Here is a 226883-nt window from a genome sequence, read left to right on the forward strand (position 1 = left end):
ACGCCCCCGCCGCACTGGTGGAGTTCGCGGACCTCGTCACCGACATGTCGAAGGTCAAGCACCCGATGGACGCGGGGCAGAAGGGCCAGCGGGGCATCGAGTGGTGAGTGGTCCCGTCCCCCGGCTGGTCGTGGCCGCGCCCTCCTCGGGCAGCGGCAAGACCACCGTCGCCACCGGTCTGATGGCCGCGTTCGCGGCGCGCGGGCTCGCCGTGTCCCCGCACAAGGTCGGGCCCGACTACATCGACCCCGGCTACCACGCGCTCGCCACCGGGCGGACGGGGCGCAACCTCGACGCGTACCTGTGCGGGCCCGAGCTGCTCGGGCCGCTGTTCGCGCACGGGGCGCGCGGGTGCGACGTCGCCGTCGTCGAGGGCGTGATGGGGCTGTTCGACGGGGCCGCCGGGGAAGGGGAACTGGCGTCCACGGCGCAGGTCGCGAAGGTGCTGCGGGCGCCGGTGGTGCTGGTGGTGGACGCGTCGTCGCAGTCGCGGTCCGTGGCCGCGCTGGTGCACGGGTTCGTCTCGTGGGACCCGGAGGTGCGGATCGCGGGTGTGATCCTCAACAAGGTCGCCTCGGACCGGCACGAGGAGCTGCTGCGGGACGCGCTGGACTCCGTCGGGGTGCCGGTCCTCGGGGTGCTGCGGCGGGCGGCGCCGGTCGAGACGCCGTCGCGGCATCTGGGCCTCGTGCCGGTCGCCGAGCGGCGGCGGGCCGCGCGGGACGCGGTGGCGGCGATGGGCGCGATGGTCGCCGACGGGTGCGACCTGGACGCGCTGCTGGGGCTGGCCCGGGGGGCGGGGCCGGTCGCGGGGACGGCGTGGGACGCGGCCTCGGCGCTCGCCGCGCTCGCCTCGCCCGCCTCGCCCGTCAGGGTCGCCTCGCCCGTCAGGGTCGCCTCGCCCGTCAGGGTCGCCGTCGCGGGTGGCGCCGCCTTCACCTTCTCGTACGCCGAGCACACCGAGTTGCTCGCCGCCGCGGGGGCCGAGGTCGTCGTGGTCGACCCGCTGCGGGACGAGCGGCTGCCCGAGGGGACCCGCGGGCTGGTCCTGGGCGGCGGGTTCCCCGAGGTGTACGGCGCCGAGCTGTCCGCCAACGAGGGGCTGCGCGCGGACGTCGCGGCGCTCGCCCGGCGGGGCGGGCCGATCGCCGCCGAGTGCGCAGGACTGCTGTACCTGTGCCGGGAGTTGGACGGACTGCCGATGTGCGGGGTGCTCGACGCGTCCGCGCGGATGAGCGGACGGCTCACCCTCGGCTACCGGGACGCGGTCGCCGTGAGCGACAGTGTGCTGGCCGGGGCGGGAATGAGGATGCGGGGGCACGAGTTCCACCGCACGGTCGTCGAGCCGGGGGCGGGAACGGCTCCCGCGTGGGGGTCAGGACCCCCGCGCGGCGCGTCGAGGGGTTCGTGCAGGACAGTGTGCACGCGAGTTATCTGCATACCCACTGGGCGTCCGAGCCCGGTGTGGCCCGTCGGTTCGTGGAGAGGTGCCGGACGTCATGAGCAGCAGGCTGGTCGGGGTCGGGGTCGGTCCCGGCGACCCGGAGCTGGTGACCGTGAAGGGCGTGGGCGCGCTGCGCGCCGCCGCCGTCGTCGTCGTTCCGGTGATGGACACCGGGGAGCGCGGGCGCGCGGAGGCGACCGTGCTGCACTACGTACCCGCCGCGAACGTGGTGCGGGTGGTGTTCGCGCTGAACGAGCGCAGCGACCGGGGCCGCCGCGAGGCCGCCTGGGACGCGGCCGGGCAGCGGGTCGCGGAGCTGCTGCGGGAGCACGGCTCCGTCGCCTTCGCGACCATCGGTGACCCGAACGTGTACTCGACGTTCACCTATCTGGCGCAGACCGTCCTGGCGGCGGTGCCCGGGACCGTCGTGGAGACCGTGCCGGGGATCACCGCCATGCAGGACCTCGCCGCCCGGTCGGGCGCCGTGCTGACGGAGGGCACCGAGCCGCTGACGCTGGTGCCGGTGACCGCGGGGTCGGCCGTCCTGAAGGAGGCGCTGGCCGGTCCCGGCACCGTCGTCGCGTACAAGTTCGGGCGGCAGGCCGGTGAGGTCGCCGAGGCGCTGCGCGAGACCGGGCGGCTCGACGACGCGGTGTGGGGCTCGGCGCTCGGGCTGCCCGGGGAGTCGATCAGGCCCGCCGCCGAACTGGACGGCGCTCCGCTGCCGTACCTGTCGACGCTGATCGCGCCCGCGCGGCGCGACGGAGGGCGTGGCGGCAAACTGTGAGCCCGCGCCCGGGGGCGTCAGCCGGCGATGCCCACCACCAGCCAGATGAACCCCACCCCCGCGACCGTGCAGAGCAGGGTGGAGCGGGCGGGGTGCTCGTGGTGGGCCTCGGGGAGGATCTCGGCGGCGGCCAGGTAGAGGAGCACCCCGCCGAAGAGGCCGAGATAGCCGCCGAGCGCCGCGGCCGGGATGGTGAAGAACAGGGTGGTGGCGGCGCCGACGACGGGCGCGACGGCGTCCGCGAAGAGCATGGCCAGCGCCTTGCGGCGGGCGTTGCCGTACAGGCTGGTCAGCGTGTACGTGTTGAAGCCGTCCGCGAAGTCGTGGGCGACGACGGCCAGCGCGACCGCCGCGCCCATGCCGCCGCCGACCTGGAAGGCCGCGCCGATCGCGACGCCGTCCATCGCGCTGTGCCCGACCATCGCGCCGGCCGCCGTCAGTCCCACCTCGGGGGCCCGCCCCCTGGGTTCGTCGGCGCCGTGCGCGGCCTGGCGGGCGGCGAGCAACCGTTCCACCAGATGGGCCAGCAGGAACCCGGTCACGAACAGCAGCAGCGCGGCGGGCACGCCGAAGACCTCGACGCCGGCCGCCTTGAGCGCCTCGGGCAGCAGGTCGAGACCGACCACCCCGAGCATCAGACCGCCGGCCAGCCCCAGGACCAGATGGCGGCGGTCGGTGACCCGCTGTGCCGTCCAGCCGCCGGCCAGCGTCATCAGGAACGCGCCGAGCGCGACGAAGACCGCCATAGGCCCCTTGCTATCCGATCGGACGGCCTTCGCGCACCTTCTCGGGTGGAGCCGGGCCCGCCACGACCGCGCCCCGCACCACCCGCACCATCCGTTCGACCCGCTCAACCCGCTCAACCCGCTCGACCCGCTCGACCCGCTCGACCCGCAGGACCGTGACAGACGTGATGAGAGGAACCCTCCCCATGGCCGACGCCCCCACCGGCAAGGTGACCTTCGTCGGCGCCGGCCCCGGCGCCGCCGACCTGCTGACGTTCCGTGCCGCGCGCGCCATCGCCGACGCCGACGTGGTGATCTGGGCCGCGAGCCTGGTGCAGGCCGAGATCCTCGACCACGCGCGCGCGGACGCGCAGATCCTCGACTCGGCGGCGATGTCGCTGGAGGACGTCGTCGCCGTCTACCGGCGCGCCCACCGGGACGGGCTGCGGGTGGCGCGCGTCCACTCGGGCGACCCCGCGCTGTGGGGCGGCACCCAGGAGCAGCTCGACCGGTGCGACGAGATCGGCATCGCGACCGAGGTGGTGCCCGGGGTCTCCGCGTTCTCGGCGGTCGCCGCGCTGGCCCGGCGCGAGCTGACCATCCCCGAGGTGGCGCAGTCGGTGGTGCTGACCCGGCTGGGCGGCGGCAAGACGCCGATGCCGCCCGGTGAGGAGGTCCGCGAGTTCGCCCGGCACGGCACGACGATGGCGGTCTTCCTGTCGGCGGCCCGCAGCGGCCAGCTGGTGCGGGAGCTGCTGGAGGGCGGCTATCCGACGTCCACGCCGGTCGTCGTCGCCTACCAGGCGACCTGGCCCGAGGAGCTGGTCGTGCGGTGCACGATCGAGACGCTGGAGGAGACGGTCAAGGAGCACAAGCTCTGGAAGCACACCCTCTTCCTGGTCGGACCGGCCCTCGACGCGCACGGCACCCGCTCGCACCTGTACCACCCCGGTCACTTCCACGGGTTCCGCAAGGCCGACCCGCAGGCCCGCCGGGAGCTGCGGGAACGGGGGGCCAGCACATGATCACGGTCGTCGGCACGGGCACCGGCGCGGGCGCGCCGGTCGCGGCGGACGTCCTGGCCGGGGCGGAGCTGGTCGTCGGCGGGCGCAGGCACCTGGACGCGGTGACGCTGCCCGGGACGGCCGAGCGGCTGGTGCTCGGGCCGCTGGCGCCCGCCCTCGACACCGTCGCCCGGTACGTCGCGAAGGAGCGGCCGGTGCTGGTGCTGGCCTCGGGGGACCCCGGGTTCTTCGGGATCGTGCGGGCGCTGGCCGAGCGGTTCGGTCCCGCGCTGCTCGACGTGCGGCCGGGGGTGTCGTCGGTGGCGGCGGCGTTCGCCAGGATCGGGCTGCCCTGGGACGACGCGGCCGTGGTGAGCGCCCACGGGCGGGACCTGCGGACGGCCGTCAACGTGTGCCGGGCGCGGCCCAAGGTGGCGGTGCTGACCGGTCCAGGGGCGGGCCCCGCCGAGCTGGCCGCCGCGCTGCCGGGCGACCGGGTGCTGGTGGTGGCGAGCGCGCTCGGTGATCCGGAGCGGGAGCGGGTGGAGCGGGTGACGGCGGCGGAGGCCGCGGTCCGTGACTGGGGGACGGCGGTGAGTGTCGTCGTCTGCCTGGACGGGTCGAGGGCGCTCGGCCCGGTCAGGACGGCCGCCGGGCCCGGCGCCGGGCCCTCCCGGTGGGCCCTCGAGGAGTCGGCGTTCGCCCACCGCGACTCGATGATCAGCAAGTTCGAGGTGCGGGCGGTGGCGCTGGCCAGGCTCGGACCGCGCCCGGGTGACCTGGTGTGGGACGTCGGCGCCGGCTCGGGCTCGGTGGCCGTGGAGTGCGCGCGGTTCGGGGCGGCCGTCGTCGCCGTCGAGAAGACCGCGGACGGAGTCGGGCGGATCCGCGGCAACGCGGCGGCGCACGGCGTCGAGGTGGCGGTGGTGCACGGCGAGGCGCCGGCGGCGCTGGCCGGGCTCGACGATCCGGACGCCGTGTTCGTCGGCGGCGGGGGCCGTGAGCTGCCCGCCGTGGTCGCCGCGTGCGCGCGCCGGGCCCGCCGGACGGTGGTGGTGGCGCTGGCCGCCCTCGACCGGGTGCCCGCGGCGCGTGCGGCGCTCACCGGCGCCGGTCTCTCCTGCGACGGGGTGCTGTTGCAGTCGTCGCGGCTCGCCCCGCTGCCCGGTGACGTGACCCGGCTCGCGGCGACCAATCCCGTGTTCCTGCTGTGGGGCGAGCGGCCCCGCGCGACTGTCGAAGGAGTTGTCCAGTGATCGGCCTCATTTCCGCCACCGCGGCGGGGGCGGCGGCGCGCGACCGGCTGGCCGCGGCGTGGCCGGAGCGGACGCGCGTGTACGAGGGTCCCGTCAGGGACGCCGTACGGGCCGCGTTCGCGCAGTGCGAGCAGGTGGTGTGCTTCCTCGCGACCGGCGCCGTGGTGCGGCTGCTGGCGCCGCTGCTCGGCGACAAGACCACCGACCCCGGTGTGGTCTGCGTCGACGAGGGCGGCAGGTTCGCCGTGTCGCTGCTGGGCGGCCACGGCGGCGGCGCCAACGAACTCGCCCGCGAGGTCGCCGAGTTGACCGGCGCGCTGCCGGTGGTGACGACGGCCACGGACGCCGTGGACCTGCCGGGGCTCGACACCCTCGGACTGCCGGTCGAGGGCGCCGTCGCGGCCGTCTCCCGGGCCCTGCTCGACGGCGGACCGGTCGCGCTGCGCGCGGAGGTGGCCTGGCCGCTGCCCGCGCTGCCGGTGACCGACGCGGACGCGGAGCCCGGTCAGGGCGGCGAAACCGGCGGGTACACGGTCCTGGTGACCGACCGGGACGTCGAACCCGGGCCGCGGGAGGTGCTGTTGCGGCCGCCGACGCTGGTGGTCGGCGTCGGCGCCTCGAAGGGGGCGCCGGCGGACGAGGTGCTCGCCCTGATCGGCGGCACGCTCGCGGAGGCCGGACTCTCGGTCACGTCGGTCGCCGAACTCGCCACCGTGGACGCCAAGTCGAAGGAGCCGGGGCTGCTGGCCGCCGCCGAACGGCTCGGCGTGCCCCTGGTCACCCACCCGGCCGAGGAGCTGGCGCGGATCGACGTGCCGAACCCGTCCGCCGCGCCGCTCGCCGCCGTCGGCACGCCGTCGGTCGCGGAGGCCGCCGCGCTGGCCGGCGGGGGTGAACTCGTCGTCCCGAAGCGGAAGTCGGCGGCCTCGCCGGCGATGGCGACCTGCGCGGTGGTCAGGCGTCCGGGGCGCGGGCGGCTCGCGGTGGTCGGGCTCGGGCCCGGCGCCCGAGACCTGCTCACCCCGCGCGCCAGGGCCGAACTGCGGCGCGCCGCCGTGCTGGTGGGGCTCGACCAGTACGTGGACCAGATCCGCGACCTGCTGCGGCCCGGCACCCGGGTCCTCGAGTCCGGGCTCGGCGCCGAGGAGGAGCGGGCCCGCACCGCCGTCGCCGAGGCCAGGGCCGGGCGGGCGGTCGCGCTGATCGGCAGCGGTGACGCGGGCGTGTACGCGATGGCGTCGCCCGCGCTCGCGGAGGCGTCGCACGACATCGACGTCGTCGGGGTGCCGGGGGTGACGGCGGCGCTGGCCGCCGGGGCGATCCTGGGCGCGCCGCTGGGCCACGACCATGTGTCGATCAGCCTCTCCGACCTGCACACGCCGTGGGAGGTCATCGAGCGGCGGGTGCGGGCCGCGGCCGAGGCGGATCTCGTGGTGACGTTCTACAACCCGCGCTCCCGCGGCCGGGACTGGCAGTTGCCGAAGGCGCTCGCGGTCCTCGGCGAGCACCGCGACCCCGGCACCCCGGTCGGCGTGGTGCGCAACGCGTCGCGGGCCGACGAGTCGAGCCGGCTGACCACCCTGGGCGCGCTCGACCCGGCGTGGGTCGACATGATGACCGTCGTGACCGTGGGCAACACGGCGACCCGTGAGATCGCGGGCCGCATGGTGACCCCGCGCGGCTACCGCTGGCAGGAGGAGCCCAGGTGAACCGTGTGATCCACCCGATCGAGCAGGAGTCGTTCCGCCGGCTGCGGGCCCGCCTCGACACCTCGGCCCTCGCGCCGCTGAGCCGGGCCGTGGTGGAGCGGGTCATCCACTCCGCCGCCGACCTCGACTACGCGGCCGACCTCGTCCTGGCCGAACCCGACCTGGTGCGGGCGCACGCCGCGCTGCACGCCGGGGCGCCGGTCGTCGTCGACGTCGAGATGGTCGCCGCGGGCATCACCCGCCGTGACACCGTCTGCCGGCTGCGGGACGCCGTGGCGGGCCCCGGTCTGACCCGCTCGGCGCACGCCGTCAGACTCGCCCACGAACAGGTCGGACCCGGCGCCGTGTGGGTGATCGGCTGCGCGCCGACCGCTCTGGAGGAACTGCTCACCCTGGACGCGGACCCCGCGCTCGTGATCGGCCTGCCGGTCGGTTTCGTGGGAGCCGCCGAATCGAAGGCCGCGCTGCGCGCGAGCGGGCTGCCCGCCGTCAGCAACGTGTCCGAGAAGGGCGGTTCCGCGGTCGCCGCGGCCGCGCTCAACGCCCTGCTGTACCACCCGATTTCCACCGAGGAGAAACCGTGACCACCCCGCCGCCCGCCCTGCTCATCGCCGGACACGGCACCCGGGACGAGGCCGGAGCCGAGGCGTTCCGCGACTTCGTACGGGAGTTGGGCCGCCGCCACCCCGAACTGCCCGTCGCGGGCGGCTTCATCGAGCTGTCGCCGCCGCCGCTCGGCGACGCCGTCACCGAGCTGGTGGAGCGGGGCGTGACCCGCTTCGCCGCCGTTCCGCTGATGCTGGTCTCCGCCGGGCACGCCAAGGGCGACATCCCGGCCGCGCTCTCCCGCGAGCGGGACCGCCACCCCGGGATCTCGTACACGTACGGGCGCCCGCTCGGCCCGCACCCGGCGCTGCTGAACGTCCTGGAGCGGCGCCTCGACGAGGTGCTCGGCTCGTCGGGCAGGCGCCCCGCCGACCGCGCCGACGTGACGGTGCTCCTCGTGGGGCGCGGGTCGACCGACCCGGACGCCAACGCCGAGGTGCACAAGGCGGCCAGGCTGCTGTGGGAGGGGCGCGGGTACGCGGGTGTGGAGACCGCGTTCGTGTCGCTGGCCGCGCCTGACGTGCCCGCGGGGCTCGACCGGTGCGTGCGGCTCGGCGCGCGGCGGATCGTCGTCCTGCCCTACTTCCTGTTCACGGGCATCCTGCCGGAGCGGGTGCGCCAGCAGACCGAGGGCTGGGCCGCCGCCCACCCGGAGGCCGACGTGCGGTGCGCGGACGTCATCGGGCCCGAGCCCGAGCTGCTCGACCTGGTGATGGAGCGCTACCAGGAGGCGGTGCGCGGGGATCTGCGGATGAACTGCGACTCGTGCGTGTACCGGATCGCGCTGCCGGGCTTCGAGGACAAGGTGGGGATGCCGCAGCAGCCGCACTTCCACCCGGACGACGACGGCCACGACCACGGGCACCACGGGCCGCACGGGCACCACCACGGCGGTCACGCCCATGCCCATTGACGGCGGCGGCACCGGGCACGACCTGCGCCACCACGGTGACGCCGAGGTCCGTGACGGCGGTGCGGCGCTCGTCGACCTCGCGGTCAACGTCCGTGCCGACACGCCCCCTTCATGGCTGCGGGAGCGGATCGCCGCCTCCCTGACCGGCCTCGCGGCCTACCCGGACGGGCGGGCCGCGCGGGCGGCCGTCGCGGCACGGCACGGCCTCCCGGTGGAGCGGGTGCTGCTGACGGCGGGCGCCGCCGAGGCGTTCGTGCTGCTGGCGCGGGCCCTGAAGGTGCGGCAACCGGTGGTCGTGCACCCGCAGTTCACCGAACCGGAGGCGGCGCTGCGGGACGCCGGGCACAGCGTCGACCGGGTCCTGCTGACCGCGGCCGACGGCTTCCGGCTCGACCCGGGCGCCGTGCCCGAGAGCGCCGATCTGGTGGTCGTGGGCAACCCCACCAACCCGACGTCGGTCCTGCACCCGGCCCAGGCCCTCGCCGAACTGGCCCGTCCCGGGCGGACGTTGGTCGTGGACGAGGCGTTCATGGACGCGGTGCCCGGCGAGCGGGAGGCGCTGGCCGGGCGGACGGACGTGCCCGGCCTGGTGGTGCTGCGCAGCCTGACCAAGACCTGGGGTCTGGCCGGGCTGCGCGTCGGGTACGTCCTCGCCGCCCCGGAGACGGTCGCGGAGCTGGAGCGCGCCCAGCCGCTGTGGCCGGTCTCCACGCCCGCGCTGGCCGCCGCCGAGGCGTGCGTGAGCCCCCGCGCCGTCGCCGAGGCCGCCCACGCGGCCCACCGGATCGCCGCCGACCGCGCCCATCTCCTCGCCGGGCTCGGCGCGTTGGCCGGGCACGGGGTGACGGTGACCGGTCCCGCCGAGGGCCCCTTCGTGCTGGTGCGGCTCCCTGGGGCCGCCTCGGTGCGGCACCGGCTGCGCGCCCTGGGCTTCGCGGTGCGCCGCGGGGACACCTTCCCCGGCCTCGACGGGGAGTGGCTGCGCCTGGCCGTCCGGGACAGGACGACGACGGACGCGTTCCTGCGGGCACTCGAAGAGGCGATGGGGGCGGCGGCGGAGAAGGGCGTGGCGGCGGAGAGGGGGTGAGGCGTCCCCGGCCAGGGGGACCTGGACGGGGAGACCTGGCCGGGGGGACCTGGCCGGGAGATCTGACCGGGGGACCTGGACGGGGGACCTGGCGGGTCTCCCCGGGGCCGGGGCGGGCGCCGTCCGGCTCCTCCCCCGTATCGACCTGACGCCTCCTCACGCCTCCCCCTCCCCTCCGCTCGCCTCCCCTCGCCTCCCCTCCCCCTGGGCCTCCGTACCGCTTCCGTCAGCTCCTGCGGCGGCGGGTCAGCACCAGGGCTCCGCCGCCGGCCACGACCAGGGCGGCGGCACCGGCCGCGATGTACGGCGTCGCCGAGTTGCCGCCGGTCTCCGCGAGGTTCTGCTCCGTCGACCCGCCCTGCGGCTCGACCTCGGACGCCGGTTCGGTGCTCGGCGCGGGGCTCTCCCGCTCCGGTGCGGGCGGCGCCTCGCAGGTGGCCTTGGCAAGGGTGACGGTGCCCTCGACCTCCGCGACGTTGAGCTTCAACGGGTTGACGGAGACCTTCAGTTCGAGGGCGGTCGCGGCGGCCGTGCGCGAGGTGTGCTCGGTCTTCGACAGGTCGAGCCTGACCTCCCCGACGCCGGGCACCCGCACGTCGGTGGTGCCGCCCGCGGTCAGCGTGACCTTCTTGCCGAGGACGGTGACCGTGCCGAGCAGGTCGGAGGTGGCGACCGGCGTCCGGCCCGCCTCGCAGACCGCCTTGGAGGTGACCTGCTCGACCTCGACGAGGGAGAGCAGCGGCAGCCCGGGGACATGCAGACGGGCGTGGGCGAGCCGGGTGTAGCCCTCCGCGCGGGCGGCCGTGACGTCGGCCTTCGCGGTGGCGACGTCGGCGCTCAGGACGTTGAAGGGCTTGCCGCCGTCGACTCCGTCCAGGGTGGCGGAGAGCGCGGTCCTGTCGGCGCTGCGCGGCGCCTCGACCTCGTTGAGCGAGACCGCGAGCGGGACGTTCACGGTCTTGTTGAGCAGCGACACGTCGAGCCCGGTGCGCAGCACGACGGCGCTCGCGCGACCGTGGTCGGTGGTCGCGTGCGCGGAGCCCGCGCCGGCCAGGACCGCGGGACCCGCGGCCAGGGCCGTGGCCGCCGCGACGGTGGCGAGACGGCGTGCGGGCATGCGGAAGTTGTTGCCGTTCAAGGTGGTGGGACCCCCACTAGAAGCTTGCTTGGGACCCGGCAAGAATTACGCACGAAGAGTGAACAGGCGGCGATCCTGCGTGACTTCACTCCTTCGTGGGGTTTCCGCCAACGTATTCGATTCCGGTGGCCCGGCCGTTCAACGGTTTCACCTCAGCCACGCAACCTGTGCGAATACGCCGGTTGACCTCCCGCGCGTGAGACAGGGTGCACAACGCGCCACACCGCCGTCAGGTCACGCACCGTCAACGAACGGACCGCCTGCCGACACCGATGAAAGCGCCGCCGACGACAACGACGACAGCGCCGTCGGCGACGGCGAGAACGGGGGCGACGGCGACAGCAGGGGCAGGGCCGGGGCCGGGGCCGGGGTCACCCCACCACCCGGCCGTTCACCACCACCCGGGTCGGCGCCGCCAGGACGCGGACGTCCGCGCGGGGGTCCGTCGGGTAGACCACCAGGTCCGCCGGGGCGCCCTCCGTCAGCCCCGGGCGGCCCAGCCAGTCGCGGGCCGCCCAGGTCGTCGCGGCGAGGGCCTCGGGCGCCGGGATGCCCGCCGTGACCAGTTCGGCGACCTCCGCCGCGACCAGGCCGTGCGGCAGGGTGCCGCCCGCGTCGGTGCCGACGTAGACCGGGATGCCCGCGTCGTACGCGGAGCGCACGGTGTCGTAGCGGCGCGCGTGCAGCCGTCGCATATGGGCCGACCAGCGCGGGAACTTGGCGTCGCCGCCCGCCGCCAGGTCCGGGAAGGTGGCGATGTTGACGAGGGTCGGGACGATCGCGACGCGCCGTTCGACGAACAGCGGGATCAGGTCGTCGGTGAGCCCTGTGGCGTGCTCGACGCAGTCGATGCCCGCCTCGACCAGGTCGCGCAGCGCGTCCTCGGCGAAGCAGTGCGCGGTGACCCGGGCGCCGAGCCGGTGGGCCTCGGTGATCGCGGCCTCGACGGGCCCGCGCGGCCAGCACGCGGAGAGGTCGCCGAGGTCGCGGTCGATCCAGTCGCCGACCAGCTTGACCCAGCCGTCGCCGCGCGCGGCCTCCTGGGCGACGTAGCCGACCAGGTCGTCCGGCTCGATCTCGTGGGCGTAACCGCGCAGGTAGCGGCGGGTGCGGGCGATGTGCCGGCCGGCCCTGATGATCTTCGGGAGGTCGTCGCGGTCGTCGATCCAGCGGGTGTCGGAGGGCGAGCCCGCGTCCCGGATCAGCAGGGTGCCCGCCTCGCGGTCGGTCAGCGCCTGCCGGTGCGCGGTGTCCCGGTCGACGGGTCCGTGCGGGCCGAGCCCGACATGGCAGTGCGCGTCGACCAGACCGGGCAGCGCCCAGCCGTCGACGGTCCTGATGTCGCGGGCGCCGGCGGGCCGGTCGTAGGTGATCCGGCCGCCGACGACCCACAGTTCGTCGCAGACCTCGTCGCGTCCGACGAGGATCGCGCCCTTCACGTGCAGCACCGGGTGATCGCTCATGCACGGCACCTTAATGAGCTATCCCCCGGCCGCGTCGCCCGCCTCCTCGGGAGTCTCCCCCGGCAGCCCGGCGAGCGCCGGATCGAGCAGCCGTGAGAGGAAGTTGCGGGTGCGTTCGTGGCGAGGCGCGCCGATGACGTCGGCGGGGGCGCCGTCCTCGACGACCACCCCGCCGTCCATGAAGACGACCCGGTCGGCGACCTCGCGGGCGAAGCTCATCTCGTGGGTGACGACGATCATCGTCATGCCGTCGCGCGCCAGCATCCGCATCACCGCGAGGACGTCGCCGACCAGTTCGGGGTCGAGCGCGGAGGTCGGCTCGTCGAAGAGCATCACCTCGGGGCCCATGGCGAGGGCGCGGGCGATGGCAACCCGCTGCTGCTGGCCTCCCGAGAGGGCCGCCGGGTAGGCGTCGGCCTTCTCGGCGAGACCGACCCTGGCGAGGTTGTCGGCGGCCACCTTCGCGGCCTCCGCCCGGCTGCGGCCCAGCACCCGGCGTTGCGGCAGGGTGAGGTTCGCGGTGACGGTGAGGTGCGGGAACAGGTTGAACTGCTGGAAGACCATGCCGATCCGGCGGCGCGCGGCGTCGATGTCGACGTCCGGGTCGGTGAGTTCGGTGGAGCCGACGAAGACCCGTCCCCGGTCCGGCTCCTCCAGCAGGTTGACGCAGCGCAGCAGGGTCGACTTGCCCGAGCCCGAGGGGCCGATGACGCAGACGACCTCGCCGCGCCCGATCTCCAGATCGATGCCGCGCAGCACCTCGTTGGCGCCGAAGGACTTGTGCAGGCCCTCGACCCGGATCTCGGGTGCCGTCCCCGCGGCGGCCCCGGGGGCGGTGTCAGAAGTCTCGGGACGGCTCATTTCACGGCCTCCTGGGCCTTGGCCTCCATGCGGCGCACGACGAAGCCGAGCGGGATGGTGACCAGCAGGTAGCAGAGTCCTGCCACCAGGATCGGGGTGGAGTTGGCAGTCTGGCTGGCCAAGTCCCTTCCGTACTTGGAGAGTTCGCGCTCCTCCAGGGTGACGCCGAGGAACAGCACCAGCGAGGAGTCCTTGAACAGCAGGACGAGTTCGTTGGTGAGCGGCGGCAGGATGATCCGGAAGGCCTGCGGCACGACGATGGAGATCATCGCGCGGGCGGGCGAGAACCCCAGTGAACGGGCCGCCTCCAGTTGCCCCTTGGGCACCGCCTGGATGCCCGCGCGGATCGTCTCGGCCATGTACGCGGCGGCCACGAGACCGAGCGCGAGGGCGACCTTGCCGTAGGTGCCGCCCGGGATCTCGGTGCCGGGGAAGGCGAGCGGCACGGCCACGCCGATGAAGATGAAGATCAGCAGGGCGGGCAGGCCGCGGAAGATCTCGATGTACACCCCGGCGAACCACCGGTAGGGGCCCACCGACGACAGCCGCATCAGCGCGATCAGCATGCCGAGGACCAGTCCGACGACGAAGCCGGACAGCGTGTACAGGACGGTGTTCTTCAGCGCCAGCGTGATGACGTCGGGGAACATCTGGCGGGCGATGTCGCCCTGCGCGAACTGATTACTCAGCCGCCCCCAGTCGGCCGCGGCCGCGAGGGCGATCACGGCGGCGACGAAGACGACGTACTGGGCGCCGCGCGACAGACCACGCTTCTGACGCCTGGTCAGCCCCGTGCGCCGGGGCGCCGATCGGGTGACCGTCATGAGACGGAGGGCGAGGCGGAGGCGGTGGAGGCGCCGTCGTCGTACGGGCCGATCCACTGCTCGTACAGCTTCTTGTACGTGCCGTCGGCCTTGGCGTCGGTGATGGCCTTGTCGACGGCGGCGAGCAGCTTGGTGTTGCCCTTGCGCACGGTGAAGCCGTACTGCTCGCCGGTGTCGAGGTTGTCGACGACCTTGAAGGCGGCGGCGTTGGCCTTGTTCTTCAACCAGCCCTGGACGACCGGGTAGTCGATGACGACGGCCTTGACCTGGCCGGTGCGCAGGCCGTTGAGGACGGCGTCGGACGACTCGAAGGAGACCGGGTCGAGGCCCTTCTTTCGGGCGTAGTCCTCGCCGGTGGTCTGCGCCTGGGCGCCCACCTTCTCGCCCTTGAGTCCGGCGAACGAGGTGATGCCGCTCTTGCTGTCGACCAGGACGGCCTGGGTGGCGTCGAAGTACGGCACGGAGAAGTCGACGTTCTTCTTGCGTTCGGCGGTGATGGTCATGCCGGCCGCGGCCAGGTCGCAGTCACCGGAGTTGAGGAAGGCGCCGGTCTTGAAGTTCTCGAAGGGCGTGTCGCGGATCTCCTGCTTCACGCCGAGGTTCTTGGCGACGAGGTCGACGAGGGAGACGTCAAAGCCCTGCACCTTGCCGTCGACCTCCGACTGGAACGGCGGGTAGGGCAGGTGGGTGCAGGTGGTGAGCTGTCCGGCCTTGGCCAGCCTGACCCCGCCGGCGGCGGTCTTCGAGCCACCGCCGTCGTCCGACGAGCAGCCGGCGACCAGGAGCAGACCTGCCGTCGCGGTGGTGGCGGCCAGGACACGGGCCCTGCGTCCGAGGACGGTGTTCACGGGGACCTCCGGTGGGGGGGACAACAGGGTTCGGATTATAAGGAGATCTTGGGGTCTCTCAAATAGAACCCAGGGTGAAAGGGCGGTTTGACCTAGGAAGTCGCCAATGAGGGTGGGGAGCAGCCGCCGGTTACGCTCGTCACCTCTACCCCGTGCACAAGAAGAGAGCACCGCCGTGACGCATCCGTTGCTTGACCTGGCCCCCTTGACCGCGGCGCGCTTCGCGTCGATCGAGGACCGCGTGGCACGCCTGCTGGGCACCGAGCAGGACGTCGTGATCACGCAGGGCGAGGCGCTGCTGCCCCTCGAAGGGGCCATCAGGGCCACCGCGGGACCCGGCACGACCGCGCTGAACGTGATCACCGGCCCCTACGGGCAGACCTTCGGCGACTGGCTGCGGGACTGCGGCGCCACGGTGATCGACCTCGCGGTGCCGTTCCACACGGCGGTCACCGCCGCGCAGGTGCGGGACGCCTTCGCCGCGTGCCCGGAGATCGACTTCGTGTCGCTGGTGCACGCGGAGGCCGCGACCGGCAACACCAACCCGGTCGCCGCGATCGGCAAGGCCGTGCGGGAGCACGGCGCGCTGTTCTACCTGGACGCGGTGGCGTCCATCGGGGCCGAGCCGGTGCTCCCCGACGCGTGGGGCGTCGACCTGTGCGTGATCGGGGCGCAGAAGGCGATGGGCGGGCCCGCGGGCGTGTCGGCGGTGTCGGTGAGCGAGCGGGCGTGGGCGCGGATGGCCGCGAACCCGGCGGCGCCGCGCCGCTCCTACCTCTCGCTGCTCGACTGGAAGGAGCGCTGGATCGACGGCGGGCGCACGGCGCTGCTGCACGCGCCGGCGCAGTTGGAGATGCTCGCGCTCGAAGCATGCGTGGAGCGGATCGAGGCGGCGGGCCTCGAGACGGTGATGGCGCTGCACCGTGCGGCCGCCGCCGCGACCAGGGCGGGCGCGGTGGCGCTGGGCGGCGGCCTTGAGCCGTACGTGCGCGAGGCGCGGGACGCGGCGCCGGTCGCCACCACGCTGCGGACGCCGCCCGGCGTCGCCGCGTCGGACCTGGTGGCCCGCGCCCTGGCGGCGGACCCGGCGCTGCCGCTGGCCGCCGGGGGCGGAGCGCTGGCCAAGGAGATGATCCGCGTCAACCACTACGGCAAGGACGCGACCCTGGACACGGTCCGAGCGGCCCTGACGTCCCTGGGAACGGCCCTCGCGGACCACGGCCACCCGACCGACATTCGGGAGGCCCACCGGGCGGCGGAAGCGGCCTGGGGGTAGACCCGGGGGGAGAGACGGAGGGCGTGGCGGGGACTGGGGCTGGGGCTGGGGATCGCGACCGGGCCGCGGCCGACCGCCCAGGACCCGCACTCTCCGCCGTTCTCCGCCACTCTCCGCCGTTCTCCGCCACTCTCCGCGAACTTATCGGCGGAGTGACCCGGAGGTGAATTCACGGACGCTATCCGGAATTCTTTCGAGGGCGGATTCCCCTATTCTTCTGCCCGCTCTCCTGCGGCCTAAACACGAAGATTTCGCGAACGCGCAACAGAGTAATTCCGGCAGATCTCGTCAGGGTTGCCTCGTTGTGACGCGTTCCACATCACGCTCGTTTTGTACGGTAAATACCGTACAAAACGAGCGTTTTCGCACCCCTTCCCGGTGATCACTCACGCCCGCGTGATAACACAGGTGCACTCCGACCGCATCCCACCCTCGCCATGCATTTTTCATTTCCCCCGGGTAAGTTCAATTTGCATGACTGCCGCACAAGCCGAACTGCAAATCGACCGTCCGTCATTGGCGGACGGTGCCGCGCTGTGGCGGATCGCCAGGGACTCCAAGACACTCGACCTGAACTCGTCGTACAGCTACCTGCTGTGGTGCCGGGACTTCGCGGCGACCACCGTGGTGGCCCGCGACGAGGACGGGCGGCCGGTCGGCTTCGTGACCGGATACGTGCGGCCCGACCGGCCGCACACCCTGCTGGTCTGGCAGGTCGCGGTGGACGAGACGCACCGCGGGCGTGGTCTCGCGGGCACGATGCTCGACGGGCTCGCCGCCCGGACCGCGGCGGAGCTGGGCGTCACCACCGTCGAGACCACCATCACTCCGGGCAACACCGCCTCGGAGCGGCTGTTCGCGTCGTTCGCCGAGCGGCACGGCGCGCGGCTGGAGCGGGAGGTGCTGTTCGGCACCGACCTGTTCCCGGACGGACCGCACGAGCCCGAGGTGCTGCACCGCATCGGACCGCTCGCCCGCTGACCTCCGCAGGACCCCGACCCCCCACCGCACCGAGGAGCGATTCGCCGTGACCATCACCCAGCCCGACCTCAGCGTCTTCGAGACCCTGGAGTCGGAGGTACGCAGTTACTGCCGCGGCTGGCCGACCGTCTTCGACCGAGCCCACGGCAGCCGGATGTACGACGAGGACGGCCACGAGTACCTCGACTTCTTCGCCGGCGCCGGCTCACTCAACTACGGGCACAACAACCCGGTACTGAAACGGGCGCTGATCGACTACCTGGAGCGGGACGGCGTCACGCACGGGCTCGACATGTCGACGACCGCGAAGCGCGCCTTCCTGGAGTCCTTCCAGAACCTGGTGCTGCGCCCCCGCGACCTGCCCTACAAGGTCATGTTCCCGGGCCCGACCGGCACCAACGCCGTCGAGTCGGCGCTGAAGCTGGCCCGCAAGGTGAAGGGGCGCGAGGCGATCGTGTCCTTCACCAACGCCTTCCACGGCATGTCGCTCGGCTCCCTCGCGGTCACCGGCAACGCCTTCAAGCGGGCCGGCGCGGGCATCCCGCTGGTGCACGGCACGCCGATGCCCTTCGACAACTACTTCGAGGGCAAGATCCCCGACTTCCTCTGGTTCGAGCGGCTCCTGGAGGACCAGGGCTCAGGACTCAACAAGCCCGCGGCCGTGATCGTGGAGACCGTGCAGGGCGAGGGCGGCATCAACGTCGCGCGCCCCGAGTGGCTGCGCGCGCTGGCCGAGCTGTGCGAGCGGCAGGACATGCTGCTGATCGTCGACGACATCCAGATGGGCTGCGGCCGCACCGGCGCGTTCTTCTCCTTCGAGGAGGCGGGCATCGTCCCGGACATCGTGACGGTGTCCAAGTCGATCAGCGGCTACGGCCTGCCGATGTCGCTGTGCCTGTTCAAGCCGGAGCTGGACATCTGGGAGCCCGGCGAGCACAACGGCACCTTCCGCGGCAACAACCCGGCGTTCGTGACGGCCACCGCGGCGCTCGAGACCTACTGGTCGGACGGGCCCGCGATGGAGAAGCAGACCCGCGCCCGCGGTGAGCAGGTCGAGCGCGAGCTGGCCGCCATCGCCGAGGAGAACCCGGGCGCCGTCAAGGAGTACCGGGGCCGCGGGCTGGTGTGGGGCATGGAGTTCGACGACAAGGAGCGGGCCGGCCGGATCGCCCGCCGGGCCTTCGAACTCGGCCTGCTCATCGAGACGTCGGGCCCGGAGAGCGAGGTCGTCAAACTCCTCCCGGCGCTCACCGTCACAGCCGACGAGCTCGACGAGGGCCTCGCCGTCCTCGCGCGGGCCGTCCGCGAGACCGCCTGACCCCGCGCGGGGCCGGGAAACCATTCACCTAGGAGGCATCGCCACACCGTGATCGTCCGTTCGTTCAAGGAGATCGAAGGCACCGACCGGCATGTGAAGGCCGCGTCCGGCACCTGGGAGAGCAAGCGCGTCGTCCTCGCCAAGGAGCGCGTCGGCTTCTCCGTGCACGAGACCATCCTCTACGCGGGCACGGAGACGTCGATGTGGTACGCGAACCACATCGAGGCCGTCGTGTGCGTCGAGGGCGAGGCCGAACTGACAGACGACGAGACCGGGAAGAAGTACACGATCACTCCCGGCACCACCTACCTCCTCGACGGGCACGAGCGGCACACGATGCGGATCAAGAAGGACTTCCGCTGCATCTGCGTCTTCAACCCGCCCGTGACCGGCAGGGAGGACCACGACGAGAACGGCGTCTACCCGCTGCTCACCGAGCCCGAGCCCGAGGAGGTGTGAGGCGACCATGACCACCCTCACCGATCTTTACCCCAGCCGGGGCACCACCGAGGTCTCCGTCCCGCGTCAGGACCCGGTCCTGTGGGGCGCCCCGGACGCGCCGGGCCCGATCACCGGCACGGAGCTGGCCGGCTTCGAACGGGACGGCTTCCTCGCCATCGACCAGCTGATCGGCGATGACGAAGTCGCCGTCTACCGGCAGGAGTTGGAACGGCTGATCGCCGATCCGGCGATCCGCGCCGACGAGCGCTCGATCGTGGAACCCAAGTCCAAGGAGATCCGCTCGGTCTTCGAGGTGCACCGGATCAGCGAGGTGTTCGCCCGACTGGTGCGGGACGAGCGGGTGGTGGGCCGGGCCCGGCAGATCCTCGGCTCGGACGTCTACGTCCACCAGTCGCGGATCAACGTCAAGCCGGGCTTCGGCGCCAGCGGCTTCTACTGGCACTCGGACTTCGAGACCTGGCACGCCGAGGACGGCATGCCGAACATGCGGGCGGTGTCCGTCTCGATCGCGCTGACCGAGAACCACGACACCAACGGCGGCCTCATGATCATGCCGGGGTCGCACCGCACCTTCCTCGGCTGCGCGGGGTCGACGCCCGAGGACAACTACAAGAAGTCGCTCCAGATGCAGGACGCGGGCACTCCGTCGAACGAGGCGCTGACCGCGATGGCGAGCGACTACGGCATCAAGCTGTTCACCGGGAAGGCCGGTTCGGCGACCTGGTTCGACTGCAACTGCATGCACGGCTCGGGCGACAACATCACGCCGTTCCCGCGCAGCAACGTCTTCATCGTCTTCAACAGCGTGGAGAACGAGGCCGTCGAGCCCTTCTCCGCGCCGGTCAGGCGGCCTGAGTTCATCGGCGCCCGGGACTTCACCCCGGTGCGCTGACCCGGCCCCGCCAGGCGATCGACGCCGCCCGCCTTCCGGCGACGGAAGGCGGGCGGCGTCCGCGTTCCCGGGCGCGGGCCGGGTCTCAGGAGGCCAGGGCCGCGAGCAGCCGGTCGACGTCGGCCGCCGTGTTGTAGAGGTGGAAGGCCGCCCGCAGATGGCCCGCGCGGTCGGACACCTCGATGTCGGCGGCGCTCAACTCCGGCTGCCGGTGGCCGAGTCCGGGTACCGAGACGATGGTGGAGCCCGGCGCGGGCACCGGCCGGTGCCCGAGGGCGGCCAGGCCGTCGCGGAACCGGTCGGCGAGGGCCAGGTCGTGGGCGCGGACGGCGTCGAGGCCGATCTCCGCGAGGAGTTCGAGGGAGTGGCGGGCGCCGGTGTAGGAGAACAGCGCGGGACTCTCGTCGAACCGCCGTGCGGAGTGGGCGAGTTCCCGCACGGGGCCGTAGCAGGAGTCCCAGGGGTGCTCCCCCGCGACCCAGCCGGCGAACAGCGGGGTGAGCCCGCCGAGGTCCTCGGGGACGATCAGGAAGGCCACGCCCCTGGGGCAGACGAGCCACTTGAAGCCGACGGTCGCGCAGTAGTCGTGGCCGTCGGCGTCGAGGTCGAGCCAGCCCATCGCCTGGGAGGCGTCGACGTAGGTGCGCGCGCCGTGGGCCTGGGCCGCCGCCCTGATCGCGGGCAGGTCGGCCACCCTGCCGTCGGCGGACTGCGCCGCGCTGACGGCGACCAGCGCGGTGCCCGGCCGCACCGACTCCGCGACCGCTTCGAGGGGCACGGTCCGCACCTTGAGGTCGGCGCGGACGTGGAAGGGGTTCACGACGGAGCTGAAGTCGGCCTCGGCGGTGAGGACTTCGGCGCCGGACGGCAGCGACGCGGCGATCAGGCCGGTGAAGACCGCGACCGAGGCACCGGCCGCCACCCGGCGCACCGGCACCCCGGCCAGCCGGGCGAAGGCGGCGCGGGCCGCCTCAACGTCCGCGAACATGTCGGTGGGCCGGCCGACCGCCGCCGACTCGATCGCGGTCCGCATGGCGGTGACGGTACGGGCGGGCAGGAGGCCGGTGCTCGCGGTGTTCAGATAGGTGTTCGTCTGGGCGAACTCGGCGCGGACGAGGGTCTCGAAGGTCTCCATGCCCCCACTGTGGGCCCCGGCGCACGCCGCAGTCCATTGCGCGGTTCTGACCGCTTCCCCTCACAGATGCTTATACATCGCCTCTCACCTGCGGATTCGTGCGGTCGGCCGGGACTGCGGCGTTCGGATCATGGTCGGGTCGCGCCGGCGCCACCCCCGTCACTCAGCCCTGCGGCACCGCGCATCCGTCGGGCCCGCAGGCGGCGTCGCCGTTGCCGCCGTCGCCGGCGCCGTCGAGGAGCTTCAGCGGTGCGCGTTCGCCCCAGGCCTGGGTGAGGGCCTGGGTGAAGACCTCGGCGGGCTGGGCTCCGGAGACGCCGTAGGTGCGGTCCAGGACGAAGAACGGCACGCCACCCGCGCCCAGCTCGGCTGCCGCGCGCTCGTCGGCGCGGACCTCGTCGGCGTAGGCCGCCGGGTCGGCGAGGACGGCGCGGGCGGCGTCGGCGTCGAGCCCGGCGGCGACGGCCAGCTCGACCAGCCGCTCGTCGCCCCCGGTGAAGACGGAGCGCTCCTCGGCGAAGTTCGCCCGGTACAGCAGCTGGATCAGCTCGTCCTGGCGGCCGTGCTCCTTGGCGAGGTGCAGCAGGCGGTGCATGTCGAAGGTGTTGCCGTGGTCGCGGCCCTCGGTGCGGTACGGCAGCCCCTCGGCGGCGGCCTGCGCCCCGAGGTTCTCCTCACCGGCCCGCGCCTGCGCCTCGCTCATGCCGTACTTCTTGGTGAGCATCGTCAGCACCGGCTGCACGTCGTCCTTGGCCCGCCCGGGGTCCAGCTCGAAGGACCGGTGGACGACCTCGACACCGTCCCGGTGCGGGAACGCGGCGAGCGCCTTCTCGAACCGGGCCTTGCCCACGTAGCACCAGGGACACGCGATGTCCGACCAGATCTCGACCCGCATCTTCTCGGCTCTCTCCAGCTCAGAGGGGAACGGAGACACCCTCCGCACGTCGTGCGAACGTTCGACCCGCCGGGTTCATTCCCCACCGCCGCCCGGCACCGCGAACCGCAGGGACAGATGGTGGTCCCCCTCCCCCGCCGGCCGCTCCGGGTCCGGTTGCCAGCCGCGGGCCGCGTAGAAGCGCTGGGCGCGGGTGTTGTCGACGTGGACGTCGAGGACCGCCGTGGTTCTGGACTCCGCCTGCCACTGCTCGACGCACGCCGTGTGCAGGGCCGTGCCGACGCCGTCGCGCCAGTGGTCGGGGTCGACGTGGAACTGGAAGAGGCCCACGGTGTCCGGTGCGGCGTCCGGCGGGGTGCGGAAGGAGGCGAGGGCGACCAGCCGTCCGGCGCGGACCGCGCACAGCACCACGCCGTCCGGGCGGGCGACGGCCTCCCGCCAGCGCTCGGTCCAGTCGACGCCGTCGTCCGGGAGGCCGTCCGGGTAGTAGCTGGCGCGGGCCCGCCGGTGCAGCGCGGCGACAGCCGCCGCCTCGGCGGGCAGGACGGTTCTGATCAGCAGGGGGAGGGCGGGCCGGGGCTCGTCGATCATGCGTTCCAGGACGTGTCCGGGGCCGCCCCGGTTCCCGGGGTCACTCAGCTGCCGTCGCGCAGGTCCTTCGGCCAGCTCGGGCGGTACTCGATGTGGTCGTACGTCACGACGCACCCCTCGCCCATCGGGGCCTGGGCCATGAAGCCGACGAGGGCCGCGTCGGTCTCCTTCTCGGTGCCCAGGGTGAAGAGGCGGACGAAGGTCCAGCGCACGCCGTCGCGGGAGGCGTGGAAGGCGAACGCCCGGCCGGTGCGGCTCACCCGCAGCCAGACCGAACTGCCGTCCACAGCGAAGGAGTTGGCGTCGTCGGAGTGGCCCCGGGTGACCACCGTGCAGACGGTCGGCACGTCCGGCGAGTACTCCAGGCAGAGTTTGGCCCAGGCCCGCTCGCCCACATGGACGTAGAGGACCCCGGCGTCGAAGGCGCCCGCGAAGCCCACGGTGACCCGCGCGCTCAGCTGGAAGTCGCCCTCGGGGGGCGCCCCGAGCAGCCGGGGCGCGTCGGACGCCGGGTCGAGGCCCTCCTCGGTGGGCGGCACGAACCGGTCCTGGCGGGGACCGGCCCAGCCGGTGAGGACCCCGTCCTCGAAGGACCAGTTCCCGTCGGGGCCGTAGGTGCGGAGGGCGAAGGGCAGTGCGGAGAGTTCCACGTCCATCCCGTGATGATGTCAGTCGGGCCGGTCAGGTCGGTCGCCGGGGCCGGGCGCGGGGAGTGCGCGCCTTCGCGTCAACTCCCCGCGCCCGCACGGCGGTACGGCGGTGGTGCGGTTCAGCGCTCCAGGCGTCCGTCGACCCGGCGGGGCAGCCCGAGCGGGTTGTCGTCGCGCAGTTCGGCGGGCAGCAGCGCCTCCGGCACGCCCTGGTAGGCGACCGGCCGCAGCCACCGTTCGATGGCGGTGCCGCCGACCGAGGTGGAGGTGGACGTCGTCGCCGGGTAGGGGCCGCCGTGGTGCTGGGCGGCGGCGACCGCGACGCCGGTGGGCCAGCCGTCGACCAGGACGCGCCCGGCGAGCGGGGTGAGTTCGGCGAGCAGTTCGGGGCCGCGGCCCTCGCCCGCCGCCTCCTCGGCCGACAGGTGGACGGTCGCGGTGAGGTTGCCAGGCAGCCGCGACAGCACGGCACCGGCCTCGGCGTCGTCGTCGTAGCGCGCGATGACGGTGACCGGGCCGAAGCACTCCTCCAGGAGCAGGTCGTGGGCGCCCTCGCCGGTGAGCCTGGCGGCGGGCACGGTCAGGAATCCGGCGCTCACCGTGTGCTCGCCGCCCGCGCCCGGCGTGACCGGGGAGTCGACCTCGGGCAGCGCGGCGCGCTCGGCGACCCCGGCGAGGAAGTTGTCGCGCATCCGGTGGTCGAGCAGGACCCCGGCGTCGGTGTCACTGACGGCGTCCGTGAGCGACTTGAGCAGCCGGTCGCCGGCCGCGCCCGACGGCGCGAGCACCAGGCCGGGCTTGACGCAGAACTGGCCGACGCCGAGCGTCATCGAGCCCGCGAGCCCGGCGCCGATCGCCTCGGCGCGCTCGGCGGCGGCGGCCTCGGTGATCACGACGGGGTTGAGGGAGCCGAGTTCGCCGTGGAAGGGGATGGGCGTCGGGCGGGCCGCCGCCGCGTCGAAGAGGGCGCGTCCGCCGCGCACCGAGCCGGTGAACCCGGCCGCGGTGACCAGCGGGTGCCCGACCAGTTCGACGCCGGCCTCGAAGCCGTGCACCAGGCCGACGACGCCCTCGGGGACGCCGTGCGCCGCGGCGGCCCTGCGCAGCACCTTGGCGACCAGCTCGGAGAGGGCCGGGTGGTCGGGGTGGGCCTTGACGACGACCGGGCAGCCGGCCGCGAGGGCGCTCGCGGTGTCGCCGCCTGCGACCGAGAACGCGAAGGGGAAGTTGGACGCCGAGTAGACGGCGACGACCCCGAGCGGCACCTTGTGGCGGCGCAGGTCCGGGATCGGCGGGGTCGCGGTGGCGTCGGGGTGGTTGATGATGACGTCGAGGAAGGCGCCCTCGTCGACGATGTCCGCGAAGGCCCGCAACTGGTAGCAGGTGCGGGCGAGTTCGCCGGTGAGCCGGGTCGGGCCGAGCGCGGACTCGGCGTCGGCGGTCTCCACGAGCCCGTCCTCGGCCGCTTCGAGCTGCTCGGCTGCGGTGCGCAGGAAGGCGGCGCGGACGGTGCGGTCGGCCAGCGCGGCTCGGGCCGCGTGCGCGGCGCGGACGGCGGCGTCCACCTCCTGGGCGGTGGCCTCCACCGCGACCTGTTCCCGCTGCTTCCCGGTTCGGGGGTCGACACTCCAGACTGGTGCTGCTGCCACCGGGGGTCCCTCCACACATGTATTGCCGCGGTCGTGGTTCATCCACCAGGGCCGTTCGATATGCTGAACGCTGTCTCTGGTGATGAATATGCTGTTGGAGACGATATCTCAAGGTTCTCGTCGAACGAAGGGGTCAAGGGCGATGACGGCAGCCGAGACAGGCGGCGGGGCACAGGTCAAGTCCGCGGTGCGGACCGTTGAGTTGCTGGAGTACTTCGCCGGCCGCCCCGGGATGCACTCGCTCGCGTCGGTCCAGGAGGCCGTCGGGTATCCGAAGTCCAGCCTGTACATGCTGCTGCGCACCCTGGTCGAGCTGGGCTGGGTGGAGACGGACGCGACGGGCACCCGGTACGGCATCGGGGTGCGGGCGCTGCTGGTGGGCACCTCGTACATCGACGGCGACGAGGTGGTCGCGGCGGCCAGGCCGACGCTCGACCGGCTGTCGGACGACACCACCGAGACCATCCACCTGGCCCGTCTCGACGGCACCAACGTCGTCTACCTGGCCACCCGCCAGTCCCAGCACTACCTGCGCCCCTTCACCCGGGTCGGACGGCGGCTGCCCGCGCACTCGACCTCGCTGGGCAAGGCGCTGCTGAGCACGTACCCGGACGAGCAGGTCCGCAAGATGCTCCCGGAGACGCTGCCCGCGCTGACCGAGCACACCATCACCGACCGCGAGAAGCTCATCGAGGAGCTGCACCAGATCCGCGAGCAGGGCTTCGCCGTGGACCGCGAGGAGAACACACTGGGGCTGCGCTGCTTCGGGGTGGCGATCCCGTACCGCACCCCGGCCAGGGACGCGATCAGCTGCTCGGTGCCGGTGGCGCGGCTCACCCCGGCGCACGAGCAGTTGGTGAAGGACGCGCTGTTCGACGCGCGGGACCGGCTGACGCTGGCGACCCGGAGGCTCTGAGCGATGCTGGTCGCGCTGCGCGAGGTCCACGACAGCGACCTGCCGGTCTTCTACCGGCAGCTCAACGACCCGGAGGCGCTGCGGACGGCGGCCTTCACCCCGGCCGACCCGGCCGACCGGGAGGCGTTCGACGCCCGCTGGCGGCGCGTGCGCGCCTCCTCGGACGTGGTGCGGACGGTGCTCGCTGACGGTGACGTGGTGGGCAGCGCGGCGGTGTACGGGGAGCCGGGCGAGCGCGAGGTCACCTACTGGGTCGACCGCGCCTACTGGGGCCGCGGGGTGGCGACGGCCGCCCTGCGGGAGCTGCTCGCGCTGGTACCCGAACGTCCGCTGCACGCGCGCGTGGCGGCGGACAACGCGGGCTCGCGCCGGGTGCTGGAGAAGTGCGGCTTCGTGGAGACGGCCCGCGCGCGCGGGTTCGCGCCGGCGCGCGGCGCGGAGATCGAGGAAGTGGTGCTGGCCCTGAAGGGCTGAGCCGGCCGCGGGCCGGGCCGCTTCATGAACCGTCGATAAGAAGGCCGCTTCATGAACCGTCGATGAGAAAACGGGACGGACGGGAACGATCGCCCCCGTCCCGGACGTCTTCCCAGCGGGATGAACAAGACGATCAGGCGAGCATCCGTCTTCGCGCTGCTCCTCGTGTTCGCTCTGCTGGTGCGGGCGACCTGGGTGCAGTTCTACGACGGCAAGGCCCTCGCAGACGACAGCCTCAACCGGCGCAACGCGATCAGGACGTACGCGGACCCGCTCGGCAACATCGTCGTGGGCGGGCAGTCGGTAACCGGCTCCGCGCGCACGTCGGGCAGCAGCGACCTCGCGTACAAGCGCACCTACAAGGACGGCTCGCTGTACGCGGCGGTGACCGGCTACGCCTCGCAGGCGTACGCGCCGACGCAGCTGGAGGGCATCTACGCCGACCTGCTCAACGGCACGGACGCCCGGCTGAGGACGGTGATGGACACGGTCACCGGCTCCCGCGCCGCACCCGGTGACGTGATCACGACGATCGACCCGGCCGTGCAGAAGGCGGCGGCCGAGGCGCTGGGCGACAAGAAGGGCGCGGCCGTCGCGATCGACCCGAAGACCGGGCGGATCCTCGGGGTCGTCTCGACGCCGTCGTACGACCCGTCGACGCTGACCGACGCCAACACCGCGGGGGCGGCCTGGAAGAAGCTGAACGCGGACGCGGACCAGCCGCTGACCAACCGCGCGCTGCGCCAGCCGCTGCCGCCCGGCTCGACGTTCAAGCTGGTCGTGGCGGCGGCGGCGCTGGAGGACGGGCTCTACCCGAACGTCGACACCCCGACGACCAGCCCCGACCCGTACACCCTGCCGGGCACCACCACCGTGCTGGCCAACGAGAACGCGTCCGCGCCGTGCGAGAACGCCACGATCCGCACCGCCCTGCGCTACTCCTGCAACAACGTCTTCGCCAAGATGGCCGTCGACCTCGGCCAGGACAAGGTGCGGGCGCAGGCGGAGAGGTTCGGCTTCAACGACGACACGCTGGACGTGCCGGTCCGCGCGTACCCGAGCGTCTACCCGTCCGGCATGGACCGGTCGTCGACGGCGCTGACGGGCATCGGCCAGTTCGACGTGACGGCCACCCCGCTGCAGATGGCCATGGTGTCGGCGGCCATCGCCAACGGCGGCAAGCTGGTCGCGCCGCACCTGGTGTCCCGGATCACCGACAGCGGCGGCGACGTCCTGGAGAACTACGACGACGAGGCCGGCACCGAGGAGATCGTCAGCTCCACCACCGCCGCGCAGCTCAGGTCGGCGATGCGGACGGTCGTCGAGGACGGCACCGGGAGCAACGCGCGGATCAGCGGGGCGACGGTCGGCGGCAAGACGGGTACCGCCCAGCACGGCGAGAACAACAGCAAGACGCCGTACGCCTGGTTCACCTCGTACGCGACGTCGGACACCAACGGCAAGGAGGTCGCGGTCGCGGTGGTGGTCGAGCAGTCGGACGCGGCCCGCTCCGAGGTCAGCGGCAACGGCCTCGCCGCCCCCGTGGCCAAGGCCATGATGGAGGCGGCCCTCACCGGCTGACCGGTCGTCTCACCCCACGCCGAGCAGCTGCTCCACGGGGTCGATCGCGAAGTACACCAGGAACAGCGCGGAGACCGCCCACATCAGCCAGTGCACCTCCCTGGCCCTGCCGAGCACCGACTTGATCAGCACATGGGCGACGAAACCGGCGCCGATGCCGTTGGTGATGGAGTAGGTGAACGGCATGGCGGCGATGGTCAGGAACGCGGGCACGGCGATCTCGTACCGGTCCCAGTCGATGTTCTTGACCTGCGTCATCATCAGGAACCCGACGGCGACCAGGGCGGGGGCCGCGGCCTGGAGCGGGACGATGGTGAGCAGCGGGGTCAGCAGCAGCGCGAGGCCGAAGAGACCGCCGGTGACGAGGTTGGAGAACCCGGTGCGTGAGCCCTCGCCGACCCCGGCCGCGGACTCGATGTAGGCGGTGGCGGACGACGACGAGGCGGCGCCGCCCGCCACCGCGGCGGCGCCGTCGATGAGCAGCACCCGGCCGAGGTGGGGCACCTTGCCCTCGTCGTCGAGCAGGCCCGCCTCGGCGCTGATGCCGACGACGGTGCCCATGGTGTCGAAGAAGTCGGAGAGCACGAGGGTGAACACCAGGAGCACGACGGTGATCACCGAGGTCTGCCCGAAGGCGCCGAAGAGGCTGAAGCGGCCGAGGAGCCCGAAGTCGGGGGCGGCGACGACCTGGTCGGGCCAGGCGGGTGTGGTCAGGCCCCAGCTCCTGATGTCCGCGAGGGAGTCGATCAGCATGGCGACGAGGGTCATGGCCACGATGCTGATCAGGATCGCGCCCCTGACCCGGCGGGCGAGCAGTCCGACGGTCAGCAGCACGCCGAGGCAGAAGACCAGGACCGGCCAGCCGGTCAGGGCGCCGGTGGCGCCGAGCTGGACGGGCACGGTGGTGTGCGCGGCGTCCGGGACGCGGCTGGCGAACCCGGCGTCGACGAACCCGATGAACGCGATGAACAGGCCGATGCCGACGCCGATCGCCTGTTTGAGGCCCTGCGGGATGGCGTGCATGACGGCCTCGCGCAGTCCGGTGACGACCAGGACGCAGATCACCAGGCCCTCGATGACGATCAGGCCCATCGCGTCGTCCCAGCTCATCAGCGGGGCGATCTGGAAGGCGACGACGGCGTTGAGGCCGAGTCCGGCGGCGATGGCGAGCGGGAGGTTGCCGCCGACGCCCATGACGATCGTCATCACGGCGGCCACCAGGGCGGTGGCGGTGGTGAGTTGGACGCTGTCGAGGCGGTGGCCGAACTTGTCCTGGGCGCTGCCGAGGATGATGGGGTTCAGGACGAGGATGTAGGCCATCGTGAAGAAGGTGGCGAAGCCGCCGCGGATCTCCCGGCCGAGCGTGGACCCCCGCTCGGAGATCCTGAAGTACCGGTCGACGCCGCTCGTCGCGGGCGGCGTGGTGCCCGCCCGGTCGGCCGGTCTCTGCGTCTCGGTCATGGCCCACTCCTCGGTACCGGTCGGTCAGGGTGCGGATGCTGGCTGGATTGTTCCTCCGTTGAACTCCGCTCGGGTTTTCGCCGTGTTACGGAATCGGGGTCGGTGGGCCGGACCGTGTACGAAGCCCCGTACGGAGAAGCCCTGTTGGCCGCTGCTACGCTTCCGCATCTCGCCCGGGACCACCCCGGACCATCACATGTCATATACATGACACGCACTGGAGAGGTACCCCGTGGGCACTGTCGTCGACGACGCGGCCTCGGCGGAGTTCCACGACTTTTTCGAGCGCCACTACGCCGAACTCGCCCGTCTCGCCCACCTGTTGACCGGTGAGCCGGACGCCGCCGACGATCTGGCCGCGGACGCGCTGCTCGCCCTGTGGCACCGCTGGGACCGGGTGCGCGCCGCCGACCACCCGGTGGCCTACGCCCGGGGCGTCGTCGCCAACCTGGCCCGCACCCGCATCCGCAGCGCGGTCCGGGAGCGCCGCAGGGTCTCGCTGTTCTGGTCGCAGCGCGAGGAGAAGACCGAGAACCCCGATGTGGCGGGGGTGGTCGACGTCCAGGAGGCGCTGCGCGGGCTGCCGTTCCGCAAGCGGGCCTGTGTCGTGCTGCGGCACGCCTTCGACCTGTCGGAGAAGGACACCGCGCTCGCCCTCGGGGTCTCCGTGGGTACGGTGAAGAGTCAGACGTCCAAGGGGATGGCCGAACTGCAACGGCGGCTCGGCCCCCGGGGCGTCCCCCAGAAGGTGCACGCGGTGATGGCGCGCGGCGAGAGCGGAGGACAGGACCGGTGACGCAGCAGGACGTGCACGACGAGCTGCGCGCCCGGCTGCGCGAGGCGGCCGAGGCGCACGAACCCGACCGGGCCCGCGTCCTGGCCCGGATCGAACGCGGGATGGCGGAGCCGGCCGGCTACCGGCAGCGGGCGGCCCGGTCGTCGGCCTGGGGCTGGGCCCGGGTGGCGGGCGCCACGGCCGCGGTCGCGGGGATGCTCGCGGCCGGCGGGTACGCGGTGGCGTCCGCGCTGCGCGACGACGCCCCTCGGGAGCGGACGGTCGCCGTCTCGCCGAACCCGGCCCCCTCCCCCGACCCGACGAGCCGCGCACCCCGGCCGACCGCCGACCCGGCGCCGAGCACCCCGCCGAGCCGCGGCGCCGCCGACCCGCGACCACCCGCGGTGCCGTCCGCACCGCCCTCCGCGACCGCGACGGCGTCCGCCCCGGCCGGTCCGGGGGCCGACGGGGAGCGGGACGGACCGCTCTGGTCGGACGGCTCGGTCGACCCGCACAGCAACGACTTCTGGGCACAGAGCGACGTCACGCTCAAGACCACGGAGGAACTCACGTCCCTCACAGTCGAGTTGAGCGTCGCGCAGACCGGCGGGGTGACCTCGACGGGCGCGTGGCGCTCGCTGCCCGAGCAGGACTTCACGCTGACCACCCGGGAGCGGGACGGCCGGCTCGTCTACACCTGGACCCTCGGACCGGGCCGCACGGTCCCGGCCGGGAGCTGGGTCTTCGCCGGCCAGTACAACCACGAGCGGGGCGGCCGGGACGCCCGGGACGACGGGTACACCATCACCGCGACCGCGGACGGCACCCGGCGCACGGTAGCGGGCGACTTCGCCACGCACGACACGGGATGAGCACCGGCCGGCCCCGGCCCGCACCGCCCGACACGCGACCGGACGGGGCGGGCGGGCCATGAGAATCAGCCGACGTAGTACGTCGGGTTCGGGATCTTGTACGTGCGGTCCGCGTAGCCGCCGCCGAAGTCCGAGTACTGGTCGCCGAAGTTGGCGATGATGTCGTACCCGAGGTCCTTCTCGATGTGCTTGCGGGTGCCCGCCTTGTACTGGACGGTGGTGCAGGTCCAGGTGCCGGGGGTGGCGCAACCACGCAGGTAGGACGGCGGGTTGGCGGCGTCCTTGAGGAACATGTGCCCGGCGTCGAGGTTGACGTCGGCGCCGACCTTCTTCAGGTTGGTGACCGCGGCGGTGCGCTGCGCCTCGCTCAGGCCCGAGTTGTAGAAGACGGTGACGCCCTTCTTCGCCGCGTAGCGGACGAGTTCGGGGCTGCCGAAGACCTCGGGGCGGTCGGCCTTGTCCACGTACGCGGCCCAGCTCGCCGAGTTGTACGTGTAGTTGTAGCGCTTCTCGTAGTCGAGGCTGAGCAGCAGGGTGTCGTCGATGTCGAAGACGACCGCGGGCTTCTTGCCCTTGTGGTGCGCGGTGCGGGCCGCCGAGTCGATGTACTTCTTGGCGGCGGCGTCGAGGCGCGCCAGGTCCTTGGCGAAGGGGCTGGTCGGCGACGCCTGGTAGACGCCGTCGGCGTCGGCGGTGGTGCCGTAGTAGGTGTCGATGTCCTTGACCAGGACGCCGATGTTGTAGGGCTCGTGGGTGGAGTTGGCCGTGGACTGGCCGGCCGTGGCGGCACCGGCACCGTAGAGACCGGCGCCGGCGACGGCACAGACGGCGGCGATTGCCGCGGAACGCAGTGGCTTGTGCATGAGACGCATGAGACGAGTTCTACGCGCGTCACCGGGGTGGGCGCGAGACCCGTTGCCCGATCGATATCGCCTGAGCGGGCAAAAAACGGGTCAAGCGCCCTGGGGCCGTACTCAGTTCATCGTGGCGCCGATCGTGGTGCTCCCGGTGGTCAGGAAGGTGGTGGCGGGCAGCGCGCCGCCCGACTGCCGGGCGTTGTAGGTGCTCGACGCGTCGGTGGAGACGAACGCCGGGGTCGAGACGCCGGAGTCCCAGCTGTTCATGTACGACGTGACCTTGGAGCTGTAGGTCGCCTTGCCGCTGCCGTTGGAGACCGCGAGGTTGCGGCCGAGCTGCGCGGAGCCGGTGGCGAAGTAGTAGCCCCAGTTGCCGTTGGCGTAGGCGGTGGTGCGGTTGATCACGATCGCGCCGGTGTTGGAGTTCTCGGTGAACCCGTTGCCGGTGTTGCCCCAGGCGGCCGAGTTGTTGATGACGTGGCCGACGACCTCGCCGTCCCCGCCCAGCTTGAAGCCGTTGCCGTCGCCCGCGAACGCGGAGTCGGACCAGCGGTTGACGCCGTTGCCGAAGGACCAGGTGTGCTCGACGGTGACGGGCGAGGAGAACGACCAGAAGTCGATCCCGTCGTCCGCGTTGTTGTAGAGGCGGGCCCCGGTGACCAGGTTGCCGCTGCCCGAGCCGAACTTGACGGCGATGCCGTCGGCGTTCTCGCCGTGGGTGGCGGCGTCGTAGTTGCCGTAGGAGTCGAGGTTCTTGACCGTGTTGTTCACGGTGCCGTCGCCGGTGAGGGTGAACCCTGAGTCGCCGCCGTTGATGGTCTTGACGTTGTTCCAGTTGGTCCCGGTGCAGGACTGGCAGACGACGGCGCTGTCCGGGGAGTTCTGGAAGGTGAGGTTGGAGACGTTCCAGTAGTCCGCGGTCAGTTTGAAGATCCAGGACCCGGACGGCAGCGACGACCCGTCGATCTTCACGGTCTCGGAGCCGTAGGCGGTGAGCGTGATCGGCGAGGACGAGGTGCCGTTGGTGGTCGACTGGAGGGTGGCGGTCGGGTAGTAGGTGCCGGCCCGCACCTGGATGACGGTGCCCGCCGTCGCGTTGGCGATGGCGCTGGTGAGCGCGGCCGAGGTGCTGACGACGACGGTGGCGGCGTGCGCCGGGGTGGCCGTCAGGGCGAGGCCGAGGGAGGCCGCGGTGAGCGAGAGGGCGGTGAGGGAGCTCTTGATACGACGCATGACGTGCGGGTCCTTTCGTCGGTTCAGAGCGAGCGGTGGGGGTGGGGACGCCAGTCGCCGAGGTAGACGGCCGGGGTGTGCGCGCCGGCCTCGGCGGCGGTGAGCTGCGGCCGGTTGTCGGGGACGGTGGTCACCGCGCCCGGCCCGGTGTTGCGGTACTCGTGAAAGCGCATGGACTGCCAGGGGTAGGCGTCCCGCATGTTCACGTAGGGGGCGACCGGGTCGATGCCGGGTCCGATCCGGCTGTCCCGGACGACCAGCGCGGGCCTGGCGGTCGTCTCGTACGACGGCACCCAGGGCCGCGCCAGCTTGTACGCGCCGTCCTCGGCGGCTGAGGTGAACCGGCACCCCGCCGCGAGGAAGCCGCGCGGGTTGGCGCGGGCGGTGGAGGGCGCGAAGACCATGCCCTTCGGGGTGAAGTCCACGTCCCTGGCTAGGGTGTGGAAGCGGCACCGGGTGAAGACGGCGGTGGCCCGGCCGAAGACGAAGTCGACGTCGCCCTCGATGTGGCAGCGGTCGAAGTGCTGCCGGCCGAACACGTCGAGGGCGGTGGTGTCGGCGAACAGGGTGTCCTGGTGGCCCAGCAGCCGTACGTTCTCGACCCGGGTGCGGTCGCCGGTGAGGTACGCGGCGACGGCCTGGGTGCCGGTGGTCTCCGGGTGGTCGGCGCGCAGCCAGTCGTTGGCGACGGTGAGGTCGCGCAGGGTGAGCCCGGCGGCGGCCGAGGTGAGGGTGGCGGAACCCGCCGTGCCGTAAGTGCCCGAACCGTCAGGCAGCGGGGTGCCGGCCGCCCGGTCGAAGACGATGACGGCGGCCCGCGGGTCGGCCACGGCGCCGCGGATGGTGAGGTCGGTCGTCCCGGCGGGCACGGTGACGGCCTCGCGGTGGACGCCCGGGTGGACGACGATCGTCCGTCCCGGCCCGGTGACCGCGTCCACGGCCGACTGCACCGAGTCACCGGGACGGACGTGCAGCACCCGGCGCTCGGCAGCGGCGGGAGCGGCGCCGAGGAGGGCGGGGGCGGTGGCCGCGGCCCCGGCGAGCAGCGCGCGTCGGGAGAGCACCGTCAGCCCTCCGTCCACGGTGCCCAGTCGCCGAGGTACGCCTCCCGGGTCGCCGACCGGGCCTGGGTGTCGGTGAGTTGGGGCCGCTGCGCGGAGACGGTGACGGCGGCGCCGGGTCCGGTGTTCCGGTACTCGGCGAACCGCTGGCTCTGCCACGGGTAGGAGTCGGACATGTTGGCGTAGGGGGCGCGGGCGTCGATGCCGGGCCCGAGCCGGCTGTCGCGGACGGTCAGCATCGGGCGGGCGGTGAGGTCGGAGCCCGGCACCCAGGGGCGGGCCAGCTTGTAGAAGGCGTCGGGGGCGGCGCTGGTGACCGTGCCCGAAGTCACCAGGTAGCCGCGGGGGTTGGCGACGGCGGTGGAGGGCGCGAAGACGAAACCGTAGGGCGCCGAGCCGAGGTCGGTGCGGTTGAGGGTGTGGAAGCGGCAGCGTTCGTACACCGCGGTGGCCCGGCCGAACACGAAGTCGACGTCGCCCTCCACGTAGCAGTCGGCGAAGTACTGGCGGGCGAAGGCGGCCAGCGAGATCGAGTCGGCGTACAGGGTGTCCTGGTGGCCGAGGAAGCGGCAGTTCGTGAAGGCCGAGCGGTCGCCCTGGACCTTGATGGCGACGGCCTGGGTGCCGGTGATGTCCGGGTGGTCGGCGCGCAGCCAGTCGTTGGCGAAGGTGATCGCGCGGGCGGTGAAGCCGTCGCCCTGCACGGTGGTGGTGGCCGATCCGGTGGTGCCGTAGGTGCCGCCCGAGGGCTTGGCGGTGCCCGCCGCGTTGTCGTACACGATGACGACGTCCCGGGGGTCGCCCGAGGCGCCGATCCAGGTGGCGCCGGTGCGGGTGGTGTCGAGCAGGACCGTCTCCCGGTAGCTGCCCGGCGCGATGACGAGGGTCCGGCCCGCGCCGGTCGCGGCGGTCACCGCGGCCTGCACGGAGGTGAAGTCGCCGCGCCCGTGCGGGTCGACGTAGAGGGTCCCGGCGTCGAGGCGGCGGCGCGGGGAGCCGTGTGCGCCGAACGGGCGGCGCGGCCCCGACGGCCGCGGGCGGGCCGCGGCGGCGGCCCGGGAGGGGGCGGCGGCGAGGGCGAGCGCGGCGCCCGCTCCGGCGCCCGCCAGGAGGAGGTCTCTGCGCGACAGGGACGGGCGGGGGTGCGGGTGGGGCGAGGACATGCGGGTGCTCCTTGGGTGGGGGTGGGGTTGCGTCCTTGCCGTGGGGGGTGGGGGCCGGGGCGGGTGCGCCCCGGCCGCGTCGTGCGGGTGGGTCGGCGCCTCGCGGCGCGGGCGGTCAGCGCAGCCGGCCCGCGCCCGCGCCCCGGTCGACGAGGTGCGGGACGGCCTGCGGCCGGTCGACGTGGGTGCGCAGGACGGGTGTCCAGCCGGCGCCCGCCGTGAGGGTCTCGGCGGGGATCTGCGCGTTGTGGACGGCGATCAGGTCGGTCCGCACGCCGTTGACCCAGTTGTCGTCGGCGGTCAGTGAGGACTCGCTCCACTTCTTCAGGATCGAGCCGGCCTTGACGCCGTCGGCGAGGGTGAACGCGTTGTGCTGGGCGACGAGTTGGGACTCCAGGCCGATGCCGTAGCTGTAGCCGAAGCCCTCCTCGGCGACGAAGTGGTTGTTGTAGGAGTCGACCTGACCGAAGCGGACCCGGGGGGCGCGCTCGACCAGGTTGGAGAAGAGGTTGTGGTGCAGGGTGACCTTCAGGTGCCCCCGGTCGACGGCGGCGGTGGAGGCGCTGTCGCTGTTGCCGATCAGGATCGTCTTGTCGTGGTCGGCGAAGACGTTCCAGGAGGCGGTGACGTGGTCGGAGCCCTTGACGATGTCGAGTTCGCCGTCGTGCTGCTCGAAGATCCGGCCGTAGTAGTGGGGCAGGGTGCTGTCGGGGTGGTCGCCGTCGGTGAAGGTGTTGTGGTCCATCCAGACGTGGGTGGCGCCGTAGAGGACCGCGCTGTCGTACTCGGAGTTCCAGTTGCCGTCGGCGGTGTCGGTCGGGTCCCACTGCGGGAAGCAGTCGAGGGGGCTCTCGAAGGTCAGGTTGCGGACGATGACGTTGTCGACGCCCTTGATCTGGAGGCTGGCGCCCTTGAACCCGGCGTCGGGGCCGACCCCGATGATCGTGGTGTTGGCCGGCACGAACGCCTTGATGTAGGCGTCCTGCCGGGCGGCCGAGGCCCTGCGCAGGCCCTCGGGGCTGTCGGCGGGCTCGGCGTCCAGGTTGCTGGTGCGGCCCCAGACCTCGGGGGCGTAGGTGGCCAGGTAGCTGTCGAAGTCCCAGCCGTCGGCCGCGAAGGAGTCGCAGCTCGGGCCGTCGGCGTCGATGGTGCCGCGGACCTTGATGATCTTGGGTGCGTCGCCCCCCGCGGCGAGCGCCGCCTTGAAACCGTCCCAGGTGGTGACGGTCTTGACGTGCGCCGCGTCGGCGGCGGCTCCGCCGGTGGTGCCGGTGGAGTAGGAGCCCCAGCCGTCCCCCGCGGCGAGCACCTGCCGCTCCGGGGCCACCCGGTGCGCGGGGTGCGCGGCGGCGGTGCCGGTGGCGGCCAGGACGAGGGCGGTGCAGCCCAGAACGGTACCAATGACGCGTCCATGACATATCTGTGTACGCACGTGCGGCTCTCCTCGGTTATGCGGCCACCGCTGGCGGCCAGGTGATCCAGGACGTCGGAATGTCCTCGTGCAGCCGGACGACGTCGTGCCGCGCCAGGACCCGGGTGCGCAGCAGCTCCCGGACCACGAGGCGGGCCACGGCGATCGCGCCGGGCGGATTGAAGTGCGTGTTGTCCTGCTCGGTGGCGGTCCAGTTGAAGTACGCCTTCGTCGCCTCCACCCCCAGCTCCTGCCAGAGGGCGAGCGACAGCGCCGTGACGTCGAGCAGCGGCACCCGCTCCTCGCGGGCGAGGGCGCGCATTGCCTCCGGGTACGCGCCATGGGTCGGCACGGCGTTGCCGTCGGCGTCGAACCGCCGCCGCTCGACGGGGGTGGCGAGCACCGGACGAGCGCCCCGGGCGCGGGCGCCGTCGAGGTAGCGCCGCAGATACTCCTGGTACGTCGTCCAGGGCTCGGTGGAGCGGGTGGGGTCGTCGGACTTCTCGTCGTTGTGCGCGAACTGGACGAGCACCAGGTCGCCGGGGCGCACGGCGTCCAGCAGGACGTCGAGCCGCCCCTCGTCGACGAAACTCTTCGAACTCCGCCCGTTCACGGCGTGGTTGGCGACCCGCAGGCCGCCGCCCAGCAGGAAGGGCAGCGCCATTCCCCACCCGGTCTCGGGAGCGGCGTCGGCGTACTTCTGCGCGGCGGTGGAGTCACCGGCGATGAAGAGGGTGCGCCCCCTCTCCCCCGCCTGCGCGACCCCACGGGAGCCGACACTCAGAGAAACAGCGGCAAGAGCAACCGCCCCGACCTGCCTACGCGTGAACACCACGGTCATAAGCCTTCCGACACAGAGACAACGAACGTGCTCCCACGGCCCCACGGTGACTCGAAGCCACCGGGGAACGAACTCGCGCGGACGGGGGGACTTGAAGCCACCAACGAGCGGCCTCACCCGGACGGACGGGACTTGAAGCCACCGCCGAGCGACCTCACCCGGACGGACGGGACTTGAAATCAGCGACGAGCGAACTCACCTGGGGGCGCGGGGAACTGCGCGACCAGCCCCCACCGGCCGCCAGTTCCCCACCACCGCTCCCCCACCGGCCGCCAGTCCCCCACTACCGCCCCCCACCGACCCCCACCGACCCCCCGCTCAGACCAACGTCAGTGATTCTGCTTCCAGTCGGCCTGCGCCTCGTTCAGCTGCTTCGCCAGCAGATCCAGGAACTCCTTGGCGGTCATCTTGCCGAGCAGCACCTTCTGGAAGTTCGGCTCGTTGTCGGCCTTGGAGATGGTGTTCCAGTCGGGCAGGTAGTACGGCAGCTGCACGATCTTCGTCCCGGCCCCGTTGAGCGCCTCGGCGGCCAGCTTGGTCGGCTCGGCCTCCTGCACCCACGCGTCCTTCGCGGCCTCCGTGTTCGCCGGGATCTGCCCGGCGGACTTGTTGTACTTGGAGTTCTCCGCGTGCGAGACCGCGAACTCGATGAACTTCCAGGCCGCCGCCTTGTTCTTGCTGGGCTTGAAGACGCTCAGCCCGTCGACCGGGTTGGAGATCTGCACCCGCGAGCCGTCGTCCCGCGCCGGGCTGGGCAGCCCGCGGAACCTGCCGTCGCCGAGCGCCTTCAGGTGGTCCTGGTAGGAGCCGAGGTTGTGGCTGAGCATCCCGATGGTGCCGCTGTCCCACTGCGCGACCATCTTGGTGAAGTCGTTGTTGACGTCGGCGGACGGGGTGTCCTTCTTGTAGAGCGACACGTACTTGGTCAGCGCGGCGACGACCTTCGGGTCGTTGACGGTGGTCTTGTCGCCGTCCCAGAACGAGTCGACGCCCGCCTGGCCGTAGGACGCGTCCAGCGCGGGCGCGATGGAGCCCTCGCCGCCGCGGATGGTGAACCCGAACCGGTTCTTGCCCTTGTCGGTGAGCTTGTCGGCGGCCTCGTAGAACTTCGTCCAGGTGGTGGGCGCGTCGAGCCCGGCCTTCTCGAAGAGGTCGGTGCGGTACCACAGGGTGCCGTTGTTGGAGGAGGTCGGGATCTGGTAGAGCTGCTTGCCGCCGCCCGCGGCCCGGCTGCTCTCCACCAGGTTCTGGCTCAGCTTGCCGTCGAGCGCGCTGCCCTTCAGCCGGCTGTCCAGCGGGTCGAGCGCGCCCTGCACGGCGACCTCGGCGAGCATCGCGGTGCCCACTCCGCCGACGTCGGGCAGTCCGCCGCCCTGGATGGCGGTGTCGTACTTGGACTGGGCGCTGGCAGCGGGGATGCCGACGTACTTGACCTTGATGTCCGGGTTCGCCTTCTCGAAGTCGGCGATGATCTCCTTCCAGATGTCGGTGCGGACACCGCCGTTGGTGTCCCAGAAGGTGATCTGGCCCTTGCCCGAGCCTTCCCCGCCCTTGTCGCCCGCCGCGCCGCCGCCGTCGTCACCGCAGGCGGTGGCGGTCAGGGCGAGCACGGAACCCAGGGCGACGGCGATGGCCGCGCGCCTGCTTCTGCGAATGCTGATCTTCATCGGTCGGCTCTCTTCTTCTGGATCCTGCGGGCATGTGCGGTGGTGGGGGGAGGAAGGGGCGCACCCCGGCCCGAGTAAGCGCTTGCTACGAAGGTGCTGCGTCATTGCGGCTCCAGCGGGCGGACGGGTGCGGTGGGGTCGTGCGGGTGGGACAGGTGCGGGGCGGGGCGGTTCTACAGGTGGTCGATCCTGAACCGGGTGAAGGTTGCCGTGCCGGCCGGTCCTGTTCCGGTGGGGGCGAGGGCGAACAGGCCGAGCAGCGCGCCGACCCAGCGCCAGGGGGTGGCGACGAAGACCGGACCCGAGGGGCGCGGTCCGTCGCCGACGTCGTAGGAGAAGCGGCAGCGGGCGCCCGCGCCCGCCTCGATCCGCAGCCGGACCCGGCCGTCGGGCGCGGGGTGCGGGAGGCCGGCGTCGCGTTCGTGGTCGGCGCCCTGCTCGGCGAAGCGGTGCACGACATGCGCGCTCCCGTCCGCGGCCCGCTGGAGTCCGATCCAGCCGAACGCGTCGCCGAGCACGGCGAGTCCGGCCCGCGCCCCCGGTTCCTCGCTGTCCAGCCGCACTTCGACCTCGACGGCCGACGGCAGCCCCGGCAGCCGTTGGGTCAGCAGGTTCGGCAGCCGCCGCAGGTCGTCCACGTCGGCCGAGCGCACGCAGGTCAGCCGCAGCCCGTCGGCGGAGTGCTGGGTGGCCCAGCCCTCGCGCGGGTTGGCGGTCCACTGCCACTGCTTGCCGAACCGGCCGCCGGGGAAGTCGTCGTCGGTGGCGGGCGCGGCGGGCGGCTGCGGGGGCAGCGCGGGACGCGGGTGGACGGCGACGGGGGCGCCGTCGGCGCCGATCACCGGCCAGCCGTCGGCGTCCCAGCGCATCGGCTGGAGGTGCACGACCCTGCCGTAGGCGCCGCGCTGCTGGAAGTGCAGGAACCAGTCCTCGCCGGCCGGGGTGCGCACCCAGCCGCCCTGGTGGGGGCCGTTGACGTCGGTGTCCCGCTGCTCCAGGACGATCCGGTGCTCGTAGGGTCCGAAGAACTCGCGGCAGCGGAAGGCGCCCTGCCAGCCGCTCTCCACTCCCCCGGCGGGGGCGAGGATCCAGAACCAGCCGTCGTGCCGGTAGAGCTTGGGGCCTTCGAGGGTGAACCAGCCGGGGATGCGGTCGCCGTCGACGATCACCTTTCCCTCGTCGAGGAGTTCGGTGCCGTCGGGGCGCATCCGGTGGCCGGTGAGGCGGTTCTTGACGCCGGAGCGGGACTTGGCCCAGGCGTGCACCAGATAGGCGTCGCCGCTCTCGTCGTCCCACAGCGGGCAGGGGTCGATCAGGCCGCGGCCCGCCTTCAGGAGGTGCGGCCGGGTCCACGGGCCGCGCACGCCGGGGGCGTTGATCTGGAAGATGCCCTGGTCGGGGTCGCCCCAGAAGATCCAGAACCGGTCGTCGTGGTGGCGCAGCGCCGGGGCCCAGACCCCGCGGTCGTGGCGCGGTGACCTGAACTCGGCGGCGGGTTCGAGGTGTTCGAGGGCGTGTCCGACGAGGGTCCAGTTGACCAGGTCGCGCGAGTGCAGCAGCGGCAGTCCCGGGGCCCGGCCGAAGCTGGAGGCGGTGAGGTAGAAGTCGTCGCCGACCCGCACGACGTCCGGGTCGGACCAGTCGGCGTTCAGCACCGGGTTGCGGTAACTGCCGTGGTCCGTGGCCGTGTTCACCGGGGTGGTGGTCACTGGGTCACCGCCTTGCGGACCAGGGCGGTCGCCTCGTCGCGGCCGAGCGGTCCGTCGGCGACGACGGTGACGATCCGGCGCACCAGGGTGTCGCCCGCCGGCAGCGGCACCCGGTCCCGGTGCGCCAACGAGGAGCCGACGCCCGGGTATGCGGCGGTGCGGACGAACCAGGGGTCGCGGCGGGTGTCGGCGGTGGCGCCGGCCAGGACCAGGGTCCAGCCGTCCCCGGCGAGCGCGACCCAGTCGGCGGGTTCGCCGTGGACCGCTTCCTCGCCCTCCCGTTCCTCGGTGAACACCCGGGGCGCGGCGGCCTCTTTGGGGGCCCGCCAGAAGAAGCCGCCGTAGGCCGCGCCCGGCCGTCCGTTGGTGGCGGGGCTGCCGAAACCGAGCGGTCCCGCGGTGATGTTGGTGAGGGAGAAGGTGAAGTCCAACGCCCAGGCGGTGTCGGTGAGTTCGGTGGCGGCGACGGTCCTGCGCTCGCGCAGCAGCTCGACGCCGCCCGCGATCCAGCGCAGTTCCTCGACGAAGCCGTCCGGGTCGCGGAGCTGGAAGGAGGTGTGCCGCTGGGTGCCGTGGTTGTCCAGTTCGGTGGGGCCGCGGTCGCGGACGTAGGTGCGGCCGCCCCAGAAGTTGTGCCCCTCGACGTCGGGTACGGCGACACCGACGCCGAGGTGGTGGAGGTGGTCGGCCGGGGCGAACTCGGTGACCGTGGTGCCCGCCAGGGTGGTCACCGGGTGCAGGCAGGGGCGCGGGGAGAGCCGGGCGGGTACCTCGGGGCGGGTGAGGTAGCGGCCCACCGGGCGGCCCGCGACGCGCAGGACGGCGGTGTCGTCGGTCGTCATCAGGTGCTCACCTCTTTCGCGAGCGCCCAGGAGGCGCCCAGCTCGGAGTAGAGGGCGAGGGTGTCGGCGCAGGAGGCGACGAGGCCGTCGATGCCGGTGACCACCCGGCGCTGCTCGTCCTCGTCGAAGTGCCAGGCGCCGGAGGGCAGTCGGGCCGGTTCGTCGGCGAGCCTGATGGCCTCGACGACCTTCATGAAGGCGCCGGTGGCCGCCGGTGGCACCAGCAGGTCGGTGCCGTCGGTGAGGTGCGCGACGAGGTTCTCCAGCAGGTCGGTGCGGCCGTACAGGATCTCCTCGGGGCCGTGTCCGGCCCGTTGCAGCAGCACCCGGTCCTGCTTGTACCAGAAGGTGACGCGGCCGCGGTGGCCGTGCACCACGACGTACGGCTCGCCCGGTTGTTCGGCGCACAGGGTGGCGGCGACGGCGACCGGGCCGCGCGGGGTGGCGACCCGCACGCAGGAGGTGTCGTCGGACTCGATGGCGTTGGCGCGCAGCAGTTCGGTCTCGATGCCGGTGACGTCGTCGGCGCGGCCGGTGCCGAGCAGGGCGAGGCCGGTGGCGACGGCGTGCGCGAGCGGGTTGGTGAGGACGCCGTCGACGACGTCGACGCCGTTCAGGCGCCGTCGGCCGGCCCAGGGCGCGCGGCGGTAGTAGCTCTCGGGGCGGGCCCAGGCGCCGGCCCCGCCGACGCCCACCACCTCGCCGATGGCGCCTTCGTCGATCAGCCGCCTGATGGCGGGCACGGCGTGCGAGCCCAGCGACTGGAAGCCGATCTGGCAGGCGACCCCGGCCGCGGCGACCCCGTCGGCCATCCGGGAGAACTCCGCGTAGGAGGGCGCGGGCGGCTTCTCCAGGAGCAGGTGCACCCCGCGTCCGGCGGCGGTCAGGGCGAGATCGGTGTGGGTGGGGATGGGTGTGCAGACGACGGCGATCCGGGCGCCGGTGGAGTCGAGGAGGGCGCCGAAGTCGGCGGACTGCTCGGGGGCGGCGAGTCCTTCGGGGAGTTCGTCGGCGGTGAGCGGGGTCAGTTCGCAGATGCCGGCGAGCCGGACGGTTCCCCGCTCCTGGAGGCGGCGGAGGTTGTCGAGGTGCCAGCGTCCGTGGCCGCGGGCACCGGCGAGGACGACCGGGACGGGGGCGGTCACCGGGGTCCTGACGAGGTGGCTCATCCCTTCACCGCCCCCGCGCTGAAGCCGGTGATCAGCCACTTCTGGATGAAGGCGAAGACGATCACGACGGGGACGGCGGCGATGATGCCGCCCGCGGCGAGCGCGCCGAGGTCCACGCTGTCCGCGCTCATCAGGGTGTTGAGGCCGACCGGGATGGTCTGCTTGCCCTGGTCGGAGAGGAACATCAGGGCGAACAGGAAGTGGTTCCAGGCGTGCACGAAGGCGAAGGAGCCGACGGCGATCAGACCGGGCCGCAGCAGCGGCAGGACGACGATCCGGAAGCTGGTGAACCGGTTGCAGCCGTCGACCCAGGCGGCCTCCTCCAGGGAGTACGGCACGTTCCGGATGAACCCGCTGATCAGGATCATCGACAGGGGCAGTTGGAAGACGGTCTCGGCGATGACGACGCTGGCCAGCGAGTTGATCATCCGCAGGTTGGCGAAGATCTCGAACAGCGGGACCAGCAGCAGCGCGCCGGGCACGAACTGGGTGCAGAGCAGGGCGAGCATGAAGCCCCGCTTGATCTTGAAGTCGAAGCGGGCGAGCGCGTAGCCGCCGGCCAGCGCGACGACCGTGGTCATGACCAGGGTGGCGATGCCGACCAGGACGCTGTTCTGGAAGTAGACGCCGAAGGAGCGCTCGTTCCAGACCTTCCCGAAGTGGTCGAACGTCATCGGCCAGGGCACCAGCGAGGTGGAGCCCGCCGGGCGGAGCGCGAACAGCAGAATCCAGTAGAACGGGATCAGGGTGAAGACCAGGTAGATCGAGAGCGGCAGATAGATCTGCCAGCGCGGCACCTCGTCCCAGGCCCGGCGGCGCTCTGCCGGGCGCGGCGGTTCGGGGACGGCCCGCACCGGGGCGGGGGCGACCTGGGGAGCCTCTTTGGTGATCACTTGTTGCCGCCTCCGAACTTGCTCAGCCGCAGGTAGACGATCGAGCAGAACAGCAGGATCACGAACGCGACGGTGGTGAGGGCCGACGCGTAGCCGAAGTTGTGCGCGTCCACGCTGGTGTTGGCGATGTAGAGCGGCAGGGTGGTCGTCTCGCCCGCGGGGCCGCCGCCGGTCAGGGTGTAGAGCAGGTCGACGTTGTTGAACTCCCACACCGCGCGCAGCAGGGTGGAGAGCACGATGGCGTCCTTCAGGTGCGGCAGGGTGATGTGCCAGAACTGCTGGAGGCGGGTCGCGCCGTCGACCTCGGCGGCCTCGTACAGGTCCCGTGAGACGGACTGGAGGTCGGCCAGGATGAGGATCGCGAAGAACGGCACGCCGCGCCAGAGGTCGGCGACGATCGCGGCGGGGAAGACCGTGGCGGTGTCGGAGAGCCAGCTGGTGCCGTAGGAGCCGATGCCCATGTCGGCGAGGTAACGGGTGATGCCGGTCTGGGAGTTGTAGAGCAGGACCCAGATCGCGGAGGTCAGCACGCCGGAGACGGCCCAGGGCGAGAAGACCAGGGCGCGGCCGACGGCGCGGCCCACGAAGGTCTGGTTGACGATCAGCGCGAGCGCCAGGCCGAACAGCAGTTGGAGGCCGACCTCGACCACGACCCACTTGGCGCTGAAGGTGAGGGTGCCCCAGAACTGCGGGTCGCTGGTGAAGGCGTGGACGAAGTTGTCGAAGCCCGCGTAGCCGTTGCGCCACGGTTTGGTGGGGTTGTAGTTCTGGAGGCTGTAGTAGAAGACGCTGACGACCGGGTAGGCGATGAAGCCCAGCATCAACAGGGCGGCCGGCGCTATCAGCAGGTAGGGGAGCCTGCGGGGCGTGGCGGAGGCACGGCGTCGCCCGGGTGGCGCGGGCGGTTTCGCCACGGCTGCGGCTTGTGCCATGACTGTTCTCCGATCTGGTGCGGCATGCGGTCGGTGCGGGTGAAGCGCTTTCTCCGGGTGCGTCGCGCTGGGCGGCCGTGGCCGGGTGGTGTCAGCCCGCGTACGGGTCGGCGACCTTGCCCGGACGGGCCAGGAACTCGAAGTCGCAGCCGGTGTCGGCCTGCGTGATCTGCTCGTTGTAGAGCGCGCCGTAGCCGCGTTCGTAACGGGCGGGCGGGGGCGTCCAGTCGGCCCTGCGCCGCTCCAGCTCCGCGTCGTCCACGTGGAGGTGCAGGGTGCGGGACTCGACGTCGAGGGTGATGGGGTCGCCGGTGCGGACCAGGGCGAGCGGGCCGCCGACGTACGACTCGGGTGCCACGTGCAGGACGCAGGCGCCGTAACTCGTGCCGCTCATGCGGGCGTCGGAGATCCGGACCATGTCGCGCACGCCCTGCTTGAGCAGGTGGTCGGGGATCGGCAGCATGCCGTACTCGGGCATGCCGGGCCCGCCCTTGGGTCCGGCGTTGCGCAGCACCAGGACGCTGTCGGCGGTGATGCCGAGGTCCGGGTCGTTGATGGTGCGCTGCATGGTCCGGTAGTCGTCGAAGACGACGGCGGGTCCGGTGTGCTTGAGCAGGTGGGGCTCGGCGGCGATGTGCTTGATGACGGCGCCGTCCGGGCAGAGGTTGCCGCGCAGCACCGCGACCCCGCCCTCGGCGGCGACCGGGTCGGTGCGGGTCCTGATCACGTCGTCGTCGTGGACGAGCGCCCCGGCGAGCTGTTCGCGCAGGGTGTCGTGGCAGACGGTGGGGCGGTCCAGGTGGAGCAGGTCGGTGATCCGGGAGAGGAACCCGGGCAGTCCGCCGGCGAAGTGGAAGTCCTCCATGAGGTACTTCTGGCCGCCGGGGCGGACGTTGGCGAGGACCGGGACGGCGCGGGCGAGGCGGTCGAAGTCGTCGAGGGTGAGCCGGACACCGGCCCGGCCCGCCATCGCGATCAGATGGATGACGGCGTTGGTCGAGCCGCCGAGTCCGAGCACCGTCGTCACCGCGTCGGTGAACGCGTCCTCGGTCAGGATGTCGCTCAACCTGCGGTCCTGGTGGACCAGTTCGACGATCGCAAGGCCGGCCTTCGCGGCCATCCGGTCGTGTCCTGAGTCCACGGCGGGGATGCTGGAGGCGCCGGGCACGGTCACGCCGAGCGCCTCGGCGGCGGCGGTGAGCGTGGAGGCGGTGCCCATCGTCATGCAGTGGCCGGGCGAGCGGGCGAGGCCGCTCTCCAGTTCGGTCATCTCGCAGTCGCCGATCAGGCCGGCCCGCTTGTCGTCCCAGTACTTCCACATGTCGGTGCCCGAGCCGAGGGTCTCGCCACGCCAGTGGCCGGGCAGCATCGGCCCGGCCGGCACGAACACCGTCGGCAGGTCGACGGTGGCCGCGCCCATCAGCAGCGCGGGCGTCGACTTGTCGCAGCCGCCCATCAGGACCGCCCCGTCGACCGGGTAGGAGCGCAGCAGCTCCTCCGTCTCCATGGCAAGGAGGTTGCGGTAGAGCATCGGGGTCGGCTTCTGGAAGGTCTCGCTGAGGGTGGAGACCGGGAACTCCAGCGGGAACCCGCCGGCCTGCCACACCCCGCGCTTGACGGCCTGCGCCCGGTCCCGCAGGTGCACATGGCAGGGGTTGATGTCGGACCAGGTGTTGAGGATCGCGATGACCGGCTTGCCGAGGTGCTCCTCGGGCAGGTAGCCGAGCTGGCGGGTGCGGGCGCGGTGGCTGAAGGCGCGCAGCCCGTCGGTGCCGTACCACTGGTGGCTTCTGAGCTGTTCCGGTTCGCGGCGCGGGGCGTTCACACCGACCACCCGGCGGCTATCGCGGCGACCTCGGCGCGCTCGTCCTCGGGCAGCGGCTTGCTGGGCGGGCGGACGTCGCGGCGGCAGAGGCCGAGGGAGGCGAGGGCCTCCTTGACGACGGTGACGTTGTCGGCGGAGCCGTTGGCGGCGCGCAGCTCCTCGAACCGGCGGATCTGCTCCCACACCTTCATGGCGGCCGGGTAGTCGCCCGAGCGCAGCGCCTCGATCATGTTGCGGGAGACGGCGGGGGCGACGTTGACCAGGCCCGAGGTGAAGCCGGTGGCGCCGGCCGAGAAGTAGGAGGGCGCGTACGGCTCGGCGAGCCCCGCGACCCACACGAACCGGTCGAGGCCCGCGTCCCGGGCGAACCCGGCGAACTTCGCGGCGTCCGGGACTGCGTACTTCACGCCGATGACGTTGGGGCAGGCGTCGGCGAGTTCGGCGAGCCGGGCGCCGGGGAGCTGGGCGTTGCGGATGTAGGGGACGACGCCGAGTTCCGGCACGGCCTCCGCGACGGCCCGGTGGTAGTCGACCCAGCCGCCCTGGGAGACGTAGGGGTGGACGGGCTGGTGGACCATGAGCATCCCGGCGCCGTGGTCGCGGGCGTGCCGGGCGGTGGCGACGGCGGTGGGCAGGTCGTGGCCGACGCCGACCAGGATCTCGGCGCGGTCGCCGGCCTCGTCGAGGGTCAGTTCGGTGACCGTCTGCCGTTCCTGCGGGGAGAGCGCGTAGAACTCGCCGGTGTTGCCGTTGGGGGTGAGGGTGGTGATCCCGCCGTCGAGGAGGCGGCGCAGCAGGGACCTGTGGAGGTCCTGGTCGATGGTGCCGTCGGCCGCGAAGGGGGTCACCGGGATGGCCACCACGTCGGCGAGCGCGGCTCGTTGGGTCTCGAACGTCGCGCCGCTCATGCCGTGGCCTCCGCTGCGGTGTCCTGGGGGTAGGCGCGCTCCACGAAGGAGCCGATGTGGGCGTGCAGGGCGCCGGCCGCGCCGTCGGCGTCGCCGTCGAGGGCGAGGCGCAGGATCTCGCGGTGCTCGCCCGCCTCCCGCTCCCAGGAGGGCGAGGACGCCCAGGCGACGGCGGAGACGAGGGCGGCCTGGTCGCGGACCTCGTCGAGCATCCGGCCGAGCAGCGGGTTGCCGCAGGGCAGGTAGAGGGCGCGGTGGAACTCCCGGTTGGCGAGGGAGCGTTCGGCGGTGTCGGTGGCTTCGTCGGCGCGGGTCAGCGCGGCGCGGGCGGCATCGAGGGAGGCGCCGCGGCGGACGGCCCGGCGCAGCGCCTCGGGCTCGAGGAGGACGCGTACGTCGTAGACCTCGCGCGCCATGTCCGCGTCCACCATGCGCACGGTGACGCCCTTGTACTGGCTGTTCACCACGAGCCCGGTCCCGGCCAGGGTCTTGAGGGCCTCGCGCACCGGGGTCTTGGACACCCCGAACTGGGCGGCGAGTTCGGTCTCGACCAGAGCCTGGCCGGGCGTCAACTGCCCGGTGAGGATGCGGCGTTTGATCTCCTCCAGCACGAACTGCGTGCGGGAGGGGATCGGCGTGGGCACAGAGGTCATGCGCGCCTCTCGAAAGTCACGTATCAGATCTGGGGTATCTGATCTCGCGTATCGCGTCTCATATATGACGTACGAAGTACGACGCGATGAAAGTAAGAGGGGGCGCGTGTTTCGTCAATGCTTCCGGCAGAGAAAGAACGGATTGCCGTCCGGGGTCAGCGGGCGGGCGTCCAGCGCGGGTCGCGTCCGCTGAGGCCGATCACCCGGTCGAGGAGCGGGGCGCCCGCGGGGACCTCGACGATCGGCCCGAACGGGCCTTCGCCCTGGTCAGCGGCGTCGGCTGCGGCGCTCAGGAAGCCGTGGGCGAGGTCGAGCGCGGCCGGGTCGGGGGCGTAGGGCAACCCGGTGGCGCGGGCCACGTCCCAGCCGTGGACGACGAGTTCGTCGGCGACGACGGCGGCGGCCACCCCGCCCGGCAGGGTCACCCCGCCGGCCCGGGTGGTGCCGGTCCAGGCGGCCGGGTCGCGCCAGGCGGCGGCGAGGTCGTCGAGCGCGGTGGCCAGGGCGGTGCGCCAGTCGGGCCCGATGTCCGGCACGGTGGCCGCCGGATCGGTGTCGGTGGTGGCGCCCAGCTCCTTGCGGGCGGCGTCCCGGAAGGCGACGGCGAGCCCGGTCAGATGGCCGAGCAGGTTGCGGACCGCGAGGTCGGGGCAGGGCGTGGGGTCCGCGAGCCGCCGCTCGTCGACGTCCCGGGCGAGCCGGGCGACGATACGGGTCTGCGGTCCCAGGTCGACGATCGTGCCGGTCATCGTGTCTCCTCGGCGGGCGGTCGGGTTCCTGAAGGGTGGACCGCCCGCGCCCCCGGAACTCATCGGCCGCCCGCGCCGGGTCAGCCGCCGATCCGGTCCAGCTCGGCGAGGTCGTCGTCGGAGAGCGGCAGCCCGGCGCCTTCGGCGTTCTCCCGCAGGTGCGCCACCGACGAGGTGCCGGGGATGAGCAGGATGTTCGGCGACCGCCGCAGCAGCCAGGCCAGCGCGACCGACATCGGGGTGGCGCCCAGCCGGGTGGCGACGGCGGAGAGCGCCGTGGACTGGAGCGGGCTGAAGCCGCCGAGGGGGAAGAACGGCACGTAGGCGATGCCCTGTCCGGCGAGCGCGTCGATCAGCTCGTCGTCCCGGCGGTAGGCGAGGTTGTACATGTTCTGCACGCACACGATCGGCGCGATGGACTGCGCCTCGGCGACCTGTTCCGGCGTCACGTTGCTCACCCCGAGGTGCCGGATCAGGCCCTGCCGCTGGAGTTCGACGACGGCCTCGAAGGGTTCGGCGACCGAGCCGGGCAGGGTGCCCTGGGCGTCGCCGAGCCGGAGGTTGACCACGTCGAGGGAGTCGAGGCCGAGGTCCTCCAGGTTCTGGTGGACGGCGTCGCGCAGCTCCTCAGGCCGCCGGGCGGGGATCCAGCCGCCGCGCTCGTCGCGGACCGCGCCGACCTTGGTCACGAGGTGCAGCGGCGCCGGGTAGGGGTGCAGCGCTTCCCGGATCAGCCGGTTGGTGACGCGCGGCCCGTAGGCGCCCGCCGTGTCGATGTGGGTGATCCCGAGTCCCACGGCCTCCCGCAGCACGGCGAGCGCGCCGTCCGGGTCGGCGGGCGGGCCCATGACGCCGGGCCCGGCGAGCTGCATGGCGCCGTAGCCGAAGCGGGTGACGGTCAGGTCGCCGAGGAGCCAGGTGCCGCCGGGAAGTGCCGTCGAGGGGGTGTGCGTGCCGGTGTTCATGTCGGTGTCTCTCTCACGGATCGGTACATGGTCGGGAGGGCGTTCGGGGTGCGGTGCGGCCGATCAGAGACTTACCGTCATCGGGTCCGCCGCGCGCCGGACGGCGCCCCGCGCCGCCGGGGTTCACCCGCGCGGCCCCCGTACCGCCCGCCCCGCCGTCGATGCTCGCCCGCGGACGTCCGCGGCGGCCAATACCGATGCGGTGCCCTGTGATACCCGCCGGGTATCACAGGGTTACGGTGGGGCCATGGACACCGTGGAGAGCGTGGAGACCCGTGAGCTGCGGTACTTCGTGGCCGTCGCCGAGGAACGGCACTTCGGCCGCGCGGCCGAGCGGCTCGGGATGGCTCAGCCGCCGCTGTCGCGCGCCGTCCAGCAGCTCGAACGGCGCCTCGGCGTCAGCCTGTTGGACCGCGACCGGCGCGGGGTCCGGCTGACCGGCGCCGGGGAGACGCTGCTGCACGAGGGCCGCGCGGCGCTCGACGCGGTAACCGCCGCCGCCCGCCGCACCCGCCGGGCCGGCGCGGCGGACGCCCGGGACGGCCGCGGCGACCGTCTGGTGCTCGCGGTGAAGGCCGGCTTCTCCCACGAGCTGCTGCACAAGCTCCTGGACGCGCACGCGGCCGAGCCGGACGCCGCCGAGATCGAGGTGGTGCCGAGCGGCCTGTGCGAGCAGGCGGGCATGTTGCGGGACGGCCGCGCCGACGTGGCGCTCATGCACACGCCGTTCAACTCCCTCTCCGGGTTCGACAGCGAGGAGCTGCTGACCGAGGGCCAGGTCGTCGTGGTGCCCGCCGCGCACCCCCTCGCCGCCCGGCGCAGCCTCCGCGTGGCCGAGACCGTCGGCATCCCGGACCTGCCGCTGGCCCGCTGGTCCCGGCACGGGCTCTATCCGCCGGGCCCGGGACCGGAGATCCACGACCAGACCCAGCTGGCCCAGCTGATCGCCCTCGGCCGCACCGCCGCCGTCGTCCCCGAATCCGCCCGCGCCTGGCTGTGGGCCGAGCACACGGCCGTCCCGCTGTCCGACGCGCCGCCGGTGGTCACGCACATCGCGTGGCCGGCCCACAGCCGCTCCCGCGCCCTCGCCGCCCTGATCCGCACGGCCACCCGGCTCTGACCCCGGGGCGGGCGCCCGCCGGGACGCGGAGCGTGTCCCCCGGCTTCGCCTACCGCCCGGCCAACGCCCGCCCGACCGCAACCAGATCGGCGTCCGACGCCAGGCCCGCGTGGTACAGGCGGGCCTCGGTCGCGCCGTGTTCGCGGGCCCGGTCCAGCCCGGCCGCGAGGGCGTCGGGAGCGCCGCCCATCGCGGCGACGACCGGGAAGTTCGCGGCGATCACCGCGTCCGGGCGGCGCTGTGCGGCGAACGGGGTGAGCAGTCCGGGTCCGTCCGCGCAGGGGACGACCACGCCGTCCGCGACGGACAGGATGTGCGCCGGGTCGACGCCCGGGTTGGCGCCGACGTGGTACGTCACCGGGTCGGCGTGCAGCAGGACCTGGAAGCCGGTCGGGGCCGCCGCGCGGACCGCGGCGACCGCCGTCTCCTGGAGGGTGCGGGCGACGCCGTCGCGCCAGGCGCGGGTGGCCGCCGACGTCGTCGCGCCGAGCAGCTTCTCGACGGCGGACCAGCCGTCGCCGTCAGCCGGCGCCCCCTGCCACACGGGCTCCAGGGCGGCCCGTACGTCGGACGCCAACGCGTCGGCGTCCAGGCCCTGTTCGCCGTAGCCGGCGCGGCAGACGGGGCAGAAGCAGAGCGCCATCAGGTACTGGGCGGCCTCGCCGAGCGGGACCCCGCCGGTCTTGTCGTGGGCGTGCAGATGGGTGAGGCCGTACCAGCCGAGTGACTCCAGCTCGGTGCCGCCGGCGCCGGGCCGTACCGCCGCCTCGGCGGCCAGCTCGACGAGGTAGGCGCGGGTGGCCGGTTGGGCGACGCAGGGCGCCCACGGGTAGCGGTCGCCGTAGGCGTTGACGACGGAGGTGTCCCGATGCTCCGCGCCCAGACGGGAGTTGTGGGCGAGGACGACCCAGGTGTGCACGTCGAGACCGGCCGCGGCGAGGGCGTCGGCGGCCTCGCCGTAGGCGTCGCCCGGGGCCCAGTCGCCGGCCGGGTACGGGCGCAACTCCCGTCCCCGCCACCGGTCGTCGGGCGGGTAGAGCACGGCGGCGTGTTCGGCGGTGACGATCCGGTGGCGCGGGTGGCGGGGGGTGAGGGCGCGGGTGGAGTGGTAGGCGGCGGCGAGCGTCACCTGCTCCACGCCGAGGGCGGCGATCCGCTCGGGCGCCTTGGGGTCCCCGCAGACGTCCCAGGGGTAGACGAATGCCGAAGCCTTCACCGGTCCTCCTCCAGCAGCGCGTGGCCGCGTTCGATCAACTGGGCGAGCTGCTTGACATGATCCTCGGTCGGCTCGTGCAGCGGCGGCCTGACCTCCCCGACGTCGAGGCCGCCCAGCCGCACCCCGGCCTTGACCAGCGCGACGGCGTAACCGCGTCCCTGGGCGCGCAGTTCGACGAACGGCCGGTAGAAGCCGTCGAGGAGGCGGTGGGCGGTGGGGTCGTCGCCGGTCCTGAGCGCGGTGTGGAAGGCGAGGGCGATCTCGGGGACGAAGCAGAAGACGGCGGAGGAGTAGAGCGTGATGCCGATGCCGCGGTAGGCGAGCTGGGTCTGTTCGGCGGTCGGCAGTCCGTTGAAGTAGAGGAATTCCTCCGGGACTTCGGTGCGGACGGCGCTGACGGTCCGCTGCATCAGGTCGAGGTCGCCGAGGCCGTCCTTGAGGCCGATGATGCCCTCGGTGCGGGCGAGTTCGACGACGGCGGGCGGGGTGAAGACGGCGTTGTCGCGCTGGTAGACGATGACGGGCAGCGCGGTCGCGGCGGCCACCTCCCGGTAGTGCCGCACCAGCCCCTCCTGGCCCGCGACCACCAGGTAGGGCGGCATGGCGAGCAGCCCGTCCGCGCCCGCCGCCTCGGCGAGCCCGGCGTAGCGGACGGCGAGCGCGGTCCCGTACCCGGCGCCCGCCACCACCGGCACCCGCCCCCCGGCGGCCTCGACGGCGGCCCGTACGCACCGCTCGTACTCCTCGGGGGTGAGCGCGTGGAACTCGCCGGTGCCGCAGCAGGCGAAGACGGCGGCGGCACCGGCGTCGACCCCGCGGCGCACATGGGCGCGGTAGACGTCGAGGTCGAGGCCGCCGTCGGGTCCGTAGGCGGTGACGGGGAAGAACAGCGGCCCGCTGGGGATGCTGAGTCGAGTGGCGAGAGGGGCAGGCGTCACGGGCTCTCCCTGAGGCAGGCGCGTACGTTCTTCTGATCATTGTCCATATCTCTGAACACCGTCAGACTATGAAGCGGACAACGGCCCGGTCAAGCGCGCGGATCGGGCGGACACCAGCGGAAAGGGAGCGCGTACGCGGGCATCGCGCGACACTTGACGGGGCGCACCGGATCTCCTTAGCGTGGTCACGAATGTGAATAACATCCACAGATGAGGCCACCTGACTCAGGCGGCGGACCCAAGGAGACCCGAGGATGCCCGCTCCCCGTACCGTTCTGCTCACCGGCGCCGCCGGCGGGCTCGGCACCCTGATGCGGGAACTGCTCCCGGCCCACGGCTACGAGCTGCGCCTGCTCGACCTGCTCCCCGTCGAGGGCGCCCCGGACGCGATCACCGCGGACCTCGCCGACCGGGCGGCCGTGCGCGAGGCCGTGCGAGGCGTCGACGCGATCATCCACCTCGCGGGCATCTCCCTGGAAGCCCCCTTCGACAAGATCCTCCGCGCCAACATCGAGGGCACCTACAACGTGTACGAGGCCGCGCGCGAGGAGGGCGTCGGACGGATCGTGTTCGCCTCCTCCAACCACGCCGTCGGCTTCACCCCCCGCCCCCAGGGCGACGACCCGCTCATCCCCGTCGACACCCCGCGCCGCCCTGACACCTTCTACGGCCTCTCCAAGTGCTTCGGCGAGGACCTCGCCCAGCTGTACTGGGACAAGCACGGCCTGGAGACGGTGTCGGTGCGGATCGGCTCCTGCTTCCCCGAACCCACCAGCGTGCGCATGCTGTCCGTGTGGATGAGCCCCGCCGACGGCGCCCGCCTCTTCGACGCGGCCCTGACCGCAGAGAACGTCGGCCACACCGTCGTCAACGGCTCCTCAGCCAACACCCGGCTCTGGTGGGACCTCTCCGGCGCGCGCGCCCTCGGCTACGAACCGCGGGACGACTCCGAGCCGTTCGCCGCGAAGCTGATCGCCGAGCAGGGGGAGCTGGATCCGGACAACATCGGACATGCGTACCTGGGCGGCCACTTCGTGAGCGACCCGCCGATCTGGCCGTACTGATCCTTCCGCGCGAGCGGTTGTTCATGGGGCGGGCGCCGAACGGGCCCGCCCTTCGGCGTGTTCGGGCACGGCCGCTGCCCGATCCCACGCCCCGCACAGCTGACGCGCAGGTCCGAGGCGGTCCCTCCGCCCGGGAAACGGGCCCAGACGGGCAGGAACGGGCGTGCAACAGACCTGGTCAGAGCCGCGCACCCGCTGTAGAACTTCCCCCATGGGTCGCACCGGGCCCGAACGGGCAGGTACAACGGCGTGAGAGGCGGGTGTCAGCCATGGAGGCGAGAACGGCGGAGGAACGCCAGCGGGAGATCGTGCAGGTCGCCCGCGCCACCGGTTCGGTCGACGTCACCGCGCTCGCCGACCGCCTGGGCGTGGCGAAGGAGACCGTACGGCGGGATCTGCGCGCCCTGGAGGACCACGGTCTGGTCCGCCGCACCCACGGCGGCGCCTACCCCGTGGAGAGCGCCGGTTTCGAGACAACTCTCGCCTTCCGCGCGACCAGCCATGTGCCCGAGAAGCGCCGGATCGCCGCCGCGGCGGCCGAGCTGCTCGGGGACGCCGAGACGGTCTTCGTCGACGAGGGCTTCACCCCGCAGCTCATCGCCGAGGCCCTCCCCCGGGACCGTCCGCTGACGGTGGTCACCGCCTCCCTGCCGGTGGCGGGCACCCTCGCCGAGGCCGAGAACGTGTCGGTGCTGCTGCTCGGCGGCCGGGTCCGTTCGGGCACGCTCGCCACCGTCGACCACTGGACCACCAAGATGCTGGCCGGTTTCGTCGTCGACCTCGCCTTCATCGGCGCCAACGGCATCTCCCGCGAACACGGCCTGACCACCCCCGACCCCGCCGTGTGCGAGGTCAAGGCCCAGGCCATCAGGGCCGCGCGACGCACCGTGTTCGCGGGCGTGCACACCAAGTTCGGCGCGGTCAGCTTCTGCCGGTTCGCGGAGATCGGCACGCTGGAGGCCATCGTCACCAGCACCATGCTGCCGTCGGCCGAGGCCCAGCGGTACTCGCTGCTCGGGCCGCAGATCATCCGTGTCTGACTGTCCACCCCTGCCTCCCCAAGGCTTCGTCACACCCGTAAGCGCCCCTTTTCCACGCTTATCAACCCTTATGTTCAGGAGCGATCCATGCGCACCCCGAGCCGACGGAGGCCGCGAGCAACGCTCGCCATGGCCGCCGCAGGGACGCTGCTCGCCCCGCTGCTCTCCGGCTGTTGGGTCGGGGCGGGCGGGTCGGGTTCCGGCGGCGACTCCGTCAATGTCCTCATGGTCAACAACCCGCAGATGGTGGAGCTCCAGAAGCTCACCGCCGCCCACTTCACCAAAGAGACCGGCATCAAGGTGAACTTCACCGTGCTGCCCGAGAACGACGTCCGCGACAAGATCAGCCAGGACTTCGCCAACCAGGCGGGCCAGTACGACGTCGCGACCCTCAGCAACTACGAGATACCGATCTACGCCCGCAACGGCTGGCTGCACGACATGGACCCGTACGTGGCCAAGGACCCCGGCTACGACGAGAAGGACATCCTCAAGCCCATGCGCCAGTCGCTGACCGGCGACGACGGCAAGCTCTACGGCCAGCCGTTCTACGGCGAGTCCTCCTTCCTGATGTACCGCAAGGACGTCTTCAAGGAGAAGGGCCTGACCATGCCGGCCCACCCCACCTGGACGCAGATCGCCGACCTGGCCGCCCAGGTGGACGGCGCCAAGCCCGGGATGAAGGGCATCTGCCTGCGCGGACTGCCCGGCTGGGGCGAGGTGATGGCGCCGCTCACCACCGTCGTCAACACCTTCGGCGGCACCTGGTTCGACAAGGACTGGAAGGCCGGGCTCGACTCCCCCGAGTTCGAGAAGGCCGTCAAGTTCTACGTCGACCTGGTCCGCGACCACGGCGAGTCGGGCGCCGCCCAGTCCGGCTTCGCCGAGTGCCTCAACAACCTCACCCAGGGCAAGGTCGCCATGTGGTACGACGCCACCAGCGCCGCCGGCGCCCTGGAGGCGTCGAACTCCCCGGTCAAGGGCAAGCTCGACTACGCCCCCGCGCCGGTGGAGAAGACCGAGTCCGCCGGCTGGCTCTACACCTGGGCCTGGGGCATCCAGAAGGCGTCCCGCAACTCCGACAACGCCTGGAAGTTCGTCTCCTGGGCGTCCAGCAAGAAGTACGAGGAGCTGGTCGGCGAGACCAGCGGGTGGGCCAACGTGCCGGCCGGCAAGCGCGCCTCGACGTACAGCAACGCCGACTACCGCAAGTCCGCCGCCTCCTTCCAGGAGATGACGAAGGAGGCCATCGAGGGCGCCCGCCCGAACGACCCGGGCGTGCAGCCGCGCCCCGCGCCCGGCATCCAGTTCGTCGGCATCCCCGAGTTCACCGACCTCGGCACCAAGGTCTCCCAGGAGATCAGCGCGGCCATCGCCGGACGCCAGTCCGTCGAGTCGGCCCTGAAGAAGTCCCAGAAGCTGGCTGAGAAGATCTCCGAGGAGTACGAGGGACGATGACCGCTACGACGGCGGCCCCACGGGCCGCGACCCCCGTACCCACCCGGCAGAACCAGCCCTCGGCCCGGCTGCGCGCCTGGGCCACCAGGGCACCGCTGCTGCCCGCCCTGATCTTCATGATCGCGGTGACCCAGCTGCCCTTCGTGGCGACCCTGGTCATCTCGTTCTTCGACTGGAACGCGCTGTACCCGAAGGCCCGCAAGTTCACCGGCTTCGGCAACTACCAGCAGGTCCTCTCCGACGCCGACCTGCGCCACTCGGTGTGGACGACGATCCTGCTGACCGCGGCCGTCGTGCTGGCCAGCCTGGTCCTCGGCCTCGGCCTCGCCCTGCTGCTCGACCGCAAGTTCCGCGGCCGGGGCGTGGTCCGCACCCTGCTGATCGCCCCGTTCCTCGTGGTCCCGGTGGCGGCGGCGCTGCTGTGGAAGCACGTCCTCTACAACCCCGAATACGGCCTGCTGAACGGCCTGTTGCACTACGTGGGCGGCCCGCAGCCCGACTGGATCTCCAACACCCCGCTGCTCGCCGTCGAGGCGTCGCTGATCTGGCAGTGGACGCCGTTCATGATGCTGATCCTGCTGGCCGGGCTGCAGAGCCGCGACTCCCAGCAGATGGAGGCGGCCCGCGTGGACGGCGCGAGCGACTGGCAGATCTTCCGCCACCTCACGCTCCCGCACCTGCGCCGCTACCTCGAACTCGGCGGCCTGCTCGGCTCGATCTACATCGTGCAGAACTTCGACGCCGTCTTCACCATCACCTCCGGCGGCCTGGGCACCGCCAACCTGCCCTACACCGTCTACCAGAGCTTCTACCAGGCGCACGAGAACGGCCTCGCCTCGGCGGCCGGCGTACTGGTGGTCATCGGCTCGATCGTCATCGCGACCTTCGCGCTGCGCGTGGTGTCGTCCCTGTTCCGTGAGGAGGTGGGCCGCGCATGAGCACCTCGACCGCAACGCCCGTACGCCGTAAGGGCCTTGGCCTGGGTCTGCTGGCCTGGCTGGCGGGCATCGTGTTCTTCCTCCCGATCGCCTGGATGGCACTGACGTCCTTCCACTCGGAGAGCGACGCGGCCACCAACCCGCCGTCCTTCGCGGCCCCGTTGACCCTCGACGGGTACCGCGACTTCTTCGGCACCGGCGGCGGCGCGAGCCCCTGGCCCTCGCTGATCAACTCGACGGTGGCGTCGCTCACCTCGACGCTCCTCGTCCTGGTGCTCGCGCTGCCGGCCGCCTACGCCCTGTCCATCAGGCCGGTGAAGAAGTGGACCGACGTCCTGTTCTTCTTCCTGTCGACCAAGATGCTGCCGGTCGTCGCGGGCCTGCTGCCGATCTACCTGTTCGCCAAGAACACCGGCATGCTCGACAACATCTGGCTGCTGGTCATCCTCTACACCTCCATGAACCTGCCGATCGCGGTCTGGATGATGCAGTCGTTCCTGGCCGAGGTGCCCGTCGCGGTCATCGAGGCCGCGCGGGTCGACGGCGCCAAGCTGCCGACCATCCTGGCCCGCGTGGTGGCCCCGATCGCCCTGCCGGGCATCGCCGCGACCGCGCTGATCTGCTTCATCTTCAGCTGGAACGAGCTGCTGTTCGCCCGGGTGCTCACCGGGGTGGTCGCCGAGACCGCGCCGGTGTTCCTGACCGGCTTCATCACCAGCCAGGGCCTCTTCCTGGCCAAGGTGTGCGCCGCGTCGCTCGTCATCTCCCTGCCGGTTCTCGCCGCGGGGTTCGCCGCCCAGGACAAGCTGGTCCAGGGCCTGTCGTTGGGAGCCGTGAAATGAAGGCCGCCGTCATCGAGTCCGTGGGCCGCGCCGTCGTCAGCGAGGTCCCCGACCCGACGCCGGGACCGCGCGACGTCGTCGTCGAGGTCGCCGCCTGCGGTCTGTGCGGCACCGATCTGCACATCCTCCAGGGCGAGTTCGCGCCCAAGCTGCCGATCGTGCCGGGCCACGAGTTCGCCGGCGAGGTGGTCGGTGTCGGCGCCCAGGTCACCGAGGTGTCGGTGGGCGACCAGGTGGCCGTCGACCCGTCCCTGTACTGCTACGAGTGCCGGTTCTGCCGGGACGGCCACAACAACATGTGCGAGCGGTGGGCCGCGATCGGCGTGACCACCGCGGGCGGTGCCGCGCAGTACGCGGTCGCGCCGGTGGCCAACTGCGTGAAGCTGCCCGAGCACATCCGCACCCAGGACGCGGCCCTGATCGAGCCGCTGTCGTGCGCGGTGCGCGGCTACGACGTCCTCAACTCCCGCCTGGGCGCCCGCGTCCTGATCTACGGCTCGGGCACGATGGGCCTGATGATGCTGGAGCTGGCCAAGCGCACCGGCGCCGCCAGCGTCGACATCGTGGACCTCAACCCGACCCGGCTGGAGACCGCGCAGCGGCTCGGCGTCTCCGGCGCCGCGGCCGACGCGGACGAGCTGGAGCGGCCGCAGGGCTGGGACGTCGTCGTCGACGCGACCGGCAACGCGGCGGCGATCCAGGACGGTCTCGGCCGGGTGGCGAAGGCGGGCACCTTCCTCCAGTTCGGGGTGGCCGACTACGCGACGCGGGTGACGATCGACCCGTACCGCATCTACAACCAGGAGATCACCATCACCGGTTCGATGGCGGTCCTGCACAGCTTCGAGCGGGCGGCGGACCTGTTCGCGAACGGGGTGCTCGACCCGGAGATCTTCATCAGCGACCGGATCGCGCTGGACAACTACCCGCAGGCGCTCGAGCAGTTCGCGGCGGGCGTGGGCCGCAAGATCGTGGTGGTCCCGTAGCGGAGACCTCCCCCTCCGCTCGCGTGTTCGGGCCCGGACCCTCGCGAGGGTCCGGGCCCGAACACGTCCCTCTCAAACCAGCACATATGTTCGTCGCCGGGTAAGGGAACGGTAAAGCGGCGTCACTCGTTCCCCCTGCATGACCGCTATGACCCCCGGCTCGAACATCCCTCTCTCCGCCGCCCGCGTGGCGGTGGACGTCGCCGCTCCCGTGCGGCTCGACGTCTCGGGCCTGCTGCTCACCGCCGACGGCAAGGTGCGCTCCGACGACGACTTCATCTTCTACAACCAGCCGGCCGGACCGGGCGTGACGTACCGCTCGGGCGGCGACACGGCACCGGACGCGATCGTGGTGGACACCACCGCGGTGCCGCCGGGCATCGAGAAGATCATCGTCACGGCGAGCCCGGACGCGGCGGGCCAGACGTTCCAGGGCATCGAGCCGACGGCCACCCTCCGCGGCGCCGACGACAACAGCGTCCTGGCCACCTTCACACCCCCGCAGCTCGGCACCGAGACGGCGCTGGTGATCGTGGAGATCTACCTGCGCAACGGCGCCTGGAAGGCCCGCGCGGTGGGCCAGGGCTACGCGAACGGCCTGGCGGGCATCGCGACGGACTTCGGCGTGACGGTGGAGGAGCCGCCCCCGGCCCAGCCCCAGACCCAAGCCCCGGCCCCGGCCCCGCAGGTGACGGCGCCCCCCATGCCGTCGACGCCCCCGCCGGCCCCGCCGGCCGCCGCGCCGGGCACCGGCAAGATCAACCTCGACAAGGGCCGGGTCAGCCTCCAGAAGAACCAGACCGTCTCCCTCGTCAAGGGCGGCCGGCCGCTGCTCTCCCAGGTCAAGATGGGCCTCGGCTGGGAGCCCGCCTACCGCGGCAAGGACATCGACCTGGACGCGTCGGTCATCGCCTACGGCCCGCAGCGCAACCACCTCGACAGCTGCTACTTCGGCAAGCTGACCATCCTCAACGGCGCGATCAAGCACTCGGGCGACAACCTCACGGGCGAGGGCGGCGGCGACGACGAGGTGATCGTCGTCGACCTCGGCCGCATCCCCCAGGAGGCCACCGGCCTGGTCTTCACGGTGAACTCCTTCTCCGGCCAGAAGTTCACGGAGGTCGCCAAGGCGTACTGCCGCCTGGTGGACGCCGCGACCGACGAGGAACTGGTCCGCTTCGACCTCACCAGCGCGGAGCCCCAGACGGGCGTGCTGATGGCGAAGCTGATCCGCCAGTTCTCCGGTGAGTGGGAGATGACGGCGATCGGCGACTTCGTGAAGGCCCGCACGGTGCGGAACATGGTGAAGCCGGGGGCGCAGACGCTGTAGGCGATCTCCGCGCGGAGGGCTTCCGGGCCCTCCGCCACCAAGGGCGGCTGGTCAGCCGTCGATGTGGTCGGCGGTGGCGGATCACCGGAACTCCCGCAGCAGCCTGCGGAGCGCCGTCCCGGTCGGGCAGTGGTTCGCCGTCTCCCCGTCCCGGCAGGACGCGCAGTCGGGGGTGTGCGCGTGGAGCGCGGCCAGGGCGGCGCGCGGGATCTCCCCCCGGTACGCCCGCGGGTACCACGTCACCGGCTGCCCGGCACGGACCGTGTCACGGCGGCCGAGATCGACCGCCCCCGTCACGGTGAGGGGAATCCCCGAGAACGCGCAGTGCGCACCTGCGCGTTGACGGTCGGTCAACTGGTCGGGAGCCGGGACATCGAGCAGAGCGAGCCCGGCGAGGACGTGGGTGCGCGGCGTCGTGGTCTCGCCCATGGTCACGCCTCCGTCGTCGCGGTGATCCGTCGTGCAAGGGAAACCGTAGGCCGCGGACGCCCCCGTACCTCTCACAGTTGTGCGAGAGGTCTCACATTCCCACCCAGGACGCCATGTACGTCAGGCTGTCCGGCGTCCGCCGGGCCACGTGCAGCAGCCCGCGGATCGTCTCCCGGGCCCCCGGGTGGTACCTGGTCTGCTCCGGGGCGGCACGGCGGGCCTGCACGAGATGGGTCAGCGCGGCCTCGGTGTGACCGGTCTCCATCTCGGTACGGGCCCGGTCGAGGAGGAAGTGGGCGCGGCGAGAGGTCGCGACGGACGTCGACAGCCGGATGCGGCGGGCCTGCGTCAGGGCCGTGTCGTACCGGCCCATCTCCACCGCGGCGGACATCCGGTGCAGGGCGACGTTCGTCGGGCCGAAGGACAGCCAGTGCACGTCGGAGGCGTCCCCGATCCTGGCCGCGATCGTCCGGGCCTCGCTGAGGTGCCGCACCACCGCGGTGACGTCGTCGGCGCGCGCGGCGATGACGGAGCCCCCCAGGTGCAGTTGGCCCGTGACGGCGAGCGTCTCGCGGGTCTCGTCGGCCTGGCCGACGATGCCGTGTCCCGACGCCACGAGCCGCTGCCCGATCGCGTACTCGCCCTCCCGGAAGTAGACGAGCGCCCGCATGTACTGGCGGACCGCGCCCAGGCACGGGTCGGAGGCGCGCTCGGCGGCCCACGCCATCCGGTCGAGGGCCACTGCGGAGAGGTCGTAGTAGCCCAGCTTGACGGCGATGTCGTGGGCGGTGCGGTACGTCGAGGCGAGGGCCCGCCACAGCTCGGTCGACGGCGTCTGCCAGGCGGTGTGGGTGAGTTCCGTGATCGCGCTCGGCAGGGCGCCGGCGGCGGTCCGCAGGTGGGTGGCGCGGACCTGCTCGCAGAGCCGGTCCGCCTCGGCGAGCAGGACGGCGGCCGGCCGCGCCGTGAGGTCCGGGTGGGCGCCGAGGTCGTACAGGTCGAGGGCCTCGCGGATGGGGCGGACGAGTTCGGCCAGCCGGTCCCGCTGCAGTTCGGTCACATAGGGCTGTCCCGTCAGGACGGTGACGTCGACACGGAGGGCGCGGGCGCAGGCCGCGACGAAGTCCGCGGTGGCGGGCCGCGCGCCGCACTCGACCTGGGTGAGGTAGCTGTAGGAGTACGGCAGCCGGTCGGCGAACTGGCGCAGCGTCAGCCTGGCCAGCCGCCGCTGCTCGCGGACTCGGGCGCCGGTGTGGTCGTCGTCGGGTGGGGGCATGCCGTCTCCTGGTTCCTCGCTCGCGCTCGGCACGCTACTGGCGCCACCCGCCGTGAGGCAGCCGTCTGCCTCCGACTCCACCCGGATCGGGGGCGGTTGCGCGTGTGGTCGGATGAACGCATGACGACTCCTGTGCTCTATCTGTTCGGTTCGGCGGCACCTCCGGTCCTCGACGTGGCAAAAGTGATCGAGGACGCGCAGGAGCGTGGCTTCGACGTGTGTCTGGGCCTCACCCCGACCGCCGCACGCTGGCTGGACGGCCGGCTGCCGGCGCTCGCCGCGTTGACGGGACACCCGGTGCGGTCGGAGTACAAGACGCCGGGCGAGCCGGACGTGTGGCCGAAGGCGGACGTCATCGCGGTCGCGCCGGCCACCTTCAACACGGTGAACTCCTGGGCGCTCGGCCTGACCCACGACTTCGTGACCGGGGTCGTCGCGGAAGGCGTCGGGAAGGACATCCCGATCCTGACGATGCCGTGCGTGAACGCGGCCTACGTACGGCACCGCCAGTTCGAACGGAGCGTCGGCGAGCTGCGGGAGATGGGCGTGGAAGTGCTGTACGGGGAGGGCGGCTTCGTACCGAACGAACCGGGCCGGAGCCGCCCGGAGAAGTACCCGTGGGGGTTGGTACTGGACACGGCGGAACGGCTCGTGGGTTCTCGGGGGGATTGACGGCGGGGGTTGGTTGCTGACCGGGGCCACCCCCGCGCGTGCGGGGACCAGAGCGTGTCGCTGTACACGCCGGCCCTGGTTCGGGGGTCAGGCTTCCCGGCCAGTGACGCTGCCGTCAGGAAGGAGTGCTCGCGGCAGACGTCGTCACATGGCCGAGCCGGTGGTCGAGCGCGGCGCCGACGTCCGGGCAGTTCGCGCGGATGACGTCGAGGAAGGCGTTCAGCGCCGGGGAACGGTCCCGGGCGCTGAAGGACAGGACCAGCTCGGGCAGCGGCGTGCGCGGGGTCACCTCGCAGAACCACGTGCCCCGCCGTGGGGCCGCCAGCATGCGAGAGGGGCCCAGGCCGACGCCCACCCCGCAGGCGGCGAGGCCGATGATGGTGTGGATGTCCCTCGCGACGGTCGCGCCGGAGAGCGCCGGGGAGTCCTTGCCCAGGAGGGCTCGCAGCCCGGTGGCGACGGCGGGCTCGTCCTCGCCCGACGCCACGATCAGCGGCTGTCGCCGCAGCTGGTCCACGTGCACCGACGGCCGGCCCGCGTAGGGGTGCGTGCTGCTGACGACCGCGACCAGGTGGTCGTGCCCGATCGGCACCGACACCAGCTCCTCGGCCCCGACGCCCCGTGGCCGGCCGAGGCCGATCGCCACGTCCAGTTCGCCGGCGACGAGCGCGGCCGTGCTGCGGTTGGTCGCCATCTCGTGCAGTTCCCACCGTACGTCGGGCCGCTCACGGCCGAACCGGCCCAGGACGTCCGGCAGGGGTTCGAGCAGCGCCGAGGCGATGAACCCGAGGCGCAGTCGGCCCGTCTCACCGCGTGCCGCCCTGGCCGCGTCGACCGAGGCCGCCGCGATCTCGTCGAGCGCCCTGCGGGCCCGGGTGAGGAAGGCCGCGCCCGCGGCCGTCGGGAACACCCCGCGGCGGGTGCGATCGAACAGGCGGGCGCCCACCTCCCGTTCGAGGTCGGCGATCTGCTTGGACAGCGGGGGCTGCGCGATGCCCAGCGCACCGGCCGCCCGGCCGAAGTGTTCGTGCTCGGCGAGGGTCAGTGCGTACCTCAGGTGCCGCGCCTCCATGCCAGCCTCCCCGCCATACCTCATATGTATCGTCGACCAGCTTGTCAGATCTTTCACTGGATAGCCGGGGCCGGGTCGCGTGGACTGCGGTCATGACTGATCCTTCCTCTTCTTCCTCCCGAGGCACCGTCGTCGTCTTCGTGCACGGGGCCTGGCACGGCTCCGCGCAGTGGGCGGCGACGCAGCGCGCACTCGCCGGACTCGGTGCCGCGAGCGTGGCCGTCGACCTGCCGGGACACGGCTTCGACGCGCCCCTGCCCAGCGGATACCTCCAGCCGGGCCAGCCGGGTCTGCTGACCGAGAGGTCCGCGCTCGCCACCGTGACGACGGACGACTGCGCCGCGGCCGTGCTGGACACGCTGCGCCGGGTCCGCCACCACCGTCGTGTCGTGCTCGTCGCGCACAGCGCGGGCGGCGGCCCCGCGTCACTGGCCGCCGAACGCGCGCCCGAACTCGTCGACGAGATCGTCTACCTCTCGGCCTTCGTGCCCGCCGGACGGCCCCGGTTCTCCGACTATCTCGACTCGCCGGAGAACGCCACGGCACGGGGCGGGCGCCTCAACCTCGGCGACCCCGGGGAACTGGGCGCCGTGCGGATCAACCCGCTCTCGCAGGACCCCGCCTACGTCGAGGAACTGCGGCAGACCCACTACCACGACACCCCCGTGGACCGCTTCGACCGCTGGCGCTCGGCGCTGAGCCCCGATCTGCCGCTGGCGATCCCCACCACCCCGGTCGTCGTGACCGCGCGACGGTGGGGGCGCGTCCCACGGACCTTCCTGCGCTGCGCCGACGACCGGGCGCTGCCGGCGGCCGTGCAGGACCTGATGATCGCGGAAGCCGACCGGGCCGTGCCGGGCGACCCGTTCACCGTGCGCACCCTCCCGGGCAGCCACAGCCCGTTCGCCGCCCGGCCCCGCGAACTCGCCGCGGCTCTGCTGCCGTGAGCGGCGGACGCCTCGTGCTGCCGGTGGTGCTCAGCGCCACCTTCGTGCAACTCCTCAACGTCACGGTCGCGCAGGTGGCCGCGCCGGCGATCCAGGCCGGCCTTGGCGCCGGTCCCGGCGCCGTGCAACTGGTCCTCGCCGGATACACCCTGACGTACGCGTGCCTGCTCATCCCCGCCGCACGGCTGGGCGAACGGTACGGATACCGACGGCTGTTCGTGGCGGGCACCGTGGTCTTCACCGCGGGTTCGCTGGCCGGCGCGGGTGCCCCGGACGTCGCGTCGCTGATCACGGCCCGGCTGGTGCAGGGCGCGGGCAGCGGTCTCGTCGCCCCTCAGGTCCTGTCGCTGATCCAGGCCGCCGTTCCCGCGCCACGCCGGCCGCGCGCCTTCGGCCTGTACGGCGCCACCATGGCCGTCGCGTCACTGGCCGGGCCGCTGATCGGCGGCCTCGTCCTCAGCGCCGATCTCTTCGGCCTCGGCTGGCGGCCGGTGCTGCTGCTGACCGTGCCGGTGGCGCTCGCGTCGCTGGCCGGGGCGACCGCGCTGCCCCGCAGCCGCGGGGCGGACGGGCTCCGCGTCGACAAGCTGGGCGCGCTGCTGGTCACCGTGGGAGCCGGCGCGCTGGTCCTGCCCCTGGCGCTGGGGCGGGAAGCGGGCTGGCCCTGGTGGACGTGGGCCGGTTTCGCCGTGGCTGTGGCCGCCCTCGGCTCCTTCGTGCGGAGCCTCCCGCACCGGCCCGACCCGCTGATCCATCCGGCGGTGCTGCGGGACCGGTCGGCGCGGAGGGGCACGCTGCTGGTGTTCGTGTTCAACACGGGCGTGCCCTCCTTCACCTACCTGCTCTTCCTCCACCTCCAGTCCGCCGTCGGGTACTCGGCCCTGGCGGCCGCGCTGACGTCGGCGCCGTTCGCGGCCGCCGCCGCCGTCGGCAGCAGGGTCGCGCCCGCTCTCACCCGGCGGCACGGGCCGAGGGTGCTCACCGTCGCGTCCGTGGTGCTGGCCGGGATGTGCCTGGCGCTGGCCCCGCTCGTCGGGTCGGCGACGGGACGCCAGGCGGCGCTGCCCGTACTGGCGGTCGGCGGAGCCGCGTTCGGCGCCTTCACCGCGTCGGTGTTCGCCCTGGTCCTGGCCGAGGTGCACGGCCCCGCCGCCGGTTCGGTCTCCGGCCTGCTGCCCACGGCACAGCAACTCGGCGGATCCATCGGAGTGACCGCGGCCGGACTGGCCTACTACGCCCCGGCCACCGACGCGAACACCGCGTTCGGGCACGCGATGCTCTACCAGGCCACGGCCTTCACGATCACAGCGCTGATCAGCCTCGGCCTCCGCGACCGACGTGACAGCTACAGGAGCCACATCGAGAGGGACACGTGCGAGATGGGCGGCTGAGCTTCGGCGACGGCGCTTTTCTGCGTACTTCGGATGAGAGGAGAAGCGGCGGGTGACATCACAGGCGATCGCGAAACGAGATCACTTGAGAGAGGGGGACCGCCGGGCGGGCGGGGAGCAGTCTTCCCGACCAGCGACGCTGCCGTCGGCGGCACGCGACCGCAGCAACCTCAGCCACATACACGAACCCCTCCCCCGAGACTGCCGACTCAGTCCGACCGCATGTCCAGCATCCCCATGCCCAGCCGTGATCCCGTGCTCGCGCCGTCTCTCCACGCCTCCTTGCGCAGACCGACGTGATCGATGTCGGCGACGTCGGCAGGCTTGGCAGTGGTCGAGGAGAGCCCGGTACTCGGCGTCGGCCACGGCGCGCAGGCGAACGACGGCGTCCGACGTGGCCGTCACCGCCGTCGCCCTCGTGAGCACACGGTGTGCGCGTGCACCGTCGCACCACCAGCCCCCGACGGCGACTGCCGCGGCTCCGTCCCGTACTCCTCACCCGGAGCGATCCGACGACAACAGCGCGAGCAGTACCGCACCGGAGTGTGGACGGCGACGAGCCGCCGCAGCTCGGCCCCGAGAGGACAGTCGACGGAGACATCGCTACGGCAGGCCGCGCACATCGGAGCGTGCGCGGTGCGCGCCAGGTACGCGCGCTGCGCGACGCAGGTTTCGCACGAGCGCGGGAACCAGGTTCTTCCGTCGGTGAGTTGGACGCCCAGGTCGACCGCGGTCTCGTTCACGAGGAGTTCGCCGCCCCAGACGCAGGTCCGGCCGGCGGCCCGGGTCTCGTCCAGATCTGCGACGCCGGGTAAGGCGAGGGCGGCCAGTGCCTTGAGGCTCAGCGCTGTCCGGGCTGGCATACCTGCCTCCACAGTTGCGGGTGATCCACTCACACACCCGACCGTAGGAGCCCCAGCGCAGTCGCGACAGGCACGGAACGTGGACCTCGACGACCTCACCACGTGGGTTACAGCCCCGTTCCGTGTCCTTCGTCAGCGCCTGCCGAAGAACTTCGCCAACTCCCGTTCCTTCAGCGTCATCCTGCGCCGCCCGCTCTTCCTTACAGCGTCATGGAACGTGGCGGCGGCCATCTGCTGGTGCCGAAGCCACTCCGGTGTCTCGTTCATCAGCGACCAGAGGATGACCGTCGCCTCGCCCGGCGTCCGCATCATGACGTGTGCCTGGGCCACGTCCAGCAGGTGCCGACGCATGAACAGTCGGCCCTTCCTGTCCGTCGGGGCCGGCAGCTTCTCCGACAACCGCAGCACTCGGTCGGGCTTCTCCGCCACCAACTGGTTCTCGATCCCCTGGAACGCGACCGTTCGCCAGTCGAAGCGGCCCCAGCTCGACACCGCGACCGCCTGGCCGGCGCCGAGCGCGACGCCCGCCGTCCGCCCCAACCGGAGGATCTCCCTCGCCTCCGCCGGCCGGTTGTTCCGTGCTGCCGCCGCGCTGCCGTGGACCAGCAGCTTGCCCCACGCCCCCAGCGTCGCCTTCGTCGCTCGGGAGATCCTCGGCTCCACCGCGTCCGCCGTCGTGACGCTCACCTGCTCCGCCTCGTCGAGACGTCCCTGACGCATCAGCAGCCAGCCCTGCTGGTAGACGGCCGCGGCGACACTGCCCAGGTCGTCGGCGCGTACCGCGTCGCTGATGGCGTCCCGCAGTGCGGTGTGGGCGAGGTCGTAGGCGCGGACCTGGGTCAGATAGCGGCCGGCCATCTGGAGCACGTCCGAGCGGATCCGCACGGCCTCCGTGTGCTCGGGCCCGTCGTCGAAGTGGGCGACGGCGGCGTGGGCGGCGTGGACGAGCGACGGGAGGAACTCGGCGACGTAGGCGTAGTGGTCGCGGTGGTAGGCGGTCCCGACCTCGACGGCGGTGGAGCGGAGGCGGCCGAGATCGGGATCGACTGCGACGGTGTCGGTGAGGCGTCCGGAGTAGGTGACGGCCGGGGCGATGGCCTGCCGGAGCGGCATGAGGTCGATGTTGTCGTCGTCCTTGCGCGTGGCGGCGTGCGCGCCGCCCGACTCGAAGAGAGCGCTCGTGCGGACGCCGAGGGCGCGTGCGAGGCCGTGATAGGTGTCCAGCCGGGCGTTGCCGCCGCCCTCCAACTTCTTCACCACTCCCAGGCTGAGGCCCGCCCGTTCCGCGAGTCCCTCCTGAGTGAGGCCGCGCAGGAGACGAAGTTCTTTGAGTCGGTTGCCGGGATGAGGGGATGCGATGTCGGTGCGCTCGCGCATACTCGGGCTCCTCGTTCTGACCTCGACTCTCAGAACGCTACTCCTCGGCCTGGTGGGGGAGTGCTGGTTGCGCCTCCTGTCTGTGACTCCGGATGCAGGAGAGCGAGGGGCCACCTGGCAGCATGCCCGAGGACGCGCGTTGTGGGGATCCCCCCGCGCGTGCGAGGACCAGCGTGCCTCGCGGATGGCCTTCATTGCGGCTCCGGGGCCACCTCCGCGCCTGCGGGGACCAGTCTTCCTGACCAGCGACGCTACCGTCAGCAACGCTCGACCGCAGCCAACTTAGCCACTACCCGAACCACTCCCCCAGGCCGACGTGATCGATGTCGAGGTCCCCGACTTGGTGAGAGCGCGCAGCGACGGTCCGCTGACAGCGGCGACGGAAGCGGGTCACCACAGTGGCGGCCCGCATGAGCGATCCGGATCACGCGCTGGAGATCCCACATCTGGAGAGGCGGCGCTTCCGTGGCCCCGCGCGGGCGAGGACGCGCACCCCGCAATCGCCGCGCCGTCTCGAACCGCCCGCTTCGACAAACGGTCAGATCCGTGCGCCGTCGGTCAGGAAGTGGCCCGGTGCGCGCCCGCACGTCGAGGCGCCCGGTGAGCACGCACGTTCCTTCGCGAAAGGGCGTGGGCAGTCGCGGCGACCAAGGCTCCGATCATCGCCCCGGCCGTGTTGAAGAGGACGTCGTCGATGTCCACGATCCGGCCGGCGTTCATCAGGAACTGAACCGCCTCGATTCCCACGCTCAGCAGAGAACACCCCGTGACGGCCGTCAACGCCGGCGCTCCCTTCGCGATGCCGTACCAGAGGACGCCCAGGGGAACGAACATCGCCGCGTTGGCGATCGTCAGGGCGAGGACCATGCGCCGCTCCTGCGGGAAGAGGTCGGCGACTCCAGGACCGACGAGCCCGTCCCCCGGGGTCAGCCACACGTTTCGCACACCGGAGCCGATCGGCTCGGTCGGCACGAGCGTGGCGACCAGGACGACGGCAAGGCAGAGGCGAAAGAGAGACCTGGCCGCCTTGACCCCACGGTCGGGGCGGGAAGCACTCCAGCGACAGAACGTCAACGAAAAAGCGACGGTACCCAGAACGAAGAGAAGAACAGTGAACGGGTTGACGTACAGAACAAGCTGCCACATCAGTGCTCCTGGCGTCTTGCGTCTCGGAGGACGGAGAAGAGGCTACGACTGCCCGCAACCAGGCTCGGCCACAGCGAATTCGGGCTAGCAACGCCATTTACTGACGAAGGTTTCTCCACCGTGGCTCATGATGCCACGAATGCATCCTTCGCCATCCAGGTCGACGAACCGGGAGAGCTTCGCGGAACCGTTCTGTGTCTTCTTCTTCCCGAGCCATGTGGTCTGCGCGATCCTGCCCGTGCGCTCGATCTTGATCTGGTGACCGAGCCGCACCGTGATTTCACCGCTGATGTGTCTCCAGTAGGAGACGGTGTACGTACCTGGCGTGGGTACCGGACCGGTGATGCAGAGCTGCCCGTTGCTCAGGTCCCCGCACCCCTGCGGGGTCGCACCGGCGGGTGGCGCCACGACGAGGCCGGCGACAAGCAGGGCCAGCAGGACGCCGAACACACTCGAACAGCGCTTCACGTTTCTCTCCTCGCGGGAACATCGACGGCAACGTCCGAAGTGGAACGCCGGCCGACCGTGTCACCGGGAACAGAGATCCGCGCGGCTCTCCACCGGATCCCATAGGACGTGACATAGCGACTCCCGCCGCGAGCGCCACGCGGGCATGCCAAGAAATGCCATCAGACATCACGCCCACCGAGCCGTAATTGTCAGATCGCGTCAATTCCGTCAACTAAGGAAAGGAGGAACGCCGCGCGAAAGGTGTCAGTTCCAGCCGCCGAGGAGGCCCGAACTCACCTGCGCGTCGCAGATGTTGTAGCCGCCGGACGCGTGCGCCTTCTTCGTGTGACCGGCGACGGTGACCGAGCAGTTGATGTCACCGGAACCCTGCAACTGCGCCATGACGTGGAAGTACAGGGCGTCGTCCTTGAGCGGCAGGGTGGCCTCGAACGTCCCGTTCTTGAAGGCGCCCTCGCGGGTGTCGGAGTCGGAGCCGTAGGTGATGTCCAGGGGGCCGAGGGCGCCGGCCGGCGCGCTGCCCCACACCTTGAAGGTGACGACCTTGGCGGCGGACGGCTTCTCGTCCTGCCCACCGCCCTTCTCCGCGTCGCCCTCGCTCCCTTCGTTCTTGTTCGTGTCGTCCTCGGCGGGCTTCTCGGCGTTCTCGGCGGCGCCCGCCGCCGGCTTCGATCCGCTGGAGCTGCCGGAGTCGTCGGAGCCTGAGGTGCCGCCGAACACCGTCGCGACGATTCCGAGCAGCACGAAGAGGCCCACGAAGCCCAGACAGCCGAAGCCGAGGATCTTGCCGACGTTGGACTTCTTCGGCGGCTGCGGCGGGTACTGCGGCGCCCCGTAGCCGGGCTGCTGCGGGTACTGCTGGTGACTCATGGTCCCCCCAGGAATCAACGATGTGTCGTGTATGCGTACGACACGTGTGGGGACTGTGTGGTTGCGACCTAAAGGGAAATTCACCCTTCCGATACCAAGAGAGCCCTGCAACAGGCTTCAGGCACGACGCCCGCCCAGGTCGCCGCGCACGCCCTCTCGCGACTCACGCCCCCGTCGCCGCCCGCGCCCGTCCCGCTCAGGCCGACGCCCTGATCACCAGTTCCGGGACGACCCACGCGTCCGGGCCGGTCAGCGGGTCCTCGCCGGACCGCAGGCGGGCCACCTGCTCCACCGCGAGGCGGCCGAGGCGGCGCTTGTCGATGTGCAGGGTGGTCAGCGCGGGCTCCACCAGTTCGCCCAGCGAGAGCCCGTCGAAGCCGACGACGGCGAGGTCGTCCGGCACCCGTCGGCCCGCGCGTCGGGCGGCCCGGATCGCGCCGACGGCGATCAGGTCGTTGAAGCCGACCACGGCCGTCACCTCGGGCCGCTCCGCGAGGAGTCGCGCCATGCCCGCCTCGCCGCCGGTCACGCTGTGCTCGGGGCAGAGCACGGTCCAGCTCGCGTCGACGGGCAGTCCGTGCCGACGCGTCGCGTCCTCGAAGGCCAGCCTGCGCGGCCCAGGGGACTCCGCGTCGCCGTCGAGGAGGCCGATCGCGCGGTGTCCCGACGCGACCAGATGGGCCACGCCGCGCTCCATGCCGGCCGCGACGTCGATGCCCACCGCGGCGAACCGGGTCTGCTGCGGGCCGCGTTCCAGGACGACGAGCGGGACGCCGCCGAGGTGCCGGGCGAGCACGTCGTCACCGTTCTTGAAGTAGCCGATGACCGCGTCGGCCTGGTGCGAGAGCATGTCGAGCGCCTCGCCCTCGCGGGCCGGGTCGGTGCGGGAGTCCCACACCACGACCTGCCAGCCGCGCTGCTCGGCGGCTTCCAGGACGCCCGCCGCGACCTCGGGGAAGAACGGGTTCATCAGGTCGGGGATGACCAGTCCCGTGGTCACCCCGCCCTTGCGGACCAGGCCGCGCGCGAACCGGCTCGGCCGGTAGTCGAGACGGCGTGCCGCCTCCAGGACCCGTTCCTTGGTGGCCGGGTCGATCTCCCCTTTGTCGTTGACGGCCCTGGAGACCGTCTGCCGTGACACGCCCGCCAGTTGGGCGACGTCGTGGATCGTGGCCCGGCGCCGGGTCCCGTCCGCCCGTCCGGCCCGCGTCTCCCGCTGCTGATCGTCCCCGCGCACGTTGTGCACTGTATCCGGCCAGGAAGGGGCCGTCGCCGCACGGCTCCGGACGGAAGGCGTCCGCATCCGGTCCGGAGCAGCCAGCGCCCTGCGCGCGTCCGGAACAGCACACCCCGTACGCGTCCGGAACAGCGCGCACTCGTCTAGAACAGCGCGCTGTACGCGTTCAGCGCGGGCTGCCCGCCGAGGTGGGCGTACAGGACGGTGGCGTCGCGGTCGATCTCGCCGCGGGACACCAGATCGATGAGCCCCGCCATGGACTTGCCCTCGTAGACGGGGTCGGTGACCATGCCCTCGGTGCGGGCCGCCAGCCGCATCGCCTCCAGGGTCGCCTCGTCGGGGATCCCGTACGTCCCGGCGTGGTAGCGCTCGTCCAGCTCGACGTCCGCCTCCGTCAACTCTCGCTGGATGCCGATGAGTCGGCCGGTGTTGTCGGCGATCCGGGCAATCTGCTCACGCGTCTTCGCGGGCGCGGCCGAGGCGTCGACGCCGATCACCCGGCGGGGACGGCCGCCCGCCTCCTCCAGCGCGGCGAACCCGGCGACCATCCCGGCCTGCGTGGAGCCGGTCACCGAGCAGACGATCACGGTGTCGAAGAAGACGTCCGCCTCGCGCTCCTGTTCGGCCACCTCGTAGGCCCAGTTGGCGAAACCGAGGCCGCCCAGCGGATGGTCGGAGGCGCCGGCCGGGATGGCGTACGGCTTGCCGCCCGACTCCTCCACCTCGCGCAGCGCCTGCTCCCAGCTCTCCTTGAACCCGATGCCGAACCCGGCCCGCACCAGCCGCACATCGGCCCCGGCCAGCCGGCTGATCAGGATGTTGCCGACCTTGTCGTAGACGGAGTCCGGCCACTCCACCCAACTCTCCTGGAGCAGGACGCACTTGAGCCCGGCGCGGGCGGCGACGGCGGCGACCTGGCGGGTGTGGTTGGACTGGACGCCGCCGATCGAGACGAGGGTGTCGCAGCCCTGCGCGAGCGCGTCGGCGACCAGGTACTCCAGCTTGCGGGTCTTGTTTCCGCCGTACGCGATACCGGAGTTGCAGTCCTCCCGCTTGGCCCACAGCGAGGCGCCGCCGAGGTGGTCGGTGAGCCGGGCCAGCGGGTGGATCGGGGACGGTCCGAACAGCAGCGGGTAACGCTCGTACGAGGCAAGGGACGTGGCGGGCGGGGGCGTCATGGTTCCTCCGAAGGGTCAGTCGTCGTCGGCGAGTTCGGCGAGGCTGCGCCAGATCTCGGCGGTGACGCGGACGGCGTCGTCCACGTCACCGGCCGCGCAGGCGTCGATCAACTGCTCGTGCAGACCGGCTGAACGGCAGTTGCCGCCCTCACCGAAGCGGTTGCGCTCCAGTCGGCGCACGAGCGGGGTGTGGCGGGTGATGGTGGCCGCGGCGGCGCGGTTGGCGGCGACCCGCACCAGCACGTCGTGCAGGGCGTCGTCGGCGCGCAGCGCCCCGTCCACGTCGCCCGCGGTGACGGCGGCGGCGAACCGCTCGTTGGCCGCGCGCATCGCCCGGATGTCGGCGGCGGCCAGCCGGGGCACCGCGACCCGGGTGGCCAGTTCGTGCATGGCGCCGACGACGGCGGCCGCGTCCCGTACGTCGGCGGCGACGACCGGGGTCACCCGGGTGTAGCTCTGCGGCTTGCTCTCCAGCAGCCCCTCGTCGACGAGGCGTGAGAACGCCTCCCGCACCGGGGCCCGGGACAGGCCGAGCCGCTCGGCGAGGTCGGCGTCCCGCACCACCGCGCCGGGCTCGATCCGCCCGGCGACGATGGCGTCCCGGATCGATGCGTAGGCGCGGTCCCTGAGCAGGGTGCGCCGGACGGGTCGCAGAGGCTCCATGAACTGAAATGTTAGATGTCAGTTCGCGGGGCGACAAGGGTCCGTCTCGGCGCGCGAGGAGGATCCACCCGGAAAGGAGCGTGCGCAACGCGGGGAAGACCCGAACGGGAAGGACCCGGCGCGGCAAAGGCGCGGCCCGGGAAGGACCCGCGCGGGAGAGAGACAGCCCGGGAAGGACCGGCACGACCTGGGAACACCCGCTCGGGAAGGACCGGCGCGACCCGGGGGACCCCCGCCCGAGAAGGACCCGGCCCGGCAAAGGCGCGGCCCGGCAATGACCGGCCCGGCAAGACCCGGCCCGGGAAGGACGCGGCCCGCACCCCCCGTTTGAAGTGCGGGCCACGCCCGGCCGGGGCAGGCGTCCCACTGAGCCTGGTGGGACGCCGTGCACCCACTGTAGGAGGGGTGCGGGGAGGTGGGCGAGGTAATTACCCGCCGCTCGGGACCAGCTCGGACCCCCTCCGCCCGGTTGGACGCGCCCGCCGAGCGCGGTCCGCCGGGGTCGTCAACTCCCGTGCTGGGAGCGGGCCTTGAAGGCCGCCTTGCGGGCCTCCTTGGCGATCCGCTTGTCCGGGTGCAGTCGTCCCATCGCCTCCAGGACATCGGCGGTGGCGGGATGCTCCACCCGCCAGGCCGCGGTGAAGAACCCGCCGTGCTGCGCCGCCAACCCCTCGACCAGGGCGCGCAGTTCCTCGGAGTTGCCCTCGGCGGCGAGCTGGGCGGCGATGGTGTCGATGGTCAGCCAGAAGATCAGGTCCTCGGAGGGCGCGGGGACGTCCGCGCAGCCGTTCTCGGTGAGCCAGACCCGGGCGAGGCCGCCGAGTTCGGGGTCGTCGAGGACCTCGCGCAGCGCGGGTTCGGCCTCGGCGCCGACCAGCGAGAGTGCCTGCTGGCAGTGGAGCCTGCGCAGCGGGGCCGCGGTGTCCTGGCCGCGGGCGGCGGTGAGCAGGTCGCGGGCCGCGTCGAGCGGGGCGCGGCGCCGTACCCACTGGTCGATCTCGGCCTGGGCGGCGGCCTGCGGGAAGGTCGCGGTGCCGTCGAGGAGCGCGTCGGCGCCCTTGTCGGCCAACTCCCCGACGGCGGGCGCCTCGTGGCCGGCCTCCAGGAGCCGGGCGCGCAGCCCGTAGCGGCCGAGCGGGGTGAGGCGCACCATGCCGTAGCGGGAGACGTCGGTGTCGTCGACGGGTGCGGCGGGTTCCTCGTCGGCGTCCGCCATCAGCGCCTCGTCGACGGGCTGGTACTCGACCAGGCCGACCGGTTCGAGCAGCCTGAACTGGTCGTCGAGCCGCATCATCGCGTCCGAGACCTGCTCCAGCACGTCGTTGGTGGGCTCCCCCATGTCGCTGGGCACGATCATCGAGGCGGCGAGGGCGGGCAGCGGGACGGGGGCGTCCCCGGGGCCTTCCTCGGTGACGGTGAGCAGGTAGAGGTTGCCGAGGACGCCGTCGAGGAACTCGGCCTCCGCCTCCGGGTCCCAGTCGAGCCCGCTGAGGTCGAGATCACCGGCGCCGTCCTCGCCCCCGACGGCGTCGAGCACTCCGTCGAGGTCGGGTACGGCGGCGTCGGCGAGGACGGTGTCGAGGGCGGCGAGCCAGATGCCGAGCACGTCGTGCGGGGAGCCGCCGGCCAGCAGGGCGAGGTCCTCGCCCTGGGTGACGGTGCCGTCGCTGTCGTCGTCACCGTCGTCGCCGTCGCCGTCGGAGATCTCCACCAGGCCGGTGTCGACGGCGACCCGCCAGGCCTCGCTCGCGTGGGCGACGGCGTCGTCGCCGGTCAGGCCGAGGGCCTCGGCGGCGGCGGGCAGCTGTTCCTCGACGAGGCCGCCGCCGGCGTCGACGCGGGTGTCGGGTCCGGCCCAGCGGGCGAGCAGGGCGGCCCGGGAGAGCAGGGGCGTGGACAGCGCGTCCCGCGCGAGCTCCGCTTCGGAGTGCAGCCGCACGGGCGGCAGGGGGGAGCTGTCTGGCATCGGCTGGTTCTCCTCGGGCCGTGAAAGTCTCAGCCGCTCAGCCTAGACGGGTTTGGGACCATGCCGCCCGGTTCATCTGCTGGTCAGCCACCGTACATGGCCGAAACCACGACAACGAGCGCGGCCGGGACCGGCATTGACGTGCGGGGAAACGGGGAAACGAGGAAACGGAGAAACGGTGACGGGACGGACGCGCGGGGAAAGGCAGGGAAAGGCGGCGGAAGGGTGAGGGAAGTGGCGGGTGACGGCTCCGTTCCGCTGTAGGTTCCACGCGCGTCCCCGCCGCGTCCGGCGCCCCGCCGGTCGCGGCTCCCGGCGTTCCCGTTCCGCCTCGTTCCGGCGTCCCTGACGCCTCCGGAGGGATCACCTTGCCGAGCACGTCGTCCGCCCGTCTCGCCGCGCTGACCGTCGCCGCGGTCTGTTCCGCCGCGTCCACACTCGTCCTGACCCCAGCCGCGCACGCCGACACCGTGCGCATCCACGACCTCCAGGGCACCACCCGGATCTCGCCGTACGCGGGCCGGACGGTCGCCGACGTGCCCGGGATCGTCACCGGGGTGCGCAGCCGCGGCTCGGCCAAGGGCTTCTGGTACCAGGACCCGGTTCCGGACGGGAATCCCGCCACCAGCGAGGGCGTCTTCGTCTTCACCGGCTCGGTCCCGCAGGTCGCCGTCGGAGACTCCGTCACCGTGAGCGGCACCGTCTCCGAGTACGTCCCGGGCGGCACTTCGTCCGGAAACCAGTCCCTCACGGAGATCACCGGACCGGCGGTCACCACCGTCTCCACGGGGAACGAGGTGCCGGCCCCGGCGGTCGTCGACGCCCGTTCGGTGCCCTCCCGGTACACCCCTGCGGGTGACAGTGCCGCGCACGGCTCGATCAACGGCCTGACGCTCCGCCCCTCGACGTACGCGCTGGACCGCTACGAGTCCCTGGAGGGCATGAACGTCCAGGTCAGGGACGTCCGGGTGATCACGGCGAGCGACCCGTACGCCGAGCTGTGGGTGACGGTGAAGCCGTCGGAGAACCGCGGCGCGCGCGGCGGTTCCGTCTACGGCTCGTACACGGCGCAGAACACCGGCCGTCTGCAGATCCAGTCGCTCGGCGCCGGCGCCGACTTCCCGGTGGCCGACGTCGGCGACACCCTGAAGGGCGCCACGACCGGCCCGCTGGACTTCAACGCGTACGGCGGCTACACCCTCGTCGCGAACGAGCTGGGCACGCTCGGGAGGGGTGGCCTGGAGCGGGAGACGACGAAGCGGCAGGCGCCCGCGGAGCTGGCGGTCGCGACGTACAACGTCGAGAACCTGGACCCGGGCGACACCACGTTCGAGGCGCACGCCGCCGCGATCGTCGGCAACCTGCGCTCGCCCGACGTGGTGTCCCTGGAGGAGATCCAGGACAACGACGGCCCCGCGGACGACGGCGTCGTCGCCGCCGACGTGACGGTGGGCAGGCTGGTCGACGCGATCGTCGCGGCCGGCGGCCCCAGGTACGACTGGCGTTCGATCGACCCGGTCGACGACCAGGACGGCGGCGAGCCCGGCGGCAACATCCGCCAGGTGTTCCTCTTCGACCCGCGGCGGGTCTCCTTCACGGACCGCGCGGGCGGCGACGCGACCACCCCGGTCGGGGTCACCGCGGCGCGCGGCAAGGCCCGGCTGACGGTCTCCCCCGGCCGGATCGCCCCGGCGGACGCCGCGTGGACGAACAGCCGCAAGCCGCTGGTGGGCGAGTTCGTCTTCCGCGGGCGGACGGTCTTCGTGATCGCCAACCACCTCAACTCCAAGGGCGGCGACCAGGGGCTGACCTCGCAGTACCAGCCCCCGACGCGCGGCTCGGAGGTCCAGCGGCACGCCCAGGCGACACTGGTGAACTCGTTCGCCAGGAGCGTCCTCGCGGCGCAGAAGGACGCGGACGTCATCGCGCTCGGCGACCTGAACGACTTCGAGTTCTCGCGGACCACGACGGCCTTCGAGGGCGGCGGCGCGCTCTGGTCGGCGATCAAGTCCCTTCCCAGGAACGAGCGTTACACCTACGACTACCAGGGCAACCAGCAGGTCCTTGACCAGATCCTGATCAGCCCGTCGATCCGCCGCGACCGCGCCTTCGCGTACGACAGCGTGCACATCAACGCGGAGTTCCACGACCAGATCAGCGACCACGACCCGCAGGTGCTGCGCTTCTGCCCGTAGGGCACGACGTCCGGATCACGAGGCCCGGTCGGTCACACCGTCACACCGTCACGCCGTCACACCGTCACACCGTCACACCGTCACACCGTCCGCCGTCACACCGTCACACCGTCACGCCGTCACGCCGTCACGCCGTCACGCCGTCACGCCGTCCATCGTCGCGGCGTCCGAAGGCCGGGCGCGCGAGGCGGTCAGTCGGGGACGAGGCCAAGCGCGTGTTCGTACCGGCCGACCGTGCTGCTCCTGCGGCCCGGCCAGTCCCGTACGCGCCGCCAGCGGTCGGTCGGGGAGCCGACGCCTTCGCCGGGTGCGGCGAGGGCGTCGGCATGGGCGTCCGCGCTCTCCCACTCGGCGTAGTTGAGGACGCGGGTGCCGTCGGTGGAGAGGTGGAAGTGGGCGGCGACACCGCCGGGCGCGGGCTCCGGATCGTGCGCGAGGGCGTCGGCGACGGCGTCGACCCAGGCCCGCTGCCGGTCCGGGTCCGGCCCCTCGAAGTGGACGTCGACGACCACCACGCACCCGGGCACCCGCCCGCCCCGGCCGTCCTGGCCGAGGCTGCGGTAGCGCCGGAAGCGGCCGAGTCCGAGGCGTTCGATGCCGGGGACGGCGGTGTCGATCTCGTCGACGCGCTCCTGCCGGTGGACCTTCACGAACGCCTCGTAGTCCTGCTCGGAGGCCCACTGCGAGTAGTGCAGCAGGGTGGAGCCGTCGAGACCGGTGTAGACGTGGTAGCCGAGCAGGGTGTCGGCCGGCCAGGGCCGGGACTGCCAGGCGTGGGCGATCGCCTCCACGGCCTGCCGCTGGCGCTCCGGGGTGCCGACGCGCCAGGTGCTGAAGAAGGGGGCGGTGACGCGCGGGTCGGTGAGGTCGGGGTAGGTGTCGATGCGCTTCGTCATGAAACCACCGTGCGACCTCAAGGGAGGTTGAGGTCAAGCGACGCGGCACGGCCGACTTCCCCGTTCACCCCGGTCCGCCCCGGCGGGCACCCGCGACACCGGCGGCGCCCAGCGGCTCGCCCCACGCCGTCGGACGACCGAGCGCCCCGCCGACCGGGGTCGAGGGGGCGCTCAGGGGCGGGGGAAGCTCAGTTGTGGCTGTGCAGCACGTCGTTGAGACCGGCCCACTCCGCGTTGTTCGGCACGGCCTGGACGGTGCCGGTGACGGAGTTGCGGCGGAACAGGATGTTGTCGGCGCCGGACAGCTCGCGGGCCTTGACGATCTGGCCGTCGGGCAGCGTGACCTTGGTGCCGGCGGTGAGGTAGAGGCCCGCCTCGACCACGCAGTCGTCGCCGAGCGCGATGCCGACGCCCGCCTCGGCGCCGACCAGGCTGCGCTCGCCGATCCGGACGCGCTCCTTGCCGCCGCCGGAGAGGGTGCCCATCGTGGACGCGCCGCCGCCGATGTCGGCGCCGTCGCCGACGACGACACCCTGCGAGATCCGGCCCTCGACCATGGAGGTGCCGAGGGTGCCCGCGTTGAAGTTGACGAAGCCCTCGTGCATGACCGTGGTGCCCGCGGCGAGGTGGGCGCCGAGGCGGACCCGGTCGGCGTCGGCGATCCGGACACCGGCCGGGGCCACGTAGTCCGTCATGCGCGGGAACTTGTCGACGCCGGTCACCCCGAGGTGCAGACCGCGGGCGCGGGCGGCGAGCCTGACGGTCTCCAGGGTGTCCACGGCGACCGGGCCGAGGGAGGTCCAGACGACGTTGGCGAGGAAGCCGAAGATGCCGTCCAGGTTCTGCTCGTTGGGCCGGACCAGGCGGTGCGAGAGCAGGTGGAGGCGGAGCCAGACGTCGTGGGTGTCGAGGGGCTTGTCGTCGAGGGAGGCGATGACCGTACGGACCGCGACGATCTCGACGCCACGGATGTCGTCCTTGCCGAGGGCCGCCACGCCGTGCTCGCCGAGCAGTTCACGGGTCCGGTCGGCGTCCAGCCGCTCGGTGCCGGCCGGGCCGGACTCCTCGGCCAGCGCGGGCGCGGGGAACCAGGTGTCGAGAACGGTGCCGTCGGCGGCGATCGTGGCGAGGCCGGCGGCCACGGCGCCGGTGGTGCGAGGAGCAGTCGTGTCGGTCATGAGGGCAACCTAACCGGCCGGGGCGGGCCGAGGCGAACTCACGACGGCGATGTCTCAGGAGCCGGTCGGGCCGCCCGCCGGAACCCCGTGGAGAAGCGGCGAGCCACCCGGCGGGCCCGCCCGGTGACCGTCGCTCCCGCCCCCCGGGCGCTCATCGCCGCCCGCCGGCCACCCGCGTGAGGACGTCCCGGGCGTACGCCTCGTCGTAGGGCGTGTCGGTGAGCAGGACCTGGAGGCAGACGCCGTCCAGGACGGCCACCAGGGCGCGGGCGGTGGCGGGGTCGGTGCGGGCGGCCAGGCGGGCGGCGAGGTCGTCCGCCCAGGCGGCGGCCACCGGGCGCAGCGCGGGGCGGCGCAGGGCGGCCAGGTACAGCTCGTACTCCAGCTCGACGCCGGCGCGGTCGCCGCCGAGCCACTCGCCGAGCAGTCCCGCGAGTTCGGCGGCCAGGTCGGTGTCCGGGTCGGTGAGCGCCCCGCGGGCGGCGAGGAGGTTGGCGAAGCCCTCGTTGGCCTGGCGCAGGGCGGCCACCATGAGGTCGTCGAGGGTGGCGAAGTGGTAGGTGGTCGAGCCGAGCGGCACGTCGGCCTCGGCCGCGACGGAGCGGTGGCTGAGTCCGGCGATGCCCTTCGCGCCGACGACGCGGATCGCGGCGTCGATGATCCGCTGGCGCCGGTCGGGGTCGTGGCGGCGGGCCATCAGTGCGCGCCGCCCAGGTTGAGGACGACCACTCCGACGATGATCAGGGCGATCCCGGCGGCCTTGGTCACCGTCATCCCCTCGCCGAGGAAGACCACGCCGATGGTGGCGATGGCGGCGGTGCCGGCGCCGGACCAGATCGCGTAGGCGCTGCCGATGGAGACCGTCTTGAGGGTCTGGGCAAGCAGGGCGAAGGAGACGACATATCCGAGGACGGTCAGCAGCGAGGGGCCCAGCCTGCTGAAGCCGTCGGTGTACTTCATGGCGGTCGTCGCGCCGACCTCGGCGGCGATGGCCGCGCCGAGCAACAGATATCCCATGTGGACGAGCGTACATAACGAACGGAGGCCGCAGACCGTCCGGATCCGGCCGTCAACTCCTGTCCTGCGGGCGGGAGTTACGGAGACACGGAGTTACGCAGGAAAGTTCAACATTCATGGAAACCGCTCGCTGAAACGGCTCCCCGCACCCCACGGGCTCCACTAGTGTTTCACCGCTCACCTACGCCCCCCTCACATCCCCGGCCGCCGCCTCGGGCGCCGCTGGAGGAATTCCGCATGCCTGAAGAGACACCCCGGCCCCCGCAGGACCGCCCGTGGGAGACCGGCTGGACCCCCGACACCTCCCGCACGCCAGGCACCCGAAGACTCTGGCTGGCCGGCGTGCTCGCGCTGGCCACCGTCGCCGCCTGCGCGACCGCGATATCCGTCACGGCCCGCGACCGTGACCGCCCCGAGCGGGCCACCGCCGCTCCCGCTCCCTCGGACCAGGTCACCGCGCCCGGCCTGATCTCCTTCGGCTCCCCCTCCCCGAGCGAGGCCGCGTCCCCCGCGGGCGAGACGGACCAGCAGGCGCCGGACGGCGGGCGCGCACCGCGGACCGCGCCCGCCCCGACCCACCGGCCCGCCACCCCGCCAGGACCCACAGCCCCCGCCACGTCGCCCGCGCCGCACCCGGGTTCGCCGACGGCGCCGAAGCCCGCCGTCCCGTGGCGCTCGGTCCGCTCGGTCAACCACCCGGACCGCTTCTGGCACGTCGCGGGCGGCCTGGTGCGGCTCGACCCGGTCGGCTCGGCGCAGGCCCGCGGGGACGCGACCTTCAAGCTGGTCAAGGGCCTCGCGGACAGCTCCTGCTACTCCTTCGCGACCGCCGGCGGCGGCTACCTGCGCCACCGCGACTTCGTGCTGCGCGCGGAACCCGACGACGGCTCGGCCCTGTTCGAGAAGGACGCCACGTTCTGCCCGCGCACCGGCTCGGCCCCCGGCGCGATCATGCTGGAGTCGGTGAACTTCCCCGGCCGCTTCCTGCGCCACCGCGACTTCCGGGTCCGCCTCGACCCGGTCCAGCACAGCGCCCTCTACCGCGCCGACTCGGCGTTCCGGCTGGTGGACGGGGTGGCCTAGGGTTCTCCCCGCCCGGGTCGGAGACGACCGAACGGCCACACCCGCGCGGGTGTGGCCGTTCGTGTCCGCGCCTCAGCCGACGCCCGGACCGACACGCTCGGCCGGACCCCGGGCCTCGGAGATCGGACCTCGGGCACCGGGCCGGCGGTCAGCCGGTGGTGCTCAGACGTTGAACCCCAACGCCCGCAGCTGCTCCCGGCCGTCGTCCGTGATCTTGTCCGGGCCCCACGGCGGCATCCAGACCCAGTTGATGCGCAGTTCGCTCACGAGGCCGTCGGTGGCGGACTTGGCCTGGTCCTCGATGACGTCGGTCAGCGGGCAGGCCGCCGACGTCAGGGTCATGTCGATGGTCGCGATGTTCGCGTCGTCGATGTGCACGCCGTAGATCAGGCCGAGGTTGACGACGTCGATGCCCAGTTCCGGGTCGACGACGTCGAGCAGGGCCTCGCGGACCTCCTCCTCCGAGGCGGGCTTCATCTCGATGGTCTCGGTGTCGCTCATGCCGTCTTCCTTTCGAACGCCTGGGCCGTCGCGTCCTTCCAAGCCATCCAGCTCAGCAGTGCGCACTTGACCCGGGCCGGGTACTTGGAGACTCCGGCGAACGCGACCGCGTCCTCCAGTACCTCCTCCATCGCGTCGTCGGGCTCGATCCTGCCCTTGGACTGCATCAGCTCCAGGAAGGTCTCCTGGATCTTCTGCGCGTCCGTCAGCTCCTTGCCGACCAGCAGGTCGTTGAGGACCGACGCGGACGCCTGGCTGATCGAGCAGCCCTGTCCCTCGTAGGAGACGTCCGTGATCGTCGTGCCGTCGTACTTCACACGCAGGGTGATCTCGTCGCCGCACGTCGGGTTGACGTGGTGCACCTCGGCGTCGCCGTCCCTCAGACCACGCCCGTGCGGGTGCTTGTAGTGGTCCAGGATGACTTCCTGGTACATCGAGTCCAGCTTCACGATCTCAGCACGCCCCTCAGCCGAAGAAGTTCCGTACGTGCTCCAGGCCGTCGACCAGAGCGTCGATCTCGGCCGGCGTGGAGTACAGATAGAACGACGCTCGCGTGGTCGCGGGAATTCCGTACCGCAGGCAGACCGGCCGCGCGCAGTGGTGGCCGACCCGGACCGCGATGCCCTCCTCGTCGAGGACCTGCCCCACGTCGTGCGGGTGGATGTCACCCAGGGTGAACGAGATCGCGGCGCCCCGGTCCTCGGCCGTGGTCGGGCCGATGATCCGCAGGTCGGGGACGTCCGCGAGCCGGCGCACCGCGTACTCCGTGAGCGCGTGCTCATGGGCGAGGATCTTGTCCATGCCGATCGCGTCGAGGTAGTCGATGGCGGCGCCGAGCCCGACCGCCTGCGCGATCGGCGGGGTGCCGGCCTCGAACTTGTGCGGCGCGGGAGCGTAGGTCGACGAGTGCATCGACACCGTCTCGATCATCTCGCCGCCGCCGAGGAACGGCGGCAGGTCCTCCAGCAGCTCCTGGCGGCCCCACAGGACGCCGATGCCGGTCGGACCGCACATCTTGTGGCCGGTGAAGGCCACGAAGTCGGCCTGGAGCGCCTGCACGTCGAGCGGCATGTGCGGGGCGGCCTGCGAGGCGTCGATGCAGACCAGCGCGCCGACCTCCTGGGCCCTGCGCACGATGGCCTCGACCGGGTTGACGGTGCCGAGGATGTTGGAGACCAGCACGAAGGAGACGATCTTCGTCTTCTCGTTGATGACCTCCTCGATGTTCGACAGGTCGAGGCGGCCGTCGTCGGTGAGGCCGAACCACTTCAGCTTCGCGCCGGTGCGCTGCGCGAGCAGCTGCCACGGCACGATGTTGGAGTGGTGCTCCATCTCCGTGATGACGATCTCGGTCTCGTGGTCGACCCGGTAGGGCTCGTCGGCCCAGCCGAGCATGTTCGCCACGAGGTTGAGGGACTCGGAGGCGTTCTTGGTGAAGATCACCTCGTCGCGGCTGGGCGCGTTGACGAAGGCGGCGACCTTGTCCCGCGCGCCCTCGTACAGTGCCGTGGCCTCCTCGGCGAGCACATGCACACCGCGGTGGACGTTGGCGTTGTACCGCTCGTAGTACTCGCTCAGGGCGTCCAGCACCTGGCGCGGCTTCTGCGAGGTCGCCGCGTTGTCCAGGTACACGAGCTTGCGCCCGTCGTGGACCTGACGGTCCAGGATGGGGAAGTCCTTGCGGATCGCCTCGGTGTCGAGGAGGCCCGGCATCTGTGTCACGCGGATGCGCCGCCCTTCGTCGTGTACGCCTCGTAGCCCTCGTTCTCCAGCGTGTCGGCGAGCTCGGCGCCGCCGGACTCGACGATCCGGCCGCCGGAGAACACGTGGACGTGGTCGGGCTTGATGTAGCGCAGGATGCGCGTGTAGTGGGTGATCAGCAGGGTGCCGACCTCGCCGGTCTCACGGACCCGGTTCACGCCCTCGGAGACGACGCGCAGGGCGTCGACGTCCAGCCCGGAGTCGGTCTCGTCGAGGATCGCGATCTTCGGCTTGAGCAGCTCCAGCTGGAGGATCTCGTGGCGCTTCTTCTCACCGCCGGAGAAGCCCTCGTTGACGTTGCGCTCGGCGAAGGCGGGGTCCATGTGGAGGCGCTGCATGGCCTCCTTGACCTCCTTCACCCAGGTGCGCAGCTTGGGGGCCTCGCCGCGGATCGCGGTGGCGGAGGTGCGCAGGAAGTTCGAGACGGAGACGCCGGGCACCTCGACCGGGTACTGCATCGCCAGGAACAGGCCCGCGCGGGCGCGCTCGTCGACGGACATCTCCAGGACGTCCTCGCCGTCGAGCAGCACGGTGCCGCCGGTGACGGTGTACTTGGGGTGGCCGGCGAGGGAGTAGGCGAGGGTCGACTTGCCGGAGCCGTTGGGGCCCATGATGGCGTGCGTCTCGCCCTGCTTCACGGTCAGGTCGACCCCCTTGAGGATCTCCTTCGTGGCGTTGTCGGCCTCGACGGTGACGTGCAGGTCTCGGATTTCAAGCGTTGCCATGGGTGCCTCAGGACTCCTGGGTGAGGGAGGCGCTGACGTCGACGAAGACGCTGCCCCCTTCGATCTTTACGGGGTATACGGGAACGGGTCGCGTCGCGGGCAGGCCGGACGGCTTGCCGGTGCGCAGGTCGAACGCGGAGCCGTGCAGCCAGCACTCGATCTGGCAGTCCTCCACCTCGCCCTCGGAGAGCGAGACGTTCGCGTGGGAGCAGATGTCGTAGATGGCGTACACCTCTCCCCCGGTGCGGACGACCGAGACCGGCGTGCCGTCGAGTTCCACCCGTCTGGGGGTGTCCTCGTCCAGCTCGCCCAGCTCGCAGGCGCGTACGAAGGTGGTCATCAGACCGACGCCTCCAGCTCCTGCGCGATCTTCGCGAGGAGGCGCTCCTCGATGTCGGGGACGCCGATCTGCTGGACGAGTTCGGCGAAGAAGCCGCGGACCACGAGGCGGCGGGCGTCCTGCTCGGGGATGCCGCGCGCCATCAGGTAGAACAGCTGTTCGTCGTCGAAGCGGCCGGTGGTGGAGGCGTGTCCGGCGCCGACGATCTCGCCGGTCTCGATCTCCAGGTTCGGCACCGAGTCGACCCGCGCGCCGTCCGTGAGGACGAGGTTGCGGTTCATCTCGTAGGTGTCGGTGCCCTCGGCCCTGGCCTCGATCAGCACGTCGCCGATCCACACCGCGTGCGCGTCCTGGCCCTGGAGGGCGCCCTTGTAGACGACGTTCGAGGTGCAGTGCGGGGTGTTGTGGTCGACGAGCAGGCGGTGCTCCTGGTGCTGCCCGGCGTCGGTGAAGTACAGGCCGAGGAGTTCGGCCTCGCCGCCGGGTCCCGCGTAGGCGACCCGCGGGTGCAGCCGGACCAGGTCGCCGCCGAAGGTGACGACGACGGACTTGAAGGAGGCGTCGCGGCCGATCAGCGCGTTGTGCTGGCCGACGTGGACGGCCTTGTCGTCCCAGTCCTGGACGGAGACGACGGTGAGCTTGGCGCCGTCGCCGAGGAGGTAGTCGACGTTGGCGGCGAGCACCGCGTCACCGGTGTGGTCGATGACGACGACGGCCTCGGCGAAGGCCCCCAGCTCGATGATCTGGTGGCCGTAGGCGACCCCGCCCTCGCCGTGCACGGTGATGCGGACCGGCTCGGTGAGGACCGTCTCCTTGGGGACGGTGACCACGCCGGCCTGCTCGAACGCCGAGTGGGCCTGGGCGGCGACCCGGTCGGCGGGCACGCCGCCGCGGCCGATCCGGGCGTCGTCGCGGCCGACCAGTTCGACGGTGACGCCCTCGGGGGCCTCGACGGCGACCTTCACGCCCTCGCCGGTCGCGACGGCGGTGCCGTCGTGCAGTCCGCGCAGGCGCTCCAGCGGGGTGAACCGCCACTCCTCCTCACGGCCGTGCGGGACCGGGAAGTCCGTGACGTCGTAGGAGGGGGGCGCGCTCATGCGGGTGGCGACGGTCGACTCGGCGGCCACCGCGATGGCGCCGGCGGTGGTGGAGCCCACCGGGGAGTTCTGAGCCTCAGCCATGGCTGTCGTAGTGCTCGCTTTCTAGGACGGGAGGGGCGGGACGGTGCGGCGGGCGCTCAGCCGACCGCGCCTTCCATCTGCAGCTCGATCAGCCGGTTGAGTTCGAGGGCGTACTCCATCGGCAGCTCCTTCGCGATCGGCTCGACGAAGCCGCGCACGATCATCGCCATCGCCTCGAACTCGGTCAGACCGCGGCTCATCAGGTAGAACAGCTGGTCGTCCGAGACCTTGGAGACGGTCGCCTCGTGGCCCATGGAGACGTCGTCCTCGCGGACGTCGACGTACGGGTACGTGTCGGAGCGCGAGATCGTGTCGACGAGCAGGGCGTCGCAGAGGACGTTCGACTTGGAGCCGTGGGCGCCCTCGCCGATCTCGACGAGACCGCGGTAGGAGGTCCGGCCGCCGCCGCGCGCCACCGACTTCGAGACGATGTTCGACGACGTGTTCGGCGCCATGTGGACCATCTTGGAGCCGGCGTCCTGGTGCTGGCCCTCGCCCGCGAAGGCGATGGAGAGCGTCTCGCCCTTGGCGTGCTCGCCCATCAGGTAGACGGCCGGGTACTTCATGGTCACCTTGGAGCCGATGTTGCCGTCGACCCACTCCATGGTGGCGCCCTCGTAGGCGACGGCGCGCTTGGTGACCAGGTTGTAGACGTTGTTCGACCAGTTCTGGATGGTCGTGTAGCGGCAGCGCGCGTTCTTCTTGACGATGATCTCGACGACCGCGGAGTGCAGCGAGTCCGACTTGTAGATCGGCGCGGTGCAGCCCTCGACGTAGTGCACGTAGGCACCCTCGTCGACGATGATCAGGGTCCGCTCGAACTGGCCCATGTTCTCGGTGTTGATGCGGAAGTACGCCTGGAGCGGGATCTCGACGTGCACGCCCTTCGGCACGTAGATGAAGGAACCGCCGGACCACACGGCCGAGTTCAGCGACGCGAACTTGTTGTCGCCGACCGGGATGACCGTGCCGAAGTACTCCTTGAACAGCTCGGGGTGCTCCCGCAGGGCGGTGTCGGTGTCGAGGAAGATGACGCCCTGCTCCTCCAGGTCCTCGCGGATCTGGTGGTAGACGACCTCGGACTCGTACTGGGCCGCGACACCGGCCACCAGGCGCTGCTTCTCCGCCTCGGGGATGCCGAGCTTGTCGTACGTGTTCTTGATGTCCTCGGGCAGGTCCTCCCAGGACTCCGCCTGCTTCTCCGTGGAGCGCACGAAGTACTTGATGTTGTCGAAGTCGATGCCGGAGAGGTCGGAGCCCCAGTTCGGCATGGGCTTCTTCTCGAACAGCTTCAGCCCCTTGAGCCGGAGCTTGGTCATCCACTCCGGCTCCGACTTCTTGGCGGAGATGTCGCGGACGACGTCCTCGTTGATCCCGCGCTTGGCAGAGGCACCGGCCACGTCGGAGTCGGCCCAGCCGTATTCGTAGGTGCCCAGGCCCTCGAGCTCGGGGTGAGCGGTCTCCTCGATGGGGAGCGTCATGCGGGGTTCCTCCCGGCGGTGCTTACGGATGCGTGATCGGTGGTCGGGGAATTCTTGGGGATGAACGTCGTGCAGACGCCGTCACCGTGCGCGATGGTCGCCAGCCGCTGGACATGGGTGCCGAGCAGCTGGGAGAAGATCTCCGTCTCCGCCTCGCAGAGCTGTGGGAACTTCTCGGCGACATGGGCGACGGGGCAGTGGTGCTGGCAGAGCTGCTCACCCCGTTGGGGAAGCGGCGCGCTGCGCGCCGTAGCAGCGTACCCGTCCGCGCTCAACGCCTTGGCCAGGGCTTCCGTGCGGTTCTCGGGAGCCGCGGCGGCGATGGCCTCGCGGTAGGCGGCGGCCTGTTCGGCGATCCGGGCGCGGGCGAAGGCGACGATCGCCTCGTCCCCGCCGCAGCGCTCCTGGATCCAGCGGAGCGCGTCGGCGGCGAGCTTGTCGTAGGACTGGTCGAAGGCGTCACGGCCGCAGTCGGTGAGAGCGAAGACCTTGGCGGGCCTGCCGCGGGTGCGCGCTCCGTAGACCCGCTGTTCGCGTGCCTCCACGACGTCGTCGGCGACCAGGGCGTCCAGGTGGCGCCGGACGGCGGCCTGGGTGAGGCCGAGGCGGCCCGCCAGGGCGGTGACGGTGGACGGGCCGTGGTCCAGGATGGATCGCGCGACGCGGTTGCGGGTGGACCGCTCACCGGTCGCGAGCTCCTCCTGCGGGGCCCCCGTGGGGGTCTCCCGAGCCTCGCCGACGTTTTTCACAACGCCATTGTTGCGTAATTCCTCAGGGGCGGGCAAGCCGCGGCCCGGCCGACCGGCGGTGCCCTGCGTCACTTAGGTTTACCTAATCTGACCTGCGAAAACGATCTTTGATCGATCAATCCACTGGCGTGACCAGGCCCCTTCGACGAGACTCGGGCCCCATGCCGACCCCCGCGCCGACCGGTCCCCTCGTCACCAGGGACAGCCTCGCCACCCAATTGCGCCTGCTCGGCGTGGCGAGTGGCGACACCCTGCTGGTGCACTCCGCCCTCTCCCGCCTCGGCTGGGTCAACGGCGGCCCCGTCGCCGTCGTCCAGGGGCTCCTGGACGCCATCGGCCCGGACGGCACCCTGGTGGTGCCCGCCCACTCCGGGAACCTCTCCGACCCGGCGCTGTGGAGCAGGCCCCCGGTGCCCGAGCAGTGGTGGGAGCGGATCCGCGCCACCATGCCCGCGTACGACCCGCGCACCACCCGCTCGCACGGCGTCGGGGTGCTCCCCGAGACCGTCCGCACCTGGCCGGGCGCCCTGCGCAGCGCCCACCCGCACACCTCCTTCGCCGCCGTCGGGCCGCGGGCCGCCCAGGTCGTCGAGGGGCACGCGCACGACTGCCGGCTCGGTGAGCGCAGCCCGCTGGCCCGCCTGGAGGAGCTGGGCGCCCGGGTGCTGATGCTGGGCACCGACTACGACACCTGCACCGGCTTCCACCTCGCCGAGTACCGGCTCCCCGCACCGCTGGTCCCGGTCGGCCGTCCGGCGCCGGGCGGCGGCTGGGAGACCCTGACCGAGGTGTCGATCACCTCCGAGCGCTTCGACGAACTCGGCCACGACTTCGAACGGGACCGGCCCGTGCTGCGCGGCCGGGTCGGCGCCGCCGACACCCGGCTGTTCCCGCTCGCCGACGCCGTCGGGTACGCCCGGCGGTGGCTCGCGCTGCACCGCTCACGGGCCGAGGAACCCCCCTCGGGTGGAGATCCCGCACCCGCCGCTCCCGCGCCCGGGGAGCGAACCTAGACTCTGGACCCATGCGAAGCGAGCCCGTGGTCCAGGTGCAGGCCCTGGTGAAGAGGTACGGCACCACCACCGCGGTGGACGGCCTCGACCTGGTGGCCGAGGCGGGCGTGACCGCCGTCCTCGGTCCGAACGGCGCGGGCAAGACCAGCACCGTCGAGACCTGCGAGGGATACCGCAAGCCCGACTCGGGCACGGTCCGGGTGCTCGGGCTCGACCCGGTGCGCCAGGCGGGTGAGCTGCGCCCCAGGATCGGGGTGATGCTCCAGTCCGGCGGGGTCTACTCCGGCGCGCGGGCCGACGAGATGCTGCGGCACGTCGCCCGGCTGCACGCCCACCCGCTCGACGTGGACGCGCTGATCGAACGCCTCGGCCTCGGCGGCTGCGGCCGCACCACCTACCGGCGGCTCTCCGGCGGGCAGCAGCAGCGCCTCGCGCTGGCCATGGCGGTGGTCGGCAGGCCCGAGCTGGTCTTCCTCGACGAGCCGACCGCAGGACTCGACCCGCAGGCCCGCCGCGCCACCTGGGAGCTGGTGCGCGACCTGCGCGCCGACGGCGTCTCCGTCATCCTCACCACCCACCACATGGACGAGGCCGAGCAGCTCGCCGACGACGTCGCGATCATCGACGCCGGCAAGGTCATCGCCCACGGCTCGCCCGAGGAGCTGTGCCGGGGCGGCGCCGAGAACACCCTGCGCTTCGGCGGACGTCCCGGCCTCGACGTCGGCTCCCTCCTCAAGGCGCTCCCCCCGGACTCGAGCGCCGTCGAGCTGACGCCCGGCTCGTACCGGGTGGCGGGCGAGGTGGACCCGCAGCTGCTGGCGACGGTGACGTCCTGGTGCGCCCAGCACGGGGTGATGCCGGACCGCATCTCGGTGGAGCGGCACACCCTCGAGGACGTCTTCCTGGAGCTGACCGGCAAGGAGCTGCGCTCGTGACCACCACCGCAGGCCCGTACACCCCACGGCCCGGCGCCGCCCCGCTGCCCCGCATGATCGCGGCCCAGGCCGCCCTCGAGACGAAGATGCTGCTGCGCAACGGCGAGCAGCTCCTGCTGACCGTGGTGATCCCCACGCTGCTGCTGGTGCTGTTCAGCTTGGTCGACATCGTGGACACCGGCGCGGGCGAGGCCGTCGACTTCCTCGCCCCCGGCATCCTGGCGCTGGCCGTGATGTCGACGGCGTTCACCGGGCAGGCCATCGCGACCGGCTTCGAGCGCCGCTACGGCGTCCTGAAGCGGCTGGCCGCCTCGCCGCTGCCGCGCTGGGGCCTGATGACCGCGAAGACGCTCTCCGTGCTGGTCACCGAGGTGCTCCAGGTGATCCTGCTGACGGTGATCGCGTTCGCCCTCGGCTGGTCCCCGCACGGCGACCCGTTCACCGTGCTGCTCCTGCTGGTGCTGGGCACGGCCGCGTTCTCCGGGCTTGGTCTGCTGATGGCGGGCACGTTGAAAGCGGAGGCGACCCTGGCCGCCGCGAACCTGGTGTTCCTGCTGCTGCTGGTGGGCGGCGGGGTGATCGTGCCGCTGGACAGGTTCCCGCCCGGCGCCCAGGACGTGCTCGGGCTGCTGCCCGTCTCGGCGCTCTCCGACGGGCTGCGGGACGTGCTCCAGCACGGCGCCGGCGTGCCCTGGGGCGACCTGGGGATCCTCGCGGTGTGGGCGGTCGTGGGGCTGGCCGCGGCGGGCCGCTTCTTCCGCTGGGAGTAGCCGGTACCGGCGACTCCGTGGCGGTGCGGTCCGCGCGGCGCGAGGGACCCTCGTGAAAGCGTGCACAAGCCTCGTCCTACGATGGTGGGCGTGCCGAACCTGACCCGCGCCGACGCCGTGGCCGCCGTACGCAACCCGCTCGCCTTCATCGCCGGGCGCTGGACCCCGACCCCCCGGACCGTGCGGCGGGCGGCGCTGGCCGCGCTCGTCATGTCGGTGGCCATCGTGGTCACCGGCGGCGCGGTGCGGCTGACCGGCTCCGGGCTCGGCTGCCCCACCTGGCCCAAGTGCACGGAGGACTCGCTCACCACGACCAGCGCGATGGGCGTGCACGGCGTCATCGAGTTCGGCAACCGGATGCTGACGTACGTGCTGTGCGCGGCGGTCGGCTGGGCGATCGTCGCCGCCCGCTCCGAGAAGCCCCGCAGGCCCGGCCTGACACGGCTGGGCTGGGCGCAGTTCTGGGTGGTGATGGGCAACGCGGTCCTCGGCGGGATCGTGGTGCTGGTCGGCCTCAACCCGTACACGGTCGCGGCCCACTTCCTGCTCTCCTCGGCGCTCATCGCCGTCGCGACGGTGATGTGGCAGCGCACCCGCGAGGGTGACGGCGCCCCGCGTCCGGTGGTCGGCAAGGCGGTGCGGCAGCTGGTGTGGTTCCTGGTCGCCGCGTCGGTGCTGCTGATCGCGGTGGGCACGGTGGTGACCGGTTCGGGACCGCACGCGGGTGACTCGAGCGAGGTCGAGCGGATGCCGCTCGACTGGGAGACGGTCAGCAAGCTGCACGCCGTGCTGGCGTGGATCGTGGTCACGCTGACGTTCGCCCTGTGGTTCGTGCTGCGGGCGGTGGACGCCCCGAAGGAGCCGTCGGACCGCACCCGCGACCTGTTCCTGATCCTGCTCGCGCAGGGCGTGATCGGGTACGTGCAGTACTTCACCGACCTGCCCGAGCTGCTGGTCGGGCTGCACATGTTCGGCTCGGGCCTGGTGTGGATCGGGGTGCTGCGGGTGCTGCTGGCGCTGCGCGAGCGGCCCGACGTCCTCGGCCCGGTGGACCTGCCGGGCCCGGCGGCCGAGATGACCGCCGGCACCCGCGGCTGACCGCCGGCACCCGCGGCCGACCGTCGCGCCGCGCGGGCGTGCGCCCGCGCGGCTCTTGCGCGCCCCTTCACCTCAGGTCGCTTCAGGCCATTTTTCGCGCCGCGCGTGGTCCCGTCCGGACTCCCCGTCCGACGGGACCACGGGCCGCTCACGGATGCCGCGGGCCGGGCGTCGTCACGCGTTGCGCGGACCGCCGACCTGGATGCCGGCCATCCGCGTCCACTCGTAGGGGCCGGTGCGCACCTTGGCCGCGAACTCGCCGTCGAAGGACTCGTGGACGGTGATGCCCGCCTTGGCCACGGCCTGCTCGGCGATCGGCTGGCTGGGGGCCACCAGGTCGCCCCAGTCGCCGTCGGCGCCGACCAGCACGATCCGGCTGCCGCGCTCGCCGAGGTAGGCGACCTGGCCCTCGGCCCCGCCGTGCGCGGCGGCGAAGGTCTCGATCCGGCGGGCGAGCTTGGCGGCCGTCCGCTCCGCCTTGGGGTCGGTCCGGTTCTCGTCCTGCTCTGTGTCTGCCATGGCCAGGATGCTACCGACGGGTAGCCGCAACGGCGACGGGCGGGGTGCGTGGCATCGGCCACGCACCCCGCCCGTCGGACGTCAGTGCCCCGCAGGAGCGGGAACCAGCGGGGGGACTAGCGGAGGAAGGGGTCCACCGCGACCGCCACGAAGAGGAGCGACACATAGGTGATGGACCAGTGGAACAGCCGCATCTCCTTGAGCTTGCCGCCGCTCTGCTCGGACTTCGCCCGGTGCTGGAGGGCGTGCGCCTCCCAGAGCCACCAGCCGCCCGCGGCCAGCGCGACCGTCGTGTAGAACCAGCCGGTGTAGCCGAGCGGCGTCAGCAGCAGCGAGACGAGGACCATCACCCAGCTGTAGATGACGATCTGCTTGGCGACCACCTTGTTGGAGGCGATGACCGGCAGCATCGGGACACCGACCCGGGCGTAGTCCTCCTTGACCTTCATGGAGAGCGGCCAGTAGTGCGGCGGCGTCCAGAAGAACATCACCAGGAAGAGGACGACCGGCGCCCAGGAGACCGAGTCGGTCACCGCGGACCAGCCGATCAGCACCGGCATGCAGCCGGCGATGCCGCCCCACACGATGTTCTGCGAGGTGCGGCGCTTGAGGATCATCGTGTAGACGACCACGTAGAAAAGGAGCGCCCCGAGACTGAGCCAGGCGGACAGCCAGTTGACGGTCAGTCCGAACAGCAGCGTCGCGACCACGGCGAGGGTGATGCCGAAGGCGAGACACTCCCGCGGGCTGACCATGCCGGTGACCAGCGGCCGCTGCGAGGTGCGGTCCATGAGCGCGTCGATGTCGCGGTCGATGTACATGTTGAGCGCGTTGGCGCCCCCCGCGGAGAGATAGCCGCCGAAGCAGGTGAGCAGCACCAGCGTCAGGTCGGGAACGCCCTGTTGGGCAAGAAACATCACCGGAACGGTGGTGATGAGCAGAAGCTCGATGATCCGCGGCTTGGTCAGCGCCACGAACGCTTTGACACGGGCCCCGAACGGCCGGTGACTCGGGCTCCGGCTCGCACCGAGCACACCCGCTGGACGGGATTCGACGGCCGTCACGCACACCCCTACAGAGACATCCCAGCAAGCCCCACCCCGTGAAGTCCCGGTAAAGGCCCGCGCGTACCACGCCACTGTAGACGTTGCCCACACCCCGATCTTCGCGGGGGTGGGGTCGTGTTGGAGAGGCCCTTCGTCAGGGCGCGGGAAGGCTCGATTGAGCACTCGGATGAGCAGCTCCGTATTCAGTTGCCGAAGCCGATCGTGACCAGCCGAGAGGCGGATCCCCGAGAGTCCCGGCAGTCTGGAATGACTCGAAAAAATGCGCGTTCTCACGGGGGTAGGCTCGACAACGGCCGGTGGGCGCCCCGTGCACCGGCATTCGAACATGTGGAGAGGAGCCCTGACCCAGGGTGAGCACCAAGCCGACCACCACAGACCTCGAGTGGACCGAGTTGGACCAGCGGGCCGTCGACACCGCCCGCGTCCTGGCCGCCGATGCCGTACAGAAGGTCGGTAACGGCCATCCCGGTACGGCGATGAGCCTGGCGCCTGCCGCCTACACCCTCTTCCAGAAGGTGATGCGGCACGACCCCGCCGACCCGGAGTGGGTCGCGCGCGACCGTTTCGTGCTGTCAGCGGGTCACTCGTCGCTGACCCTCTACACGCAGCTGTTCCTCGCCGGTTTCGGCCTGGAGCTCGACGACCTGAAGTCGTTCCGCACCTGGGGCTCGAAGACCCCCGGCCACCCCGAGTACGGGCACACCGCGGGCGTCGAGACGACGACGGGTCCGCTCGGCCAGGGTGTCGCCAACGCGGTGGGCATGGCGATGGCCGCCCGCTACGAGCGCGGTCTCTTCGACCCGGACGCTCCGCAGGGCGAGTCGCCCTTCGACCACTACATCTACGCCATCGCCGGTGACGGCTGCCTCCAGGAGGGCATCTCCGCCGAGGCGTCCTCGCTCGCGGGCCACCAGCGCCTCGGCAACCTGATCCTGCTGTGGGACGACAACCACATCTCGATCGAGGGCGACACCGAGACGGCCGTTTCCGAGGACACCGCCGAGCGCTACGAGGCGTACGGCTGGCACGTGCAGCGCGTCGCCCCGAAGCCGGACGGCGACCTCGACCCGCACGCCCTCTACGACGCCATCGAGGCCGCGAAGCGGGTGACGGACAAGCCGTCCTTCATCGCGATGCGCTCGATCATCGCCTGGCCCGCCCCGAACGCGCAGAACACCGAGGCCGCGCACGGCTCGGCGCTCGGCGACGACGAGGTCGCGGCGACCAAGCGGGTCCTGGGCTTCGACCCGGAGCAGACCTTCCAGGTCGACGACGAGGTCCTGAAGCACACCCGGCAGGCGCTGGAGCGCGGCCGCGAGGCCAAGGCGGCCTGGCAGGAGTCCTTCCAGCGGTGGCGCGCGGCCGACGCCGAGCGGGCCGCCGAGTTCGACCGGATCAGCGCGGGCGAGCTGCCGGCCGGCTGGGAGGAGAAGCTCCCGGTCTTCGAGACCGGCAAGGGTGTCGCCACCCGGGCCGCCTCGGGCAAGGTGCTCCAGGCGCTCGGCGCGATCGTCCCGGAGCTGTGGGGCGGCTCGGCCGACCTGGCCGGCTCGAACAACACGACGATCGACAAGGACAGTTCGTTCCTCCCGGCGGGCAACCCGCTGCCCGAGGCGGACCCCTACGGCCGCACCGTGCACTTCGGCATCCGCGAGCACTCGATGGCCGCCGAGATGAACGGCATCACGCTGCACGGCAACACCCGTGTCTACGGCGGTACGTTCCTCGTCTTCTCCGACTACATGCGCAACGCGGTCAGGCTGTCGGCGCTCATGCACCTGCCGGTCACCTACGTGTGGACGCACGACTCGATCGGCCTCGGCGAGGACGGCCCGACCCACCAGCCGGTCGAGCACCTGGCGTCGCTGCGCGCGATCCCCGGCCTGAACGTGGTCCGCCCCGCGGACGCCAACGAGACGGCGATCGCCTGGCGCGAGATCTTCCGCCGCTACACGAAGGTCTTCGGCAAGGGCGCCCCGCACGGCCTGGCCCTCACCCGCCAGGGCGTGCCGACGTACGAGGCGAACGACGACGCCGCCAAGGGCGGGTACGTCCTGTTCGAGGCCGACGGCGGTACGCCCGAGGTCGTGCTGATCGCCACCGGTTCCGAGGTGCACGTCGCCGTCGAGGCGCGCGAGCTGCTCCAGTCGGACGGCGTACCGACCCGGGTCGTGTCGATGCCGTCGGTGGAGTGGTTCGAGGAGCAGGACCAGGGGTACCGGGAGAGCGTGCTGCCGCCGTCCGTGAAGGCACGGGTCGCGGTGGAGGCCGGTATCGGTCTCACCTGGCACAAGTACGTCGGAGACGCCGGCCGCATCGTCTCCCTGGAGCACTTCGGTGCTTCCGCGGACGGCAAGGTCCTTTTCCGCGAGTTCGGCTTCACCGCCGAGAACGTGGCCGCGAAGGCGCGGGAATCCATCGAAGCCGCGCAGCGCTGACGCCCATACACGACCAGTAGGAGATGTAATTCCATGACAGACGCACTCAAGCGCCTCTCCGAGGAGGGCGTCGCGATCTGGCTGGACGACCTGTCGCGCAAGCGGATCACGTCCGGCAACCTCGCCGAGCTGATCGACCAGCAGCACGTCGTGGGCGTCACCACCAACCCGTCGATCTTCCAGAAGGCGATCAGCGAGGGCGACGGCTACGACCAGCAGCTCTCCGACCTCGCGGCCCGCAGGGTCACCGTGGAAGAGGCCATCCGCATGATCACCACGGCGGACGTCCGCGACGCCGCCGACATCCTGCGCCCGGTCTTCGACTCCACCGGCGGCCAGGACGGCCGGGTCTCCATCGAGGTCGACCCTCGGCTGGCCCACCACACCAAGGCGACGGTCGCCGAGGCCAAGCAGCTCGCCTGGCTGGTCGACCGGCCCAACACGCTCATCAAGATCCCGGCCACCAAGGCGGGTCTGCCGGCGATCACCGAGGTCATCGGCCTGGGCATCAGCGTCAACGTCACGCTGATCTTCTCGCTCGAGCGGTACCGCGAGGTCATGGACGCCTTCCTGGCCGGCCTGGAGAAGGCCAAGGAGCGCGGCCTCGACCTGTCGCTGATCCACTCGGTGGCGTCGTTCTTCGTCTCCCGCGTGGACACCGAGATCGACAAGCGGATCGACGCGCTGGGCACCGACGAGGCCCGCGCCGCGCGCGGCAAGGCCGCCGTCGCCAACGCCCGGCTCGCCTACCAGGCGTACGAGGAGGTCTTCTCCTCGGACCGCTGGACGCCGCTGGGTGCCGCCGGCGCCAACAAGCAGCGTCCGCTGTGGGCGTCGACGGGCGTGAAGGACCCGGCCTACAAGCCGACCCTCTACGTCGACGACCTGGTGGCGCCGAACACGGTGAACACCATGCCGGAAGCCACTCTCCAGGCGACCGAGGAGAGCGGCGAGATCACCGGCAACGCCATCGTCGGTACGTACGCGCAGGCCCGCGCCGACCTCGACGCCGTCGAGAAGCTCGGGATCTCGTACGACGACGTGGTGCAGCTCCTGGAGGACGAGGGCGTCGAGAAGTTCGAGGCGTCCTGGAACGACCTGCTCAAGTCCACCGAGGCGGAACTCAAGCGCCTCGCCCCGTCGGAGGGCTGAAACGTTGTCGAGCAGCAACCCGCTGCGTGACCCCGCAGACCGACGGCTCCCGCGTATCGCGGGGCCGTCGGGCCTGGTCATCTTTGGCGTCACGGGCGATTTGTCACGTAAAAAGCTGATGCCCGCCGTGTACGACCTCGCCAACCGGGGGCTGCTGCCGCCGGGGTTCTCCCTGGTGGGTTTCGCGCGCCGCGAATGGCAGAACGAGGACTTCGCCCAGGAGGTCCACGACGCGGTCAAGGAGCACGCCCGCACGCCGTTCCGTGAGGAGGTCTGGCAGCAGCTCATCCAGGGGATGCGCTTCGTCCAGGGCACCTTCGACGACGACGACGCGTTCGAGCGGCTGCGCGACACCATCGACGAGCTGGACAAGGCACAGGGCACGGGCGGCAACTTCGCCTTCTACCTGTCGGTCCCGCCACGCTCCTTCCCCGTGGTCATCCAGCAGCTGAAGAAGCACGGTCTCGCCGACCAGAGCAACGGCTCCTGGCGGCGCGCGGTGATCGAGAAGCCGTTCGGCCACAACCTGAAGTCGGCCGAGGAGCTGAACAAGGTCGTCCACGAGGTCTTCGCGCCCGACCAGGTCTTCCGCATCGACCACTACCTCGGCAAGGAGACCGTCCAGAACATCCTGGCGCTCCGCTTCGCCAACACCATGTTCGAGCCGATCTGGAACCGGTCCTTCGTGGACCACGTGCAGATCACGATGGCCGAGGACATCGGCATCGGCGGCCGGGCCGGGTACTACGACGGCATCGGCGCGGCCCGTGACGTCATCCAGAACCACCTGCTCCAGCTGATGGCGCTCACCGCCATGGAGGAGCCCGCGGCCTTCGACGCGGACGCGCTGGCCGCCGAGAAGACCAAGGTCCTCGGCGCGGTGCGGCTGCCGAAGGACCTCGGCCGCGACACCGTGCGCGGACAGTACGCGGCGGGCTGGCAGGGCGGCGAGAAGGCGGTCGGCTACCTCCAGGAGGAGGGCATCGACCCCAAGTCGAAGACCGACACCTACGCGGCCGTGAAGCTGGAGGTGGACAACCGCCGCTGGGCGGGCATCCCCTTCTATTTGCGCACCGGCAAGCGGCTCGGGCGGCGGGTCACCGAGATCGCGGTGGTCTTCCAGCGGGCCCCGCACTCCCCCTTCGACCACACGGCGACGGAGGAACTGGGCAAGAACGCGATCGTCATCCGCGTCCAGCCCGACGAAGGCGTCACGGTCCGGTTCGGCTCGAAGGTGCCCGGCACCTCGATGGAGATCCGGGACGTGTCGATGGACTTCGCGTACGGCGAGTCCTTCACCGAATCCAGCCCGGAGGCGTACGAGCGGCTCATCCTCGATGTGCTGCTCGGCGACTCGAACCTCTTCCCGCGCACGGAGGAGGTCGAGCTGTCCTGGAAGATCCTCGACCCGATCGAGCAGTACTGGGACAAGCACGGCAAGCCCGCCCAGTACGCGTCCGGGACCTGGGGACCGACCGAGGCGGACGAGATGCTGGAGCGAGACGGACGGAGCTGGCGCCGGCCATGAAGATAGACCTCACGGACACCACGGCCAGCAAGATCAACAAGGCGCTGGTGCAGGGCCGCCGTGCCATCGGCACACCCGCCGTCGGCATGGTGCTCACCCTGGTCATCGTCACCGACGAGGAGAACGCGTACGACGCCCTCAAGGCGGCGAACGACGCCTCCCGCGAGCACCCCTCGCGCACCCTCGTCGTCATCCGGCGCGTCTCGCGCACCTCCCGCGACCGCACGACGTCCCGCCTGGACGCCGAGGTCCAGCTGGGCGCCGAGGCCGGCACCGGCGAGACGGTGGTGCTGCGCCTGTACGGCGAAGTCGTCAACCACGCGCAGTCGGTGGTGCTGCCGCTGCTGCTGCCTGACGCCCCCGTGGTGGTCTGGTGGCCGGTGGAGGCCCCGCTGGACCCCGCGAAGGATCCGCTGGGCGCGCTGGCCCAGCGCCGGGTGACGGACACCTACGCGTCCGAGCAGCCGGTCAGGGACCTCACCGCCCGCGCCGACACCTACACCCCGGGCGACACCGACCTCTCCTGGACCCGCATCACGCCCTGGCGCTCGATGCTGGCCGCCGCTCTCGACCAGGTCACCTGTGAGGTGGCCGGGGTCGAGGTGGAGGGCGAGGAGTTCAACCCGAGCTGTGAGCTGCTGGCGATGTGGCTCGCGGACCGGCTCGACGTGCCGGTGAAGCGGTCGCTGTCGTCCGGCCCCGGTCTGACGGCCGTCCGGATGCACACCGACTGCGGCCCGATCGTCCTGGACCGCGCCGACGGCTCGCTGGCGACGCTCTCCATCGAGGGCCAGCCGGACCGGGCGGTCGCGCTGAAGCGGCGCGAGACGTCCGAGCTGATCGCGGAGGAACTGCGCCGGCTCGACCCGGACGACACCTACGCGTCGGCGCTGCGCTTCGGCGTGGACCGGCTGAGCGCGGAGGCCGAGAAGGCGGAGGCCGAGGCCCAGGCGGAAGCGGAGGCCAAGGCGGAGGCGGAGAAGGCCGAGGCCAAGAAGGCGGACGCGGACGCCGAGGACGCGGAGTCCGAGCGGGCCTCGACGTCGGCTTCGGGCTCGGGTTCGGGTTCCGGCGGCTCTGCCTCCGGCTCGGGTTCGGGTTCGGGTTCGGGTTCCAGTAGCGGCTCGGGTTCGGGTTCGGGTTCGGCGAAGAAGGCTCCCGCCAAGAAGGTCGCGGCGAAGAAGGCGACGGCGAAGTGAACACGCCGCAGCTGGTCGTGCACCGCGACAAGGAGCTGATGGCGCAGGCCGCCGCGGCCCGCCTCATCACGAAGATCGTGGACGCGCAGGCCTCCCGGGGCTCCGCGTCCGTGGTCCTCACCGGCGGGCGCAACGGCAACGGCCTGCTGGCCGCGCTGGCGACGGCCCCCGCCCGGGACGCCGTCGACTGGACCCGCCTCGACCTGTGGTGGGGCGACGAGCGCTTCCTGCCCGAGGGCGACCCGGAGCGCAACGTCACGCAGGCCCGCGAGGCCCTGCTGGACGCGGTGCCGCTCGATCCGAAGCGGGTGCACGCCATGCCCGCCTCGGACGGACCCCACGGCTCGGACGTGGACGCGGCCGCCGCCGCGTACGCCGAGGAACTCGCCCTGGCCGCGGGTCCCGAGAACCACGGCCCGGTACCGACCTTCGACGTGCTGATGCTCGGCGTCGGCCCGGACACCCACGTGGCGTCGCTCTTTCCCGAGCTGCCCGCGGTCCGGGAGACGGAGCGGACGGTGGTCGGCGTGCACGGCGCGCCCAAGCCGCCACCGACCCGGGTGAGCCTCACCCTGCCGGCGATCCGGGCGGCCCGCGAGGTGTGGCTGCTCGCGGCCGGCGAGGACAAGGCGGAGGCGGCGCAGATCGCCCTGTCGGGCGCGGGCGAGATCCAGGCCCCGGCGGCGGGCGCGCAGGGCAGGCAGCGCACCCTGTGGCTGCTGGACGCGGCGGCGGCCTCCCGGCTGCCCCGCGCCCTGTACCCGCCGGCGTCGCCGTAGGGCGGGACGGCAGGACCTCGAGAACGGTGACGACCGCAACGACGGTGCGGCGGAGGCTTCCCGGCCTCCGCCGCACCGTCGCGTCGGGGGCTGTGCGCCGCACAGCCGCACCGTCGCGTCGGGGGTCGTGCGCCGCCCAGCCGCACCGTCGCGTCCGGAGTCGTGCGCCGCACCGCCACGCCGGAGTCCCCCACCGCCGCCCCGTCACCTCGGGCGTCGGAACGGCCGCGGGGCGGAGGCCGCCCCGCTTTCGCCCGCCGCCCGTCCTGCCGTTGCCTAACGGCCGCGCAGCTCCCGGTACTTGGCGACCAGCGCCGTGCTCGACGTGTCCAGGCCCGGCACCTCGGCGCCCTCGGTCAGCGCGGGTTCGACGCGCTTGGCGAGGACCTTGCCCAGCTCCACGCCCCACTGGTCGAAGGAGTCGATGTGCCAGACGGCGCCCTGGACGAACACCTTGTGCTCGTAGAGGGCGATCAGCTGGCCCAGTACGGAGGGGGTGAGTTCGCGGGCGAGGACGGTGGTGGTGGGGTGGCCGCCCTTGAACGTCTTGTGCGGGACCAGGTCTTCGGGGACGCCTTCGGCGCGGACCTCGTCGGGGGTCTTGCCGAAGGCGAGGGCCTGGGTCTGGGCGAAGAAGTTCGCCATCAACAGGTCGTGCTGCGCCTTCAGTTCACCGCTCAGCCCGGCCACCGGCTCGGCGAAGCCGATGAAGTCCGCCGGGATCAGCTTGGTGCCCTGATGGATCAGCTGGTAGTAGGCGTGCTGCCCGTTGGTGCCGGGCGTGCCCCACACCACGGGCCCGGTCTGCCACTGCACCGGACGCCCGTCACGCTGCACCGACTTCCCGTTGGACTCCATGTCGAGCTGCTGGAGGTAGGCGGTGAACCTCGACAGGTAGTGGCTGTAGGGCAGCACCGCGTGCGACTGCGCGTCGTGGAAGTTGCCGTACCAGATCCCCAGCAGCCCCAGCAGCAGCGGCACGTTGGACTCGGCGGGCGCGGTCCTGAAGTGCTCGTCCACCAGGTGGAAACCGTCGAGCAGCTCCCGGAACCGGTCCGGGCCCACCGCGATCATCAGCGAGAGACCGATGGCGGAGTCGAAGGAGTACCGGCCCCCGACCCAGTCCCAGAACGCGAACATGTTCTCCGGGTCGATCCCGAAACCGGTGACCTTCTCCTCGTTCGTCGACAGCGCCACGAAGTGCCGGGCGACGGCCTTCTCGTCCCCGCCGAGCCCGTCCAGGAGCCAGGAGCGGGCCGAGGTCGCGTTGGTGATCGTCTCGATCGTGGTGAACGTCTTGGACGCGACGACGAACAGCGTCTCCGCCGGGTCCAGATCCCGCGTCGCCTCGTGCAGGTCCGCCCCGTCCACGTTCGACACGAACCGGAACGTCAACTCCCGCGCCGTGTAGGCCCGCAGCGCCTCGTACGCCATCGCGGGGCCCAGGTCGGAACCGCCGATGCCGATGTTCACGACGTTCCTGATCCGCCGCCCGGTGTGGCCCGTCCAGGCGCCGGAACGCACCCGGTCGGCGAACGCGGCCATCCTGTCGAGGACCGCGTGCACGGCCGGGACCACGTTCTCCCCGTCCACCTCGACCACCGCGTCCCGCGGGGCCCGCAACGCGGTGTGCAGGACCGCCCGGTCCTCGGTCGTGTTGATCCGCTCCCCACGGAACATCGCGTCCCGCAGCTCGAACACCCCGGTGGCGGTGGCGAGTTCCTGGAGCAGGGCCAGGGTCGTGTCGGTGACCAGGTGCTTGGAGTAGTCGACGTACAGGTCGCCGACCGTGAGGGTGTAGCCGCTGCCGCGGCCCGGGTCGGCCGCGAACAGCTCCCGCAGCGAGGTGCCGTCGAGGTCGTCGCGGTGCGCGTTCAGCGCGGTCCACTCGGGCGTCTGGTCGAGCCTGGTGCGGCCGTCTGCGTTCATTCGGACTTCAGCCTTCTTTCGTACCTGTCCCGGGGCCTGTCCCGCTGCCGCTCCCAACCTAATTGATCAACCCGTGGCACGAGTCGTGGTGGCGTCGGCGGGCGGTGCGTCCACTGGTACGTGCGCCGGGATCCCCGGTATCAGCGCGGCGACGGACAGGACGAAGAAGACGGCCGCGAGCAGGGGCGGGGTGCGCGCTCCCCAGGCCGCGGCGGCGGCCCCGCCGAGCAGGGCGCCCAGCGGTGCCCCGGCGACGGCGACGGTCCTGAAGGCGGAGCCGACCCGGCCGAGCAGGTCGACGGGGGTGCGCCGCTGCATCAGCGTCGTGGTGTTGACGTTCCACACCATGCCCATGAACCCGAAGACGGCCATCGCCGCGATCAGGGCGGCCAGCCGGGGTATCGCGCCCATGACGACGAGCGCCCCGGTCTGCACCGTCCCGGCCACGAGCACCGCGCGGACGGGGCCGGTGCGGGCGACGAGCCATCGGTTGCCCACTCCCCCGGCGAGGGCGCCGACGGTGTAGGCCGTCGTGGCTGCCACATATCCGGCGCTGCCCGCGCCGAGCCGGTCGGTGACCAGCAGGACGAGGGTGGCGATGAGGGCGCCCATCCCGATGTTGCACAGGGCGCTCGCGGCGCACAGTCCGCGCAGGGCCCGGTCGCCGCGCAGGGCGCGCAGCCCTTCGGCGATCTCCCGGCGCAGGGTGCTGCCCGCGGCCCGTGGTGTCCGGTCGGGGGCGGTGGTGCGCAGCGAGGCGACCAGCGCGGCGGCGGCCAGGAACGTCACCGCGTCGACCCCGAAGGGCACGGCGGCGCCGGCCGCGAGAAGCAGCGGTACGAGCGGGGTGCCGAGGAGCCCGCCGGCGATCCGCTGACCGGTCATCAGGCGGGCGTTGGCGCTGCCGAGCCGCTCGGCGGGCACCAGCGCGGGCAGCAGGGCGGTGGCCGCGTTGTCGAAGAGGGTCTGGAGGGTGGTCAGCGCGAAGGCCAGGGCGATCAGCAGGCCGATGGAGGCGTGTCCCAGCGCGACGGCCACCGCGAAGGCGGCCATGAGCAGGCCGCGTGCGGCGTCCACGGCGCCCATGGCACGGCGCTGGTCGACCCGGTCGGCGACGGCCCCGCCGAGCAGGCCGAAGACGATCCAGGGCAGATAGCCGCAGGCGGTGACGGAGGCGATGAGCAGGGGGTCGTCGGTCAGCGCGGCGGCCGTCAGGGGCAGGGCGGCCGTGCGCAGCGCGTCACCGAAGCTGGAGAGCACGGCGGCGCTCCACAGTCGTCCGAAGCCGCCGCGCCACGCGGGCGCGCTCGCGCCGCTCTCCCCACCGCTCACCATGGTTCCCCCTCACGGTCGGCTCATGGACAAACCGTAGAGGGCACCACTGACAATCGGTCGCCGGCGGGCGGCGGTACGGGTCCGGCCGGGCACCGTGGGTGTCCGGCCGGTCCGATTCCTAGATCTCGCCGCGCAGTTTGGCGAGCGCCTCGGCGAGGATCGCCTCGCCGTCCGCGTCGCTGCGCCGCTCGCGGACGTACGCGAGGTGCGTCTTGTAGGGCTCGGTGCGCGGGGGGTCCGGCGGGTTCTCCGGGTCCTGTCCGGCCGGGAAGCCGCAGCGCGGGCAGTCCCAGGTGTCCGGCACCTGCGCGTCGCTGGCGAAGCTGGGCTGCGTCTCGTGCCCGTTGGAGCACCAGAAGGAGATGCGCAGACGCGGCGCGGACTCGCCGCGCTCGGCCTCGCCCATCGGCCCCGCCCCGACCCGGCTTCCTCGGATCGCGTTGCCACTTGCCACGGTCGTAACTCCCCTGCGTGATGGTGCCGCGAAGCGAGTCGGCGTTTCGCTCCGTTGCGAGCGCCTCAGTCTACGTAAGGCCCAACGCGCGTCCAGTGGTTGGAGTTACAGCCCTCACACACAGACGCAAGCCCCATGATAGGCCGCGCTCAGCTGCGCGTACCGAACATGGGGCCTTAGGTGCGGAATGCGTGGGGGAATGGCTGCCCGGGTCAGGTGTTCGTCTTCATGATGATGGCGAGGACGATGATGCAGGCGAACCAGAGCAGGCCGATCACCACGGTGATGCGGTCGAGGTTGCGCTCGGCGACCGAGGAGCCGCCGACGGACGACTGCATGCCGCCGCCGAACATGTCGGAGAGGCCGCCGCCCTTCCCCTTGTGCATCAGCACCAGCAGCATCATCAGCAGGCTGAAGACGATCAGGGCGATCGAGAACCCCAGAACCACGGCTGGACCAACTTCCTCGGATACGGATGGACTGCGGGGTCACAGCACCGGTGCTGTGACCCCGCAAGGGTACGACGGATCGCCGCTAGCGCATACTCACTGCTCGCGTCACTGGTCGCGGAAGCGCACGATCTTGACGAACTCGTCGGTGTCGAGCGAGGCGCCGCCGACGAGGGCGCCGTCGATGTCGGTCTGCGCCATGATCTCGGCGACGTTGCCCGACTTCACGGAGCCGCCGTACTGGATGCGGACCTTGTCGGCCAGCTCCTGGGTGTACAGCTCGGCGAGCTTGCCGCGGATGGCGGCGCAGACCTCCTGCGCGTCGTCGGCGCCGCAGACCTTGCCGGTGCCGATGGCCCAGACCGGCTCGTAGGCGATCACGACGGACTCGGCCTGCTCGGCGGGCAGGTCCTTGAGGCCGCCCTCGACCTGTCCGAGGGTGTGGGCGACGTGCTCGCCCGCCTCGCGGACCTGCAGTTCCTCGCCGACGCAGAGGATCGGGGTCAGGCCGTGCTTGAACGCGGCCTTCACCTTGGCGTTGACGATCTCGTCGGTCTCCTGGTGGTACTGGCGGCGCTCGGAGTGGCCGACGGCCACGTACGTGCACTTCAGCTTGGCCAGCATGGAGCCGGAGATCTCGCCGGTGTAGGCACCGGAGTCCTGCGCCGAGATGTCCTGGGCGCCGTACTTGATCCTGAGCTTGTCACCGTCGACCAGCGTCTGCACGGAGCGCAGGTCGGTGAAGGGCGGCAGGACGGCGACCTCGACGGCCTCGTAGTCCTTGTCTGCCAGGGCGAAGGCGAGCTTCTGGACGTGGGCGATGGCCTCAAGGTGGTTGAGGTTCATCTTCCAGTTGCCCGCCATGATCGGCGTGCGGGTGCTCATCGAGGTCAGTCCTCCAGTGCGGCGAGGCCGGGGAGCGTCTTGCCCTCGAGGTATTCGAGGGAGGCGCCGCCACCGGTCGAGATGTGTCCGAACGCCGTCTCGTCGAAGTCCAGCTGGCGCACGGCGGCGGCGGAGTCGCCACCGCCGACGACCGTGAAGGCCGGCGAGTCGAGGAGGGCCTGGGCGAAGGCCCGGGTGCCCTCGGCGTAGTCGGGGTGTTCGAAGACGCCCATGGGGCCGTTCCAGAAGACGGTGGCCGCGTCGGCGAGCTTCGAGGCGTAGAGCTTGCGGGACTCAGGGCCGATGTCCAGGCCCATGCTGTCGGCGGGGATCGCGTCCGCGGCGACGGTGGTGGGGTTCGCCGGGGCCTTGCTGCTGAGGTCCGGGAACGCGGGCGCCACCAGCACGTCGACCGGCAGAACCAGTTCGACGCCGGTCTTGGCGGCCCGTTCGATGTACTCGGTGACGGCCGGGAGCTGGTCCTCCTGAAGGAGGGAGACGCCGATCTCGTGGCCCTGGGCTTTGAGGAAGGTGTAGGCCATGCCGCCGCCGATCAGCAGCCGGTCGGCCTTGCCGAGCAGTTCGTCGATGACGGCGAGCTTGTCGGAGACCTTGGCGCCGCCGAGGGCGACGACGTAGGGCCGCTTGACGTCCTCGGTGAGCTTCTTGAGGACGCCGACCTCGGTGGCGATGAGGTAGCCGGCGTAGTGCGGGAGCCGGGCCGGGAGGTCGAAGACCGAGGCGTGCTTGCGGTGCACGGCGCCGAAGCCGTCGCCGACGTAGACGTCGGCGAGGGCGGCGAGCCGGTCCGCGAACTCGCCGCGCTCGATGTCGTCCTTGGCGGTCTCGCCCGCGTTGAAGCGCAGGTTCTCGATGACGGCGACCTGGCCGGGCTCCAGGCCGTCCACCGCGCCGTGCGCGGCGGGGCCGACGGTGTCCTGGGCGAACGCGACGGGCGTGCCGAGGAGTTCACCGAGCCGCTCGGCGGCCTGGAGCAGGGAGAAGGCGGGGTCGGGAGCGCCCTTGGGGCGTCCGAGGTGCGAGGCGACGACCACCTTGGCGCCCGCGTCGGCGAGGGCCTTGACGGTCGGCAGGACGGCGCGGATCCGGCCGTCGTCGGTGATGAGGCCGTCCGCCATCGGGACGTTCAGGTCGGCGCGGACGAAGACCCGCTTGCCGTCGACGCCTTCGGCGAGGAGTTCGTCGATCGTCTTCATGGAATGGGACTCCTGGGGAGAAGCTCGTGATCGTACGAGGGCTGTACACGCGCGTGAGGGCTCGGACGGCGCGGCGTGCGCTGCCCGAGCCCTGCACTCACATCGAGGTGCCGTCCGGTGTGGCGATCAGAGCTGACCGCCGACGAAGACCGTGAGGTCGACGAGGCGGTTGGAGTAGCCCCACTCGTTGTCGTACCAGCCGATGACCTTCACGTTCTTGCCGTCCTGGACCATGGTCAGGAGGGAGTCGAAGGTGCAGGACGCCGGGGAGTTGACGATGTCCGAGGAGACGATCGGGTCCTCGGTGTACTCCAGGATGCCCTTGAGCTGGCCCTCGGCGGCCTTCTGGAAGGCGGCGTTGATCTCTTCCTTGGTGGTCTCGCGACCGAGTTCGAGGACGAGGTCGGTGACCGAGCCGGTGGGGACCGGGACGCGCATCGCGATGCCGTCCAGCTTGCCCTTGAGCTGCGGGAGGACCAGCGCGGTGGCCTTGGCGGCACCCGTGGTGGTCGGGATGATGTTCTCGGCGGCGGCGCGGGCGCGGCGCAGGTCCGAGTGCGGGAAGTCCAGGATGCGCTGGTCGTTGGTGTACGCGTGGACCGTCGTCATCAGGCCCTTGACGATGCCGAAGTTCTCGTCGAGGACCTTGGCCAGCGGCGCCACACAGTTGGTGGTGCAGGAGGCGTTGGAGATGACGTGGTGGTTGGCCGCGTCGTACTTGTCCTGGTTGACGCCCATCACGATGGTGATGTCCTCATCCTTGGCCGGAGCCGAGATGATGACCTTCTTGGCGCCGCCTGCGATGTGCTTCGCGGCGTCGGCCTTCTTGGTGAAGATGCCGGTCGACTCGATGACGATGTCGACGCCCAGCTCCCCCCAGGGAAGGTTGGCGGGGTCGCGCTCGGACAGCACCTTGATGGTGTGGCCGTCCACCGTGATGGTGTCCTCGGTGTGCGACACCTCGGCCTTGAGGCGGCCCAGGATGGTGTCGTACTTCAGCAGATGCGCGGTGGTCGCGGTGTCACCCAGGTCGTTGACAGCCACGATCTCGATGTCCGCACCCTGCTCCAGCAGCGCGCGGAAGTAGTTACGACCGATGCGGCCAAAGCCGTTGATGCCTACGCGGATCGTCACGAACCGATCTCCTCGTTGGTACGCCGGCTCTCATGCCGGCGAGCTGTATGGGATGTCCCCGACCAACCCCGACCCTACCTCCCTGTGGCCGCGGCGGTGACATCGAGACGGCCCTTACGCGGCAGGGCGGCCCATACCCGCCGGTAAGGGTACGGACCGCCCTGGTCCGCGGGCTTGTTCGCCCGATCCGGCTACGGACAGTCAGCGGTTGACGACCGTCGCGTCAGCCGCGCAGTGCCGCCAGCGCCTTCCGGACGAGGGCGGTGCGGTCGGCCGCCGAGGTGAGGTGTTCCAGGCCGAAGCCCAGCAGCACGGTGCGGTCGGTGGTGACGGCGCCGTACGTCGTGAACAGGGCTCCGGTGCGGGCCCAGTCCTTGAGGACGGCGGGGCTGCCAGGCGGCGGTCCTGACGCGTTCCAGGCGCCGAGGGACGTCTCGAAGCCCTCGTTCTGGCCCGCCGTGCCGCCGACGACGAGCGCGGTGTCGTCGGCGAGGACGCCGTGGCCGCCGCTGCCGGGGTCGGTGACGTAACTGATCGACACCTCGACCAAGCCGCCCGCGTAGCCGCTGAGGTCGTAGCCGACCTGCTGCCAGCCGGCCGAGGCGCCGGTGAGGCTGTGCCAGGAGCCGCTGGTGCCGGTGGTCGCGCAGCCGCTCGCGCCGATGGTCAGGTAGTGGGTGAGCCACGGGTGCTCGTTGACGAGGAAGCCCGCCTCGCACTCGGCGGGGGCGGCGGAGGTGGTGGCGCCGCCGGTCTCGGGGAGGGTGGTCCAGTCGGCGCCGGTGGTGTGGGCCTCCACGACGACGTGGTCGTAGCCGGGCTCGGTGTCCCACAGCAGCCGGGCGCGCAGCGTGGGGGTGTCGGCGGCGGTGACGCCGGTGAGGTCGACGGTGCGGGTGAGCCTCTTGTAGCCGTCGTCGGTGTGGACGGCGGCCGCCATCCAGGAGCCGGCGTACGGGCCGTAGGGGTTGCCGGTGCCGGCGAACCGGCCCGCGCCCGCGGCGGCGAACTGCGGGTGGGTGGCGGGGGGCAGTTCGTCGGAGGTGACGCCGTAGGTGCCCGCGCGGTCGAGCGGGTTGCCGGGGGCGGCGCCGAGCGGCCCGCCGGTGCCGTCGAGGGCGCCCGAGCCGGTGAAGCCCGCCGCGCCGGGGGTGGAGGTGCGCGAGTAGGCGCCCAGGTAGTACTGGCTGAAGTCGTTGGAGAGGGTGCCGTCCCCGAGGTCGACGCTGCCGCCCGCCGACTCGCCCGCCTCGATCAGTTTGCCGCCCTCGTTGAGGAAGGCGCGCAGCTGGAGCTGGGTGGCGATCTTGGGGGTGGCGGCGCCCGTGTAGTGGACGACGGTGTCGAAGTGGCCGAGCACGCCGAGCGCGTCGGGTGCGCCCTGGGCGGCGACGTCCCAGACGACGGCCCGGTGCCCGGCGGCCTTCAGCGCGTCGACGTAGGTCTGCGCCTGGGTCGCGGTCGCGCCCTCCTCGGCGACGACGAGGGTGTCGGCCGCGGCCCGGCGGGCGACGGTGTAGGTGAAGGGTGTGGAGGCGACCTTCTTGCCGCTCCTGGTCTCGCCGGTGAACCAGACCTCGACGGTGTCGCCCGGTACGCCGTCCTTGACGCGGGCCCGGTACTCGTCGAAGTAGAGGTTGTCCTCGCCGCCGTAGGTCTCGCCGCCCTTCCAGGGCCTGAGCGCCATGTCGAGGGTGCGGCCGCCGTTGACGCGGTACTTCAGCTCCTTGTCCCGCAGTGTCTTGCGGGCGACGACGGAGACCTCCTGGTCGGCGCCGCGCGCGTAGGACGTGGTGAACGGCGCGGGGGTGAGGTCGGCGGCGGTCAGGCCGAGCGCGGACGACGGTGTGTCGGGGTGTGCGGCGGTCTCGGCGACCGAGAGCGCGAACGGCACGTTCTTGGCGAACTCCTGCTGGATGAGGCGTTCGTCGTCGGGGAAGGTGAAGACGGACCGGCAGTCGGACGCCTTCCACTGGTCGTCGGGGTCGAGGTTCGAGGCGGTCTGGCAGGTCGACATCTCGGGGGTGAACATCGACATGCCGTTGACGTTGGAGGCGTGTCCGTCGGCTTCGCCGTTGGTGGTGTACAGCTCCGAGGAGAGCTGCGGGAGGTAGCCGGGGATCGCGGAGTCGCCGGGGGTGCCGGCCAGCGCCCGGTAGACGACGTCGTCGGGGGTGGGGGTGGCGACCTGCCAGCCGACGCCGTAGAGGAGGAGCTGCGCGGCGGAGTGGTAGTTGATGCCGTAGGTGAAGCCGACGCGCTTCTCGAAGGCGTCGATCGCCTTCGTCTCGGGCTCGGACCCCGGGCTCGCGCCGCGGTAGGTCTCGCTGGTGGGGTTGGGGGACGAACCCTCGTCGTCGTAGCCCCACTTGTAGGAGAAGTTGCGGTTGAGGTCGACGCCGTCGCCGGTGGAGATGACGCCGTCGCCGTTGACGTCGCGCAGGTTCTTGCGCCACATGCGGGTGGCGGAGCCGCGGAAGGTGTAGTCGTAGCCGTCGGGGTTGGCCGAGAGCACGAACCAGAGTTCGGTGGAGTCGACGATCTTCTTGATCCGGCGGTCGGTGCGGTAGTTGTCCAGGTAGTGGTGCATCATCCGCCGGGTCATCTCGGGGGTGATCCACTCACGGGCGTGCTGGTTGGACATGTACAGGACCGACGGCTTCGCGCCGTCCTTCGTGGTCCTGGCGCCCTTGGTCAGTTTGAGCGCGAGGATGTCCTGTCCGCCGACCGTCCTGCCGATGGAGACGACCTTGGTGAGGCCGGGGTTCTGCTCTCCGGTGCGGACGATCTCCTCCCGGAGGCCGCCGGCTCCGCTGTAGGGGCGGAACACGCCCTCGGCGGCGGCCCCGACCCGCTTCTCGGCCCCGGCGGAGAGGGTGTGCTCGGTGAGGTCGACGCCCTGTTCCTCCAGCTTCCTCGCCTGGTGGCCGGTGAGGTAGACCTCGACGGCGCCGGTGCCCCGCGCGGGGACCTGTTCGCCGAGTTCGTGGGCGTCCTGTCCGGCGGCCAGCAGCAGGGGCACCTGCTGCCGGGTGACGTCGGCGCGGAAGACCTTGACCTCGTCCGGGTCCGGTGCGGCCGGGGCCGCCTGCCGGGCCTGGGCGACGGGCGCGAGGCTCGCGCCGGCGACGAGCAGCGCGCCGACAGCGAGGATCGATCTCGCTCTGCGTCTCATGAACCCCCCTTGTGATGGTCCGCCACCGCGGCGAACGGTTGCCAGGCTCATGTCACTCCATGATCGAGTCAAGAGCACCTCAAGGAAAGCCAAACGCCGGTACCGGTCACCCAACTGGGCGTCGGCACCGGCGTGTTGTCATCGTCAGCCGGCCAGGTTGTCGGCCATCTCCTCGGTGATGCTGGACTCCGTGCCCGGGATGCCGAGATCCGAGGCGCGCTTGTCGGCCATCGCCAGCAGCCGCCTGATCCGGCCGGCCACCGCGTCCTTGGTCAGCGGCGGGTCGGCGAGCGCGCCCAGCTCCTCCAGCGAGGCCTGCTTGTGGTCCATCCGCAGCCGGCCCGCCGCGGCGAGGTGCTCGGGGACCTCCTCGCCGAGGATCTCCAGCGCGCGCTGCACCCGGGCGCCCGCGGCGACCGCGGCACGGGCGGAGCGGCGCAGATTGGCGTCGTCGAAGTTGGCCAGCCGGTTCGCCGTGGCCCGCACCTCGCGCCGCATCCGGCGCTCCTCCCAGGCCAGCACCGACTCGTGCGCGCCGAGCCGGGTCAGCAGGGCGCCGATGGCGTCGCCGTCGCGCACCACCACCCGGTCCACACCGCGCACCTCGCGGGCCTTCGCGGCGATCGACAGCCGGCGGGCGGCGCCGACCAGGGCGAGCGCGGCCTCGGGACCCGGGCAGGTCACCTCGAGGGAGGAGGAGCGGCCCGGCTCGGTGAGCGAGCCGTGCGCGAGGAAGGCGCCCCGCCAGGCCGCCTCCGCGTCACAGGTGGCCCCGGAGACCACCTGCGGGGGCAGGCCCCTGATCGGACGGCCGCGGCCGTCCACCAGGCCGGTCTGCCGGGCCAGCTGGTCACCGCCCGCCACCACACGCACCACGTAGCGCGAGCCGCGCCGCAGCCCGCCCGGGGCCATCACGATCAGCTCCGAGCTGTGGCCGAAGATCTCCAGGATGTCCCGCTTGAGGCGCCGGGCCGCCATCGCGGTGTCCAGCTCCGCCTCGATCACGATGCGCCCGCTCACCAGATGGAGGCCGCCGGCGAACCGCAGAATGGCGGAGACCTCCGCCTTTCTACAGCAGGTCCGGGTGACGGGGAGCCGGGAGATCTCGTCCTTCACCGCTGCCGTCATCGCCATGGGCCGATCCTTCCATGCATCCGAAAAATACGGTCGTACGCGGCGGCCAACAGCTCCGGGTCGTGCCGGGGGGTTCCGTCCCTTCGGGCGACCGGGGCCAGCTCGACCGCGGCTCCGAGCCGCTTGGCGGCCTCGGTGAGCACATCACGGTCGGGCACGGCGGCCTCGTCGGCCAGCACCACGTCCAGGGCGAGTTTAGGGGCGTGTCGTCCCAAAACCTCCAAATGACGTTGCGGTGAGAAGCCCTCGGTTTCTCCGGGTTGCGGAACGAGGTTCAGGGAGAGCACCCGGCGGGCCTTCGTCTGGGTGAGCGCGTCGAGCAGTTCGGGGACCAGCAGATGCGGGATGACCGACGAGAACCAGGAGCCGGGGCCGAGCACCACCCAGTCGGCGTCGAGCACCGCGTCGACGGCCTCGGGCACGGCGGGCGGGTCGTGCGGCACCAGGTGCACGGACTGCACCTCACCGGGGGTGAGCGCCACCGTCGCCTGCCCGCGGACCGTGTCGACCTCGTCGGGGCGCTCCGGGTCGTGCCCCCTGACCAGGGCCTGAAGCTCCAGCGGGACGGCGGACATGGGCAGCACCCGCCCGTGCGCGCCGAGCAGCTTGCCGACCAGGTCGAGGGCCTGGACGTGGTCGCCGAGCTGTTCCCACAGCGCGACGATCAGGACGTTGCCCACGGCGTGGTCGTGCAGGTCGCCCTGGGACTGGAAGCGGTGCTGGATGACCCGGGCCCAGGTCTGGCCCCAGTCGTCGTCGCCGCACAGCGCGGCCAGGGCCTTGCGCAGGTCCCCGGGGGGCAGCACGCCCAGTTCGTCCCGCAGCCGGCCGCTGGAGCCGCCGTCGTCGGCCACGGTGACGACGGCGGTGAGGTCACCGGTGATCCGGCGCAGCGCGGCGAGCGAGGCGGACAGGCCCATGCCGCCGCCCAGCGCGACGACCTTGGGCTGGGCGCCGCGGCGGCGCGGGCGGGCGCCGCGGGGCTCGACGGGCCGGTCGGCGCGCCCGTCGGGCACGGCCCTGCGCAGCCGGCTCAGCCGCGAGGAACGTCCCGTCATTCCCGTCCCATGTCCCGGTGCACGACCACCGTCTCCACGCCCTCGGCGGCGAGCCGGGCGGCGAGCTTCTCCGACATGGCGACCGAGCGGTGCTTGCCGCCGGTGCAGCCGATCGCGATCGTCACGTACCGCTTGCCCTCGCGGCGGTAGCCGGCCGCGACGAGCCGCAGCAGCTCGGCGTAGCGGTCCAGGAACTCCTTGGCGCCGGGCTGGTTGAAGACGTACGCGGCGACCTCCTCGTTGACGCCGGTGAACGCGCTCAGCTCGGGGACCCAGTGCGGGTTCGGCAGGAACCGCATGTCGGCGACGAGGTCGGCGTCGACCGGCAGGCCGTACTTGAAGCCGAAGGACATCACCGTGGCCCGCAGCTCGGGCTCCTCCTCGCCCGCGAACTGGGCGTCCATCTTGGCGCGCAGCTCATGGACGTTCAGGCTGGAGGTGTCGATGACCAGGTCGGCGTCGCCGCGCAGCTCGCGCAGCAGCTCGCGTTCGGCGTCGATGCCGTCGACGATGCGGCCGTCGCCCTGGAGGGGGTGCGGGCGGCGCACCGACTCGAAGCGGCGCACCAGGGCGTCGTCGGAGGACTCCAGGAAGACGATCCGCCGGGTGACGCCCCGGGTGTCGAGGTCGGCGAGGGACTCGCGGAGGTTGTCGAAGAAGCGCCGGCCGCGGACGTCGACGACGACCGCGATCCGCGCCACGTTGCCCTGGGAGCGGGCACCCAGCTCCACCATGGTGGGGATCAGCGCGGGCGGCAGGTTGTCGACGACGAACCAGCCGAGGTCCTCCAGGCACTTGGCGGCCGTGGACCGGCCCGCTCCGGACATGCCGGAGATGATCACCAGCTCGGGGATGGCCTCGGGGGCCCCGGCTGTCTCGCTGCCCGTACTCACCTGTGCTCCGTCTTCCTGGCGGGGTCCGCTGTCCGCGTGGTCCCCGCCGCTCTCCTGGTGCGTGCTGTCCCGACCGGCTGTGAGCCGCTCGTCGTGCTCGTTCATCTCTCCTGCCCCCGTCGTTCGTCCGGGGCGCCCGCGGTCACGGGCTCCCCCGGGGTGTCCGGCGTCGTCCCGGGCGTCCCGTCGTGTTCGTCCTCTTCCATGATCTCTCCGGTCGCCGTGTTCACGGCGGGTCCGGCCGGGGTCGCCCCGGCGAGGGCCGCGACGATGGTCTCGGCCGTCTTACGACCTATGCCCGGAATCTCGCAGATCTGGTCGATGGTCGCCGACCGCAGTCGCTTCACCGAACCGAAGTGCTTGATCAGCGCCTGTTTGCGGGCGTCGCCGAGGCCCGGCACGTCGTCCAGGGGGCCGGCCCTGAAGCGCTTGGCGCGCTTGGCGCGCTGGTAGGTGATGGCGAACCGGTGGGCTTCGTCACGCACGCGTTGCAGCAGGTAGAGGCCCTCGCTGGTGCGGGGCAGGACGACCGGGTCGTCGTCGTCGGGCAGCCAGACCTCCTCCAGGCGCTTGGCGAGGCCGCAGACGGCGATGTCGTCGATGCCCAGTTCGTCCAGGGCCCGCTTGGCCGCCGCGACCTGCGGCTGACCGCCGTCGACGACGACCAGCTGCGGCGGGTAGGCGAACCTGCGGGGGCGGCCGTCCTCGTCGGTGAGGCCGTCCTCGCCGTCCGCCCACTCGCCCGTCCGCTCCTTCTCGGCAAGGTAGCGGCGGAAGCGGCGGGTGATCACCTCGTGCATGGAGCGGACGTCGTCCTGGCCCTCGAAGCCCTTGATCTGGAAGCGGCGGTACTCGCTCTTGCGCTGGAGGCCGTCCTCGAAGACCACCATGGAGGCCACCACGTCGTCGCCCTGGAAGTGCGAGATGTCGTAGCACTCGATGCGCAGCGGGGCGCTCTCCAGGTCGAGGGCCTGGGCGATCTCCTCCAGGGCGCGGGAGCGGGTGGTGAGGTCGGAGGCGCGCTTGGTCTTGTGCAGGATCAGGGCCTGCTGCGCGTTGCGCGCGACGGTCTCCATGAGGGCCTTCTTGTCGCCGCGCTGCGGGATGCGCAGCGAGACGTTCGCGCCGCGCCGCTCGGTGAGCCACTCCTGCACCGGCTCGACCGGGTCGGGCAGCGCGGGGACGAGCACCTCCTTGGGCACCGCGTCGCCCTTCTCCTCGCCGTAGAGCTGCTGGAGGGCGTGTTCGACGAGGGCGCCGGTGGTGATCTCCTCGACCTTGTCGGTGACCCAGCCGCGCTGGCCGCGCACCCGGCCGCCGCGCACGTGGAAGATCTGGACGGCCGCCTCGAGCTCGTCCTCGGCGACCGCGACGAGGTCCGCGTCGGTCGCGTCGGCGAGCACGACGGCGCTCTTCTCCATGGCCTTGCGCAGCGCCTCGATGTCGTCGCGCAGCCGGGCCGCCCGCTCGTACTCCATCTCCTCGGCGGCGTCCGTCATGCGCTGTTCGAGGCGGCGGATGTAGGTGCCGGTGCGGCCGGCCATGAAGTCGCAGAACTCGTCGGCCAGTTCGCGGTGCTCCTCGGGGGTGACACGGCCGACGCAGGGGGCCGAGCACTTGTCGATGTAGCCGAGCAGGCAGGGGCGGCCGGTGCGGGCCGCGTTCTTGAAGACGCCGGCCGAGCAGGTGCGGACCGGGAAGACGCGCAGCAGCAGGTCGACGGTGTCACGGATGGCCCAGGCATGCCCGTAGGGCCCGAAGTAGCGCACGCCCTTGCGTTTCTGGCCGCGCATCACCTGGACGCGCGGGAACTCCTCGTTCATCGTGACGGCGAGGTACGGGTAGCTCTTGTCGTCGCGGTACTTGACGTTGAACCGGGGGTCGTACTCCTTGATCCAGGAGTACTCCAGCTGGAGCGCCTCGACCTCCGTGGACACCACGGTCCACTCCACGGACGCGGCGGTGGTGACCATCGTCCGGGTGCGCGGGTGGAGGTTCGCCAGGTCCTGGAAGTAGCTCGCCAGGCGCTGGCGCAGGCTTTTCGCCTTCCCGACGTAGATCACCCGGCGGTGCTCGTCGCGGAACCGGTAGACCCCGGGAGAGTCCGGGATCGATCCCGGGCCGGGGCGGTAGCTGGAGGGATCGGCCATGTCTCACACCCTACTGGCGAGGGCTGACAGAGCGCGGGGCCTGTGGACAACCATGGACGGCCCGGGGCGGACGGGGCGCGGGGCCTGTGGACAACCCCCGACACTCCTAGCGTGACTCCAGGAAGGTGAGGACGGCCAGCACCCGGCGGTGGTCGTCGGTGTCCTCCGGGAGGTGGAGTTTGCCCAGGATGCTGCGGACGTGTTTCTCGACGGTGCCCTCGGTGACCCACAGTCTGCGGCCGATGCCGGCGTTGGAGCGGCCCTCCGCCATCAGGGCGAGGACCTCGCGCTCGCGGGCGCTGAGGTGGCCGAGCGGGTCGTCGCGGCGGCGGGCCGAGAACAGCTCCCGCACCAGGGACGGGTCGACGACCGGTCCGCCCCCGCGCACCCGTTCGAGCGCGTCGAGGAACTCCTCGACGACGGTGACCCGGCTCTTGAGCAGATAGCCGACCTGGCGCCCGCTCGCCAGCAGCTCGAGCGCCTCCTCGACCTCGACGAACGCCGACAGGACGAGGATGCCGGTGTCGGGGTGGCGCTCCCTGATGGCGCGGGCCGCCCTGAGCCCCTCGGTGGCGTGGTGGGGCGGCATCCTGATGTCGACGATCGCCAGGTCGGGGCGCTCGGCCGCGACCAGCTCCAGCAGGCCGACGGCGTCCCCCGCCTGCCCGGCGACCTCGTACCCGACGCGCGCGCAGAGGCTCGCCAGCCCCTCCCTGAGCAGCACGTCGTCGTCGGCGAGGACGACTCTTCCCCGCGCGGACCGCCGCGATGCGTCCTCGACCATGGCCCCGGCTCCCCCTGCCCGACCGATGCGGTGCGTACCCGCCGACAGCCTGCCGCACCGGCGCGGTTCCGGCTAGCAGGAAGCAGGATTGGGTGCCTGCCAGGACGACGTGGGCGCGCGGGCGGGGAATCCTCGAAGCAGGCCGACGGAACGGAGGCCGACGACAGGCGCCGCACCGCACCGGTGGTGCGGCCGATGCCGACCCGGCCGGCTCGGGCGAGAGCCGGCGGGTCGTGGGGCGAAGGCCGCGGAATGCGCGGCGGACGCGGGCCGGGGTACCGACGGCGGTCGGCCCGCGCCCGCCGGATCACGCGCCCGCCCCTGCCCGCCCGGACGTACGCGCACGGAGTTCATCACGGCTCCCCCGTGCCTGACGGCTCCCCTCCCGCGTACGTCCGGGCGGTCATCCGTGCGGCGGCGGCCCGTCCAGGGGCGCCCTGATCCGCAGGACGGTGCCCTCCCCCGGCGGGCTGTGCAGGTCGAGCCTGCCGCCGATGGCCTCGACCCGGTCGACCAGCCCGATCAGACCTGAGCCCCGGCCGGGCTCGGCGCCGCCCCCGCCGTCGTCGCGGACGGTCAGCTCCATGACGCCGTCGCGCGCGTGGGCGTCGACGGTCACCACGCGCGCGTGCGCGTGTTTGACGGCGTTGGTGAGGCACTCGGAGACGACGTAGTAGGCGGCCACCTCGACCCGCTCGGGGAGCCGCCGCGCGGGCAGCCGCAGATCCAGCTCGACGGGCACGGCGCACCGTCGGGCCAGCGAGCGCAGCGCGGGGCCGAGACCACCCTTCGAAAGAATCGCCGGATGGATGCCGCGGGCCACCTGGAGGAGGTCGTGGGAGGCGTCCTCCAGCCCCTTGCCGACGTGCGCGAGCTGCCGGCCCAGCTCGGACGAGGCGTCGGTGACCAGGGACTCGGCGAGACGCAGGTCCAGTTGCAGGGCGACGAGCCGCTGCTGGACGCCGTCGTGCAGGTCCCGCTCGATCCGCCGCCGGGAGTCGTCCCCCGCGGCGACCACCCGCGCGCGGGAGGCACTCAGCTGGGCGCGGCTGTCGGCGTTGGCGATGGCGGCGGCGATCAACTCGGTGAAGTCGGCCAGCCGGGAGGCGGCGGGGACGGCGGAGGCAGCGAAGGCTTCTGGTTCTGCGGCTGGTTCCTGTCGTGCGTCAGCCACCACCACGCCCCACAGCCGTCCGTCGACGACGATCGGCGCACCCACCGAGCGCCCCACCCGCGCGGGCGCCCGCGTGCGGATCACCTCGCGGGCCGCCGCCTCGCCCTCGCGCCCGGTGCCGTGCGCGGTGCCGAGAACCGTCAACGCGCCGTCGGACTCGTGCCGCAGCACCGCCGCGACCTCGGCACCCAGCAGCTCCTCCACCTCCCTGGCCACGGCCCCGAACACCCGTTCAGGCGGTTCACCGCGGGCCACCCGGGTGGCGACCCGGCGCAGCGCGGACTGCTCGCGCGCGGCGCGGCGCCGCTCGGTGACATCGCGCGCGACGGCGTACACGAGGCCCTCCTCGGGAACCGGGCGGGCGCTCCACTGGAGCCAGCACTCGGTGCCGTCCGGGCGCAGGAAGCGGTTCTCGAACTCGACCGGTTCGGAGCCGCCCGCCAGCCGTTCCATGGCGGCGCGGGTGGTCTCCCGGTCCTCCGCGTGCACCAGGTCGAGGGGGGGCCGGGCGAGCAGCGTGTCGCGCGGGTGGCCGAGGGTGCGTTCGAACGCTGGGTTGACGCGTCGGAAGGTGCCGTCGACGCCGAGGATGCACAGCAGGTCGAGGGAGAGGTGGAAGATGTCCTCCAGTTCCCGTTCGGCCTTGCGGCGCCTGCCCTGGGCCGCGGCGAACGACGCCATGGTGGCGTTCATGCCGCCGAGGAGCTGCGCCCAGGTGCCGTCGAACCCGGTGACGTCCACCCGGTGTTCGAGCCGGTTGTCGTCGACCGCGGAGTTCATGGAACGGATCTCGGCGGCCAACCGTTCTGTCATCAGCCGCAGTTCGCGGAAGGTGTCCGCGACGTCGCCGAGTTCGTCGTGGCCCGCGTAGCGGATGGCGAAGGAGAGGTCGCCCGCGGACAGGGCACGGGCTCCCGCGGTGACCTCCTGGAGCGGGCGGGTGATCGAGCGGCCGAGGGCGAGAGCGAGGAGGGCGACAGCGGTGAGGACGGCGAGGGAGACGGTGAGGTCGCGTGCGGCCCGCGTCCGCGCGTCGGCCAGATCGGCGGCGGCCGTGTCGGCGAGGTCGCGCGCGGCGCGGGCCTGGACAGCGCGCAGCGCGTCGATACGGGCCGTGGAGTCGGCGAGCCAGCCGCCGTACGAGGGCCATCGGGCCGTCGGCGGTTCCGGGTCGGCGAGCAGAGCGCGGACCGCCCGTACGGCACGGCCCGACCTCGCGAACTGCGCCTGGTAGAGGGCGGCCCGCAGCCGGTCGGAGGCGATCTGCCGGAACTCCCGCAGATGCGCCTCCTCCAGGGCGGACCAGCGGCCGGCGGCGGGGCGGTGTCCGGTGGGGGTGTCGAGCAGGACGGCCAGTTCGACGCGTTCGCGTTCGGCGGCCTCGACGGCCTCCAGGATCGCGAGGTGGGCGTCGGCGGCCCGGCCCGCGGCCCTGGTGGGACGGCCGGTCTCCAGGTCGGCGGCGGTGTCGAGAAGGGTGTCCTCGATGTCCTGGTACCGCTGGGCGATCGCCCGCGCGCTGAGCGCCCCGAGACCGGCCCGCACCCGCACGGCGCTCAACCGGCGGCTGACGGCGTCGAGTTCTTCGGCGGTCCGGTCCTCGGGCCGTGAGCCGGGCGGGGAGTCGGGCCGGGAGCCGGGCGCGGCCCGGCGCCGGGAGTCGGCCTGTTCGACGGCGTCGTCCAGGGCGCGGTCGGTGGCCCGCCGGGAGGCGGACCGCTCCGCGAGGGTCGCCGTGTCGGGGCGCAGCCGGGCCCGGACGGCGTCGATGCGTTCCCTCGCGACGGCGTCGGAGACCTCGGTGGTCGCGAAGGACACGTCGATCGCGGAGTGGAACCGTTCGAGGGTCCGTGCCTCGTCCCACTGGGCGAGGGCGCTGAAGGCGGTGAAGGCCAGCAGCCCGGCGACCGGCAGCAACGCGAGCAGCATCAGCTTGTGGCCGACCCGGAGCCGGGAGAGAAGGGGACCACGGCGCCGTCCCGACGGACCCCCGGTCCGCGGCCGTCCGGAGCAGCCCCCGGCTCGCGGCCGTCCCGAGGAGCCCCCGGTCCGCGGCCGTTTCTGCGGACCTCCGCCCTGCCGCCGCCCTCTCGTCCTGCCGAACGGCGCCCTCATGGCGTACCCCCACTCGACCGGGTGACGCGGCCTCCCCCGGGGCTCCCTGATGCTACCGGCGGTGACCCGCCGCCGCGCCGCGGCGACGTGAACTCCCGATTTCGGCACAGGACTTCAGCACATTCCAGCTACCGGGTACCGGACGCCGTCCCTTTTTCCGGCTAGCCGGGAGGCGCAATCAACGGGCGGTGGGCACGCTGTGCGCATGACCATGCGCTGTCTTCTCGTCGATGACAGCATCCGGTTCCTCGACGCGGCGCGGACGCTGCTGGAGCGCGACGGGACAGCCGTCGTCGGCATGGCCTCGACAGGTGCGCAGGCGCTGGCGCACGCCGCGGCGCTCGCTCCGGACGTCGTCCTGGTCGACCTGGACCTCGCCGACGAGAGCGGTCTGGACCTCGCGGTCGCTCTCACCCGCACCGTCCCCTGCGCCGTCATCCTGATCTCCACGCACCGCTTCGAGGACGTCCAGGAGTTGGTGGCGGCCAGTCCGGCCCGCGGCTTCCTGCACAAGGCGGAGCTGTCCGGGCGGGCGATCCGGGAGGTCCTGGGCCGCGAGGGAGCGGCGGACGCGACCTGAGCGCGGCGGGCACCTCTGGCCAGGAGTACGCCGCTGTTGGGCGTCAGGTGTTGTCGGGACTAGGTCAACACGCTTCAATGCGGGGGAACTCGGGGCGCTGAACGAGGGCGTACGGATGTGAAGGCGCCCCGGCGGCACCGGGGTCGCCCCGGCGCCGGCGCGGAACCGGTCTGACCAGCCGTAGCGAGCTTCCAGAGAAAGGCCCCCGCATGCCGCACGCCACACAGCACGCTGACGTCGCCGCCGCCACCACCGCGGAACTGGACGCGGCCCTGCGGAGCGGCCCGTTCCATGTGGCGCTGCGTGCCGCGATCGCCGCCCGCGGGCTGCCGTTGCAGCGGGTGCAGCACCATCTGTCGCGGCGCGGGGTCAAGGTCGGTGTGACGAGCCTGAGTTACTGGCAGCAGGGGGCCCGCAGGCCGCAGCGTCCGGAGTCGCTCAGGGCCGTCCGCGCCCTGGAGGAGATCCTCCAGCTCCCCGAGGAGTCTTTGATCAGGCTGCTCGCCGAGAACGACGCGCACGCCTGCGCGCAACGCCCCGCCGCCCGTTCGTACCGTTCCTTCGTGGAGGCGTCCGGGGTCCTGGAACGGCTGCTGGCCGAGCTGAGCCTGCCGCCCGACGGCGGGCTGCACACCCTGGGCCACCACGAACGGGTCCGGATCGGCGCCCGCCGTGAGCTGGCCGGCCGCGAGTCCCATCACATCGTGCGCGCCCACCGGGACGGCGTCGACCGCTTCGTCGCCGTCCACCACGGCGACCCGGAGTGCGCGCCGGAGCGGATGCGGCTGCACGCGCTGGACAACTGCCGCACCGGACGGACCCGGGTGCATCACGACACGGGTGTCCTGGTCGCGGAGCTTCTCTTCGACACCCGGCTGCGGGCCGGTGACACCTTCCTGTTCCGGTACGGCGTCGAGGACGGCACGGCCGGTGAGTCGCGCGAGTACGTGCGGGGTTTCGGGCCCGTGGGCGGGCAGTACGCGCTCCAGGTGAGTTTCGACGGGCGGGCCCTGCCGACCCGCTGCCACCGCTTCACCCAGCATTCGGCGGCGGCGCCGCGCGGCGGCCGGCTTGAGCTGCCGATCAGCGCCCGCCACCACTCGGTCCACCTGGTGGAACCGCGGGTGCGGACCGGGGTCCTGGGGATCGGCTGGGACTGGGAGTAGGAATGCCCCCAGCCCGCATATGGTAGGAAGATCGGCGCCCAGGCGGTGCGGACGCGCCCCGGGGCGCTCTGCTCAGTTCTCGGAAGGAACCGTCTCGTGATCGTCGTCGCCGGTGAAGCTCTGATCGACCTGGTGCCGCAGGGCACGGGCGCCCTCGCGGCGCTGACCCCGGCGCGCGGCGGCGGCCCGTACAACACGGCTGTGGCGCTCGGCAGGCTCGGTTCCTCCACCGCCTTCTGCTCCCGCACCTCGCGGGACGCCTTCGGTGAGGCGCTGCTCGACGGGCTGCGCTCCGCGGGCGTCGACGTCTCGGCCGTGCAGCGCGGCACGGAGCCGACGACGCTGGCGGTCGCCACGCTCGACGCGGGCGGCTCGGCCGCCTACACGTTCTACGTCGAGGGCACCGCCGACCGGCTGTTCTCGGCGGCCGAGGCGCTGCCCGCGGGGACGCGCGCGGTGTCCTTCGGCACCTGTTCCCTCGTTCTCGAACCGGGCGCGACCGCCTATGAGCGGCTGCTGCGGACCGCCGCGGGGCAGGGCGTGTTCACCGCCCTCGACCCGAACATCCGGGCCGGGCTGATCCCCGACGCCGATGCCTACCGGGCCCGGTTCACGAGCTGGCTGCCCTCGGTGTCGCTGCTGAAGCTCTCCGAGGAGGACGCCGGGTGGCTGGGCGGCTCTCCTCGCGAGTGGCTGGCCGCGGGCCCCTCGGCCGTCGTGATCACGCGGGGCGGTGACGGGCTGACCGCGTACACGCGGGACGGCGCGGAGTACTCCGTGCCGGGCGAGAAGGTCGACGTCGTGGACACGATCGGGGCGGGCGACACCGTGAACGCGGCGCTGCTGCACGGCCTCGCCGCCACCGACGCGCTCTCCCCGGAGGGGGTGGCGGCGCTGGGGGCTCGGGGTTGGGACCGGCTGCTGGGGTTCGCGGCTCGTGCGGCTGCGATCACCTGCTCCCGGGCGGGCGCGGAGCCGCCGTTCGCCTCCGAGGTGGGCGAGGTGTAGGCAGGCCCTCGGTGGTGGCGGGGTCGCGGTCGGCGGAGAATCGCGACCCCAGCCGAGAGCCCGAGCCCGACAGGAATCGCGAGCCCGGCCGGAAACACGGTCCCGGCCGGGCTGGAATCCGCTCGGTCGCTCAGTCCTTGCGGGCCCGCGAGGCGGTCGTCTTCTTTGCCGCGGCCGCCTTCTTGGCGCCGGTCGCCTTGGTCGCGGCGGCCGTCCCCTTCGTGGCGGCGGCCGTCTTCGCCACCGTCTTCTTCACGGCGGCCTTCTTCGCCGTAGTGCGGCGCGGGGCCTTCGACGGGGACGCGTCGCTGATCCGGTCGACGTCGAGGATGTCGCGCAGGAACTTGCCGGTGTGGCTGGCCGGCACCCCGGCGACCTCCTCCGGCGTGCCCTCGGCGACCACGAGTCCGCCGCCCGCGCCGCCTTCGGGGCCCATGTCGACGACCCAGTCCGCGGTCTTGATCACGTCGAGGTTGTGCTCGATGACGATGACCGTGTTGCCCTTGTCGACCAGGCCCGACAGGACCGTCAGCAGCTTGCTGATGTCCTCGAAGTGCAGACCGGTGGTCGGCTCGTCCAGGACGTAGACGGTGCTGCCGGTGGAGCGGCGCTGCAACTCGCTCGCGAGCTTGACGCGCTGTGCCTCACCGCCGGACAGGGTGGTCGCGGACTGGCCGAGTCGGACATAGCCGAGGCCGACGTCGTTGAGGGTGCCGAGGTGACGGGAGATCGCGGGGACGGCCTCGAAGAACGAGCACGCCTCCTCGATCGGCATGTTCAGGACGTCGGCGATGGACTTGCCCTTGTAGTGGACCTCCAGGGTCTCCCGGTTGTACCGGGCGCCGTGGCAGACCTCGCACGGGACGTACACGTCCGGGAGGAAGTTCATCTCGATCTTGATCGTGCCGTCGCCCGCGCAGTTCTCGCAGCGGCCGCCCTTGACGTTGAAGGAGAAGCGGCCGGGCATGTAGCCGCGGACCTTCGCCTCGGTGGTCTCGGCGAACAGCTTGCGGATGTGGTCGAAGACACCGGTGTAGGTGGCCGGGTTCGAGCGCGGGGTGCGGCCGATGGGCGACTGGTCGACGTGCACGACCTTGTCGACGAGGTCGTCGCCCGCCACGCGCGTGTGCCGCCCGGGGACGCTCCTCGCGCCGTTCAGCTCGCGCGCGAGGTGGGTGTACAGGATGTCGTTGACCAGCGTCGACTTGCCCGAACCCGAGACGCCCGTGACGGCCGTGAAGACACCGAGCGGGAAGGAGACGTCGATGTCCTGGAGGTTGTTCTCGCGGGCGCCGTGCACGGTGAGCCTGCGGGACGGGTCCTGCGGGCGGCGGACGTCGGGCAGCGGGATCGCCTTCTTGCCCGCCAGGTAGAGGCCGGTCTGCGACCGCGGGTTGTCGAGCAGCTCCTTGTAGGAGCCGCTGTGCACGACCTTGCCGCCGTGCTCACCGGCGCCGGGGCCGATGTCGACGATCCAGTCGGCGACCTTGATGGTGTCCTCGTCGTGCTCGACGACGATGAGCGTGTTGCCCATGTCACGCAGCCGGACCAGGGTCTCGATCAGCCGGTGGTTGTCCCGCTGGTGCAGGCCGATGGACGGCTCGTCGAGGACGTAGAGCACGCCGACGAGTCCGGAGCCGATCTGAGTGGCCAGCCGGATGCGCTGGGCCTCGCCGCCGGAGAGGCTGCCGGCGGCGCGGTTGAGCGAGAGGTAGTCGAGGCCGACGTCGACGAGGAACCGCAGCCGTTCGTTGACCTCCTTGAGGACCCGCTCGGCGATCTTCTTGTCGCGGGCGTTGAGCTTCAGCTCGCCCAGGAAGTCGGCGCAGTCGCTGATGGACATGCCGGAGACCTCGGCGATCGACTTCCCCATGACCGTGACGGCGAGGACGATCGGCTTGAGGCGGGTGCCCTCGCAGGTGGGGCAGGGCACCTCGCGCATGTAGCCCTCGAAGCGCTCCCGGCTGGCGTCGCTCTCGGCCTCGCTGTGCCGGCGCTTCACGAACGGGACGGCGCCCTCGAAGGGTGTCGTGTACACGCGCTCGCGGCCGTACCGGTTGCGGTAGCGGACCTCGATCTGGGTCTTGTGCCCGTACAGGAGGGCCTTCTTGGCGCGCTGCGGCAGCCCCGCGAAGGGGATGTCGGTGCGGAAGCCCAGCGCGTCCGCGAGGGCGCCGACCAGCCGGCCGAAGTAGTCCTTGGTGTGGCCGTGCGACCAGGGGTGGATGGCGCCCTCGTCGAGGGACTTGTCCTCGTCCGGGACGATCAGCTCCGGGTCGACCTCCATGCGGGTGCCGATGCCGGAGCAGTCGGGACAGGCACCGAAGGGGGAGTTGAAGGAGAAGGAGCGCGGCTCGAGCTCCTCGAAGGACAGGTCGTCGTACGGGCAGTACAGGTGCTCCGAGTACATGCGCTCGCGCTCGGGGTCGTCCTCGGGGAGGTCGACGAAGTCGAGCACGACCATGCCGCCGGAGAGGCCGAGGGCGGTCTCCACGGAGTCGGTGAGGCGGCGCTTGGCGGAGTCCTTCACCGTGAGGCGGTCGATGACCACCTCGATGGTGTGCTTCTCCTGCTTCTTCAGTGTGGGCGGCTCGGAGAGCTGGACGGTCGCACCGTCCACGCGCGCGCGGCTGTAGCCCTTGGTCTGGAGGTCGGCGAAGAGGTCGACGAACTCGCCCTTGCGCTCGCGCACCAGCGGGGACAGCACCTGGAACCGGCTGCCCTCGGGCAGCTCGAGCACCCGGTCGACGATGGCCTGCGGCGACTGGCGGGAGATCGGCCGGCCGCACTCGGGGCAGTGCGGCTTGCCGATGCGCGCGAACAGCAGCCGGAGGTAGTCGTAGACCTCGGTGATGGTGCCGACCGTCGAGCGCGGGTTGCGCGAGGTCGACTTCTGGTCGATGGACACCGCGGGCGACAGACCTTCGATGAAGTCGACGTCCGGCTTGTCCATCTGGCCGAGGAACTGCCGGGCGTACGAGGAGAGCGACTCCACGTAGCGGCGCTGGCCCTCGGCGAAGATGGTGTCGAAGGCGAGGGAGGACTTGCCCGAACCGGACAGGCCCGTGAAGACGATGAGCGAGTCCCTGGGCAGGTCGAGCGAGACGTTCTTCAGGTTGTGCTCGCGCGCGCCACGGACGATGAGACGGTCGGCCACGCCGGTCCGCACCTTTCTTGAGAGAAGTGACAGGGGCCAAAGCCCCCGTGCTTCTTCAGACTAGGGGGAGCCACTGACAACGCCGGTCGGATTCCTGGTTGCCTTAACAATCCCCGGCCCTCCAGCATGCCCGACGCCGCCACCGACCTTATAGCACGTGCATTCGATTTAAGGCCGGGCTTCATCACCTTCACCCGAAGGTGTGGCGCAGCTAATGTCAGCAGCATGATTGATCACGCTCATGACCTGGCGTCTGTACGGGACGCGACCGACCGGCTGCTCAGCGCTGCCGCCGCACTGGACAACGCTTCGGCGGCCGAGGCGTCACGGCTGCCTGGCTGGAGCCGCGGTCACGTCCTCGCCCACCTCGCCCGCAACGCCGACGCACTCGTGAACGTCCTCGAAGGCCGCCCCATGTACCCGTCGGCGGCGGCCAGGGACGCCGACATCGAGCGGGACGCCCCGCGCCCCCTGGACGTCCAGCTCGCCGATCTGCGGGCGACGGCCGACCGCTTCCAGGCGGCGGGGGCGGCGCCCGCGGACTGGTCGCGCACGGTGGAGCTGCGCAACGGCGTCACCGACGCGGCGGCCAGGGTGCCGTTCCGGCGCTGGATCGAGGTGGAGCTGCACCACGTGGACCTCGGCATCGGGTACGAGCTGGAGGAGCTGCCCGAGGCGTTCACGGAGCGGGAGATCGCCTTCCTCGCCGACCGCTTCGCCGGTCACCCCGAGGTGCCGTCGACCCGTCTGACGGACTCCACGCGCGCGTGGAGCACCGGAAGCGCCGCCCAGGGAGCCCCGGCGCTCACCGTCACGGGCCCGGCGCCCGACCTGCTCGGCTGGCTCGCGGGACGCCGTGACGGCGCGGCCCTGACCGTCACGGGTGGCCCGCTGCCCGCGCTGCCCCCGCTCTGACCGCGGGACCTGTAGCGGGGCGGTTGCGGTGCGCTCCCCCGCTATAGGCTGGCGGCCATGACCTACAGCGGACAGGTGACGGTCGGCGGACCGGCGGACGTGCACGAGCTCAGGGACCTGATGATCACCAAGATCGCGGTCGGCCCGATGGACAACAACGCCTATCTGCTGCGCTGCCGGGCCACCGACGAGCAACTGCTGATCGACGCGGCGAACGACGCGCAGACCCTCCTCGGCACGATCGGCGCCGACGGCATCGCCTCCGTCGTCACCACGCACCAGCACGGCGACCACTGGCAGGCGCTGGCCCAGGTGGTGGCGGCCACCGGCGCGCGCACGTACGCGGGCCGCGAGGACGCGCCCGGCATCCCCGTGCCGACCGACACCCTCGTCGACGACGGCGACACCCTGCGCGTCGGCCGGGTCACCCTCACCGCGCGCCATCTGGTCGGCCACACCCCGGGCTCGATCGCCCTCGTCTACGACGACCCGCACGGCCACCCCCATGTCTTCACCGGGGACTGCCTGTTCCCCGGCGGCGTCGGCAACACCCGCAAGGATCCAGAGGCGTTCGCGCGCCTGATCCACGACGTCGAGACGAAGATCTTCGACGCCCTGCCGGACGAGACCTGGGTCTACCCGGGGCACGGCGACGACACGACGCTGGGCACCGAGCGGCCGCATCTGCCCGAGTGGCACGCGCGGGGGTGGTGAGCCCAGCGGTAACAGGGGGTGCGCGAAGGAGGAACGCGCGCCCCGTGTGAAGTGTTCGCACACGCCGGTGGTGTCCGCGCGCTCCCGTCGCGGGCCGGTGACGCGGTGAACTGGTGGCGGCCCCGCACAGGAAGACGGCTCCTGCGCGGCGTGGGCCGCCGGTCTCTCCATCCCGCCCTCGACCGGCGGCCCCGGCCTGTTCACAGTGGCGCAACACCCGTTCCCACCATGCGGACACATCCGGTCGTGACCTCGACAAACCGAACGCCGGGCTGCCACTCTCCCGCCATGCACCCTGCCCCTCGCGTCCCGCGCCCCGCGATCGTCGCCGTCACCACAGCCCTGCTCGCCCTCGCGGTCGGCTGTGCTCCGCAGCCGGAGCGGAAGGCGGCCGACGCGCCGTCCGGGTCGGCGGGCGGCACGTGTGCCCCGGGCGAGCTGGCGACCAGGACGGCGGGCAAGCTGACGGTCGCGACGGACGAACCGGCCTACGAACCGTGGTTCAAGGACGACAGGCCGGCGGGCGGCGAGGGCTACGAGTCCGCGGTCGCCTACGCGGTGGCGGAGCGGCTCGGCTACGACAGGAGCGCCGTCGTCTGGCAGAGCGTGCCCTTCAACAAGGCGTTCGCGCCCGGCGAGAAGACCTTCGACTTCGACATCAACCAGGTGTCGATCAGTGACGAGCGCAAGAAGGCCGTGGACTTCTCGTCCGGCTACTACGACGTGCGCCAGGCGGTCCTCGCCCTCAAGGGAGGCAAGGCGGCCGGCGCCACGACCGTCGCCCAGCTGCGCGGCCTCAAGCTGGGCGCCCAGGTCGGCACCACCAGCCTCGACTACATCACCGACGTGGTGAAGCCCGAGCGGCAGCCCGCGGTCTACGCCAAGAACGACCAGGCCAAGTCCGCCCTGAAGAACGGTCAGGTCGACGCGATCGTCGTCGACCTGCCGACCGCGTTCTACATCACCGCGGCCGAGGTCACGGACGCGCGGATCGTCGGGCAGTTCGAGAACCAGGGCGGCGCCCCCGAGCAGTTCGGCCTGGTGCTCGACAAGGGCAGCGCGCTCACCTCGTGCGTGACGGACGCCGTCGACGCGCTGCGCGAGAACGGCACCCTGACGAAGATCGAGAAGCGGTGGCTCTCCGACGCCGTCGACGTCCCGGTCCTCAAGTGACGTCCGTCGAGACGGAGTCCGGGCACGGCGGCGCGGACGGCGACGGCGTCCCGTCCGGCCGGGACCACGACGGCTACACGCCCTCCGCGCGCCGGATCGAGCGCGAGCGCCACCGGCGCGCGCGGGCGCGGCGCGCGACCGCGATCGGCGCGCTCTCCACCCTCGTGACGGGCGTCGTCCTCTACCTGGTCGTCGTCCACGCGCCCGGCTGGCCGCGCACCAAGGAGACGTTCTTCAGCGCGCGGTACGCGCGCGAGGCGTTCCCCAAGGTCCTCGAAGGACTCTGGCTCAACGTCCGGCTGCTGCTGATCTGCGGCGCGGCCGTGCTGGTCCTCGGCATGCTGATCGCCGTCGCGCGGACCCTGCGCGGCCCGGTGTTCTTCCCGCTGCGCGCGCTGGCCGCCGCGTACACGGACTTCTTCCGCGGACTGCCGCTGATCATCAACCTGATGATCGTCGTCCTCGGGGTGCCGGCGCTGCGGCTGCAGGGCGTCACGGTCGACCCGGTGCTGCTCGGCGGGACCGCCCTGACGCTCACGTACTCGGCGTACGTCGCCGAGGTGTTCCGCGCCGGCATCGAGTCCGTGCACCCCTCGCAGCGCGCGGCGGCCCGCTCCCTCGGCCTCACCAACCGGCAGGCGCTGCGCCATGTGGTGCTCCCGCAGGCCGTGCGCCGCCAGGTGCCGCCGCTCCTCAACGACCTGGTGTCGCTGCAGAAGGACACCGGACTGGTGTCGATCGGCGGCGCGATCGACGCCGTACGGGCCGCGGACATCATCGTGGGCCGCAGCCTCAACTACACGCCGTACATCGTCGCGGGCCTGGTCTTCGTGGCGCTGACGATCCCGATGACCCGGTTCACCGACTGGGTGACGGCCCGGATGGACCGCCGTCGGGCCCAGGGAGGTGCACTGTGAGCGACGCGCCCGTGCTGCGCATGGAGTCGGTCCGCAAGACCTTCGGCGCCTCGGTGGTGCTGCGGGACGTCGATCTGGAGGTCGCCCCGCACACGGTGACCGCGCTGATCGGCGCGTCGGGCTCCGGCAAGTCGACGCTGCTGCGCTGCGCGAACCTGCTGGAGGAGATCGACGACGGCGCGATCTGGCTGGACGGCGAGGAGATCACCGACCCGCGCGCCGACCAGGACGCGGTACGGCGCCGGATCGGCGTCGTCTTCCAGTCGTACAACCTGTTCCCGCACATGACCGTGCTGGAGAACATCACGCTGGCCCCGCGCCGGGTGCACGGTGTGCCGCGCGCGGAGGCCGAGGAGCGGGCCAGGGAGCTGCTGGAGCGGCTCGGGCTCGGCTCCAGGGCGGGCGAGTACCCGGACCGGCTCAGCGGTGGCCAGCAGCAGCGGGTGGCGATCGTGCGCGCCCTGGCGGTACGGCCGCGGCTGCTGCTCCTCGACGAGGTCACCGCCGCGCTCGACCCCGAGCTGGTCGGCGAGGTCCTCGCCGTCGTCCGCGACCTCAAGGCGGACGGGATGACGATGGTGCTGGCCACGCACGAGATGGGGTTCGCCCGGGACGTGGCCGACCAGGTCTGCTTCCTGGACGGAGGGGTCGTCCTGGAACGGGGCACAGCCGAACAGGTCTTCGGCGATCCCCGGGAGGACCGCACCCGGCGCTTCCTGAAGCGGATCGTGGAGGCGGGCCGCCTGTAAGCCCCACACGCCATGGCGGCCGCCCCTTACCCAGGGCACGGATGCGCCGGTCCCCGGGGGGCGTTCCTAGGTGTCGGCGCGCCCCTCCCCCGCCAGCGCGGCGACCCGTTCGACCGCGAACGCGTACCCCTGCACCCCGCACCCGGCGATGACCCCGTCGGCGCGCAGCGAGACGTAGGAGTGGTGGCGGAAGGACTCGCGCCGGTGGATGTTGGAGATGTGCACCTCCAGCACGGGCAGCCCGTCGCAGGTGTTGAGAGCGTCCAGGATGGCGACCGAGGTGTGCGAGTAGGCACCGGGGTTGATCACGATGCCGCTGTGGTTCAGCCGCGCCTCATGGATCCAGTCGACCAGTTCGCCCTCGTGGTTGGACTGCCGCAGGTCCACCGTGCCGCCGTGCGCCGCCGCCGCCTTGACGCACAGCGCCTCGACGTCGGCGAGCGTCTCGGAACCGTAGATCTCCGGCTGGCGCTGCCCGAGCAGGTTCAGATTGGGGCCGTTGAGAATCATGATCGGGGCGTGGGCCAGGCTGCGGGGCACGGTTCCTCCGGTCCGGTCGGATGATGCGATCCGCGAAGGACCGCTGCTCGCACCCGGTCTATCACGGTGCGCGGGCGCCGGGGCGGCCCCTGCCGGTGAGTGCCGCGCCCCCGCGCGCCCCCGTAACTCGTGATCACCGTGGGTAGTTGACGCGACATGCACGATGCACACACCGTAAGGGCGCCCTCCATGACGCGGGTCGCCGCGGCCTCGCTCGCCGGAACCGCCATCGAGTTCTACGACTTCTTCGCCTACGGGACCGCGGCGGCGCTGGTCCTGGGGCCGCTGTTCTTCCCGACCTTCTCGCCGGTCGCCGGAGTGCTGGCCGCCTTCGCGACGTTCGGGGTGGGCTTCGTCGCCCGGCCGCTCGGCGCGGCGCTGTTCGGGCACCTCGGGGACCGGCGCGGGCGCCGGCCGGTGCTCGTGGTGTCCCTGGTGCTGACGGGGGCGTCCACGGTCGCCGTCGGGTGTGTGCCGACGTACGAGTCGATCGGGACGGCGGCCCCCGCGCTGCTGCTGGTCCTGCGGTTCGCGCAGGGGCTCGGGGTCGGCGGCGAGTGGGGCGGGGCCGTGCTGCTGGCCACGGAGCACGCGCCGGCCGAGCGGCGCGCGCTGTGGTCGAGCTTCCCGCAGGTCGGGCCCGCCGTGGGGTTCCTGCTCGCCAACGGCGCGATCCTGGCGCTGTCGGCGACCCTGTCCGACGCGCAGTTCGCCTCCTGGGGCTGGCGGGTGCCGTTCTGGGCGGCCGGGGTGCTGGCGACGGCGGGTCTGTGGCTGCGCTCGTCGCTCACCGAGAGCCCCCGGTTCCTGGAGATCGACGACCACGCGCGGGTGCCGTTCGTGGAGGTCGTGCGCGACCACTGGCGGCTGGTCCTGCTGACGGCGGGCGCGCTCGCCGTCGGGTACGCGATCTTCTACTCGGTGACGACGTGGTCGCTGGCCTACGGGACCGAGCGGCTCGGGGTGAGCCGTACCGTCATGCTGACCTGTGTGATGGCCGCCGTGGCGGTGAAGGGCACGCTGATGCCGGTGATGGCGCTGCTCGGGGACCGCTACGGGCGGCGGCCGCTGTGCCTGATCGGGTGCGGCGCCTCGGCGCTGTGGATGTTCCCGATGGTGGCGCTGCTGTCGACCGGGCAGCCGCTGCCGATGTTCGTGGGGTTCCTGGGGGCGCTGCTGTCGTTCGCCACGGTGTACGGGGTGATCGCCGCGTATCTGCCGGAGCTGTACGAGCCGCGCATCCGCTGCACGGGCGCGGCCTTCGGCTACAACCTCGGCGGGGTGCTCGGGGGCGCGCTGACGCCGATCGCGGCGACCGCGCTCGCCGCGCACAGCGGGCGGGTGCCGTGGGGCGTGGGCGCCTATCTGACCGGGATGGCGCTGCTGAGCCTGGGCTGTTTCGCGCTGCTGCCGGAGACCCGGCCGGTGCGGGTGGCGGCCGGGCGGCCGGTCATGGATTGATCGCCAGTTCCAGGTAGGCCGCGAACAGCACCAGGTGGACGCCGCCCTGGAGCGGGGTGGCGCGGCCCGGGACCACGGTCAGCGAGCTGACCACGACGGTGAGCGCAAGCAGCACCAGATGGGTGTCGCCGAGGCCGAGGACGAGCGGCCCGGAGAGCCAGATCGACGCCAGGGCGACGGCGGGGATGGTCAGGCCGATGCTGGCCATGGCGGAGCCGAGGGCGAGGTTGAGGCTGGTCTGCACCCGGTCGCGGCGGGCGGAGCGGAGCGCCGCGATGGTCTCGGGCAGCAGCACCAGCAGGGCGATGATCACACCGACGACGGCGTGGTGGAGCCCGGCCGCCTCCACGCCCGACTCGATGGTGGGCGACACGCCCTTCGCGAGGCCGACCACGCCGATCAGGGCGAGGCCGAGCAGTCCGAGGCTGGTCCAGGCGGTGCGGGCGGAGGGCGCGTCGGCGTGGTCGTCCTGGGTGATCGGCTCCCCCAGGCGGGTGAGGGGGAGGAAGTAGTCCCGGTGCCGCACGGTCTGGGTGGTGACGAACAGGCCGTACAGGATCAGTGAGGAGATCGCGGCGAAGGTGAGCTGGACGCCGGAGAACTCCGGTCCCGGCTTGCTGGTGGTGAAGGTCGGCAGCACCAGGCTGAGGGTGGCCAGGGTGGCGACGGTGGCGAGGGCCGCGCCGGTGCCCTCGGGGTTGAAGACGGCGGTGCCGTGGCGCAGCGAGGCGACCAGCAGGCAGAGGCCGACGATGCCGTTGCAGGTGATCATCACTGCGGCGAAGACGGTGTCGCGGGCCAGGGTCGTGCTCTTGTCGCCGCCGTCGATCATGAGGGTGACGATGAGGGCGACCTCGATGATCGTCACGGCGACGGCCAGGACGAGGGAGCCGAAAGGCTCGCCGACCCGGTGGGCGACCACCTCGGCGTGGTGGACGGCCGCGAGGACGGCTCCGGCCAGGACCAGGGTGACCAGCGCGACGATGACGCCAGGCAGATCGCGGCCCCAGGTGAGGATCAGCAGGACGACCGCGAGCACGGGCACACCGGACGTCCAGTGTGCGAGCGACCTGAGCGTGGCGATCATGCAGCGATCGTCGCAGAGCGGTCGGGGCGCCGCATGTCCTGCGGCGGGGTGGAGCACCGGGAGCGGTGCCCGGCCGATGCCGTGCGCCGCTCCCGGCGGTGGTGTCCGCGTGTCACGGTTGTCAGGCCTCGACGCTGTCCTTGGGGGCGTCGTCGCCCTCGGTCCGGGCCGCCTCGGCCGCCGCCTGCTTCTTGGAGGCGTAGAGGCTGGTGATCGTGGTGACGATCAGGACGCCGCAGATCACACCCAGCGAGACGGGTATGGAGATCACCGGGACATGGACGCCGGCCTCGTGCAGCGCGTGCAGCACGAGCTTGACGCCGATGAAGCCCAGGATGATCGACAGACCGTAGCTGAGGTGGACCAGCTTCTTCAGCAGCCCGCCGATGAGGAAGTACAGCTGGCGCAGGCCCATCAGCGCGAACGCGTTGGCCGTGAACACGATGTACGGGTCCTGGGTGAGGCCGAAGATCGCGGGGATGGAGTCCAGCGCGAACAGGACGTCGGTGGTGCCGATCGCGAGCATCACGACCAGCATCGGGGTCATGACCCGCTTGCCGTTCTGCTCGATCCACAGCTTGGTGCCGTGGTAGCGGTCGGCGACACCGAAGCGGCGCTCGGCGGCCTTGAGGAGCTTGTTCTCCTGGAACTCCTCGTCGTCCTCGTCGGCCCGCGCCTCCTGGACGAGCTTCCAGGCGGTCCAGATCAGGAAGGCGCCGAAGAGGAAGAAGACCCAGGAGAAGCTGGCGAGGATGGCGGCGCCCGCGGCGATGAAGACCGCCCGCAGCACCAGGGCTATCAGGACGCCGATGAGCAGGACCCGCTGCTGGTACTGGGACGGGACCGCGAACTTCGCCATGATCAGGACGAAGACGAAGAGGTTGTCGACGCTCAGCGACTTCTCGGTGATGAAGCCGGCGAAGAACTCACCCGCGGGCTGTCCGCCGCCGAAGACGAGCAGTCCGAGCCCGAACAGGCCGGCGAGGGTGATCCAGACGACCGTCCAGATTCCGGCTTCCTTGATGGAAACGTCGTGCGGCTTGCGGCCGATGAAGAAATCGACCGCGATCAGGGCGGCTAGGCCCACGATGGTCAGGACCCATAGGGCCAAGGAAACATCCACTGCGCCTCCGGCAGTACGTAACGGCAAATGTCAGCGTCGTCGCTGCCGGAGGTCTCTTCCACCCAGGATGGGCCGACGCCCCGGGATCTGGCCTGATCCGTATTGACGGGTACGCCGCAGTTGGCAGGGAGTACTCCCCTCCGTACGGAAAACAGTACCCCAATCACCAAGGATTGGTAAAGCGATTGGCAAAGAAACCATCAAATCCGCAGGTCAGGACTCTTTACTAGTACTTGGTACGGGCTGTCGCCACCCGGGCGAGCACCTGCTGGAGCACCTCGCTGCCGGGCGGCACCAGCGCCGGCTCGTACGTCCAGGCGTGCCCCACCCACGGGTCGGCGAGATGGTCGTCGGCCACCGGCGTCAGTCGCATCAGCGAACGCCACAGCAGGTCGAGCAGCGGCCCGTACCCGTCGGCGTCCTCCCGGTCCGCGACCATCAGCAGATGGACGCCGACCGCGGGGCCCTCGTCCGCGAGGTAACGCAGCTGGGTCACCGCGCGGTCGTCGAAGCCGTGCGGGAAGTCGTTGACGATCAGCAGCTGCTCGGCGGTGTCCACCTCGGGCGGCAGGGAGTCGGCCGCGCCGCCGCGCACCGCCATCTGCACCAGGTCGACGCGCCGGGTGAGCCGGCCGAGCACCTCGGCCACGCCCCCGGCCCCCAGGGCGGGCGGAGCGGCGAGGGCGCCGGTGCCGACCAGCGGCGCGAGCGCCTCCCTGCCGGTGCCCGCCGGGTCGATGACCTGCACGGCGAACTCGTGCGCCGGGTACACGGCGAGGAGCCGGGCCGCGACCGCGACCGCCGTGTCCAGCGCGAGCCGCCGCAGCCGGTGCGGGTCGGCGAACGACTCGTCGAGCACGCCGGTGCGGCCGCTGTCGATCCACAGACCGCGCTCCAGCGGCAGCCTGACCAGCATCGGTATGCGCAGCGGGCCGCTCTCGGGCAGACGCAGATCGCCCAGCCGCACGGCCATCGGCAGCTCCATGGGTACCCGGTAGCCGTGCCACACGGGGTTGTCCCAGCGCGCGTAGGCGGGCGGCAGGGCGGGCTCGACGACGTCGGACTCGGCGGCGAGCTGCGCGAGGTCCCGGTCGAGGGCGGCCCTGGCCCGGTCGACGAGTTCGGCGTGTCGGGCACGGGCCGCCTCGCGCACCGCGTCGCCCTGGCCGCCGATCCTGCTGCGCGGGTCGGACAGAACCTGGTCCAGCTCCTTCTCCTGGCGCGAGTCGGCGAAGTCCACGGCGCTGCGGTAGGCGGCGGTGGTCCTGGCCAGGTCCTCGAACATGCCCCAGACCTGGTTGTAGAGCCGCTCGTCCATGGACCAGCCGTTGGCGTCGCCCGCGACGGGCTGCGGGTGCTGCCCCGCCGGCGGCGGGGGCGGGGGCGGCGGGGCCGTCGCGCGGCGGCCCGGGTGGGTGTAGTCGACCGGGCCGCCCGCCATCGGCGGGGCGACCGCGGAGGAGGTGTCGGGGGCCCCTGGCGGGGTGTCCTGCGGCCCGTACGGGGAGGTGGCCCGCGGTGCGGCGGCCTGGTCCGGTTGCGGGGCGCCGCTGTGGCGGGTGCGGTCGCCGTCGGCCGTGCGCTGCCGCGGGGGCGCCGCGACGGAGCGGGCGAGCCCCTGTGCCACCGCCTCGTGGACGGTGTCCGCCAGCCGGACCGCATCGGGCAGGCCCTGGTCGGCGAGGAGCGCGGCGAGTCCGTCGGCGTACCCCTGGCCGACCGCGCGCACCTTCCAGGCGCCCTGTCTGCGGTACAGCTCCAGGGCGACGACGGCGGACTCGGTGTCGAGGCCGGTGAGGGTGAAGGTGGCCAGCTCGGTGCCGTCGAGGCCGGTGACCGCGACGAAGGGCGCCGCGACGGCGCCGAACCGGGCGGGGACGCCCACGCCGGCGGGCAGGGCGAGCAGCACGCTGAGGCGGTGCGCGGACTCCGGCATCGCGCCGAGGTCCACGGCCAGCCGGTGGGCGGTCGCCGCCTGCTTGGGGACCTCCAGGCCGGGCAGGGCGGGGGCGCCCGGGTGGGCGACCCCTTCCCAGCCGCGCACCGTGCCGTGCTCGTCGCCGATCGCCACCGCGGCGACGACCGGTGAGCCTGCCGAGATCCTGATCTCCAGGCGGACCTGGGAGAGCGGGTGGTTCTGCCCCCGCGTCAGCTCGGCCGTCATCGCCTTCAGTCCCCCCGTGTCGCCCGGTGATGTCGTGTCGTGCGCCGCCCCGCCCGGCGTCTCCTACAGGTGCGGCAGGATCGTCGGCATCAGGTCCTGGAAGGTGCGGCCGTTGGCCGGGGAGCCGAGCGCGGTCAGCGTCCAGCCCGCGCCCGCGCGGTGCACCTTCGCCATGATCTGGGCCGTGTAGGCGCCGCCGCCGGCCAGCGTGTAGCGGGCCAGTTCCTGGCCGTTGGTCTCGTCGACCAGACGGCAGAACGCGTTCTGCACCTCCTGGAAGGTCTGACCGGTGAAGGAGTTGACGGTGAAGACGATCTGGTCGATGTGGACCGGCACCCGAGACAGGTCGACGAGGATCGACTCGTCGTCGCTGCCCTGACCGACACCGCCGACGAGGTTGTCGCCGGTGTGACGCACCGAGCCGTCGTCGCTCACCAGGTGGCGGAAGAACACCACGTCGACCGGCTGCTTGTCGGCGAACAGGACGGCGGAGGCGTCGAGGTCGATCTCGCGTGTGCGCGAGCCGAACAGACCGCGCCGCGGAGCCGCCTGCCAGCCGAGACCCATGCGTACCGCGGTCAGGCTGCCCCCGTCGCTCTTCTCCAGACTGATGGCCTGACCCTTGGTCATGTTGACGGTCACGCGCTGATTCCCCTCTCGGACGTTCCCCTGTTGCCGCGGAGTCCGCGGTTGACCAAAACCCTATGCAGGGGCACTGACAGTGCCGTACCCCCGTCCACGCTTTGTGTCGGTCTTGCAACACAGCGCGGGAACGGCGGGGGCAGGGGCCCCCGCCGTCACAGAAGGGGACGTCAGGCGAGTCCCGCCTCCTTCATCTGGCGGAGTTCCTTCTTCATCTCGGAGACCTCGTCGCGCAGCCGGGCCGCGACCTCGAACTGGAGGTCGCCAGCGGCGGCCCGCATCCGCTCGGTCATCTCCTCGATCTGGTCCGCGAGGTCGGCCGCGGGGCGGTCGGTGGGGACCGTCTCCTTGGCCTTGCCCTTGCCCTTGGCGGACTTGGCCGCCTTGGCGCCGAGGGCGGGCACCGGCGTCTTGGCTCCCTTGCCGTCCTTGGCCTTGCGGTAGCCGGAGCCGAGCAGCTGCTCGGTGTCGACGTCCTCGCGGGCGATCTGCGCCACGATGTCGTTGATCTTCTTGCGCAGCGGCTGCGGGTCGATGCCGCGTTCCTTGTTGTAGGCGACCTGCTTCTCGCGGCGCCGGTTGGTCTCGTCGATGGCCCGCTCCATCGCCGGGGTGATCTTGTCGGCGTACATGTGGACCTGACCGGAGACGTTGCGCGCGGCGCGGCCGATGGTCTGGATCAGCGAGGTGCCGGAGCGCAGGAAGCCCTCCTTGTCGGCGTCGAGGATCGCCACCAGGGACACCTCGGGCAGGTCGAGGCCCTCACGGAGGAGGTTGATGCCGACCAGGACGTCGAACTCGCCGGCCCGCAGCTCGCGCAGCAGCTCGATGCGGCGCAGGGTGTCGACGTCGCTGTGCAGGTAGCGGACCTGGATGCCCAGCTCGAGGAAGTAGTCGGTGAGGTCCTCGGCCATCTTCTTGGTGAGCGTGGTGACCAGGACGCGTTCGTCCTTCTCGGTGCGCTTGCGGATCTCGTGCACCAGGTCGTCGATCTGGCCCTCGGTGGGCTTGACGACGACCTCGGGGTCGATGAGGCCGGTGGGGCGGATGATCTGCTCCACCACGCCGTCACCGCGCGACAGCTCGTACTTGCCGGGGGTGGCCGACAGGTAGACGGTCTGGCCGACCCGCCCCTGGAACTCCTCCCACTTCAGCGGGCGGTTGTCGAGCGCGGACGGCAGCCTGAAGCCGTGGTCGACGAGGGTCCGCTTGCGGGAGGCGTCGCCCTCGTACATGGCGCCGATCTGCGGGACCGTGTTGTGCGACTCGTCGATGACGAGGAGGAAGTCGTCCGGGAAGTAGTCCAGGAGGGTGTTGGGCGGGGAGCCGGGCTCACGGCCGTCGAAGTGCATCGAGTAGTTCTCCACGCCGGAGCAGGAGCCGATCTGCCGGAGCATCTCGATGTCGTAGGTGGTGCGCATCCGCAGGCGCTGGGCCTCCAGGAGCTTGCCCTGCTTCTCCAGCTCGGACAGCCGCTCCCCCAGCTCCTTCTCGATGTCGTTGACCGCGCGCTCCATGCGCTCGGGGCCCGCGACGTAGTGGGAGGCCGGGAAGACGTACAGGTGTTCGTCGTCGCTGATGATCTCGCCGGTGAGCGGGTGCAGGGTGGAGAGCGCCTCGATCTCGTCACCGAACATCTCGATGCGGACGGCCAGCTCCTCGTAGACCGGGAAGATCTCGATGGTGTCGCCGCGGACCCGGAAGGTGCCGCGGGTGAAGGCCACGTCGTTGCGGGTGTACTGGATGTCGACGAAGCGGCGCAGCAGCTGGTCGCGGTCGATCTCGTCACCGACCCGGAGCGGGACCATGCGGTCCACGTACTCCTGGGGGGTGCCGAGGCCGTAGATGCAGGACACCGAGGCGACCACGACGACGTCACGCCGGGTGAGCAGGGAGTTGGTCGCGGAGTGGCGCAGCCGCTCCACCTCCTCGTTGATCGAGGAGTCCTTCTCGATGTAGGTGTCCGACTGCGGGACATACGCCTCGGGCTGGTAGTAGTCGTAGTACGAGACGAAGTATTCGACCGCGTTGTTCGGCAGCAGCTCGCGGAACTCGTTGGCCAGCTGGGCGGCGAGTGTCTTGTTCGGCGCCATGACCAGGGTGGGGCGCTGGAGCTTCTCGATCATCCACGCGGTGGTCGCGGACTTGCCGGTGCCGGTCGCGCCGAGCAGCACGACGTCCTTCTCGCCGGCTTCGACGCGCCGGGCTAGCTCTGCGATGGCCTGCGGCTGGTCACCGCTGGGCTGGTAGGGGCTGACGACCTCGAAAGGCGCCACCGTGCGTTCGATCTGGGAAACGGGCCGCATGCAACCACCGTACGACCCACCACTGACAATGCGAGGTGATCAGCGGTTCTGCGGGGTGCGGACGCCGCGTCGGTCCTGGTGGCGGCGGGGGTGCGGGGGCGAGGGGTGGGCGGTGGCGTGCCGCACGGCGGGGTGCGCGGGGACGCCCGGTTTCTGCTCCACCGGCGCCTGGGCCGGGCCGCCCATGATCATCATCGGGTCGAGGACCACGACCACCCCCGCGAGCAGCAGGAACGCAAGCGGGCCGATGAGCATGGGCGCGACGAGTCCGGTGGGCGCGTCGCCCACGACGGGGGCGCCCGTGGTGTGGACGTGGACGCTGAGGGAGGCCATGCCGGTGTAGTGCATGCCGGTGACGGCGAGGCCCATGACGAGGCTCGCGCCGACGCTCCACAGGAAGCCCCTGACCTGCCCGGCCGCCCACAGGGCGGCGGTGGCGGCGGCCATCGCGATGACCACGGAGCAGGCGACGAGCACGGTGTTGTACTCCAGGGTGCCGTTCAGCTGCATGCCGGCCATGCCCAGGTAGTGCATGGACGCGATGCCGAGGCCGGTGATGGTGCCGCCGGTGAACAGGGCCGTGCCGGTGGCGCCCCGGTAGCCGACGATGAAGATCCCCACCCCGACCATGACGACGGCGACGCCGAGGCTGGCGAACGTCATCGGCCGGTCGTAGTGGATCGGGGCCTGGTCGACGCTGAAGCCCATCATGGCGATGAAGTGCATCGTCCATATGCCGGAGCCGATGGCCGCGGAACCGAGGGCGAGCCAGGCGGGCCGCCGGGAGTGCGAGACGAGCAGGGACCTGGTGGTGCAGCGCAGGCCCAGGGCTCCGCCCAGGCAGGCCATCAGGTAGGCCACCAGCGGTGTGACGAGTCCGTAGCTGAATCCGTCGATCGTGCCGTGCATGCGCGGCTGCCCTTCCCGCCCTCTTGCGTCCCGATTGCCGTGGAGTACACCCCCTCCCAGGACCGCCCGAGCGGTCAGGGTTGTGGCAGAGAGTATGACCCCCACCGGAACGGTCGAACGACTTTCCGGCAAAGAAACACGGCCTTGCCCCAGTTGTGCGGCACCCGTGAGCGCGCTCGGCCGTCTCCGTTCGATGTGTGCTCATTCTGCACCCGCCCGCCGTCGACGCTCTGCTGTCACAGTTGAACCGAACGTGATCGCTCGACGCGAGGAGTACGCATGTACGTGCGCGTAGTCGCAGCCGCCGCCACGGCGCTCCTGGGGGCCGCCACCCTTCTGCTGCCCAGCTCCGACGCCCGTGCCCGCGACGTCGACGATCCGCCCCGGATGCCCGCGCCGTCCGCCCCGTCCGCGCCCCCGGTGTCGGCGCCCCAGGTGCTGGCGCACCGCGGTGCCTCCGCCTACGCGCCCGAGAACACCCTCGCCGCTGTCAGCCGGGCGGCCGGGCTGGGCTCCACATGGGTCGAGAACGACGTCCAGCGCACCAAGGACGGCGAGCTGGTCGTCATCCACGACGACACCCTGGCCCGGACGACGGACGCGGCACGGGTCTTCCCCGACCGGGCTCCGTGGAAGGTGCGGGACTTCACCGCGGCCGAGATCGCCCGCCTCGACGCGGGGAGCTGGTTCGGCGCCGCGTTCACGGGCACGCGCGTGCCGACGCTCGCCCGCTACCTGCGCGCGGTGGAGCGCCACCACCAGAACCTGCTCCTGGAGATCAAGAGCCCCGAGCTGTACCCCGGCGTCGAGCGGCAGATCGTGAAGTCCCTCGGCGACCAGGGCTGGCTCGACGCCCGTCATCTGGAGCACCGTCTCGTGGTGCAGAGCTTCAGCGTGGACAGCCTGCGGACCGTGCACGAGCTGGAACCCGGGCTCAGGACGGCGTACCTGGGCCGGCCGGCCACGGCGAACCTGCCCGCGTTCGCGTCCTTCACGGACGGCGTCAACCCGTCCTTCGGTTCGCTCTCGACCGGCTATGTGAACGCCGCGCACGGCTTCACGGGACCGCACGGGCGGCCGCTGGCGGTGTTCACATGGACGGTGAACGACGCCGACACCGCCCGGAAGGCGGCCGGGCTCGGGGTCGACGGGATCATCACCAACAAGCCCGACGTGATCCGGGCGGCCCTGCCGGGTTCCTGAGCCGCAGGGGCACTGTCAGTGGCGGGTCGTACGGTGGGCGCATGGACAGCCATGGGCGGTACGGACAGCGGGTCGTGTGGGCGGTGGTGGGCACTGGGATCGGGCCACTGCTGCTGGCGGCGACCGGCGAGGGCCTGGTCAGCGTCGTCTTCCACGCCACGGACCCGGTACGCGACACGGCGCTCGCCCGCCTCGCGGCGCGGCTGGGCACCGAGCCCGTCGAGGACCCCGGATCTCCGCTGCTGGCCGACGCGATACGGCAGGTGGACGAGTACTTCGCCGGTGAGCGTCAGGTCTTCGAGCTGCCCCTCGACTGGTCGCTGATCTCCGGCTTCAACCGGCAGGTGCTGCGCGAGCTCGCGGCCGGTGTGCCGTTCGGCTCGGTCGTCGGGTACGGGGACCTGGCCCGGCGGGTCGGCCAGCAGGGGGCGGGCCAGGCCGTGGGCGTGGCGATGGGCTCCAACCCGCTGCCGGTGGTCGTGCCCTGCCACCGGGTCGTGGAGAAGGACGGCGGCATCGGCGGCTTCGGCGGCGGTCTCGAGACGAAGCGGAAGCTGCTCGCCCTGGAGGGTGTGCTGCCCGAACCGCTGTTCTGACGGCGGCCACGGCAAGGGTGGCCGGGCGGCTTCCGCAGGAGCAGACTTGGCGGTGCGTACAGCCACTGGCATCCGAACGGAGCCGAAGGGACGGCGATCACGCATGACCGGAAACCGGGCAGTCGCATACCTCAAGCCGGGAGCGGTGGACGTGAGGGCCACCGACTACCCGACGCTCGAACTTCAGGACGGGCCCGGGGTCGCAACCGAGAACATCGGCCGCAAGAGCCGCCACGGTGTGATCCTCAAGGTACTCGCCACCAACATCTGCGGAAGCGACCAGCACATGGTGCGCGGGCGGACGACCGCGCCCGAGGGGCTGGTCCTGGGACACGAGATCACCGGCGAGGTCGTCGAGCGGGGGCCCGACGTCGAGTTCATCGAGGTCGGCGACATCGTCTCCGTACCGTTCAACATCGCCTGCGGGCGATGCCGCAACTGCAAGGAGCGCAAGACAGGCATCTGCCTGAACGTGAACCCGGCCCGCCCCGGCGCCGCCTACGGCTATGTCGACATGGGCGGCTGGGTCGGCGGGCAGGCCGAGTACGCCATGGTCCCCTACGCGGACTTCAACCTGCTCAAGTTCCCCGACCGGGAGGAGGCGTTGGAGAAGCTGCTCGACCTGACGATGCTGTCGGACATCTTCCCGACCGGCTTCCACGGCGTGGTGACCTCGGGCGCGGGCGTCGGTTCGACGGTGTATGTCGCCGGGGCCGGACCTGTCGGTCTCGCGGCGGCCGCCTCGGCGCAGCTGCTGGGCGCGGCCGTCGTCATCGTCGGCGACCTCAACACCGAACGCCTCGCCCAGGCACGGAGCTTCGGCTGCGAGACCGTCGACGTGTCCAAGGGCTCCATCGAGGAGCAGATCGCCGAGATCACCGGCGAGCCCGAGGTGGACGCGGCGGTCGACGCGGTCGGCTTCGAGGCGCGGGCGCACGGCCCGCAGTCCCAGGAGGCGCCCGCGACGGTCCTCAACTCGCTGATGGGCGTCACGCGCGCGGGTGGCGCGCTGGGCATCCCCGGCCTCTATGTCACGGACGACCCGGGCGGCGTCGACGAGGACGCGAAGTCCGGGACGCTGAAGGTCAGGCTCGGTCTCGGCTGGGCGAAGAGTCACAGCTTCGCCACCGGACAGTGCCCGGTGATGAAGTACCACCGGGGCCTGATGCAGGCGATACGGCACGGGCGCGTGCACATCGCGAAGGCCGTCAACGCGACCGTGATCGGCCTCGACGACGCGCCGCGCGGCTACGCGGAGTTCGACCAGGGCGCCAGCCGCAAGTACGTGCTCGACCCGCACGGGGCGTTGCAGGGGGTGCGGCCCGTCTGATCCGCCCGCCGGCAGGTGCCCGCGCCCGGTGGCGCGGGCACTCACGCGCCGTCACGTCCGTTGTCCGGCCGAGGCGCTGTGCGCGTCAGTCGTAGTGCCGAGCCTCGACGACGTTCCCGTCGGGGTCGCGGAAGTAGAAGCTGCGGGTCGCGGGGCCGCGCGCGCCGAAGGAGCCCTCGGACACCGTGGAGACGGGGACGGCGCGTTCCTCCAGCCGCGCCCGCAGGGCGTCGTAGCGGTCGCCGGGCAGGGCGAGGCAGATGTGGTTGACCGGGTGGCCCGAGCTGGCGGCGGCGCCGGGGAGCATGGTCATGCGCTCCGCCATGGAGTGCGGCATGAGGTCGATGAGGCTCTCGTCGTCGATCCGCACGGACGGGAAGGGGACCTCGCCGTCGGTGAACTCGGCGAGCCGCACGGGTGGCAGTCCGACGGCCCGCTCGTAGAAGTCGGCTGCGGCCACCGGGTCGTTCACCCACAGGACGACATGGTCGAGGCGGGTCGTGTTGTCGGTCATGCGTCCCAGGCTGGTGTCGTCCCCCACAGGCCGCAAGTGTTTGACCGGGCGCGTCGCCCGCCAGGGATGAGGGAAACCGGACGACAGGAGGCGGGCACGTGGTGCTGGTGGTGTCGGAAGAGGTTCGCGAGGCGGTCGACGCGCGTCGGCCCGTGGTCGCCCTGGAGTCCACGATCATCGCGCACGGGCTGCCCCGCCCGCGCAATCTCCAGGTGGCGCGGGAGCTCGAGGACGTCGTACGGCGGGAGGGAGCCGTTCCCGCGACCGTCGCGGTGCTCGACGGGCGGCCCCATGTCGGCCTGGACAAGGACCAGTTGGACCGGATCGCCAACGAGGACGGCATCCGCAAACTGGGCCACAGGGACCTGCCGCTCGCGGTCGCGTCCGGGGTGAGCGGGGCGACCACCGTGTCGGCGACGGCGCTGCTCGCGGCCCAGGCGGGCGTGCGGGTGTTCGCGACCGGCGGGCTCGGCGGGGTGCACCGGGAGTGGACGGTGACGCAGGACGAGTCGGCCGATCTGGGGCTGCTGGCCCGCACCCGGATCACCGTGGTGTGCGCGGGCGTCAAGTCGATCCTGGACGTTCCCGCGACCCTCCAGCGGCTGGAGACCCTGGGCGTCGCGGTGGCCGGCTACGGCACCGACCGCTTCCCCGGCTTCTACCTGTCCGACTCGGGTCATCCGGTGGAGTGGACGCTGCGGGACCCCGGGCAGGTCGCGGACGTGATGCGGGCGCAGGACGCGCTGGACGGGCCCGGCTCGGCGCTGATCGTCGCCAACCCGGTGCCCCGCGAGGAGCAGTTGGATCCCGCGCTGCACGCGCGCGTACTCGCGGACGCGCTGCACGCGTGCGAGGAGGCGGGCGTCTCCGGTCAGGGCGTCACCCCCTTCCTGCTCGACTATCTGATGCGGCACACCGACGGCGCGTCGCTGAGCGCCAACCTGGCGGCGGTGCGCGGCAATGTGCGGCTCGCGGCACGGATCGCGGCGGCCTGGACCGGAGCGTGACGGCGGGTCCCGGCGGGGCCCGGCCGCCGGTGGCCAGGGCGTGACGACGGCGTCGGGCGGAGCGCTGCTGGTGGTCGGGGACGTCGTCACGGACGTCGTCGCCCGCCATCTCGGTCCGCTCGCTCCGGGCACGGACACGGCGGCCGTGATCCGTACCGTGCCGGGCGGCGCGGGCGCCAACGTGGCGTGCTGGGCCGCCTATCGGGGAGCCGCCGAGGTGCGGCTGCTGGGGCGGGTGGGCTCGGACGCGGCGGACCGGCACGCTCGGGCGCTGACCGCTCTCGGGGTGCGGCCCCTGCTCGTCGTCGATCCGGAGGCCGCGACCGGAACGGTGATCTGCCTCGTCGACATGGGCGCGGCGGGCGAGCGGACGTTCCTCACCGACAGCGGGGCGTCCGTGCGGCTCGGTCCTGACGACTGGTCGGACGCGCTGCTCGACGGGGTCGCCCGGCTGCATCTGTCGGGCTATCTGCTGTTCTCCGAACCGAGCCGCGCCCTGGTGACGAGGGCGCTGGCGTCCGCACGCGCGCGGGGCGTGCCGGTGAGTCTGGACCCCGCGTCTACGGGCTTCCTGACGGAACTCGGCGCGGACCGCTTCCTCGGCCTCGTCGACGGGGTGGACGTCCTGCTGCCGAGCCGTGACGAGGCGTGCCTGCTGACGGGGCTGCCCGACGCGGCGGAGGCGGCGGCCGAACTGAGCAGGCGAGTCCCGCTCGTCGTCGCCAAACAGGGCGCCGAAGGGGCGCTGGTCGCGTGCGCGGGTTCGGTGCGGGCACGGGTCCCGGCCGTCCCGGCGACGCCCAGGGACACGACGGGCGCCGGGGACGCCTTCACCGGCGCGTTCCTCGCGGCGCTCCTGACGGGAGCCGAGCCGGTGGAGGCGGCGCGGGCGGGGTGCGTGGCGGGAGCGGCGGCGGTGGAACGGGTGGGGGGACGGCCACCGGAACGGAAGTGAGGGCGCCCACCGGAGCGGGAGTGAGGGCGGCCACGGGAGCGGGAGTGGGAGCGGGAGAACGGCCGCTCCTTCCCGTGCCTTCCGTCCCTACGCCTTCCGTCCCCAGGCGGAGATCATCGGGGCCGTCGCCAGATCCATCGTGCCGGTGGCGACGTTGGCCAGATGGCGGTCGATCTCGTCGTCCGTGGCGAGTCCGGCGGCGACGAGCTGGTCGCGGATCTGACGGATCGTGGCCGATTCGAGGGCGGCGCAGGCGGGCGAGGCGACCGGGAAGTACCCGTCGGCCTGGACCCGCTGGAGACCGGCCTCGCGCAGCAGCCTCGGGAGGGTGCGGCCGTAGGAGAGGTCGGCGCCTCGGTCGGCGAGCAGCCGTCGGAAGCCCTGGCGCAGCCGGTTGGCGAGCCGTTCCTCGGGGCCGTGCGCGTCGGGGCAGGTCAGCGGCTGGAGGGCGGGGTCGGCGTCCTCGATCAGCAGCCGGCCGCCGGGGCGCAGCGCCTTGATCATGGTGCGCAACGCCCTTTCCCGGTCGGGCACATGGACGAGGACGAGCCGGGCGTGCACCAGGTCGAACCCCTCGGCCGGCGGCTCGTCGGCGCCGATGTCATGGACGCGCACGGTGACCGGCGGGCGGGCGACGGAGGTGAGCCGCGAGGTGTCGATGTCGGTGGCGAGGACCCTGCCGGTCGGGCCGACCTTCTTGGCCAGCCAGGAGACCACCGAGGTGCCGCCCGCGCCGACCTCCCAGCAGCGCCAGCCGGGGCCGATGCCGAACCCGGCGAGGTGCCGGAAGGTGGTGGGGTCGAAGAGGGAGGCGAAGGCGTCGAAACGCTCTCCCGCCTCGGTCTGCCGGTTGTCGAGGAGATACCCGTCGGTTCGCGTCATGCCGTGATCATCCCAGTTGCCCGGCTTGTCGGCAGGGGTAGACGCGGCGCCGGCTTCGGGGAGGACCGGTCGGCGCGCGCCGTCCGCGCTGCTCGGCAGCTGCCCGGAACCGCGTCGCGGGCACGTTGTCCACAGGCGGGAACCAAGCGGAATTCCCTGTTCCCACAGGCTTGCCCGGTGTGTGCGCGAAGCTGGCAAACTGGCCGTCACGGCGCGAGAACACGGCCCGTCGACCCGCTCACGCGGGCGAGTCCGGGGAGATCGAGGAAAGGAGTCGCAGATGTCCATGGCAGGGAATCTGCGGAAGGTCACGAGCCTCGGCAGGGTCGGTGGCCTCCGCAAGGTGGCGCGGCTGACCCGGCGGCGCCCGCGCGTCGACCTGAGCCATCCGGCCCGTTCCCCGCTGGGCTCCTCGGTCGTCAACTGTGTCACCTACCGGGACGGCACCCGGGAGCCGGGCGACGGTGACGTCGTCGACGCGGTGCGGCGGGTCCGCAGGAGCCGGGACGGATTCGTGTGGCTCGGGCTGCACGAGCCGACGGACCGTGAGTTCGCGGGCATCGCCGAGCTGTTCGACCTGCACCCGCTGGCCGTCGAGGACGCGGTGGAGGCCCACCAGCGCCCGAAGCTGGAGCGGTACGGGGAGACGCTGTTCGCGGTGTTCAAGACCGTCTGCTACGTCGAGCACGAGAAGCTGACGGCGACCAGCGAGGTGGTCAACACCGGCGAGATCATGGTGTTCGTCGGCGAGGACTTCGTGATCACCGTGCGGCACGGCATGCACGGCTCCCTCGGTCCGCTGCGCGAGGATCTGGAGGACCGTCCGGACCAGCTCGCCAAGGGCCCGGCGGCGGTGCTGCACGCGATAGCCGACCATGTCGTCGACGACTACCTCAGTGTCACCGACTCGGTCCAGGGCGACATCGACCAGGTCGAGACGGACGTCTTCGCGCCGGACGGCGCCCGCACCGACCCCGGCCGGATCTACCAGCTCAAACGTGAACTGCTCGAACTGAAGCGGGCGGTGATGCCGCTGGCCCGCCCGGTCGAGGATCTCGCGACCCGTCCGATACGGGTGGTCCCACCGGAGATACAGGCCTACTTCCGGGACGTCCTCGACCATCTCATGCGGGCGAAGGACCAGATCTCCGCCTTCGACGAACTGCTCAACTCGATCCTCCAGGCTCACCTCGCCCAGGTCACGGTCGCGCAGAACGAGGACATGCGGAAGATCACGGCGTGGGCCGCGGTGATCGCCGTGCCGACGATGGTGTGCGGCATGTACGGGATGAACTTCGACCACATGCCGGAGCTGCGGTGGAGGTTCGGATATCCGCTGGTGATCGGTGTGATAGCGGTCGCGTGTCTGTCCCTCCACCGGGGTTTCCGGCGCAACGGCTGGCTCTGACCCGGGGTCAGCGCGGCCCGCTCATCGCGTAGACGCTCTCGGCCCAGCCGGCGATCTGGTCCTCCGTCAGGTGCTGCGCGAGGTCGGACTCGCTGATCATGCCGACCAGCCGCTTGTTCGCGATGACGGGGAGCCTGCGGATCTGGTGGTCCTTCATCTCCCTGAGCACGTCGTCCACGTCGGCGTCGGAGGCGATCCAGCGCGGGGTGCCGTTGGCCATCTCGGCGGCGGTGACCTTGGCGGGGTCGTGCCCCATGGCCACACACCCGATGACGATGTCGCGGTCGGTGAGGATGCCGCAGAGCCGGTCGTTCTCGTCGCTGATGGGCAGGGATCCGACGTTCAGCTCACGCATCAGCTGGGCCGCCCGGTCCAGGGTCTCGTGGGCGGGGATCCACTGGGCGCCGCTGTGCATGATGTCTCCGGCTGTGGTCATGGAGTGCCTCCCGGTGCCGGACGGCCGGCGCGGCACGGGACGTACCGCTGATACCCGGCGCCCTACATTCTCGCCGGGTCCGGAGCGGGGCGCACCCGGAGCCGGACGGCGGCGGTCAGCCGTTCCAGGCCGACCCGGAGCCGGACGGCAGCGGGTCAGCCGTTCCAGGCCGGACGGCGGGGGTCGTCCGCGCGGACCAGGATGTCGGCCGTGCCCGCCGGGTCGGTCTCGGCGGCGTAGCGCTCGAAGGCCGGCAGCGTCCACTGGTCGGCCTCGGGGGTACGGCGGCGCAGGGCGCCGGGCGTGAGGAGGAGGTGGACGGTCAGGTCGAACGGGAACCAGTGCCGCAGCAGGAAGGGGCCGTGCAGCAGCAGGAAACCGCCGGGAGGGAGGGGCACGTAGGGGCTGCGGGTGGCGCGATCGGTGGCCGGGTCCCACAGGTCGGGCAGGACATGGCCGTCGCCGCCGGGGTCGAGGGGGCCGAGCACCTCGCGCCACAGGGCGGCGGTGTCGAACCAGCCGTTGTAGTAGGCCTCGACGTCCTGGTGGCCGTACTCCAGGCGGAGCGAGGCGGGGCGCAGGAAGCCCTCCGTGCCGACGACCAGCGAGGGGCGCCCGTGCGGGCGCAGCACCTCGGCGACGCGTTCGGCGAGGTCACCGGGGCGGGCGGCGGGGGCACCGTCGATGGCGACGCGGGGCCAGGAGCCGCCGTCGGCCGGCTTCAGGTCGAGCAGTCGCTCGGCCAACAGGTCGCCGAGCCGGTCCCAGGTGATCGCTTCGAGTCGCACAGGGCCCATGATGCGCCGCGGAGAGGAGACCGGAACAGGGCATGCCCGCAATGCCGGAAAGGACGGAACCATGTCACCTCTCTCGACTCCCCTGCCCCGGGGGCGTGGGACATCGTGGCGCGTGGGACATCGTGGTGGGAGAGGTGCGGGAGGGCGTGGTGTGAGGGGTGCGGGAGTGCGTGGGGTGAGGGGTGTGGGGCGTGGGGTGCTTTCCGTTCGCTCAGGTGCGGGCGTCGTCCGGTCGCGCATGTGCCCGTGCTTCTCGGGCATGGTCGTCGGGGGTGTCAGGGAATCGATCGGTGAGGCCGGGCCGGGGTGCCCGGAGGAACAGGGGAGGGCGTGGACGTGATCGATGGTCCGTACTTCGTGCTGACGGTGCTCGGCGTGCTCGGGACCGGGCTGGTGGCCGGGGTGTTCTGCGGGTTCTCGACCTTCGTGATGAGAGGGCTGGCCGAGTTGCCGCCCGCGCAGGGGGTGGCCGCGATGAACTCGATCAACCGGACGGCGGTGACACCGGCGTTCATGACGGTGTTCATGGGGTCGGCGGTGCTGTGCGCGGTGATCGGGGTGGTGACGTTCGTGCTCTGGCCGGAGAAGGGCACGGCGGAGCTGCTGATAGGCAGCGCGCTGTATCTGTTCGGTTCGTTCGGGGTGACGCTGGTGGCGAACGTGCCGCGCAACAACGCGCTGCTCGGACTGGCCGCCGGCTCTCCGGAGGCCACCGCGTACTGGCCGTCGTACGTAAGGGGGTGGACGCTGTGGAACCACGTCAGGACGGTCGCCTCGGCCGGTGCGGCGCTGGCTTATGTGCTGGCGCTCGCCTGAGCGGGCCTGAGAGCGGACCGCGAGGCGTTGGGCGGGTCCTGCGGGAGCCCTGGGAGGAGCTGGTGGAGAGCATCTCCGGCCCACTCTGCGGGTCCGGTGGATGCGTCGTACATTGGCCGGAAGAGTGCCGCCCGGCGACGCATGGCGCGCCGGATGTCGTCCGCGTACGCAAGGAAGACGACCATGGCCGACCCCAAGGGATTCATGACCACCCCCCGTCAGGACTGGCCGCGACGGCCGGTCGGGGAGCGGGTGCGGGACTGGGACGAGGTGTACGTCCCGGGGGCGCTGCTGCCGATCATCTCTGCGCAGGCGGACCGCTGCATGGACTGCGGGGTCCCGTTCTGTCACGAGGCGTGTCCGCTGGGGAACCTGATCCCCGAGTGGAACGACCTGGTCAGCCGGGACGACTGGCGGGCGGCGGCGGAGCGGCTGCACGCGACCAACAACTTCCCCGAGTTCACCGGCCGACTGTGTCCGGCGCCGTGCGAGGCGGGGTGTGTGCTGGCCATCAACCAGCCCGCGGTGACCATCAAGAACGTCGAGGTCGCCATCGCGGACCGGGCCTGGGAGCTGGGCCTCGCGCCGCCGCGCCCGCCGGACCGGCTGTCAGGGCGGACGGTCGCGGTGGTCGGTTCGGGTCCGGCCGGGCTGGCGGCGGCACAGCAGTTGACGCGGGCGGGGCACACCGTCGCCGTGTACGAGAAGGACGACCGGCCGGGCGGGCTGATGCGGTACGGGATACCCGAGTTCAAGATGGAGCGGCGCCATCTTGAACGCCGGCTGGACCAGATGCGGGCGGAGGGGACGAGGTTCCGATTGTCGACGGCGGTCGGGCGGGACGTGGGAGCGGCGGAGCTGCGGAGCCGTTACGACGCCGTGGTGATCGCGGCCGGTGCCACCGCGTGGCGGGAACTCGACGTCCCAGGGAGGGAGTTGGAGGGGATATGGCAGGCCATGGAGTATCTGCCGCTGGCGAACCGGGTGTGTGAGGGCGACCTGGAGGAGTCGCCGCTGTCGGCCGAGGGCAAGCATGTCGTGATCGTGGGAGGCGGTGACACCGGGGCGGACTGTCTGGGCACGGCGGTACGGCAACGGGCCGCGTCCGTGACCCAGTTGGACATCTACGGGCAGCCGGGCGCCGACCGGGACCACGAGGTCGAGCCGTGGCCGACGTACCCGAAGATCTACCGTCTCTCGGCCGCCCACGAGGAGGCGGACGCGCTCGGGACGGCGCCGTCGGCGGACGCGGACGCGCGGCTGTTCGCGGCGTCCACGCTCCACTTCACCGGCGACGCGGACGGCCGGGTAAGGGAGTTGAGCCTGGTCGAGGTGGACGCCGGACGGCGGGAGGTGCCGGACAGCACCCGTACGCTGCCCGCCGATCTGGTCCTGCTGGCGCTCGGGTTCTCCGGTCCTGACCGCGGGGACGGGCTGGTCGACCAGTTGGGGCTGGCGATGGAACCGCGCGGGACGATCGCGCGGGACGACGGGTTCGCCACGAACGTACCCGGGGTGTTCGCGGCAGGGGACGCCGCGCGCGGAGCGTCGCTGATCGTGTGGGCGATAGCGGAGGGCCGGTCGGTGGCGGCGGCCGTCGACCGCTATCTGACCGGGAGTTCACGGCTGCCGGCACCGATCGGACCGTACGACCGGCCGATGGTGGTGTAGCGCACGGCGACGGCGGAGGAGACGGGGGCGCGGGGTGGGGCGGGGAGGGGAGGGGTGGGGGCGGGGGGAGGGGGGAGGGCCCCCGGGGAAGCCGCGAGCAACGGGAGCAGAGCCGGAAACGGCGACAGGCGCGGCCCGGACCAGTTACCGTCCGCGCCGCGCCCGCCCCACCTGACTCGAATTCCCCCGTCCCCCGTCCCCAGCGCCCTCACCGAAGACGCCCGGGTCAGGTTTCCCCGCCACCGGCGAAGGCTCCCAGGTCAGGGCTTCCGCACCCTCGCCGAAGGCCCCCGGGTCACGGTTTCCGGGCCACCGCTCCGTATCCCGGGATCACCCCGTCGTCCTGGCCTGGGACGGGGTCGCCGAGTTCGGGGTGCCAGTGCTGCGGCACCTCGACGCCGGGTTCGACCAGTTCGAGGCCGTCGAAGAAGCGGCTGAACTCCTCGCGGGAGCGGAGTGCGAGGGTGACGCCCGCGGCCTTCAGCTTCTCGATGGCCGCGGCCGACTCCTCCGGGGTGAAGTCCGCGGTGGCGTGGCTGATCACCAGGTAGCTGCCGGAGGGCAGCGCGGAGACCAGTCGGCGTACCAGGTCGTGCGCGCCGTCGTCGTCGGAGACGAAGTGCAGCAGCGCGATGAGTGAGAGCGCCACCGGCCGGCCGAGGTCGAGGACCCGGCGGGCGCCGTCCAGGATGGCGTCCGGGTCGCGGGCGTCGGCCTGGAGGTACTCGGTCATGCCGTCGTCGGTGCCGCGGAGGAGGGCCGCGGCGTGGGCGAGGACGATCGGGTCGTTGTCGCAGTAGACGACCCGGGCGTCGGGCGCGATCTCCTGGGCGACCTGGTGGAGGTTGGGTGCGGTCGGTATGCCGGTGCCGACGTCGAGGAACTGCCGCACGCCCTGGTGGGCCAGCCAGCGGGTGGCGCGCTGCATGAACGCCCTGTTGACACGTGCCATGACGGGGACACGTGGGTCGAGGGTGAGCATCTGGCGGCCCATGGCCTCGTCGACGGGGTAGTTGTCCTTGCCGCCGAGGTACCAGTCGTACATGCGGGCGGGGTGCGGTCTGCTGGTGTCGATGTCGGTGAGGGAATGCCCGGTCATGACGGACTCCATAACAATGCGCAACTGTTAGTGATCAACTCAGTGCCAAGATAGGGGAATTGGATGGAACACAAGGCAAGCGCAACAAGGTTCAGGACAGCAGGAAGTCGGCCTCACCCGCCTTGGCGCCCTCGATGAAGGCGGTCATCTCGTCGGTGGTGTAGATCAGCGCGGGCCCGTCCGGGTCGGTGGACTGGCGGACGGCGATCCGGCCGTCGGCGAGCTTCATGGCCTCCAGGCAGTTCCCGCCGTTTCCGCCGCTCCACGGCTTGTGCCAGCCCTCGCTGCCCAGTTCCCGCGCGGGCATGCCGTTGTAGACCTGTTTGCGCGGCTTGATGCGATCCATTCACAGCTCCTTGCGGAGATCCAGGAGGATCTCCTTCGTGCGATGTGCCGTAGCGGCCTGGGCCGCCATGCGGTCCATGACCTCGAGGTGGGTCGCCACCTCGGAGCGCGCGTCCAGATAGACGGCGCCGGTCAGGTACTCGCTGTAGACCATGTCCGGAAGTTCTGACATGGCAAATCGGAACAGCACGAAGGGCCCGAACGTGCCGGGGTGCGGCCCGCTGGCGAAGGGGGCGACCTGGATGGTCACGTTGGGCAGCTTCGTGGCGTCGAGCAGCTTGTCGATCTGGGCACGCATCACCTCCGGTCCGCCGCAATGGCGGCGCAGTGCGGTCTCGTCCATGACGGCCCAGAAGCGGGGGCCGTCGGGACGGGTGAGCAGTTCCTGACGCTGGACGCGGAGCGCGACGTGGCGCTCGATCTCCTCGGGCTGGGTCTGACCGATCGCGCCGGACTTGAGCACCGCGCGGGCGTAGTCCTCGGTCTGGAGCAGTCCGGGCACGAAGTGCGGGTCGTACGAGCGGATCAGGGCGGCGGCGCCCTCCAGGCTGACGTACATGGAGAACCAGCCGGGCAGGATGTCGTGGAAGCGCTGCCACCAGCCGGGCTGGTTGGCTTCCTCGGCGAGCCGTACGAAGAGTTCGGCCTCCTCGTCGGAGACCCCGTAGGACTTCAGGAGGAGCTGGAGGTAGGGGATCTTGAGGGAGACCTCGGCCATCTCCATGCGGCGCACGGTGGCGGGCGCGACGCGCAGTACGCGGGCCGCCTCCTCGCGCTTGAGTCCCGCGCGTTCCCGCAGGTCCAGGAGCCGGCGACCGAGGACGACCTGGCCGACCGTCGGCGCGGACCGCGGTTCACTCACGCTCCACCTCCACTGCTGGCCCTGGCGGGCACGGACTCCCTGTCGGGCCGCCGGGGCATGGGTCCGGCCGGCCTCGAACAGCACGGAAAGCATGCTGACAGCCCTGCGGCGCCATTCGAAGACCTATTCGAAGATCTGTGCGGATCTCCGGTGATCCCAACTGGCGCCGCTCGACGTTCTGTTGTCAGCAGTGTGCCACGCCCTTCCAGAACGTCACACCGCACTCTGCATTTTTCAGAGTGACACTTGCCAAGTGTTCACGGCGGGGCGATAGTGGCAAGCGTGATTCCGTCCGCGCCCTTAGGAACAGACGCAGCCGTGGGCCGCCTCGGCCTCGGTGCCGCCGCGGGAGCAGGCCCCTCCGGGGCCGTTGCCGAGCGCCGGTTCCGTTTCGAGCTGGCCGCCCACCCGGCTTCGCCCGCCCAGGCGAGACGCCTGGCCAGGGCCAGGCTGTCCGGCTGGGCGGTGTGCGAGGACATCTGCGACACCGCGGTCCTGGTCATATCCGAGCTGGTCACCAACGCCCTCGTGCACACCGCGAGCAGCTCCATAGTCTGCGAGCTGCTCGACGGCGACGATCTGGTGCGCATAGCCGTGCGTGACGAGGGCTGCGCGCCGGGTGAACCCCGGCCGGGCCAGGGCAGGGCCGAGGACGAGCACGGACGGGGACTGCTCCTCATCGAGGCGATGTGCCAGGCATGGGGCGCGCACGAGCACGGTCCTGGCCTGATGGTCTGGGCCGAGCTGCCCCGGCAGACCGACGCGCCCCGACACCGTTGCGGACCGTGCAACGACCTGGGCTGGGGGGCCCGCCCCAAACCCGGTCCGGCGGACGGGTCCGACGACAACGAGACGGTCGAAGCGGCAGAGGCACGACAGGCGACGGCACGGCACGCGACGGCGCGACAGGCGACGGCAGGGCACGCGGTGGCGCGGCACCGGACGGGGGGCGTATGGGAATGAGGGCGGCGTCCGGCGGCCAGGTCCTGAACCTGGACACGCTGGTGCGATTGCAGCGCGGACGGCAGACACCGGCCACGCCTCACCGGCTGCCGCTGCCGGCCGGTATGACGGCACCGATGGGCTGTGACGCGGTGGCCGCGCCGGCCCGTTTCGGACCGCTGGTGCTGCCCAGGCTGCCGAGGGTGGGATGCGTCTACGCCGACGAGGCGCACTGGTGGTGGCTGGTCCCGGCGGATTCCGACTACGCGCTGGAGTGGCCGGCTCCGGCCCAGTACGCCGCCGGGGCGGTTGTTCCGGACGCCCCGGCGGTACCCGGCCTCATCCACAAGCCGGACGGCACGCTGCCGTACACCCCGCCGATCCCGCTGTACCTGGCCCTGTGCCGGGTGATGGGGACGACGCCGACCTGGTCCCGACCCGTCAGCGCCTGAGCGGACCCGCGCGAACGCGGACGCGGACCCGCTGACACACCCGGACGCGGACCCGCAGCGCCGCACAGACCCCGCAGTGCCACACAGACCCGAGTGAGGGGGGTGGCTTCCGGTCATGGGGGTGACCGGGAGCCGGACCGGGGCGGAGGTGCCTTTTACAGGGGGGCGCCTCCGCCCCGGCCATGACAGCGCACTCCCCCACACCCCGGAACGCACGCCCCCACACCTCAAGGACCCGCGCGGCCCGCACTCCCCCACACCCCGCGCGCCCCACACTCCCCCGCCTCCACAGCCGTCACGGCGCGCACTCCCGCACCTCCACAACCCGCGCGGGCCGCGCACTCCCCCGCCCCTCCCGAGCCCGCGCCCCGCGCGCTCCCCGCCCGCTCCTCCATGCGCCCTCCCCCGCGTCGGCCCGGCCCGCGATAGTGGCCGTTCGTCCATCCGGAGGCGGGGAGGTCGGCGGTGCCGAAGAAGCGGGGACTGGCGGAGGGCGACGTCTCCGACTCGGAACGGCTGCTGTTCGGCGGGCCGCTCCGCTACGACATGGGGTGGAGCCAGCACCGGGACGCCTTCATGGAACTGGGCTTCCGGGCCATGGTGACGCGGCTGCCCGCGCTGCTCGGGTCGAGTTTCCGGCTGGCCTGGCAGGCGGACCGGCGGGCCGCGCGGATCGTGCTGCTCGCCGAGGTGACCCGGGGCCTGACGCAGGCGGTGGGGCTGCTCGCCGTCAACAGCGTGCTGGCCCGGCTGATCGCCGGCGGTCCGATCGAGGACCGGCTGCGCGGCGCCGCCCCCGCGCTGGCCGCGATGGCCGCCGTCACCCTGCTCGGGGCGCTGCTGCGGGCCGCGTCCACCTACGCCACCGGGCGGCTCGAACCGAAGGTGGAGCGGGTGGCCACCGAGCTGTACCTGGAGCGGGCGGCGGCCGTGGAGCTGGCCGCGATCGAGGACCACGCCTTTCACAAGCTGCTGGACACCGCGCAGTACGGCGCCGCGTCGGCCCGCCGGATGATCTCGTACGCCAGTCGGGTGGTGAACGCGGCGATCTCGCTGATCGCGGCGGCGGGCGTGCTGACCGTGCTGCATCCCGCCCTGCTTCCGCTCCTCATGACGATGACGCTGCCGAGCGCGTGGAGCGCGCTGACCAACGCACGGCGCCGCTACGCGTCGTTCCACACCTGGGTGCAGCACGCCCGTGCCGGTCAGCTGATCAGTTCGCTGCTCACGGAGCCGGCGGCGGCCCCGGAGATCCGGGTGCACGGTGTCGGGCCGTTCCTGCTGCGGCACTTCCGGTCGATGTCGGAGACGGCGGAGGCGGAGCAGGCCCGGCTGGCCAAGCTCGCCGCCCGTACGGGTCTGATCGCGGCGGTCTGGACCGGTCTCGCCACGGTGGCGACGTACGCGACGCTCGGCGGGCTGCTGCTCACCGGCGCGATGGCGCTCTCGGTGGCGGGTACGGCGGTGATCGCGATCCGGACCGGTTCCAGCAGCCTGGACAGTCTGGTGCTGGAGGTGAACTCGCTGCACGAGGAGGCGCTGTTCGTCGGGGATCTGCGGCGCATGTATGTCGAGGCGGCCGAGCGGGCGATCCCGGTCGGCGGTGATCCGCTGCCCGAGGACCCGAGCGAGATCAGGTTCGAGAACGTCACCTTCCACTATCCGGGTGAGTCGGTCCGCCCGGCGCTCGACGATGTCACGCTCACCCTTCCGCTGGGTCGGATCGTGGCGCTGGTCGGCGAGAACGGTTCGGGCAAGACCACCCTGGTCAAGCTGCTCGCGGGCCTGTACACGCCGGGCCGGGGGCGGATCCTGTGGGACGACGTCGACACCGCGACCGCGGACCGGCACGCGTTGGCCGAGCGGATCGCGATGGTGGCGCAGGACTTCAAGCGCTGGCCGTTCACCGCCCGGGTGAATGTCGCCGTGGGCCGTTCCTCCGCGCCCCTGACCGATGAGCGGCTGGCGCGGGCGGTGGCCGAAGCGGGCGCCGAGGAGGTCGTCGAGGAGCTGCCGAGGGGTCTTGACACGCTGCTGGCCCGCAATTTCAGCGGCGGCCACGAGCTGTCGGGCGGGCAGTGGCAGCGGCTGGGCATCGCGCGGGCCGCGTACCGGCGCGGCCGGATCCTGATCGTGGACGAGCCGACGGCGGCGCTGGACGCGCGGGCCGAGCTGGAGGTCTTCGAGAAGATCCGGGCGCTGGCCGCCACCGGGCAGACGGTCGTCCTCATCACCCACCGGCTGGCGTCGGTGCGGCACGCGGATCTGGTGCATGTCCTGGACCAGGGGCGTCTGGTGGAGTCGGGGACGCCCAACGAGCTGCTGGCCCGCGGGGGTGTCTACGCGGAGCTGTACTCGCTCCAGGCGGAGCAGTTCACGACCCCGGTCCCGCCGCCGTCGACCTCGAATCCCCCACCCACGCAGAACGCCGCGTCCGCGCCGAACCCGTCGCCCGCACCGAATCCCTCATCCACGCCGAACCCGTCGCTCGCACCGAACTCCGCGTCCGCGCCGAACCCGTCGCTCGCACCGAACCCCTCATCCACGCCGCACCCCCGGTCGACGACACGGACACCGGACCCCGGCTCCACGCCGGCCCCCGCAAAGGCCCCCTCACCGGTCCCTGCGCCGAAGGCGGGCTGACGACGACGGTCCGCCCGGTTCCCCCGAGTTCCCCCGGTTCCCCCGGCTCCGCCCGGCCGCGTCAGGCCACCACGTCGACGACGGCCTCCTGGCCTCGCACGATCACCAGGAACGTGTCGCTCGCGAGGTCCATGACGACCTCGGCCGCCAGCCCCTCCTGCCGTCGCGCGTGCGCGAACTCCTCGGCCGGCCACGACCCGCGCGGCCCGCCCGCGGGAAAGCGTTCGAGCACGGTTCGCCCGTTCACCACCCTGCACCTCCAGAAAGCGTCATGCGTTGTAGGAGTTAACGCCTTCTGGGGGCGGAAGGTCGCGGTGGGCGACCGTACTGAGATGTAGCCGACACCTGTGCACCGCGGACGGTGAAGCTCCGCTCACCGACGGATGATCGCCGGCACGCTCCGCGTCAGTCCTCGTACTCGTCGTGATAGCGGACGCGGTCGCTGCCGGCCGGCGCACCGAGCGCCGACGCGCGCCCCGGGGGCTCCTCCCACTCCTCCTGCCGCCCGAGCGCGGTCAGGTCGAGAAAGCTGGTGGTCGAGCCGAGCCCGTCGAGCCCGCGCGCGAACGTCGAGTAGGTGTGGAAGACGCGGTCGCCGTCGCGCAGGAAGCAGCTGATCCCGGGCCGGTCGACGAGTTCCCCCTCATGGGTCAGGGTCGCCTCGAAGTCCCGGTTGAAGTCGTTGCCGTACGACGAGTACCAGGGGACCGTCCACCCCATCCGCGCCTTGAACGGCAGGATCTTCGTGTAGGGGGCCCGGGAGACGGCGGCGAAGGTGGTGCCGCGCGCCTTCAGGTGGGCGAGGTGGCCGACCTGGTCGAGGAAGCCGGAGCAGCTGCGACAGCCGGCGTCCCACTCCGGGGCGAACATGAAGTGGTAGACGACGAGTTGGAGGCGGCCCTGGAAGAGGTCGGCCAGTGCGGACTTGCCGTCGCCGCCCTCGAAGAGGTACTCCCGCTCGACCTCCACCATGGGCAGCCGGCGCCGCTCGGCGTTGAGCGCGTCCCGGGCCCGGGTCGCCTCCTTCTCTCTGACCAGCAGTTCTTCGCGCGCCGCGCGCCACTGCTCGCGCGAGACGATCTCCGGAAGCGACATTGCTCCTCCTGTACCAACGGTCCGTACAGAGGGGCAGACCGGGGGCGGGACGGGAACTCATCGCCGTACCGGAGACTTTTTCCGCCGTCAGGAACCGGCGGGTGAAGGAGTCGGGGAGGAGTCGTCGGGTTCCACCTCGGGGTCGGCGTCGGGATCGGCCTCGGGGTCGGCCTTGGCGTGGGCCTCGGGGTCGGCCTCGGTGTCGGTGTCGGCGTCGGCGCCGGCGTGGGCCTCGGAGTCGGTCGAGTAGGTGACCGGCAGGGCCGCGAGGCCGCGGGCGCGCAGCGAGGGGCGCCAGCGGAGTTCGTCGTCGGCGAGGGCGAGCCGGGGGAAGCGTTCGAGGAGGGCGGCGAGGGCGATCTCCGTCTCGGCGCGGGCCAGTGGGGCGCCGACGCAGTAGTGGATGCCCAGGCCGAGCGCGAGGTGTCCCGAGGTGTCGCGGCCGATGTCGAGGCGGTCGGGGTCGGGGAAGCGGCCGGGGTCGCGGTTGGCGGAGGCGAGGGAGACCCAGACCGTCTCGCCCGCCGGGACGGTCACGCCCGCGATGGTCACGTCCTCGACCGGGAAGCGCCGGATGGCGAACGCGGCGGGCCCCTCGTGGCGCAGGAACTCCTCGACGGCGGACGGGATACGGGCCGGGTCCGCGCGCAGGGCGGCGAGCTGGTCGGGGTGCTGGAGCAGCAACGAGACGGCGTTGCCGATGAGTTGGACGGTGTTCTCGTACCCGGCGAACAGGATGAGGAAGGCGAGGGACGTCAACTCGTCCTCGCTGAGCCGGTCGTCCTCGTCGCGTACGGCGATCAGGTCGGAGAGGAGGTCGTCGGCGGGGTGGGCGCGCTTGTCGGCGAAGAGTTGGGCGAAGAACCCGAGCATGGCGACGATCGCCTGCTTGCCCGCCTCGGGCCTGGCCGGGTCGGGCAGCAGGAGCGCGTCGGTCCAGGCCCGGAAGTCGTGCCGGTGGTGCTCGGGGATGCCGAGCAGATCGCAGATGACGGTGATCGGCAGGGGCGTGGCGTAGGAGGCGACGAGGTCGGTGGTGCCGTGCGGGCCGAGGGCGTCGAGGAGGCGGTCGGCGGACTCCCTCATGGGAGCCCGGAGTTGCTGGACCCGGCGGGGGGTGAAGGCGCGGCCGACCAGTCGGCGGACCCGGGTGTGGTCGGGCGGGTCCATGTTGAGGAGGTTGGCGTCGAGCGCGGGCGGCAGCCGGAACCCCTGGTAGGTGCCCGGCGTCGCGTGCTTCTTGTCGAGCGAGAGCCGGGGATCGGCCAGGGCGGCACGGACGTCGTCGTACCGGGTGACGAGCCAGGCGGGTGTGCCGTCGGGCCCGGTGATCCGGTGCACGGGCGCGCTCTCGCGCAGCCGGGGGTAGACGTCGTGGGGGTGGTCGAGAAGGCCGTCGGCGGGGTCCATGGGGGCAAGCCTAGACAGTCGGGGGGCCGGGTCAGGCACACCCGGAGTCCGTCCGCTCACCGCCCGTCCGCCCAAGGTGTCCCCCTATCCGGCCAGTGGCAGGGGCCGTTCGGGGAGGCGCAGCCCGCTCCGTTCTCGTCCCTGCTCCAACTCGTCCAGAAGTGAGGTGAGTTGCTCGGCGTGCTGGGGTGCGAGGCGGCCGGAGTCGTCGAGCTGCACGGCGCACGCGGTGGTGGCGTCGACGAGTCGTTCCAGGGTGTGGACGATGTCGTCGGCGCCGGCCGAGTGCCGTGCCAGGAAGGGGAGTTCGGCGGCGGCGAGGGCGATGGCCGCGCGGGCCTCGGCGAGGGTGCGGTAGGCCTCCCGGCGCAGGGTCCAGCGGACCGCTCGGGCTTCGGGAGTGCCGCCGCCGAGCGCCGACTCCCCGAGCACATGGGTGAGATAGGTGTGCGCGGCGTCGTGCGCGGCGGCGACCCGTGACCGTACGCCGCCGCCGCGCTGTCCCGGCATCGGGAGGTGTCCGACGACGAGGACGATCGCGCAGGCGAGCAGGGTCTCGCCGATCCGCCCGGCGGACGCCTGCGGTTCGCCGCCGACCATCACGAGGGCGAGGACGAGCACGGTGACGACGGCGGTCTGCGCGGCGAAGTGCCGGGTGGCGACGGGTATGAGGGCGCCGCTCACGGCGACGAGCGCGATGAGCCCTTCGGGCCGGGGCAGCACGGCGGCGAACCCGGCGAACAGGAGCGCGCCGAGGACGGTCCCCGCGGCCCGGCAGAGCACCCGTGACACCAGGGGTCCGAGGTCGGGCTTGACGAGGAAGACGGCGGTGGCGGGCAGCCAGTACCAGTGCTGGTGCTGCCCGTACCAGCGGGCGTGGTGCAGATACTGGGCGACGGCGACGGCGGCCCCGAAGCAGAGCGCGACCCGCAGTCCGTACTCGCGCCCGCCGGCCCCGAACACCGCGCGCCACCGGGCGCCGGCCGGCCGGGGCCGGGTGTGCAGGTCGCCGCCTTCGCCCTGGTCGAAGGCGTGGGCGGCGTGCAGGAGGGCGTCGTCGAGGGCGCGCAGGGCGGGCGCGGAGCGGTGCGGGGCGGGCAGTGGCCCGGTCGGGGTGCCGCCCCTGACGGCGTCCGCGAGCCTGCGGGGTCCTGCGGAGGCGCGGGCGGAGGCGGCGTCCCCGGCCCAGGCGAGCGCGGTCGCGGCCTCGGCGAGCGGGAGCGCGGCGGCGTACTGGGCGTGCAGTCGCCGTTCCGCGGCCGAGCTGGCGTAACGCCGTAGCCGGGGGCCGGTGAGGGCGTCCTGTGCCTGGTCGAGGGCGCTGGTCAGGGCGGCGCGGCGGGTGGTGGCGTCGTCGGTGCCCGCGGCGTCGAGGAGTGCGGCGACGGCGTCGTACACGGCGGCGACGGCGTCCCGCTCGCCGCCGAAGCGGAAGTCGCCCGCGGTGGCGCGCGGGGTCGGCAGCACGAGGCGTACCGCGAGCAGCCAGCCCGCGCCGGTCAGGAAGGCGAGGGCCCGCTGCCAGCCGGCGTCGGGCAGCGGCATCCCGGCGCCGATCGAGGAGGCGACCAGGAGCTGCGTCCCGGCTCCGGAGGCGATCGGTCCGACGGCGCTGACCGAACCGGCCAGCAGTCCGACGGCGGTGAGGAGGAGGGTGAGGGCGAGTGGCCCGAGGTGGTCTCCGGCGGACGTCCCGACGAGCAGCCCGGCGGCCCCGGCGAGCGCGGGCATCCCGAGGCGCCGCACGGCGGCACGCCGGCTGCCGGGGCGGTCGTTGATCCCGGCGAGCATGGCGCCGATGGCGGCGACGACCCCGAGGGAGGTGCGGTCGAGGAGGACGGCGCCGAGCAGCACGGGCCCGGCGGCGAGCGCGCCTCTGACGACGGCGCTCCAGGGAACGGGACCGCGCTGGGCGCGGAGGGCGTGGGCGAGCCAGGGGGGCAGTGCGGGCAGGGACCGGGTCACGTGGCTCCTGTCGTCTCGACGAGGGCGGGTGGTGCCTTCGGGCGACGGTGGCCGGGGCGGTGGCGTTCAGTGCTGCGGGACGTCCACGGTAGTCGGAGCGGAAGGAGAAGGCGGAACGGTTGTATTGCGGAGATGTGACGGTTGGCGGGATGTCCGGGTTTCTTTATGAACGAAATCCCGGGACGTCGACCTTGGAAACGAAGGCGGCTTCGCAGATCTCTCGCACCCGCTGCACGCAGCGCGCCAGATCGCCGTCCGAGGCGGCCTCGGCGACGACGGCGTCGACGGCCCGCAGTCCGGCCCGTTCCAGGAGCCGTTTCTCGTTGGTCACCCACGCGCCGCGTGCCGCGAGCACCGCGTGTCCGGCCTGCGTGACGGCGACGGCGACGGCCCCGACGGTCTCGGTGAGCCGCCCGTGCGGGACGTGCTGGGCCTCGGCGTACCCGAGCGTCGCACGGGCGCTGCCGCTCCACCGCTCGAAGGCGGCCCGCCGCAGCGCCTCCGGGTACGGTCCAGGAGGCGCCATTTCACCGCGCAGCACCCGGTTGACGGCCAGCTCGGCGACGACGAGGTACGTGGGGATCCCGGCGAGATGGAACAGCAACGGCTCCACCCGGAACCGTCCCGCCCGCGCCTCGGCCACCTCGCGCTCGACGACGTCGAGATCGCGGTAGTGCACGTCGACCCGCCGTCCCTCGACGGTGAGCCAGGCCCCGCCGTTGAACACCCCGCCACCCCACCCGCCGACCTCGGACACCTCACCTCCCCAGCCGACGGCCCGCAGGTCGGCGGGGTCGAAGTGGCCGCGGTAGTAGATGGCTAGGGCCTGTCGTTTGGATCAGGCGGCGCCGAGGTGCGGTGCCTTGTCGGCCGACCCGAGCGGGTCAGGACGCGTGCAGCTGCAAGGCGGAGGAGGGCGTCGACGCGGTGGGGGCACCTCCCGGCCGAAGGCCGGGGGACGTCGGCAACCGACGACAACGCCGCAGATGGGCGTGGCCTGACCCGCGACTCGCCGCATGATCCAAACGACAGGCCCTAAGGTCCCAGTCGCTGTCGTCGCGGGCGGTCCCCTCGGCCCGTGATCCGCCGAGCGCCACGGCCCGCACCCCGGGGAGGCGGGCGAGCGTGTCGGCGGTGCGGTCGAGGAAGGCGGCGTCGGAGAGGTCGTCGGGCATGGCAGCAGCCTGCCCGGACAACAACGACGACGTCGAGCCCTTTACCGCCCGGGGCGCGGCGGCGGGAAGGGAATGGGGTGGGGGTGGGGTGCGGGCCGAGCGCGGGAGAGGAATTGGGATGCGGTACGGGCCGGGCGCGGGAAGGGAATTGGGATGCGGTGGGGGCCGGGCGCGGGGAGGATCGGTGTGCCCTGTCCCTACCGGCCGCCGCTGCGGCTGTCCCCTAGGAGTGCCGTCGATGAGCTCAACCGCGCCGGGCCGAACGGCCGGGTCCGATGTCGTCCTCCGTCGGGCGGGCGCGTCCGACGCCGGTCCGGCGGCCGACGTCTGGCTGCGCTCGTTCCGCGCCGCGCTGCCGACCGTCGTCCGACCGCGCTCCGACGACGAGGTGCGGGACTACTTCCGCGAGGTCGTGGTGCCGTGCCGGGAGACCTGGGTGGCGGACGCCTGCGGGGAGGTCGTCGGGGTGATGGTGCTGGGTGAGGGTGAGATCTCGCAGCTCTATCTCGACCCCGGGTGGCGTGGCCGGGGGGTCGGGGACCGGTTCGTGGACCTCGCCAAGGAGCGGGCACCGGACGGGCTCGCCCTCTGGACGTTCCAGGTCAACACGCCCGCGCACCGCTTCTACGAACGTCACGGCTTCACCGCCGTCGCGCACACGGACGGCAGCGGGAACGAGGAGCGGGAACCGGACGTGCGGTACGTGTGGCGGCCGTAGGCGCGGGGAACGGCGGACGGCCGGGGGCTCGGCGGGGGCGTGAGCGGCGAGCGGTCAGCGGCTGCGGGGGGCGTTGCGGGCACCGCGGGCGCCATCACGGGCACCGTCACGGGCGCCGTCGGGGACCTCGTCCCGAATGTTGCGGGCCAGTTCCAGGGCGTATTCCGGCCACCACTGGCCCGCCGCGGGGCCGCCCCGGCAGGTGCCGTCCGACTCTCCCGGGCGTTTGATCCACAGGTACGCGTCGAGGCGGTCGCCGCCCGTGCGGGTCGTCGGCGGGGTGCCGAGGGCCCGGCCCGGCGGATTGCACCAGGCGTCCGTGCCGGTCGCCGCCGGGAGCGGACCGTTGCCGTTGCGGCTGCTGTCGATGACGTAGTGGATACCGCCGAGATCCTTCGAGAGCCACTCCCCGTATCTCGAACTTGCCTGGTCGGTCTGGAAGTTGGAGACGTTGAGGGACACCCCGTCGGCCCGCCGCACCCCTGACGCCTTCAGCGCGTCGACCAGCCGCCAAGCCTCGGGAATCCAGGCGGAGTTGCCGGCGTCGAGGTAGACACGGGTGTGCGCCCTGCTCTTGAAACGGTCCACGGCGTAGGCCAGGAGGGCGTAGCGCTCGGCGGCCGTCACCTCGGTGCATCCCGCCACCACCTGGGCCACCGCGTCCGGTTCGACGACGATGTAGGCGCCGCGGTCGTCGAGCGCCGCCGCGAACGCGTCGACCCAGGCACGGTAGTCGGCCGCGCTCGGGGCGCCGCCGTGGGAGTACTGGCCGCAGTCGCGACTGGGGACGTAGTAGGCGACGAGCACGGCGAGGCGTCCGGCACGCGCCGCCGCCGTGGTGCGGGCGCGGACGGTCGGGGCCGGGTCGGGGCCGTAGATCCACTCGGCCTGCGGGCGTCCCGCGATCCGCTCCATCAGCGCGGCGTCCGCCGACCGCCCGGCCGCGCGCCACTCGGCGGCCTGGCGCGCGGCGGCGGAATCGGGGTCGGTCCAGAAGGGTTCGTCGGCCGGGGGCGCGGACGGGGGCGGATACGCGGACGGGGGCGGATATGAGGACGCGCCCGTGGCCGTGCTCGCGCCCGCCCCGGTGACTGTCGTCGGGGCCAGTGGGACGCCCGTGCCGGTGGCCGTCGCCGTGGCCGGTGCGACGGCCGCGCAGCACAGCCCGATCAGCAGCGCGGCCGCGGCCCCACGGCGGACCAGCGCGGCCGCGGCCCCTCGGCGAACCGTTCCCGCAGCGAGGGCGGCGACGGCGGTGGCGACGACGCCGAGCGCGACGGCGGTGGCGGTGGCGCCGACGGCGACGGCGATCGACCGGTGGTGCCGCGTGGCCTCGGCGGTGGCGCTGACCTGGGCACGGGCGACTCCGTTCCCGCCACCGGGGCGCGCGACACGACGGCGACCGGCGACGACCGGGCGGGGACTTTTCTTCCCGGGAGTGTGCGGGGCGCCGCACGCACCGCCCCGCACTCCGCCCAGCGGTTCGCCGGAAGATCACCCCGACGGCGGGACGGTCCCGGCGCCCGGCCCGCGCCGCTCGTACGCCCAGCGCGCCGCCTGCCCGGCGAGTGCCACGAGGTCGGGTTCGCCATGGCCGCCGTCGAGGTGGCGGTACTCCACGGCCGTGAGGATCACGATCCGTTCCGGCAGGCCGAGGTGGTCGTGGAAGCCGGTCGTGAGGATGTCGGCCGCGGCCTCGTAGGCGGGGACGCCCGCGGCGTGCCTGACGCGGATCAGTTCGGCCAACTCCCGCAGATAGGCAGCGTATTGGTGAACGTCCTCGGGGCTCATCAGCGGGCCGTGGCCGGGGACGATCACCTCGGGTTCGAGGGCGAGGACCGTCTCGCACGCGGCGGCGACCCGGGCGAGCGGGCCGTCCCAGTGCACGGGGTGGTCGTCGGCGAAGAGGACGTCGCCCGCGCAGACCACCCGTTGGGCGGGCAGATGGACGATCAGGTCGCCGGCCGAGTGCGCCGGGCCGACCTCGATCAGCTCGACGTCGATCTCGCCGACCCGCAGGTCGTGCCGCCCGGAGAAGGTGATGTTCGGCGGCACGGCGTCGACGCCCTCGTACCGGTAGCGGCCGAAGTGCTCACGGGCGTACCAGCCGAGGGGCTCGTCGGCCGGTGTGCCGTGGGTGAGGAAGTGCATCTGCGCGGGCGACGGTTCCCTGCACAGGTGTTCGGCGCTGGCCTTGGTGGCGATGATGTCGGCGCCGGGGAAGAGGCCGTTGCCGAAGGTGTGGTCGCCGTTGACGTGGGTGTTGACGATGGTGCCCACGGTGGCGCCGGCCAGCAGCGGCCGAGCCGCGGCGATCAGGGCCTCGGTCATCGGGCGGTCGTAGGGGGTGTCGACCAGGGCCGCGTCCCCGCCGGAGGTCACGAGCAGACAGTTCGCGAAGCCCCAGGTGCCCGGGTGTCCAGGGGACCAGAGGTGGAGTCCGTCGGCGACCAGGGGGAGTCCGTCAGGAAGGTTCATGACGATCATTGTGGCCACAGCCGGCCACGGCCCTTCCCACCACCCCCACCCACCTCACCACCCTCACCTCACTCAACTCGCCTGCTTCACCCTGCTCCTCTCGCCCAGCCCACTTGACTCACCCCGCTCCTCTCACCCAACCCGCTCGACTCACCCCGCTCCCCTCACCCAACTCACCTGACCCACACCGCTCCTCTCACTCACCTGGCGCACCCGGCCCCTCTCACTCCCCCGCCCCTCCCGGCCTCCCCATGCCCTCGCTCGCGCCCCCGCCCCACGTCCGCCGCTTCGCCACCGGGCGCGCGTAACTTCCCGCCCTGCTCGTGGTGAGCCCCAACTCGACCAGTGATTCGGCGAGTTTGACCGCGGCGCCGACCCCGTCCACGACCGGCAGGCCCAGCTTCTCGCCCACCGTGCGTTCAAGGCCCGTCATCCCGGCGCAGCCGAGCACCAGGACCTCCGCTCCCGCGGCCCGCGCCTGTTCGGCGGCGGCCAGGAACGCCGCCTCGGTGCGGGCCGCGTCGCCGAGGTCGAGGACGCCGAGTCCGGTGCCGACGACGGCGGCGCAGTTGCGGGCGACTCCCGCCGTCTCCAGGCTGTCCTCGATCTGCCCGCGGGAGCGTTCCAGGGTGGTGACGACGCCGTACCGACGTCCCAGCAGGCACGCAAGGTGGGCGGCGGCCTCGGTGATGTCGACGACCGGCACGTCCACCAACTCCCGTACGCCTTCCCGCCCGTGCTCCCCGAACCCGGCGAGCACGACGGCGTCGTAGGCGGGACCCCGGTAGGTGCGCAGCAGGTCCATGACCGCGGCGGCCGAGAGGTAGCTGTCGAGCCAGCCCTCCGCCGACTCGGGGCCCCACGCGGGGGTCAGCCCGGTCACGGTGGTGCCCGCGCCCGCGGCGGTGCGGGCGCCCCGGACGATCTCCTCGGTCATCTCGCGTGTGGTGTTGCAGTTGGTGACGACGATCCGCACCCGGATCAGCCCTCCTCCGCCGTGCGCTCGCTCCGGCACAGGACGGCGTACAGTCCGGCCGCGAGGGCGGTGCCGATGAACCAGGAGTAGGGGGCGACGTCGCTGAAGGTCTTCACCAGCGCGAGCACCGCGGCGACGCCCGCCGAGGGGAGGAACGCCCACAGGGCACGGGGGTTGACGCCCTTACGGTAGTAATAGCGGCTGCCGGGGCTGGCGTTGAAGAGGTCGTCGACGTCGATCCGGCCGCGCTTGACCCAGTAGTAGTCGACCATGATGACGCCGAACAGCGGTCCGAGGAAGGCGCCGAGCCCGCCGAGGAAGTAGTTGACGACGGTCGGGTTGGAGAAGAGGTTCCAGGGGGTGACGACCAGTGCGGCGACCGTGCTGATCCAGCCGCCGATCTTGAAGGTGATCTTCTGGGGCCAGACGTTGGCGAGGTCGTAGGCGGGTGAGACGAAGTTGGCGACGATGTTGACGCCCATGGTGGCGACGGCGAAGGTCAGGGCGCCGAGGACGAGCACCCAGGTGTTGCCGACCTTGGCGACCAGTTCGGCGGGGTCGGTGATGGCCTCGCCGAAGACCTTCAGCGAGCCGGCGGTGACGATGACCGAGACGACCACGAAGGCCGTGGAGTTGATGGGCAGGCCCCAGAAGTTGCCGCGCCGGACGGTGCGTTGGTCGGGTGCGAAGCGGGAGAAGTCGCAGAAGTTGAGCATCAGGGTGCCGTAGGTGGCGAGGATCAGGCCGATCGCGCCGAACCACTGGCGCCACTGCTCGCCGACCGGGACCGGATGCGGGGTGTCGGTGAGGGAGATCGTCCAGCCGGCCTTGGCAAGCACCCAGACGGCGAGGGCGATCATCACGATCCAGATGGCGGGTCCGCAGAAGTCCTGGAACTTCCTGACGGACTCCATCCCCTGACTGATGATCAGGGCCTGCACGAGCCAGAGCGAGACGAACGAGAGCCAGCCGAGGGCGTCAAGTCCGAGGAACGAGCTGTGCGTCCAGGACTCAAGGCCCGGCCAGGCGGCCAGCAGCATCACGTTGACGGCGACGGAGGCCAGGTAGGTCTGGATGCCGTACCACATGATGGCGATCACGGCCCGGATCAGGGCGGGGATGTTGGCGCCCCAGACGCCGAAGCTGATCCGGCTGACGACGGGGAAGGGCACGCCGTGACGCTGGCCTATCGTGCCCATCCGGTTCATGCCGACGTAGATGAGCACGAACCCGGCGAGCAGGGCGGTGAAGACCTGCCAGACGTTCATGCCGAGGACCAACAGCCCTGCGGCGAACGTGTAGTTGCCGAGGTTGTGGACGTCGGACATCCACATGGCGAAGAGGTCGAAGACCTTCCAGTTCCGCTGCCCCGCGGGGGCGAGGTCTTCGTTGGTGAGCCGGGGATCGGGGGCGAACGCTGGTGCGCCGGTGGCTTCGGCGCGGTCGGCGAGGGACACGGGGGCCTCCAGAGCGGCGAGGGCTTGGGGATGACGGAGGACGAGCCGAACGCGTTTGGTATACCAAACTGCGCCATGGTCCCGCCGTCAAGCGTTCGAACCGATATCGCCACCGTTAAGGCTCAGTAAATTCGCCAGGGAACCCCAGAGACACCCATAAACCACCGGAACAGCACGAAAGCCCCCAGGGCCCTTGTCCTGGAGGCTTCACTCACGCCGGGGCGATCGGGCGCGATCGGGCGCACCGGCCGGCACAACCGGTGACCCGAGCGCGACGGACGGCTCGGGAAGGCGGGACGAACCACGGCTCGGGAAGGCCGGACGAATGACGGCTCGGGAAAGCGGGACCAACCACGGCTCGGGAAGGCGGGACGAACGACGGCTGGGAAGCCGGGACGGAATACAGCCGTCGCCGCCCCCGCGTCAGCGAGGATGGCCCCATGGCGAAGATCGAACCTCTCGGCGCGGTGCGCGAGCGGGTCCTGGCGACCCTGCGGCAGGACATCATCGCGGGCCGGCTCTGCCCCGGTGACCGGCTCGTCGAAAGGGAGTTGGCGGAGCGGCTCGGAGTGTCACGGGTGCCGGTCAGGGAGGCGATCCGGGCGCTGGTCGCGGAGGGCTTCGTCCACTTCGAGTCCGCGCGCCGCACCGTCGTACGGCGGCTGACCCCGACCGACGTCAAGGAACTCTTCGAACTGCGCGAGGCGTTGGAGGTCTACGCGGCGGGGCTCGCGGCGGCGCGGGCGACACCGGAGGCGCTGGCGGAGCTGCGCGCGCTGCTGGCGCGGTCCGCGGCGGCGACCGAGGCGGACGACGCCGAGGCCATCACGGACATCAACACCCTCTTCCACGACCGCATCCTCGCGCTGGCCGGCAACAGCCTGCTGATCTCGGTGATGGAACCGGTCGACGGCAGGCTGCGCTGGCTGACCCGGCAGAACGAGGAGTGGCCCCAACTCCTCACGGAACACCGGGACCTGTACGACGCCATCGCCTCGGGCGACCCGGACCGGGCCCGCGCCCACGCCCTGACCCACGTCAAGGCCAACTACCGCTCCACGGTCCGGCACCTGTTCGGCGAGGACCAGCCCCCCGCCTGACCGGCCCGGCCCGCAGTCCGTCACGGATCGAGGCTGGGACAGTCACCAGCGCCGACCGGACCGACACGGTCCCATCCCACGGCCCGCCGGCAGCCCCACCGCTCACCCCTCGGTCGGCAGCCCCGCCGCCCCCGCCGCCTCGCGCAGTACGTCCCGCAGCATCTCGGGGGTCAACTTCCCCGTGAACGTGTTGCGTTGGCTGACGTGGAAGCAGCCGAACAGGTCGAGTCCGGCCAGCCTCACCCGGGTAGCGTGGCCGAAGGGCGGCCGGGGGCGTGGGATGTCCCAGCCCGCCGCCGCGAACGCCGGGAGCGCCGCCTGCCAGCCGAAGGCGCCGAGGACGACCGCCGCGCGCACCGTCGGCCGCAGCAGCCGCAGTTCCTCCACGAGCCAGGGCCGGCAGGTGTCCCGTTCCGCCGGGGTCGGCTTGTTCTCTGGCGGCGCGCAGTGCACCGGTGACGTGATGCGGACACCGCGCAGGGTCAGGCCGTCATCGGCGGAGACGGCCGTCGGCCGCGACGCGAGACCCACGTCGTACAGCGCCCGGTAGAGGACGTCGCCCGAGCGGTCTCCGGTGAACATCCGGCCGGTGCGGTTGGCGCCGTGGGCCGCCGGCGCCAGCCCGATGATCAGCAGCTTCGCGTCGGCCGGCCCGAACCCCGGCACCGCCCGCCCCCAGTACGTCCAGTCGGCGAACGCGGCCCGCTTGGTGCGGGCGACCTCCTCCCGCCACTCGACCAGCCGCGGACAGGCACGGCAGTCCGCGACACGTCGGTCGAGATCGGCGAGAGCGCTCACCCCTCCACCGTACGGCCGTCACCCCTCCACCGTACGGCCGTCACCCCGCCACCGTACGGCCGTCACCCCTCCCCCGTAGGGCCCCCGGCCCGCCACCAGGGCCGGCCCGGAGGCGAGCGGCGGGGGTGCGGCGGAAAATGCGTCCGGTGCGGCGGGTCCCGCGGACTAAGGTCGACGGCATGGCTTCCGAAGAGTCCGCAGTGAACGACGACCAGGCGCCGGCGGCCGAGCCCGCGGAGCGGGACCCGAAGGTCGAGGCGGCCGTCGCCGCGGCCGAGGCCGCCGGGATCGCGGACGGCGGGACGGTACGGCTCGACAGCTGGATCTGGGCGGTGCGGCTGGTCAAGACCCGCTCGGTCGGCGCCAGCGCCTGCCGGGGCGGTCACGTGCACGTCAACGGCGAGCGGGTGAAACCGGCCTACGCGGTGCGGGTGGGCGACGAGGTGCGGCTGCGGCACGACGGCCGCGAGCGGATCGTCGTCGTCAAGCGCCTGATCTGCAAGCGGGTCGGCGCCCCCGTCGCCGTCCAGTGCTACGTCGACAACTCCCCGCCCCCGCCGCCCCGCCAGTCGGCGGCCCCTGCCGGTGTCCGCGACCGCGGCACCGGCCGCCCCACCAAGCGGGACCGACGCGACCTGGAACGGCTGCGCGGCCTGAAGGACTCGGCGGCCGCGGCCCGCACCAGCCGCCGCGGCGACGAGGAACAGCCCGGCAGGTGAGCTGAGCCCCGGCGCCGCGAGAGGCCCCGACGGGCACCGCGGCGGCTGGCGGCGCCGCTACAGCGGGAACCAGCCGTGCCCGATGTACCAGTGGCCGCCCGCCCGCAGCCGGTCGCCGACGGCGCGTTCCAGCGCCGTCCGCCGGGGCAGCGACTCGACGGCGAGACCGGGGTCGCCGAACACGAACTGGACGGGCTCGGTGTCGGCAGGTTCGCTGTCCTCGCGGGCGACCCGGAACCGCTGCTGGAAGCGGACGATGTTGGATTCGGCGGGCAGGTCGTCGGCGAGCTGCGGGTCGAGCAGCCAGGAGTGGCAGAGCGCGGCCCGGTACTTCTCGTCCGGGTGGTGGCGGGCGAAGAACTCGCCCGCCATGGCCAGCGAGCGGTCGCAGGCATCCGGGGAGAGCGGGCCGAGGAAGTCGGGGATGTGGAGGTTCAGACAGGGCGTGCCGGGCGCCGCGTCGAGGCCGGCCTCGGCCAGCGCGCTCGCGGTGCGCTCGCCGTGCCGGGAGCGCTGGAACTGCAGCCGCCCCAGTTGGTACAGCTCGCCGCCGAAGTGCAGGGTCAGCCACCGCCTGGCCACCAGTCCTGGCACGCCGTGGCGCCTGCGGTGCACGGCGACGTGCCGGCCGAGGTCGGCGAGGGTGCGCCGGGATATGTCGTCGGGGACACCGATGGCGCGGTGGTGGGCGCGGACGTGGGGCAGCGCGGCGACGAAGACGTAGATCGGGAAGCAGCGCTGGAGGGCGCCGGACGGCCAGTCGAGGTCGGGCAGGTCGACCCCGCCGCGGATCTCGCCGAGGCCGTGCGTCAGCTGCCCGACGGACGCCTCGAGGAACTGCCGCAGCTCCGGGTCCTCGGTGACCCGGCGGCCCAGCCTGACCAACTCGTTGATGTCCTCGTGCGGCACCCCCAGGTCGAGCAGTGTCTCGGCCAGTGCGTCGGCTCGCGGAAGCACGCGTTCCCCCTCTTTTGGTGTCGTTGCCTCCGAAGAGTACGTTGCAAGGAGGAGAGGTGACCGGCTGTGCGAACAGGCAGTGAACCGACGACCGCACGCAGTGCGCTGCGGCTGCGGTTCTGGCTGAGCCTGTGGGGTCTCGTCTGGTCGGTCTTCGGCACGGCGGCCTTCGCGCTCACCGGGCAGATCGGCTGGGCGGTGGCCTGCGGGGTGCTGTGGCTGGTGGTCACCGTTGATCTGGCGGTCATCCTGCGCCACATCCACCAGGGTCCGCACTTCCAGCCGGGCCCGGACGTCCCGCCCTACCGACCACCGGAGACGCGACGACCGGGCTGAGTCGGCAAGGGGCACGGAGCCTAGCCCGCCCAACCGCACCGGATCGCGGGAGCGCGGCCTCCGAGGGCACTGAGCCGCATGGGATCGCGAGGGCTCAGTCGTCGAAGCGGGCGGCCTTCAGGTACTGCGGGTTGGGGTCGAGCGCGGCGGCCAGCCTGAAGTGCCGGGTGGCCTGCTCGGGCCTGCCCTGCCGCTCGTAGGTGCGGGCGAGGGCGAAGTGCGCGAACGCGTTGTCCGGCTCGCGCTCCAGGACGATCGTGAACTCCAGCTCGGCGGGCCGCAGTTGAGCGGCGGCGAAGAAGGCGCGGGCCCGCAGCAGCCGGGCGGCGGTGTTCTCCGGGTGGGCCGCGATGACGCTGTCGAGCAGCTTCACCGCGCCCTTCGGGTCACGCGCGTCGAGCAGCCGCTCGGCCGCGCGGAAGTCGATGACATGCGTCTCCGGAGTACGTCCGGTCGATCCGCTGCTCTCGGGCACGGATGAGTCCTTCCCTCACTGGAAGGGTTCAACGCCCGTTGAACCCGACGCTATTCCTGGGACGCCCCCGACGCCCCCGACGCCCCTGATCCGCCGCGCGCCGCCGCGGCCCGCCGCACGAGGTCGCCCCACACCTCCCGCACCCGCCGCTCAAGACGTTCCAGCGGTACGTCGTTGTCGATGACGATGTCCGCGATCTTCCGGCGCTCCTCGCGGGTCGCCTGCGCCGCCATGCGGGCCCGCGCGTCCTGTTCGGTCATGCCGCGCAGCCGCACCAGCCGGTCGAGCTGGGTCTGCGGGCTGACGTCGACGACGATCACCAGGTCGTAGCGGGGCGCGAGGCCGTTCTCGGCGAGGAGCGGCACGTCGTGGACGACGACGGCGTCCTCGGCGGCGGCCGTCTCCAGCTCGTGGGAGCGGGCGCCGACCAGGGGGTGCACGATCGCGTTGAGGACGGCGAGCTGCCGCGGGTCGGCGAAGACGATCGCGCCGAGCTTCGGCCGGTCGAGGGCGCCCTCGGCGGTGAGCACCTCGGTGCCGAAGGCGTCGGTCACCGCGGCGAGGCCGGGGGTGCCGGGCGCGACGACCTCGCGCGCGATCCGGTCCGCGTCGATCAGTACGGCGCCGTGCTCCACGAGCAGCCGCGACACCTCGCTCTTGCCGGCTCCGATTCCACCGGTCAGGCCCACCGTCAGCATGAGCGCCAGCTTAGGGCCTGCCACCGACAGCGCGACGGCCGGGACGCGACCGCTCCCCGACAGCCCCGGAGGCGACCGCGCGGGGCGTGGGCGTCAGCCCTCGCCCTCCCGTTCGGCGAGGAACCGCTCGAACTCCAGGCCGATCTCGTCGGCCGAGGGGATCTCGACGGGTTCGGCGAGCATGTTGCCCCGGGTCTCGGCGCCCGCGACCGCGTCGTACTGGTTCTCCAGACCCTGGACCAGGGAGACGAGTTCCTCGTCGCCCTCCTGGATCTGGCGGTCGATCTCGGTCTGGGTGCGGTGGGCGTCGGTGCGCAGGGTGTGCGCGATGCCGGGCAGCACCAGGCCGGTGGCGGCGGTGATGGCTTCGAGGACGGTCAGCGCCGCGTCCGGGTACGGGGAGCGGGCGATGTAGTGCGGCACGTGCGCGGCGACTCCGAGGACGTCGTGCCCGGCCTCCATCAGCCGGTACTCGACGAGGGACGCGGCGCTGCCGGGGACCTGCGCCTCGTCGAAGGGGCTGCGGTGGCCCGGGACGAGGTCGGTGCGGTTGCCGTGCGGGGTGAGGCCCACCGGACGGGTGTGCGGGACGCCCATCGGGATGCCGTGGAAGTTCACGGAGAGCCGGACCCCGAGCCGCTCCACTATCTGCCGGACGGCCACCGCGAACCGCTCCCACTCGACGTCGGGTTCGGGCCCGGCCAGCAGCAGGAAGGGCGCGCCGGTGGCGTCCTGGACGAGCCGCACCTCGAGGGTGGGGACCTCGTAGTCGGTCCAGCGGTCGCGGGTGAACGTCAGCAGCGGGCGGCGGGCCCGGTAGTCGACGAGCCGGTCGTGGTCGAAGCGGGCGACGACCTGGTGGGGCAGCGAGTCGAGAATGCTCTCGGCGATCTGGTCGCCGGTCTCGCCCGCGTCGATGTATCCGTCGAAGTGGTAGAGCATGACAAGACCGGCCGACTCCTGGGCCAGCGCCATGTCGACCACGGCGAGGCCCTTCGGCTCCCATGCGTACAAACCCTGCGGATCAAGCACTGTGACCGCCCCTCCTCGTGTTCGTACTCTCCAACGCCCTGTCGGGCGGGGACATTCCCCGGGCCGGCTCCGATCAGCCGCCCTCTTACCGGCTTCTCATCGACGGCGGCCCGCCCACGAACCGGGTCACGGCCCGCCCACCCGACACCCGGCACCGGGCACCCGCACCCGCACCCGCACCCGCACCCACACCCACACCCACACCCACACCCACACCCACACCCACACCCACGAGAGGCGCACACACGACCGACGACCGGCAACCGCACCCCACCCCAGGCGCGCGCAAACCGCGCACCGCACCCCACCAGGCGCGCGCACAGCCGCGCACCGCACCCCCGCCGGACGCGCGTCGCCGCGCACCGCGCCCCCGCCACCAGACCGCGGGCACGGCTGAGGGGCCGCACCCTCGCGGGTACGGCCCCTCAGTGGACTACCGGGCCTCAGCGGCGCCGGAGGTCAGTCAGCTCTGGCCGCCGGCCAGCTTCTCGCGGAGCGCGGCGAGCGCCTCGTCCGACGCGAGCGCGCCGGACGTGTCCGCACCCTCGGAGGAGTACGAACCGCCACCGCCACCGCCACCGGAGGCGGACGGAGCGGCAGCCTCGCCGCCCTCTGCCGCGGCAGCGGCGTCGGCCTCGCGGGACTTGATGACCTGGGCCTGGTGCTGCTCGAAGCGCGTCTGCGCCTCGGCGTACTGGCCCTCCCACGCCTCGCGCTGGGTCTCGTAGCCCTCGAGCCAGTCGTTGGTCTCGGGGTCGAAGCCCTCGGGGTAGATGTAGTTGCCCTGGTCGTCGTAGGACGCGGCCATGCCGTACAGGGTCGGGTCGAACTCGACCGAGGCCGGGTCGGCACCGAAGGACTCGTTGGCCTGCTTCAGCGAGAGGCTGATGCGGCGGCGCTCGAGGTCGATGTCGATGACCTTGACGAAGATCTCGTCGTTGACCTGGACGACCTGCTCCGGGATCTCCACGTGGCGCTCGGCCAGCTCGGAGATGTGGACGAGGCCCTCGATGCCCTCGTCGACGCGGACGAACGCGCCGAACGGAACGAGCTTCGTGACCTTACCGGGGACGACCTGCCCGATCTGGTGCGTGCGGGCGAACTGCTGCCACGGGTCTTCCTGCGTCGCCTTCAGCGACAGGGAGACACGCTCGCGGTCCATGTCGACGTCGAGGACCTCGACGGTGACTTCCTGGCCGACCTCGACAACCTCGGACGGGTGGTCGATGTGCTTCCAGGAGAGCTCGGAGACGTGGACGAGACCGTCGACGCCGCCGAGGTCCACGAACGCACCGAAGTTGACGATCGAGGAGACGACGCCGGAGCGGACCTGGCCCTTCTGCAGGGTCGTGAGGAAGGTCTGGCGGACCTCGCTCTGGGTCTGCTCCAGCCAGGCACGGCGGGACAGGACCACGTTGTTGCGGTTCTTGTCCAGCTCGATGATCTTGGCCTCGAGCTCCTTGCCCACGTAGGGCTGGAGGTCGCGGACACGGCGCATCTCGACGAGGGAAGCCGGCAGGAAGCCACGGAGGCCGATGTCGAGGATGAGACCACCCTTGACGACCTCGATGACGGTACCGGTGACGATGCCGTCCTCTTCCTTGATCTTCTCGATGGTGCCCCAGGCGCGCTCGTACTGGGCGCGCTTCTTCGAGAGGATCAGGCGGCCTTCCTTGTCCTCCTTCTGGAGAACAAGGGCTTCGATCTCGTCACCGACGGCGACGACCTCGTTGGGGTCGACGTCGTGCTTGATCGAGAGCTCGCGGCTCGGGATGACACCTTCGGTCTTGTAACCGATGTCGAGCAGGACCTCGTCCCGGTCGACCTTCACGATGACGCCGTCGACGATGTCGCCGTCGTTGAAGTACTTGATCGTCTCGTCGATCGCGGCGAGGAAAGCTTCCTCGTTACCGATGTCGTTGACCGCAACCTGCGGGGTGGTGGCGGTGGTCTCGGTGCTGCTCGTCATGTGGGAAAGGGCTCCGGTACGGACATTGAGTCGTAGGTACTGCTACGCCGGGAGCCCGTATCGCTCTGAAGAAGCCGGACAGCCAAAGAAGCGCCACACACGATGGAACCGTGGCGCCTCGACAACCGAGGGGACATACGACAGATGCGAGCGCAGCCTGCTACGTCTGAGGTGCGCAGGCCCGCAGCGCAACTTGTAGCATACGGGGGCAGCCGGGCAGGGTCAATGCGCGAAGGCGCACACCCGGGGCGGATCGCCGCATACCCGGCACAAGAACTGTCTTCTGAGGCCACGACGGCCTGAGACACCCCTCCCGCGACACCCGCCAGGGAACAGACGGGAGGGAAGAGTACGACGAGGGAGCCGATCATCCAAGAGCCCGAAGCGTCCGAGCCCGAGGCCGTCCGACGGGGCGCGGACGGCGCCGAGAGTTCCCGTGCCAACCGGGGCTGGTGGGACCGGAACGCGGACGATTACCAGGTCGAACACGGCACGTTCCTCGGCGACGACCGCTTCGTGTGGGGTCCCGAGGGGCTCGACGAGGTGGAGGCCGAGCTGCTCGGCCCGCCGGAGCGGCTGGCGGGCCGCGACGTCCTGGAACTCGGCGCCGGCGCCGCCCAGTGCTCGCGCTGGCTGACCGCGCAGGGGGCCCGCCCGGTCGCCCTGGACATCTCGCACCGCCAGCTCCAGCACGCGCTGCGGATCGGCGGCTCGTTCCCGCTCGTCTGCGCGGACGCCTGCGCGCTGCCGTTCGCGGACGGCTCGTTCGACCTGGCGTGCTCCGCGTACGGGGCGCTGCCGTTCGTCGCCGAACCGGTCACCGTGCTGCGGGAGGTGCGCCGGGTGCTGCGGCCGGGCGGCAGGCTGGTCTTCTCGGTGACCCACCCGATCCGCTGGGCGTTCCCCGACGAGCCGGGCCCCGAGGGGCTCACGGTGTCGGCCTCCTACTTCGACCGCACGCCCTACGTCGAGCAGGACGACACCGGCCGCGCCGTGTACGTCGAGCACCACCGCACCCTGGGCGACCGGGTGCGGGACGTGGTGGCGGGCGGTTTCCGGCTGGTCGACCTGGTCGAGCCCGAGTGGCCGGCCTGGAACACCTCGGAGTGGGGCGGCTGGTCCCCGCTGCGCGGCAACCTGCTGCCCGGGACGGCCGTCTTCGTCTGCGAACGGGACTGACGGCGTGCCGCGCACCGGCGACCTCGACCGGCTCCCGGTCGGCTCCGCGCTGCCCGCCCTGCGGGAGGCCCTCGATGGGCACGGCGCGGCGGTGCTGTGCGCGCCGCCCGGCACCGGCAAGACGACGCTGGTGCCGCTGGTCCTGGCCGGGCTGGTCGGCGACGGGCCGCACCGCCGGGTCGTGGTCGCCGAGCCGCGCCGGATCGCGGCCCGCGCGGCGGCCAGGCGGATGGCGTGGCTGCTGGGCGAGCAGGCCGGTGACCGCGTCGGGTACACGGTGCGCGGCGAGCGGGTGGTGGGCCGCCGCACGCGCGTGGAGGTCGTCACGACCGGCGTCCTCCTCCAGCGGCTCCAGCGGGACCAGGAGCTGACCGGCGTCGACGTGGTGGTCCTCGACGAGTGCCACGAACGGCATCTGGACGCCGACACCGTGGCCGCCTTCCTCTGGGACGTGCGCGAGACGCTCCGCCCCGAGCTGCGGCTGCTGGCCGCGTCGGCGACGACGGACGCGGCGGGCTGGGCGCGGGTGCTCGGCGGCGCGCCGGTGATCGAGGCGGCCGGGACCGCCCATCCCGTGGACGTCGTCTGGGCGCCACCGGCCCGCCCGGTCCGGCCGCCGCACGGCATGCGGGTCGACCCCGCGCTGCTCGCGCACGTGGCGTCGGTGGTGCGCAGGGCCCTGGCCGAGCGGGACGGCGACGTGCTGTGCTTCCTGCCCGGCGTGGGTGAGATCGCGCGCGTGGCGGGGCAGTTGGGCGACCTCACGCCCTTCGGCGGCGGCGACGGCGTCGAGGTGCTCCAGGTGCACGGGCGGGCGCCCGCGGCCGTGCAGGACGCGGTGCTCGCGCCGGGCGGGCGGCGCCGGGTGGTCCTGGCGACGTCGGTGGCGGAGTCGTCGCTGACGGTCCCGGGGGTGCGGGTCGTCGTCGACTCGGGTCTGGCGCGGGAGCCGCGGGTCGACCACGCGCGGGGGCTGAGCGCGCTGACCACGGTCCGCGCCTCCCAGGCGTCCGGACGGCAGCGGGCGGGCCGGGCCGGGCGGGAGGCGCCGGGAGCGGTCTACCGCTGCTGGACGGCGGCCGAGGACACCCGCCTCCCGCCGTACCCGGCGCCGGAGATCAAGGTGGCCGACCTCACCGCGTTCGCCCTCCAGACGGCCTGCTGGGGCGATCCCGACGCGTCTGGCCTCGCGCTGCTCGACCCGCCGCCGGCCGGCGCGATGGCGGCGGCCAGGGCCGTCCTGACGGCGGTCGGCGCGGTCGACCCCACCGGACGGGCCACCGAGCGCGGTGCCCGCCTCGCCCGGCTCGGCGTCCACCCGCGCCTGGGCCGGGCGCTCCTCGACACCGAGGGCGCGGGGGCCGAGGTGGTGGCCCTGCTGAGCGAGGAGGCGCCCCGCTCGTACGGCGACGACCTGGCCGCCGCGCTGCGCGCCGCCCGGCGCGGCGACGACGGCTACGCGGCCCGCTGGCGCACCGAGGTGCGCAGGCTGCGCTCCCTGGCGGCCGACCCCGCCCTGCCCGCGCCCCGCGCCGAGACGGCCGGGGCCGGCAGGTCCGACGACCGGATGGCCGGGCTGGTCTGCGCGCTGGCCTTCCCCGAGCGGGTCGCCAGGGCCGACGGCGGCTCCTGCCTGATGGCCTCGGGTACCCGGGCCGAACTGGCGGACGGCTCCGCGCTGCGCGGGGCGCCGTGGATCGCCGTCGCCGTCGCCGACCGTCCCGTGGGGACCGGGCACGCGCGCGTGCGGCTCGGCGCGGCGCTCGACGAGGAGACGGCCAGGACGGCGGCGGCCCCCTTGTACGCCGAGGAGCGGGAGGTGCGGTGGCGCGGCGGCGACGTCGTCGCCAGGCGGGTGCGGCGGCTCGGCGCCATCGAGCTGTCCGTGCGGCCCCTGACCGACCCCGATCCCGCGCTGGTGCGCGCGGCGCTGCTGGACGGGCTGCGCGGCGAGGGGCTCGGGCTGCTGCGCTGGACGCCCGACGGCCTGGCGCTGCGCCGGCGGCTGGCGTTCCTGCGTCTGCATCTGGGCGAGCCGTGGCCGGACGTCGCGGACGACGCGCTGCACGCGCGCGTGGACGACTGGCTGGAGCCCGAACTGAGCCGGGCGCGACGGCGCGGCGACCTGGGCGCGATCGACGCGGGGCGGGCGCTGGTCAGGCTGCTGCCCTGGGCGTCCGGGCAGGCGGCGCGGCTGGACGAGCTGGCGCCCGAGCGGATCACCGTCCCCAGCGGGTCGGGGATCAGGGTCGACTACGGGAATCCGGAACAGCCGGTGCTCGCGGTGAAGGTGCAGGAGATGTTCGGGTTGCAGGAGTCGCCGCGGGTGGCCGGGGTGCCGCTGCTCGTCCATCTCCTCTCCCCCGCCGGGCGTCCGGCCGCCGTCACCGCCGATCTGGCGTCCTTCTGGAGGGACGGCTACCGGGGTGTGCGGGCGGAGCTGCGCGGCCGGTACCCGAAGCACCCGTGGCCCGAGGACCCGGCGACGGCCGAGCCGACCCGGCACACCAACGCCCGTCTCAGGCGGTGACCGGTTCGGGCTCGCTGTCCTGGGCGGGTTCGGGTCCGGCGGGCCGGCGCCCGCGGGCCTCGGTGAGGAGGGCGAGGGCGAACAGCAGCGCGCCGAGGGCGAGGAAGCCCCACGGCAGGTACGCGGTGAGCAGCAGCACGAGGGTGCGGTTGGACTGGACGAGCGCGACGGTGTGCTCGATGTAGTCCTCGCGCATCTTGACGTGCCCGGCGAACGCCGTCACCTTGTCCCGGCCGCCCAGCAGGGTCCCGCCGCGCAGTTCCTCCCGGTGGATCTCCTCGCCGTAGACGGGGGCGCCGGTGACCGGTTCGACCCAGAACCTGCGGACGGTGGTGTACCAGCGGGTGGTCCCGGTCGCGGCGACCGACGCGGCGGTGATGCCCTTGACCGGCATCACCTTGGGGAAGGACACCTTGGTCCAGGGGACGGTCTGTTCGAAGTAGTAGACCTTCAGGCCGCGGAAGTCCCGGGTGCCCCGGTAGTGGATGGGGGCGCTGGTGCGGGTCTGGGCGTCGAAGTACTCGTAGTCGCGCTTCTCGGTCAGGAAGGGCCACTTGAACTCGATGCCCTCGCGGGTGACGGGGTCGCCGTCGACCATCTCGCCGGTGGCGTGGACGGGTTCCTGGGAGTGGGCGTCGAAGATGTACCGCTCGGGGATCTTGGAGACCATCGCGCCGTCGGGGCCCTGGACGTAGGAGAGCGAGTCCCAGACGACGACGTCGCGGCCCGCCGTCCGCTCGATCCGCCGGGCGGCCGCCACGTCGCCCTTGAGGGTCTGCACGACGGTGACCTTCGGGACCTTCTTCGCGCGCATGGTGCCGTAGTCGAGGAGGGTGGCGTCCTTGGCCTCGAGGACCATGTCCTGGTACTGGTTCGCGGGGATCTTCGCGAGGCGCGGGAAGGCATAGAAGCGCAGCAGCGGGCTGAGCGCGGTGCAGAGCACCGCGAGGGCGAGCAGGACCAGGCCGGACGTGCGGCGCATGACGGCCTCCTTCCCCGGCGGGCGGGCGGTGGGGCGGGTCAGGGGTGCGCGGGGACGGTCGTGAGCAGCGGCTTCGGGGACGTGCTCCCGGTCGGCGACCCCATCGCCGTGAGGGCGAGGACCAGCGCGAACGCGAGGGCGAGTCCGGTCGCGGCGGCGATCAGGGCGCGCATGCCTGCCTCCCTGCGGACTGGAGCTGATACAGCGTCAGATCCGGCACGGTAGCAACGGGCGGCCGAGATGAGAACACGTCGGGCGGACGCGAGGGCGCCCCGTCCGCGTCGCGGAGGGGCGCCCTGGCCGTTCGGTCACGCGGACGGGCTCGCCGAGGGGCTCGGGGAGGCCGGGGAGTCGGCGGCGGCGACCGTCAGTTCGACGGTGAGCGTGGCGCCGCCCGCGGTGGTGATCTTGAGCAGGAAGGTGCCCTCGGTGTCGTCGGCGTACAGCTCGGGCAGCCGCAGCACGCCCTTGGCGTCGGTCACCAGGCCGGTCAGGGTGCGCACGGGGTTGCCTTCGGCGTCCTTGAAGAAGGGGCCCTCGGTGTTCGCGGTGGCGTCGTCGGCGGAGGTGACGAGGGTGGCGGTGGCGCCGACCTTCTCCGCGGCGGCGCCCTTGTAGGTGGCCCGCACCTCGACCCGGTCGGCGAACTCCCCGCCCGGCACGCAGGTCAGCGCGGTGTCGTCGGTGCGGACGACGGCGTCGGCGACCCGCTCGGTGACGGTCGCCCGGTAGTCGAGCCCGGTGACCGAACGGCCCACCACGGTGGCCCTGATGACGACCTCGCCGGTCTTCTCCCCCGCCTGGAGCGTCGGCGCGACGGCCGTGCCCGAGGCGTCGGTGGTCACCGTGGCGACGGACTCGCCGCCGGTGAAGACGGTGTCGCTGTCGCCGACGACCGTGAAGCGGATCCGGACCTTCCCGACGGCCTTGCCCGCCTTCGTCTCCGCCTTGGTGCTGATCTTCTTGGTGAACGCCTCGCCCGCCCGCGCGGTGAGCTTCGCCGTCCCGCCGTCCGCCAGGTGGTCCACGGTGTCCGTGGGCGTGGGCGGCGGGGTGGTCGGCGGAGTCGTGGGGGGCGGAGTGGTCGGTGGGGTGGTCGGCGGGGCGGTCGGGGGCGGAGTGGTCGTGGGCGGGGTGCTGGGCCGGCTCGGGGTGCTCGGCAGGGACGGGATGCTCGGCGCCGTCGACCCGGTCCTGCCGTCGTCGCTGCGGCCCGACGGGACGCCACCGGTGCCGTCCGGGATCTCGTGGGTGCCCTTGCGGTAGTACTCCAGCCACGACAGGACGGTGGTCAGATACTCCCGCGAGTTGTTGTAGCTGAGGATCGCGCGGTCCAGATCGCCCTGGGCGGACAGGTCCCAGTCGTTGCGGCACAGGTAGTGACCGGCGGCGAGAGCGGCGTCGTAGACGTTGTTGGGGTCCTTCAGACCGTCGCCGTTGCCGTCGCGGCCCGCCCACGCCCACGTCGACGGGATGAACTGCATCGGCCCGACGGCCTGGTCGTAGCTGCTGTTGCCGTCGTACTCGCCGTTGTCGGTGTCCTTGATCAGCGCGAAGCCGTTGCCGTCGAGCTGCGGACCGAGGATCGCGGAGGTCGTCCTGCCGTTCGCGTCGACCTGGCCGCCGCGCGCGTGACCCGACTCCACCTTGCCGATCGCGGCCAGGAGCTGCCACGGCAGGTTGCAGCCCGGCTTGGACGCGGCGAGTTCCGCCTCGGCCTTCTTGTACGCGTCGAGAACGGTCGCCGGGATACCCGCCTCGGCGGCGCCCTGCGCGAGGGGCGTACCGGCGCCCGCACTCGCGCTCGGCGCGGGGTTGGGGCTGTTCAGCGGCGGAAGGTCGGTGTAGTAGGGCGAGTTGCCGGTCGCGCCGCCCTGGTCCGACCCGGTGGCCTCCGACGCGGAGTGCGCGTCGGCGGCGCCGGCTCTGTTCTGCTCGCCGACCGCGACGCCCGGTGCCTGGGACGCGGACAGGGCGGCGACCGCCGCCGCGGCCACGGCGGTCGTCGCCGCCCCCTTGCGCAGCCTCCTGCCGATGTGCGGCGCCATAGCGTGAACCAACCCCTCCCGTGGACACGCGCGCGTGCCCGTCCCTGTCCGTCGCGGGCCCGACGAGCCCGCACTGATGTGACGATCGACTTGGTGCGGTGGTTGCCCTCGCCGAGGTTTTCCATGCTTTTGTCAGGTGCTGAGACCGCACTCCCCGACAGGGTGCGGACCCAGGCGACCCTACGACAACTTGCTTTGCAGGTGCACCCGTTGGCGCCCGAATTTCACCACCTGGCCATCTGCCGTCGATCCACGGGGACGGCCCGCATACTGGACGGCACTGATCGTCCGGCCGGGACGCCGGGCAACGTCCCCCGCGAGGAGCCCAGTTGCCGTTCACCCTCAGCCACGCTGCCGCCGTCCTGCCCGCCGTGCGCGCCGACGGATCAGGCCGGGGACCACTCGTCCCCGCCCTCCTGGTCGCCGGCTCCTTCGCACCCGACCTCACCTACTACGCGGCCGGCGCCGTACCCGGGGCGATGGAGTTCGGCACGCTCACCCACTCCCTCCCCGGAGTCCTCACGGTCGACGTGCTGTTCTCCTGGACGCTGGTCTGCGGATGGCTGCTGCTGCGCGAGCCACTGGTGGCGCTGCTGCCCACGGCCTGGCAGGGGCGCCCGGCGGCGCTGCTGCGCTGCGGCACGCCGCGGACCCGCCCCCACCCGGCCCTGATCGCCCGCTGGTACGCCTCCGCCGTCCTCGGCTCCCTCACCCACATCGGCTGGGACGCCTTCACCCACCACGGCCGCTGGGGAACCCGGCTGATCCCGGCCCTGGGCGACACGGTCGCCGGGGCACCGCTGTACTGGTACGTCCAGTACGGAAGCTCGGCGGTGGCCGCGGCGGTCATCGCGGTCTTCCTGACCCGGTCACTGCGCCGCGTCCCGCTCCCCGACGGCCCGACCGGCGTCCCCCGCCTCTCCCGCCGCGACCGCGGCCGGGCGGCGGCCCTGATCGCCGGGTGCGCCGCCGTCGCGGCGCTGGTCCGGGCGACGACCTGGTGGTCGGCCCGGGGCGGGACGGCCAGACCCTGGGAACTGATCCCGACCCTCTGCTTCGGAGCGGGCGCGGGCCTCACGACGGGAGCGCTGCTGTACGCGACGACGGTACGGCTGCGCCGCCGCGAGAGCGCCACGACGGACGAAACGGGAACGGAATCGAGGACGGAGGCGGGAGTGAGCTGACCCGGGACGTCACGGGGTGCGCTCGCACCCCGGGCGGGTCAAGAGCTGGACGAGCCGCCGGGACGGGACGCCGTCGAGGTCGGCCGGGCCACGAAGACGGTGAGGGTCCGGGCACGGCGGGCGGGGCGCGGCAGGCGGGCGAGGGCCGTGGCCAGGTGGCCGCGGAGCAGCGTCGCCCGCAGGTACCAGGCGTCGGGCCCGGCGAGGCCGGAGCGGACGGTGGCGAGACGCCCGCGCAGCCCGGCGGCGAGACCGAGCGGGATGCGGGCGGTGCTCGCGGCGGTCGCGACCACCGGAGCGGCCCGACCCGATGCGACGTCCCCGGCGCCGACCCGCCCCCGCGGGGACACCGGCCGACGGTTGAGCATGCGTATACCCATGCCCGCATCCTGACGCCCCTGCCGGAGCGCGGTCGCCCGCACGACACCCACGCGGGTGACACCCGAGCCCCGGCCAAGACCGGAAGGGCCGCCCCGCCTGAAACAGAGGCCGCGACCTCCAGACGGCATCGCCACACTTGCGCCAGGGCCAAGGGCCCGAGCCGCGCGACCTGGGGAGCGACGCGGGGCACTGGGGACTGGGGGTCTGGGGACTGGCGGAAGCGAGGCCAGCCGGGGGCCGGGGGCCCGAGGCCGAGACCGGGGGCCTCAGGCCAGGACCGGGGGCCCGAGGCCGGGGCCGGGGCCGGAAGCCCGGGACCGAGGCCAGGACCGGGCCCGAGACCGGGACCGGGGGCCCGAGACCGAGACCGGGGCCGGGGCCCCAGGCCGGGGCCGGGCGCCCGAGACCGGGGGCCGAGGCCCGCGGAACCACCGCGGCCCGGGAGGCCCGGGAGCCCCAGGGCCGGGTGGGCATGGGAACCAGGGGCCAGGGGCCAGAGGCCGAGACCGGGGGCCGAGGCCGCGGAACCACCGCGGCCCGGGAGGCCCGGGAGCCCCAGGGCCGGGTGGGCACGGAAACCCGGGGCCAGGGGCCAGGGGCCGAGACCGGGACCCGAGGCCCGAGGCCCGCGGAACCACCGCGGCCCGGGAGGCCCGGGAGCCCCAGGGCCGGGTGGGCACGGGAACCTGGGGCCAGGGGCCAGAGGCCGAGACCGGGGGCCGAGACCCGCGGAGCCACCGAGGCCCGGGAGCCCCAGGGCCGGGTGGGCATGGAAACCCGGGGCCAGGGGGGCATGGAAGCCCAGGGCCGGGTGGGTCCGGGAACCCCGCGCCGGATTGGCCGGGCCCAGGGTCCCCGGGGCCGGCGGGGTCCAGGCCCCGTGAGCCCCTGCCGAACCGCCGCGCGCTAGTGCGCGGCCGACTCCCAGTCGTTCCCCACCCCCACCGACACGTCCAGCGGGGCCCGCAGGTGGACCGCGTTCGCCATTTCGTGGCGGACGATCTTCTCCGTGGCCGCCCGCTCGCCGGGGGCGATCTCCAGGACGATTTCGTCGTGGACCTGGAGCAGCATCCGCGACGTCAGCTTCGCCTCGCGGAGCGCCTTGTCGACGTTGAGCATCGCGATCTTGACGATGTCCGCGGCCGTGCCCTGGATCGGCGCGTTGAGGGCCATCCGCTCGGCGGCCTCACGGCGCTGGCGGTTGTCGCTGTTGAGGTCGGGCAGGTAGCGGCGGCGGCCGAAGAGGGTCGCCGTGTACCCCGTCGCCCGCGCCTCGTCCACGGCCCGCCGCAGATAGTCCCGCACCCCGCCGAACCGCTCGAAGTACGTGTCCATCAGCGCCCGCGCCTCACCGGCCTCGATGTTCAGCTGCTGGGAGAGGCCGAACGCGGACAGGCCGTAGGCGAGCCCGTACGACATGGCCTTGATCTTGCGGCGCATCTCCGCGTCCACCGCCGTCTTCTCCACCCCGAACACCTGCGCGGCGACCGTGTTGTGGAGGTCCTCACCGGAGGTGAACGCCTCGATCAGGCCCTCGTCCTCGGAGAGGTGGGCCATCACCCGCAGCTCGATCTGGCTGTAGTCGGCGGTCATCAGGGACTCGTAGCCCTCGCCCACCACGAAGCCCCGGCGGATCGCCCGGCCCTCGTCGGTGCGGACCGGGATGTTCTGGAGGTTCGGGTCCGTGGAGGAGAGCCGGCCGGTCGCCGCCACCGTCTGGTTGAACGTGGTGTGGATGCGGCCGTCCGCCGCGATCGACTTGATCAGGCCCTCGACCGTGACCCGGAGCTTCGCCTGCTCACGGTGGCGCAGCATGATGACCGGGAGTTCGTTCTCCGTCTGCGCGGCCAGCCAGGCCAGCGCGTCGGCGTCCGTGGTGTAGCCGGTCTTCGTCTTCTTCGTCTTCGGCAGCCCCAGCTCCCCGAAGAGGACCTCCTGGAGCTGCTTGGGCGAGCCGAGGTTGAACTCGTGCCCGGCCGCCGCGTGCGCCTCCTTCACGGCCTGCTGCACGGCCCCGGCGAACATCTGCTCCATCGCCTCCAGGTGGGCGCGGTCGGCCGCGATGCCGTGCCGCTCCAGACGCGAGAGGAGGACGGACGTCGGCAGCTCCATGTCGCGCAGCAGATCCGCCGCGCCGACCTCCTGGAGGCGGACCCCGAACGCCTCCCCCAGGTCGAGGACCGCACGCGCCTGGACCATCAGGGAGTCGGCCTCGGCGCCGTCGTCCGCGCCGAAGGCGAGCTGCCCGTCGGCCGCGGCCGCCGGCGCCAGCTCACGGCCCAGGTACTCCAGGGACAGCGCGTCCAGGTCGAAGGAGCGGCGGCCGGGCTTGACCAGGTACGCGGCGAGCGCGGTGTCCATCCAGACGCCCTCGACGCTCCACCCGTGCTCGGCGAAGACCCGCATCGCCCCCTTCACGTTGTGGAAGACCTTCGGCCGCGCCGCGTCGGCGAGCCAGCCGGCGAACGCCCGCTCGTCGGCCTCGTCCAGCTCGGCGGGGTCGAACCAGGCGGCGGGACCGCCCGCCGCGGCCAGCGCGACCTCGGCGACCGACCCGGCACCCAGAGCCCAGGTGTCGACGGTCGCGACCCCCAGCGCGCCCGCCTCAGGCCCGGTGTGCGCGTCGAGCCAGCCGGCCAGCTCACCCGCGCCGATCACCGTGCCGTCCACCGCCACACCCGGCGCGGCGGCCGGTGCGCCCTCGGCCTCCTCCGCGCCAGGGTCGACGGCGAGGAGCCGCTCCCGCAGCGACGGGTTCCTGATCTCCAGGGTGTCCAGGATCAGAGCCAGCGTCTTGCGGTCGTAGGGCTGCCGCTCCAGGTCCGTGACCGCCTTGGGCAGCTCGACCGTGCGCACCATCTCGGTGAGCCGCCGGTTGAGCTTGACGGCCTCCAGGTGCTCACGCAGGTTCTGCCCGGCCTTGCCCTTCACCTCGTCGACACGCTCCACCAGCTCCGCGAACGAACCGAACTGGTTGATCCACTTCGCGGCTGTCTTCTCGCCCACCCCGGGAATGCCGGGCAGGTTGTCGGACGGGTCACCGCGCAGCGCGGCGAAGTCCGGGTACTGCGCGGGCGTCAGACCGTACTTCTCGACGACCTTCTCCGGGGTGAACCGGGTCAGCTCGGAGACACCCTTCGTCGGATACAGGACCGTCGTGTGCTCACTGACCAGCTGGAAGGAGTCCCGGTCACCGGTGACGATCAGCACCTCGAAACCCTCGGCCTCCGCCTGCGTGGCGAGGGTCGCGATGACGTCGTCCGCCTCGAAGCCGTCGACCGCGAACCGCGAGACGCTCATCGCGTCGAGCACCTCACCGATCAGCTCGACCTGGCCCTTGAACTCGTCCGGCGTCTTGGAGCGGTTCGCCTTGTACTCCGTGAACTCCTCGGAACGCCACGTCTTGCGCGAGACGTCGAAGGCCACCGCGAAGTGCGTGGGCTCCTCGTCACGGAGGGTGTTGGCCAGCATCGAGGCGAAGCCGTAGATCGCGTTCGTCGGCTGGCCCGTCGCGGTCGTGAAATTCTCCGCGGGCAGCGCGAAGAACGCGCGATAGGCCAGCGAGTGCCCGTCCATGAGCATCAGGCGGGGCCGCTTGCCGCCGGGGGACTTGTCGGTCTTCTTCGCTGCTGTCTCTGCCACGCCCCCGATCCTGCCACGCCGCACTGACAGTCCGCCCCGCCCCGGCCACCGGCACCCCGCCCGGCCGCCCCCGGCGACCGCGGGTGACGTGCCGCTCACCGCCCGCTCACCCGAGGCCGCCCCCGCTGTCGGTGTCACGTGCGAGGATCGGAGACGTACCTGTACACGACCGCGCGAAGGAGTGTGGGTGATGGCCACCAAGCCGCCCAAGGGCGATCCGGTCCAGGACGCGCCGCAGGTCACCGAGCCGAAACACGCGGCCGCCGGACTGCCGGCCATCGGACACACCCTGCGCATCGCCCAGCAGCAGATGGGCGTGAAACGCACCGCGCTGACCCTGCTGCGCGTCAACCAGAAGGACGGCTTCGACTGCCCGGGATGCGCCTGGCCCGAGCCCGACCACCGGCACACCGCCGAGTTCTGCGAGAACGGCGCGAAGGCCGTCGCCGAGGAAGCCACCCTGCGCCGGGTCACCCCCGAGTTCTTCGCCGCCCACCCGGTGGCCGACCTCGCGGACCGCAGCGGCTACTGGCTCGGCCAGCAGGGGCGGCTCACCCACCCCATGTACCTGCCCGAGGGCGCCGACCACTACGAACCGGTCTCCTGGGAGCGCGCGTTCGACATCGTCGCCGAGGAGATAGCCGCGCTCGGCTCACCGGACGAGGCCCTCTTCTACACCTCGGGCCGCACCAGCAACGAAGCCGCCTTCCTGTACCAGCTGTTCGCCCGGGAACTGGGCACCAACAACCTGCCCGACTGCTCCAACATGTGCCACGAGTCGTCCGGTTCCGCCCTGTCGGAGACCATCGGCGTCGGCAAGGGCAGCGTCCTGCTCGACGACCTGTACCAGGCCGACCTGATCATCGTGGCCGGACAGAACCCCGGCACCAACCACCCCCGGATGCTCTCCGCCCTGGAGAAGGCGAAGGCCGGCGGCGCCCGCATCATCAGCGTCAACCCGCTGCCCGAGGCCGGCCTCGAACGGTTCAAGAACCCCCAGACCCCGCAGGGCATGCTCAAGGGCGCCGCCCTCACCGACCTGTTCCTCCAGATCCGCCTCGGCGGCGACCAGGCCCTCTTCCGCCTCCTGAACAAACTGATCCTGCGGACCGAAGGCGCCGTCGACGACACCTTCGTCCGCGAACACACCCACGGCTACGAGGAGTTCGCCCACGCCGCGGAAGCCGCCGACTGGGACGAGACCCTCGCCGCGACCGGCCTGACCCGCGCGGAGATCGAGGAGACCCTGCGGATGGTGCTCGCCTCCGAGCGCACCATCGTCTGCTGGGCGATGGGCCTCACCCAGCACAAGCACTCCGTGCCCACCATCCGCGAGGTCGTCAACTTCCTCCTGCTGCGCGGCAACATCGGCCGCCCCGGCGCGGGCGTCTGCCCGGTGCGCGGCCACTCGAACGTCCAGGGCGACCGCACCATGGGCATCTTCGAACGCCCCGCACCCGCCTTCCTCGACGCCCTTCAGCGGGAGTTCGGCTTCGCTCCCCCGCGCGAACACGGCTACGACGTCGTCCGCGCCATCCGCGCCCTGCGCGACGGCGAGGCGAAGGTCTTCTTCGCGATGGGCGGCAACTTCGTCTCCGCCTCCCCCGACACCGAGGTCACCGAGGCCGCGATGCGCCGCGCCCGGCTCACCGTGCACGTGTCGACGAAACTCAACCGCTCCCACGTCGTCACCGGCGCCCGCGCCCTCATCCTGCCGACCCTCGGCCGCACCGAACGCGACGTCCAGGCCGGCGGCGAACAGTTCGTGACCGTCGAGGACTCCATGGGCATGGTGCACGCCTCACGCGGCCGCCTCGAACCCGCCGGCCCCGCACTGCTGTCGGAGCCCGCCATCGTCTGCCGGCTCGCCCGCCGGGTGCTCGGCACCGGCAGCGTCGTCCCGTGGGAGGAGTTCGAGAAGGACTACGCCACGGTCCGCGACCGGATCTCCCGCGTGGTACCCGGCTTCGAGGACTTCAACGCGCGCGTGGCGCACCCCGGCGGCTTCGCACTGCCCCACGGCCCGCGCGACGAACGCCGCTTCCCGACCGCCACCGGCAAGGCCAACTTCACCGCCGCCGCCGTCGAGTACCCCGAACTGCCCCCCGGACGGCTGCTGTTGCAGACCCTGCGCTCGCACGACCAGTACAACACCACGATCTACGGCCTCGACGACCGCTACCGGGGCATCAAGAACGGCCGCCGCGTGGTCCTCGTCAACCCGCAGGACGCCGCCGAACTGGGCGTCGCCGACGGCACCTACGTCGACCTGGTCGGCGAGTGGAAGGACGGGGTTCAACGACGGGCGACCGGCTTCCGGGTCGTGCACTACCCGACCGCGCGGGGCTGCGCCGCGTCCTACTACCCCGAGACCAACGTCCTGGTCCCGCTGGACGCCACCGCCGACACCAGCAACACCCCGGCCAGCAAGTCCGTGGTGGTCCGTCTGGAACAATCGACGACCGACTGAGCGTTTGCTCAGCGAGGCGGCCCGGGAGGCCGCGGCGACCACGACGAACGGAGCCTGACGCGATGGGCGAGCAGCAGCAGACGCAGTTCCCGCAGGAGGTCATCGACGAGTACGCCGCCCTCGGCGTCGACCTGCCCGCGCTGTTCTCCGCCGGGCACCTCGGCACCCGCATGGGCGTCGAGATCGTCGAGGCGTCCGCCGACCGCGTGGTCGGCACCATGCCCGTCGAGGGCAACACCCAGCCCTACGGCCTGCTGCACGGCGGCGCCTCCGCGGTGCTCGCCGAGACCCTCGGCTCGGTCGGCTCCATGCTCCACGGCGGCAGCGCGAAGATCGCCGTCGGCGTCGACCTCAACTGCACCCACCACCGCGGCGCCCGCTCAGGGCTCGTCACCGGCGTCGCCACCCCCGTGCACCGCGGCCGGTCCACCGCCACCTACGAGATCGTGATCAGCGACGAGGAGGGCCGACGCGTCTGCACCGCGCGCCTGACCTGCCTGCTCCGCGACGCCCGCCCCGGCGACGCCGCCCCCGCCGCACACTGACCCGACCACCGCCGCACCAGCGACAAGGAGGGGTGGGAGGCCGCAGCCGGCCACCCACCCCTCCCGCCGTCGGTCCCCAGCCGGACCCTCACACCCTCCACCGGCAGCGCGCACCCACCCCGGCCCGCCGATGCCCGCTCGGACATCCAACGCCCGCCTTCCGACCCGTCGTTGACCGAACCCCGCCCTCCGCTCACGGCACCCCGTCCCGGCCGCGCCCCGCAACGCCCGCCCCCCGAGCCGCCGTTGCCCGCGCCCCGGACCGCCGCCGCCCGCCCCTCCACCCACCGACGCGGACACCCCCACCCGCCCCCCGCCAGGCCACGCACCGTCAACAGCCCCGCCCCGGACGGCCGTTGCCACCACCCCACCCCGCCCGAGCCACCTCCCCCCACCTCTCCACCACCCCGGCACCCCAACTCCCTGTCACCGGCAGGTACTTCCGGCACGGCCGGCCTGCCCGAGCGGGCGACCCCGCAACCGGCCACCACACCCCCTCCACCCCACCCGCCCCCCATGGACCGATGGCCGAATTTCCCCTTCTCCGCCCACGCCAGAACGTCCCGGATGATCACAGTCCGGATATCGGTATCCGACACTTCGGGACTGCCCCCTAATGCGGACCTCCCCATTCTGGTCGTAACACTGGGTAACGCGCGCGCAATACAGCACCAAGGAATCCCCACCCCCGCCGACTGCCCGAGATCCCCATTCGCCTGCCCGAACAGCGCCCGTATCCCCACACCCCCGCACCCCACCCCCACGGCCAACCGGAAGTGCGGGTTCTCAGAATGCGGACCGGGCGGAAATTCCGCCAAAACGGCCGAGAATCCCCCGGGACAAGGCCCGCTCTCCAGGACGTCATAACAAGAAAGTCACAAGCCAGCCCACGGCGATGCCGCTGCGTACACACCGGGCTTAGAGTCACGGCCAGTCACCGCTCCATCGGGAGTTAGGTACCAGCGCGGCACCCCACCGTTCTCACCAGAACGGGAAGTGCCTGCGGAGAGGACTGATTGTGCGACAGCGTTCCTTGGTGATACTCACCTCCGTTCTCACGACCGGAGCCCTGACGCTCACCGCCTGCGGCTCCCGTGACGACAGCGGCAGCAAGAGCGACAGCGACTCGGGCACCACCTTCACGATCGGCGTCGACGCGCCCCTGTCCGGCGAGAACTCGACCACCGGCCTCGGCATCCAGTACGGCGTTCAGGTCGCCGTCGACGACGCCAACAAGAACAACTGGGTCCCCGGCGTCAAGTTCAAGGTCAAGGCCCTCGACGACAAGGCCCAGCCCGCCACCGGACAGCAGAACGCCACCGCACTGGTCGGCGACAAGACCGTCCTCGGCGCGGTCGGCCCGCTGAACTCCGGCGTCGCCCAGTCCATGCAGCAGGTCTTCACCTCCGCCAACATGGTCGAGATATCCCCGTCCAACACCAGCCCCGACCTCACCCAGGGCAAGAACTGGCAGACGGACAAGAAGCGCCCCTACAAGACCTACTTCCGCACCGCCACCACCGACGCCCTCCAGGGCAGCTTCGCCGCCGACTACGCGTACAACGGCCTCAAGAAGAAGAAGGCCTTCGTCGTCGACGACAAGCAGACCTACGGCGCCGGCCTCGCCAAGATCTTCAACAAGAAGTTCGCCGACCTCGGCGGCAAGATCGCCGGAACCGACCACGTCAACACCGGCGACAAGGACTTCGGCTCCCTCGTCACCAAGATCAAGAACTCCGGCGCCGACCTGCTCTACTACGGCGGCCAGTACGACGAATCCTCGCTGATCACCAAGCAGCTCAAGGACGCCGGCGTCAAGATCCCCCTCTTCGGCGGCGACGGCATGTTCGCCTCCACCTACATCGAAACCGCCGGAAAAGCCTCCGAAGGCGACCTCGCCACCTCCGTCGGCGTCCCCGTCGACACCCTCCCCGCCGCCAAGCAGTTCGTCGAGACCTACAAGGCCAAGGGCTACAAGGGAGACTACGGCGCCTACGGCGGCTACTCCTACGACGCCGCCTCCGCCATCATCAAGGCAGTGAAGGCCGTCAAGGACGCCAACGGCGACAAGCTCCCCACCGACATCAACGACCTCCGCGCGAAGATCGTCGACGCCGTCCAGAAGTCCGACTTCCAGGGCATCACCGGCAAGGTCTCCTTCGACGAATACGGCGACACCGGCAACAAGCAGCTCACCGTCTACCAGGTCAAGGACGGCGCCTGGAAGGCCGTCAAGACCGGCACCGCCACCGGCTGACCCACCGGGCCACACACCCCACGACACACCGCACCACGGGCCGCGCGGGAGGAAGACCCCGACCGCGCGGCCTTTCCCACACCCCCACCCCAGCGCACGATCAGTGCACACGACCCCAGCGACATGGAGGCCACGCGGTGAACACCCTGCCGCAGCAGCTGGCCAACGGGCTGCTCCTAGGCTCGATGTACGGGCTGATCGCCATCGGCTACACGATGGTGTACGGCATCGTCCAGCTCATCAACTTCGCGCACGGCGAGATCTTCATGACCGGCGCCTTCGGCGCCCTCACGGTCTACCTCTACATCCTGCCCGACGGCACCAACCTGCTCGTCGCCGTCCCCCTGATGCTGATCGGCGGCGCCCTCGTCGCCGTCCTCATCGCCGTCGGAGCGGAACGGTTCGCCTACCGGCCCCTGCGCGGAGCACCCCGCCTGGCACCACTCATCACCGCCATCGGCCTCTCCCTGGCACTCCAGGAGGTCGTGCGCAACTTCTACCCCGGCGCCGACCGCGCCCGCGCCTTCCCCGGCCTCGACGCCACCCACGACATCGGCTCCGTCACCATCAAGGACGCCGACATCTTCCTCATCCTCGCCGCCATCGTCTGCATGTCCGGCCTCGCCTGGTTCGTCCGCAAAAGCCGCACCGGCCGCGCCATGCAAGCCACCGCACAGGACCCCGACACCGCCCAACTCATGGGCATCGACACCAACCGCATCATCGTCGTCGCCTTCGCCATCGGCGGACTCTTCGCCGCCGTCGCCGCCGTCGCCTACGGCCTCAAATACGGCAACGTCGACTACCGCATGGGCTTCCTCATGGGCCTCAAAGCCTTCACCGCGGCCGTCCTCGGCGGCATCGGCAACATCTACGGCGCCATGCTCGGCGGCATCGTCCTCGGCATCGCCGAGACCCTCGCCTCCGCCTACATCGACGAGATACCCGGCATGCAACAGCTCGGCGGCCAGAGCTGGGCCAACGTCTGGGCCTTCTGTCTCCTCATCCTCGTGCTGCTGTTCCGGCCACAAGGCCTGCTCGGCGAACGCGTAGCGGACAGGGCGTGACCACATGACCGAGACAACCACGACCCCGCCCGCCGACCAGGCCCCCGCACCCACCGCCCGCGGCCTCGTCCCCCTGCCCCCCACCACCGCACTGCCCCTGCTGCTCGCGGGCGGAATCGCCACCGCCGCCTCCACCTTCCTCGCCTGGACGTGGACCGCGGACTTCCCCGGCGACCTCACCGTCAGCGGCTACCCCGGCGGCCTCCAGTGGCTCACCTTCACCGCCGGACTCCTCACCGCCCTCTTCGCCCTGTCCGCCTACCGGGTCCGCGGCCTGCGCTGGCTCACGCCCGCCGGGAACCACGCACCCCTCCTGCTCGTCGCGGTCGGCGGCTTCGGCACCACCTGGTACACGGTCCTCGCGATCACCATCAAACTCGGCGGCCTCGCCAACCTCGAACCCGGCGGATACATCGCCGCCGCCGCCTCCCTCATCCCCCTCATCGGCGCCCTCGCACTGCCCGCCGACCACCAGGGCGACAACCTCGTCACCGCCCTCAAGGCGCGGATCGCCAAACCCGACCGGATCCCCACGGCCCAGGCCACCACCCCGTGGGTGCAGCGCGCGGCCATCACGGCCGTCGCCGTCGTCGGACTGATCGTCTTCACCTACGGCATCGACACCGAGTACGGCGAGCTGTTCATCGGCTACCTGATCGTCGTCGTCTTCACCATCTGGGCCCTGCACACCGCAGGACTCCTCGACCGCTTCTCCCAACTCCTCGCGAGCAACCGCAGCTTCGCCCTCGCCATGGGCTTCCTCGCCGCCATCGCGTTCCCCTTCACCCAGACCGACGACCACTACGCCAACATCGGCGTCAACATCCTCATCTTCGGAACCGTCGCCCTCGGCCTCAACATCGTCGTCGGCCTCGCCGGACTCCTCGACCTCGGATACGTCGCCTTCCTCGGCGTCGGCGCCTACACCGCCGCCCTCGTCTCCGGCTCCGAATTCTCCAAATTCTCCGGCGTCCAATTCCCCTTCTGGGCCGCCGCCCTCACCGGCGCCGCCGCCTCCCTCATCTTCGGCGTCCTCATCGGCGCCCCCACCCTCCGACTCCGCGGCGACTACCTCGCCATCGTCACCCTCGGCTTCGGAGAGATCTTCCGCATCGCCGTCAACAACATGGACGGCGACTCAGGACCCGACATCACCAACGGCCCCAACGGCATCCCCTCCATCCCCGACCTCTCCTTCTTCGGCTTCAACTTCGGCGACCCCCACAACGTCGCCGGCTTCACCCTCGGCCGATTCGCCAACTACTACCTGCTCATGGTCCTGATCATGGCGCTCGTCGTCCTCGTCTACACCCGCGCCGCCGACTCCCGCATCGGCCGCTCCTGGATCGCCATCCGCGAAGACGAAACCGCCGCCACCGCCATGGGCATCAACGGCTTCCGCGTCAAACTCGTCGCCTTCGCCCTCGGCGCCTCCCTCGCCGGACTCGCCGGAACCGTCAGCGCCCACGTCACCTACAGCGTCGTCCCCAACCCCTACCAATTCGCCGGCTCGACGCCCCCCAACTCGGCGTTCCTCCTCGCCGCCGTCGTCCTCGGCGGCATGGGCACCGTGGCAGGACCCCTGCTCGGCGCCGCCCTCCTCTACCTGCTCCCGGAAAAGCTCGTCTTCCTCCAGGACAAATCGCTGCTCGCCTTCGGCATCGCCCTCATCCTCCTCATGCGCTTCCGCCCCGAAGGCATCATCGCCAACCGCCGCCGCCAACTCGAATTCCACGAGACCGGCCAACTCGACGTACCGGACACCACGACGCTGACCGACGAACCGGCCGTCACCAAGGCAGGGACGTGAGACCCATGACGACACCTGTACTCGAAGCCCGCGACGTCACCATGCGCTTCGGCGGCCTCACCGCCGTCCGCTCCGTCGACTTCACCGTCAACACCGGAGAGATCGTCGGCCTCATCGGCCCCAACGGCGCCGGCAAAACCACCTTCTTCAACTGCCTCACCGGCCTCTACGTCCCCACCGAAGGCACCGTCTCCTACCAAGGAACCGTCCTCCCACCCAAACCCCACCTCGTCACCAAAGCCGGCATCGCCCGCACCTTCCAGAACATCCGGCTCTTCGCCAACATGACCGTCCTGGAAAACGTCCTCGTCGGCCGCCACACCCGCACCAAAGAAGGACTCTGGTCCGCCCTCCTCCGCGGCCCCGGCTTCAAAAAAGCCGAACGCGAAAGCGAAGAACGCGCCATGGAACTCCTCGCGTTCATCGGCCTCGACCACAAACGCGACCACCTCGCGCGCAACCTCCCCTACGGCGAACAACGCAAACTGGAGATCGCCCGCGCCCTCGCCTCCGAACCCGGCCTGCTCCTCCTCGACGAACCCACCGCAGGCATGAACCCCCAGGAGACCCGCACCACCGAAGAACTCGTCTTCGCCATCCGCGACCGAGGCGTCGCCGTCCTCGTCATCGAGCACGACATGCGCTTCATCTTCAACCTCTGCGACCGGGTCGCCGTCCTCGTCCAAGGCGAAAAACTCGTCGAAGGCACCTCCGACGTCGTCCAGGCCGACGAACGCGTCGTCGCCGCCTACCTCGGCGAACCCTTCGAGAGCGACCCCAGCACCACCAAGGGAGAAGCCCAGTGACCGCACTCCTCGAAGTCGAGGACCTCAGGGTCTCCTACGGCAAGATCGAAGCCGTCAAAGGCATCTCCTTCACCGTCGAAGCCGGCGAAGTCGTCACCCTGATCGGCACCAACGGCGCCGGCAAGACCACCACCCTGCGCACCCTCTCAGGACTCCTCAAACCCAGCGCAGGAAAAATCACCTTCGAAGGCAAACCCCTCAACGGCGTCCCCGCACACAAGATCGTCGCCCTCGGACTCGCCCACTCCCCCGAAGGCCGACACATCTTCCCCCGGCTCAGCATCGCCGAAAACCTCCAACTCGGCGCCTTCCTCCGCAAAGACAAAGAAGGCATCGAAAAAGACATCCAGCGCGCCTACGACCTCTTCCCCATCCTCGGAGAACGCCGCAAACAAGCCGCAGGCACCCTCTCAGGCGGCGAACAACAAATGCTCGCCATGGGCCGCGCCCTCATGTCCCAGCCCAAACTGCTCATGCTCGACGAACCCTCCATGGGCCTCTCTCCGATCATGATGCAGAAAATCATGGCGACCATCGCCGAACTCAAATCACAGGGCACCACCATCCTGCTCGTCGAACAGAACGCCCAGGCCGCCCTCTCCCTCGCCGACCAGGGCCACGTCATGGAAGTCGGCAGCATCGTCCTCTCCGGCACCGGCTCCGACCTCCTCCACGACGAATCCGTCCGCAAGGCATACCTCGGCGAAGACTGACCCCCCACAGCCACAAACACACGACGAGGCCCGCGCCCCCCGAGGGACGCGGGCCTCACCCATCACACCGACAGAGCACTCAGCCCTTGGACGCCTTCTTCTCCTGCGCGTCCTGAATAACCGCCTCCGCCACCTGCTGCATCGACATCCGACGATCCATCGACGTCTTCTGGATCCACCGGAACGCCGCCGGCTCCGTCAAGCCGTACTCCGTCTGCAACACCGACTTCGCACGATCCACCAGCTTCCGCGTCTCCAGCCGCTGCGAGAGATCCGCGACCTCCCTCTCCAGTTCCTTCAACTCCGTGAACCGCGACACAGCCATCTCGATCGCCGGAACCACATCACTCTTGCTGAACGGCTTCACCAGATACGCCATGGCACCCGCGTCCCTGGCCCGCTCGACCAGATCACGCTGCGAGAAAGCCGTCAGCATCAGCACCGGCGCGATACGGTCCTCAGCGATCTTCTCAGCCGCGGAGATGCCATCCAGCTTCGGCATCTTCACATCCAGGATCACCAGATCAGGACGGTGCTCACGAGCAAGCTCGACGGCCTGCTCACCATCGCCCGCCTCACCGACGACGCTGTACCCCTCCTCCTCCAGCATCTCTTTGAGATCAAGCCGGATCAGGGCCTCGTCCTCGGCGATGACGACACGGGTCGTCAGCGGAGGCACGTGCGACTTGTCGTCGTCGGGCGCGTCTGCGGGCTGGGGCGACTCGGGGGCGGTCACGGGGGCTCCTTGTCCGGGGCGGGGTGCTGCTCCCAAGAGCCTACCTAGCTGGGGTAAGGTAACGCGCAGCAGGTGACTACTGACCTTTGTGTTAGAGGAAGCCCCGGTAGTCCAGCGGTAGAGACACGGTGCTCAAACCACCGACAGCGTCGGTTCGAATCCGACTCGGGGCACTTACCTTCGAATCGAAGGTACCCCAGAGAAGCGGATGTCCACTTTCTCGTGAACATCCGCTTTTTGCTGCGTGTCGCCGGAATCACTCTCGCAGAGTGCTCGCATGTACGACATCAGCACGCGCGAGCGAACACTCGCGCTCCTCGGCCAGGGCCGCAGCCTCAGCTCCATCAGCCGGGAGACCGGGATCTCGCGCGCAGCGATCCGCTCCTGGCAGATCCGTCTCGAACCCCTGCCCCGGATGGTCGCCCCGGCGCCAGGACCGCCCGCCGACGATCACGCCTACGCCTACCTGCTGGGCCTTTACCTGGGCGACGGCTGCATCAGCGCACACCCACGCACCGGCACCTATCTCCGTATCGCCTGCGCGGACGCCTGGCCCGGACTTCTCCAGCTCTGCCGGGAGGCCATCACGCGGGTGCGTCCGGGCGTCGGCGTCTACAGCGTCCAGAAACAAGGCTGCGCGATGGTGACCAGCTACTCACCGCACTGGCCCGAACTCTTCCCCCAGCACGGCCCCGGCAAGAAGCACGAGCGTCGGATCGTCCTCGAACCCTGGCAGCAGGCGATCGTCGACGCTCACCCCTGGGAGTTCATCCGGGGTCTCATCCACTCCGACGGGTGCCGGATCGTCAACTGGACGACGCGCGTGGTTGACGGGATGAAGCGACGTTACGAATATCCGCGGTACTTCTTCACCAACTTGTCCGTCGACATCAGACGGCTCTACACCAACACCCTCGACGGACTCGGCATCGATTGGAAGCAGGCCAATGCCCAGAACGTCTCTGTCGCCCGCAAGGCGTCCGTCGCTCCGATGGACGTCCATATCGGGCCCAAGTACTGATCCCCGCCCGCTACTTCGGGCTGTCGTCCTCGCCGATGTGGTGGATGCGGACCAGGTTCGTCGAGCCCGAGACGCCGGGCGGTGAGCCCGCCGTGATGACCACCACGTCACCCTTCGCGCAGCGGCCGTGGGCGAGGAGGAGTTCGTCGACCTGGTCGACCATGGCGTCGGTGGAGTCGACGTGGGGGCCGAGGAAGGTCTGGACGCCCCAGGTGAGGTTGAGCTGGGCGCGGGTGGCGGGGTCGGGGGTGAAGGCGAGGAGGGGGATCGGGGAGCGGTAGCGGGAGAGGCGGCGGACGGTGTCGCCGGATTGGGTGAAGGCGACGAGGCAGGTGGCGTCGACGAAGTCGCCGATCTCGGCGGCGGCGCGGGCGACGGCGCCTGCTTGGGTGCGTGGTTTGTTCTGTTCGGTGAGTGGGGGCAGTCCGTCGGCGAGGAGGTGTTCTTCGGCGGCTTCGACGATCTTGGCCATGGTGCGGACGGTTTCGGCGGGGTGTTTGCCGACGCTGGTCTCGGCGGAGAGCATGACGGCGTCGGTGCCGTCGAGGACGGCGTTGGCGACGTCGGAGGCTTCGGCGCGGGTGGGGCGGGAGTTGTCGATCATCGAGTCGAGCATCTGGGTGGCGACGATGACGGGTTTGGCGTTGCGGCGGGCGAGGGCGACGGCGCGTTTCTGGACGATGGGGACGTTTTCGAGGGGCATTTCGACGCCGAGGTCGCCGCGGGCGATCATGATGCCGTCGAAGGCGGCGACGATGTCGTCGAGGGCGTGGACGGCTTGGGGTTTTTCGATCTTGGCGATGACGGGGATGTGTCGGCCTTCTTCGTCCATGATGCGGTGGACGTCGTCGATGTCGTGGCCGTTGCGGACGAAGGAGAGTGCGACGACGTCGAAGCCGGTGCGCAGGGCCCAGCGGAGGTCGGTTTCGTCTTTGTCGGAGAGGGTGGGGACGGAGACGGTGACGCCGGGGAGGTTGAGTCCTTTGTGGTCGGAGATGATGCCGCCTTCGATGACCCGGGTATGGATGCGGGGGCCGTCGATGGTGGTGACTTCGAGGGTGACTCTGCCGTCGTCGACGAGGATGTGTTCGCCGGGGGTGACGTCGGTGGCGAGGCCGGCGTGGGTGGTGCCGCAGGTGTGGCGGTCGCCGTCGGTGTTGTCTTCGACGGTGATGGTGTAGGTGTCTCCGCGTTCGAGGAGTACGGGGCCTTCGGTGAATCGGCCGAGTCGGATCTTCGGGCCTTGAAGGTCGGCGAGGGTTCCGACGGTGTGGCCGATCTCTTCGGAGGCTTTTCTGATTCGTCGGTAGCGCTCCTCGTGTTCGGCGTGGCCGCCGTGGCTGAGGTTGAATCGGGCGACGTCCATTCCGGCTTCGACCAGGGTTTTGATCTGGTCGTAGGTGTCGGTGGCGGGGCCGAGGGTGCAGACGATCTTTGCGCGGCGCATACCTTGAGCCTAGGGCTTACCGGTGGGTAGGGATTTGGGCGTGGGTGGCTGCTCAACGTCCTTTGGGTGAAGCGTCATTGACAAGTGTTGAATGGTGCGGGGGTCTGCTCTGATGAGCGTATTCATTGTTTTTCATAGGCGTGGGGGTGTCATGGTGAAGCGGGCGTTGACGGCGGCGTGGATTTCTTGGCGTTGGGGTTCGAGGTCGAGGGTGGGGGGTGTGTCGTCGGGGGTGCCGGCGAAGGCCATGGAGCGCATGCGGTTGCCGGGGGCGGGTGGGTAGGGCTGGGGGGTGTCGGCGTCGAGGTCGGCGAGTTCGATGAGGGCGGCGAGGGTGGTGTCGAGGGCGTCGGCGTAGGCGCGGGCGCGTTGGACGGCTTCTTTGACGGCTTGTTTGCGGGCTTGGGTGTGGACGGGTGAGTCGGGGCGGAGGGTCCACCAGGGGCCGTCGACGCTGGTGAGGTCGAGGTCGGCGAGGCGGCTGGTGAGTTCGCCGAGGGCGGTGAAGTCGTTGAGTTCGGCGGTGAGGGTGACGCTGCCGTGGTAGGTGCGGATGCGTTCGCCTCGGCCGCGTTGGGCGAGTTCGGGGGTGAGGGAGAAGTGTCCTGTTTCGAGGCGTTCGATGGCGTCGCCGTAGCTTTTGACGAGGTCGAGGGTGGTGGTGTTGCGGTGGGTGAGGTCGTCGAGGGTGTGGCGGCGGTCTTTGCCGCGGGCGGTGACGGTGATGGTGATGCGGGCGATCTCGGGGTCGACTTCGAGGTGGGCTTCGCCGCGGACGGTGAGGCGTGGGGCGTCGGGGGTGCCGTAGGGGGTGGGGGCGGGGGGTGTGGGGGTGGCCATACGTCCCACTCTGTCATGTCTCGGTCGATCGAGGGGGTGTCTGTTCATCTGTTCGGTCACCAGATCGAAACCTCGCAGACCTATTGCCCGGTACCTGGGGCGGGTCAGAATCTACGCGCGTCATCGACCTTTTCCTCCAGGAGATCCAGACATGCCGTTGAACCGTCGGAAGTTTCTGAAGAAGTCCGCCGTGACCGGGGCCGGGGTGGCTCTCACGGGTGCCGTGGCAGCTCCCGCGGCGCAGGCGGCACCGGGTCACGGGCACGGGCATGCCACGCACCCGAAGCCCGCGAAGCGGTACGCGCTGACCGTGATGGGCACGACCGACCTGCACGGGCATGTCTTCAACTGGGACTACTTCAAGGACGCGGAGTACTCGGACAGCGCGGGCAACGCGCAGGGGCTGGCGCGGATCTCGACGCTGGTGAACAAGATCCGCAAGGAGAAGGGGCGCGAGAACACGCTGCTCATCGACGCGGGTGACACGATTCAGGGCACTCCGCTGACGTACTACTACGCGAAGGTCGATCCGATCACCGCGAAGCGGGGTCCTGTGCACCCGATGGCGCAGGCGATGAACGCGATCGGGTACGACGCGGCGGCGCTGGGCAACCACGAGTTCAACTACGGCATCGAGACGCTGCGGAAGTTCGAGAGCCAGCTGCGTTTTCCGCTGCTGGGGGCGAACGCGCTGGACGCGAAGACGCTGAAGCCGGCCTTCCCTCCGTACGTCATGAAGACGTTCCATGTGAAGGGCGCGCCGTCGGTCAAGGTGGCTGTGCTGGGTCTGACGAATCCGGGTATCGCGATCTGGGACAAGGCTTATGTGCAGGGGAAGTTGACGTTCCCTGGTCTTGAGGAGCAGGCGGCGAAGTGGGTGCCGAAGCTGCGGTCGATGGGTGCGGACGTGGTGATCGTCTCGGCGCACTCGGGTTCGTCGGGTACGTCGTCGTACGGTGACCAGTTGCCGTATGTGGAGAACTCAGCGGCGTTGGTGGCGCAGCAGGTGCCGGGTATTGACGCGATTCTGGTGGGTCACGCGCATCTGGAGATTCCGGAGTTGAAGGTCACGAACGCGAAGTCGGGTAGGACGGTGGTGTTGTCGGAGCCGTTGGCGTTCGCGGAGCGGTTGTCGGTGTTCGATGTCGGGCTGGTGTTCTCGAAGGGGCGCTGGTCGGTGGAGTCGGTGGCGTCGAAGGTGTTGAACTCGAATTCGGTGGCGGACGATCCGAAGATCACGCGGTTGCTCGAGGACGAGCACGCGAAGGTCGTGAAGTATGTGAACCAGGTGGTGGGTTCGGCGACGGAGACGTTGACGACGGTGGAGGCGCGGTACAAGGATGCGCCGATCATCGACCTGATCACGAAGGTTCAGGAGGATGTGGTGCGGGCGGCGCTGGTGGGGACGGCGTATGCGTCGTTGCCGGTGATCGCGCAGGCGTCGCCGTTCTCGCGGACGTCGGAGATTCCGGCGGGGAATGTGACGATCCGGGATCTGTCGGGTCTGTATGTGTATGACAACACGCTGGTGGCGAAGGTGATGACGGGTGCGCAGTTGCGGGCGTACCTGGAGTTCTCGGCGGAGTATTTCGTGCAGACGGCGGTGGGTGCGCCGGTGGATGTGGAGAAGCTGACGAACGCGAACAATCGTCCGGACTACAACTATGACTATGTGTCGGGGCTTTCGTACGACATCGACATCGCGCAGGCGGCGGGTTCGCGGATCAAGAATCTGACGTATGGGGGTGTGGCGTTGTCGGATGGGCAGCAGTTCGTGTTGGCGGTGAACAACTATCGGGCGAATGGTGGTGGTGCGTTCCCGCATGTGGCGTCGGCGACGGAGGTGTGGTCGGAGTCGACGGAGATCAGGACGCGGATCGCTGAGTGGGTGACGGCGAAGGGTGTGCTGGATCCGAAGGACTTCGCGTCGGTGGACTGGCGGTTGACGCGGGCCGGTACTCCGGTGTTCTAGGCCGTGGTGGTGCTTCGGCCGGGTGTTGCCGGCCGGAGCGCCGCGGGTACGGCCGGCGGGCGTGTCGGGTGTTTCGTTGGGCGTGACGACAACTTCGTGTGCTGCACGCCGAGTTGGCCCTCGGAGCCGCCGCAGGTGGGGGTCGGCTTGTTGGTGGCCCCGCTGCTGCCGCCCGCCCCCGAACGGCGCCATCGCCACCCGGGACGGCTGCGTGTTCCCGACTGAGTGGCCTCGCCGGTGTCATGTATGTGCTGCGGACCGGTGTCGCGTGGCGCGATGTCCTTACAGAGACCGTGGGCTGTTCCGGTGTGACGGCCTGGCGTCGGCTCCGGGACTGGACCGAGGCCGGCGTCTGGCCTCGACTGCACGCCGCCCTGCTGACCGAGCTTCGCCGCGCTGGCCTGCTGGACCTGGACGACTGCTCCGTAGACGGGTCACATGTCCGGGCCCTCAAAGGGGGGACCATGTCGGCCCCTCGCCCGTCGACCGGGCCCGCCCCGGCTCCAAGCACCACCTGATCGTCGACCGGCACGGCACCCCGCTGGCTGTCACGCTCACCGGTGGCGACCGGCACGATGCCACTCAGCTCCTACCGCTGCTGGACGCCGTCTCCTCGATCCGGGGTCTTCGTGGACGTCCCCGCTGTAAGCCCCGGCGTCTGTACGCCGACCGCGGCTACGACTTCGACAAGTACCGCCGCCTGCTCTCGAAGCGCGGCATCAAACCCCTTCATTGCCCGACGCGGCGTCGCCCACGGCTCCGGACTGGGCAAGGTGCGCTGGGTCGTCGAGCGGGCCTTCGCCTGGCTGCACCAGTTCAAACGCCTCCGCACCCGCTACGAACGACGCGCCGATCTCCACCAGGGTTTGCTCGAACTGGCCTGCAGCCTGATCTGCATCCGACGTCTATCCAGCGGTCCCAGAGTGACCGGCTAGGAGTCCGAGCGCAGCCCCAGGGCGCTGTGCTGAATCAGCCCGGCCGGAGCATCGGAACCCGAATCCCGACGCGTCAACTCGACCAGCTTCGTCCGGAGGTCTGTCGCCGACTCGCCAAGCACGATGGCGCTGATCACCAGCTCAAGCATGACGCAGTCGTAGGCATCGTCGGTTCCTCGATAGCGTTCGGCGTCACGTTCGACTACGGCACTGTCGATCCGCCATCCACCGCCGTCGACGGGCGCGAAGGTCGCTGCGAAGGTTCCGTTACCCGTCCAGCTTCGGTGCAGGAAGACGACCTCGCCCTCCGTGAAAACGTCCCACTTCTCGTCCATGTCCCGCGATGCATAGCCGAGCTGGATCCGCTTCCAGGCGTCATCCGACCAGATCCGCTGGGGCAGCTCCGGCATCGGCTGAGGAGCCGCTACGGGCTGGATACGGCCGGAGAACGTGGACCGGGTTACGCGTTCATCAGCAGGCATGGAGTGATCCTACGGACGAAGCCGGGCATCCCAGCATCCCGTCCCTCACAGACCTCATTGTGAAACGATCAGTAAATCGCTTCGAACATAATCAGCGGCGTATGCCCATCTCTGATCATGATTGATCTGACCATCCGTTCAGCTACCTCCGACGACGTCTCCGCACTGCTGGACTTCTGGGAGTCCGCCGCCGAGGAAACGAGCATTAGTGACGACGAGGCTGGTGTCAGCCGCCTCATCGCCCGTGACGCCGAGGCGGTTGTCATCGCGGAGCGCGCCGGCCGGATGGTAGGCACGGTCATCGCGGGCTCGGACGGTTGGCGCTGTCACCTCTACCGCCTCGCTGTGGACCCACGTATGCGCCGCCAGGGCGTTGGCAGTGCCCTGCTGGAAACAGCAGAACATCGCTTCATCACTCTCGGCGGGCGTCGCGGGGACGCGATGGTGCTGGAGGACAACGAACTCGGGCAACGTGCCTGGCATGCTGCCGGGTACGCGCCCGAACCACACTGGCGCCGTTGGACGAAGCCCCTCGTGTGAAAGCCCGCTCTCTCTCCCCCGCTCTCTCTCCCCCCCTCCCCCCCCCGCAACGCTCAGCAAGGCGAGCTTGCTGGGTAGACAACAGGAAGTCCCGGTATCGACCGTGGGAGTGGCGTTCCCTCTATGCAGGTCAGCTCGCGTGGAACGGACCCCCGTAAGGCCACAGCAGTAGCTGCGACCGCCGGGTGCCCAGCGGCACCAGTGCGATAAGCGATCTTGGTTCGCCTGTGTATCGGCAACCTGGTCAGTGTCACCCCGGGCATCGGGTCCACGATTCCAAGGTGCGGCACGACGGCGACGCCCTGGCCGGCTGCGACGAGGGCCAGCACTGTGGCGAAGTCATCTACCTGATGCCGGACATGTGGGGTGAAGCCGGCGGCTTGGCAGGCCCGGACGGTCATCGCGTGACATAGCGTTCCCGGGGTCGCCGTGATCCAGGGTGAGTCCTTCCAGTGCCCGATCACCCATCCGTCGGCTGCCTCTCCCGGCGCGGATGACGTTGATGCGAGGTACATGGACTCAGTACAAAGAGGTTGAGCTGCCAGGCCTGGTTCGGCAGGTGACGGCACGAAGTCGTATTCATGGATGAGCGCAACGTCCAGGTCGCCCGCGCGCAGGGCGCCTGCGACCCCTGCCGGGTCGATCTCCAGCACCATGGGTTCCAGGCCCGGGTGCTGATGAACGAGAAAGGCCAGCGCCGCGAGGACTATCGCTCGGGTGGCGGTGGGGAAAGTGCCGATCCGCAAGGGGCCCGCCAAGCCGCGACGTGTGTCGACCAGGTCTGCGGTGGCCTGTTCCAGGCGTTCGAAAATGGCCTCTGCATGGTGGACCAGTTTCTGTCCTGCCGGGGTGAGGGTGACCCTCCGCCCCGTTCGCTCCAGAAGGGGCACACCTGCTTCGCGTTCTAGGGCGCTGAGTTGCTGGGAGACCGCTGACGGAGTGAACGCGAGCGCTTCGGCGACCGCGGCAATCGTGCCGCGCAGGGACAGTTCCCGCAGCAGGCGCAGGCGTCGAACATCGAGCATCAGCTCAGCTTACGCTCAGCCTCATAGATGCGAACTAGACCTACACGATCACCAAAGGTCACCCTCGTGACCATGGCTCAACACCCACCCCTGCATGGGGTTCACGTACCGCTCGTCACGCCGTTCACCGCCGATGGACGTATCGCGGAGGACGCCCTCGAAGAACTCGCTCGTGCCATGCTGGACGCGGGCGCCGCCGGGATCGTCGCCCTGGGTACGACCGCCGAGGCAGCCACACTCCACGCCGAAGAGAAGACCACGGTCATCAACGTGTGCGCCCGGGTCTGCCAAGAACGCGGCGCAGTCCTGATGATCGGTGCCGGCACTAATGACACCCAGGCCAGCGAACGTGCCCTCGCGGAGCTCTCACGGTGGCCGGAGGCCGCCGCCGCACTGGTGCCCGTCCCTTACTTCAGCCGTCCCTCGCAGGCCGGCGTTCTCGCGCATTTCATCCGCTTGGCAAACGGCAGCCCCCTGCCCCTGGTGGTGTATCACGTCCCGTATCGCACTGGGCAGCCTCTCGACGCGTCCACCCTGCGCGCGCTGGGACGAATCCCCGGTGTCGTGGGAGTCAAGCTCGCGCAGGACGGCATCGATCAGGAGACAGTGGACCTGCTGAGTGAACTCCCGCCCGACTTCGTGGTCTTGGCTGGAGATGATCCGTTTCTGTCCCCCCTGCTGGCACTCGGTGCGGCAGGCGGCATCCTCGCCTCGGCGCACCTGGCCACCAGCCGGTTCGCAGAATTGGCCACCGCCTGGCACCAAGGTGACCTCGCACGAGCACGGAAGCTCGGGCATCGCCTGGCGAGGCTGTCGGCTGCGGCCTTCCTTGAACCCAACCCCACTGTGATCAAGGGCGTACTGCATGCACAAGGCCGCATTCCCACCCCGGACGTGCGTCTACCCTTGCTGCCTGCCCACCGCGATTCGGTGGATGAAACGCTGAGGCGGCTGGCTGACTTGGGTGAATAGCGATGCCCTCAGCGACCATTAACGATTCACGGCCTGTATCGCCCCACGCAATGGCACCTCCGCGAGCACACTTCACCGGGCCGTCAGTCGTCGCTCTCGGCGCAACCGGACCCCTTCGATCCCGGACTCCCGCATGATCCTGGCGACCCGCTTGTGGTTGACAGCCTCACCGTTCGTCTCGCGGAGCCCGGCGGTGATCCTGGGGACGCCGTGGGTACCGTCCGATTCGCGGTGCACCGCCCGTATCCGGGCGGCAAGCTGTGCGTCGGCCGCCTGCCGGGCGGCCCGGTTCGCGGCTGTCCGGCGCCAGCAGCAGAAGCTCGAGCGGCTGACGCCGAGGATGCTGCAGAGCCGCCTCACGCCGGAGCGGCGCTGATGGTCGGCGACGCACTGGAAACGGTTCACCAGCGAGTCTCCCCGGCGAAATACCTGGCGGCCTTCCGCAGGATCTCGCGTTCCTCCTCGAGCTCACGGACCTTCTTCCGCAGCCGCGTTCTCTGCCTCCAGCGGTACCGGCGGCTGGGCCGGTTCCTGCGTCCGGCGTCCCCGTGGACGGCTTGCTCCGGCAGCCCGCACCCAGTTCCGCAGCGTCTCCGGACTGATCCCCAGATCGGCGGCGACCGACCTGATCGTCGCATCGGGCCGCGACTCATACAGAGCGACCGCATCCGCCTTGAACTCCGGCGGGTAGTTCTTCATGACCACGAGATGTCCGCTCTCAGATCCTCAGGATCCAGTGCCTCGTGTGTCCAACATCAGGGGTCAAGGCGCGACCGTCCTCCTCGACGACGGCACGGGCCGCGTCCGTCCCGCGCTGGTCTCGTTGCTCGACTTGCTGGTGACGATGGACAAGCCCGGAAGCGGACTGGCCTGGCTGGACATGCGCCGTGGGCAACTGGGAAACGCCTCGCGGCTGCTTCGCCGGCTCGGCCTGGGCGAGATTCCGCTGACCCACGACGCGTTCCACGAACTCCAGCCCTGGCGAGCGGCCTCTCATCTGGAAGAACCCTTCATGGCATGCGGAGTCCTGCCTGCGGTCGACAAGCACCTCTGCTCCTTTGCGCGCTGGCTTCCCGCTCACCTGGCCGACACCGCCGATCCCGAGCACACCAAGACGATCAGGCTCTTCGCGACCTGGCACGTCCTCCCCGGGCTGCGGGCCCGCGCCGAGCGGAGCCACATCACACCCGGCATCCGCCGCTTCGCCAGCGAACAGATCAAGTACACGACCGCCTTCCTGCACTGGCTCAGCGAGCGGAACACCACTCTCGCCTCCTGCGGCCAGGTCGACATCGACGCCTGGTTCGCCGAGAACGCTCGCACCCGTCTGAGAGGCTTCCTCAACTGGGCCATGCAGGGCCGGCACTGCCGACGTTCCCTGGCCATCCCGGCGATGAAGATCTCCCGTCGGCCCGCACTGAGCGAGGACGAACGCCTCGCCGCCCTGGGCAGGCTTCTGACCGGTACGGAGATACCGATGCGACTCCGCGTCGCCGGAGTCATCGTTCTCCTCTACGCACAACCGCTGAGCCGCGTCGTCCGGCTCACCATCGACGACGTCATCCGCGACGGCGACACCGTGCTGCTACGACTCGGTAAGCCGCCCTCACCCGTCCCCGCACCGGTCGCCGCCCTGCTGCTGGAGCACATCACGAACCGCGGCAACATGAACACCGCCACCAACCCGGCGTCCCGCTGGCTCTTCCCAGGATGCCGTCCCCGGCCAACCCCTCGACCCCAACCACCTGTCCGCGCTCCTGAACCAGGTCGGAATCCCGATCGCCGCCGCCCGCGGCGCCGCCATCCGCCAGCAACTCCTCGAACTGCCCGCACCCGTCGTCGCGGACACTCTCGGCTACCACGACAAGACCACAAGCCGCCTCCGCAACGAGACCGGAGGAACCTGGAGCCGATACGCCGCCGGAGATCACGCAAGGTCACCAACAGGCTGGGCACCCCGGGGAACCAGAGAAGTAGGGAGCCCTCCAGTTCCGAGAGCCCGAGCGCGCATGAGTGCTTGCTTCGGGGCCACTGGGACGGCTACCCCTGGCGGAGGAATTCCTGCACCTCGGCAGCGACAGTCGCCAGCTCTTCACCAGCGTCGATCACGGTCGTCACAGTGCACTCCCAGCCGCTGGAGAAGACGTCGGCTCGCAAGGTCCAGCTCAGGCACACGTGACCGCCCGAACCGAACGTCGCTGCCACGACCAGCTCGTTGTTGACCCAAGACCGCACGCCCTCCCAACCGCGGAAGTCACGCGCAAGACCGTCGAGAAACTCGGTCAGGTATCCCGCACCGTCCCAGGCAGACACGGTCACGGCCCCGATTCGTGCGCGCAGGCCGTCATCGACAGCCTCCACGGCGAACACGACCTCGAACTCATCTGTCCGCGACCAGTCGAACAACCGGACAGAGGGTGCTTGCGACCCCACCCCCCGAACGACGAGCTCGACCTGCCCAGGAACCACCTCGATCAGACTCACCCACTGAGGATAAAGACGCCAACACGGCCCGGCCATCGCCATTTACGACGCCGTGCTACGTCCCGTCGTCGTTGGGGCTCCACACCCAGATCCCAGCCAGGAACGTCACGGGCAGTAGTGATTCCGGAGTCAGATTGATCAACTGGCGACACTTGAATACGCGAGCCCACCAGTATCAACCCCCGGGTCTGCCAGTGGTTGGTCGTCGTACCGCCGGTGGGCAGCGGGGCGGTGTCGAGGTTGTTGCGGGTGTTGAAGCCGTACTCGGCCACGTTGCCCGGGGTGCTGCCCGATTCCATTGCGTCCGTCGCGCTGTCGATGTTGTTCCTCAGCTCCTGCGAGTATCTCTTCGGTGTGGTGAGGGAGCCGTCGCTGTTCTTGGTGAACCGGACGGTGGCGCCGCTGTTGTCGTAGAGAATCACCTCGCTGCTGCCCAGCGAGAGGTGGCGCTCGTACTGCTGCCACCACCGTTGCGACACCTTCCCCCACGGCGCGTCCGGGGAGTTGTACGTGCGCGTGAGGGTGAGACGCCGGCAGACGCCCGCGATGTCGAAGTCGGTCCCGGTGAGCATCGGGTTGCCGGTCGAGTAGTCGGTCCTGGCGGTGGGCGCGTCCGTGATCGCGAGGTCGGTGATGCGGTGCCAGGGCGCGTCTGCCTGCCCTTCCGGCACCAGACTCAAGATGCCGGTGTCCTGGGCAGCGGCGAAGAGCGCGGTGCCGGACCGGGGCGGCTTGGTGGCGTGGTCCTTCTGGGCCTTGCGCCAGGCGGCCAGTGCCTTCGATGGCTGCCGCTCCGGGCGGGTGGCTGCCGGCTTGGTGGAGCCGGTCTTCACCTCCGGCATGGTGAACCGGGTGTGTCCTTGCCCCGGGCCGAGACCGGCTCGGCGTCGTCCGCGACCGCGCCGGCGGTAGGCGGGAGGGACAGCGCGCGGGCGTTCGTGGTGACAACTGCCGCGGCGGCGAGGTGTGTTGCTCTTTTGCGGGCACGCCGAAGGGGTGCGTCGAGGGCACGAGTGGGCACGTGTGGGCACGACTTTCCCCGCGGTGGGTCGAGCCGCGGTGATCCCGGTGGGTCGGGGGTCATCTGCCGTCGGTGAGGGGGGTGAGGGTGGGGGGTTTGCGGGCGGCGGGGATGTGGGGGGTGCGTTGTTCGAGTCCGAAGGTGGTGAAGGCGGTGCGGGTGGGGAGTCGGTAGGTCTCTTTGCGGGTGAGGGAGTTGAGGATGGTGGCGCTGCGCCAGGCGGCGAGGCCGAGGTCGGGGGCGCCGACGCCGTGGGTGTGGCGTTCGGCGTTCTGGACGTAGGCGGTGCCGGTGACGGAGGGGTCGAGGACGAGGCGGAAGTGTTCGTCGATGCGGGGGCGTTCGCTGTTGTCGCGGCGGAGGTAGGGGTCGAGTCCGGCGAGGACGTGGTCGAGGGGGCGTTCCTGGTAGCCGGTGGCGAGGACGACGGCGTCGGTGGTGAGGCGGGTGCGGGTGGCTTGCTGCGGGTGTTCGAGGTGGAGTTCGATCTTGGTGGTGGCGATGCGTCCCGCGGTGCGGACTCTGACGCCGGGGGTGAGGACGGTGTCGGGCCAGCCGCCGTGGAGGGTGCGGCGGTACAGCTCGGTGTGGATGGCGGCGATGGTGTCGGCGTCGATGCCTTTGTGGAGTTGCCATTGGGTGGCGCCGAGGTGGTCGCGGGTGTGTTCGGTGAGGGCGTGGAAGTAGCGGGTGTAGTCGGGGGTGAAGTGTTCGAGGCCGAGTTTGGAGTACTCCATGGGGGCGAAGGCCTCGGTGCGGCCGAGCCAGTGGAGTCGTTCGTGGCCGGCGGGGCGGTTGCGGAGGAGGTCGAGGAAGATCTCGGCGCCCGACTGTCCTGAGCCGATGACGGTGACGTGGCCCGCTCTGAGGAGGGTGTCGCGGTGGGTGAGGTAGTCGGCGGCGTGGATGACGGGTGCGGAGGGGGTCTCGACGAGGGGTTTGAGGGGTTCGGGGATGTGGGGTGCGGTGCCGATGCCGAGGACGATGTCGCGGGTGTGGGTGCGGCCGAGGGCTTCGGCTTCGCCGTCGGCGTCGAGTTGGGTGAAGTCGACTTCGAAGAGGGCGCGTTCGGGGTTCCAGCGGACGGCGTCGATCTGGTGGCCGAAGTGGAGTGCGGGGAGTTGTTCGGCGACCCAGCGGCAGTAGGCGTCGTAGTCGGCGCGTTCGATGTGGAACTGCTCGGTGAAGTAGAAGGGGAAGAGGCGGTCGCGGCTTTTGAGGTAGTTGAGGAAGGTCCAGGGGTTCGTGGGGTCGGCGAGGGTCACGAGGTCGGCGAGGAAGGGGACTTGGACGCGGGCGCCGTCGATGAGCAGTCCCGGGTGCCAGGTGAAGGTGGGGCGTTGGTCGTAGAAGGCGGTGTCGAGGTCGGTGAGGGGGTGGGCGAGGGCGGCGAGTGAGAGGTTGCTGGGGCCGATGCCGATGCCGACGAGGTCGTGGATGGTGTCGGGGTCGTGGTGGGGGGTGGGGGTCATGCGGGGGTGTGTCCTTCCACGGGGTTCAGCGGGGCGGCCGGGGTGTCGGTGCGGGTGGTGGGGCGGTGGGGTGGTTCGGGGTTCGCCTGCGGGGAGTGGGGTCGTGGCGGTCGCGGGCGCCGTCGTCGGTGGGTGCGTCGAGGACGGTGGGGAGCGGCGGTGCGCGGGGGTGGGGGCGGGGGCCGTCGGGTTCTGGTGCGACGTGCGTGCTCATGTGTCCTCCCGGGCGCCGGGCTGAGGAGTTCCAGCTTGGCCGCCGTGGTGGGCGGGTGCCTGGGAGGTTCAACGATCGCGACCCGAATGGGGGTACTCCCGTCCGGGGAAAACCTGTCGGATCGGGGGCCCGGGGGGCGTGTGGGGGTGGTGTGGCCAGTGGGGTTCCGGGGGCGGTGGGTGCGCGGGCCCGGGGGCGGTCCCGGGAGGGGACGGCGGGGGCGGCCGGGGCGGTGGCGGGCGTGACGTCGGCGGCGGCCGGGGCGTCTCGGAGGCGATGTCGACGGCGGCCGGGGGCGGTCTCGGAAGCGACGTCGACGGCGACCGGAGGCGGTCACGGAAGCGACATCGACGGCGACCGGAGGCGGTCACGGAAGCGACATCGACGGCGACCGGAGGCGGTCACGGAAGCAACGTCCGCGTCGGCCACGTCGGTCGTGGGCGGGCCGGTGCTGCGGGGTGGGACGGCGTCAGGGGGCGTCGCCCGGGTCTCGTCGCCTGTGGAGGTGGGGTGTCGTGCGGGTCGGGATGTGCGGGGCCCCGGGCGGCGTCAACGTGCCGTCCGGGGCCGGGTGTTCGCGGGGTGTGGGCCGTGGTGAGGGCTGTCGGGGTGGTTACGCCTGTTCGGTATGGGTGTCGCGTACCCGCAACGCCCTTGTCAGGTCGTCGAGTTCGTCGATGAGTTTGCGGCGCAGGGCGGGGGTGGGGTCGGCCTTGCGCAGGCATTTCTCGCCCAGGCGCAGGGTTTCCTTGTCGACGGCGTGGGCGGGGAAGGCCCAGCGGCCGGCCGCGGCGGCGATGGCGGGGCCGCGGCGGGCGGCGACGGAGGGCGCGTCCTTGAAGTAGCGGGGGACGTACTCCCGTACCAGGTCGGCCTGTTCGGGTTGCCAGAAGCCGCGGGCGGTGGCGGTGAACAGGTAGTTGGAGAGGGCGTCGGTGGTGAACATGGCGTCCCAGGCGCGGCGTTTGGCCTCGGGGTCCGGGAGGGCCGCGCGGCAGCGGGCGGCGCCTTCCTGTCCGGTGGCGGAGGGGTCGCGGTCGAGTTCGGCGGCGATGGCGTTCTCGTCGGTGGCGCCGAGGACGGCGAGGCGTCCGAGGACGCGCCAGCGCAGTTCGGGGTCGAGTTCGGGGCCGCCGGGGACGGTGCCATCGGCGAGCCAGGCGGCGATGGTGTCGGGGTGGGCGGCGACGTCGATGAGGTGGCGTACGGCGATGAGGCGCAGGCCGGGGTTGTCGCCGTCCTCGGTGCGTCGGATGAGGTCGCGGCAGAGTCCGGTGAGGGTGGCGAGGGCCGCGGGGCGTTGGTCGGGGGTGAGGTAGCGGTCGGCGATGGGGCCGATGGCGAAGGCGAGGACGCCTTGGACGAGGGCGAGGTCGGTCTCGTGCGGGAGGTGGGTGCGGGCGGTGTCGAGGTAGCGGGTGGCGGGGAGTTCGCCGTCGCGTACGGCGTCGCGGAGGGCGTTCCAGACGACGGCGCGGGTGAGGGGGTCGGGGAGGCCGCGCAGGCGGGTGTGGACGGTTTCGGCGGAGCGGGCGTCGAAGCGGATCTTGGCGTAGGTGAGGTCGCCGTCGTTGAGGACGAGGAGGGCGGGTGTTTTGCCGAGGGTGTTGGGGGTGTGCTGGGGGATGTCGAGGTGGAGGCGTTCGCGCGGGACGAGCCGGTTGTCGTCGGTGAGGTCGTGGTCGTAGACGCCGACGGCGATGTGGTGGGGGCGGTTGCCGGTGCGGGTGACGGTGAGGGTGCGGGTGCCGTCGGGTGCGGTGGTGAGGGTGGGGGTGAGGGTGTCGACGCCGGTGGTGCGCAGCCAGGCGTCGGCCCAGGCGTGGACGTCGCGTTCGGTGGCGGAGGCGAGGGAGTCGAGGAAGTCGGCGAGGGCGGCGTTGCCGAAGCGGTGGCGGGCGAAGTGGGTGTTGATGCCGGCGAGGAAGTCCTTCTCGCCGAGCCAGGCGACGAGTTGGCGCAGGGCGGAGGCGCCCTTGGCGTAGGAGATGCCGTCGAAGTTGAGGAGTGCGGCGGCGGTGTCGTCGACGGCGTCGGGGGCGACGGGGTGGGTGGAGGGGCGTTGGTCGGCGTCGTAGCCCCAGGATTTGCGGGCGACGCCGAAGTCGGTCCAGGTGTCGGTGAAGCGGGTGGCTTCGGTGAGGGTCTGGTAGCCCATGTACTCGGCGAAGGACTCGTTGAGCCAGATGTCGTCCCACCAGCGGAGGGTGACGAGGTCGCCGAACCACATGTGGGCCATCTCGTGGGCGATGACCATGGCGCGGGTCTGGCGTTCGGTGTCGGTGACGGCGGAGCGGAAGACGAATTCGTCGCGGAAGGTGACGAGTCCGGGGTTCTCCATGGCGCCGGCGTTGAATTCGGGGACGAACGCCTGGTCGTAGGAGTCGAAGGGGTAGGGCTCGTCGAACTTCTCGTGGTAGCGGTCGTAGCACTGGCGGGTGATCTGGAGGAGTTCGTCGGCGTCGGTGTCGAGGTGGGGGGCGAGGGAGCGGCGGCAGTGCAGGCCGAAGGGGAGGCCGCGGTGTTCGGTGCGTACGGAGTGCCAGGGTCCGGCGGCGACGGCGACGAGGTAGGTGGAGATGGGTGGGGTGGGGGCGGCTCGCCAGTGGCCTTGGCCGAGGTGTTCGGTGACGCTGTTGGTGAGGACGGTCCAGCCGTCGGGTGCGGTGACGGTGAGGTCGAAGACGGCCTTGAGGTCGGGTTGGTCGAAGGCGGCGAAGACGCGTTGGACGTCGTCCATGAAGAGTTGGGTGTAGAGGTAGGTCTCGCCGTCGGTGGGGTCGGTGAAGCGGTGCATGCCTTCGCCGGTGCGGGAGTAGCTCATGACGGCGTCGACGCGCAGTTCGTGTTCGCCGGCGGTGAGGCCGGTGAGGGGGAGCCGGTTGTCGGTGAGGGTGTGGGGGTCGAGGGGTTGTCCGTCCAGGGTGGCGGAGCGCAGTTCGGCGGGCTTCAGCTCGACGAAGGTGTCCGCGTCCGCGCGGGCGGTGAACCGGATCACGGTGTGGGCGTCGAAGGTCTCGTCGCCGGTGGTGAGGTTCAGGTCGATGGTGTAGTTGCGGACGTCGAGGAGCTTGGCACGGGTCTGCGCTTCGTCGCGCGTCAGTACGGACATGCAGGACATGCTGCCTGATGGCGTGGGGCAGGCACAGAGGCGGCCCGGTTCGTTCCTTATGTCCGGTCGGGTGCGGGCTTCGGGGCGGGTGTCCTGTTCTCGCCGTCGCGCTGGACGGGGATGGCGGTGTCGGCGCGGGGGCGGGGTGGGCGTGGCGACTGGGGGGCGGGTGCGGTGGCCCGCGGTCCCTGGCTCTGCTCCTGTTGCTGGCTCTGGCTGTGGTCGTGGGTCCGTAGGGCGCGTACCTCGCGTTCGAGGGCGAGGGCGCGTTGGTGGGCGTCGTACAGGTAGCGGACCTTGGTCCGCAGTGACCAGGGGTCGACGGGTTTCATGACGAGGTCGGCGACGCCGAGGTCGAAGGCGGTGGAGGTGAGTTCCTGGTCGGTGCCGAAGCCGGTCAGCAGGATCACCGGGATGTGCTGGGTCTGTTCGAGGCGGCGCAGGTAGCGGACGACGTCGAGGCCGCTGACGCCGGGCATCCGGACGTCGAGGAGGAGCAGGCCGATCTGGCCGCGGAGCACGTGTTTGAGGGCCTCGTCGCCGCTGGTGGCGCGGAGGAGGCGGTAGCCGAGGGGGGCGAGGGCGCTCTCCAGGGCGTAGAGGGTGTCCTCGTGGTCGTCGACGATGAGGATGGCGGCGTCCGACGGCATGACGCGGTGTACCTCCCGGGTGGTCCACCGGGGTGGATCCACGTCCGCTGACGGGGCGTGCTCGTCGGGTGACGAGGAGTGCTCAGCGCAGCATGCCCGGCGCCGGGCCGTCTGTCACGCCCCTGTGGGTTCCTCCGAGGTCAATGCGCCGTCGGTGCGGGGCCGTTGGCGGGGTCGTCGGTGCCCGAGGCGATGGATTCGTGGTGTCTGATCACCTCGGCGATGATGAAGTTCAGGAATTTCTCGGCGAACGCGGGGTCGAGTTTGGCGCTCTCGGCGAGGGCGCGCAGCCGTTCGATCTGGCGGGATTCGCGGGCCGGGTCGGCGGGCGGTAGGTGGTGCTCGGCCTTGAGGTGGCCGACCTGCTGGGTGCACTTGAAGCGCTCCGCGAGCATGTGGACGACGGCCGCGTCGATGTTGTCGATGCTGTCGCGCAGCCGGCCGAGCTCCTCGCGGACGGCGGGATCGACGTCACCGGTGCCGGTGTTGCTGGTGGTCATGGGCGACCACCCTACGGGGCGTCGGGGTGGTGTGCCGGTCGGGTCAGGTGGTCCGGGGGCCGGGTGGGTGCGGTGTCGGCCGTTTCGCGGGGTCGGGTATCCGGTCGCTCCAGCCGCCGGGGACGGTTCTGCCCTGTTGGGCGCGGAAGCGGACGGGGGGTGTGCCGACGCGGCGGGTGAAGAGGCGGGAGAAGTAGGCGGGGTCGAGGTAGCCGACGCGGCGGGCGACGGCGGCGACGGGGAGTTCGGTGGTGGCGAGGAGTTCCTTGGCGTGGCCGAGGCGGATGCCGAGGAGGAAGTCCTTGGGGCTGCATCCGGCGCCGCGGCGGACGGCGGTGCGCAGTGCGGCGGGGGTCATGCCGTGCCGGGCTGCGTGGTCGGCGACGGACATCGGCTTGAACGCGTCGCGGGCGAGGGCGTGCAGGACGGGGTGGCCGTCGGGGGTGAGGTCGGCGCGGGCGCGGCGGAGGGCGACGAGGAGTTCGTGGACGGCGGCGGCGGTCTCGACTTCGAGGAGGGGGTTGCCGGGGCGGGCGGCGCGGGCCATGCGCGTGATGACGGCGCGGGGTGCGGTGGCGTCGGTGAGCGGTACGACGGGCCGGTCGGGTTCGATGTAGCCGAGTTCGGTGTAGGGGGCGGTGGCGGGTCCGGTGAAGTCGACGAAGCCTTCGTCCCAGCCGGTGGTGGGGTCGGGGGCGTAGTGGTGCGGTGTGCCGGGGGTGAGCCAGAGGAGGGCGGGTGCGGTGACGGGGGTGGGGCGGCCGTCGGGGTGGAGGTAGTGGCCGCCGCCGGTGCTGATGACGACGGCGGTGTGGTGGTCGAGGACGCGGGGGCCGACGGTGGGCAGGGTGCCGTGCTGGAGGCCGACGCCGAGGCAGACGAGGCCGAGCCGGTGGTGGGCGGGTCCTGGGGTGAAGAACCGCATCCAGGTGTGGTGCATCGGGTGTCCCTCGGTCGGGCCGTCCTTCGGTCCAAGTAGGCGTGATCTTTGTCCATGGACGGGGTCGCCGCCAGGGGGTGAGGGTGGGCGCATGAGTGAGTTCACGGTGGGGGACGCGGATTTCCTGCTGGACGGGCGCCCGGTGCGGGTGCTGTCCGGTGCGCTGCACTACTTCCGGGTGCATGAGGAGCAGTGGGGGCATCGGCTGGCGTTGTTGCGGGCGATGGGCCTCAACTGCGTGGAGACGTACGTGCCGTGGAATCTGCACGAGCCGCGTCCTGGTGAGGTGCGGGATGTGGCGGCGGTGGGGCGGTTTTTGGACGCGGCGCACGCGGCGGGGCTGTGGGCGATCGTGCGGCCGGGTCCCTACATCTGCGCCGAGTGGGAGAACGGGGGGCTGCCGCACTGGGTGACCGGGGAGTCGGGGCGGCGGGCGCGTACGCGTGACGCGGGTTTCCTCGCGCGGGTCGAGGGGTGGTTCGGGCGGCTGCTGCCCGAGGTGGTGTCCCGGCAGGTCGACCGGGGTGGTCCGGTGATCCTGGTGCAGGTGGAGAACGAGTACGGCAGTTACGGCTCGGACGCGCGGTATCTGGAGCGGCTCGCGCAGGTGCTGCGGGAGGCCGGGGTGACGGTGCCGCTGTGCACGTCGGACGGTCCTGAGGGGCAGATGCTGAGCGGTGGTTCGGTGCCCGGGGTCCTCGCGACGGTGAACTTCGGTTCGCACGCGCGTGAGGCGTTCGGGGCGTTGCGCCGGTTCCGGTCGTGGGGGCCGCTGATGTGCATGGAGTTCTGGTGCGGCTGGTTCGACCACTGGGGTGGTGAGCATGTGGTGCGGGAGGCGGGGGACGCGGCCCGGGTGCTGCGGGAGATCCTGGAGTGCGGTGCGTCGGTGAATCTGTACATGGCGCACGGGGGGACGAGTTTCGGTGGCTGGGCGGGCGCCAACCGGGGTGGTGGTGCGCGGCACGAGGGGCCGCTCGAACCGGATGTGACGTCGTACGACTACGACGCGCCGATCGACGAGTACGGGCGGCCGACGGAGAAGTTCTGGCGTTTCCGTGAGGTGCTCGCGGGGTTCGCGGAGGGTCCGCTGCCGCAGCCGCCGCCGGCTCCGGCGGTGCTGGGTGCGGCGGCGGGGGTGGTGCTGTCGGGGTGGGCGGCCCTGGACGGCGTCGTGGAGGCGTGGGGTGGTCCCGAGGTGGGTGGGCCGGTGCCGCCGACGTTCGAGGAGCTGGACGTGGACCGGGGTGTGGTGCGGTACGTGGTGGACGTGCCGGGGCCTCGGGGGGCGTATCCGCTGGTGGCGCGGGGGGTGCGGGATCTGGCGGTGGTGTATGTGGACGGGGTGCGGGCGGGGGTGCTCGGGGAGGGTGAGGACACGCTCGGGGTGCCGGTCGCCGGGCACGCGCGCGTGGAGCTGTGGGTGGAGTCGCTGGGGCGGGTCAACTACGGTCCGCGGGGCGGTGAGGCGAAGGGGATCACCGGGGGGCTGCTGCACGAGCGGCAGTTCCTGCACGGTGTCCGCGCGCGCGGGTTGCGTCTTGACGCGTTGGAGTCGGTGGCTGACGTCGACGCGGTGGCGGTGCGGGCGTTGCCCGGGGACGGGTCGAGGGGGCTTTACCGGGGTGCGGTGGAGGTGCGGGGCGCGGGGGACGCGCGGTTGGAACTGCCGGGGTGGGGGCGGGGGTTCGTGTGGGTGAACGGGTTCGCGTTGGGCCGGTACTGGTCGGTGGGGCCGCAGCGGTCGCTGTATGTGCCTGGTCCTGTGCTGCGGGAGGGCGGCAACGAGGTGTGGCTGCTGGAGTTGGACGGGGCGCCGGTGGAGGTGGGCGGGTCGCTGGTGCTGCGGCCGGTGTGAGGTGTCGGGGTCCGTGCGGGGCGGGCGGGCGCGCCGTAGAGTGGAGTCGGCTTCGGGGCGTCTGGGGGTAGGCGTGGCGAACGGCGGACCGGTGGAGCACGGGTTCCCGCATCTGGAGACGGTGCGGGCGGCTGTCACGGCGTTGTACCGGCGGGTGTCGTACGACTCGGTGCGGGCGTTCGCGGTGAGTGTGGCGCCTGCCGATGTCGCGTTCGGTGACGGCGAGGACCTGCATCTGGGGGCGCAGCGGGTGGCCGGGGAGCTGGTGCGGCACTACCGGTTGCCTGAGGCGCGGATGATCGTCGGTTTCCGGGAGATGACGCATGCGGCGGATGTCGAACTTGCGGCGGGGCCGGAGTACTTCGTCGAGTTGAACGACCGGTTCCGTACGCATCGGCGGGACATCGGTGCGGCGCTGGCGCATGAGGTGGCGCATGTGTATCTGCACCGTCTGGGTCTGTCGTTCCCCGGTACTCGGGACAACGAGATCCTCACCGACACGGTGGCGGCGTATCTGGGGGCGGGTTGGCTGCTGCTCGACGCCTTCCGTGAGGATGCGGTGTCGTCGCAGAAGCTGGGGTATCTGACGCCGGAGGAGTTCGGGTACGTCGTCGCGAAGCGGGCGTTGGTCTTCGGTGAGGACCCGTCGGTCTGGTTCACCAGTCCGCAGGCGTGGACGGCGTACGGCGAGGGGCTGGCGCGGGCGCGGGCGGACGAGCGGCGGCCGCCGCTGGCTGCGGCCGGGTGGGCGGCCCGGCGTCGTTACGCGCGGGAGCGTGGGCGGGCGCGGGAGCGCGGGCGGGCGCGGGAGCGCGGGGCGCGGGTGCCTGGTGCCGGGGACGGCTACGACTTCAGCCGTGCGGGTGCGGGCCCGCTGCGGGTGTCGTTTCCGTGTCCGACGTGCGGGCAGCGGATCAGGGTGCCGGTGCGGGGGCGGGTACGCGCGCGGTGCGGGCTGTGCGGGTCGGTGCTGGAGTGCGATACGTAGGGGCGGGGGGGTGCGGGAGCGCCGGGGGGGGTTGGGTCGGCAGCGCGCGCCTGGCCGTCGGCGGACGCCGGGGGTGGTTCAGGCCGTCAGCGCGCGCCTGGCCGTCGGCGGGCGCCGGGGGTGGTTCAGGCCGTCAGTGCAGGACCGGTCGTCGGCGGGCGCCGGGGTGATCCGAGGGTGATGCCGGGTGTCAGCGCGCTCCGTAGACCGCTTCCGGTGGTGGTGCCTGGGCGAGGAGCGCGCGGGCTGTGCGGCCTGCGTCGGTGGGGGTGCGGCGGGCGCCCTTGTCGTCGGTGGGGCCCGGTCGCCAGCCGTCCATGACGGTGATCCGGCCGGCCTCCGTCTCGAAGACGCGGCCGGTGACGCCGGTGCTGTCGGCGGAGCCGAGCCAGACCACGAGCGGTGAGACGTTCCCGGGTGCCATGGCGTCGAAACCGGTGTCGGGGGCGGCCATGGTGTGGGCGAAGACGTGTTCGGTCATGCGGGTGCGGGCGGCCGGGGCGACGGCGTTGACCTGGACGCCGTAGCGGGCGAGTTCGGCGGCGGCGACGAGGGTGAGGGCGATGATCCCGGCCTTGGCGGCGCTGTAGTTGCCCTGGCCGACGGAGCCGAGGAGGCCCGCGCCGCTGCTGGTGTTGATGACGCGGGCGTCGGGGGTGCGGCCTGCCGCGCTCTGTGCGCGCCAGTGCGCGGCGGCGTGCCGCAGGGTCAGGAAGTGTCCGGTGAGGTGGACGCGCAGGACGGCGTTCCAATCGTCCTCGTCGAGGTTGACGAGCATCCGGTCGCGCAGGAATCCGGCGTTGTTGACGAGGGTGTCGAGGCGCCCGTACGTGTCGAGGGCGGTGGTGATCAGGGAGGCGGCGCCTTCGGTGGTGGCGATGTCGGCGCCGTGGGCGACGGCTTCGCCGCCGGCCGCGCGGATCTCGGCGACGACCTGTTCCGCGGGGCTCGCGGGGTCGGGGGTGCCGTCGAGTCCGACGCCGAGGTCGTTGACGACGAGGTGGGCGCCCTCGGCGGCGAAGGCGAGGGCGTGTGCCCGGCCGAGGCCGCGTCCCGCGCCGGTGACGGCGACGACCCTGCCCTGGCAGATTCCGCTCATCTCAGCTCTCCCTGTGGGGTCTTGTTGGCGGTCGCGGCGTCCAGGAAGGCGGGTCGTTCGCCGCCGCCGTGGACGTGGAGGGCGGCGCCGGTGATGTAGGCGGCGGCGTCGGAGGCGAGGAAGACGGTGGCGGCGCCGACGTCGGCGGGGGTGGCGAGGCGGCCGAGGGGCACCGTGCGGGAGACCGCGGCCACGCCGTCCGGGCCGCCGTAGTGCAGGGGGGCGGATTCGGTGTGGACCATGCCGACGACGAGGGTGTTGACGCGGATGTCCGGGGCCCATTCGACGGCCATGGAGCGGGCGAGGTGTTCGAGGCCCGCTTTGGCGGCGCCGTACGCGGCGGTGCCCGGTGAGGGGCGGCTGCCGCTGACGCTGCCGATCATGATCACGTTTCCGTGGGTGCGTCGCAGGTGGGCGTGGGCGGCGAGGGTGACGGTGAGCGGGGCGAGGAGGTTCAGTTCGACGACGCGGGCGTGGCGTCGCGCGTCGGCGTCGGCGAGGCGTCGGTAGGGGGCGCCGCCGGCGTTGTTGACGAGGATGTCGAGGCGGGGCAGGGCGGTGAAGAAGTCCTGTGCTTGGTCCGGGTCGCGGACGTCGAGCGGGGCGAACTCGATTCCTTCCAGGGGTGGTTGTGGGGGTCTGCGGGCGCAGACGACGACGTGGGCGCCGGCCTCGGCGAGGGCGCGGGCGATGCCGGCGCCGACTCCCCGGGTGCCGCCGGTGACGACGGCGGTCCTGCCGTCCAGGGGTGGGTGACGAGAGTTATCCACAGGGCTCCCGCTCCGATCCGGTGGCTGCTAGCTTCGAACCCTCGACACCTAACAAATGTTTGGTGGAAAGGTCTTGGTCGGAAAGGTAGCTGATGCGCTGATGGCTGTCTCCACCTCGTCCCCGGAAAAGGGGATTTCCGTCGTCACGGTCGACTTCCCGCCGGTGAACGCGCTGCCGGTGTCCGGCTGGTTCGCGCTGGCCGACGCGGTGCGCGCGGCCGGCCGGGACCCGAGGACCCGCTGTGTGGTGCTGGCCGCCGAGGGGCGCGGATTCAACGCGGGGGTCGACATCAAGGAGATCAGGGCGGGCGGCGCGAGCACGCTGGTGGGCGCCAACCGGGGCTGTTTCGAGGCGTTCGCGGCGGTGTACGAGTGCGAGGTCCCGGTGGTGGCCGAGGTGCACGGCTTCTGCCTGGGCGGCGGTGTCGGCCTGGTGGGGAACGCGGACGCGATCGTGGCGAGCGACGACGCCGTCTTCGGCCTGCCCGAGCTGGACCGGGGCGCGCTGGGCGCGGCGACCCACCTGGCCCGGCTGGTGCCGCAGCATCTGATGCGCGCCCTGTACTACACCTCGCGCACGGTGACGGCGGGCGAGCTGCTCGCGCACGGCTCGGTGTGGCGGGTGACGGCGCGGGCGGAGCTGCGCGCGGGGGCGCTGGAGCTGGCCCGGGAGATCGCCGCGAAGGACGGCGAGCTGCTGCGTCTGGCGAAGGCCGCGATCAACGGCATCGATCCGGTGGACGTACGGCGCGCCTACCGCTTCGAGCAGGGCTTCACGTTCGAGGCGAGCGCGCTCGGGGTGGCCGACCGGGTCA

The 226883-nt window shown here is 71.7% G+C and carries 203 protein-coding genes, 1 tRNA gene and 4 pseudogenes (2 of these 208 cut by a window edge); 84 read left to right on the top strand and 124 right to left on the bottom strand.

What is annotated here, in order from left to right:
• The 3 genes and pseudogenes from cobO to cobI all read left to right on the top strand — a co-directional run.
• A protein-coding gene (gene cobO / locus DDJ31_RS08840) for a cob(I)yrinic acid a,c-diamide adenosyltransferase (protein WP_127180834.1) crosses the window boundary here: on the top strand, positions 1-107 show its 3' end. The gene continues 502 nt to the left of window position 1, outside the view; 107 of the gene's 609 nt are visible here — the last part of the coding sequence; its start codon lies beyond the left edge, outside the window; its stop codon occupies positions 105-107.
• Positions 101-1503: pseudogene (locus DDJ31_RS08845) on the top strand (cobyrinate a,c-diamide synthase). The gene cobO and the pseudogene DDJ31_RS08845 overlap by 7 nt, the downstream one beginning before the upstream one ends.
• Complete coding sequence (gene cobI, locus DDJ31_RS08850; RefSeq protein ID WP_127180832.1) at positions 1500-2231, top strand: precorrin-2 C(20)-methyltransferase; 732 nt, start codon at positions 1500-1502, stop codon at positions 2229-2231. The pseudogene DDJ31_RS08845 and the gene cobI overlap by 4 nt, the downstream one beginning before the upstream one ends.
• A gap of 17 nt (positions 2232-2248) precedes the next feature.
• Here cobI and DDJ31_RS08855 read toward each other — a convergent pair whose 3' ends face one another.
• A complete protein-coding gene (locus tag DDJ31_RS08855) occupies positions 2249-2977 on the bottom strand; it encodes a ZIP family metal transporter (protein WP_127180831.1) in 729 nt (242 codons plus the stop codon).
• Positions 2978-3162: 185 nt separating this feature from the next.
• Between DDJ31_RS08855 and cobM the strand changes: the two genes are divergently transcribed.
• From cobM to cobC, 6 genes are read left to right on the top strand one after another with little or no spacing between them, the layout of a single operon-like run.
• A complete protein-coding gene (gene cobM, locus DDJ31_RS08860; RefSeq protein WP_127180830.1) occupies positions 3163-3981 on the top strand; it encodes a precorrin-4 C(11)-methyltransferase in 819 nt (272 codons plus the stop codon).
• Entirely contained in the window at positions 3978-5216 is a 1239-nt protein-coding gene (cbiE, locus tag DDJ31_RS08865) for a precorrin-6y C5,15-methyltransferase (decarboxylating) subunit CbiE (protein WP_127180829.1), read from the top strand. Before cobM ends, cbiE begins: the two co-directional genes overlap by 4 nt.
• Entirely contained in the window at positions 5213-6925 is a 1713-nt protein-coding gene (gene cobJ, locus DDJ31_RS08870) for a precorrin-3B C(17)-methyltransferase (RefSeq protein ID WP_127180828.1), read from the top strand. The genes cbiE and cobJ overlap by 4 nt, the downstream gene beginning before the upstream one ends.
• Positions 6922-7509: a precorrin-8X methylmutase gene (locus DDJ31_RS08875; RefSeq protein ID WP_127180827.1), complete on the top strand. Its 588-nt coding sequence runs from the start codon at positions 6922-6924 to the stop codon at positions 7507-7509. Before cobJ ends, DDJ31_RS08875 begins: the two co-directional genes overlap by 4 nt.
• Entirely contained in the window at positions 7506-8444 is a 939-nt protein-coding gene (locus tag DDJ31_RS08880; protein ID WP_127180826.1) for a sirohydrochlorin chelatase, read from the top strand. Before DDJ31_RS08875 ends, DDJ31_RS08880 begins: the two co-directional genes overlap by 4 nt.
• Positions 8434-9531, top strand: a complete 1098-nt coding sequence (cobC, locus tag DDJ31_RS08885; protein WP_127180825.1) for an Rv2231c family pyridoxal phosphate-dependent protein CobC — start codon at positions 8434-8436, stop codon at positions 9529-9531. Before DDJ31_RS08880 ends, cobC begins: the two co-directional genes overlap by 11 nt.
• A gap of 226 nt (positions 9532-9757) precedes the next feature.
• Here cobC and DDJ31_RS08890 read toward each other — a convergent pair whose 3' ends face one another.
• The 5 genes from DDJ31_RS08890 to DDJ31_RS08910 form a co-directional block, all read right to left on the bottom strand.
• On the bottom strand, positions 9758-10669 hold the full coding sequence (locus tag DDJ31_RS08890; RefSeq protein WP_164785014.1) for an SCO1860 family LAETG-anchored protein: 912 nt from the start codon (positions 10667-10669) through the stop codon (positions 9758-9760).
• A 371-nt stretch (positions 10670-11040) separates the two neighbouring features.
• Entirely contained in the window at positions 11041-12132 is a 1092-nt protein-coding gene (locus DDJ31_RS08895) for an amidohydrolase family protein (protein WP_127180823.1), read from the bottom strand.
• Between the two features lie 18 nt (positions 12133-12150).
• Complete coding sequence (locus DDJ31_RS08900; protein WP_127180822.1) at positions 12151-12993, bottom strand: amino acid ABC transporter ATP-binding protein; 843 nt, start codon at positions 12991-12993, stop codon at positions 12151-12153.
• Positions 12990-13817, bottom strand: a complete 828-nt coding sequence (locus DDJ31_RS08905) for an amino acid ABC transporter permease (protein WP_127180821.1) — start codon at positions 13815-13817, stop codon at positions 12990-12992. The genes DDJ31_RS08900 and DDJ31_RS08905 overlap by 4 nt, the downstream gene beginning before the upstream one ends.
• Entirely contained in the window at positions 13814-14665 is an 852-nt protein-coding gene (locus tag DDJ31_RS08910; RefSeq protein ID WP_127180820.1) for a transporter substrate-binding domain-containing protein, read from the bottom strand. Before DDJ31_RS08910 ends, DDJ31_RS08905 begins: the two co-directional genes overlap by 4 nt.
• Positions 14666-14840: 175 nt before the next feature.
• Between DDJ31_RS08910 and DDJ31_RS08915 the strand changes: the two genes are divergently transcribed.
• The 5 genes from DDJ31_RS08915 (at position 14841) to thpD (ending at position 19594) form a co-directional block, all read left to right on the top strand.
• On the top strand, positions 14841-15941 hold the full coding sequence (locus DDJ31_RS08915) for a pyridoxal-phosphate-dependent aminotransferase family protein (protein WP_127180819.1): 1101 nt from the start codon (positions 14841-14843) through the stop codon (positions 15939-15941).
• Positions 15942-16415: 474 nt separating this feature from the next.
• Complete coding sequence (ectA, locus tag DDJ31_RS08920; protein WP_127180818.1) at positions 16416-16922, top strand: diaminobutyrate acetyltransferase; 507 nt, start codon at positions 16416-16418, stop codon at positions 16920-16922.
• A gap of 46 nt (positions 16923-16968) precedes the next feature.
• Positions 16969-18240, top strand: a complete 1272-nt coding sequence (ectB, locus tag DDJ31_RS08925) for a diaminobutyrate--2-oxoglutarate transaminase (RefSeq protein ID WP_127180817.1) — start codon at positions 16969-16971, stop codon at positions 18238-18240.
• 48 nt (positions 18241-18288) lie between these two features.
• Entirely contained in the window at positions 18289-18699 is a 411-nt protein-coding gene (locus tag DDJ31_RS08930; RefSeq protein WP_127180816.1) for an ectoine synthase, read from the top strand.
• 7 nt (positions 18700-18706) lie between these two features.
• A complete protein-coding gene (gene thpD / locus DDJ31_RS08935; protein WP_127180815.1) occupies positions 18707-19594 on the top strand; it encodes an ectoine hydroxylase in 888 nt (295 codons plus the stop codon).
• Between the two features lie 85 nt (positions 19595-19679).
• Here thpD and DDJ31_RS08940 read toward each other — a convergent pair whose 3' ends face one another.
• The 5 genes from DDJ31_RS08940 to DDJ31_RS08960 all read right to left on the bottom strand — a co-directional run bounded on the left by DDJ31_RS08940 (position 19680) and on the right by DDJ31_RS08960 (position 24514).
• Entirely contained in the window at positions 19680-20729 is a 1050-nt protein-coding gene (locus tag DDJ31_RS08940; RefSeq protein ID WP_127180814.1) for an aminotransferase class V-fold PLP-dependent enzyme, read from the bottom strand.
• A 163-nt stretch (positions 20730-20892) separates the two neighbouring features.
• Positions 20893-21624, bottom strand: a complete 732-nt coding sequence (locus tag DDJ31_RS08945) for a DsbA family oxidoreductase (protein WP_127180813.1) — start codon at positions 21622-21624, stop codon at positions 20893-20895.
• 75 nt (positions 21625-21699) lie between these two features.
• Positions 21700-22215, bottom strand: a complete 516-nt coding sequence (locus DDJ31_RS08950; RefSeq protein ID WP_171480793.1) for a GNAT family N-acetyltransferase — start codon at positions 22213-22215, stop codon at positions 21700-21702.
• Positions 22216-22259: 44 nt separating this feature from the next.
• Positions 22260-22871 carry a DUF1349 domain-containing protein gene (locus DDJ31_RS08955; RefSeq protein ID WP_127180812.1) on the bottom strand — a complete coding sequence of 204 codons (612 nt, stop codon included), beginning with the start codon at positions 22869-22871 and terminating at the stop codon, positions 22260-22262.
• Between the two features lie 113 nt (positions 22872-22984).
• Positions 22985-24514 (bottom strand): aldehyde dehydrogenase (NADP(+)), encoded by a 1530-nt coding sequence (locus DDJ31_RS08960; protein WP_127180811.1) that lies wholly within the window; start codon positions 24512-24514, stop codon positions 22985-22987.
• Positions 24515-24656: 142 nt separating this feature from the next.
• On the opposite strand from DDJ31_RS08960, the gene DDJ31_RS08965 reads away from it, so the two are divergent.
• The 3 genes from DDJ31_RS08965 to DDJ31_RS08975 all read left to right on the top strand — a co-directional run bounded on the left by DDJ31_RS08965 (position 24657) and on the right by DDJ31_RS08975 (position 27485).
• Positions 24657-25430 carry an IclR family transcriptional regulator gene (locus tag DDJ31_RS08965; RefSeq protein ID WP_127180810.1) on the top strand — a complete coding sequence of 258 codons (774 nt, stop codon included), beginning with the start codon at positions 24657-24659 and terminating at the stop codon, positions 25428-25430.
• Between the two features lie 3 nt (positions 25431-25433).
• Entirely contained in the window at positions 25434-25904 is a 471-nt protein-coding gene (locus DDJ31_RS08970; RefSeq protein WP_127180809.1) for a GNAT family N-acetyltransferase, read from the top strand.
• 120 nt (positions 25905-26024) lie between these two features.
• A complete protein-coding gene (locus DDJ31_RS08975; RefSeq protein ID WP_127180808.1) occupies positions 26025-27485 on the top strand; it encodes a peptidoglycan D,D-transpeptidase FtsI family protein in 1461 nt (486 codons plus the stop codon).
• 9 nt (positions 27486-27494) lie between these two features.
• On the opposite strand, the gene DDJ31_RS08980 is transcribed toward DDJ31_RS08975, so the two are convergent.
• A complete protein-coding gene (locus tag DDJ31_RS08980; protein WP_127180807.1) occupies positions 27495-28946 on the bottom strand; it encodes an NCS2 family permease in 1452 nt (483 codons plus the stop codon).
• Positions 28947-29178: 232 nt separating this feature from the next.
• On the opposite strand from DDJ31_RS08980, the gene DDJ31_RS08985 reads away from it, so the two are divergent.
• Complete coding sequence (locus DDJ31_RS08985; protein ID WP_127180806.1) at positions 29179-29742, top strand: SigE family RNA polymerase sigma factor; 564 nt, start codon at positions 29179-29181, stop codon at positions 29740-29742.
• On the top strand, positions 29739-30593 hold the full coding sequence (locus DDJ31_RS08990; RefSeq protein WP_127180805.1) for a hypothetical protein: 855 nt from the start codon (positions 29739-29741) through the stop codon (positions 30591-30593). The genes DDJ31_RS08985 and DDJ31_RS08990 overlap by 4 nt, the downstream gene beginning before the upstream one ends.
• A gap of 65 nt (positions 30594-30658) precedes the next feature.
• On the opposite strand, the gene DDJ31_RS08995 is transcribed toward DDJ31_RS08990, so the two are convergent.
• The 17 genes from DDJ31_RS08995 to DDJ31_RS09075 all read right to left on the bottom strand — a co-directional run bounded on the left by DDJ31_RS08995 (position 30659) and on the right by DDJ31_RS09075 (position 49471).
• The gene (locus DDJ31_RS08995; protein WP_127180804.1) at positions 30659-31456 is read right to left on the bottom strand and encodes an HAD family acid phosphatase; all 798 of its coding nucleotides are present in this window, start codon (positions 31454-31456) and stop codon (positions 30659-30661) included.
• A gap of 111 nt (positions 31457-31567) precedes the next feature.
• A complete protein-coding gene (locus tag DDJ31_RS09000; protein WP_127180803.1) occupies positions 31568-32683 on the bottom strand; it encodes a right-handed parallel beta-helix repeat-containing protein in 1116 nt (371 codons plus the stop codon).
• Between the two features lie 23 nt (positions 32684-32706).
• Positions 32707-33747, bottom strand: coding sequence for a pectinesterase family protein (locus DDJ31_RS09005; RefSeq protein WP_127180802.1), 1041 nt, complete (start codon positions 33745-33747; stop codon positions 32707-32709).
• 2 nt (positions 33748-33749) lie between these two features.
• On the bottom strand, positions 33750-34907 hold the full coding sequence (locus DDJ31_RS09010; protein WP_127180801.1) for a pectinesterase family protein: 1158 nt from the start codon (positions 34905-34907) through the stop codon (positions 33750-33752).
• A 115-nt stretch (positions 34908-35022) separates the two neighbouring features.
• Positions 35023-36339: a pectate lyase family protein gene (locus tag DDJ31_RS09015; RefSeq protein ID WP_127180800.1), complete on the bottom strand. Its 1317-nt coding sequence runs from the start codon at positions 36337-36339 to the stop codon at positions 35023-35025.
• A gap of 16 nt (positions 36340-36355) precedes the next feature.
• A complete protein-coding gene (locus DDJ31_RS09020; protein ID WP_127180799.1) occupies positions 36356-37153 on the bottom strand; it encodes a rhamnogalacturonan acetylesterase in 798 nt (265 codons plus the stop codon).
• 335 nt (positions 37154-37488) lie between these two features.
• Complete coding sequence (locus tag DDJ31_RS09025) at positions 37489-38826, bottom strand: ABC transporter substrate-binding protein (RefSeq protein WP_127180798.1); 1338 nt, start codon at positions 38824-38826, stop codon at positions 37489-37491.
• A gap of 173 nt (positions 38827-38999) precedes the next feature.
• A complete protein-coding gene (locus DDJ31_RS09030; RefSeq protein WP_240678251.1) occupies positions 39000-40535 on the bottom strand; it encodes a glycoside hydrolase family 43 protein in 1536 nt (511 codons plus the stop codon).
• Complete coding sequence (locus DDJ31_RS09035; RefSeq protein WP_127180797.1) at positions 40532-41377, bottom strand: PmoA family protein; 846 nt, start codon at positions 41375-41377, stop codon at positions 40532-40534. Before DDJ31_RS09035 ends, DDJ31_RS09030 begins: the two co-directional genes overlap by 4 nt.
• Positions 41377-42546, bottom strand: coding sequence for a Gfo/Idh/MocA family protein (locus DDJ31_RS09040; RefSeq protein ID WP_127180796.1), 1170 nt, complete (start codon positions 42544-42546; stop codon positions 41377-41379). The genes DDJ31_RS09035 and DDJ31_RS09040 overlap by 1 nt, the downstream gene beginning before the upstream one ends.
• On the bottom strand, positions 42543-43439 hold the full coding sequence (locus tag DDJ31_RS09045; RefSeq protein ID WP_127180795.1) for a carbohydrate ABC transporter permease: 897 nt from the start codon (positions 43437-43439) through the stop codon (positions 42543-42545). The genes DDJ31_RS09040 and DDJ31_RS09045 overlap by 4 nt, the downstream gene beginning before the upstream one ends.
• A complete protein-coding gene (locus tag DDJ31_RS09050) occupies positions 43436-44371 on the bottom strand; it encodes a carbohydrate ABC transporter permease (RefSeq protein WP_127180794.1) in 936 nt (311 codons plus the stop codon). Before DDJ31_RS09050 ends, DDJ31_RS09045 begins: the two co-directional genes overlap by 4 nt.
• 91 nt (positions 44372-44462) lie before the next feature.
• A complete protein-coding gene (araD, locus tag DDJ31_RS09055; protein WP_127180793.1) occupies positions 44463-46196 on the bottom strand; it encodes an L-arabinonate dehydratase in 1734 nt (577 codons plus the stop codon).
• The gene (locus DDJ31_RS09060; RefSeq protein ID WP_127180792.1) at positions 46193-47104 is read right to left on the bottom strand and encodes a dihydrodipicolinate synthase family protein; all 912 of its coding nucleotides are present in this window, start codon (positions 47102-47104) and stop codon (positions 46193-46195) included. Before DDJ31_RS09060 ends, araD begins: the two co-directional genes overlap by 4 nt.
• The gene (locus DDJ31_RS09065) at positions 47101-47757 is read right to left on the bottom strand and encodes a GntR family transcriptional regulator (RefSeq protein WP_127180791.1); all 657 of its coding nucleotides are present in this window, start codon (positions 47755-47757) and stop codon (positions 47101-47103) included. The genes DDJ31_RS09060 and DDJ31_RS09065 overlap by 4 nt, the downstream gene beginning before the upstream one ends.
• 155 nt (positions 47758-47912) lie before the next feature.
• Positions 47913-48506, bottom strand: coding sequence for a TIGR03086 family metal-binding protein (locus DDJ31_RS09070; protein ID WP_127180790.1), 594 nt, complete (start codon positions 48504-48506; stop codon positions 47913-47915).
• Between the two features lie 80 nt (positions 48507-48586).
• The gene (locus tag DDJ31_RS09075) at positions 48587-49471 is read right to left on the bottom strand and encodes an aldo/keto reductase family oxidoreductase (RefSeq protein ID WP_127180789.1); all 885 of its coding nucleotides are present in this window, start codon (positions 49469-49471) and stop codon (positions 48587-48589) included.
• A gap of 247 nt (positions 49472-49718) precedes the next feature.
• Between DDJ31_RS09075 and DDJ31_RS09080 the strand changes: the two genes are divergently transcribed.
• Complete coding sequence (locus DDJ31_RS09080; protein WP_164785013.1) at positions 49719-50591, top strand: LysR family transcriptional regulator; 873 nt, start codon at positions 49719-49721, stop codon at positions 50589-50591.
• Positions 50592-50640: 49 nt separating this feature from the next.
• Here the strand turns inward: DDJ31_RS09080 and DDJ31_RS09085 are convergent, their stop codons facing one another.
• Positions 50641-51807: a hypothetical protein gene (locus tag DDJ31_RS09085; protein WP_127180788.1), complete on the bottom strand. Its 1167-nt coding sequence runs from the start codon at positions 51805-51807 to the stop codon at positions 50641-50643.
• Positions 51804-52745, bottom strand: coding sequence for a 5-dehydro-4-deoxyglucarate dehydratase (locus DDJ31_RS09090; RefSeq protein ID WP_127180787.1), 942 nt, complete (start codon positions 52743-52745; stop codon positions 51804-51806). The genes DDJ31_RS09085 and DDJ31_RS09090 overlap by 4 nt, the downstream gene beginning before the upstream one ends.
• A gap of 254 nt (positions 52746-52999) precedes the next feature.
• Between DDJ31_RS09090 and DDJ31_RS09095 the strand changes: the two genes are divergently transcribed.
• From DDJ31_RS09095 to DDJ31_RS09125, 7 genes are all read left to right on the top strand, one after another.
• On the top strand, positions 53000-53809 hold the full coding sequence (locus tag DDJ31_RS09095) for an NAD-dependent epimerase/dehydratase family protein (RefSeq protein ID WP_127180786.1): 810 nt from the start codon (positions 53000-53002) through the stop codon (positions 53807-53809).
• Between the two features lie 269 nt (positions 53810-54078).
• Entirely contained in the window at positions 54079-54849 is a 771-nt protein-coding gene (locus DDJ31_RS09100) for a DeoR/GlpR family DNA-binding transcription regulator (RefSeq protein WP_127180785.1), read from the top strand.
• A gap of 87 nt (positions 54850-54936) precedes the next feature.
• Positions 54937-56307 carry an ABC transporter substrate-binding protein gene (locus tag DDJ31_RS09105; RefSeq protein WP_127180784.1) on the top strand — a complete coding sequence of 457 codons (1371 nt, stop codon included), beginning with the start codon at positions 54937-54939 and terminating at the stop codon, positions 56305-56307.
• Complete coding sequence (locus DDJ31_RS09110; RefSeq protein ID WP_127180783.1) at positions 56304-57245, top strand: carbohydrate ABC transporter permease; 942 nt, start codon at positions 56304-56306, stop codon at positions 57243-57245. The genes DDJ31_RS09105 and DDJ31_RS09110 overlap by 4 nt, the downstream gene beginning before the upstream one ends.
• The gene (locus DDJ31_RS09115) at positions 57242-58087 is read left to right on the top strand and encodes a carbohydrate ABC transporter permease (RefSeq protein WP_127180782.1); all 846 of its coding nucleotides are present in this window, start codon (positions 57242-57244) and stop codon (positions 58085-58087) included. The genes DDJ31_RS09110 and DDJ31_RS09115 overlap by 4 nt, the downstream gene beginning before the upstream one ends.
• Positions 58084-59073 carry a zinc-dependent alcohol dehydrogenase family protein gene (locus tag DDJ31_RS09120; RefSeq protein ID WP_127180781.1) on the top strand — a complete coding sequence of 330 codons (990 nt, stop codon included), beginning with the start codon at positions 58084-58086 and terminating at the stop codon, positions 59071-59073. Before DDJ31_RS09115 ends, DDJ31_RS09120 begins: the two co-directional genes overlap by 4 nt.
• Positions 59074-59221: 148 nt before the next feature.
• Complete coding sequence (locus tag DDJ31_RS09125; protein ID WP_127182890.1) at positions 59222-60403, top strand: TerD family protein; 1182 nt, start codon at positions 59222-59224, stop codon at positions 60401-60403.
• An 81-nt stretch (positions 60404-60484) separates the two neighbouring features.
• Here the strand turns inward: DDJ31_RS09125 and DDJ31_RS09130 are convergent, their stop codons facing one another.
• Positions 60485-60832, bottom strand: coding sequence for a hypothetical protein (locus DDJ31_RS09130; protein WP_127180780.1), 348 nt, complete (start codon positions 60830-60832; stop codon positions 60485-60487).
• Between the two features lie 91 nt (positions 60833-60923).
• The gene (locus DDJ31_RS09135) at positions 60924-62108 is read right to left on the bottom strand and encodes a helix-turn-helix domain-containing protein (RefSeq protein WP_127180779.1); all 1185 of its coding nucleotides are present in this window, start codon (positions 62106-62108) and stop codon (positions 60924-60926) included.
• A gap of 120 nt (positions 62109-62228) precedes the next feature.
• On the opposite strand from DDJ31_RS09135, the gene DDJ31_RS09140 reads away from it, so the two are divergent.
• The gene (locus DDJ31_RS09140) at positions 62229-62780 is read left to right on the top strand and encodes a flavoprotein (RefSeq protein WP_127180778.1); all 552 of its coding nucleotides are present in this window, start codon (positions 62229-62231) and stop codon (positions 62778-62780) included.
• Positions 62781-62895: 115 nt separating this feature from the next.
• On the opposite strand, the gene DDJ31_RS09145 is transcribed toward DDJ31_RS09140, so the two are convergent.
• Positions 62896-63852 (bottom strand): LysR family transcriptional regulator, encoded by a 957-nt coding sequence (locus tag DDJ31_RS09145; protein ID WP_127180777.1) that lies wholly within the window; start codon positions 63850-63852, stop codon positions 62896-62898.
• 92 nt (positions 63853-63944) lie between these two features.
• On the opposite strand from DDJ31_RS09145, the gene DDJ31_RS09150 reads away from it, so the two are divergent.
• Positions 63945-64799, top strand: coding sequence for an alpha/beta fold hydrolase (locus DDJ31_RS09150; RefSeq protein ID WP_127180776.1), 855 nt, complete (start codon positions 63945-63947; stop codon positions 64797-64799).
• Positions 64796-66190, top strand: coding sequence for an MFS transporter (locus tag DDJ31_RS09155; protein ID WP_240678250.1), 1395 nt, complete (start codon positions 64796-64798; stop codon positions 66188-66190). Before DDJ31_RS09150 ends, DDJ31_RS09155 begins: the two co-directional genes overlap by 4 nt.
• Positions 66191-66591: 401 nt before the next feature.
• Here DDJ31_RS09155 and DDJ31_RS09160 read toward each other — a convergent pair whose 3' ends face one another.
• The 9 genes from DDJ31_RS09160 to DDJ31_RS09200 form a co-directional block, all read right to left on the bottom strand.
• A complete protein-coding gene (locus DDJ31_RS09160; protein ID WP_127180775.1) occupies positions 66592-67053 on the bottom strand; it encodes a hypothetical protein in 462 nt (153 codons plus the stop codon).
• 132 nt (positions 67054-67185) lie between these two features.
• On the bottom strand, positions 67186-68430 hold the full coding sequence (locus tag DDJ31_RS09165) for a helix-turn-helix domain-containing protein (RefSeq protein WP_127180774.1): 1245 nt from the start codon (positions 68428-68430) through the stop codon (positions 67186-67188).
• A 558-nt stretch (positions 68431-68988) separates the two neighbouring features.
• Positions 68989-69576, bottom strand: coding sequence for a VanZ family protein (locus DDJ31_RS09170; RefSeq protein ID WP_127180773.1), 588 nt, complete (start codon positions 69574-69576; stop codon positions 68989-68991).
• An 84-nt stretch (positions 69577-69660) separates the two neighbouring features.
• Entirely contained in the window at positions 69661-70044 is a 384-nt protein-coding gene (locus DDJ31_RS09175) for a hypothetical protein (protein ID WP_127180772.1), read from the bottom strand.
• A gap of 246 nt (positions 70045-70290) precedes the next feature.
• Complete coding sequence (locus DDJ31_RS39005) at positions 70291-70914, bottom strand: hypothetical protein (RefSeq protein ID WP_240678249.1); 624 nt, start codon at positions 70912-70914, stop codon at positions 70291-70293.
• A 196-nt stretch (positions 70915-71110) separates the two neighbouring features.
• On the bottom strand, positions 71111-72151 hold the full coding sequence (locus tag DDJ31_RS09185) for a LacI family DNA-binding transcriptional regulator (protein WP_240678248.1): 1041 nt from the start codon (positions 72149-72151) through the stop codon (positions 71111-71113).
• A gap of 143 nt (positions 72152-72294) precedes the next feature.
• Positions 72295-73329 carry a 1-aminocyclopropane-1-carboxylate deaminase gene (locus DDJ31_RS09190; protein ID WP_127180770.1) on the bottom strand — a complete coding sequence of 345 codons (1035 nt, stop codon included), beginning with the start codon at positions 73327-73329 and terminating at the stop codon, positions 72295-72297.
• Between the two features lie 15 nt (positions 73330-73344).
• A complete protein-coding gene (locus DDJ31_RS09195) occupies positions 73345-73992 on the bottom strand; it encodes a GntR family transcriptional regulator (RefSeq protein WP_127180769.1) in 648 nt (215 codons plus the stop codon).
• Between the two features lie 505 nt (positions 73993-74497).
• Positions 74498-75958, bottom strand: a complete 1461-nt coding sequence (locus DDJ31_RS09200) for a hypothetical protein (RefSeq protein ID WP_127180768.1) — start codon at positions 75956-75958, stop codon at positions 74498-74500.
• 368 nt (positions 75959-76326) lie between these two features.
• On the opposite strand from DDJ31_RS09200, the gene DDJ31_RS09205 reads away from it, so the two are divergent.
• The gene (locus DDJ31_RS09205; protein WP_127180767.1) at positions 76327-78153 is read left to right on the top strand and encodes an endonuclease/exonuclease/phosphatase family protein; all 1827 of its coding nucleotides are present in this window, start codon (positions 76327-76329) and stop codon (positions 78151-78153) included.
• 191 nt (positions 78154-78344) lie between these two features.
• Here DDJ31_RS09205 and DDJ31_RS09210 read toward each other — a convergent pair whose 3' ends face one another.
• From DDJ31_RS09210 to DDJ31_RS09225, 4 genes are all read right to left on the bottom strand, one after another.
• Positions 78345-79049 (bottom strand): antibiotic biosynthesis monooxygenase, encoded by a 705-nt coding sequence (locus DDJ31_RS09210; RefSeq protein WP_127180766.1) that lies wholly within the window; start codon positions 79047-79049, stop codon positions 78345-78347.
• A 188-nt stretch (positions 79050-79237) separates the two neighbouring features.
• On the bottom strand, positions 79238-80227 hold the full coding sequence (dapD, locus tag DDJ31_RS09215; RefSeq protein ID WP_127180765.1) for a 2,3,4,5-tetrahydropyridine-2,6-dicarboxylate N-succinyltransferase: 990 nt from the start codon (positions 80225-80227) through the stop codon (positions 79238-79240).
• A gap of 151 nt (positions 80228-80378) precedes the next feature.
• The gene (locus tag DDJ31_RS09220; protein ID WP_127180764.1) at positions 80379-80924 is read right to left on the bottom strand and encodes a TetR/AcrR family transcriptional regulator; all 546 of its coding nucleotides are present in this window, start codon (positions 80922-80924) and stop codon (positions 80379-80381) included.
• Positions 80924-81244, bottom strand: coding sequence for a DMT family transporter (locus DDJ31_RS09225; RefSeq protein WP_127180763.1), 321 nt, complete (start codon positions 81242-81244; stop codon positions 80924-80926). The genes DDJ31_RS09220 and DDJ31_RS09225 overlap by 1 nt, the downstream gene beginning before the upstream one ends.
• A 237-nt stretch (positions 81245-81481) precedes the next feature.
• Here DDJ31_RS09225 and DDJ31_RS09230 point away from each other — a divergent pair, with 237 nt between their 5' ends.
• Positions 81482-82327 carry an AbfB domain-containing protein gene (locus tag DDJ31_RS09230; protein WP_127180762.1) on the top strand — a complete coding sequence of 282 codons (846 nt, stop codon included), beginning with the start codon at positions 81482-81484 and terminating at the stop codon, positions 82325-82327.
• 162 nt (positions 82328-82489) lie between these two features.
• Here DDJ31_RS09230 and DDJ31_RS09235 read toward each other — a convergent pair whose 3' ends face one another.
• From DDJ31_RS09235 to DDJ31_RS09270, 8 genes are read right to left on the bottom strand one after another with little or no spacing between them, the layout of a single operon-like run.
• Positions 82490-82828: a metal-sulfur cluster assembly factor gene (locus tag DDJ31_RS09235; RefSeq protein WP_127180761.1), complete on the bottom strand. Its 339-nt coding sequence runs from the start codon at positions 82826-82828 to the stop codon at positions 82490-82492.
• Complete coding sequence (gene sufU / locus DDJ31_RS09240) at positions 82825-83277, bottom strand: Fe-S cluster assembly sulfur transfer protein SufU (protein WP_127180760.1); 453 nt, start codon at positions 83275-83277, stop codon at positions 82825-82827. The genes DDJ31_RS09235 and sufU overlap by 4 nt, the downstream gene beginning before the upstream one ends.
• Positions 83278-83293: 16 nt before the next feature.
• Positions 83294-84550, bottom strand: a complete 1257-nt coding sequence (locus DDJ31_RS09245; protein WP_127180759.1) for a cysteine desulfurase — start codon at positions 84548-84550, stop codon at positions 83294-83296.
• Positions 84547-85314: a Fe-S cluster assembly ATPase SufC gene (sufC, locus tag DDJ31_RS09250; RefSeq protein ID WP_127180758.1), complete on the bottom strand. Its 768-nt coding sequence runs from the start codon at positions 85312-85314 to the stop codon at positions 84547-84549. Before sufC ends, DDJ31_RS09245 begins: the two co-directional genes overlap by 4 nt.
• Positions 85315-85321: 7 nt before the next feature.
• Positions 85322-85654, bottom strand: a complete 333-nt coding sequence (locus DDJ31_RS09255) for a bifunctional 3-phenylpropionate/cinnamic acid dioxygenase ferredoxin subunit (protein ID WP_127180757.1) — start codon at positions 85652-85654, stop codon at positions 85322-85324.
• Positions 85654-86835, bottom strand: a complete 1182-nt coding sequence (sufD, locus tag DDJ31_RS09260; RefSeq protein ID WP_127180756.1) for a Fe-S cluster assembly protein SufD — start codon at positions 86833-86835, stop codon at positions 85654-85656. The genes DDJ31_RS09255 and sufD overlap by 1 nt, the downstream gene beginning before the upstream one ends.
• Positions 86836-86891: 56 nt before the next feature.
• Positions 86892-88316 carry a Fe-S cluster assembly protein SufB gene (gene sufB / locus DDJ31_RS09265; protein WP_127180755.1) on the bottom strand — a complete coding sequence of 475 codons (1425 nt, stop codon included), beginning with the start codon at positions 88314-88316 and terminating at the stop codon, positions 86892-86894.
• Positions 88313-89065, bottom strand: coding sequence for a helix-turn-helix transcriptional regulator (locus DDJ31_RS09270; protein WP_127180754.1), 753 nt, complete (start codon positions 89063-89065; stop codon positions 88313-88315). Before DDJ31_RS09270 ends, sufB begins: the two co-directional genes overlap by 4 nt.
• Positions 89066-89226: 161 nt before the next feature.
• Between DDJ31_RS09270 and DDJ31_RS09275 the strand changes: the two genes are divergently transcribed.
• The 4 genes from DDJ31_RS09275 (at position 89227) to DDJ31_RS09290 (ending at position 92881) form a co-directional block, all read left to right on the top strand.
• Positions 89227-90078 (top strand): aminoglycoside N(3)-acetyltransferase, encoded by an 852-nt coding sequence (locus DDJ31_RS09275; RefSeq protein WP_127180753.1) that lies wholly within the window; start codon positions 89227-89229, stop codon positions 90076-90078.
• An 11-nt stretch (positions 90079-90089) separates the two neighbouring features.
• Positions 90090-91013, top strand: coding sequence for an ABC transporter ATP-binding protein (locus DDJ31_RS09280; RefSeq protein WP_127180752.1), 924 nt, complete (start codon positions 90090-90092; stop codon positions 91011-91013).
• 53 nt (positions 91014-91066) lie between these two features.
• Positions 91067-91783, top strand: a complete 717-nt coding sequence (locus DDJ31_RS09285) for an ABC transporter permease (protein WP_240678447.1) — start codon at positions 91067-91069, stop codon at positions 91781-91783.
• Between the two features lie 81 nt (positions 91784-91864).
• Entirely contained in the window at positions 91865-92881 is a 1017-nt protein-coding gene (locus tag DDJ31_RS09290) for a COX15/CtaA family protein (protein ID WP_127180750.1), read from the top strand.
• A gap of 174 nt (positions 92882-93055) precedes the next feature.
• On the opposite strand, the gene DDJ31_RS09295 is transcribed toward DDJ31_RS09290, so the two are convergent.
• Positions 93056-93400 (bottom strand): hypothetical protein, encoded by a 345-nt coding sequence (locus DDJ31_RS09295; protein ID WP_127180749.1) that lies wholly within the window; start codon positions 93398-93400, stop codon positions 93056-93058.
• A gap of 116 nt (positions 93401-93516) precedes the next feature.
• A complete protein-coding gene (locus DDJ31_RS09300; protein WP_164785010.1) occupies positions 93517-94470 on the bottom strand; it encodes a heme o synthase in 954 nt (317 codons plus the stop codon).
• 347 nt (positions 94471-94817) lie between these two features.
• Here DDJ31_RS09300 and tkt point away from each other — a divergent pair, with 347 nt between their 5' ends.
• The 5 genes from tkt to pgl are packed head-to-tail and all read left to right on the top strand — an operon-like array spanning position 94818 to position 101563.
• Complete coding sequence (gene tkt / locus DDJ31_RS09305; protein WP_127180747.1) at positions 94818-96905, top strand: transketolase; 2088 nt, start codon at positions 94818-94820, stop codon at positions 96903-96905.
• Between the two features lie 33 nt (positions 96906-96938).
• Entirely contained in the window at positions 96939-98057 is a 1119-nt protein-coding gene (gene tal / locus DDJ31_RS09310) for a transaldolase (protein ID WP_127180746.1), read from the top strand.
• Positions 98058-98061: 4 nt separating this feature from the next.
• A complete protein-coding gene (gene zwf, locus DDJ31_RS09315; protein WP_127180745.1) occupies positions 98062-99585 on the top strand; it encodes a glucose-6-phosphate dehydrogenase in 1524 nt (507 codons plus the stop codon).
• Positions 99582-100784: a glucose-6-phosphate dehydrogenase assembly protein OpcA gene (opcA, locus tag DDJ31_RS09320; RefSeq protein WP_127180744.1), complete on the top strand. Its 1203-nt coding sequence runs from the start codon at positions 99582-99584 to the stop codon at positions 100782-100784. Before zwf ends, opcA begins: the two co-directional genes overlap by 4 nt.
• Positions 100781-101563, top strand: coding sequence for a 6-phosphogluconolactonase (gene pgl / locus DDJ31_RS09325; protein ID WP_127180743.1), 783 nt, complete (start codon positions 100781-100783; stop codon positions 101561-101563). The genes opcA and pgl overlap by 4 nt, the downstream gene beginning before the upstream one ends.
• A 276-nt stretch (positions 101564-101839) precedes the next feature.
• Here pgl and pgi read toward each other — a convergent pair whose 3' ends face one another.
• The 14 genes from pgi to DDJ31_RS09395 form a co-directional block, all read right to left on the bottom strand.
• Positions 101840-103492: a glucose-6-phosphate isomerase gene (gene pgi / locus DDJ31_RS09330; protein WP_127180742.1), complete on the bottom strand. Its 1653-nt coding sequence runs from the start codon at positions 103490-103492 to the stop codon at positions 101840-101842.
• A gap of 66 nt (positions 103493-103558) precedes the next feature.
• Positions 103559-104827, bottom strand: coding sequence for an MFS transporter (locus tag DDJ31_RS09335; RefSeq protein WP_127180741.1), 1269 nt, complete (start codon positions 104825-104827; stop codon positions 103559-103561).
• Positions 104828-104945: 118 nt separating this feature from the next.
• Positions 104946-105233, bottom strand: a complete 288-nt coding sequence (locus DDJ31_RS09340) for an RNA polymerase-binding protein RbpA (RefSeq protein WP_240678446.1) — start codon at positions 105231-105233, stop codon at positions 104946-104948.
• Between the two features lie 260 nt (positions 105234-105493).
• Positions 105494-105724: a preprotein translocase subunit SecG gene (gene secG, locus DDJ31_RS09345; protein ID WP_127182886.1), complete on the bottom strand. Its 231-nt coding sequence runs from the start codon at positions 105722-105724 to the stop codon at positions 105494-105496.
• A gap of 114 nt (positions 105725-105838) precedes the next feature.
• Positions 105839-106615 (bottom strand): triose-phosphate isomerase, encoded by a 777-nt coding sequence (tpiA, locus tag DDJ31_RS09350; protein WP_127180739.1) that lies wholly within the window; start codon positions 106613-106615, stop codon positions 105839-105841.
• Between the two features lie 5 nt (positions 106616-106620).
• Positions 106621-107832, bottom strand: coding sequence for a phosphoglycerate kinase (locus DDJ31_RS09355; protein WP_127180738.1), 1212 nt, complete (start codon positions 107830-107832; stop codon positions 106621-106623).
• 126 nt (positions 107833-107958) lie between these two features.
• Positions 107959-108966 (bottom strand): type I glyceraldehyde-3-phosphate dehydrogenase, encoded by a 1008-nt coding sequence (gene gap / locus DDJ31_RS09360; protein ID WP_127180737.1) that lies wholly within the window; start codon positions 108964-108966, stop codon positions 107959-107961.
• A gap of 223 nt (positions 108967-109189) precedes the next feature.
• A complete protein-coding gene (locus tag DDJ31_RS09365; protein WP_127180736.1) occupies positions 109190-112141 on the bottom strand; it encodes a M14 family metallopeptidase in 2952 nt (983 codons plus the stop codon).
• Positions 112142-112285: 144 nt separating this feature from the next.
• Positions 112286-113275, bottom strand: a complete 990-nt coding sequence (gene whiA / locus DDJ31_RS09370; protein WP_127180735.1) for a DNA-binding protein WhiA — start codon at positions 113273-113275, stop codon at positions 112286-112288.
• Positions 113266-114333: a gluconeogenesis factor YvcK family protein gene (locus tag DDJ31_RS09375; protein ID WP_127180734.1), complete on the bottom strand. Its 1068-nt coding sequence runs from the start codon at positions 114331-114333 to the stop codon at positions 113266-113268. The genes whiA and DDJ31_RS09375 overlap by 10 nt, the downstream gene beginning before the upstream one ends.
• Positions 114330-115331, bottom strand: coding sequence for an RNase adapter RapZ (rapZ, locus tag DDJ31_RS09380; protein ID WP_127180733.1), 1002 nt, complete (start codon positions 115329-115331; stop codon positions 114330-114332). The genes DDJ31_RS09375 and rapZ overlap by 4 nt, the downstream gene beginning before the upstream one ends.
• On the bottom strand, positions 115328-117376 hold the full coding sequence (gene uvrC / locus DDJ31_RS09385; protein ID WP_127180732.1) for an excinuclease ABC subunit UvrC: 2049 nt from the start codon (positions 117374-117376) through the stop codon (positions 115328-115330). Before uvrC ends, rapZ begins: the two co-directional genes overlap by 4 nt.
• A 106-nt stretch (positions 117377-117482) precedes the next feature.
• The gene (locus DDJ31_RS09390) at positions 117483-118160 is read right to left on the bottom strand and encodes a response regulator transcription factor (RefSeq protein ID WP_127180731.1); all 678 of its coding nucleotides are present in this window, start codon (positions 118158-118160) and stop codon (positions 117483-117485) included.
• Between the two features lie 403 nt (positions 118161-118563).
• The gene (locus DDJ31_RS09395) at positions 118564-121263 is read right to left on the bottom strand and encodes a PAS domain S-box protein (RefSeq protein WP_127180730.1); all 2700 of its coding nucleotides are present in this window, start codon (positions 121261-121263) and stop codon (positions 118564-118566) included.
• 391 nt (positions 121264-121654) lie between these two features.
• Between DDJ31_RS09395 and DDJ31_RS09400 the strand changes: the two genes are divergently transcribed.
• The 3 genes from DDJ31_RS09400 to DDJ31_RS09410 all read left to right on the top strand — a co-directional run bounded on the left by DDJ31_RS09400 (position 121655) and on the right by DDJ31_RS09410 (position 124203).
• A complete protein-coding gene (locus DDJ31_RS09400; protein WP_127180729.1) occupies positions 121655-122029 on the top strand; it encodes a response regulator in 375 nt (124 codons plus the stop codon).
• A gap of 209 nt (positions 122030-122238) precedes the next feature.
• Complete coding sequence (locus DDJ31_RS09405; protein WP_127180728.1) at positions 122239-123195, top strand: hypothetical protein; 957 nt, start codon at positions 122239-122241, stop codon at positions 123193-123195.
• Positions 123196-123291: 96 nt separating this feature from the next.
• Positions 123292-124203 (top strand): carbohydrate kinase family protein, encoded by a 912-nt coding sequence (locus tag DDJ31_RS09410; RefSeq protein WP_127180727.1) that lies wholly within the window; start codon positions 123292-123294, stop codon positions 124201-124203.
• Positions 124204-124333: 130 nt separating this feature from the next.
• On the opposite strand, the gene uvrA is transcribed toward DDJ31_RS09410, so the two are convergent.
• Positions 124334-127360, bottom strand: a complete 3027-nt coding sequence (gene uvrA, locus DDJ31_RS09415; RefSeq protein ID WP_127180726.1) for an excinuclease ABC subunit UvrA — start codon at positions 127358-127360, stop codon at positions 124334-124336.
• 225 nt (positions 127361-127585) lie between these two features.
• Between uvrA and DDJ31_RS09420 the strand changes: the two genes are divergently transcribed.
• The 5 genes from DDJ31_RS09420 to DDJ31_RS09440 all read left to right on the top strand — a co-directional run bounded on the left by DDJ31_RS09420 (position 127586) and on the right by DDJ31_RS09440 (position 131828).
• Positions 127586-128275: a maleylpyruvate isomerase family mycothiol-dependent enzyme gene (locus DDJ31_RS09420; protein ID WP_127180725.1), complete on the top strand. Its 690-nt coding sequence runs from the start codon at positions 127586-127588 to the stop codon at positions 128273-128275.
• Positions 128276-128332: 57 nt separating this feature from the next.
• Positions 128333-128989: an MBL fold metallo-hydrolase gene (locus DDJ31_RS09425; protein WP_127180724.1), complete on the top strand. Its 657-nt coding sequence runs from the start codon at positions 128333-128335 to the stop codon at positions 128987-128989.
• 288 nt (positions 128990-129277) lie between these two features.
• Positions 129278-130162, top strand: a complete 885-nt coding sequence (locus DDJ31_RS09430) for an ABC transporter substrate-binding protein (protein WP_127180723.1) — start codon at positions 129278-129280, stop codon at positions 130160-130162.
• On the top strand, positions 130159-131079 hold the full coding sequence (locus tag DDJ31_RS09435) for an amino acid ABC transporter permease (RefSeq protein ID WP_127180722.1): 921 nt from the start codon (positions 130159-130161) through the stop codon (positions 131077-131079). Before DDJ31_RS09430 ends, DDJ31_RS09435 begins: the two co-directional genes overlap by 4 nt.
• A gap of 20 nt (positions 131080-131099) precedes the next feature.
• Positions 131100-131828, top strand: coding sequence for an amino acid ABC transporter ATP-binding protein (locus DDJ31_RS09440; protein WP_127182885.1), 729 nt, complete (start codon positions 131100-131102; stop codon positions 131826-131828).
• A gap of 66 nt (positions 131829-131894) precedes the next feature.
• Here DDJ31_RS09440 and aroQ read toward each other — a convergent pair whose 3' ends face one another.
• A complete protein-coding gene (aroQ, locus tag DDJ31_RS09445) occupies positions 131895-132368 on the bottom strand; it encodes a type II 3-dehydroquinate dehydratase (protein WP_127180721.1) in 474 nt (157 codons plus the stop codon).
• 156 nt (positions 132369-132524) lie between these two features.
• On the opposite strand from aroQ, the gene DDJ31_RS09450 reads away from it, so the two are divergent.
• A complete protein-coding gene (locus DDJ31_RS09450) occupies positions 132525-133829 on the top strand; it encodes an MFS transporter (RefSeq protein WP_127180720.1) in 1305 nt (434 codons plus the stop codon).
• Here DDJ31_RS09450 and DDJ31_RS09455 read toward each other — a convergent pair.
• The 6 genes from DDJ31_RS09455 to DDJ31_RS09480 all read right to left on the bottom strand — a co-directional run bounded on the left by DDJ31_RS09455 (position 133819) and on the right by DDJ31_RS09480 (position 142060).
• Positions 133819-134916, bottom strand: a complete 1098-nt coding sequence (locus tag DDJ31_RS09455; protein WP_127180719.1) for a calcium:proton antiporter — start codon at positions 134914-134916, stop codon at positions 133819-133821. The two genes, DDJ31_RS09450 and DDJ31_RS09455, sit on opposite strands and share 11 nt — an antisense overlap.
• A 121-nt stretch (positions 134917-135037) precedes the next feature.
• Positions 135038-136039 (bottom strand): TerC family protein, encoded by a 1002-nt coding sequence (locus DDJ31_RS09460; RefSeq protein ID WP_127180718.1) that lies wholly within the window; start codon positions 136037-136039, stop codon positions 135038-135040.
• 226 nt (positions 136040-136265) lie between these two features.
• Complete coding sequence (locus DDJ31_RS09465) at positions 136266-138203, bottom strand: TerD family protein (protein ID WP_127180717.1); 1938 nt, start codon at positions 138201-138203, stop codon at positions 136266-136268.
• Positions 138204-138266: 63 nt separating this feature from the next.
• Positions 138267-138845: a TerD family protein gene (locus DDJ31_RS09470; RefSeq protein WP_127180716.1), complete on the bottom strand. Its 579-nt coding sequence runs from the start codon at positions 138843-138845 to the stop codon at positions 138267-138269.
• Positions 138846-139015: 170 nt separating this feature from the next.
• Entirely contained in the window at positions 139016-141151 is a 2136-nt protein-coding gene (uvrB, locus tag DDJ31_RS09475; RefSeq protein WP_127180715.1) for an excinuclease ABC subunit UvrB, read from the bottom strand.
• 39 nt (positions 141152-141190) lie between these two features.
• The gene (locus DDJ31_RS09480) at positions 141191-142060 is read right to left on the bottom strand and encodes an MHYT domain-containing protein (RefSeq protein ID WP_127180714.1); all 870 of its coding nucleotides are present in this window, start codon (positions 142058-142060) and stop codon (positions 141191-141193) included.
• A gap of 279 nt (positions 142061-142339) precedes the next feature.
• Between DDJ31_RS09480 and DDJ31_RS09485 the strand changes: the two genes are divergently transcribed.
• From DDJ31_RS09485 to fdhA, 3 genes are all read left to right on the top strand, one after another.
• On the top strand, positions 142340-143263 hold the full coding sequence (locus DDJ31_RS09485; protein WP_127180713.1) for a glycerophosphodiester phosphodiesterase: 924 nt from the start codon (positions 142340-142342) through the stop codon (positions 143261-143263).
• Positions 143264-143304: 41 nt separating this feature from the next.
• Positions 143305-143859 (top strand): methylated-DNA--[protein]-cysteine S-methyltransferase, encoded by a 555-nt coding sequence (locus tag DDJ31_RS09490; RefSeq protein ID WP_127180712.1) that lies wholly within the window; start codon positions 143305-143307, stop codon positions 143857-143859.
• A 103-nt stretch (positions 143860-143962) separates the two neighbouring features.
• Positions 143963-145189: a formaldehyde dehydrogenase, glutathione-independent gene (gene fdhA / locus DDJ31_RS09495; RefSeq protein ID WP_127180711.1), complete on the top strand. Its 1227-nt coding sequence runs from the start codon at positions 143963-143965 to the stop codon at positions 145187-145189.
• An 85-nt stretch (positions 145190-145274) separates the two neighbouring features.
• Here fdhA and DDJ31_RS09500 read toward each other — a convergent pair whose 3' ends face one another.
• Entirely contained in the window at positions 145275-145703 is a 429-nt protein-coding gene (locus tag DDJ31_RS09500) for a VOC family protein (RefSeq protein WP_171480794.1), read from the bottom strand.
• Between the two features lie 98 nt (positions 145704-145801).
• On the opposite strand from DDJ31_RS09500, the gene DDJ31_RS09505 reads away from it, so the two are divergent.
• Positions 145802-146710 carry a pseudouridine-5'-phosphate glycosidase gene (locus tag DDJ31_RS09505; RefSeq protein WP_164785008.1) on the top strand — a complete coding sequence of 303 codons (909 nt, stop codon included), beginning with the start codon at positions 145802-145804 and terminating at the stop codon, positions 146708-146710.
• Between the two features lie 40 nt (positions 146711-146750).
• Complete coding sequence (locus DDJ31_RS09510; RefSeq protein WP_240678247.1) at positions 146751-147665, top strand: carbohydrate kinase family protein; 915 nt, start codon at positions 146751-146753, stop codon at positions 147663-147665.
• 87 nt (positions 147666-147752) lie between these two features.
• On the opposite strand, the gene DDJ31_RS09515 is transcribed toward DDJ31_RS09510, so the two are convergent.
• Entirely contained in the window at positions 147753-148547 is a 795-nt protein-coding gene (locus DDJ31_RS09515) for a methyltransferase (RefSeq protein ID WP_127180708.1), read from the bottom strand.
• A gap of 280 nt (positions 148548-148827) precedes the next feature.
• Here DDJ31_RS09515 and DDJ31_RS09520 point away from each other — a divergent pair, with 280 nt between their 5' ends.
• Entirely contained in the window at positions 148828-149955 is a 1128-nt protein-coding gene (locus DDJ31_RS09520) for a magnesium and cobalt transport protein CorA (RefSeq protein ID WP_127180707.1), read from the top strand.
• A gap of 7 nt (positions 149956-149962) precedes the next feature.
• Here DDJ31_RS09520 and DDJ31_RS09525 read toward each other — a convergent pair whose 3' ends face one another.
• On the bottom strand, positions 149963-150391 hold the full coding sequence (locus DDJ31_RS09525; protein ID WP_127180706.1) for a CBS domain-containing protein: 429 nt from the start codon (positions 150389-150391) through the stop codon (positions 149963-149965).
• 155 nt (positions 150392-150546) lie between these two features.
• On the bottom strand, positions 150547-151188 hold the full coding sequence (locus DDJ31_RS09530; protein ID WP_171480795.1) for a uridine kinase: 642 nt from the start codon (positions 151186-151188) through the stop codon (positions 150547-150549).
• A 336-nt stretch (positions 151189-151524) separates the two neighbouring features.
• On the opposite strand from DDJ31_RS09530, the gene DDJ31_RS09535 reads away from it, so the two are divergent.
• The gene (locus DDJ31_RS09535; RefSeq protein ID WP_127182883.1) at positions 151525-152004 is read left to right on the top strand and encodes an anthrone oxygenase family protein; all 480 of its coding nucleotides are present in this window, start codon (positions 151525-151527) and stop codon (positions 152002-152004) included.
• 183 nt (positions 152005-152187) lie between these two features.
• The gene (locus DDJ31_RS09540) at positions 152188-153675 is read left to right on the top strand and encodes a glutamate synthase subunit beta (protein WP_127180704.1); all 1488 of its coding nucleotides are present in this window, start codon (positions 152188-152190) and stop codon (positions 153673-153675) included.
• Between the two features lie 295 nt (positions 153676-153970).
• Here the strand turns inward: DDJ31_RS09540 and DDJ31_RS09545 are convergent, their stop codons facing one another.
• From DDJ31_RS09545 to DDJ31_RS09555, 3 genes are all read right to left on the bottom strand, one after another.
• The gene (locus tag DDJ31_RS09545; protein ID WP_127182882.1) at positions 153971-154786 is read right to left on the bottom strand and encodes an SAM-dependent methyltransferase; all 816 of its coding nucleotides are present in this window, start codon (positions 154784-154786) and stop codon (positions 153971-153973) included.
• Between the two features lie 79 nt (positions 154787-154865).
• Positions 154866-155120, bottom strand: a complete 255-nt coding sequence (locus tag DDJ31_RS09550; RefSeq protein WP_124004405.1) for a DUF397 domain-containing protein — start codon at positions 155118-155120, stop codon at positions 154866-154868.
• A complete protein-coding gene (locus tag DDJ31_RS09555) occupies positions 155121-155981 on the bottom strand; it encodes a helix-turn-helix domain-containing protein (RefSeq protein WP_127180703.1) in 861 nt (286 codons plus the stop codon).
• Between the two features lie 246 nt (positions 155982-156227).
• Here DDJ31_RS09555 and DDJ31_RS09560 point away from each other — a divergent pair, with 246 nt between their 5' ends.
• The 3 genes from DDJ31_RS09560 to DDJ31_RS09570 all read left to right on the top strand — a co-directional run bounded on the left by DDJ31_RS09560 (position 156228) and on the right by DDJ31_RS09570 (position 160018).
• The gene (locus tag DDJ31_RS09560) at positions 156228-156944 is read left to right on the top strand and encodes an ATP-binding protein (protein WP_431028412.1); all 717 of its coding nucleotides are present in this window, start codon (positions 156228-156230) and stop codon (positions 156942-156944) included.
• A complete protein-coding gene (locus tag DDJ31_RS09565; protein WP_164785007.1) occupies positions 156935-157375 on the top strand; it encodes a hypothetical protein in 441 nt (146 codons plus the stop codon). The genes DDJ31_RS09560 and DDJ31_RS09565 overlap by 10 nt, the downstream gene beginning before the upstream one ends.
• A gap of 546 nt (positions 157376-157921) precedes the next feature.
• Positions 157922-160018 (top strand): ABC transporter ATP-binding protein, encoded by a 2097-nt coding sequence (locus DDJ31_RS09570; RefSeq protein WP_240678445.1) that lies wholly within the window; start codon positions 157922-157924, stop codon positions 160016-160018.
• A gap of 61 nt (positions 160019-160079) precedes the next feature.
• Here DDJ31_RS09570 and DDJ31_RS09575 read toward each other — a convergent pair whose 3' ends face one another.
• From DDJ31_RS09575 to DDJ31_RS39010, 6 genes and pseudogenes are all read right to left on the bottom strand, one after another.
• Positions 160080-160268, bottom strand: coding sequence for a hypothetical protein (locus DDJ31_RS09575; RefSeq protein ID WP_127180701.1), 189 nt, complete (start codon positions 160266-160268; stop codon positions 160080-160082).
• A 155-nt stretch (positions 160269-160423) separates the two neighbouring features.
• Entirely contained in the window at positions 160424-161113 is a 690-nt protein-coding gene (locus DDJ31_RS09580; protein ID WP_127180700.1) for a DUF899 domain-containing protein, read from the bottom strand.
• Between the two features lie 87 nt (positions 161114-161200).
• Positions 161201-162523 carry a cytochrome P450 family protein gene (locus DDJ31_RS09585; RefSeq protein ID WP_127180699.1) on the bottom strand — a complete coding sequence of 441 codons (1323 nt, stop codon included), beginning with the start codon at positions 162521-162523 and terminating at the stop codon, positions 161201-161203.
• An 84-nt stretch (positions 162524-162607) separates the two neighbouring features.
• Positions 162608-164488, bottom strand: a complete 1881-nt coding sequence (locus tag DDJ31_RS09590) for an FUSC family protein (protein ID WP_127180698.1) — start codon at positions 164486-164488, stop codon at positions 162608-162610.
• Between the two features lie 163 nt (positions 164489-164651).
• Positions 164652-165311: pseudogene (locus tag DDJ31_RS09595) on the bottom strand (nucleotidyltransferase domain-containing protein); the annotation flags it as partial.
• Between the two features lie 217 nt (positions 165312-165528).
• Positions 165529-165663, bottom strand: a pseudogene (locus DDJ31_RS39010) (nucleotidyltransferase domain-containing protein); the annotation flags it as partial.
• 238 nt (positions 165664-165901) lie between these two features.
• Between DDJ31_RS39010 and DDJ31_RS09600 the strand changes: the two are divergent.
• A complete protein-coding gene (locus DDJ31_RS09600; protein WP_127180697.1) occupies positions 165902-166381 on the top strand; it encodes a GNAT family N-acetyltransferase in 480 nt (159 codons plus the stop codon).
• Between the two features lie 54 nt (positions 166382-166435).
• On the opposite strand, the gene DDJ31_RS09605 is transcribed toward DDJ31_RS09600, so the two are convergent.
• The 4 genes from DDJ31_RS09605 to DDJ31_RS09620 form a co-directional block, all read right to left on the bottom strand.
• Positions 166436-167545, bottom strand: a complete 1110-nt coding sequence (locus DDJ31_RS09605) for a glycoside hydrolase family 6 protein (protein WP_431029251.1) — start codon at positions 167543-167545, stop codon at positions 166436-166438.
• A 330-nt stretch (positions 167546-167875) separates the two neighbouring features.
• Entirely contained in the window at positions 167876-168859 is a 984-nt protein-coding gene (locus DDJ31_RS09610; protein ID WP_164785006.1) for an MBL fold metallo-hydrolase, read from the bottom strand.
• A 223-nt stretch (positions 168860-169082) separates the two neighbouring features.
• The gene (locus DDJ31_RS09615; protein WP_127180695.1) at positions 169083-169835 is read right to left on the bottom strand and encodes an aspartate/glutamate racemase family protein; all 753 of its coding nucleotides are present in this window, start codon (positions 169833-169835) and stop codon (positions 169083-169085) included.
• A gap of 5 nt (positions 169836-169840) precedes the next feature.
• Entirely contained in the window at positions 169841-171292 is a 1452-nt protein-coding gene (locus DDJ31_RS09620) for an NCS1 family nucleobase:cation symporter-1 (RefSeq protein ID WP_127180694.1), read from the bottom strand.
• Between the two features lie 440 nt (positions 171293-171732).
• Between DDJ31_RS09620 and DDJ31_RS09625 the strand changes: the two genes are divergently transcribed.
• Positions 171733-172392 (top strand): GntR family transcriptional regulator, encoded by a 660-nt coding sequence (locus DDJ31_RS09625; protein ID WP_127180693.1) that lies wholly within the window; start codon positions 171733-171735, stop codon positions 172390-172392.
• A 102-nt stretch (positions 172393-172494) separates the two neighbouring features.
• Here DDJ31_RS09625 and DDJ31_RS09630 read toward each other — a convergent pair whose 3' ends face one another.
• Positions 172495-173190, bottom strand: coding sequence for a uracil-DNA glycosylase (locus tag DDJ31_RS09630; RefSeq protein WP_127180692.1), 696 nt, complete (start codon positions 173188-173190; stop codon positions 172495-172497).
• Positions 173191-173369: 179 nt separating this feature from the next.
• On the opposite strand from DDJ31_RS09630, the gene DDJ31_RS09635 reads away from it, so the two are divergent.
• Positions 173370-173909, top strand: coding sequence for an RNA-binding S4 domain-containing protein (locus DDJ31_RS09635; RefSeq protein ID WP_127180691.1), 540 nt, complete (start codon positions 173370-173372; stop codon positions 173907-173909).
• Positions 173910-173966: 57 nt separating this feature from the next.
• On the opposite strand, the gene DDJ31_RS09640 is transcribed toward DDJ31_RS09635, so the two are convergent.
• Positions 173967-174866, bottom strand: coding sequence for an acyltransferase domain-containing protein (locus tag DDJ31_RS09640; RefSeq protein ID WP_127180690.1), 900 nt, complete (start codon positions 174864-174866; stop codon positions 173967-173969).
• 66 nt (positions 174867-174932) lie between these two features.
• On the opposite strand from DDJ31_RS09640, the gene DDJ31_RS09645 reads away from it, so the two are divergent.
• Positions 174933-175202: a DUF6343 family protein gene (locus DDJ31_RS09645; protein WP_127180689.1), complete on the top strand. Its 270-nt coding sequence runs from the start codon at positions 174933-174935 to the stop codon at positions 175200-175202.
• Positions 175203-175296: 94 nt separating this feature from the next.
• Here the strand turns inward: DDJ31_RS09645 and DDJ31_RS09650 are convergent, their stop codons facing one another.
• The 4 genes from DDJ31_RS09650 to rpsA form a co-directional block, all read right to left on the bottom strand.
• The gene (locus DDJ31_RS09650; protein WP_127180688.1) at positions 175297-175677 is read right to left on the bottom strand and encodes a tetratricopeptide repeat protein; all 381 of its coding nucleotides are present in this window, start codon (positions 175675-175677) and stop codon (positions 175297-175299) included.
• Positions 175678-175727: 50 nt separating this feature from the next.
• A complete protein-coding gene (coaE, locus tag DDJ31_RS09655; protein ID WP_127180687.1) occupies positions 175728-176375 on the bottom strand; it encodes a dephospho-CoA kinase in 648 nt (215 codons plus the stop codon).
• 93 nt (positions 176376-176468) lie between these two features.
• Positions 176469-177407, bottom strand: coding sequence for a PAC2 family protein (locus DDJ31_RS09660; RefSeq protein ID WP_127180686.1), 939 nt, complete (start codon positions 177405-177407; stop codon positions 176469-176471).
• 463 nt (positions 177408-177870) lie between these two features.
• Positions 177871-179376 carry a 30S ribosomal protein S1 gene (gene rpsA, locus DDJ31_RS09665; protein ID WP_127180684.1) on the bottom strand — a complete coding sequence of 502 codons (1506 nt, stop codon included), beginning with the start codon at positions 179374-179376 and terminating at the stop codon, positions 177871-177873.
• 366 nt (positions 179377-179742) lie between these two features.
• Here rpsA and DDJ31_RS09670 point away from each other — a divergent pair, with 366 nt between their 5' ends.
• Both DDJ31_RS09670 and hrpB read left to right on the top strand, forming a co-directional pair.
• Positions 179743-180555 carry a class I SAM-dependent methyltransferase gene (locus tag DDJ31_RS09670; RefSeq protein WP_127180683.1) on the top strand — a complete coding sequence of 271 codons (813 nt, stop codon included), beginning with the start codon at positions 179743-179745 and terminating at the stop codon, positions 180553-180555.
• 4 nt (positions 180556-180559) lie between these two features.
• Positions 180560-183085: an ATP-dependent helicase HrpB gene (gene hrpB, locus DDJ31_RS09675; protein ID WP_127180682.1), complete on the top strand. Its 2526-nt coding sequence runs from the start codon at positions 180560-180562 to the stop codon at positions 183083-183085.
• Here hrpB and DDJ31_RS09680 read toward each other — a convergent pair.
• From DDJ31_RS09680 to DDJ31_RS09690, 3 genes are all read right to left on the bottom strand, one after another.
• On the bottom strand, positions 183075-184067 hold the full coding sequence (locus tag DDJ31_RS09680; RefSeq protein ID WP_127180681.1) for a DUF3068 domain-containing protein: 993 nt from the start codon (positions 184065-184067) through the stop codon (positions 183075-183077). The genes hrpB and DDJ31_RS09680 overlap by 11 nt on opposite strands.
• A gap of 38 nt (positions 184068-184105) precedes the next feature.
• Complete coding sequence (locus DDJ31_RS09685) at positions 184106-184240, bottom strand: SPW_0924 family protein (RefSeq protein ID WP_127180680.1); 135 nt, start codon at positions 184238-184240, stop codon at positions 184106-184108.
• Positions 184241-184375: 135 nt separating this feature from the next.
• On the bottom strand, positions 184376-186115 hold the full coding sequence (locus tag DDJ31_RS09690; protein ID WP_171480796.1) for a lytic transglycosylase domain-containing protein: 1740 nt from the start codon (positions 186113-186115) through the stop codon (positions 184376-184378).
• A 329-nt stretch (positions 186116-186444) separates the two neighbouring features.
• Here DDJ31_RS09690 and DDJ31_RS09695 point away from each other — a divergent pair, with 329 nt between their 5' ends.
• Positions 186445-187299, top strand: a complete 855-nt coding sequence (locus DDJ31_RS09695; RefSeq protein WP_127180679.1) for a DUF4184 family protein — start codon at positions 186445-186447, stop codon at positions 187297-187299.
• Between the two features lie 38 nt (positions 187300-187337).
• Here DDJ31_RS09695 and DDJ31_RS09700 read toward each other — a convergent pair whose 3' ends face one another.
• On the bottom strand, positions 187338-187679 hold the full coding sequence (locus DDJ31_RS09700; RefSeq protein WP_127180678.1) for a hypothetical protein: 342 nt from the start codon (positions 187677-187679) through the stop codon (positions 187338-187340).
• A gap of 907 nt (positions 187680-188586) precedes the next feature.
• A complete protein-coding gene (gene polA, locus DDJ31_RS09705) occupies positions 188587-191322 on the bottom strand; it encodes a DNA polymerase I (RefSeq protein ID WP_127180677.1) in 2736 nt (911 codons plus the stop codon).
• A 190-nt stretch (positions 191323-191512) separates the two neighbouring features.
• On the opposite strand from polA, the gene DDJ31_RS09710 reads away from it, so the two are divergent.
• The 7 genes from DDJ31_RS09710 (at position 191513) to DDJ31_RS09740 (ending at position 200990) form a co-directional block, all read left to right on the top strand.
• Positions 191513-193792 carry an FdhF/YdeP family oxidoreductase gene (locus DDJ31_RS09710; RefSeq protein ID WP_127180676.1) on the top strand — a complete coding sequence of 760 codons (2280 nt, stop codon included), beginning with the start codon at positions 191513-191515 and terminating at the stop codon, positions 193790-193792.
• 62 nt (positions 193793-193854) lie between these two features.
• The gene (locus DDJ31_RS09715; protein WP_127180675.1) at positions 193855-194337 is read left to right on the top strand and encodes a PaaI family thioesterase; all 483 of its coding nucleotides are present in this window, start codon (positions 193855-193857) and stop codon (positions 194335-194337) included.
• A 1033-nt stretch (positions 194338-195370) separates the two neighbouring features.
• Positions 195371-196594, top strand: a complete 1224-nt coding sequence (locus DDJ31_RS09720) for a branched-chain amino acid ABC transporter substrate-binding protein (protein WP_127182879.1) — start codon at positions 195371-195373, stop codon at positions 196592-196594.
• A gap of 137 nt (positions 196595-196731) precedes the next feature.
• The gene (locus DDJ31_RS09725) at positions 196732-197661 is read left to right on the top strand and encodes a branched-chain amino acid ABC transporter permease (protein ID WP_127180674.1); all 930 of its coding nucleotides are present in this window, start codon (positions 196732-196734) and stop codon (positions 197659-197661) included.
• Positions 197662-197665: 4 nt separating this feature from the next.
• Complete coding sequence (locus tag DDJ31_RS09730; protein ID WP_127180673.1) at positions 197666-199471, top strand: branched-chain amino acid ABC transporter permease; 1806 nt, start codon at positions 197666-197668, stop codon at positions 199469-199471.
• Between the two features lie 5 nt (positions 199472-199476).
• Positions 199477-200277: an ABC transporter ATP-binding protein gene (locus DDJ31_RS09735; RefSeq protein WP_127180672.1), complete on the top strand. Its 801-nt coding sequence runs from the start codon at positions 199477-199479 to the stop codon at positions 200275-200277.
• Positions 200274-200990 carry an ABC transporter ATP-binding protein gene (locus tag DDJ31_RS09740; RefSeq protein ID WP_127180671.1) on the top strand — a complete coding sequence of 239 codons (717 nt, stop codon included), beginning with the start codon at positions 200274-200276 and terminating at the stop codon, positions 200988-200990. The genes DDJ31_RS09735 and DDJ31_RS09740 overlap by 4 nt, the downstream gene beginning before the upstream one ends.
• A 79-nt stretch (positions 200991-201069) precedes the next feature.
• Here the strand turns inward: DDJ31_RS09740 and DDJ31_RS09745 are convergent, their stop codons facing one another.
• Positions 201070-201726, bottom strand: a complete 657-nt coding sequence (locus tag DDJ31_RS09745) for an ANTAR domain-containing response regulator (protein WP_127180670.1) — start codon at positions 201724-201726, stop codon at positions 201070-201072.
• Between the two features lie 100 nt (positions 201727-201826).
• On the opposite strand from DDJ31_RS09745, the gene DDJ31_RS09750 reads away from it, so the two are divergent.
• Together DDJ31_RS09750 and DDJ31_RS09755 are read left to right on the top strand one after the other, a co-directional pair.
• Positions 201827-201899: transfer RNA gene (locus tag DDJ31_RS09750), tRNA-Leu, on the top strand.
• Between the two features lie 104 nt (positions 201900-202003).
• Entirely contained in the window at positions 202004-202747 is a 744-nt protein-coding gene (locus tag DDJ31_RS09755) for a helix-turn-helix domain-containing protein (protein ID WP_127180669.1), read from the top strand.
• Between the two features lie 10 nt (positions 202748-202757).
• Here the strand turns inward: DDJ31_RS09755 and pyk are convergent, their stop codons facing one another.
• Positions 202758-204194, bottom strand: a complete 1437-nt coding sequence (gene pyk / locus DDJ31_RS09760; RefSeq protein WP_127180668.1) for a pyruvate kinase — start codon at positions 204192-204194, stop codon at positions 202758-202760.
• A gap of 132 nt (positions 204195-204326) precedes the next feature.
• Entirely contained in the window at positions 204327-205034 is a 708-nt protein-coding gene (locus tag DDJ31_RS09765) for an SIMPL domain-containing protein (protein ID WP_127180667.1), read from the bottom strand.
• 151 nt (positions 205035-205185) lie between these two features.
• On the opposite strand from DDJ31_RS09765, the gene DDJ31_RS09770 reads away from it, so the two are divergent.
• Together DDJ31_RS09770 and DDJ31_RS09775 are read left to right on the top strand one after the other, a co-directional pair.
• Positions 205186-207006: a bifunctional metallophosphatase/5'-nucleotidase gene (locus DDJ31_RS09770; RefSeq protein ID WP_127180666.1), complete on the top strand. Its 1821-nt coding sequence runs from the start codon at positions 205186-205188 to the stop codon at positions 207004-207006.
• Between the two features lie 135 nt (positions 207007-207141).
• Positions 207142-207941 (top strand): annotated as a pseudogene (locus DDJ31_RS09775) (IS5 family transposase).
• On the opposite strand, the gene DDJ31_RS09780 reads toward DDJ31_RS09775, so the two are convergent.
• A complete protein-coding gene (locus DDJ31_RS09780; protein WP_127182878.1) occupies positions 207938-208351 on the bottom strand; it encodes a hypothetical protein in 414 nt (137 codons plus the stop codon). The pseudogene DDJ31_RS09775 and the gene DDJ31_RS09780 sit on opposite strands and share 4 nt — an antisense overlap.
• A gap of 189 nt (positions 208352-208540) precedes the next feature.
• Between DDJ31_RS09780 and DDJ31_RS09785 the strand changes: the two genes are divergently transcribed.
• Positions 208541-208963: a GNAT family N-acetyltransferase gene (locus DDJ31_RS09785; protein WP_127180665.1), complete on the top strand. Its 423-nt coding sequence runs from the start codon at positions 208541-208543 to the stop codon at positions 208961-208963.
• Between the two features lie 53 nt (positions 208964-209016).
• On the opposite strand, the gene DDJ31_RS09790 is transcribed toward DDJ31_RS09785, so the two are convergent.
• On the bottom strand, positions 209017-209988 hold the full coding sequence (locus DDJ31_RS09790) for a LysR family transcriptional regulator (RefSeq protein WP_127180664.1): 972 nt from the start codon (positions 209986-209988) through the stop codon (positions 209017-209019).
• 72 nt (positions 209989-210060) lie between these two features.
• Between DDJ31_RS09790 and dapA the strand changes: the two genes are divergently transcribed.
• Positions 210061-210960 (top strand): 4-hydroxy-tetrahydrodipicolinate synthase, encoded by a 900-nt coding sequence (gene dapA, locus DDJ31_RS09795; protein WP_127182877.1) that lies wholly within the window; start codon positions 210061-210063, stop codon positions 210958-210960.
• A 72-nt stretch (positions 210961-211032) separates the two neighbouring features.
• Here dapA and DDJ31_RS09800 read toward each other — a convergent pair whose 3' ends face one another.
• The 10 genes from DDJ31_RS09800 to DDJ31_RS09845 form a co-directional block, all read right to left on the bottom strand.
• On the bottom strand, positions 211033-211365 hold the full coding sequence (locus DDJ31_RS09800; RefSeq protein WP_164785005.1) for an IS3 family transposase: 333 nt from the start codon (positions 211363-211365) through the stop codon (positions 211033-211035).
• Between the two features lie 63 nt (positions 211366-211428).
• Complete coding sequence (locus tag DDJ31_RS09805) at positions 211429-211659, bottom strand: transposase (protein ID WP_206280708.1); 231 nt, start codon at positions 211657-211659, stop codon at positions 211429-211431.
• Between the two features lie 1341 nt (positions 211660-213000).
• Positions 213001-213486: a DUF6228 family protein gene (locus DDJ31_RS39020; RefSeq protein WP_367396695.1), complete on the bottom strand. Its 486-nt coding sequence runs from the start codon at positions 213484-213486 to the stop codon at positions 213001-213003.
• Positions 213441-214286: a DUF6531 domain-containing protein gene (locus DDJ31_RS09815; RefSeq protein ID WP_171480797.1), complete on the bottom strand. Its 846-nt coding sequence runs from the start codon at positions 214284-214286 to the stop codon at positions 213441-213443. The genes DDJ31_RS39020 and DDJ31_RS09815 overlap by 46 nt, the downstream gene beginning before the upstream one ends.
• A 238-nt stretch (positions 214287-214524) precedes the next feature.
• Positions 214525-215937 carry a lysine N(6)-hydroxylase/L-ornithine N(5)-oxygenase family protein gene (locus DDJ31_RS09820; RefSeq protein ID WP_171480798.1) on the bottom strand — a complete coding sequence of 471 codons (1413 nt, stop codon included), beginning with the start codon at positions 215935-215937 and terminating at the stop codon, positions 214525-214527.
• 25 nt (positions 215938-215962) lie between these two features.
• Positions 215963-216151 (bottom strand): hypothetical protein, encoded by a 189-nt coding sequence (locus DDJ31_RS09825; RefSeq protein ID WP_127180659.1) that lies wholly within the window; start codon positions 216149-216151, stop codon positions 215963-215965.
• 613 nt (positions 216152-216764) lie between these two features.
• Positions 216765-219272, bottom strand: a complete 2508-nt coding sequence (gene pepN, locus DDJ31_RS09830) for an aminopeptidase N (protein WP_127180658.1) — start codon at positions 219270-219272, stop codon at positions 216765-216767.
• A gap of 47 nt (positions 219273-219319) precedes the next feature.
• Entirely contained in the window at positions 219320-219913 is a 594-nt protein-coding gene (locus DDJ31_RS09835) for a response regulator (protein ID WP_171480799.1), read from the bottom strand.
• A gap of 140 nt (positions 219914-220053) precedes the next feature.
• A complete protein-coding gene (locus tag DDJ31_RS09840) occupies positions 220054-220413 on the bottom strand; it encodes a chorismate mutase (RefSeq protein ID WP_127180657.1) in 360 nt (119 codons plus the stop codon).
• A gap of 43 nt (positions 220414-220456) precedes the next feature.
• Positions 220457-221353: a helix-turn-helix domain-containing protein gene (locus DDJ31_RS09845; protein WP_127180656.1), complete on the bottom strand. Its 897-nt coding sequence runs from the start codon at positions 221351-221353 to the stop codon at positions 220457-220459.
• A 91-nt stretch (positions 221354-221444) separates the two neighbouring features.
• On the opposite strand from DDJ31_RS09845, the gene DDJ31_RS09850 reads away from it, so the two are divergent.
• Positions 221445-223211 (top strand): glycoside hydrolase family 35 protein, encoded by a 1767-nt coding sequence (locus tag DDJ31_RS09850; RefSeq protein WP_127180655.1) that lies wholly within the window; start codon positions 221445-221447, stop codon positions 223209-223211.
• A gap of 73 nt (positions 223212-223284) precedes the next feature.
• Positions 223285-224199 carry a hypothetical protein gene (locus tag DDJ31_RS09855; protein WP_127180654.1) on the top strand — a complete coding sequence of 305 codons (915 nt, stop codon included), beginning with the start codon at positions 223285-223287 and terminating at the stop codon, positions 224197-224199.
• A gap of 190 nt (positions 224200-224389) precedes the next feature.
• Here the strand turns inward: DDJ31_RS09855 and DDJ31_RS09860 are convergent, their stop codons facing one another.
• Together DDJ31_RS09860 and DDJ31_RS09865 are read right to left on the bottom strand one after the other, a co-directional pair.
• The gene (locus DDJ31_RS09860) at positions 224390-225298 is read right to left on the bottom strand and encodes an SDR family oxidoreductase (protein ID WP_127180653.1); all 909 of its coding nucleotides are present in this window, start codon (positions 225296-225298) and stop codon (positions 224390-224392) included.
• Positions 225295-226068, bottom strand: a complete 774-nt coding sequence (locus DDJ31_RS09865) for an SDR family oxidoreductase (RefSeq protein ID WP_240678245.1) — start codon at positions 226066-226068, stop codon at positions 225295-225297. The genes DDJ31_RS09860 and DDJ31_RS09865 overlap by 4 nt, the downstream gene beginning before the upstream one ends.
• A 100-nt stretch (positions 226069-226168) precedes the next feature.
• Between DDJ31_RS09865 and DDJ31_RS09870 the strand changes: the two genes are divergently transcribed.
• Positions 226169-226883, top strand: partial view of an enoyl-CoA hydratase family protein gene (locus tag DDJ31_RS09870; RefSeq protein ID WP_127180652.1) — the 5' portion only. It continues 29 nt past the right edge of the window; the window shows 715 of its 744 coding nt (coding positions 1-715); the start codon lies at positions 226169-226171; the stop codon falls past the right edge of the window.

Origin of the sequence: Streptomyces griseoviridis, from assembly GCF_005222485.1 — a bacterium.
Taxonomy (GTDB): Bacteria; Actinomycetota; Actinomycetes; order Streptomycetales; family Streptomycetaceae; genus Streptomyces; species Streptomyces hintoniae.

What these genes read in the sequence shown, in the direction of transcription:
- DDJ31_RS09525 (WP_127180706.1), bottom strand. Translation starts at nt 150,391, where the DNA reads ATGACCACAGCCGGAGACATCATGCACAGCGGCGCCCAGTGGATCCCC.
- DDJ31_RS09490 (WP_127180712.1), top strand. Translation starts at nt 143,305, where the DNA reads ATGGACAGCCATGGGCGGTACGGACAGCGGGTCGTGTGGGCGGTGGTG.
- DDJ31_RS09025 (WP_127180798.1), bottom strand. Translation starts at nt 38,826, where the DNA reads ATGAAGATCAGCATTCGCAGAAGCAGGCGCGCGGCCATCGCCGTCGCC.
- rapZ (WP_127180733.1), bottom strand. Translation starts at nt 115,331, where the DNA reads ATGAACGAGCACGACGAGCGGCTCACAGCCGGTCGGGACAGCACGCAC.
- DDJ31_RS09280 (WP_127180752.1), top strand. Translation starts at nt 90,090, where the DNA reads ATGCGAAGCGAGCCCGTGGTCCAGGTGCAGGCCCTGGTGAAGAGGTAC.
- DDJ31_RS09135 (WP_127180779.1), bottom strand. Translation starts at nt 62,108, where the DNA reads ATGCCCCCACCCGACGACGACCACACCGGCGCCCGAGTCCGCGAGCAG.
- DDJ31_RS09375 (WP_127180734.1), bottom strand. Translation starts at nt 114,333, where the DNA reads ATGACGGGACGTTCCTCGCGGCTGAGCCGGCTGCGCAGGGCCGTGCCC.
- DDJ31_RS09500 (WP_171480794.1), bottom strand. Translation starts at nt 145,703, where the DNA reads ATGACCGACAACACGACCCGCCTCGACCATGTCGTCCTGTGGGTGAAC.
- sufC (WP_127180758.1), bottom strand. Translation starts at nt 85,314, where the DNA reads ATGGCAACGCTTGAAATCCGAGACCTGCACGTCACCGTCGAGGCCGAC.
- DDJ31_RS09565 (WP_164785007.1), top strand. Translation starts at nt 156,935, where the DNA reads ATGGGAATGAGGGCGGCGTCCGGCGGCCAGGTCCTGAACCTGGACACG.
- DDJ31_RS09785 (WP_127180665.1), top strand. Translation starts at nt 208,541, where the DNA reads ATGATTGATCTGACCATCCGTTCAGCTACCTCCGACGACGTCTCCGCA.
- ectA (WP_127180818.1), top strand. Translation starts at nt 16,416, where the DNA reads ATGACTGCCGCACAAGCCGAACTGCAAATCGACCGTCCGTCATTGGCG.
- DDJ31_RS09355 (WP_127180738.1), bottom strand. Translation starts at nt 107,832, where the DNA reads ATGAAGACGATCGACGAACTCCTCGCCGAAGGCGTCGACGGCAAGCGG.
- uvrB (WP_127180715.1), bottom strand. Translation starts at nt 141,151, where the DNA reads ATGCGGCCCGTTTCCCAGATCGAACGCACGGTGGCGCCTTTCGAGGTC.
- DDJ31_RS09430 (WP_127180723.1), top strand. Translation starts at nt 129,278, where the DNA reads ATGCACCCTGCCCCTCGCGTCCCGCGCCCCGCGATCGTCGCCGTCACC.
- DDJ31_RS09690 (WP_171480796.1), bottom strand. Translation starts at nt 186,115, where the DNA reads ATGGCGCCGCACATCGGCAGGAGGCTGCGCAAGGGGGCGGCGACGACC.
- DDJ31_RS09465 (WP_127180717.1), bottom strand. Translation starts at nt 138,203, where the DNA reads ATGACGGCCGAGCTGACGCGGGGGCAGAACCACCCGCTCTCCCAGGTC.
- pepN (WP_127180658.1), bottom strand. Translation starts at nt 219,272, where the DNA reads ATGTCCTGCATGTCCGTACTGACGCGCGACGAAGCGCAGACCCGTGCC.
- dapA (WP_127182877.1), top strand. Translation starts at nt 210,061, where the DNA reads ATGGCTCAACACCCACCCCTGCATGGGGTTCACGTACCGCTCGTCACG.
- DDJ31_RS09340 (WP_240678446.1), bottom strand. Translation starts at nt 105,233, where the DNA reads ATGGGCGAGGCCGAGCGCGGCGAGTCCGCGCCGCGTCTGCGCATCTCC.
- DDJ31_RS09040 (WP_127180796.1), bottom strand. Translation starts at nt 42,546, where the DNA reads ATGAGCCACCTCGTCAGGACCCCGGTGACCGCCCCCGTCCCGGTCGTC.
- DDJ31_RS08995 (WP_127180804.1), bottom strand. Translation starts at nt 31,456, where the DNA reads ATGCACAAGCCACTGCGTTCCGCGGCAATCGCCGCCGTCTGTGCCGTC.
- DDJ31_RS39020 (WP_367396695.1), bottom strand. Translation starts at nt 213,486, where the DNA reads ATGGCGATGGCCGGGCCGTGTTGGCGTCTTTATCCTCAGTGGGTGAGT.
- DDJ31_RS09335 (WP_127180741.1), bottom strand. Translation starts at nt 104,827, where the DNA reads ATGGTGAGCGGTGGGGAGAGCGGCGCGAGCGCGCCCGCGTGGCGCGGC.
- cobM (WP_127180830.1), top strand. Translation starts at nt 3,163, where the DNA reads ATGGCCGACGCCCCCACCGGCAAGGTGACCTTCGTCGGCGCCGGCCCC.
- fdhA (WP_127180711.1), top strand. Translation starts at nt 143,963, where the DNA reads ATGACCGGAAACCGGGCAGTCGCATACCTCAAGCCGGGAGCGGTGGAC.
- DDJ31_RS09125 (WP_127182890.1), top strand. Translation starts at nt 59,222, where the DNA reads ATGACCCCCGGCTCGAACATCCCTCTCTCCGCCGCCCGCGTGGCGGTG.
- DDJ31_RS08895 (WP_127180823.1), bottom strand. Translation starts at nt 12,132, where the DNA reads ATGAGCGATCACCCGGTGCTGCACGTGAAGGGCGCGATCCTCGTCGGA.
- DDJ31_RS08945 (WP_127180813.1), bottom strand. Translation starts at nt 21,624, where the DNA reads ATGCGGGTCGAGATCTGGTCGGACATCGCGTGTCCCTGGTGCTACGTG.
- DDJ31_RS09805 (WP_206280708.1), bottom strand. Translation starts at nt 211,659, where the DNA reads ATGAAGAACTACCCGCCGGAGTTCAAGGCGGATGCGGTCGCTCTGTAT.
- DDJ31_RS09120 (WP_127180781.1), top strand. Translation starts at nt 58,084, where the DNA reads ATGAAGGCCGCCGTCATCGAGTCCGTGGGCCGCGCCGTCGTCAGCGAG.
- DDJ31_RS08855 (WP_127180831.1), bottom strand. Translation starts at nt 2,977, where the DNA reads ATGGCGGTCTTCGTCGCGCTCGGCGCGTTCCTGATGACGCTGGCCGGC.
- cbiE (WP_127180829.1), top strand. Translation starts at nt 3,978, where the DNA reads ATGATCACGGTCGTCGGCACGGGCACCGGCGCGGGCGCGCCGGTCGCG.
- DDJ31_RS09580 (WP_127180700.1), bottom strand. Translation starts at nt 161,113, where the DNA reads ATGTCGCTTCCGGAGATCGTCTCGCGCGAGCAGTGGCGCGCGGCGCGC.
- DDJ31_RS08980 (WP_127180807.1), bottom strand. Translation starts at nt 28,946, where the DNA reads ATGACCGAGACGCAGAGACCGGCCGACCGGGCGGGCACCACGCCGCCC.
- DDJ31_RS09050 (WP_127180794.1), bottom strand. Translation starts at nt 44,371, where the DNA reads ATGGCACAAGCCGCAGCCGTGGCGAAACCGCCCGCGCCACCCGGGCGA.
- DDJ31_RS09680 (WP_127180681.1), bottom strand. Translation starts at nt 184,067, where the DNA reads ATGCGCCGCACGTCCGGCCTGGTCCTGCTCGCCCTCGCGGTGCTCTGC.
- DDJ31_RS08975 (WP_127180808.1), top strand. Translation starts at nt 26,025, where the DNA reads ATGAACAAGACGATCAGGCGAGCATCCGTCTTCGCGCTGCTCCTCGTG.
- DDJ31_RS09105 (WP_127180784.1), top strand. Translation starts at nt 54,937, where the DNA reads ATGCGCACCCCGAGCCGACGGAGGCCGCGAGCAACGCTCGCCATGGCC.
- DDJ31_RS09820 (WP_171480798.1), bottom strand. Translation starts at nt 215,937, where the DNA reads ATGACCCCCACCCCCCACCACGACCCCGACACCATCCACGACCTCGTC.
- DDJ31_RS09285 (WP_240678447.1), top strand. Translation starts at nt 91,067, where the DNA reads ATGATCGCGGCCCAGGCCGCCCTCGAGACGAAGATGCTGCTGCGCAAC.
- DDJ31_RS09295 (WP_127180749.1), bottom strand. Translation starts at nt 93,400, where the DNA reads ATGGCAGACACAGAGCAGGACGAGAACCGGACCGACCCCAAGGCGGAG.
- DDJ31_RS09255 (WP_127180757.1), bottom strand. Translation starts at nt 85,654, where the DNA reads ATGACCACCTTCGTACGCGCCTGCGAGCTGGGCGAGCTGGACGAGGAC.
- DDJ31_RS09755 (WP_127180669.1), top strand. Translation starts at nt 202,004, where the DNA reads ATGTACGACATCAGCACGCGCGAGCGAACACTCGCGCTCCTCGGCCAG.
- DDJ31_RS09710 (WP_127180676.1), top strand. Translation starts at nt 191,513, where the DNA reads ATGGCCACCAAGCCGCCCAAGGGCGATCCGGTCCAGGACGCGCCGCAG.
- DDJ31_RS09220 (WP_127180764.1), bottom strand. Translation starts at nt 80,924, where the DNA reads ATGGCCCGCCGCCACGACCCCGACCGGCGCCAGCGGATCATCGACGCC.
- cobC (WP_127180825.1), top strand. Translation starts at nt 8,434, where the DNA reads ATGCCCATTGACGGCGGCGGCACCGGGCACGACCTGCGCCACCACGGT.
- opcA (WP_127180744.1), top strand. Translation starts at nt 99,582, where the DNA reads ATGAAGATAGACCTCACGGACACCACGGCCAGCAAGATCAACAAGGCG.
- thpD (WP_127180815.1), top strand. Translation starts at nt 18,707, where the DNA reads ATGACCACCCTCACCGATCTTTACCCCAGCCGGGGCACCACCGAGGTC.
- DDJ31_RS09150 (WP_127180776.1), top strand. Translation starts at nt 63,945, where the DNA reads ATGACTGATCCTTCCTCTTCTTCCTCCCGAGGCACCGTCGTCGTCTTC.
- sufB (WP_127180755.1), bottom strand. Translation starts at nt 88,316, where the DNA reads ATGACGCTCCCCATCGAGGAGACCGCTCACCCCGAGCTCGAGGGCCTG.
- DDJ31_RS08900 (WP_127180822.1), bottom strand. Translation starts at nt 12,993, where the DNA reads ATGAGCCGTCCCGAGACTTCTGACACCGCCCCCGGGGCCGCCGCGGGG.
- DDJ31_RS09110 (WP_127180783.1), top strand. Translation starts at nt 56,304, where the DNA reads ATGACCGCTACGACGGCGGCCCCACGGGCCGCGACCCCCGTACCCACC.
- DDJ31_RS09235 (WP_127180761.1), bottom strand. Translation starts at nt 82,828, where the DNA reads ATGAGCGACACCGAGACCATCGAGATGAAGCCCGCCTCGGAGGAGGAG.
- DDJ31_RS09765 (WP_127180667.1), bottom strand. Translation starts at nt 205,034, where the DNA reads ATGGCCACCCCCACACCCCCCGCCCCCACCCCCTACGGCACCCCCGAC.
- DDJ31_RS09165 (WP_127180774.1), bottom strand. Translation starts at nt 68,430, where the DNA reads ATGCGCGAGCGCACCGACATCGCATCCCCTCATCCCGGCAACCGACTC.
- DDJ31_RS09210 (WP_127180766.1), bottom strand. Translation starts at nt 79,049, where the DNA reads ATGACGAAGCGCATCGACACCTACCCCGACCTCACCGACCCGCGCGTC.
- DDJ31_RS09625 (WP_127180693.1), top strand. Translation starts at nt 171,733, where the DNA reads ATGGCGAAGATCGAACCTCTCGGCGCGGTGCGCGAGCGGGTCCTGGCG.
- pyk (WP_127180668.1), bottom strand. Translation starts at nt 204,194, where the DNA reads ATGCGCCGCGCAAAGATCGTCTGCACCCTCGGCCCCGCCACCGACACC.
- DDJ31_RS08950 (WP_171480793.1), bottom strand. Translation starts at nt 22,215, where the DNA reads ATGATCGACGAGCCCCGGCCCGCCCTCCCCCTGCTGATCAGAACCGTC.
- DDJ31_RS09075 (WP_127180789.1), bottom strand. Translation starts at nt 49,471, where the DNA reads ATGAACACCGGCACGCACACCCCCTCGACGGCACTTCCCGGCGGCACC.
- DDJ31_RS09080 (WP_164785013.1), top strand. Translation starts at nt 49,719, where the DNA reads ATGGACACCGTGGAGAGCGTGGAGACCCGTGAGCTGCGGTACTTCGTG.
- DDJ31_RS08905 (WP_127180821.1), bottom strand. Translation starts at nt 13,817, where the DNA reads ATGACGGTCACCCGATCGGCGCCCCGGCGCACGGGGCTGACCAGGCGT.
- DDJ31_RS09390 (WP_127180731.1), bottom strand. Translation starts at nt 118,160, where the DNA reads ATGGTCGAGGACGCATCGCGGCGGTCCGCGCGGGGAAGAGTCGTCCTC.
- DDJ31_RS09230 (WP_127180762.1), top strand. Translation starts at nt 81,482, where the DNA reads ATGCCTGAAGAGACACCCCGGCCCCCGCAGGACCGCCCGTGGGAGACC.
- DDJ31_RS09425 (WP_127180724.1), top strand. Translation starts at nt 128,333, where the DNA reads ATGACCTACAGCGGACAGGTGACGGTCGGCGGACCGGCGGACGTGCAC.
- DDJ31_RS09400 (WP_127180729.1), top strand. Translation starts at nt 121,655, where the DNA reads ATGACCATGCGCTGTCTTCTCGTCGATGACAGCATCCGGTTCCTCGAC.
- DDJ31_RS09190 (WP_127180770.1), bottom strand. Translation starts at nt 73,329, where the DNA reads ATGACGCCCCCGCCCGCCACGTCCCTTGCCTCGTACGAGCGTTACCCG.
- DDJ31_RS09115 (WP_127180782.1), top strand. Translation starts at nt 57,242, where the DNA reads ATGAGCACCTCGACCGCAACGCCCGTACGCCGTAAGGGCCTTGGCCTG.
- DDJ31_RS09485 (WP_127180713.1), top strand. Translation starts at nt 142,340, where the DNA reads ATGTACGTGCGCGTAGTCGCAGCCGCCGCCACGGCGCTCCTGGGGGCC.
- DDJ31_RS08940 (WP_127180814.1), bottom strand. Translation starts at nt 20,729, where the DNA reads ATGGAGACCTTCGAGACCCTCGTCCGCGCCGAGTTCGCCCAGACGAAC.
- DDJ31_RS09540 (WP_127180704.1), top strand. Translation starts at nt 152,188, where the DNA reads ATGGCCGACCCCAAGGGATTCATGACCACCCCCCGTCAGGACTGGCCG.
- DDJ31_RS09780 (WP_127182878.1), bottom strand. Translation starts at nt 208,351, where the DNA reads ATGCCGGAGCTGCCCCAGCGGATCTGGTCGGATGACGCCTGGAAGCGG.
- DDJ31_RS08965 (WP_127180810.1), top strand. Translation starts at nt 24,657, where the DNA reads ATGACGGCAGCCGAGACAGGCGGCGGGGCACAGGTCAAGTCCGCGGTG.
- rpsA (WP_127180684.1), bottom strand. Translation starts at nt 179,376, where the DNA reads ATGACGAGCAGCACCGAGACCACCGCCACCACCCCGCAGGTTGCGGTC.
- DDJ31_RS09770 (WP_127180666.1), top strand. Translation starts at nt 205,186, where the DNA reads ATGCCGTTGAACCGTCGGAAGTTTCTGAAGAAGTCCGCCGTGACCGGG.
- DDJ31_RS09000 (WP_127180803.1), bottom strand. Translation starts at nt 32,683, where the DNA reads ATGCGTCGTATCAAGAGCTCCCTCACCGCCCTCTCGCTCACCGCGGCC.
- DDJ31_RS09160 (WP_127180775.1), bottom strand. Translation starts at nt 67,053, where the DNA reads ATGCCAGCCCGGACAGCGCTGAGCCTCAAGGCACTGGCCGCCCTCGCC.
- DDJ31_RS09520 (WP_127180707.1), top strand. Translation starts at nt 148,828, where the DNA reads ATGTCCATGGCAGGGAATCTGCGGAAGGTCACGAGCCTCGGCAGGGTC.
- DDJ31_RS09170 (WP_127180773.1), bottom strand. Translation starts at nt 69,576, where the DNA reads ATGTGGCAGCTTGTTCTGTACGTCAACCCGTTCACTGTTCTTCTCTTC.
- tal (WP_127180746.1), top strand. Translation starts at nt 96,939, where the DNA reads ATGACAGACGCACTCAAGCGCCTCTCCGAGGAGGGCGTCGCGATCTGG.
- DDJ31_RS09450 (WP_127180720.1), top strand. Translation starts at nt 132,525, where the DNA reads ATGCACGATGCACACACCGTAAGGGCGCCCTCCATGACGCGGGTCGCC.
- DDJ31_RS09060 (WP_127180792.1), bottom strand. Translation starts at nt 47,104, where the DNA reads ATGAGCGGCGCGACGTTCGAGACCCAACGAGCCGCGCTCGCCGACGTG.
- DDJ31_RS09130 (WP_127180780.1), bottom strand. Translation starts at nt 60,832, where the DNA reads ATGGGCGAGACCACGACGCCGCGCACCCACGTCCTCGCCGGGCTCGCT.
- DDJ31_RS09405 (WP_127180728.1), top strand. Translation starts at nt 122,239, where the DNA reads ATGCCGCACGCCACACAGCACGCTGACGTCGCCGCCGCCACCACCGCG.
- DDJ31_RS08955 (WP_127180812.1), bottom strand. Translation starts at nt 22,871, where the DNA reads ATGGACGTGGAACTCTCCGCACTGCCCTTCGCCCTCCGCACCTACGGC.
- DDJ31_RS09455 (WP_127180719.1), bottom strand. Translation starts at nt 134,916, where the DNA reads ATGATCGCCACGCTCAGGTCGCTCGCACACTGGACGTCCGGTGTGCCC.
- DDJ31_RS08970 (WP_127180809.1), top strand. Translation starts at nt 25,434, where the DNA reads ATGCTGGTCGCGCTGCGCGAGGTCCACGACAGCGACCTGCCGGTCTTC.
- DDJ31_RS09585 (WP_127180699.1), bottom strand. Translation starts at nt 162,523, where the DNA reads ATGGACCCCGCCGACGGCCTTCTCGACCACCCCCACGACGTCTACCCC.
- DDJ31_RS09515 (WP_127180708.1), bottom strand. Translation starts at nt 148,547, where the DNA reads ATGACGCGAACCGACGGGTATCTCCTCGACAACCGGCAGACCGAGGCG.
- DDJ31_RS09715 (WP_127180675.1), top strand. Translation starts at nt 193,855, where the DNA reads ATGGGCGAGCAGCAGCAGACGCAGTTCCCGCAGGAGGTCATCGACGAG.
- whiA (WP_127180735.1), bottom strand. Translation starts at nt 113,275, where the DNA reads ATGGCGATGACGGCAGCGGTGAAGGACGAGATCTCCCGGCTCCCCGTC.
- DDJ31_RS09845 (WP_127180656.1), bottom strand. Translation starts at nt 221,353, where the DNA reads ATGCACCACACCTGGATGCGGTTCTTCACCCCAGGACCCGCCCACCAC.
- DDJ31_RS09700 (WP_127180678.1), bottom strand. Translation starts at nt 187,679, where the DNA reads ATGGGTATACGCATGCTCAACCGTCGGCCGGTGTCCCCGCGGGGGCGG.
- DDJ31_RS09395 (WP_127180730.1), bottom strand. Translation starts at nt 121,263, where the DNA reads ATGCTGCTCGCGTTGCTGCCGGTCGCCGGGCTGCTGGCCTTCACCGCC.
- DDJ31_RS09860 (WP_127180653.1), bottom strand. Translation starts at nt 225,298, where the DNA reads ATGAGCGGAATCTGCCAGGGCAGGGTCGTCGCCGTCACCGGCGCGGGA.
- DDJ31_RS39005 (WP_240678249.1), bottom strand. Translation starts at nt 70,914, where the DNA reads ATGAGTCACCAGCAGTACCCGCAGCAGCCCGGCTACGGGGCGCCGCAG.
- uvrC (WP_127180732.1), bottom strand. Translation starts at nt 117,376, where the DNA reads ATGGCCGATCCCTCCAGCTACCGCCCCGGCCCGGGATCGATCCCGGAC.
- DDJ31_RS09365 (WP_127180736.1), bottom strand. Translation starts at nt 112,141, where the DNA reads ATGAGACGCAGAGCGAGATCGATCCTCGCTGTCGGCGCGCTGCTCGTC.
- DDJ31_RS09790 (WP_127180664.1), bottom strand. Translation starts at nt 209,988, where the DNA reads ATGCTCGATGTTCGACGCCTGCGCCTGCTGCGGGAACTGTCCCTGCGC.
- DDJ31_RS09440 (WP_127182885.1), top strand. Translation starts at nt 131,100, where the DNA reads ATGGAGTCGGTCCGCAAGACCTTCGGCGCCTCGGTGGTGCTGCGGGAC.
- DDJ31_RS09145 (WP_127180777.1), bottom strand. Translation starts at nt 63,852, where the DNA reads ATGGAGGCGCGGCACCTGAGGTACGCACTGACCCTCGCCGAGCACGAA.
- DDJ31_RS09140 (WP_127180778.1), top strand. Translation starts at nt 62,229, where the DNA reads ATGACGACTCCTGTGCTCTATCTGTTCGGTTCGGCGGCACCTCCGGTC.
- DDJ31_RS09290 (WP_127180750.1), top strand. Translation starts at nt 91,865, where the DNA reads ATGGTGGGCGTGCCGAACCTGACCCGCGCCGACGCCGTGGCCGCCGTA.
- DDJ31_RS09730 (WP_127180673.1), top strand. Translation starts at nt 197,666, where the DNA reads ATGACCGAGACAACCACGACCCCGCCCGCCGACCAGGCCCCCGCACCC.
- DDJ31_RS09200 (WP_127180768.1), bottom strand. Translation starts at nt 75,958, where the DNA reads ATGCCAGACAGCTCCCCCCTGCCGCCCGTGCGGCTGCACTCCGAAGCG.
- DDJ31_RS09275 (WP_127180753.1), top strand. Translation starts at nt 89,227, where the DNA reads ATGCCGACCCCCGCGCCGACCGGTCCCCTCGTCACCAGGGACAGCCTC.
- cobI (WP_127180832.1), top strand. Translation starts at nt 1,500, where the DNA reads ATGAGCAGCAGGCTGGTCGGGGTCGGGGTCGGTCCCGGCGACCCGGAG.
- DDJ31_RS09835 (WP_171480799.1), bottom strand. Translation starts at nt 219,913, where the DNA reads ATGCCGTCGGACGCCGCCATCCTCATCGTCGACGACCACGAGGACACC.
- DDJ31_RS09815 (WP_171480797.1), bottom strand. Translation starts at nt 214,286, where the DNA reads ATGCCGGAGGTGAAGACCGGCTCCACCAAGCCGGCAGCCACCCGCCCG.
- DDJ31_RS09840 (WP_127180657.1), bottom strand. Translation starts at nt 220,413, where the DNA reads ATGACCACCAGCAACACCGGCACCGGTGACGTCGATCCCGCCGTCCGC.
- pgi (WP_127180742.1), bottom strand. Translation starts at nt 103,492, where the DNA reads ATGAACGCAGACGGCCGCACCAGGCTCGACCAGACGCCCGAGTGGACC.
- DDJ31_RS09850 (WP_127180655.1), top strand. Translation starts at nt 221,445, where the DNA reads ATGAGTGAGTTCACGGTGGGGGACGCGGATTTCCTGCTGGACGGGCGC.
- DDJ31_RS09570 (WP_240678445.1), top strand. Translation starts at nt 157,922, where the DNA reads ATGGGGTGGAGCCAGCACCGGGACGCCTTCATGGAACTGGGCTTCCGG.
- DDJ31_RS09550 (WP_124004405.1), bottom strand. Translation starts at nt 155,120, where the DNA reads ATGGATCGCATCAAGCCGCGCAAACAGGTCTACAACGGCATGCCCGCG.
- DDJ31_RS09100 (WP_127180785.1), top strand. Translation starts at nt 54,079, where the DNA reads ATGGAGGCGAGAACGGCGGAGGAACGCCAGCGGGAGATCGTGCAGGTC.
- coaE (WP_127180687.1), bottom strand. Translation starts at nt 176,375, where the DNA reads ATGCTGACGGTGGGCCTGACCGGTGGAATCGGAGCCGGCAAGAGCGAG.
- DDJ31_RS09070 (WP_127180790.1), bottom strand. Translation starts at nt 48,506, where the DNA reads ATGACCGGCACGATCGTCGACCTGGGACCGCAGACCCGTATCGTCGCC.
- DDJ31_RS09480 (WP_127180714.1), bottom strand. Translation starts at nt 142,060, where the DNA reads ATGCACGGCACGATCGACGGATTCAGCTACGGACTCGTCACACCGCTG.
- DDJ31_RS09610 (WP_164785006.1), bottom strand. Translation starts at nt 168,859, where the DNA reads ATGAACCTTCCTGACGGACTCCCCCTGGTCGCCGACGGACTCCACCTC.
- DDJ31_RS09010 (WP_127180801.1), bottom strand. Translation starts at nt 34,907, where the DNA reads ATGTCCTCGCCCCACCCGCACCCCCGCCCGTCCCTGTCGCGCAGAGAC.
- DDJ31_RS09600 (WP_127180697.1), top strand. Translation starts at nt 165,902, where the DNA reads ATGAGCTCAACCGCGCCGGGCCGAACGGCCGGGTCCGATGTCGTCCTC.
- tpiA (WP_127180739.1), bottom strand. Translation starts at nt 106,615, where the DNA reads ATGAGCACCCGCACGCCGATCATGGCGGGCAACTGGAAGATGAACCTC.
- DDJ31_RS09225 (WP_127180763.1), bottom strand. Translation starts at nt 81,244, where the DNA reads ATGGGATATCTGTTGCTCGGCGCGGCCATCGCCGCCGAGGTCGGCGCG.
- DDJ31_RS09545 (WP_127182882.1), bottom strand. Translation starts at nt 154,786, where the DNA reads ATGGAGTCCGTCATGACCGGGCATTCCCTCACCGACATCGACACCAGC.
- DDJ31_RS09035 (WP_127180797.1), bottom strand. Translation starts at nt 41,377, where the DNA reads ATGACGACCGACGACACCGCCGTCCTGCGCGTCGCGGGCCGCCCGGTG.
- sufD (WP_127180756.1), bottom strand. Translation starts at nt 86,835, where the DNA reads ATGGCTGAGGCTCAGAACTCCCCGGTGGGCTCCACCACCGCCGGCGCC.
- DDJ31_RS09530 (WP_171480795.1), bottom strand. Translation starts at nt 151,188, where the DNA reads ATGGGCCCTGTGCGACTCGAAGCGATCACCTGGGACCGGCTCGGCGAC.
- DDJ31_RS09195 (WP_127180769.1), bottom strand. Translation starts at nt 73,992, where the DNA reads ATGGAGCCTCTGCGACCCGTCCGGCGCACCCTGCTCAGGGACCGCGCC.
- DDJ31_RS09825 (WP_127180659.1), bottom strand. Translation starts at nt 216,151, where the DNA reads ATGAGCACGCACGTCGCACCAGAACCCGACGGCCCCCGCCCCCACCCC.
- DDJ31_RS09735 (WP_127180672.1), top strand. Translation starts at nt 199,477, where the DNA reads ATGACGACACCTGTACTCGAAGCCCGCGACGTCACCATGCGCTTCGGC.
- dapD (WP_127180765.1), bottom strand. Translation starts at nt 80,227, where the DNA reads ATGACCGACACGACTGCTCCTCGCACCACCGGCGCCGTGGCCGCCGGC.
- DDJ31_RS09420 (WP_127180725.1), top strand. Translation starts at nt 127,586, where the DNA reads ATGATTGATCACGCTCATGACCTGGCGTCTGTACGGGACGCGACCGAC.
- DDJ31_RS09635 (WP_127180691.1), top strand. Translation starts at nt 173,370, where the DNA reads ATGGCTTCCGAAGAGTCCGCAGTGAACGACGACCAGGCGCCGGCGGCC.
- DDJ31_RS09095 (WP_127180786.1), top strand. Translation starts at nt 53,000, where the DNA reads ATGCCCGCTCCCCGTACCGTTCTGCTCACCGGCGCCGCCGGCGGGCTC.
- DDJ31_RS09065 (WP_127180791.1), bottom strand. Translation starts at nt 47,757, where the DNA reads ATGACCTCTGTGCCCACGCCGATCCCCTCCCGCACGCAGTTCGTGCTG.
- DDJ31_RS09685 (WP_127180680.1), bottom strand. Translation starts at nt 184,240, where the DNA reads ATGCGCGCCCTGATCGCCGCCGCGACCGGACTCGCCCTCGCGTTCGCG.